Source organism: Actinoplanes sp. NPDC049118, from assembly GCF_040648555.1.
GTDB lineage: Bacteria > Actinomycetota > Actinomycetes > Mycobacteriales > Micromonosporaceae > Actinoplanes.
This window is the reverse complement of the sequence record NZ_JBEZDY010000003.1, coordinates 1-228,040: the sequence shown is the minus strand read 5'-3', so window position 1 is coordinate 228,040 and position 228,040 is coordinate 1. Positions and strand designations below refer to the sequence as shown.

Sequence of the window (228,040 nt, the reverse complement as noted above, 5' to 3'; positions counted from 1 at the left end):
GGATCGACCAGGGCCTTGTCGTTGTGCGGGTCCAGGTAGCGCAGCTCGTACCAGCAGGAGCCGGCCCACTGCGGCATCGTGTTGGTCTCGCGGACGTACTGCTTCGGTCCGTCGCCCAGGTCCAGCTCGACGTTGACCCAGTCCTTCTTGCGCGACAGCGGCGTCTCCGGCTCGCTCGCCGCGTCCTGCGGGTCGAAGGTGCGCGGCGAGAAGTCGTCGACGTCCGGCAGCTCGACGGGCAGCATCGAGTCGGGCAGCGCGATCGGCAGGCCGGTCTCGTCGTAGACGATCGGGAACGGCTCGCCCCAGTAGCGCTGCCGGCTGAACAGCCAGTCCCGCAGCCGGAAGGTCGTCGCGCCGCGGCCGTGGCCCTTCTCCTCCAGCCAGGAGATCATCGACGCCTTCGCGTCGACGACGCCCATGCCGTTCAGGAAGTCGCTGTTCACCGCCGGCCCGTCGCCGGTGTACGCGCCCTCGAAGTCGGCCGGCGCCTGCACCGTTCGGATGATCGGCAGGTCGAAGACCTCGGCGAACGCCCAGTCCCGCTCGTCCTGGCCGGGCACCGCCATGATCGCGCCGGTGCCGTAGCCGGCCAGCACGTAGTCGGCGATGAAGACCGGGATGCGCGCGCCGTTGACCGGGTTGGTCGCGTACGCGCCGGTGAAGACGCCCGTCTTGACCTTGGCGTCGGCGGTGCGCTCCTGCTCCGTCTTCGCGGCCGCCGCGGCCCGGTACGCGGCGACGGCCGCCTCGGGCGTGGCGTGCCCGCCGGTCCAGGCGTCCTTGGTGCCCTCGGGCCAGGCGGCCGGCACCAGCGAGTCGACCAGGGAGTGCTCCGGCGCCAGCACCATGTAGGTCGCGCCGAACAGGGTGTCGGGCCGGGTGGTGAAGACCGAGATCTTGAAGCCGTCGATCGGGAAGTCGACGTGCGCGCCGCGCGAGCGGCCGATCCAGTTGCGCTGCATCAGCTTGACCGGCTCCGGCCAGTCCAGGCCGTCCAGGTCCTCGACCAGGCGGTCGCCGTACGCGGTGATCCGCATCTTCCACTGCTTCAGGCTGCGCTGGAAGACCGGGAAGTTGCCCCGCTCGCTGCGGCCCTCGGGGGTGACCTCCTCGTTGGCCAGCACCGTGCCCAGCCCCGGGCACCAGTTGACCGGTGCCTCACTGACGTACGCCAGCCGGTGTTCGTTGATCACCGCGCGCTGCTCGGCGGCCGACAGCTCCGCCCACGGCCGGTCGTCGGCCTTGCGCGCGCCCGAGACGAACTGGTCGATCAGCGTGGCGATCGGGCGCGCCTTGCGCAGCGACGGGTCGAACCACGAGTTGAACACCTGCAGGAAGATCCACTGGGTCCACCGGTAGTACTCCGGGTCCGTGGTGGAGAAGGAGCGGCGGTCGTCGTAGGCCAGCCCCAGCCGGCGCAGCTGGCCGCGGTAGCGCTCGACGTTCGCCTCGGTCGTGGTGCGCGGGTGGGTGCCGGTCTGCACCGCGTACTGCTCGGCGGGCAGCCCGAACGCGTCGAAGCCCATCGGGTGCAGGACGTTGTAGCCCGCCATCCGCTTGTAGCGGGTGTAGGAGTCCGTGCCGATGTATCCCAGCGGGTGCCCGACGTGCAGGCCCGCGCCGGACGGGTACGGGAACATGTCCTGCACGTGCAGCTTCGGCGCGCCGGCGCGCGGGTGTGCGGCGTCGGCCAGCTCGCCGGTCGGGTTCGGCGCGAAGAATGTGCCGTTGTCGGCCCAGTATGCCTGCCAGCGTGGCTCGATCTCCGCGGCCATCGCCGCCGTGTAGCGGTACGGCGGGACGTCCGCGTTGGTCTCGGACTCGCTCATCGTCACCATCTCGTTCTTTCGAGGTCAGTGGACAGGGTCACCTGCTTCAGGGCACAAAAAAGCCCCTCTCGCAGGAGGGGGCGCCGCGCTGTTCTCTGCTAGGAGATCAGCACGGCCGGCTAAGAAGCAGGAATGACCGAGCCATCCATGCATGATACCGGGCGCGATACGGCGACGGCGACCGGTATCGCCCAGGACGATTCGTAATGGATCCGATATGCGTGTCTGGTTGACCACGTGTCGTGATGGGCGCTAGCGCCCCACTCGGCAGGTTGCATCGACCGGGCTAATCTGTGGTGAACGGGCGGCGAGCGCCGGAGGCCCACGGACCGCCGGCCGCCCGCGAACCTTCGGCTCCTTTCCGCGAAAGACGCGCGGAGAGGAGCTTGAACGACATGGAGGAGGCCCGTGACAACGCCAACCTGGGACCAGCCCGGCGGTCCCCTGCCGAGCGATGAGTTCCTCGCCGCCAGCGGCGCCATCGTGGCGAACATCGAGCAGGTCATCGAGGGCAAGAGCGCCACGATCCGGCTGGCCCTGGCGGTACTGCTCGCCGAGGGCCACCTGCTGATCGAGGATGTGCCCGGCGTCGGCAAGACCAAACTCGCCAAGGCCCTCGCCCGCTCGATCGACTGCTCGGTTCGGCGCATCCAGTTCACCCCCGACCTGCTGCCCAGCGATGTGACCGGGGTCAGCGTCTACAACCAGGAGACGCGCGACTTCGAGTTCAAGCCGGGCGCGGTGTTCGCCAACCTGGTGGTCGGCGACGAGATCAACCGGGCCTCGCCCAAGACCCAGTCGGCCCTCCTGGAGTGCATGGAGGAGCGGCAGGTCACGGTCGACGGCACCACCTACGAGCTGCAGGCGCCGTTCATGGTCATCGCGACCCAGAACCCGATCGAGATGGAGGGCACCTACCCCCTCCCCGAGGCGCAGCGCGACCGCTTCACCGCACGCATCGCGATGGGCTACCCGGACCCCCGGGCGGAGATGGCGATGCTCAACGGCCACGGCGCGCACGACCCGCTCAACGACCTGCGGGCCGTCGCCGACGCCGCGCTCGTGCGCCGGCTCATCGCGACCGCCCGCGACGTGCACGCGGCCGAGGCAGTCCAGCAGTACGCGATCGCGCTCGTCACGGCCACCCGGGAGGCACCGGAGATCCGCCTCGGCGCCTCGCCCCGCTCCACGCTGCAGCTCATCCGCACCGCCAAGGCCGTGGCGGCCCTCGAGGGCCGCGACTACGTCCTCCCCGACGACCTGCAGACCCTCGCGGTGCCGGTGCTGGCGCACCGCATCATCCCCACGGCCGACGCCCAGCTGAACAGGCGCACGACCGACGCCATCGTGGCCGAGATCGTGCACCGGCTCCCGCTGCCGCACGACCGCGGCCGCTCGCCGTACGACACCCGCGCCGGCGGCGGCGTGGCCGGGCAGTACGAGTCACGGGGGCGGTGACATGCGGGAGGCTATGCGGGGAATGACCACCCGCGGCCGCTCGTTCCTGGCCGCGGCCGCGGCCGCCGGCGTCTCCGCCATCGTCCTCGGCGAGCGGGACCTGCTGCGCGTCGCGTTCCTGCTGGCGGCGCTGCCGTTGCTGGCCGCGGCGTACGTCGGCCGCAGCCGATACAAGCTGGCCTGCACCCGCTCGCTGGAGCCCGGCCGCGCGCCGGTCGGCTCCAGCGCGCGGGTGATCCTGCGCCTGCAGAACATGTCCCGGCTGCCCACCGGCACGCTGCTGCTCGAGGACCGGCTCCCGTACGCGCTGGGCAGCCGGCCCCGGGTGGTGCTCGAGCGGCTCGGCGCGCACCAGGCCAGCTCGGTGGCGTACACCGTCCGCGCCGACGTGCGCGGCCGCTATCCGGTCGGCCCGCTGGTGATCCGGCTGACCGACCCGTTCGGGCTGTGCGAACTGACCCGCTCGTTCCCCAGCGTCGACCGGCTCACGGTCATCCCGCAGGTCGTCCCCCTGCCGGCCGTGCGCCTCGCCGGGGAGTACGCGGGCACCGGCGACAGCCGTGCCCGCTCGGTCGCCGTGCACGGCGAGGACGACGCGGCCACCCGCGAATACCGGCGCGGCGACGACCTGCGGCGGGTGCACTGGCGCTCCACCGCGCGTACGGGCGAGCTGATGGTCCGCCGCGAGGAGCAGCCGTGGGAGAGCCGCGCCACCGTCGTGCTCGACACCCGGCTCGCCGCGCACCGCGGCGAGGGCCCGACCGCGAGCTTCGAGTGGGCGGTGTCGGCGGCCGCGAGCATCGCGGTGCACCTGCGCCACGCCGGCTACAAGCTGCGGCTGGTCACCGGCACCGGCGTCGACGTGGACGCCACGGAGATCGGCGGTGAGGGCGCGATCCTGGACACGCTCGCCGACGTGAAGCTCAGCTCCGCCGGCGACATCTCGGTGCTCGTCGAACAGGTGCGGCGGCGCTCCGACGGCGGCCTGGTCATCGGCCTGTTCGGCACGCTCAGCGTCGCCGAGGCAGAGGTGCTGACCGGGCTGCGCGGCAACGGCGCGACCTGCATCGGGTTCGCGATCGACAGCTCCACCTGGGTGAACATGCTCCCCGGCGACCGCACCGAGGCCGACCGGGCGCACGGCGCCTCGGCCCTGGCGCTGCTGCGCAGCGGCTGGCGCTCGGTGCCGGTCGCGCACGGCGACTCCCTCGCCGCGCTCTGGCCGAACGCCGGCCGCGGCTCGCAGGGATTCGCCTACCGGGCGGCGATGGCGGAGACGGTGGGACGATGACGGGAGTTCAGCGGTGACCGGGCGACGACGACTGGGACTCGTGGCGGCGGCCGCGACCCTGCTGGCGGCCGCGCCCCTGTCGGCGATCTTCGATACCTGGACGTGGCTGCTGCAGTGCATCCTCGCGGTCGGCCTCGTCGCCGGCGCGGCGGTGCTCACCCGTACGCTGCGCTTCCCGACCTGGGCGCAGGCGATCGCCATGGTCGCGGTCCTGCTGCTGACGCTGACCTGGATGTTCCCCAGCGGCGACGAGCTGCTGTCGCTGATCCCGTCGCCGGCGACGTTCAACCACTTCGGCGAGCTCTTCACCGAGGCCGGCAACGACACCCGCTCCTACGGCGTCCCGGTGCCGGACCGCAGCGGCCTGCTCTTCATCGCGGTGCTCGGCATCGGCACGGTCGCCATCGCGGTCGACCTGCTCGCCGTGGTCGCCCGCAAGCCGGCCCTCGCCGGCCTGCCGATGCTGGCGATCTACTCGGTCCCGGTCGCCGTGTACCTCGACAGCGTTCCGATGCTCACCTTCGTCATCGGCGCGACCGGCTTCCTCTGGCTGCTGGTCGCCGACAACGTCGACCGGGTACGCCGCTTCGGCCGCCGGTTCACCGGGGACGGCCGCGACGTCGACGTGTGGGAGCCGTCGCCGCTGGCGGCGGCGGGCCGCCGGCTCGCCGTGATCGGGATGGCGGCGGCCGTGCTGCTGCCGCTGGTCGTGCCGGGCATCAACACCGGCCTGCTGAACAGCCTCACCCAGGTGGGCACCGGCGGCGGCGTCGGCGGCAGCGGCACGGGCGGCAGCGGGCGGATCAACCTCTTCGCGTCGCTGAGCGGCCAGCTCAACCAGGCACAGATCACCAACTACGTCCGGGTCACCACGAACGAACCCGACCCGTTCTACCTGCGCTTCGGCGTGGCCGACGTGATCACGGCCGAGGCCGTCACCAACCGGACGCCGACCGGTCGGCCGCTGTCGCGCGGCCTGGACGACCCGCGGCAGAGCAGCGCCACCGCGGGCGTCGAGTACACCCAGTACCGGGCGGAGGTGGAGATCACCAACGACTTCGGCCAGACCCTGGCGCCGGTCTACTCGACCGTCGTCGACACGGACGGCCTCGACGGCGCCTGGCTGTACGACCCGAACACCCAGGTGGTCTTCTCCAACCGCACGACCACCAAGGGCCGGAAGTACTCGTTCGACTACGTCCGCGCCAAGTACACCCCGGCCCAGCTGCGCACGGCCGAGGCGCTGCCCCGCGACAACCCGCTGCGCACCCAGTTCACCGCCGTACCGGCCGACCCCAAGGTCGAGGCGCTGGTGGCCGGGCTGATCAAGAACCAGCGCACCGAGTACGACAAGGTCTCGGCGATCTACCGCTACTTCTCCCGGGACAACGGCTTCACGTACAGCCTGCAGACCGCGGACCCGCAGGCCGGCAAGTCCGCGATCTCGGCGTTCCTCGAGGGCAAGGCCGGCTACTGCCAGCAGTACGCGGCGGCGATGGCCTGGATGGTCCGGGAGGCGGGCATCCCGGCCCGGGTGGCCTTCGGCTTCACCCGCGGCAGCACTCGCGACGGCGACGCGTACGTGCTGACGAACCGCAACGCGCACGCGTGGACCGAGGTCTACCTGGAAGGCTTCGGCTGGGTCCCGTTCGACGCCACACCGGCGGCGGCCGTGGTCGGCTCGGCCCGCTCGGCCTGGGCCAACGACACCGACGCGGTGGCCACCCCGTCGGCGTCCTCGACGGCCACGGCGGCACCGGGCGCGGACCCGTCGGCGGCGCCGGGCACGGCGAACCGCCCCGACCGGGACGTGAACGACGGCGCCCTGGACGCCCCGGGCGCCGGCACCCAGGCGGGCATCTCGGCGGCGACCGTGCTGACGATGGCGCTCGTCGCGCTGCTGCTGGTCCTGCTGGCGGTGCCGGCCCTGCGCCGCATCATCGTCCGCAGGCGCCGCCACTCCGCGACGGTCCCGAGGACGACGACGGTGGCGGCGGGCCCGGCCCCGCCGGGCGGCCGCGAGGTCGTGGTGACCACGGAAACGGTCCAGGCCCGCGAGGACGCCCACGCCGCCTGGGACGAACTGGTCGACACCATGATCGACTACCGCGTACCCGTCGACCCGACGGAAACCCCCCGGCACACCGCGCAGCGCCTGGTCCGCGAGGCCGACCTGAGCGACTCCCCGGCCGAATCGGCGGTGCTGCTCGGGCGGGCCGAGGAGCGAGCCCGCTATGCGCGACAGCCGCTGCAGGGCGGGGAACTGACGGCGGCGCTGGGCCAGGTCCGCAAGGGTCTCGCCAAGACGGCGACGAGGCGAACGCGAATGGTGGCGCTGCTGCTACCGCCGTCGGTGATGCTGCGCTGGCGGATGGGGCTCGGCGACATGTCGGCCCGCGGGGTGAGCCTCTTCAGCCGCGGGCGGGACCTGCTGGTCCGCTTCAGCCCCCGACGGTTGCTGGCGGGCCGCGCCCGCTGACCTCCGCGCAACTCGCCGAACGCCGCCCGGCCGACAAACCCGCCGGGCGGCGTTCGCACATCCAGGCCCCTCCCACGACAGGTTCAACCCCGCGCAGGCTCAGCCCGGCGTGCCACCCTCCGCCCAGCCGCGGCCCGGGCACGCAGCCAGACCGGGCACGCAGCCAGACCGGGCACGCAGCCAGGCCGGGCGAGATTCGTCTCGGGGCCGCGCCGGGAATTGATCCCCCGGCGCGCATAACCATGAGGCCGCCGCGCGCATAGCAATGAGCGGCATCCCTGGTCGGAACGCCGCTCGGGTATTCGTCGGCTCATCCTGGTGACGAGCCGTGCGGATACGGCGATGGCGGCCGGTTGGCCGCCATTTCGTCGCCTCTGGTTGCCAGGCTAGCGGTGGCCCTCAGGACGCTGGCGCCAGCGGTCCTCCAGGCGGTCGATGAAGCCCGCTTTCCGGGTCTGCCGGGTGCGGCGCGTCGCGGTGCCACCGACGGCGTGCAGGTCAGGCGCCTGCCCCCTCCGGCGGCTCTGCATCGCGAACGCTGCGGAGGCCAGCATGACCACGAATCCGGCCACGCCGAGCGGCGTATTGCTGCTCACCGTGCCGTAGACAACCAACGCGAGCCCAGCGACGATCACGAACGCGGCGATGACCAGTCGGCGCCGGGCGTGGAATCGCGGGTCGCTGGCCCGCACTGCGGAGGCGAATTTGGGGTCCTCGGCAAGCGACTGCTCGATCTGGTCGAACAGCCGCTGCTCGTGCTCCGAGAGCGGCACGGCATTCCTCCCCGGGCGCATGTCCGGCCCCCCGGCGGTGGTGCAGGCGGGCCGATGTTGCGAGACAGCCGTCCGGCTGCCTAATCGCAGTCTACGAGGGCGGTGGCGGGTCGGAAAGCGGGACGACCGTTGAGTGCGGGTGATTTTCGGTTCGCCGTAGATCGGTTTGTCCCAAAAGACTGGCCGGTACGACGATGGAGCGCCCGAAGCGGGCCGCCGCGGCGTCCGTCGCGGCCTCCGCCTCGCGCCAGCCACGATCCGGTTCACCCAGGCTGAGCTGGCGCGATGCGCCCGCCGCCGGGGCCAGTCCCTCGACTCGGACGCCGACGAGACGGATGGCCTCGCCCGGGCGGAGCGCCTCGAACAGGGCCCAGGAAGTCTCGAAAATCTCCCGTGCCACATCGGTGCCCGTCTGCATCGTGCGTGACCGGTTGACCGTGCGGAAGTCCGCCACGCGGATCTTGATGGTGACCGTGCGGCCCACGTGACCGCCGGCCCGCAGCCGGGCACCCACCTTGTCGGCGAGGGCCAGCAGGCTGCGGCGGATCGTGGCCGCGTCGGTGACGTCGGTGTCGTAGGTCATCTCGGCGCCGATCGACTTCTCCGCCTGCTCGGACACGACCCGGCGGGGGTCGCGGCCCCAGGCCAGCTCGTGCAGGTGCGCCGCGGACGACTCGCCGAGCGCGGCGCGCAGCATCCGGGTGGGCGCCGCGGCCAGGTCGCCGACCGTCATCAGGCCGAGCCGGTGCAACGTCTCGGCGGCCCGCTCCCCCACGCCCCACAGCGCGCCGACCGGCAGCGGGTGCAGAAAGTCGAGCACCTGGCCGGCCGGGACGATGATCACGCCGTCCGGCTTGGCGCGGGTGGAGCCGAGCTTGGCCACGAACTTGCTGCCCGCGACCCCGACCGAGCAGGTCAGCCGCTGCTCCGCGGCGACCCTCGCACGGATGTCGCGGGCGATCACCGCGGGGCGGCCCAGCAGCCGCTGTGCGCCGGAGACGTCGAGGAACGCCTCGTCGAGCGAGAGCGGCTCGACCAGCGGGGTCACGTCCCTGAAGATCCGCATGACCGCGTCGGAGGCGGCCGAATACTCGGCGAAGTCGGGCGGCAGGAACACGGCGTGCGGGCAGAGCGCGCGGGCGCGGGCGGCCGGCATCGCGCTGCGGACCCCGTATCGCCGCGCCTCGTAGCTGGCCGAGCTGACCACGCCGCGCGGGCCGACGCCGCCGACCACGACCGGCCTGCCGCGCAGCTCGGGGCGGCGGCGGACCTCGACGGCGGCGAAGAACGCGTCCATGTCGACGTGCAGGATCGTGCATCCCGCGTCGTCGGCCTCCGGCCCGAACCGCGGATCGTGCCCCCGGCCGATGGCCTGACTTCGTCCCACGACCGGCACGCTATCCGGCGGGTACGACAAGAATCCGGAGCTCAGCGGGCGATCAGCAGCGGAACCGTCATCTCGGCCGCCGTCACCGACCCGTGGTACGCGACCAGCCGCCCCACCGCGGGCGGCTCACGCCCGCTCGCCAGCACCACGGTCCGCCCCTGGCAGATCACCACGACATCGCCGATCCGGCTCAGGTGCGCGGACGACACCGGCCCGTACCAGCCCTGTGCGACCGCCTCCTCGCGCGTGAGCACCCAGGCCGACGGTCCCAGCACCCCGCGCCACGCCGCGACGACGTCCTCGAGCGCGCCGTCCGCCACGTACAGGTAGCGGACCCGGGGCTCGCCGGAGACCGCGACGATCCCGGCCGCGAGCGCCGGATCCCGGTCCAGGTCGACCCGCCCCTGCGCGGGCACGTTGAGCTGGCCGTGATCGGCCGTGACCAGCAGCGCGGCCCCGGCCGGCAACCCGTCGACCAGGCGGGAGACCAGCTGCCCGACCTCCTCCGCCGCCGTGCGCCACGGCGGCGAGTCCACCCCCGACTCGTGTCCGTGGTGGTCCAGGTCCGGGTGGTACCCGTAGACGAGCCCGGGCCGGGACAGCGCCGCGAGCATGCCCGCCGACAGCGCCCGCGGATCCGCCGCGCCGACGAATGCGGCACCCCGGTTCGCCGCCACCGACAGGCCCGTGCCCTCGAACTGCGGGCGGGTCACCTGCGTGACGTTCACCCCGGCCGCGGCCGCCAGCTCGAAGCGGGTCGGCACCGGCTGCCACTGCGCCGGGTCCGGGTCCGTGTCCCACCTGATGTGGTTGAGGATGCGGCCGTCCGGCATGCGCAGGGTGAAGCCCAGGATCCCGTGTGCGCCCGGCAGCGCGCCGGTGCCGAGCGTGACCAGGCTGGCCGGGGTCGTGGACGGGAAGCCCACGGTCAGGTCCCGGCCCGGTAGCTCCCTCAGGATCGGGGCGTACGCGGCGGCGACCGGCAGCTGATAGCTGCCCAGCCCGTCGACCAGCAGCACCGCGATCCGGTCGATGCCCTCGAGCTCTGCGCCCAGCCCCAGCGTGTCCGTCGTGCCCGGCACGCCGAGCAGCGCGGACACGCTGGGCATCAGGTCGGCGAGGCTGCTGATCCCGTACGTCGGGCGGACCGGCTCGAACGCCTCCGGTGGCAGCAGGTCGGTCACGGGCGTCGCGCGAAAAGATGCAGCTGGGAGGCGATGTCGCGGAACGGCGGCCGGGCCGCGAGCGCCAGTTCGAGGTTGAGCATCGCCTGCGGGTCGGCCTCCACCACCGCCGCCGGCACGAGGTCCGCCAGGACGCGTACCCCGTGGATCTCCTCGATCGTGAGACCGGCCCCGCCGAGCAGCGCCGACGCGGTCTCCGCGTCGTAGCGCCGGCGCAGGGTGTCCCGGGTGCCGGCGCGGCCCTCCGCGTCGTTGAGCAGCGCCGATGCCGCCCCGAGGTGGCCGTTGACCGCACGGCCCAGCACCGCCGCGGCCCGCCCGGCGACGAGCAGGCTGAGCGCGCCGCCCGGGCGCAGGGCGGCGGCGATGGCGGCGACCACCTTGGCCGGATCGTCGACGACCTCGAGCACCGCGTGGCAGAGGATCAGGTCGGCGCTGGCCGGCGCGACCAGGCCCGCGAGCGCGTCGCCGTCGCCCTGCACCGCGCGGACCCGGTCGGCGACGCCGGCGTCGGCGGCGCGGCGGGTCAGGGCGGCGAGCGCGTCGGGGCTGGCGTCCACGACGGTGACGGAGTGTCCGGCCTCGGCGAGCGGTACGGCGAATCCGCCCGTCCCGCCGCCGACGTCGAGCACGGTCAGCGCCCGTCCGGCGCTGCGCTCGAGTTCGCGCCGCAGCACCGCCCAGACGGCGGCGGTACGCACGGTGACGGGCGATCGGGGGGTACGCGTCGATGCGGTGTCCACCTGCGCAGCGTATCGGCCGCGTGCCGCGAAGGGGCGCCGAGCCGCGGCCCGCCACCCTCCGAGGTGCCGCTCAGAAGGCCATGAGCACGCCGGTCGTCCGGTTCATCTCGCAGCGGTTGCCGAACCGCCGCGACCAGTCGACCCTTCGGCCCTGCCAGGTGCCCTTGATCTGGGCGGTGACCGGCGCGTATTCCAACGTGCACATCGTCGGTGCGGGCTCGAGCTTGCTCGGGTCGCCGTCGACCTTCGCCAGCAGCCGGCAGGCCTTGACCTTCTTCGGGTGGCCGCCGCCGGCCGGGTGGCAGCGCAGCACGACCGCGGTCGCGTACCCGTTGTCGGACATGCGGCTCAGGGTCAGCTCGGTCTTCTCCTTCGCCGCCGGCGTCCCTGCCGCGGCCCCGCCCGCGGCCCGGCCCCCGGCCACGACGTTCCTCCTGGCCGTGGCCTTGTTACCGGCCGCGGCGCTGATCGCGGCCGCGTCCGGACTGCCGGTCCCGGCGGCGACCGGGCCGCCGACCGCGGCGACGGCGGCACGGGAGGCCACGATGCCGGCCGAACCACCGATCGCGGCGGCGGGATCGGCCGTGAGCAGGAGTGCGGCGACGGCCAAGGCGGCGACGGCGCGGATCATGGTGAGCTCCCCGGGTAGCACGTTTCGGTGCGCATCCGGTTTACGCCATAAAAGGTGCAAGACACGCAGAACGGGGAATATAGTGCCCGCTCAGCGGAAATCCCGGGACGCCGGGCTGATCGGCGGGGTGACGGCCTCCAGCCGGTCCGCCACCAGATTGAGCACCCCCTCGGACTTCTCCAGCCGGCCCCGCACGATCAGCGCCGTGCTGGTCCGGGCCACCCGCCGGTAGCGCTGCCACAGACCGGGCGAACAGGTGACGTTGAGCATCCCCGTCTCGTCCTCGAGGTTGATGAAGGTGACCCCGCCCGCCGTCGCCGGCCGCTGCCGGTGGGTGACGATGCCGCCGACCCGGATCCGGGTGCCGGCCTCGACCCGGCCCAGCCGCGCGATCGGCAGCGCGCCGGCGCGCCCGAACTCGGCCCGGATGAACTGCGCCGGGTGCGCGTCCGGGGACAGTCCGGTCGCCCAGACGTCCGCGACGAGCTTGTCCACGTCGGCCATGCCCGGCAGGGTCGGCGCCTCGATGCCGGTGACCGTACCCGGAAGGCGGTCCGGCCTGTCCTGGGCGGCCGCCCCCGCCGCCCACAGCGCCTCGCGCCGCGAGAGACCGAAACCCGCGAAGGCGTCGGCGGTCGCGAGGGCCTCCAGGTGGGCGGTCGCGCATCCGGTCCGGCGCGCGAGATCCGCCATGTCCCGGTACGGCCCGTGCGCGCGCCGCTCGTCCTCGATGGTTTGTGCGAGATCGTCGCCGAGGGTACGGACGCTTGTCAGCCCCATCCGCACGGCCGGACCCCCGAGCCCCCAGGCGTGCGGCGGATCGTCGCGTTCGCTGCACCAACGCGTCCGCGCGGTCGACTCCAGGACCGCCGCGGCGTCGCTGGCGTTGATGTCCGGCCGGCGCACCTCGACCCCGTGCCGGCGGGCGTCGTCCACCAGCGACTGCGGCGAGTAGAAGCCCATCGGCTGCGCGTTGAGCAGGGCGGCGCAGAAGGCCGCCGGGTGGTAGCGCTTGAGCCAGGCGCTGGCGTAGACGAGGTACGCGAAGCTCATCGCATGGCTCTCCGGAAAGCCGTAACTGGCGAACGCGGACAGCTTCACGAACAGGTCGTCGGCGAGCTCCCCGGTGATGCCGCGCTCGGCCATGCCCTCGTAGAGCCGGGCCTTGATCCGCTCCATCTTCTCCACGGACCGCTTCGAGCCCATCGCCCGGCGCAGCTGGTCGGCCTCGGACGGATCGAAGCCGGCGACGTCGATCGCCAGCTGCATGAGCTGCTCCTGGAACAGCGGCACGCCGAGGGTCTTCTCCAGCGCGTTGCGCATCAGCGGGTGCGGGTAGGTCACCTCCTCGAGGCCGTTCTTGCGCCTGATGAAGGGGTGCACCGAGCCGCCCTGGATCGGGCCCGGCCGGATCAGGGCGACCTCGACGACCAGGTCGTAGAACACTCTCGGCTTGAGCCTGGGCAGGGTCGCCATCTGCGCCCGGCTCTCCACCTGGAAGACCCCGACGGAATCGGCCCGGCACAACATCGCGTAGACCTCGGGATCGTCCAACCGCATCGTGCCGATGTCCAGGTCGGACTCGATCATGTCGTACGCATAGTGCAACGCCGACAGCATCCCCAGCCCCAGCAGGTCGAACTTGACCAACTCGATCGCCGCGCAGTCGTCCTTGTCCCACTGCAGCACCGTGCGCCCCGGCATCCGCCCCCACTCGACCGGGCACACCTCGATGATCGGCCGATCGCAGATGACCATGCCGCCGGAGTGGATGCCGAGATGCCGCGGAAAGCTCTGCACCTCGTTGGCGAACGCGAGGACCTGCTCCGGAATCTCGTCCGCGTCGACCGACGCGACGCTGCCCCACCGGTCGATCTGCTTGCTCCACGCATCCTGCTGCCCGGGCGAGAACCCGAAGGCCTTGGCCATATCCCGTACGGCGGAACGCGGCCGATAGGAGATGACGTTGGCGACCTGCGCGGTGTGCTCCCGCCCGTACTGTCGGTAGACGTACTGGATGACCTCCTCGCGACGGTCCGACTCGATGTCCACGTCGATGTCGGGCGGCCCGTCCCGCTCGGGGGCGAGGAACCGCTCGAAGAGCAGGTCGTACTCGACGGCATCCACATTGGTGATCCGTAACGCGTAGCAGACCGCCGAGTTGGCGGCGGAGCCCCGGCCCTGGCAGTAGATGTTCTGCTCGCGGCAGAACCGCACGATGTCGAAGACGACCAGGAAGTACCCGGGAAAATCGAGCTCCTCGATCATCCGCAACTCGTGCTCGATCTGCGCGTACGCCCGGGGGTGCGCCTGCGGCGGCCCGTACCGCTCCCGCGCGCCGCGCATGGTCAGCTCCCGCAGCCAGCTCATCTCGCTGTGCCCGGCCTCGGGGATGGGAAAATCGGGCAGCTTCGGCGCGACCAGATTGAGGTCGAAGGCGAGATCCTCGCCGAACATCGCGGCATTCTCGACCGCACCGGGATAGGCGGCGAACCGCCGCTTCATCTCGGCGCCGCTGCGCAGATGGGCGGTACCCGCGGCCGGCAGCCACCCGTCCATGTCGTCCAGGCTGCGCCGCGCCCGGACCGCGGCGAGCGCGGTGGCGAGCCTGCGCCGGGCCGGGGTCGCGTAGTGCACGTTGTTGGTGGCGACGATCTCCAGCCGCCGGCTGAGCGCAAGCTCATGGAGAGCGTCGTTCCGGTCGTCGTCGTAGGGGTCGCCGTGATCGGTGAGCTCCACCGCGACGTTGCTGCGCCCGAAGAGATCGACGAGCCGATCCAACTCGTACGCCGCGGCCGGGGCGCCGCCCCGCGCGAGCGCCCGGGGCACGCTGCCCTTGCGGCAGCCGGTGAGCACCAGCACGTGATCGCGCAGGACCGCGGCGACGTCCTCCAGATCGCCGTACGCCGGCTTGCCCTTCTCCGCGCCGTCGAGCTGACCGCGGGAGATGGTGCGCGCGAGGCGGGCGTACCCCTCGGGACCGTGCGCGAGGGCCAGCAGATGACGGCCCTCGGGATCGGCCTCGCCGTTCTGCGGCTTGGCGAGATCGAGGGAGAGCTCGGACCCGAAGATGGTGGGCAGACCGAGTTCCCGCGCGGCCTGCGAAAACCGCACCACCCCGTAGAAGCCGTCATGATCGGTGACGGCGAGCCCGGTGAGCCCGAGCCGGGCGGCCTCCTCGGCAAGCTCCTCGGGATGGCTGGCCCCGTCCAGGAAGCTGAAATTGGTGTGGCAGTGCAGCTCGGCGTACCTGTCCGGGCTGGGGGTCCGGAGCAGGGCCGGCGCCTGGTAAGGCTGCCGCTTCCGGCTCCAGGCGGGCGAATCCCCACCGTCGGCGTCGATGGCGAGCGGATCCACGACGTGCAGATGCCTCTTGCCGGAGAGCGTGCCCTCGAGCGTGGACCACGGCATCCGCGGGTTATGAAAACTCATCGCCGCGCCCTGCCCTTCCGCCCCGGCCCGGGGCGCATCCTGTCGGTCTTTTCCTCGCCCGGGCCGGCAAGATCGGCAGGACGGCGCCTGTTCGAATAGAGGGTCGAGGTGAGGCGAGGCCCGGCGTGTCGTCTGGGCGTGCGTCGGGATTGTCCAGATGCTGATGTATCCGGATCATTCCGGCGTGTGGCCAGGCGGCGGCCTGGGCCGCCGCAGCCCCGCCATCCTTTTCGAAGCAGGCGCTAGTCATAGATGGCCTCCACGGCCCAGTGCCCGGAGACCAGGGAGAGCAGGAACGCCCGGCCGTCGGCGACGGCGATCTGGAAACGGGCCCGGCGCCGGGCCTCGACGGGCGCCCACCAACGCTCGTCGACCGGCCAGGGTCCGGCCCACCCGGCGATCTCCACCCGCCCGCCGTTTCCGATCGGGCCGCCGTTCTCGATCAGGAGGAAGGCGGGGTCACCGGAGAGCTCGAGCCGGGCGCTTACCCCGACCGGCTGCCCATCGACGTCCAGCACAACGGCGGGCAGGGACTGCGGGAGGACCAGGGCGGGCGCGGGACGAGGCAGCCGACCGGGCCAGGGCGGCAGCGGCACGGGCCGCTTGACGCCCCTGCCCCTTCCCGGCTCTCTTCCTCCTCCCGCCCCTGCTCGACCAGCGCCTCTCCGGGCAGTTCCCGCCTGAAGCTCTTGCGCCTGAAGCGCTTGCGCCTGAAGCGCTTGCGCCCGGACCTCTCGCGCCCGGACCTCTCCCGCCTGGACCTCTTGCGCTTGGACCTCTTGCGCTTGGACCTCTTGCGCTTGGACCTCTTGCGCCCGGACCTCTCCCGCCTGAAGCTCTTGCGCTTGGACCTCTTGCGCCCGGGCCTCTCGTGCCTGGACCGCTCCCGCTGCCGTATAGGCCGCGGCCTTTTCCGCCGCGGCACGTTCGGGATCATGAAGCGGCCGGCGGACCGGGGCCTTGCGCGTCACATCCTGTGGCGCGTTGGGCGGCCCGGCCTCCTTCAGCGATGTCGCGCCTTCTTCCCGTGCTTCCCGTGCTTCCCGTGCTTCCCGTGCTTCCCGTGCTTCCCGTTCCGCTTCTGCCGGGTCCGCGACCACCTCTGCGGCATCACACGAAATCTCCAGCGGGACGACATCCGGCACCACCTTCAACCCTCGCCGCGCTTTCCCCGCCGCCCCCCGCTCCCCCTCTCCCCCCGGCGGTGGGGCGAAGTCTTCAAACGACGGCTGAGCAGAGCCACCAACCGACGGCACAGCAGAACCACCAACCGGGGACACAGCGGAGCCTTCGGCCGGCGGTGGGGCGGATGTCAGCGCGACGAGAGCGGGAGGCGCGGCCGGCGATACGACGACCGCATCGGGCGCCGGTAGCGGCGTGACCAGGTCACCGCTGGGCCGGGCGGGCGTGCGCTCGTCACCCCAGGGCACCAGACGAACCTGGTCGTCCGCGGACCGCCCGCCGCCGAGCACGGCGGTGACCACAGCCTCCGGGCCGAGCAGACCCTGGATCCGGCTCAGGGCGCGATGGGCCCGTTCCCGTTCGGAGCCCGCGTCGCCCCAGAGGCCGGGCTGCAGCCCGAGGTGGACGAGCACCCCTTCGGGTACGAGCCGCAGCCGGACCAGTCCAGCGGTGGGCCGGTTGGGTGCGCCGCGCCGGGCGCCGGTGAGCCAGCCGTCGAGCTGCCACCGTACGCGTTCGGCGATGGCCGCGGCCGTGAGCATGCCGTCGTGCCGCCAGACCCGGTGCAGTTCCTGCCCGTCGGCGGTGACCGCCTCGATGCCGAGCCGCGTGCAGGCCAGCCCGTGCGCGGCGAGCCGGTCGTGCAGCCGCTCGGCCAGCACCCGGCCGGCGAAGGCGGCGACGTCGACCCGTTCGAGCGGCTCGTCGTAGGTGTCGCAGACATCCAGATCCGGCGGCGGCCGCCGCACCGCCAGCGGCCGATAGTCGAGCCCGCCGGCCAGCCGGTGCGCGAGCGCCCCGTCGAACCCGAAGCGGGTCAGCACATCGGAGGCCGGCAACGCCGCGAAGTCCCCCAGGCTCTTGATACCCAACCGCCGCAGCAGGTCGGCCAGATCGGGCCGCTCCAGCGCCTCGACGGGCACCCCCGCCAAGAACTCCCGCGTACGCCCAGCAGCAACGACCTGCCCGGCCCGCGCCGCGAGCCCGGCGGCGAAGACCCCGTCCGCGATCCCGACCTGACTCTCCACGGAACAGGCCTGAGCCACCTGCTCGACGATCCGCTCGGCGGCCTGCACCTCGCCCCCGAAGTACCGGGCCGGCCCACGCGCGGCGAGCGCACAGGCCCCGGGCCGAATGACCTCGACCCCGACGGCAACCTCCTCGACGGCGGCGACAACCGGCTCGAAGGCCCGGGCGTCCCGCCCAGGATCGTGCTCGACCACGACAAGGTGAGGACACCGGCTCTGCGCCTCCCGCCGCCGAAGCCCGCGCCGCACCCCCTCGGCGCGCGCGGCCTCGGAACAAGCAAGAACCCGGTTCCCCCGCAGCACGACGACAGCCCCGGAAGCGGCAACCCCCTCCACGATCTCGGCGGCCATGACCGGCCAGTCAGGACACCAGACGAGCAGGGTCCGCACTCCGGCGGTGCCCCCGCTCACCCGAACCCCACCGAGAACAACCCCGCCTGCCCGCCGCTGCCCCTGTCCGCAACCCGCGGCGAGTCCAGGTCGGCAGCACCCGGCGGAGACGCCGCCACGGAGGCAATGGGCGTGACGGAGGCAAGCGGGCCGGGGCGCGCAGAGACCCGGCCCGCCCCGGTACCCACTTCGGAAACAAAACCCTCCTTGGCTTCCCCGGCGGAGACCCAGCCCACCCCCGCCTCCGCCGCAGAGACCCGACCTGCCTCCGGCGCAGAGACCCGACCCTCCCCAGCCACCACCGCAGGAACCCGACCCACCCCCGCCACCACCGCAGAAGCCCGACCCGCCTCCGCCGCAGAGACCCGACCCACCCCCGCCACCACCGCAGAAGCTCGGCCCACCCCCGCAACCACCGCAGGAACCCGACCCACCCCCGCCACCACCGCAGAAGCTCGGCCCACCCCCGCCACCACCGCGGAGATCCGGCCCGCCCTCACTGCTCCCGCAGAGATGCGGCCTTCGCCGGCCGCGCTTGCGGGAGCCGGGCCTTCCTCGGTTGCTGGAGGCGATGTCGGGGGAACGGTGGTGGGGCGACGATGAGGCGGGGCGCCGGGGGCCGGGTCGTTCGGGGGTGGGACGGCGGCTCCCGGCATCCACATGGTGATCTCCTTGGGCCGGGCCGCCGCGCCTCGGCCCCGGGCGACGACGGTGACCTTCCGGCGGCGCAGCCTGCCGTGGCCCGCGCCGAGTCCTTCCCACTGTCCCGACGTGACCTGCAACGTCACGTCGGCGCCGTCCCACCGCCCGTAGGGCACCAGAACACAGCCACGCTGCCGCGCCCGGGCCACGAGTCGGCTGGTGATCGACGGGGAAAGCTGGCCGGGCACGGCGATGACGACCACGTCCACCCCGTCGATGAGGGCGGCGACCACGGTGGGCCACTCAGGACCGGGATCGGGCACCAGCGCAAGCCGGTCCAGGGCGATCCCGCTCTCGGCGGCGGCAAGCGCACCGAGCGCAGGAACGCCGACGACCGCGCACCACGACCCGGCACGAGAAGCCGCCGAGATCAACGCCAGCAACAACGAGGTACTCCCCACCGAGGATCTTGATGAGTTGCGGTGCGCTCCATGCGCGAATTCATCGAGATCGGGGGAACGACCGGCGGCGATGGCGATGGTGGTGCCTCGGCGGAGGCTTCGGCTCGGGAGCAGGCCGCTCAGTTCCGGCAACACCGGCAGCACCCGGTGGGCTCCGAAACCGTCCGCCTCGCCGGCCGGGCGGATCAGGTCAGCAAGGGCCGCAGCACCGTTGATCATGCGCCCGGCCATTTCCCCGCCTCGCCTTACACCTATCGAAGTTGATCTTTAAAGCCACGGGCCCGCAAGGGCCACGACGTGAATCCGAATACCGCACGGCCCGGTCGGACCACCACCACCGGCGTCGCACAGAGCTCGAACCCGGACACCACCCAAGCCCTTCACGACCCGTGAACCGCACGACCCCGAGCCCTTTCACGACCCGAGCCAGCACGCCCCTCGGGCCCTTCACCCACCGGGCCCCACAACCCGAGCCACCACGGCCCCCGAGCCACCACGACCCCGAGCCCCTCACCCACCGGGCCCCACAACCCGAGCCACCACGACCCCCGAGCCCCACACGGACCCAGGCAAACCTCAAAGGCATGCAGTCGAGCACTAGGGCCACGGGAGCCGCGACCAGCGAACCGTGACCGCGCTATGAACACCCGCACCCGCTTCCGCACCCGCTTCCGCACCCGGCTTCCGCACCCGGCTTCCGCACCCGGCTTCCGCACCCGGCTTCCGCTTCCGCTTCCGCTTCCGGGGAGCGTCGCGCGGCTCCGAGCGAACCGGCCACCCGGCCGGGTCGAAGCGGCCGAAGCACCCGCGCAGGGCCGATCTCGGCAGCCCGCCAAGGCGCGCATCCCGGGGGGCCGCGCCGCCAGCGGAGGCACTCGCCCGGCTCCCAACCGGCGCCGTGGGCGGGCTGCGTGGGCCAGACACGCCGGCGATCCTGCACGGAGCTCGACGTGGCGGGTTCGGCCGCGTTCGCTCGGACGGTTCGACACCGGCATGACCGACCAGCCCGCATGGGGTGGGTCGGTCCGATCCGGCGATCCGGGCCGGCGACCGTGGGCCCGGGCGGTCAGGCGGCCTCGAGGGTCGGCTGGTAGGCCAGGCCCAGGACCGATTCCACCAGCGAGACGAAATGCTCCGCCGCGCGCAGCAGGTCGTCCGCCTCGCGTTCGCTGACCACTCGGGGAATGCCCGCCTCCGCGGCCGAGCGCTTGGCCGCGCCCAGGGCGAAATAGCTTGCCCAATCGCTGAACTCCGGCGCCACCAGGACCAGGAGCGACCAGGCGCTTGTCACTCGGCCGCGCTTGGTCGGCGCCGCCGGCCTGGCCCGGGCCGCGAGCACCGCCGCCGCCGCGCGCAACGCCGCCAGGTGGGCCGTTGCGTAGCGCAGGCCGTCCGGGCGGGTGCGGGCCGCCTCCGCCAGGCCCTGGCGGGCGATGGCGAGCAGTTGGGCGGGCGTGCGGCTCGGCAGCAGGTTGGCCGGAACCGTAGGCGCCGCCTGGGCCGCGGCCGTGGGCGCATGCGCGTGCGCCAGTAGGCCGGGGCTCGGTTGCCTGGGCACCGGGTAAGCCGGGTTGCTCACCATGGTCTCTCCTCGCGTGTGTCGCATCCGACGTGCTGGTCGAACCGATCCGCTGCGGAGGAAGGCACAGCGGTTGTGGCAGCCGGCCGGGTGTGAAGCTTCCCCACACCACACCCGGCCGGGCTTGCCGGCGGGTCCGTCGCCCGCCGCCCGGGGGTCGAGGGCGGCGAACGACGGTCCTGCCTCGTGCCGGCCCGGGCCCGCGAATGCCCGGACCTCGCGTGCGGCGCTTCGCGGGCGTCGCACGTGGGAGCCCGCCGCGAAACAGGCTCCCGGTCAGTCAGCCGAGCGATCGCCTGGCACAGGAGTTCGAACCAATCGAACACTCGTTCTAACTACGGATGAGAGTACACCGCGGGTACGACAAAAAAGCAACACATGCGGCGGCGGCCGGAGCGGCCGGAGATCACCTGCGACGGGCCCGGCCCACGGCGGGATAGCCGCAGGTCAAAGGCGGGAAAGTCGCAGTTCACCGGCGGCGGAACGCAGGCCGCCCCGGGTCGCGCGGTGCCGCAGCGCTCGGCACCGGGACCACCGGTGCTCCCGCTCGAGCCGGCCCGGGCCGGTCTGGATCTCGCCGGCGACAGCAGCGCACCAGAACCGGTCGGACCCGCACACTCAGGCGTGGGCCGCCAGCCGCCGCACCGGATCCCGTCGTCCACAGGCGCCGTGCTCATCGATCACATTCGTGGGACCGGTGCCAGAATGCACGAGGGGTGCGGCAACCGCACCGACGACCGAGGGGGTACGGAATGCCGCGCACCGTCATGATCACCGGAGCCAGCTCCGGTGTTGGCCTGGCCGCCGCCGAGCAACTGGCCGCCAAGGGCGATCAGGTGATCGTGGTCGGCCGCAACCCGCGCCGGCTGGGCGCCGCGATGGCGCAGGTCCGGGCCGCCGCGACGGGGCCGGAGCCGGACGAGTTCCGCGCCGACTTCGAGTCGCTCGACGAGGTGCGGGACCTGGCGGCGAAGGTGCTGGCGGCGTACCCGTCGATCGATGTCCTGGCGAACAACGCCGGCGGCATGGTGGGGTCCTACGTCCGCACCGCGGACGGCTTCGAGGCCACGGTCCAGGGCAACCATCTGGCGCCGTTTCTCCTGACCCACCTGCTGCGGGACGCGCTGCGCGGCGGCCGGGTGGTGAACACGGCGTCGCAGGCGCACCGCGGGGCGCGGGTGAACCCGGACGACTTCACCGGTTCGGCGCAGGGCTACAGCTCCTGGCGGGCCTACGGGGCCGGCAAGGCCGCGAACATCCTCTTCGCCGCGGAGGCGGCCCGCCGCTGGCCGGACATCACCTCGGTGTCGTTCCACCCGGGCGTCGTGCGCAGCAATTTCGGCACCGGCGCGGCGACCAGGTTCTTCTACCGGTTCGCGCCGTTCCTCACCACCTGCGAGAAGGCCGGCGCCCTGCTCTCCTGGCTGACGACCGAGGAGGTCACCGACGGCGCCTACTACGTCGGGCACCGCGTGACCGCGCCGGACCGCCGGGCCTCCGACCCTGAGCTCGCCGCCAAGCTCTGGGACGCCAGCGCCGCCGCCGTCGGCGCGTAAGGACAGCGACACCGCGACGGCCGGCGCGGATCCCGATCGGCGTTGCCCAGCCGGCGAGCTGCAGCGGGTCCGGCCCGGCGCTGAGCCTGGCGGGCTGCCGGCGGCGAGCGTCCGCGGCACGGCCGACGATCACGCCGGACACCCGGAAACGCCCAGCCTGACCGGGCTGCCAGCAGCAAGCATCCACGGCACGGCCGACGATCACGCCAAACACCCGGAAGCACCCAGCCTGACCGGGCTGCCAGCATCCACGGCACGGCCGAGCCGATGATCGCGCCGGAGGGGCTGAACTCCGCGCGGCCGGCCGGCGGCGGCCGAGACGGCGATCGCGGAGTGACCGCGCCGGGACATCGGTGATCGACAACCCCCATCCCGTACGCAGGGTGGGGCTGACAACCGCAACACCCCGCCGCACCGGGCACAATGAGCCGATGGAGAACCACCCCAACGTGCAGGCCGTGCAGGCCGCGCTCGAGAACGCGGACGCCCGCACGGCCGACGGCGGCTCGCCGCGGATGACCGTTTTCGACGAGGGCGTGCACACCGCCGCGGCGGCGGCCGCGGCCCTCGGTGTCGAGGTAGGACAGATCGCGAACTCGCTGATCTTCGACGCGGACGGCGAGCCGCTGCTCGTGCTCACCTCCGGCGCGCACCGGGTCGACACCGGCATGGTCGCCGCCGGGCTGGGTCTCGCGAAGCTGGGCCGGGCGACACCGGAGTTCGTCCGGCTGCACACCGGGCAGCCGATCGGCGGCGTCGCCCCGCTCGGGCACCCGAAGCCGGTGCGCACCCTGGTCGACGTCGCCCTCGCGCAGTACCCGGAGATCTGGGCCGCGGGTGGGGTGCCCCAGGTGGTCTTCCCGATCACGTACGCCGAACTGCTCCGCGTCACCGGCGGCGCCGCTACGAAGGTGGCGTAGCGCCATCGGGACGGACGCGGGACCGGCGCGGGCCGGAGCACGGGAGACGCTGACGCTCGCCGCCGTCCCGTTCGCGGTCACGCTGATCGTGACGCTGATCGGGATCGGCGAGCGGCAACTCTGGCGCGACGAGCACGCCACCTGGTGGGCGTCCTCGCTGTCGCTGCCCGACCTGCGGCGGCTGGCCGAGACCGTCGACTTCGTGCTGCTGCCGTACTACGTCCTCATGCACGGCTGGACCGCCGTGTTCGGCGACTCGGCGACCGCGCTGCGGCTGCCGTCCGCGCTGTGCATGGCCGGCGCCGCCGGCCTGACCGCGCTGGTCGGGCGGCGGCTCTTCGACGCGACCGCGGGGCTGTTCGCGGGCCTGCTGCTGGCAGCCGTCCCTGCGGTCACCCGCTACGGCCAGGAGGCCCGCCCGTACGCGATGGCCGTGCTCGCCTCGGTCGCCGCGATCCTGCTGCTGCTCCGCGCGCTGGAGCGCCCGTCGGCGTGGCGCTGGCTCGGCTACGGGATCGCCGTCGCCTGGATCGCCGGGAGCCACATCGTCGCGCTGATGGCGCTGGCCGCGCACCTGGTCGCCGTGCTGGCGGCGGCCCGGGCGGACCGCGAACGGCGGCGGCGGATCCTGATCGGCTGGGCGGCCGCGGCCGGGTCCGCCCTGCTCGTCTCCGCGCCGCTGGCGCTCGTCGGGCGGCGTCAGAGCGGCCAGATCAGCAGCTGGATACCCGACCCGACCTGGGAACGCGTGCAGCAGATGCCCACCGAGGTGTTCATGAGCGCGGCGGTGGCCGGGTTCTTCCTGGTGCTCGGCCTCGCGGCGCTGGCCGGGCTGGCCTTCGGGGCACGCGACACCGCCGCGCTGCTGGCCACCTGGGCGCTGCTGCCACCGGTGCTCGCGTACTACACGTTCCACGAGTTCTCCTTCTTCTACCCCCGCTACCTGCTCTTCACGGTGCCGGCCTGGGTGCTGGTCACCGCGTACGCGCTGCGACGCCTCACCGGCGAGCGCCGGGCCGGCGCGGCCGTGCTGGCGGCGACGCTGGCCGGGCTGACGTTCGTGAGCTGGAGCGAGCAGGTGCGGATCCGCGGCGACCGGATACAGGACGAGTTCGCGTTCCGCGCGGCGGCGGCGTTCATCCGGGCCGGCGAGCGGCCGGGCGACGCCGTCGTCTTCACCGGCTACCGCTACACGTACCGCGGCCTCCGCTACGAGTGGCGCGACCTGCCGCCCGACCGGCGGCCACGGGAGGCGCTGATCGATCGGTCACGGGGCCGGAGCTGGTCGTGGCGGCAGCGGGCCTGCCCGGACCCGGCCGCCTGTCTGGCGGGCACCACGCGGATCTGGCTCGTCTCGACAGATCCGCGGGGCCCCTCGCTGAGCATGCTGCCGCCGGATCAACGCACGGTGATCGAGGCCCGCTACGACGTCGTCGGGCAGACCGGCTTCCGCCGGATCAGGGTCACCGAACTCAGGGAAAAGAGTGCTACGTAGCGTGACGGGAGAAGCGAGTATCAGCGGAGGGGTGACATGAGCGGCGTGCCGCCGCTGGTCACGTTGCATGTCTGGCGGGTGCCGCGGCGCGCGGTCGGCGGCGCCCTGCTGCGGATGGCACGCGATCGCGGGCGGCTGCGGGCGCTGCCCGGCGTGCGCTTCGGCAAGCTGCTCGGCACGGGCACCGGGATCGGCTTCGGCCCGGGCGACGCCGACCTGACCCGGTACGCGGCCGTGCTGGCCTGGGACGATCCGGCCGGCGGCGACCTGGGGCCGGCCGGGGCCGCGTGGGACCGGCTCGCGGAGCAGGCCGCCCGGGTCGACCTGACCCCGCTGGTCAGCCGCGGCCGCTGGTCCGGCCGGGCCCCGTTCGGGGATCCGCGCGGCGCACGCGCCGAGGGCCGGGTGCTCGCGCTGACCCGGGCCCGGCTGCGCCCGGCCAGGGCGGTGACGTTCTGGCGGGCGATCGCGCCGGTGGCCCGGGAGCTGGCCGCGGCGCCGGGGCTGCTGGCCCGTTTCGGCATCGGCGAGGCGCCGATCGGCTGGCAGGGCACCGTGAGCGTCTGGCGCAGCGAGGCAGATCTGACCGGCTTCGCGTACCGTCAGCCGGAGCACCGCGCGGTGATCGCACGCACGCCGGCCGCCCGGTGGTACGCCGAGGACCTGTTCGCCCGGTTCGCGGTGCGCGACATCAGCGGCGACAGGGCCGTGCTGGGCTGGCGGGAAGGAGAGCGATGAGGCTCGTTCCCTGGCAGCCGGACGACATGCTCCGGCGGCTGGACGACGTCGTGGGCGTCTACGGCGAGGCGATGGGCTACCGCGCCGAGCTGCTGCAGACGCGCCGCGGCTACATCGGTGCGCACGTGCGGCGCGCCGGCTTCCGGGCCGTCGCCACCCTCACCACCGACGGGCACCTCGCGGGTTTCGGCTACGGCTACGTCTCCGGGCCGGGCCAGTGGTGGCACGACCAGGTCCGGTCCGCCCTCGACGAGCCGGCCCGGCGGTACTGGCTCGGCAGCTGCTTCGAGGTCGTCGAGCTGCACGTACGGCCGAGCGCGCAGGGCCACGGCATCGGCGCCCGGCAGCTGCGCGCGCTGCTGTCGATGGCCGACGGCTCGACCGTGCTGCTGTCCACGCCCGAGGCGGACGAGCAGCGGTCCCGGGCCTGGCGGCTGTACCGCCGGTTCGGCTTCGTCGACGTGCTGCGCGACTTCATCTTCCCCGGCGACGAGCGCGCGTTCGCGATCCTCGGCCGGGAGCTGCCGCTCGCGAGCCGTCCGGCGACCGAGGACGCACCCGGAACCGTCGGCATCTGACGGTGACCCGGGCGATACCCTGGGCGCTGCTCGGCGCCCTGATCCTGACCCAGATCTGCTACCCGCTGACGGTCGGCGGCGCCCGGGCCGCGCTGACCGTGCTGACCGTCGTGCTCGGCTACCTGCTCTCGGTCTCGCACGCGCTGCTCACCCGGGGCGTGCGGACGGCGGCCGCGCTGATCGCCACGACGACCCTGTGCGGCTTCGCGGTGGAGGCGCTCGGCGTCGCGACGGGCTTCCCGTTCGGCACCTACGACTACTCGGGTCGGCTCGGGCCCAAGCTGCTCGGCGTGCCGCTGGTCATCCCGCTGGCCTGGACCTGGATGGCCTGGCCGGCCTGGCTGGCGGCGCTGCGGCTGGCCCGGTCCCGGATCGCCCGGATCGCGGTCGCCGGCGCCGGGCTGGCGGCCTGGGACCTGTTCCTCGACCCGCAGATGGTCGCCGAGGGGTACTGGACCTGGCGCTCGCCGACGCCCGCGCTGCCCGGCGTGCCGGGCATCCCGATCGGCAACTATCTGGGCTGGCTCGGCTTCGCGCTGCTGCTCATGGCCGTTTTCGCGGCCGCGGCGGGGCCGCGGGCCGCCGTCGCCGCGGACGGCGACGCGCCGATACTCGCCCTCTGGATCTGGACGTACGCTTCCTGCGTGCTCGCCCACGCGGTCTTCCTCGGCCTGCCGGCCTCGGCGCTGTGGGGCGGCGTCCTGATGGGCGCGGTCGTGCTGCCCCTTCTCGTACGGCTGTCCCGCCGGTGATCTGGCTCGCCCTGCTGGCGCCGGCGGCGCTGACCGTGCACACGATCGTGAACGCGGCCCTGTTGCGGCGCCCCGCCGCCGGGCAGACCACCACGGAACGCGTCGCCGTGCTGCTGCCGCTCCGCGACGAGGCCGAGCGGGTGGCGCCGTGCCTCGCTGCGCTGCTGCGCCAGTCCGGCGTGCCGCACCTGGACATCGTGGTGCTGGACGACTGCTCGTCCGACGGCACCGCGGACGTGGTCCGTGCCGTGGCCGGCGACCGGGTCCGGCTGCTGACGGGCGCGCCGCCGCCGGACGGCTGGCTCGGCAAGCCGCACGCCTGCGCGCGGCTGGCCGCGGCCGCCGGCGGCGCCGACGTGCTGGTCTTCGTCGACGCGGACGTCGTGCTCGCCCCGGACGCGATCGCCGGCGGGGTCGCGCTGCTGCGCTCCGCCGGGGTCGATCTGCTGTCGCCGTACCCGCGGATCATCGGGGCGGGCCGGCTCGTGCAGCCCCTGTTGCAGTGGTCGTGGCTGACGTTCCTGCCGTTGCGGGCCATGGAGCGCTCGCCGCGCCCGTCGCTGGCGGCGGCCGGCGGGCAGTGGCTGGTCGCGGACCGGGCCGGCTACGAGCGGGCCGGCGGGCACACGGCCGTCCGCGGCGACGTGCTCGAGGACATCGGGCTGGCCCGCGCGGTCAAGCGGTCCGGCGGCCGCATCGCGCTAGCGGACGCCTCGGCGTTCGCCGACTGCCTGATGTACCCGACGTGGCGGGACCTGCGGGACGGCTACAGCAAGTCGCTGTGTGCGTCCTTCGGCTCGGCGGCCGGCGCGGCCACCGTCGTGGTTCTGCTGGTCCTGCTGTACGTGGCGCCGCCGGTGGCGGCCCTGGTCCTGGCGGTGGCCGGTGCCACCTGGCCGGCATTGTGGAGCCTGTCCGCGTACGGGATCGGGGTTTTGGGGCGGGTGGTGTCGGCGCGGGCGACCGGCGCGCGGGCCTGGCCCGACGCGCTGGCGCATCCGGTCTCGGTGCTGATCTTCGGGTGGCTGGTCGTGCGCTCGTTCGCGCTGCGCCGGCGCGGGCTGCTGACGTGGCGCGGACGGCCGGTATGAGCAGGATCGCGGTGATCGGCGCGGGCGTCGGCGGGCTGGCCGTCGCCGCGCGGCTGGCCGCCGCCGGGCACCGGGTGGCCGTGCACGAACGCGCGGCGACCGCGGGCGGCAAGCTCGGCGGCTACGAGCGCGACGGCTTCGTCTTCGACACCGGCCCGAGCCTGCTGACGCTGCCGCAGGTCTTCGCGGACCTGGGGCTCGGCCTGTCGCCGGTGGCGCTGGATCCGGTGGTGCGGCACGTCTTCCCGGACGGCTCGGTGCTGGACTCGAGCTCCGATCCGGAGATCTTCCGGTCCCGGATCTCCGCGGCGTTCGGCGCGGACGCGGGCGCCGACTGGGCGCGTTTCTGGGCGCGGGCCGAGCGGATCTGGCACGCGTCCTGGCGCTCGGTGCTGCGGCGCGAGGTCACCCCCGCGACGATCGCCGCGCTGTCCTGGCGGGCCGGCGACCTGGCGGCGATCGCGCCGTGGCGATCGCTGCGCGGGCTGGGCCACCGCTATCTGCGCGACCCTCGCCTGCGGATGCTGCTCGACCGGTACGCGACCTACACGGGCGCCGATCCGCGCCGCGCCCCGGCGGCGCTGGCCGCGATCCCGTACGCGGAGCTGGCCTTCGGCGGCTGGTACCTGCCGGGTGGCCTCGGCGGCCTGTCGGCCGCGCTGCTCGCCCGCTGCCGTGATCTCGGCGTGGAGATCACGACCTCGTCTCCGGTCGCGGGCATCCGCACATCCGCCGGGCGCGCGACCGGGATCGACCTGGTGTCCGGTGAGGTCGTGCCGGCCGACGTCGTCGTGTCCAACGCGGACGCCCTCACGCTGTACCGGGATCTGCTGCCGACCCCGGCACGCCTCGGCGCCCTCGCGGACCGCAGCCTGGCGGGCTTCGTGCTGCTGCTCGGCGTACGCGGGGAGACGCCGGAGCTGGCGCACCACACGGTGTTCTTCCCGCGGGGCTACGACGCCGAGTTCGACGCGGTCTTCGGCTCCCCGGCCACCGGCGCCCGCGCCCGGCCCGCCTCGGACCCGACGATCTTCGTGACCCGCGCCGAGGACCCGGCGGTACGCCCGCCGGGTACGGAGGCGTGGTTCGTGCTGGTGAACGCGCCGCGGCACGGCACGTCGTACGGCGCGGTCGACTGGCGGCGGCCGGGGCTGGCCGAGGCGTACGCGGCGCACCTCCTGGACGTGCTGGCGGAGCGCGGCCCGGACGTCCGCGGCCGGCTGCTGTTCGCCGAGACGCGGACGCCGGCCGATCTGGCGCAGACGGCGGGCGCGCCGGGCGGGACGATCTACGGGACCGCCGGCGGGCTGCTGCGCCCGGGGAACCGCGGCCCGGTTGACGGCCTGTACCTGGTGGGCGGCTCGACACATCCGGGCGGCGGCCTCCCGATGGTGACCTTGTCCGCGAAAATCGTCGCAGACTCAATCGGCCGGGCATAGCCCGACGGCCCAGGACACGGTCACGCCTGACGAGTAGACCCGGGCTCGGGGCAGTAGGAACCTCACACGCGATCTTCACGGCCGTTCCGGACTGCTCGAACATGACCGCGGCCCGTTCCCGGACCGCCTCCCGTCAAGGCCCGAGCCGCTAGCCTGTCGGCTAACCAGAAAGGTGGAGCGATGTCGGCAGAGGCCGTCCACTACGACGTGCAGGATGCCAAGACTCACCTGTCGCACATCATCGAGCGGGTGGAACGGGGCGAGGAGATCGTCATTGACCGGGGCGGAATTCCCGTGGCACGGATCGTGCCGCTGGTTCGCCGGGTCAACCGGACCGCCATCGGCTCCCTCGCCGGACGGCTGGACCTGGTGGGCTACTGGGACTCGCCGCGCACCAACGCGGAGATCACCGCCGACTTCGATCTCGACGAATGAACGCCGGGTCTGACGCTCGTCCCCGACCTGAGGGCCGAGGCTAGAGCGGCTGGACGCCGATCGGGAGTTCACCGGTGGCGATGTGGTCCAGCAGCGTCGCGCGCAGCGCCTCGGCCGCGTGCGGCAGCACCGCCCGCCGCCGATGCGCCAGCGCGATCGTCCGGCGCATCCCCGGCGGCGCGAGTGGCGTCGCCCGCAGCAGGGGCCGGTTCACCAGCACCATGCTCGGCACCAGCGCCATGCCCAGCCCGGCCTCGACGAACGCCAGCACCGCGTCCATCTCGCCGCCCTCGACCGCGAACCGGGGCGTGAAGCCGGCCCGCCGGCACGCTTCGAGGGTCACGTCCCGCAGGTCGTAGCCGGGCCGGAACATCACCAGCGGCTGGTCCCGCAGCTCGTTGAGCTCGAGCTGCACGCGCGGCGTCGGCGGCGGTCCGGACCGGACGGACGCGACGACCAGGCTCTCGCGCAGCAGCGGCGCGGTGTGCAGGGCCTCGTCGACGCCCTGCTCCGGCTGGACGATCAGGGCCAGGTCCAGCTCGCGGGCGAGCAGGTCGGCGATCAAATCCTGTGAGCTGCCCTCGTTCACGTGCAGTTCGATGTCGGGGTGTTCGCCGCGGAACCGGTACAGCACCGTCGGGACCAGCGACGAGCAGAGGCTGGGCGTGGCGCCGACCCGGACCCGTCCGCGGCGCAGGCCGACGATCTCCTGTACGGCGTCGCGGGCGGCGTCCGCGTCGGCGACCATCCGGCGGGCGAGGGGCAGCAGGGTGTCGCCGGCGGCGGTGAGGCCGACGGCGCCGCGGGCACGCTCGAAGAGGGGCGCGCCGAGCGTCTGTTCAAGAGTGTGAATCTGCTTACTTAAAGTCGGCTGTGAGACCCCCACGGAGTCCGCGGCATGGGTGAAATGCCGGGTTTCCACCACTGCTAGGAAGTATCGGAGCTGCTGGAGCTGCACTTATATAGCCTATCGCTATGATGACCCGGCCAATCATGCATTAGACGAATCGCCCGATGCTTCTTACCGTCCAGGTGTGGCGGTAGACATCAGCACTCCAGCTCCAAAGGTGACGGCGCAACCGGCGAGAAAGAAGCCGGCCGCCAAGCCCCGTCGTGGCGCGCGGTCCTCGCTCGCGCTGAAGATCCTCATGGCCGTCACCGGCCTGCTGCTCGTGGGCTTCCTGTACGCCCACATGATCGGCAACTTGAAGATCTTCTTCGGCGCCGAGACGTTCGACCACTACGCGCACTGGCTGCGCACCATCGGCACCCCGCTGCTGCCGCAGGACTGGTACCTCTGGCTCCAGCGTGGCGGGCTCACCCTCGCCGTGGCCGGGCACATCGTCGCCGCGACGATCCTGGCCCGCCGGGCCCGCAAGGCGCGCCCGGTCCGCTACGTGCACCGCCCCAAGATCCAGGGCAGCTACGCCGCCCGGACGATGCGCTGGGGCGGCGTGATCATCCTGCTCTTCGTCATCTTCCACATCCTCGACCTGACGACCGGGACGCTGAACCCGGTCGGCGACCGGCAGCACCCGCACGCCAACGTGGTCGCCGACTTCGCGCCCGACCGCTGGTACGTGACGCTCTTCTACACGCTCGCGATCGTGGCCGTCGGCTTCCACCTGCGGCACGGCCTGTTCAGCGCGGTACGCACACTTGGCCAGCGCACGGCCCGCGGCGAGCGCATCGCCCGCGGCGCCGCCCTGCTGCTCTCCGTCGTCCTGGTGGTCGGCTACCTGTCGGTGCCGTTCGCCGTGCTCACCGGATTGGTGGACTGATCATGTCGTTCTGGAACGACGGCGAGGACATCGCCGACAAGGCCGCACCGGACGGGCCCATCGAGACCCGCTGGGAGCGCCACAAGTTCTCCGCCAAGCTGGTCAACCCGGCCAACCGCCGCAAGCTCACGGTCATCGTGATCGGCACCGGCCTGGCCGGCGGCTCGGCCGCGGCGACGCTCGCCGAGGCCGGCTACCGGGTGCGCAGCTACTGCTATCAGGACAGCCCGCGCCGGGCGCACTCCATCGCGGCGCAGGGCGGCATCAACGCGGCGAAGAACTACCGCAACGACGGCGACTCGATCTACCGGCTCTTCTACGACACGGTCAAGGGCGGCGACTTCCGCGCCCGCGAGTCCAACGTCTACCGGCTCGCCCAGGTCAGCGTGAACATCATCGACCAGTGCGTGGCACAGGGCGTGCCGTTCGCCCGCGAGTACGGCGGCCTGCTCGACAACCGCTCCTTCGGCGGCACCCAGGTGTCCCGCACGTTCTACGCCCGGGGTCAGACCGGCCAGCAGCTGCTGCTCGGCGCGTACCAGGCGATGGAGCGCCAGATCGGGCTCGGCAACATCGAGATGTTCGCCCGGCACGAGATGCTGGAGCTGGTCATCGTCGACGGCAAGGCCCGCGGCGTCGTCGTACGCGACCTGGTCACCGGCGAGGTCACCACGGACCTCGCGGACGCCGTCGTGCTCGCCTCCGGCGGGTACGGCAACGTCTTCTTCCTGTCCACAAACGCCAAGGGCTGCAACGTCACGGCGAGCTGGCGGGCGCACCGCAAGGGCGCGCTGTTCGCGAACCCCTGCTACACGCAGATCCACCCGACGTGCATCCCCGAGTCCGGCAGCCACCAGAGCAAGCTCACGCTGATGAGCGAGTCGCTGCGCAACGACGGCCGGGTCTGGGTGCCGAAGCGCCGGGAGGACTGCGGCAAGCCGGCCGCCGACATCGCCGAGGAGGACCGCGACTACTACCTGGAGCGGATCTACCCGTCGTTCGGCAACCTGGTCCCGCGCGACATCGCGTCGCGCGCGGCGAAGAACGTCTGCGACGAGGGCCGCGGCGTCGGCCCCGGCGGCCTCGGCGTCTACCTGGACTTCGCGGACGCGATCAAGCGCCTCGGCAAGCCCGCGGTCGAGGAGAAGTACGGCAACCTCTTCGAGATGTACCAGCGCATCACCGGCGAGGACCCGTACGAGGTGCCGATGCGCATCTACCCGGCCGTGCACTACACGATGGGCGGCCTCTGGGTCGACTACGACCTGCAGTCGACGATCCCGGGCCTGTTCGTGGTCGGCGAGGCCAACTTCTCCGACCACGGCGCCAACCGGCTCGGCGCTTCCGCGCTGATGCAGGGCCTGGCCGACGGCTACTTCGTGCTGCCGAACACGATCAACAACTACCTGGCCGCGGGCCCGTTCGACAAGGTCACCGCGGACCACCCGGACGTCGTGGCGGCGCGCACCCAGGTCGAGGACCGGCTGGCCAAGCTGCTCGCCGTCGACGGCGACCGCACCGTCGACTCCTTCCACCGCGAACTCGGCCACATCATGTGGGAGTACTGCGGCATGGAGCGCACCGAGGAGGGCCTGACCAAGGCCATCGGCCTCATCCGCGGCCTGCGCGAGGAGTTCTGGACCCGGGTGAAGGTGCCCGGCACCGGCGAGCAGCTCAACCAGAACCTGGAGAAGGCCGGCCGCGTCGCCGACTTCTTCGAGCTCGGCGAGCTGATGTGCATCGACGCGCTGCACCGCGCGGAGTCGGCCGGCGGCCACTTCCGCGCCGAGAGCCAGACGCCGGACGGCGAGGCGCTGCGCCACGACGACGAGTTCAGCTACGTCGCGGCCTGGGAGTACGGCGGCGAGACGCCCACCCTGCACAAGGAACAGCTCAACTTCGAATACGTCCACCCGAGCACGCGGAGCTACAAGTAATGGACATCCAGGTACGGGTGTGGCGCCAGCAGGGCCCCGACGACAAGGGCCGCATGGTCACCTACGACGTCAAGGACATCTCACCGGACGCCAGCTTCCTGGAGATGCTCGACGTCCTCAACGAGAAGCTGATCCTCGACGGCGACGACCCGGTGGCGTTCGACCACGACTGCCGCGAGGGCATCTGCGGCGCATGCAGCATGGTGATCGACGGCGTGGCGCACGGCCCGGAGAAGGCCACCACCACCTGCCAGCTGCACATGCGCCACTTCGACGACGGCGACACGATCGACGTCGAGCCGTGGCGGGCGGCGGCGTTCCCGGTCATCAAGGACCTGGTCGTCGACCGGACCGCCTTCGACAAGATCATCCAGGCCGGCGGTTACATCAGCGCGCCGACGGGAACGGCACCGGACGCACACGCCACCCCCGTACCCAAGCCGGACGCGGACGCGGCGTTCGAGGCGGCCACCTGCATCGGCTGCGGCGCCTGCGTGGCGGCCTGCCCGAACGGTTCCGCGATGCTGTTCACCGCGGCGAAGGTCGCGCACCTCGGCCTGCTCCCCCAGGGGCAGCCGGAACGGGCGAGCCGCGTGGTGGACATGCTCGAGGCGCACGACGAGGCGGGCTTCGGCGGCTGCACCAACGCCGGCGAGTGCACGACGGTCTGCCCGAAGGGCATTCCGCTGACGCTGATCGGCCGCCTCAACAACGACTACCGCAAGAGCATCGGCAAGAAGTAGAACAACCCCTGATTCCCGATCGCGGTCGGCGTGGTCATCCTGCTCGGATGACCACGCCGGACCGGGACGTCAGCGCAGTGCCGGCGCGGTGCGGGGCTCCGCGGGCGCGGCGGACAGCGGCTCCGCCTGGTTGTGCTTCAGCGCCAGGTAGAAGCAGAGCACCGCGGGCAACGCGATCAGCAGCACCGGCAGCGCGCTGCCGGTGAGAGAGATCGACACCGCGGTCAGCAGGACCCCGAAGATGATCTCCGCCCGGTTCGCCACGAGCGCCTCGCGCAGGGTGATCCGCCGGTCCTCCTTCGGCGTCACGACGAAGACCGACTTGCCGAAGGCCGAGCTCACCGACGCCCGGAAGCTGATCAGCAGCATCGAGCCGTACAGCAGGATCGTGTGCAGCAGGTACCAGGCCAGGCGCCGCCTCGACATGCTCCGGTAGTGGAAGATCACGTCGTTGAGCATGGGCGCGAGCAGGAACACCGCGGTCGGGGCCAGCATCCACAGCGGATATTCGATGCGGTAGCCGAGCATCGGCAGCACGACGACGTGTATCGCCACGTAGACCGAGAACACCGCGGTCAGCGGCAGGTTGTAGGTGAACAGCACGATGTCGAGCTTCTCGAACCAGGTCATCCGCGACCGCATGATCACCCGGGTATACCGCTTGATGAACTCCATGTTGCCCTGCGTCCACTTGGAGTGGCGCTTCTTGAAGGCCAGGTAGTCGACCGGATACTCCTCCTCGCAGACCACGTCGGGCGCGAAGACCGTGTAGTAGCCGGCGTCGCGGGCGGCGATCGAGAAGCACAGGTCCTCGGCGACCACGTGCGGGAAGCCGCCGGCCGCGTCGTAGCACCCGCGGCTCACCATGGCGCCGTGCCCGAGCAGGGACAGGAAGCCGTGCCGGTCCTTCACCGTCTGGTACGCGATCCAGTGCGAGTCGACGCCGATGGAGAACATCCGCATGAACGCGTTGCGGTTGCGGGTGGCGACGTGGTTCGCCTGCACGATGCCGGCGTCCGGGTACCTGGCGAAGTAGTCCAGGCAGCGGCTGATGTAGGTGGGCGGGATGATCTCGTCGCTGTCCAGGATGACGAAGTAGTCGAACTCCGCCGTACCCAGGTAGTTGTTGAGGTTGCCGGCCTTGAAGCCGGCGCGGTCCGGGCGCCGCACGACCCGCACGCCGTGTTCGACGCCGAAGGCGTCGACCTGCGCCAGGTAGCGGGGGTCGGACGAGTCGTCGAGGATGACCACGTCGTAGTCGCCGTACTCCTGGCGCATGCTGCGCAGCAGGCTGTCGGCGGAGAAGTCGTTGCAGGTGCAGTAGACCAGCACGACCCGCGGCTCCGCGGTCGCCGCCCGGCGCGGCACTTCGGGCGCCCGCCGGGACGAGATCAGGTGGTAGTAGAGCGTGTAGACGACGTCCTTCATGCCGTTGAGCCAGAAGTAGGCGATGAAGACGGTGCTCGCCACGACCAGCGTGACGATCGGCCAGCCCGCCCGCGCGGCGGCGCCGATCTGCGTGAACGCGGCCTCCAGCAGCAGCGCGAGCAGGACCGACCAGAGCGCCAGGATGACCAGGTAGAGCCGGGGGGACTTGGTCATCAGGAGCCGTCCCGCCGGCGCTTGAGCCGGCCGCTTACCGCCAGGACGGTGCCGACGCCGACGAAGAGCGCGCCGCCGATCGTGACCGCCGTCAGGCTCGCGGCCTGGCCGAGGATGGTGATTCCGCTACCGGTGAGCGCCAATGACGCCGAGTTGTCATACATGGGTTTTCCTCCCCCTGAAGTGGGTTTCGGTATCCACCTTGGACGGCCCGTATGAATGGCCGGTAAAGCGGTTCGTTCGGCGACGTTTCACGCCTGCATGAGTCGATCGGGTTTCGCCTTCATGAACCCGTACGGCATTTCTACCGACCGTTAAGCCGGGCAGGTCAGCGGGTATTGTCAGAACGGCATATGCACCGCGGAAACACAGAGTCCATACCGGAGAAATGGCGGCATGACATTCAAACTGGCCCATGTGCTGACCCTCACACTGTCGCTGCTCCCGCTGGCGGCCTGCCGGCCCGAGCCGATCCGGGCGGCGCGATCGTGCCCGGTCGCGACACCGGCCGCGATGACGCCGTACGCGGGCCCGTCGGACCGGATACAGGGCGCGACCTGGGAGGCGGGCCCGGACATGCGCGGCGACCTGCGGCGCATGCGGAACGACTACTTCATCAACACCGTCAACGTGTACGGGCTGGAGCGGTGGAGCGCCGCCCGCCTCGACGCCTTCTTCGCCGCCCTGGCCGAGCTGAACATGCGCGCGGTCGTACGGCTCGAGGCGTACGACCCGGGCGTCTTCGCGTTCCGCCACGAGGACGCGGTCGACGTGCTGGCCAGGCACGACAAGCTGCTCGAACGCGCGCGCGGCGCTCCGGTGGCCTATCTCGCGCTGAACATGCCGGTCGACGACCCGCGCGTGCAGGCGCGGCTCGGCGGGATCAACTCGGCGCGCTCGGGCGAGCGCCAGGTCGCGTACGCGGCTGAGCTGGTACGCCTGGTCCGGCAGCGGGCCGGCGCGACGCCGGTCTTCCTCGGCCTGTTCTACGGCTGGGACGGCTCGTACCGGATCCCGTCCTATCGCGACAGCGGCGCCGACGGCTACGTGCTGACCAGCTACAGCTATCCGGGCGCGCGGATCGCGGACGCGGGCAGCGGCGCGGACGAGCTGATCGACGCCACCCGGCTCGCGTCGGTGGCCGACCGGGCGATCGCCGCGGTGCCCGGCGCGCCACTTGTCGTCGAGTACGGATTCCAGACGCTCGCGGCTCAGCAGGAACGCCCGGACCAGACCGCTGGATTAGTGGCCGATATCACGGCTAAACGCGCCGCCCTGCGCGCCACCACGCATTTCTATTGCGCCGGATACCCCGCCGTCATCGGCACGACCTATTTCGGCTACAACGTTTTCAAGGCGGAGGGGAATCCGCCGCGAACCCTCGACTACGGGCTGACGCCGATCCCGGATTAGGGGTGTCTCGGCGGGCGGCGACGGTCGCCGCGGCCAGGCACGCGGCGGCGGCCATGAGCAGGGCCGGGCGGCCGCCCAGGTGCACGGCGGCCGCGCCGAGCGGGGTCGCCAGGGCGATCGGACCGAACATCACGGTGTTCGCCGTCGCTGACACCCGGCCGAGCATCGCCTGCGGCGTGTGTGTCTGCACCGCCGTCACCGCCGCGATCAGCGTCCACGGCAGGCCGATGCCGCCGATCACCGCGCCGGCCACCAGCGCCGGCCACCAGGGCAGGCACCGGGCCAGCTGCCCGGCCGCGAACAGCGCCGTGCCGGCCACCGCGACGAACACGACCCCGCGCCGGGCGATGAACCGGCCCGCCGCCAGGCCCGCCACGATGGACCCGGCGCCCTGCGCGCTGAGCAGCACGCCGAGGAACGTGCCGGCCAGGCCGAGATCCACCGTCACCACCTGGAACTGCGCGGCGGTCGCGAAGCCCGACACCGCGATCGCGACCGCGGCCAGTGCGACGGTCGACCGCAGCGGTGGCGTGCCCGCCAGCACCGCCAGCCCGGCTCGGACGCCGCGCCCGTGCGGCGGCCCGGCCGGCACCGGCGCCGACCGCAGCCGCACGGCCGCGTACAGGACGGCGACCAGGAGCGGCATCGCCGCGCTGAGCGCCGCGACCGCCGGGCCGCCGCGCCAGGCGTAGAGGCCCGCGCCCGCGAGCGGGGCGATCAGCTTCATGCCCTCCTGTGCGCTGGATCGCCAGCCGTTGACGTCGCCCAGTTCCCGCGGCGGGAGCGCGGACGGCAGCAGCGCCGACTCGCCGGCGTCCAGCAGGACGTAGCTGATCCCGTACGCGGCGGAGACGCAGAAGATCAGCCACGTCTGCGCGGGCGAGCGGACCGCGAACAGGCTCAGCAGCGCCGCGGCGAGCAGCAGGTTCGTGGCGATCATCAGGGGGCGGCACGGCACCCGGTCGAGCAGCCCGCCGAGCCACGGGCCAGCCAGCGTCGGCGCGTAGACGCAGAGCCCGGCCAGCGCCGCGAGGCTCGCCGACCCGGTGAGGTCGAGGATCCAGATGCCCGCGACGAGGGACATCGCGCTGCCGCCGAAGCCGGACAGCAGAGAGATCGCCACGAACAGGGCAGCGTTGCGCCGCATTCCGCCTCCGGGGTTGAGTCGAGGTGACTCACATCCTCAGAGTTGAGCGTGCTCCGCTGCAATAGACGGACATTTCGTCAACGATCTGTTGACAGGGCCTGCCGGAGACCGTCGAGGGCCACCCGGAGGTGTCCGGGCAGCCGGTCCGCCTCGACGCGGTCCAGGTCGGCGGCGGCCTGCTCGGCGAGCGCGAAGAGCCCGCCGGGCGGCGCGTCAAGGGCCGTCGCGACCGTCGCGCGCACCAGGGCGGCGCGGGCGAACCGGCCCTCCCAGCGACGGTCGGCGGCGATGCCCCGGTGCAGCTCACCGACCGCGACGCGGAGGATCACGATGCTGTGTGCGTACCGGAGATCCTGGTCGTGGCGCCGCGACCGGGCGGCCGCGATCAGCCGCCGCCGACGCTGCTCGGCGGCCTGGCGGCTCGCCAGGCCGAGCGCCGCCGCGACCTGTGCCCAGGTCGCGCCCGCCTGGCGGGCCCGGTCGATCAGGTCGAGCTCGCGCTCGTCGAGGCGGGCCCGCGCGGCGCCGATCTCCGCGAGCCGCTCGAGCTCCGGAGCCGGCGCCGCATCCTCGGTCACGGTGTCAACAATACGTTGACAGCGCCGAGGATGCGGCCGCGCGCTACCTGGCGCCGATGTCGCACACCTCCTTCGCGCCCGGGCCTCCGGCGGCCGCGTCCACTGTCGACACCGGCCGCCGCGGCACCAGGGCGGTGACGAGGGCCGCCGCGGCGACGAATCCCGCGGCCGTGAGGTAGGCCCGGCTGTAGCCGTCGCGCAGGGCGGCGACCTCGCCCAGCCCGGACGCCAGGCTCGCGTCCGTTACCCGGGCCGCGACCACCGCGAGCACCGCAAGGCCCAGTGCACCACCGGCCTGCTGCGCGGTGTTCGTGAGCCCGGACACCAGCCCGGTCTCGTGCGGCTCCGCCCCGGCCATCGCCAGCATGATGATCGCCGGGATGACCACGCCGATGCCCAGGCCCATGATGATCAGCGACGGCAGCACGTCGGCCGCGTACCGGGGATCGGCCGGCGCCCGGACCAGCAGCGCCAGCCCCGCGGCCAGCGCGCCGAGCCCGGCCAGCAGGACCGGGCGGACGCCGAACCGGGCGATCACCCGGGGCGCCACGAGCAGCGACAGCACGCCGATCACGATCGGGGTCGGCAGGAACGCGAGCCCGGTGCCGATCGAGTCCAGGCCGAGCACCCGCTGCAGGAACAGCGCGTTCACGAACTGGAAGCCCATGCCGGTCGCGAAGATCAGCACCACCGCCGCGGAGGTGGCCAGCAGGCGGCCGCGGCGCAGGATCCGCAGCGGCACGAGTGGGCTGCGGGCGTACCGCTGGCGGACGAGGAAGCCCACGACCAGGAGCAGTGCCGCCACGCCGTACCGGAAGCCACCGTCCACGATGGCGTAGACGCCGAGCGAAAGGCCCAGGGTGATCAGGGCCGCGCCGCTCACGTCCAGGCCCTCGCCCAGGCCCGACCCCGCCTCGCCCGGCAGCACCCGCGGCGCCGCGACCAGCACGGCGACGCCGATCGGCACGTTGACCAGGAAGATCCACGGCCAGCCGGCGGCGTCGGTCAGCAGCCCGCCCGCGACGAAGCCGAAGGCGGCGCCGCCGGCCTGGGTGAAGCCGTACACGCCGATCGCCCGCGCCTGCCCGGCGGGCTCCGGGTAGAGCCGCACGATCAGCGAGAAGATCACCGCGGACGCGAGCGCCCCGCCGACGCCCTGCACGAAGCGGCCCGCGACCAGCAGCGGCGCCGTGGTGGCGAGGCCGCAGAGCAGGCTCGCCGCGGTGAAGACGACAAGTCCGGCGAGGAACACCCGGCGGGCGCCGACGAGGTCGCCGAGGCGGCCGGCGAGCAGCAGCAGCCCGGCGAAGCCGATCAGGTAGCCGTTGACGACCCAGGCGACGCCCGCGGGCGAGAAGCCCAGGTCGGCCTGGATGGCAGGCACGGCGACGGCCACGATCGTGCTGTCCAGCACGATCATCAGCGCCATCGCGCAGAGCACGGCGAGCGCGGCGGCACGCCGGCGGTCACGAGGTGGTACGGAAGCAGCCATGATCCGACCGTAGCAGATCGTCTGCTTGTAGACTATCTAGTTGTCACCTACTGGCGGGCTGCCGGGCCCGGCGCACCGGCCGAGGCCCCGGCTCGGCACCCCCGTCGACCAACCGCACCAGCGCCGCCACGAAATCCTCCCGCGCCTGCTCGGGCAGGGCGGCCAGCGCCTCGGCGTGCACCCGGTCGACGATCCGCTGCCCCTCGAGCGCCGCGGCCCGCCCCGCGTCGGTCACCGCGATGATCCGGGCCCGCCGATCGGTCGCGGACGGGCGGCGCTCGGCCAGCCCGCGCCGCTCCAGCTCGTCGACGGTGCCGACCATCGTCGTCTTGTCGAGATCGGAGAGGGCGGCGAGCTGGATCTGGGTCCGCTCCTCCTCCAGCGCGTGCAGCAGGACGCACTGCATGCGCGGGGTCAGATCGACGTCGGCGAGCGCGGCGGCCAGGCGGTTGGACAGGGCGTGGCCGGCCATGTTGAGCAGGCCGGTGATGTCGCGGACGGTGCGCTCGGGCGCGGCGGAGGACATGACAGAACGATAGCGCGAGATCATCCCGTACCGGATGATTCAGCTGATGGACGACCGACGGACCCCCGTTTTGAACCCGCCGGCCGTCGTCCTCAGTGCGCGGCCAGGGCCGCCCAGCCGGGCGCCGTCGGCGCCCGGCGCAGCGGCATCCGCGCCTCCGCCGGCGTGCGGTCACCCTTGCGCTGGTTGCAGCGCCCGCAGGCCGCGACGGTGTTGAGCCACGTGTTGCCGCCGCCGCGCGAGCGCGGCAGGACGTGGTCGATGGTGGACGCCGCCCCGCCGCAGTAGGCGCAGGTGCGGCCGTCGCGGGTCAGCACGCCGCCGCGGGACCAGGCCGGGCCGCGGCTGTGCCGCCAGCGGGTCACCACGTAGCTGACCAGCCGGACGACGGTCGGGATCGGGAAGACGCCGATGCGGGCGTCCGGCCGCGCCTCCTCGACGACCGCCACCTCGCGGAACAGCATGCGGATGGCGTGCCGGACGCTGACCCGGTGCAGAGGCCCGAAGTCGGCGTTGAGAACGAGGACCACACTCATCGCGGGTCACCTCCCCTGTTTCCCCGTACACGCAAAAGCCGCCCGCCCCCGGACACGGGGACGAGCGGCGACCGGCCGGCGCGCAATGCGTCAGCCGGGGCCGTCTGCCCCGCACTCGTACCGGTCGGCCGTCACGTGATCTCCCTAGGTCCCGGTGATCCGGAACACGTCGCTCGTGAAGAAGGTAGGTGCGGCGGCCACGGTGGACAACCGAATAAAGATCGGTCAGCCGGACAGCTCGGCGCGCACCGCGGCCATCAGCTGCACGAGTCCGGCCAGCCCCAGCACGGCCCAGATCCCGGCCGCGGCCACGGTCACCGGCGCCTGCCACCCCGGGTGCACGAGGCCGGCGAGCCCGCCGATCAGCAGGCCGCTGACCGCCACCGACACCCGGGTGGGCCGCTCGCCCACCGTCACCAGGCCCAGGCCCCGCATGCCACCGGCGGCGGCCCTGGCCCGCACGTACTCGTGCAGCCAGCTCACCGCGCCGCCGGCGACGACCAGCCAGCCCGGCGCGCCCGCGATCCAGAACGCGGCCAGCCAGGCCAGCTCGCCGAGCCGGTCGGCCACCGAGTCGTAGACGAAGCCGAGGCGGGAGGTCCGGCCGGTGACCACGGCGACGGCGCCGTCGAGCCCGTCGGCGCAGCCGGCGAGCAGCACCAGCAGGGCGCCGAGGAGCAGCCCGGCGGGGCCGAGCAGGGCGGCGGCCGGCACGCCGAGGCAGAGCAGCAGCCCGGACGCGGTGACGGCCGTCGGACCGACGCCGAGCCGGCCCAGCAGGCCGCCTCCCCGGTAGGCCAGCCGGATCCAGCCGCGCACCAGCGGCGAGGCGGTCTCCGGGTCGAAGCCGCCGTGCAGCCTGGACCAGGCCGCGGCGTACTCCTCCCAGGTCAAGCCGGGACGTTGGCGGCGAGCCGCTGCCACACCTCGCGGGTCGCCGTCGAACGGTTCATGGTGATGAAGTGGATGCCGGGCACGCCCTCGTCGAGCAGCCGCTGGCACATCTCGCCGCACAGGTCGATGCCGAGGGCGCGCACGCCCTCCGCGTCGTCGGCGATGCGCTCGAACCGGGCCAGCAGCGCCGGCGGGAACGGGGCGCCGGAGAGCTGCGCGGCTCGAGCGATGGTCGCCATTCTCAGGACGGGCATCACACCGGGCACGATGGGCGTGTCGCAGCCCGCGGCGGCCACCCGGTCGCGGAGCCGCAGGTACTCGTCGGCCTCGAAGAACATCTGGGTGATGGCGAAGTCGGCGCCGGCCCGGCACTTGCGGATGAAGTTGCGGGTGTCCGTCTCGACGTCGGCGGAGCGCGGGTGCTTGTAGGGGAAGGCCGCCACCCCGACGCTGAAGTCGCCGGACTCGCGCAGCAGCCGCACCAGGTCCTCGGCGTAGAGCACGCCGTCGGGGTGCCGCACCCACTCGCCCATCGGGTCGCCGGGCGGGTCGCCGCGGACCGCGAGCACGTTGCGGATGCCGGCGCCGGCCAGCCGCCCGATGACGTTGCGCAGCTCGGCGACGGAGTGGTCGACCGCGGTCAGATGCGCCATGGGCAGCAGCGTCGTCTCGGTCGCGACCCGCTCGGTCACGGCGACGGTGGTGTCCCGGGTGCTGCCGCCGGCGCCGTAGGTGATCGAGACGAAGTCCGGGCGCAGCGGTTCCAGCTCACGGATCGTCTGCCAGAGCAGCTGCTCGCCCTCGCGCGACTTGGGCGGCATGAACTCGAACGAGAACGTCGGATCCGGACGACGGATGAGCTCGCCGATCGCCGGAGACGTCGGGAGCCGCGAGGGAAGTCCGAGAGACACACCCAGACTCTACCGGCTCGCACCGGCGTCCCGACCCGCTAGGTTTGCCCCGTGACCTCCCCGCTGGAACGCGCCGGCCTGCGGCCGCGTGTCGACAAAGCCCTCGCCGCCTTCCTCGCCGACCGGCGTGTCCAGCTCCTGACAATCGACGAGGTGCTGGCCGACGTCGCCGACGCCCTGGAGGCGTTCGTGCTGGGCGGCGGCAAGCGCCTGCGCCCGGCGTTCGCGTACTGGGGTTTCCGCGCCGCCGGCGGCATCGACTCCGACCAGGTGGTGGCGGCGGTCTCGGCGCTGGAGCTGGTGCAGGCGAGCGCCCTGATCCACGACGACCTGATGGACCGCTCCGACACCCGCCGCGGCGAGCCCTCGGTGCACCGCCGCTTCGCGGCCCGGCACGCGGAGGCGGGCTGGGGCGGCGACGGCACGGGCTTCGGCGACAACGCGGCCGTCCTGCTGGGCGACCTGGCGCTGGTCTGGTCGGACGAGCTGCTGCACTCCTCGGGCGTCGACCCGGCCGACCTGGCCCGGGCGCGGCCGGTCTTCGACGCGATGCGCACGGAGGTGACGGTCGGGCAGTACCTGGACGTGCTGACCCAGGCCACCGGGGACACGTCGCTGGAACGGGCGGGCAAGGTGGCCCGGTACAAGTCGGCGAAGTACACCGTCGAGCGGCCGCTGCTGCTCGGGGCGGCCCTGGCCGGGGCGCCGGAGCCGGTGTCGGCGGCCTACTCCGGGTACGGCCTGCCGCTGGGCGAGGCGTTCCAGCTGCGCGACGACGTGCTCGGCGTCTTCGGCGACCCGGCGCAGACGGGCAAGCCGGCCGGCGACGACCTGCGCGAGGGAAAGCGGACATATCTGGTCGCCGCGGCGCGCGCGGCGCTCGGGCCGGCCGAGCGCGACGAGCTGGAGTCCCGGCTCGGCGACCCGGGACTGGACGACTCGGGCGTCGAGCGCCTCCGCGCGCTCATCCGCGACAGCGGGGCGCTGGCGCGGACCGAGGAGCGGATCTCGTCGCTGACCGGGCAGGCCCTCGCCGCCCTCGCCGCGGCGGAGCTGGACGCCGACGCCCGGAGCGTGCTGCTCGAGCTGGCGGACGCGGCCACCCGCCGCGCGGTGTGATCACCGGGTCCGGCGCGCCGGACCCGGTGATCAGGTATCGGCGGTCCCGCGGTCGCGCAGGCGGCGCAGGAGCCCGCCGCCCTCGCCCGCTTCCGGGGTGCGCTGCACGCCGCGCCGGCCCAGCCACACCCAGACCGCGAGCGTGAACAGCACCATCGCGAATCCGAACAGCAGATCCTCGACCGGCGCGTGCACCAGCCGCAGGCCGACGATCGCCTCCGGGTCGTAGATCACGATGCGGCGGCCGGTGAGGATGCCGTTCGACAGCAGCTGGAACGCGATGATGACCGGGTATGTGGCCCAGAACACGGCCCGGGTCACCAGCCGGGTACGCAGCACCCACAGGTCGACGCCCAGCGCGCCCAGCACGCCGAGCACGGCCGCGACGGTGTAGGTCATTCGTCACCCGCCGGTCGGCGCAGGACGGCCCGGGTCGCCTCGAAGCCCAGGATCGCGCAGGTCGGCACCACCAGGAAGAACAGCACCTCGTCGATCGGCAGCCCGCCGGGCAGCAGGATCCCGGTGGTCTGCCCGGGGTCGAACGTCCAGTGCCCGGCCGCGATCGCCGCCAGGTCCCAGAGCACGAAGACCACCACCACCGGCAGCAGCGTGAGCAGCAGCCGCCGCCACCGGCGCAGCACGTTGACCTTCAGCACCGGCTCCAGCCACAGGGCCGCCACGAGGCATCCCGCGAGTACCGACAGGTACGCCAGGTGCCGCATGCGGCCGTCAGAAACCGAGCGCCTGTGCGCGCCGTTTGACCTCGCGGGCGCGGTCGCCGCCGAGACCCTTCGCGGCGCAGCCGTCCACGGTCACGTCCGGCTCATAGAGCCACCGGAGCGCTTCTTCGTCGTTGTATCCGTTGTCACGAAGCAACGTGAGGACACCGGGGAGGTGCTTGAGCACGGTGCTGTTGACCACCAGCTCCGCCGGCACCACCCGTATGCCGTCGCGCCGGACCGCGATCAGCACGCCGTCGCGGATCATCTGGTGCACCTTGCTGATCGACACGCCGAGCTTGTCCGCCACATCGGGCAGGTTGATCCACTCGGTCGGGCCGGTGGGCTGCGGGGCCGCCGCCTCACCCACGCTTACGGAATCGGTCACCCGACCAGCGTGCCATGCCCGCTCCGCGGCTGACCAAGCGGAGCATGCGGAACCGGGAACGCCCCGGCTCCTCGAGATCGGAGAAGTGTCCCGATGACCCTGTGGCGGAGAGCCCGCAACGAGGTGGCCGGCGCCTGGCGCTCGGTGCGCTACGACCTGGGCCGGCCCGACCCGGACGCCGTGAAGGCGAGTCCGGTCCCGGACGCCGAGGCCCGCTACCAGGACGTGACGTCGACCGGAATGAGCACCTTCGGGGGCCTGGGCACCGGTGGACTGCGGACCTCGTACGGCGACGAGGTCGTGCCCCGGACGCGCCGGCTGGCCGCGGTGGCGGCGTTCGGCGCCCTCGCGGTCGCGGGAGCCGCGGGCAGCTACTTCGCCGTCGTGACCGGCATCGACGCGCTGGTCGCCGACAAGCCCGCGGGCACCGAGCCGTATCCGCTGGCCGCGGAGGCGCCCCGCGGCTCCGGGGACGACCAGTCCAACTCCGGCATCGGCCGCGGTGTCGACGCGGCACCCGGCGGGCCGGCACCGGCGACGGCCGCGGCCATGCCGGGCACGATCCGGGCCCTGCCGACGACGGCCGGTGCCACGGCGGCGAGGCAGCGGGTGACGCCGCCGCGGCCGCGGACCACAGTGGAGGGCGGCACGCCCGTGACCCGGGTCACCGTCTGCTGCCGGATCCCGCCGGTGCCCACGCCGACCGCGCCGGTGCCGACGCCGCACAGCCCGTCGGCCACCGCCTCGCCGAGCGCCTCGGAGTCCGACAGCCCGCCGCCGTCGCCGGAGCCGACCGAAACGGCCTCGCCGAGCCCCTCCGGGGACGACGACGGCACGGACGGACGCGGGAGCCGATCGCGGCGCGCACACAGGCACTGATCCGATTTGTCGTGATAAACCGACTCGCGGGGCTCGGGCCCCGCGAGTCGTTTTCTCCCGAATGCCCTGGTCAGGGCCTCGCGGTATACCCGTTAGGTCTCAGCTGTGAGGATCCTCGTCTGCCACGCCCGGAAGGACACATACACTTCACGCCGATGGACACGACTGTCGCCGACACATTGATCGGCACAACGATTGACGGGCGCTACCGGATCACCGGTCGGGTCGCCCGTGGTGGCATGGCGACCGTGTACACGGCGGTGGACGACCGGCTCGAGCGGACCGTCGCACTGAAGATCATTCACCCGTCGCAGGCGACGAACGTGCACTTCGTGGACCGCTTCACCGAGGAAGCGAAGACTATCGCCCGGCTCACCCACCCCAACGTCGTCGCCGTCTACGACCAGGGCCGGCACCAGGGCCTGCCCTACCTGGTGATGGAGTACGTGCAGGGCCGCACCCTGCGCGACCTGCTCAACCAGCGCCGCCGGCTCAACCCGGTCGAGGCGCTGGCGATCCTGGAGCAGATGCTCGCCGCCATCGCCGCCGCGCACCGCGCCGGCCTGGTGCACCGCGACGTGAAGCCGGAGAACGTGCTGGTCGCCGAGGCGCCCAGCGGCGGCATCGCCAACCTCGTCGACAGCGTGGTGAAGGTGGCCGACTTCGGCCTGGCCCGCGCCGTCGAGGCGAGCTCCAGCGACGACGCCGGCCAGCTGATGGCGACCGTGGCGTATGTCGCACCCGAACTGGTCACCGACGGGCACGCGGACGCCCGCACCGACGTCTACTCGGCCGGCATCGTGCTCTTCGAGATGCTCACCGGCCGGGTTCCGTACGAGGACGGCGAGCCGGTCGAGGTCGCCTGGCAGCACGTCGACAACGACGTCCCGGCGCCGTCGGGCATCGTCAAGGGCCTGCCGACCGTGCTCGACGACCTGGTCACCCGGGCCACCCGCCGCGACGCGGGCGCCCGGCCGACCGACGCGGGCGCGATGCTCGCCGAGGTGCAGGTGGTCCGGGACGACCTCGGCGCGGCGAACGTGGAGACCGCGCTGCTGCGCCAGGTCCCCGCCCGCCCGACGGCCGGTGACGCCACCACGCTCGTGCCCGCCGTCGCCGCCTCCCTGCCGGGCGACCGGCCGACCTGGGCCCGCCTGCCCGAGCAGGGCGCGCGCACCCGCGGCCAGCGCCGCGCCGGCGGACCCCCGCCGCCCTCCACCGGCACCGTTGTCGGCACGGTCGGCGTCGACCGGCGCCGGGTCCTGATCCTCGCCGCGATCGCGCTGATGGTGCTCACCGTCATCGGCAGCACCTGGTGGGTGACGCTCGGCCGCTACACCGACGCGCCGCAGCTGGTGAACATGAGCCGGCCGCAGGCCGAGCAGGCCGCCGCGCAGGAGGGCTTCGAGCTGCGCATCGGCGAGGGCGCGTTCGACGAGAACGTGCCCAAGGACGTCGTGCTGCGCCAGGACCCGCCGCCCGCCGAGCGGATCATCAAGGGCGGCGTCATCACCCTCGCGCTGTCGCTCGGCCCCGAGCGTTACCCGGTGCCCGACGTCGTCGGCCTGGAGGTCTCCGCGGCCCGCGGCGACATCGAGGCCACCAAGCTGAAGTTCAAGCAGGGCACGGGCAAGTACAGCGACTCCGTGCCGCAGGGCGTCGTCATCTCCACCGACCCGAAGGCCACGACGGCGCTCAAGCCCGGCGCGACCGTCACCGTCGTGGTCAGCAAGGGCCGTGCGCCGATCACCGTGCCGGACTTCTCGGGCAAGAACATCAACGACGCCCGCAGCCAGGCGCAGCAGCTCGGCCTCATCGTGGTCGAGCAGTACAAGGACGATGACCGGCCCGCCGACCAGGTCATCGGCCAGTCGCCGAAGCCGGGCACCGGCGCCGAGAAGGACGACGAGATCAAGCTCGAGGTCAGCAAGGGGCCGGCGCTGATCAACGTCCCGGACGTCAACAACCAGCCGTGTCCGCAGGCGCAGCAGACGCTGCAGGGCCAGAACCTGCGGGCCCGCCTGAACCCGGGCAACCCGAACGGCCTGGTCCGCTTCCAGAACCCGGTTCCGGGCACGCCGGTGCCGCCGCAGACCGAGGTCGTGCTGACGTGCCTGTGAGCCGCCCGGTCGGTTCGCACACCAAGACGTCGGGCGGGCTGGCCAAGGCCGCGCTGCCGTACGTGGACGCGGCCGGCTCCGAGGCGCTGCAGGTCTACGTCTCGAACTCCCGCGGCTGGGCGCTGCCGCCGGGCGACCCGAAGCAGGACGTCCTGTTCCGGGACGGCTGCGGCGAGCGGGGCCTGCCGGCGTACATCCACGCCTCGCTGCTGGTCAATCTCGGCTCCCCGACCGAGCTGACCGTGGAGCGGTCGGTGCAGACGCTGGAGCACGCGCTGCGCCGGGGCGCCGCGATCGGCGCGACGGCGGTCGTCTACCACGCGGGCAGCTCCGTCGAGGAGGACCTCGGCGGCAAGGCCCTGCACCGGCTCCGGGAGGCGCTGCTGCCGCTGCTGGACACGGCGGCGGCGCGGGGCCTGCCGCGGATCCTGGTGGAGCCCAGCGCGGGCGGCGGGCGCAGCCTGGCCTCGAAGGTCCAGGACCTGGGCCCCTACCTGGCCGCGCTCGAGCACCACCCGTGGCTGGGCGTCTGCTTCGACACCTGTCACGCCTGGGCGGCCGGGCACGACCTGGCCCGGCCCGGCGGCATGACGGAGACGCTGGACGCCCTGGTGGCCACGGTCGGACCGGACCGGCTCCAGCTGATTCACGCCAACGACTCGAAGGACGAGTGCGGTTCGACCCGCGACCGCCACGAGACCATAGGCGCAGGCCGGATCGGCACGGCCCCGTTCGCCGAGCTGCTGGCCCACCCCGCGACCGCGGGCGTGCCGGTGATCGTCGAGACGCCGAGCAAGGAGCACGAGGGTCACGCGGCCGACATCGCCGTGCTCAAGGGGCTGCGGCCGTAGCGGCCGCGACGGCCGCACGCACCTCCGGTACGACCTCACGGGCCCAGCGGCCGAGCGCGGTCTCGACCGGCGTCCCGTCGTCGGCCGGGAAGTACGTGAAGCCGCCCGCGCCGTGTGCGAGGACGGCGCCGGTGAGCTCCTCCACCCACTGGCCGGCCGAGCCGCCGATCCACACCCCGGACGCGTCGCGGGTGACGCGCAGCGGGCCGGGCGTGATGCGTCCGGGCAGGTTGTAGACGGTCGCGATGTCGGCGGGATCGCGACCCGCGGCGGCGGCCGCCTCGTCGATGACCGGGCGCGACCGGAGATACCGCGGGCTGAGCCAGTCGGCGGCGTGGCCGGGGATCCAGCCGTCGGCGTGGCGCCCGGTGACGGCCAGCGACCTCGGGCCGACCGAGCCGGTCCAGATGCGCGGCGTCGGCACCGCCGCCGGCGCCAGGTCGGTGACCCGGTAGAACTCGCCCTCGAAGGTGACCTTCTCCCCTCCGCCGGAGAGTGCCCGCACGACCTGGATGGCCTCCTGCAGCGCGCGGACCGCCTCGGCCGGCGACAACAGGGGCACGCCGAGCTTGGCGGCCTCCGCGAGCAGCCCGCCCGCGCCGAGCCCCAGCACGACCCGGCCGCCGGTCAGCGCGGACAGACCGGTGATCATGCGGGCCAGCATCGGCGCGGGCCGGGTCGGCAGGTTGCTGACGTTCACCAGCCCCGAGACCGCGCCGGTCCGCCCGAGGACGACCCCGATGGTCGCGTACGCGTCGGGCCGGTCGGCGAAGTACGGATGGTCGGCGACACCGACCAGGTCGAGCCCGTACCGGTCCGCCAGCACCGCCTGAGCGAGCAGATCCCCCGTGTGGTCCAGTCCGAACCCGAACACCGTCATCGCGAGCCCTTCCTCCTCCGTGGAGATCCCACTGTGGCCGGTGACCCGACGGGTAGGAAGGCCGGGCGGATAGTGGTACTCCCAGGGACACCATCCGGGGCTAGGCTCCTAAGGTGAGCGGCAACGAGCTCGGCCTGTTCCTCCGGACACGGCGGGAGGGGATAACCCCCGCCGAGGCCGGGCTGCCCGGCGGGCCGCGCCGCCGGCTGCCCGGCCTGCGGCGCTCCGAAGTGGCCACGCTCGCCGGGATCAGCGTGGAGTACGTCACCCGCCTCGAGCAGGGCCGCGACCGCCACCCGTCGCCGCCGGTGCTGGCGGCGCTCGGCGACGCGCTGCGGCTCACCTCGGCCGAACGGGTGCACCTCTACCGGCTCAGCAAGGCCGCCGACACCGGCTTCACCTGCCGTGGCGAGGCCGGCACCGCCCGGGAACCGCGGCCGACCGTGCTGGCCCTGCTGCGGACCCTCGAGCCGACCCTGGCGGTGCTGCTGAACCACCTGGGCGAGGTGCTGGCGCACACGGCGGCCTACGAGGCGGTGGCCGCCCCCGCCGGCCTGCTGGACGGCACGCCGCCGAGCCAGGCCCGCTTCGTCTTCACCGACAGCCGGGCACGGACCGTGTACCCCGACTGGGAGCACGTCGCGGACGAGCAGGTCGCCGCGCTGAAACAGGGCCCGTTCCGGGCTGACCCGGACGTCGCGGCGCTGGTGGACGAGTTGACCGTCACGGCCGGGGACGCCTTCACCCGGCGGCTCGACACCGTGCCCGGGCTGGCCCGCGCCAACGGCGTCATGCGCCTGTACCACCCCGAGGCCCGCGAGATCCGCCTGGCCTACGAGACGCTCGAGCTACCCGCGGACGACGGTCAGCGGCTGATCGTCTACCTGCCCGCGGACCTGGCCGCCGCGGCCGCGCTGGCCCGGCTGACCACCCCGGGTCCTACGGGCGTCCACCGGTACGCGGTGTTCGGCCAGGTCCTGACCGCCGACCCGGGCGGGACGGACCCGGAGCGGACGGGCCGGCAGGCACCGGAGCCCCAACGGCCCGGTCTGCGCCTGGTCTCGGGCGACTGAGCCACCCTCAGGAGAGCAACTCCCCCAGCACCGACGCCGCCTTCTCCACGTCGGAGTCGGTGAGGTCCAGGTGTGTCACCAGGCGCGCGGTGCGCGGCAGCATCGCCGCGATCAGCACACCCCGCTCCGCCGCCGCGGCGGCGAGCGCCGGTGCGTCAAGCGCCGCCGCGCTCAGGTCCAGCGGCACCAGGTTGGTGCGGACCCGGTCCGCCTCGACCACGCCGAACGGTTCGAGCGCCTTGGCCAGCCGCCACGCCCGCGCGTGGTCATCGGCGAGCAGCGCCAGGTGGTGGTCGAGCGCATGGCGCCCGGCCGCCGCCAGGATGCCGACCTGCCGCATCCCGCCGCCGAGCCGCTTGCGGATCAGCCGGGCCTCCGCGATCTTCTCCGCGCTGCCGATCACGAGCGAGCCGACCGGCGCGCCGAGGCCCTTGGAGAGGCACACCGACAGCGTGTCGAAGAGCCGGCCGTAGACGTCCAGCGGCACGCCGTCGGCGACGTGCGCGTGCCAGATCCGGGCGCCGTCGCAGTGCAGCGCGACGCCGGCCCGGTCCGCCACCGCCCGCAGCGCGCGCAGGGTCTCCAGGCCGATCACCGTGCCGCCGCCCAGGTTGTGGGTCTGCTCGACGGCGATCGCCCGGGTCGGCACCGACGGATAGCCCGCCGGCCGGATCATCGCGGCGATCTGATCGACATCCAGGGCCGCGCCGACCGCGGGCCAGGTGCGGGTGGAGATGCCGCCGAGCGCGGCGGCCGCGCCCAGCTCGTACGAGACGACGTGCGCGTCGGCGCCGGCGAGCAGCTCACCGCCCCGCGGCACGACGAGTTGCAGCGCGATCTGGTTGGCCATCGTGCCGGTCGGCGTGAACAGTGCCGCCTCGTGCCCGAACAGCCCGGCCACGTGCCGCTCGAGGGCGACGACCGTCGGGTCGTCGCCGAAGACGTCGTCGCCGACCTCGGCGCCCGCCATGGCCGCACGCATCGCGACGGTCGGCCGGGTGACGGTGTCCGAGCGCAGGTCAGCCACGCAGCATCTCCGCGACCAGGAACGCCAGCTCCAGGCTCTGCTGGGTGTTGAGCCGCGGGTCGCAGGCGGTCTCGTAACGGTCCGGCAGGTCGAGGTCCTCGATGCCCTGCGCGCCGCCGAGGCACTCGGTGACGTCCTCGCCGGTCAGCTCGACGTGGATGCCGCCCGGGTGGGTGCCGAGGCCGCGGTGCACCTCGAAGTAGCCGAGCACCTCGTCGACGACCCGGTCGAAGTGCCGGGTCTTGTAGCCGTTCGACGACTCGTGCGTGTTGCCGTGCATCGGGTCGCACTGCCAGACGACCTTGGCGCCGCTGGCGGTGACCTTCTCCACGATCGGCGGCAGGGCGTCGCGGACCTTGCCGTTGCCCATCCGGCTGATCAGCGTGAGCCGGCCCGGCACGTTCTCCGGGTTGAGCTTCTCGCACAGCTCGATGGCGGTCTCCGGGCTGGTGCCGGGGCCGAGCTTGACGCCGATGGGGTTGGCGATGCGGCTGATGAAGTCGATGTGCGCGTGGTCGAGCTGCCGGGTGCGCTCGCCAATCCACAGGAAGTGGCCCGACAGGCCGTACGCCTTGCCGTCGGAGACCCGGGTGAGCGCGCGGTCGTACTCCAGCGCCAGGGCCTCGTGCGAGCAGTACAGGCTGACCGTGCGCAGCGCCTCGTCCTCGGTCATGCCGCAGGCGCGGATGAAGTCGAGGGCGCGGTCGATCTCGCGGGCGATCGCCTCGTAGCGCTCACCCGCGGGCGAGGCCCGGACGAAGTCCTTGTTCCAGTCGTGCAGGCCGGCCAGGTCGGCCAGACCGCCCGACAGGTACGCCCGCAGCATGTTCATCGCGGCGGCCGAGTTCGCGTACGCCCGGATCATGCGCTGCGGGTCGGCGACCCGGGCGGCCTCGTTCGCCTCCAGCGAGTTGATCAGATCGCCGCGGTACGCCGGCAGCCCGAGCGAGTCGGTCGCCGACGAACGGGGCTTGGTGTACTGCCCCGCGACCCGGGCCACCTTCACCACCGGCATCGACGCACCGTAGGTCAGCACGACCGCCATCTGCAGCAGCGTCCGCGCGTTGGCGAGCAGGTGACTCTCGGTGTTGTCCGCGAAGGTCTCGGCGCAGTCGCCGCCCTGCAGCAGGAACGCGCGCCCCTCGCACACCTCGGCCAGGCGGTGCCGCAGCTGGTCGACCTCGTAGGGCGCCACGATCGACGGAACGGTGTCGAGCACCCGGCAGACCGAGGCGACCTCGTCCAGATCCTGCCAGGGCGGCATCTGCACCCGCGGAAGGGAACGCCACCGGTCCAGGCCGAGGGCCTCGTCCTCGGCGGAGTCGGTGGAGGGACGGGAGGTCTGCAGGGCCGTGGCGCCGACCCCGGGATGACTGAGCTGATGCCACTCTCGGCGCATGAAGGAAGCCTAATCGGCGACGGAAAGGGGGCGCCGGGAGGACCCCGGCGCCCCACTCTCTAGGAACTGGCGATCAAGGCTCAGCCGAGGCCGTTCTTGATCGCGGTGATCAGCTCGCCGTTGCTGGTGTCGCCGGAGAACTCCCAGAAGAACGCGCCGCCGAGACCCTGGTTCTTCACGTAGGTCATCTTGCCGGCGATCGTGCCCGGGGTGTCGAAGCTCCACCAGTTGCTGCCGCACTTCGAGTACGAGGTGCCGCCGACGGTGCCGGTCGACGGGCAGCTGTTCTTGAGGACCTTGTAGTCCTCGATGCCCGCCTCGTAGGTGCCCGGCGCCGCGCCGGTCGCCGAGCCGCCCGGTGCCGACTGGCTGACGCCGGTCCAGCCGCGGCCGTAGAAGCCGATGCCGAGGAGCATCTTGTTGGCGGGTACGCCCTTGCTCTTCAGCTTCTGGATCGCCGCGTCGGACCAGAAGCCCTGCTGCGGGATCCCGGGGTACGAGGTGAGCGGCGAGTGCGGCGCGGTCGGGCCCTGCGGCGCGAAGGCGCCGAAGTAGTCGTAGGTCATCGGGTAGACGTAGTTCAGCTTGTCGATGCCGGACTTGTAGTCGGCCACGTCCAGCTTGCCGCCCTCGGAGCCGTCGGCCGAGATCGCCGAGGTGATCAGGAAGCTCTGGCCGAACCGGTTGCGCAGCGCGCTGATCACGTTGTTGTACGAGGCCGGGCCACTGGAGTCGCAGGACAGGCCACAGGCGTTCGGGTACTCCCAGTCGATGTCGATGCCGTCGAAGACGTCGGCCCAGCGGGAGTCCTTGACCAGGTTGTAGCAGGAGTTCGCGAACCCGGTCGGGTTGGCCGCCGCCTGGGTGAAGCCGCCGGACCAGGTCCAGCCGCCGAACGACCAGATCACCTTGATGTTCGGGTAGGCACGCTTGAGCTTGCGCAGCTGGTTGAACGAGCCGCGCAGCGCGCCGGCATCCCACGTGTCGGCGACGCCGTCCACGCTGTCGGCGGCCGTGTAGGCCTTGTCGTAGTCGGCGTACGCGTCGCCGATCGTGCACTGGCCGCCGGTGGTGTTACCGAAGGCGTACAGGATGTGGGTCAGCTTCGAGGCCGAGCCGCTCGTCACGATGTTCTTGACGTGGTAGTTGCGCCCGTAGACGCCCCACTGCGCGAAGTAGCCGACGACGGCCTTGCCACCCGGCGGCTGGGTCGGCGGCGTGGTGGGCGGGGTCGTGGGGGGTGTGGTCGGGGGCGTGGTGGGGGGTGTGGTCGGGGGCGTGGTCGGGGGCGTGGTGCCGCCGCAGGCGCCGTTGTCGATCCAGACGTCCCACTGACCGCTGTGGGTGGCCGGGCTCTCGTTCTGGGTCCACCATTTGGCGGTGTAGTTCTTGCCGGACTGTGACGCGGTCATGTCCTTGGTGTAGACCGACGTCGGGCTCCAGGCGGTGGCACAGGCAGCGGCGGCCGAGGCCTGGACCATGGGCAGCGCAGCGGTCGCGACCGCCACGATCGCCCCGGCCCACAAGGCGCGGCGGAGGGATTTCTTCACTGCGTCTCCTCAAGAACAGTTAGGAAACCTTCCAAAGGGAAGTTGAAGAGACGGTAGTCATATCTATGAACTTCAGTCAAGAAGGTCAACGCGGAATAAGCGCGACGTTAACTTTTCCGAGTTGGAAGCGACGGCGTGCACTCGCTCGGCCACTGCGCGTAGTCTGCGGTCATGACCATCTTTGACGTCGACATCGACGCACTCTCGGGCGGATCGGCCGATATGGACCGCTACCGCGGCCAGGTCGTCCTGGTGGTCAATGTGGCCTCCAAATGCGGCCTCACCCCCCAGTACGCCGGCCTGGAGACCCTCTACGCCAAGTACGCGGACCGGGGCCTGGTCGTGCTCGGCGTCCCGTGCAACCAGTTCGGCGGCCAGGAGCCGGGCACCGCCGCCGACATCGAGGACTTCTGCCAGGTCAACTACGGCGTCACCTTCCCGATCACCGAGAAGGTCGAGGTCAACGGGCCCGGACGGCACCCCCTCTACCAGGAGCTGATCGGCGACGGACCGGACATCCAGTGGAACTTCGAGAAGTTCCTGATCGCCCCCGACGGCGAGGTCGCCGCCCGCTTCGGGCCACAGACGGAGCCGCGGGACGGCGAGATGGTCGCCGTCGTCGAGAAGCTGCTCCCTCGCTGAGCCGCCGATGAGCATCCACGTGATCGGCGTCGACGCGTACGCCCTCGGCTGGGTGGGTGTCGAACTGCGCGACGGCGCCTTCGGCCGGGCGATGCTGGCGTCCACGCTCTATGAGATCGTCGCGGGCAGCTCCGGCGCGGCGGTGATCGGCGTCGACATCCCCCTCGGCATGCTCCCCGACCGCTGGCGCGCGGCCGACACCCTCGCCGCCGACCAGCTCGGCCCGCGGCGCAGCAGCGTCTTCCGGGTGCCACCGAAGGCCGTGTGGCAGGAGGGCGACTTCGCCGCCGCCAACCGGCTCTGCCGCGAGCTCACCGGCGCCGGGCTCAGCCGCCAGTCGTGGGCGATGCGGCCGAAGCTGCTCGAGGCCAACGCCATCTGGGAACGGCACCCGGGGCTGCTCTTCGAGGCGCACCCCGAGGTGTCGTTCCGGCAGATGGCGGGCGAGCCCCTCGCGTACGCGAAGAAGACCTGGACCGGGCAGGCCCGGCGCCGGGAGCTGCTGGCCCGGCACGGCATCGTGCTGCCCGACCACCTCGGCCCGGCGGGTCAGGCACCGCCGGACGACGTGCTGGACGCGGCCGCGGTGGCGTGGAGCGCGCACCGGATGGCGACGGGTGCGGCGCTGAGCCACCCGAGCCCCCCGGAGGAGAACAACGGCACCCGCATCGCGATCTGGTACTAGTGGGGTGGGTGCCTAGGCCTGCGCGGCGATCTCCCGCGCGCGGTCCCGGGCCGCCTCCAGCGCGGCCAGCAGGGCCGCGCGCACGCCGTGGTTCTCCAGCTCGCGGATCGCCGAGATCGTCGTGCCCGCGGGCGACGTCACGGCCTCGCGCAGCTTCACCGGGTGCTCCCCCGAGTCGCGCAACATGACCGCGGAGCCGATCGCCGTCTGCACGATCAGCTCGTGCGCGACCTGGCGCGGCAGCCCGAGCAGGATTCCGGCGTCGATCATGGCCTCGACGAGCAGGTAGAAGTACGCCGGGCCCGAGCCGGACAGCGCCGTGACGGCGTCCTGCTGCGACTCCGGTACCCGGATGGTCGCGCCGAGCGGCTTGAACATCTCCTCCGCGACGGCCAGGTGCTCACCCGTCGCGTGCGGGCCGGCCGAGATCGCCGTCATAGCCTCGTCGACCAGCGCGGGGGTGTTCGTCATGACCCGCACGACCGGGGTGCCCTCGGGCAGCCGGGCCGCGAAGAAGCCGGTCGGCAGGCCCGCGCAGAGCGAGATGATCAACTTGTCCGCGGGGATCTTCGGGCCGATCTCGGCGAGCAGCGCGTCCGCGTCCTGCGGCTTCACCACGATGGCCAGCACGTCGGCCTCGGCCACGGCGGTCGCGTTGTCCACCGCCCGGATGCCGTAACGCTCCTGCAGCTCCTTGGCCCGGGCCGGGCGGCGGGCGGTGACGAGCAGCTTCGCCGCCGGCCAGCCCGCGCGGAGCAGGCCGGACAGCACCAGCTCACCGATCTTGCCGGCGCCGAGCACCGCGACGACAGTCATGCGTCCTCCCGATCGAGATAGAAGGGGCGGGCGTTCGCCACGCCCGCCCCTTCCGACAATTGCGGTCGCTCAGCTGCCGAAGAAGACTTCGGCCTCGTCGTACCGGCCGATCGGCACGGTCTTGAGCTCGCCGGTGCCGTCGGCGAGCGGGACCCGGACGATGTCCGTGCCACGCAGCGCCATCATCTTGCCGAAGTCACCCTCGTGCACGGCGTCGATCGCCTGCAGGCCGAACCGGGTCGCGAGCACCCGGTCGAACGCGCTGGGCGTGCCGCCGCGCTGGATGTGACCGAGAACGACCGTGCGGGCCTCCTTGCCGGTCTTCTCCTCCAGCTGCTGGGCCAGCCACTGGCCGATGCCGCCGAGGCGGACGTGGCCGAACGCGTCGAGCTCCTGGTTGTGCAGCACCATCTGGCCCTCGAGCGGCTGCGCGCCCTCGGCGACCACGACGATCGGGGCGTACTCGACCTGGAAACGCTTGGTCACGTACGTCGCGACCTGGTCGACGTCGAAGTTGCGCTCCGGCAGCAGGATGACGTTGGCGCCGCCGGCGAGGCCGGCGTGCAGCGCGATCCAGCCGGCGTGCCGGCCCATGACCTCGACCACCAGGGTGCGGTGGTGCGACTCGGCCGTGGTGTGCAGCCGGTCGATGGCCTCCATCGCGATGTTGACCGCGGTGTCGAAGCCGAAGGTGTAGTCGGTGGCGTTGAGGTCGTTGTCGATCGTCTTCGGCACGCCGACGACGTTCACGCCCAGGTCGTTGAGCTTGGTCGCGACGCCGAGGGTGTCCTCGCCGCCGATCGCGACCAGCGCGTCGACGCCCTGCTCGGCCAGGTTGGCCTTGATCCGCTCGACGCCGTTCTCAATCTTGAACGGGTTGGTGCGGGAAGAGCCCAGGATGGTGCCGCCGCGCGGCAGGATCCCCCGGACCTCGGCGATGCCGAGGGGCTTCGTGAGGCCCTCGAGGGGGCCCTTCCACCCGTCGCGGAATCCGACGAACTCGTGTCCGTAAGTGGCAACGCCCTTACGGACGACGGCCCGGATCACCGCGTTCAGACCGGGGCAGTCGCCGCCGCCGGTGAGCACGCCGATGCGCATGATTACTCGTCCTCCCTGATCGGGTCGCGAGATGCCCGTCTCCCTGGGGAATCGGTCATCCGGCTGCACTGCCGGGTCCCGGGGCGGGTCGCAAACGCACTGTAGTCGTCGCGCCCGGGCCTGACCAAAGCGCCCCGCGGTTACTCTCCGGTAATGTTCTCGCCGGCCGCAGGGTTTCCAGTGCCGGTGGTCCCCGCGCGTGCGGCCGGTGCGAGGCGATGCCCGGCCCGCCGCCGATCACTTGCCGTCACCTCGGTGAGGTGGCCGCCCCCGTCATGGCGTTCCAGCGGGCGAGGTTGTGCTTCGCGTCCACCAGGGCGTCGTGGCGGCCCTGCGCCGTCGGCAGCGACGGCCGGCCCAGCTCGTCCCAGAGCTGGCGCAGGTCCTTGGTGAAGCGGGGGATCTCGCGCGGCAGCGCCGGCATCGCGCCCCACAGCTGGGCGAGCGCCACGTGGTCGTACGCCGCGTACCAGGCCCAGAGCTCGATCTGCTCGTCGCGGCCCTTCACCGGCTCGCGGAGGAACTCGTAGAGGTCGTCACGGATGCGTTCGCGCGAGCGCCAGGCCGGGTCCGCCGGGGACGGGAGCTTGTCGAGCACGTTGCGGCGCACCCAGGGCACCGCCCGGGAGTCGTCGAACTGGGTCGAGACCGCGTAGAACTCGCGGCCGAACTCGTCGACCACGCCGATCGACACGAGGTCGACCACTCGGCCGTCCTCGATGAATTCGCAGTCGTAGAAATACCGGTAGGCCATCGCGGACCATCCTTGCCTATGGCCGCCCGGTCGTCTCCGCCAGGGCCTCCTCCGCGCGCACCAGCGCCTCGCGGGTGCCCTCGCGCTCACCGCGGGCCAGCCGCCGCGCCGACCAGTCCGCCTGCACCGCCCAGCGGAAACGGAGCAGCACCGGCAGCGCCGCGTGCAGTTCCCCCTCGTCGACCGGGCCGGCCGCGAGGTAGCCGTCCAGCAGCTCCGCCGACGTCTCGGTGCCGCCCGCGTAGACGACCGCGGCCGCCACGTCGTAGAGCAGCGGGCCGGTGCCGCTCGCTCCGCAGTCCAGCAGGCCCGCCCGGCCGGTCGCCGGGTCGACCAGGAAGGTCTCGGGGGCCGGGTCGCCGTGCAGCACGCCGTAGGTGAGTCGGTCCGTCACCGTCAGCCTGGTCATCGCGGTCACCGCGTCGGTTACCGCCGGGCGCAGCCACGGCTCGATCGCCAGGTGCGGGGCGTCCGGGTCGAGCAGGTTCCAGCGGCGCAGGCCCGGGTGGTGGAAGCCCTGGAGCGTGCGGTGCACCGCGCCCAGGCGATCGCCCCAGAACTGCTGGTCGACCGGGTCGCGGCCGTCCAGGGTCCGGCCCGGCGCCCGGCGGAGCACGGCGAACGCCCCGGCGGACGTCTCCGCCGTGAGGCCGCCCCCGAGGGTGCGCACGGGCTCGCCCGCCTCGATCCCGGTACCCCGCAGGTGCTCGGCGGCGGCCAGCCCCGCCTCGACGGGCTGGCGAGCGGCCGGGTCGGCCATGCGGACCACGAAGCGCTCGCCGCCGGCGGTCACGTCCCAGCCGTGCGACAGCAGGCCCCCGGGCAGCGCCGTGATCTCGGCGGGCACGAGGTGCCACCGGTCGCGCAACGTCGATCGGAGAAGGTCTTCATGCGGCACGGCCGCGATTATCCCGGTACGGACCGTAATGCCAACGGACACCTTGGGCGATAGTCACGCGGGGCGATTGGAGGGTGTACAGAAAGCAATGAGCGCGAGATGATCGTATGCGTCTGCTGGATGTATCAAATGGCGTCGACAGCGCTCTTCATGCTAAGAGTGATCGTTCGCGTCGTGGGGCCGGCGCCGGACAACTGTGTCCACGGGGGTCCCGATCGGGGAGGGACTTTACCGTGGATCATCGCCTAGCAGAGCAGGGTGACGCGCTCACAGGCGTAGAGATGTTCGCCGGACTGGAGCCTGACGTGCGGCAACGCGTCATCGCCGCCGCCGTGCCGCGGACCTACCGCAAAGGTCAGATCCTTTTCGTCGAGCACGACCCCGGCGACTCCCTGATCATCCTGCGGCGCGGCGCGATCGCGGTCTTCCGCACCGCCCCGACGGGTGAGCGCGCGGTCCTGACGGTGGTGCGCCCGCCCGACGTCCTCGGCGAGGTGTCCCTACTGGACGCACTGACCCGCTCGGCCTCGGCGGAGGCGATCGAGGACAGCCAGGCGCTCGCACTCTCCCGGGTCGCCTTCATCGACCTCGTGCACTCCAACCCGCGCATCCTGGACGCGGTGATGCGGTCGGTGGGCGCGCTCATCCGCCGGCTCACCGAGCAGAACGCCGACCACGTCTTTCTCGACCTGCCGGGCCGGGTCGCCAAGACGCTGGTGCGGCTGGCCGGCGAGAGCCAGGCGCCGATGATCACGATCGAGCTCAACCAGAGCCAGCTCGCCGAGATGGCGGGCGGCTCCCGGCAGAGCGTCAACCAGGCCATCGGCTCCTTCGCGAGCCGGGGCTGGCTGCGCACCGAGGGCCGCCGCATCGTGGTCACCGACGTGTCCGCGTTGCGGCGCCGCGCGGGAATGGCCGAGAAATAGCGGGCCTAGCCTTTTCCGGCGCCCTCGACACCCACGGGCGCGGTCCGGCTCTGGTCGCCGTCCCTGGGGTTGGTGGGTGCGACTATGGCCGTCTTGAGACTGGCGGCGTAGACGTCCACGTACTCGCGGCCGGTCAGGGTCATGAGCTCGTACATGATCTCGTCGGTCACCGCCCGCTCGACGAAGCGGTCGCCGAGCGAGGACGCGTAGCGGGAGAAGTCCAGCGGCTCGCCGAAGCGGACCTTGACCCGCTTGATCTTGGGTACGAGCTTCCCCGTCGGCTGGATCTCGTCGGTGTTCAGCAGGGCCACCGGCACGACCGGGGCGCCGCTCTCCAGCGCCAGCCGGGCCACGCCGGTCTTGCCGCGGTAGAGCCGCCCGTCGGGCGAGCGGGTGCCCTCCGGGTAGATGCCCGCGATGTTGCCCGAGCGCAGCACCCGCAACTGGGTGTCCAGCGCCGCCCGGGCCGCCTTGCCGCCCGAACGGTCCACCGGGATGGTCCCCGTGCTGACGAAGAACTGCCGCATGAGCCAGCCCTTGATGCCCTTACCGGTGAAGTACTCCGCCTTGGCGACGAACGTCACCCGCCGTTTCACCAGCAGCGGTGTGAAGATCGAGTCGGAGAATGAGAGGTGATTGCAGGCGAGGATCACCGGGCCAGAGGGCGGAACGTGGCCTAGCCCCTTCACATCGGGGCGGAACAGACATTTTAGGACGGGGCCGAGCACCACGTACTTGAGCAGCCAGTAGAACACCGAAGTCCTTTCCCGCGCGCCACGGTCGTGGGCAGAGGAAAGCGTACGAAGCGGGAGCGGCACGCCACAACGCACTCCCGTAACCGGCATCTGTCGTGTCACCATTCAAGACACGGTCGGGCCGATGCAGCACGGCCGGACAGCTCCGCCGGACGGCGGACACGACGCGCGAGCGCGCGGAGCGAGGAGTGAAGCAGGGTGTCAGCGGGTGGCGCCCGTCGCGGGCGGCGGGACAACGGACTCGACGCGGCCGATTACGCGGCCGCGGGCGATGTCGATCCGCGCGTGGGTGAACACCTGCTCGACGTGCTGGCGGCCGGCGGCATCGCCGCCTACCTGCAACCGTCGGCCGACCTCAACCCCATCCTGCGCGCGACCACGTTCCCCGCGCGGCCCACGGACCGGCTCTACGTCGACCGCACCCACCTCGACACCGCCCGCGAGCACCTCGACAAGCTGACCGGCGGCGTCGGCCCCACCCCGCCCGCGCCCCGGCACGACACCCGCACCGCCGCCGGCGGCGACCAGAGCGACGTCGACGCCGAGTGGGCCAAGATCGTGGCGGGCTTCCACACCGCCGTCGACCCGACCGCGCCGCCGTGGCCGGCCGCCGAGGGCGTCGACCCGACCCGGGCACCCGACCCGCCGAAGAACGACGGCACGGAGCAGCCCCGCCAGCCCGGCGGCACGCTCCCGTCGGCCACCGACATCTCCGGCGTCACGCTGAACCGCCGCCGCACCGACCAGCAGCCGCCCTCGCTGCTCGACGGCCTCGACACGTTCGGCACCGGGATCGACGACGACTCCGACGACGAGCGCTACACGCCCCCGCCCCCGCCGCCGCTGCCGCACATCTCCAAGTACGCGGTCGCCGGCGTCCTGGGCGTGGTCCTCGGCTTCGTGCTCTTCCTCTTCCCCTGGCTGCTGCCGATCGACCGCAACTACGTGACCTTGATCGGCTTCACCGCGATCGTCGGCGGCGCGGTGACGCTTGTCTGGCGACTGCGCTCCGGCGACGACGACGATGACTTCGATGACGGCGCGGTCGTATGAAAAGCGACATAATCCACCAACATTGTTTCGCTCGGTAGTCATCGCGTAGCCTCTCGTGGATGCGCCAGAGCTCGCTCGTGGTCGTCGCCAACCGCCTTCCGCTGGATGACAACGCCGCACCCGACGGCGCCTGCGAGTGGCGGCGCAGCCCCGGCGGCCTCGCCAGCGCCCTGCACGCGATCCTCCAGCAGACCCCGGCGACGTGGATCGGCTGGGACGGCGGCATCGACAGCGCGCCCGCCCTGCCCGACATCGGCACCCTGCGGATCCGGCCCGTCGCGCTGTCCGAAGAGGAGCTGCGCGGCTACTACGAGGGCTTCGCCAACTCGACGCTCTGGCCGCTCTACCACGACGCCGTCGAGCAGCCCGTCTTCGACCGCGGCTGGTGGGAGACCTATCAGGACGTAAACCGGCGCTTCGCCGAGGCGGCCGCCGAGGTCGCCGAGCCCGGCGCCGCGATCTGGGTGCAGGACTACCACCTGCAGCTCGTGCCGCAGCTGCTCCGCGAGCTGCGCCCGGACGTGCTGATCGGCTTCTTCCTGCACGTGCCCTTCCCGCCACCCGAGCTGTTCATGCAGCTCCCCCGCCGCGCCGAACTGCTGCGCGGCATGCTCGGCGCGGACCTCGTCGGCTTCCAGCGGCCGCAGGCGGCGCACAACGTGGCCCAGCTCGCCGTGAAGCTGTTCGGCGCCCGCACCACCGACGACCAGATCACCGTCGACGGCCGGGTCGTGCGCACCGGCGCGTTCCCGATCTCCATCGACGTGACGGAGATGCAGGCGCTCGCCGCCCGGCCCGACGTCGTGGGGCACGCCGACCAGTTGCGGGCCGACCTGGGACAGCCGCGGCGAGTGCTGCTCAGCGTCGACCGGCTCGACTACACGAAGGGGATCGAGCACCGGCTCACGGCGTACAGCGAGCTGCTGCGCGACGGCCGGGTCAAGGTCCGCGACACGGTGATGGTCCAGGTGGCCGTGCCGAGCCGGGAACGGGTCGACAGCTACCGGGTCCTGCGGGACCGGATCGAGGGCGAGGTCGGCCGGATCAACGGCGAGTACGGCCGCGTCGGCGAGCCCGCGATCCACTACCTGAACCAGTCGTTCGACCGCGCCGAACTCGCCGCGCTCTACCAGACGGCGGACGTGATGGTGGTGACGCCGCTGCGCGACGGCATGAACCTGGTCGCCAAGGAGTACGTCGCCGCCCGCGCGGCGAACACGGGCGCGCTGGTGCTCAGCGAGTTCGCCGGGGCGGCGGCCGAGCTCGAGGACGCGTTCCTGGTCAACCCGCACGACGTCGACGGGCTGAAGACGACCCTGCTGCAGGCGATGGACGCCGACCCGGCGGACCTGGAACGCCGGATGACGGCGATGCGCGGGCACCTCGCCCGCCACGACATCCTGGCGTGGGCCCGCGCATACCTGACAACCCTCGACAACACCGGCCGGCTGGCGGCCGGCCTACGCCGATAGCACCTTGCCGAGCCAGTCCAGGATCGCGTCGATCGGCTCCTGCCAGTTGGTGTCCAGCATCAGGTCGTGGCCCATGCCCGGGAACAGCAGCGGGGCGCCGCCGAAACGGACCGCTTCGCGGTCCAGGGCCGCCCGTGGGACAACTCGGTCGTCCGGGCTGCCGACCACCAGCGTCGGCGGCGCACCCACCGGCTCCGCGGCCGGCTTCGCGAACAGCACCTGCCGGTAGACCCGGGCCGGCGCCCGCACGATCCGCTCGCGGTAGGCCTCCGCCTCCGCCTCCACCAGGTCGGCGCCGAAGAGCTGCCGGCGGCTCAGCCGGGGCGCGGCACCGAACAACGCCGGCAGCGTGCCGAACGGGTTGGCCCGCAGCGCCGCGCCCAGCGAAGCCCAGCCCGGCGGCACGGGCGCGGCCAGGACCGCGGCACGGGCCGGGTAGCGCGTCAGCGCGTGCGACACCAGCAGCGCGCCGGCGCCGTGACCGACCAGCACCGCCTGGCGCGGCAGGCTCGCCGCCACCTGGACCACGTCGTGCACGTACGCCCGCAGCGAACCCTCGGGCCGCGGGCTCACCGAGTACGCCGCGAAGCCCCGCGAGGCGGTGTGCGCGAGCCAGTGCTCGGCGAACGCCCAGGCACCGTGCCCGAGCCCGGGCACGAAGAGCACCGGCGGCAGGTCCTCCGGCCTCTGCGGAAGCGCCTGAAGCACCTCCCGCTCGACCGCCGGCACCGGCGCCGTCCAGTCCACATAACGCAACAGCCGCGAGCTCATGCCGGCTCCATCTGCTTCAACAGGTCTTCCAAGGCGCGCAGATAGCTGGTGTGGCTGACCTCGAACCAGTGCCGCGACGACGGCACGACCCGGAGCCGGGTCCACGACCGCAGCGGGCGCGTCGACTCCTTCTGCTGCACCGCGGCCGCACGTACCGGATCGGACACCCGCAGCCGCAGCCAGCGGGCCACCGCGACGCTCTGCCAGTGCGCGAGCGGGAACAGCCCGGCGTCGGCCTGCAGCAGGCCGATCACGGCGAGCGTGGGGTGCTTGCGGGCGAACGCGTGCAGGTGCAGGTCCGGCTTGCCGTCCTCGTCGACGTCGAGCAGCTCGGGAGCCAGGAACTCGAACCGCGGCAGGTAGCCCGTCGCCGTGATGACCAGGTCGGGCTCGACGCGCCGGCCGTCGGCGAGCTCCACAGTCGACCCCTCGAACCGGGTGACGTCCGGCAGCGGGGTGATCCGGCCGTGGCCCAGGTAGTAGACGAGCTGGCTGTTGACCACCGGGTGACTCTCGTACGGGCGGTGGTCGGGCCGGGGCAACCCGAACCGGGTGACGTCGCCGACCGTCAGCTTGAGCGTGCGGTGGTAGAGCCACTGGCGCAGCCGCAGCGGCAGGCGCAGCTGCAACATCTTGTCGTTGACCTGGTCGGCGGGGCGGCCGAAGACGTACTTGGGCGCGTACCAGTAGCCGCGGCGGGTCGAGTGCCAGACGGTGGTGGCCTGCTGCGCCGCCTCGACGGCGATGTCGCAACCGGTGTTGCCGCCGCCGACGACGAGCACCTTGCGGCCGCGCAACTGCGCCGGGTCCTTGTACGCCGACGCGTGGATCACCTGCCCCCGGTACGCCGACGTGTCGACCGGCAGCGGCTTCGGCGACCAGTTGTGCCCGTTGGCGACGACGACGGCCGCGTACCGCTGGATCCGCTCGACGCCGCCGCCGGTGCTGCGGGTCGTCACGTCCCAGCGCCCGTCACCGACGGGCGTGACGGCCACGACCTCGGTGCCGAACCAGATGCTGTCGCCGAGCCCGAAGTGCTGCGCGTAGCGCTCCAGATAGCCCAGCATCTGGCTGTGGTGCGGATAGTCCGGCCAGTCGTCCGGCATCGGGAAGTCGGGGAACTCGGTGAGCGGACGCGAGGAGATCAGGTGCGTGCTCGCGTACACCGGGCTGCGGTCGTGCCGCCAGTTCCAGGCGCCGCCAACGGACGTCTCGCGCTCGTAGCAGTCGACGGAGAAGCCCTGCTCACGCAGGTTCTTGATCGCCGCCAGGCCGCTACCGCCGGCGCCGATCACACAGACCGCGTCGTGCCGGTCCGCGATGTCAGAGGTGTCTTGCACCCGGAGATACTCGCAGAAGCGAACCCAACTCGGAAGCGCGCAACAGGGCTACAAAGCGGGCAGTACGAGTTCGGCCAGAACCGGTAGATGATCACTGGCCCGGCGGGCCTGCTCGGTCTCGATGACCTCGTACCGCGAGACGTCGATGTCGGGCGACACGAACAGCCCGTCGAGGCGCAACCGCGGCAGCGTCGAGGGGAACGTCAGCGCCGAACAGGCCGCTCCGGCGGTGTCGACGAGGCCGTCCGCGACCGTACGCCAGGCCCCGCCGCCCGGGCCCTCGTTGAGGTCGCCGCCGGCGATCAGCGGGCCCTCGACGGCGGACAGGGCCTCCTTCCACCGGGCGGCCTGGTCGGGCCGCTCCCGCGCGTCGGTGGCGAGATGCGAGCCCGCGACGGTGAACCGGGCGTCCCGCACCGAGCAGCGGGCGAACGCGGCACCGCGCAGGTGCCGCCCGGGGGTCAGCGGATAGCGCAGGCACCAGGTCTCGTGCACCCGCACCCGCAGGCTGACCAGCAGCAGATTGCCCAGCGACGGCAGCCCGCCGGCGGCCACCACCATGCCGAAGTCGTCGGCGAGGGCCGCGCACCTGTGCCGCCAGCGGAACCGGCGCGGCGCCTCCTGCACGATCACGACGTCCGGGTCGAGGTCCCGGACGAGCCCGGTCAGGGCCGCCCGGTCGTCACGCAGCCCGTGCACGTTGTAGCTCAACACCCGCAGCGGGACCCCGGACACGTCGTGCTCCTCGTCGCTAGTTCGGATCAGCCGGGCGCCCGTCAGATCCGTCGTGCCAGGTCGGCGGCGCCGAGCACGCCCGCCGTGTTGCCGGTCTCAGCCGCCTTGATCTCGGCGACCGGGAAGCGGCCCCGCTGGGACAGCTGCTCGCGGTAGGTCCGCTCGGTCGGCCCCATCAGCAGTTCGCCCGCGTCGATCACGCCGCCGCCGACCACCAGCACCTGCGGGTCGAAGATCTGGGCCAGGTCGGCCATCGCCACCCCGAGCCAGTAGCCGATCTGCGCGAACGCGTCCCGGGCCACCCCGTCGCCGCGCTGCGCGGCCTCGGTGACCATCCGCCCGCTGATCGCGAGGGCGTCACCGCCGGCGAGCTCGAGCAGCAGCGCGGCCCGGTCGGGCTCCTGCCGTGCGCCGGCCCGGGCGAAGCGGACCAGGGCGTTGCCGCTGGCGTACTGCTCGAGACAGCCGAGCCGGCCGCAGCCGCACGGGTGGCCGTCCGGCACGGACTGCACGTGCCCCAGCTCCCCGGCGACGCCGTTCGCACCCCGCCACAACGCGCCGTTGAGCACGACCCCGCCGCCGATCCCGGTCCCGACCGTGATCATCACCATCGAGTCGTCGGCCTGCCGCGCGGCGCCGTAGCGGAACTCGGCCCAGGCGGCAACGTTGGCGTCGTTCTCCAGCACGGTGGGCAGCCCAACGGCCTTCGAGACGTAGTCCCGCACCGGCTCGTCCCGCCACGCGAGGTTCGGCGCGAAGAGCACCGTCGCCCCCGCGGCGTCGATCCACGCGGCGGCGCCGATACCGACGGCCTTCGCGTCGGGATATGCGGCGGCCAGCTCCGCGGCCACCGCCACGATCGTGTCCCGGGTGCCCTCCGGGTCGAGGGCCGGGGTCTCACGGCGGGTCTGCGCCAGCACGACGCCCTGCTCGTCCACCACCCCGCCGGCCACCTTCGTGCCGCCGACGTCGACTCCGATGGTCAGCGTCACGCTGCTAGTTCCCCTCTGTTGTGTCACACCGGGTCGCCGGGGCGGGCGTCGTCGCCCGCGCCACCGTCCCGGTCCTCGGCCGCCGAAGCGACCGGCGCAGTGCCCGGAACATCATGATCCACGCTGGGCATATCCGCCACGCCGGTACTAACCCTCGTGTCGCTATTTGCCGGGTTGCGACAGCAGTGACCGTGGTGGCGCCCATCACGTTGTCACCCGACCCGCCTCGCCGCGGCGCCATCACACAGTCGCTCCCGGACCCGACCGCCGCGGCGCCCATCACGAGGTCACTTTCCGACCCGACCATCCCGGCGCCATAGCGTCGTCAATTTCCGGAACCTTCTCCCGTACCCGAGGCGGGGTCCTCAACCGCAGCAGCGGGGTCCCCGACCTGCTCACGCTCCGGAATCCCCCCACGCTCCGCGGCGGGCCGGGGCCCCTCACCGGTGGCGGCCCCGCCGGTGGGCGCTCCCCCTGCCGCACTCACGCCGAGAGCGCCCCCGACGGACCCGGACACCGCGGACCGCCCGGCCGCCGCGGACCGCTGACGTCCCACGGGCCGCTTGATCGCCGCAGGCCGCTCAGGTGCCACAGGCTCCGCAGGCTGCTCGGATGCCACAACCTGCGCAGGCGCCGCAGGCTGCTCGGGTGCTACCGGTGCAGCAGGCTCCTTGGATGCCGCAGGCTGCTCGGGTTCTACCGGTGCAGCAGGCCGCTTGGATGCCGCAGGCGCCGCAGGCTCAGATGCCACAGCCGGCGCAGGCGCCGCAGGCTGGTCGGGTGCCATCGGTGCCACAAGCTGCTCGGGTGCCGCAGGTTGCTCGGATGTCGAAGACCGCCCATGCGCGGCAGATGGCTCAGGGGTGACAAACCGCTTTGATGCCCCTGACAACTCAGGTGCCACAGAGGACTCAGGCGCACCGCGGCGCCGCGGTGCCGCGGATCGCTTGGCCGGCGCGGGACGCCCCGGCGTCCGGGTCGCGGCCGCCCACGGGTCGCCGGCGGGCCGGGTCCCCGCCACCGGATCGGAGGCGCCCGGGATCGCCCCGAGGTCAACCACGCCGTCCCGGGCGGTCACCTTGCCGACTACCTGGTCGGTCGCGTTGCCGGCTGCCTCAGCGGTCGCCTGAGCGCCGTCCCCGGCGGTTGCATCGTTGGCTGCCTGGGCGGTGACCTTGTCGGCTGCCGGAGCGATCGCCTTGTCGGCTGCCTGAGCGGTCGCCTTGTCAGCCGCCGAAGCGGTGACCTTGTCAGCCGCCGAAGCGATCGCCTTGTCAGCCGCCGAAGCGGTGACCTTGTCAGCCGCCGAAGCGGTGACCTTGTCAGCCGCCGAAGCGGTGACCTTGTCAGCCGCCGAAGCGGTCGCCTTGTCAGCCGCCGGACGCGCTGCCGGCCTCGGCCTGGTTGCGGGGCGGGGCGTCCGCGTTGCGGCCGCCCAGGGATCTCCGATCGGCCGGGTTCCCGCGCCGGGTTCGGGGTCGTCCGGTACCGCGCCGAGGTCGGCCGTGCCCTCCCGGGAGGCGGCCTCGGCGGCCGCGGCAGGCGCCGCCGGCTTCGGCTCGGGTGCGGGGCGGGGGGCCCGGGTCGCCGCCGACCACGGGTCGGCTCCCTCGCGGACGTCCTGCTCCGTCGGGATGCGTTGCTCCGGCCGTGCGCCGCGGCCACGGGTCGCCGCCGACCACGCCTCGTCCGGGGTGGCGGTAGGCCGCGGGGGCGGCTGCGGCTTCGAGCGGGCTCCGGCGGCGCCGGACATCGCCGACAGGCCGCGAAGCATCCTCGCCAGGCCGCTCGCGACGTCGCCCGCGCCGGTCGCCAGGCGCTCGGCGGACTCTGCACTCGGGTTGCGCAGCGTGGCGATCGCCCGGCACACCGGGCACACGCAGCACTCCGCGCTGCCCGTCGACCAGCCACGGTGCTGCCCCGGGCCCTGCTGCCCCGCGCCCTGCTGCCCCGCGCCCTGCTGCCCGGCGCCCTGCTGCCCCTCGCCGTGCTGCCCCGAGGTGCCGGCTTCGCCCCGGTCACCGCCCAGGAACTGGCCGACCACGCCGGACAGCAGGTCGCCCAGTCCGGGCGTACCGGATGAATCGTCCTGGTCGTCGCGGCCCGGGCGCGCGGCACCCAGGCCGCTCTCGGCGACCATCGCGAGCACCGTGGCGACCAGCCGCTCGGCCTCCTGGCGTGCCGTTCCCGTGGTCCCTGGCATGTCCTGCTCCCCTTGCTCGCGCGGCCGCCGGCGGGCCGGGCCCGTCCGGACCGGCTACGCCTCGGCGAGGCTCTCGACCCGGCGCTTGAGCTCCTTCAGCGCCGTGTCCATGATCATCTTCTCGGCCTTGCGACGGAACATGCCGAGCATGCCGATGGAGAGCTCCACCTCGAGCATGTACCGCACCATGGTCGTGCCGTCACCATTGTCGGTCAGGTCGTAGGAGCCGTTCAGGGTGCGCTGCATCTTCGACGGCGCGACCAGGTGCCACTCGATCCGGGACAGATCCTCCGCGTACGCGTAATCCAGGGTGTAGTCGTCGGAGAGCGGCCCCGCGTCCATGACGAAGCGGACCTGGGCGGCGTAGCCGTCCTCGTACTCCTCGATGACCTCGACCTGTTTCATCGCGTCCGCCCATTCGGGGTAGCGCGGGAAGTCGCAGATCACCGCCGCCACCCGATCGAGGGGCGCATGGACCTGGATCGACTGGGTCGAGCTGTCCGCCATGGCTGGCAGGCTACCCGGTGCGGGCCCGGATCCGGACCACCGGGGACCGGGGTTCGGCGGGTCGGATTCGCAGCCCCCGCTACCGGCCCGGGGGCGATCCGCCGGGCCGGGCCGGGCGGCATCCCGATCGGCGCGACCCCGCCCGGCACGGCACGACGCCCCTCCGTTTCGGATCGCCGATGGGCCGTTGTCACAGGGTGCGGCTACGATCCGTCACGTGCCAGCCTCAGCCCGCGCACCCGAGCGCGTTCATCCGCTCGCGGTGGCGGCCCGCCTCGTCATGCTCGCCCTCGTCGCCGTCCTCACCCTGATCGCCACCCACGACGTCGGCCAACTTCGCTGGATCGCCCTGCTGCTGGTCGCGGCGCTTCCGGCCATCTTCTGCCCGGATCACCGCATCGCCGCGCCGCTGGGCCGGTTCGCCGAGGTCACGATCACCGGTCTCGCCGCCGGCTCGGTCGCCGCCGCGGCGAACGCGACCGGCACCGTCGACGCCGGTTTCGGCGCCGAGGCGGTGCTCCCCTACCTGGCGGTCCCGTTGCTGGCCGCGGCGCTGCGGCGCCGGCCGACCGAGGGCGCCGCGCTGCTCGGCGTCGCCGCCGTGTCGATGGTCGTCGGCGGCATCCTGGTCGGCGACGGCGGCGGCGAAAAGGTCATCACCCAGCCCGGCTACCTCGCCGCGGGCGGCCAGTGGCTGGTGCTCGGCGCGATCATCACCTTCGCGGCCGACACCATGCGCCAGCTCATGGCCCCGGTCGAGAACAAGCCCCAGCCGTACGCCGAGGCCACCCGGCTGCTGACCCAGCTGCGCAGCGTCGCCCGTTCGCTGCCCGGCGCCACCCTCGACCCGGGCGGCATCTCCGAGCACCTGCTCGAGGAGCTGCGCGCCGTCGCGCCCGGCCACCGCGCCGCCGTGCTGTCGGCGAGCGGCGGCGGGCGCCTGGTCGTGCTGGCGCAGACCGGGGCCGAGCGGGTCGACTGGGAGGTCACCCTCGACGCCGACTCGGCGATCGCCGACGCCTGGGCCTCTCAGCAGCCGCAGACCGCCTCGCGCTCGCAGGCCCGGTCGCACCGCGGCGGCGACGCCTCGTCGCTGGTGGTGCCGCTGGTCGCGGGAGTGCGCACGATCGGCCTGGTGATCCTGGAAGCCGACGTCACGAACGCGTACCCGTCGGCGGTGGTCGCCCGGGTCACCGAGGTGACCGGCCCGGCCGCGCTGCGGCTGGAGGCGGCGCTGCTCTTCGACGACGTCCGCTCGCTGGCGACCAATGAGGAACGTCAGCGGCTGGCCCGCGAAATCCACGACGGCGTCGCCCAGGAGCTCGTGATGGTCGGCTACGGCATCGACAACGCGCAGGCGACCCTGCCCGAGGGCGCGGACGAGACGGCCGAGGAGCTGCGCACGCTGCGCGGCGAGGTGACCCGGGTGATCACCGAGCTGCGGCTGAGCCTGTTCGAGCTGCGCTCCGAGGTGGACCGCAACGGCGGCCTCGCCGCGGCCATCGCCGAGTACGCCCGCACGCTGGGCACCTCGGCCGGCCTTCGGGTGCACTTCACCTTCGACGAGTCCACCGCCCGGCTGCCCGCCGCGACGGAGGCCGAGCTCCTGCGCATCGCCCAGGAGGCGATCACCAACGCCCGCAAGCACGCGGGCGCGTCCAACCTCTGGGTGACGTGCACGGTCGACCCGCCGTACGCGGAGATCGAGGTCACCGACGACGGCAAGGGCTTCGCCGATGATCGACCGGACGGACGCTACGGCCTTGCGATCATGGCCGAGAGGGCGGAACGTATCCGGGGCCGGCTGGAGATCAGACCGCGACACCCCAGCGGGACAACCGTTGCGGTAGTGCTCGGAACCTCGGCTCGGCGCGATAGCGTGCGGGATAGCGTTTCCGCACCAGAAGGGGAGTAACCCGAGCATGTCGACCAGTCCGATGCCGACGACCCGCACCAAGGTGCTGCTCGTCGACGATCACGACCTGATCCGTAAGGGGCTGCGGCACGCGTTCGAGCGGGACCGGCAGTTCGAGGTCGTCGGGGAGGCCGCCACGGCCGCCGAGGCCGTCCGGCAGGCCGGCGCACTACAGCCCGACGTGGTGATCATGGACCTGCGCCTGCCCGACGGCAGCGGCCTCGAGGCCACCCGCGCCCTGCGCAAGAACAACGCCAACATGGGCATCGTGGTGCTCACCATGTACGCGGGCGACGACCAGTTGTTCGGCGCGCTCGAGGCCGGGGCCAGCGCGTTCGTGCCCAAGACCGCGCCCGCCGACGAGGTCGTCGCCGCCGCCCGGCACGCCGCCTCCGCACCGAGCGCCTTCACCGCCGCCGACCTCGCCGAGGCGATGAAACGGCGCCTGGCCCCGTCCGGCCCGCAGTTGTCGCCGCGCGAGGGCCAGGTCCTGCGCCTGCTGGCGGACGGCATGAGCGTCGCCGGCATCGCCAAACAGCTGTTCGTCAGCGAGTCCACGGCCAAGACCCACATCTCTAAGCTGTACGAGAAGCTGGGCGCGGCCAACCGCGCGCAGGCGCTGATGACCGCACTGCGGCTCGGCCTGCTCGAGGCGCCGGACGCCCCGAAGTTCTGATCTCCGCACTGCACCCGCCCGCCACCCTCACCCAGGGCGGCGGGCGGATCTGCTTTTCCAGGCACGCTCTCGACATCCTGGGCGATTCTGGACCTACTCAATTTCAGCCCCGTCGAAACACCACCGGCCCCACCCGGCGCACGCTCCTCTACTCACCCTGATCGACGCCCCAAGGCACCCGAAGCGCCCCACCCGCCCGGCCCGCCACCTTCCGACCCCGACAGCCTCAACCGGGCGACCATGATCAACCGCCGGCGGCCTGCCGCCAGACCGGCCAGCCTCCGCCAGACGACCCGCCAACAAGCGCGGTCTCTCCCAAGCTGCCCCCTGCCACCAAGCCAGACCCGCCCCAAACAGCCCTGCCACCAAGTGCGGCCCGCCGCCAATCGCGCCCTGCCGCCAAGCGCGCCCTGCCGCCAAGCGCGCCCTGCCGCCAAGCGCGGCCCTGCCACTAACGCGGCCTGCCACTAAACGCGGCCCTGCCACTAACGCGGCCCTGCCGCCAAGCGCCGCCCTGCCACCAAGCGCGGCCCTGCCACTAACGCAGCCCTGCCACTAAACGCGGCCCTGCCACTCACGCAGCCCTGCCGCCAAGCGCCGCCCTGCCACTAAGCGCGCCCTGCCGCCAAAAGCGCCCTTTAACCAAGCGCGCCTGCCGCCAAGCTGCCCCGGCCAGCAAGCGGACCCTGTCACTAAGCGCGGCCCGCTGCTTTCCGATCGTCCGGTTTCGAGTCCGCGGCCAGGTCAGGCGCGGCCCGCCGTCAGGCGGCGAGCGGCAAGGTAGGCCTCGCAGCCGAGGCAGAGGCCGAATGCCGCGTTCAGGAATGCCGCCAAGAGACCGAAAGCGGCGAACACCATCCCGACCGTCGTCACACCGCTGAGATAGCCGATCGACGCGACCGCGAGAAACGCGAAACCGACGAGCTGCGCGAAGCGCACCGGCGCGGCCTCTTCCCGTTCTGTGGGAGGACCGAGCCGCGGCGCGATGAGAGCGCGGTAGATGAGGGCGTAGGGCCCCCGGCGCGGGTCGGCGGCGGTGATCGCGAAGACGATCGTCTGCGCGAGCGCGAGCCAGCCCCACCCGGTCACCAAAACGACGGCGAGGACGACGGTGGTCAGCACCGCGGCGAACCGCGGCCCACGCGGATCAAGCTGCATTCTGTGAGCCTGGCATGCTCGGCCGCCGCCGGCGTGGTGAGTCCCATCACCGACGAACGGGTGCAGATTCGCAGGCCAGGGCCGGACCCGAGGCAATTTCGCCGTCTGGAAGAAGCGCCGCATCGAAGATCGCGAGCACGTCCTCGAGGCCGCCGCACGACCCCAACATCCACGACGACCGCGACGACCGCGAACGTTGCGGAAACGGCGAGTTCTACGCCCCAACCCCCAACATCCACCACGACCACGAACGCTGCGGGGGACCGGGCAAGCTCCGTGCCCCCTACCAACATCCACCACGATCGCGAACGCTGCGGGAAACGGCGAGCCCCGCACCCCCAAACCCCAACACGACCGCGAGCGCGCGGAAGGAACAACGGTCCCGCCGATCCCATTTGGCACATCCGACCGAGATTCAACGAACCGCTCCTGAGTAGCCCGGTGCGACCACCCCTCGCCCGGCGCGCGGTTCTTCACAAGGGCAACAGCTACCCGGTTGCCGGCAGTGCCGAGCGTCTTGCTCCGCAGATCTGCAGGGTGGGTGGGCTGAGGCTGGTGGTGTGAGGCCCTACCCGACCTCCAGATCTGGATGGATTGCTAGCGCGCCGGCAGCAGGTCGGCCAGGGCCGCGATGAGCTGGGGTTTTCCGGGCACGCCGGTAGCGCGCTTGGCGACCCGGCCCTCCGCGTCCAGCACGAGCAGGGTGGGGGTGCGCCAGATGCCCAGCGCACGCACCGCCGCCAGGTGGCTCTCCGCGTCGACCTCGACGTGCTGCACGCCCGGCAGCATTTCGGCGACCTCGGAGCTGATCCGCCGGAGCGACCGGCACGGCGCGCAGAACGCCGAGGAGAACTGCAGGAGCGTGGCGGGTGCGGCCCGCACACCGAGGGCTTCCAGCAGGGCGGGGTCGATCCGCTCCCCCGCCGCGCTCGGGTCGGCACCGCCCGCGACCTCCGGCCGGGCAACCTTCGCATCCGGCGGCGACTCCACCACGCTCGGCGATGAACCGCCCTCCACCACACCGAGAAGCGACACCACGTCGATAGGCGACACCCCACCCCCAGGCGACACCATGCCAGCAGGCGACACCCCACCGGAAGGCGAGACAGCACCGACAGGCGAGTCCGCGCCAGGAAGCGACACCCCACCGCCTGGCGACACCGCACCGGCATCCGACACCCTGCCGGGACGCGACACCCCACCAGTAGACGAGACGGCACCAGCAGGCGAGACCGCGCCAGGAAGCGACACCCCACCGCCTGGCGACACCCCAGCAGCAGGCGAGACCGCGCCAGGAAGCGACACCCCACCGGCAGGCGACACCGCACCGGTATCCGACACCCCGCCGGGAAGCGGCGGCGCGGTGGCTGCCGCCGGCGCCGTCGCGGAGCGCAGGCGCCCGTCGGAGCGGCGCCGCCACAGCCCCGCGGCCGTACCCAGCACCAGGACCGCCGCGACGACGATCAGGCCGGTGGTGTCCATCCGCTCACTCTGGCACGCGCCGCACCGCGCCGCGATGTGACCTACGACGCCGCGTTATAGGCGCTGGCCTGCAGCCCGAACAGCTGCGCGTAGATGCCGCCCTCGGCCATCAGCGACCCGTGGTCGCCCTCCTCCACCACCGCGCCGTGGTCGAGGACGTAGATCCGGTCGGCCTCGCGCACGCTCGCCATCCGGTGGGTGATCAGCACGACCGTGCGGCCGGCGGCGAGGTGGCGCAGCCGGCGGTAGACCTCGTGTTCGGCGCGGGCGTCGAGGTTCGCGGTCGGTTCGTCGCAGATCAGCAGGGGTGCGTCGCGGTAGAACGCCCGGCTGACCGCGAGCCGCTGCCACTGCCCGCCGGAGAGGTCGGCGCCGTCGGTGAAGTGCCTCGAGAGCAGCGTGTCGTACTGCCGGGCGAGTTCCATGACGAAGTCGTGCGCGTCGCCGGCCCGGGCCGCCTCGAGCAGGACCGCGGTGTCGACGCCGCGCTCGTACCGTCCGATCGTGATGTTGGCGCGCGCGGAGAGCGGCCATCGGGTGGGTTCCTGCATTACGACCGCGACCTGCCCGCGGACCGTTTCCGGGTCGCAGGCCGTGAGGTCGACGCCGTCCCACCGGATCGTGCCGCCCTGCGGCCAGTAGAGGCCGGCGAGCAGGCTGGCAAGGGTGGACTTGCCGGAGCCGTTCTCGCCGACCAGCGCGATGATCTCCCCGCGCCGCAGCGTCATGCTGACGTCCCGGACGGCGGGTCGCTCGGCGTCGGGATAGCTGAACGTGACGCCCTCGAGCCGGATCTCCCGGAACAGCGCCGGCGCGGCGCGGCCGGGCGTCGGTTCGGTGCGGGCCCGCGACAGGTCGCAGAACCCCTGGAAGTCGGCGAAGTACAGGCCCTGTTCGAAGACCCGGTTGGCGGTGAAGGCGAGCTCGGTGAGCTTTCCGATGCCCATGCTTATCGCGTACGCGGCAGCGCCGCCGACCGCGAGCTCCATGCGCCCGGTCCAGAGCAGCCAGAGCAGCGTGGCGTAGGTGAGCCCGGTGGCGACGCCGCTGAGCGCGGTGCCGACGAGGGTGGTGCGCACCTGGCGGCCGGAGATGCGGATCTCCTCGCCGGTCGAGACGGCGAGCAGTCGCCGCACCTCGGCGAGCAGGTATTCGCGCAGGGTGAAGGCGCGCAGCTCGGGCGCGGGCTCCCGCGCGGCGAGCAGCTCGGCGAGCATCCGCTGCCGCCGCCAGACGGCGATGAGCCGCAGCACCCGCCGGTAGCCGAGCCGCGCCGAGCGCACCGCGGCCCAGCCGATTGGGAGCACGGCGAGCACGAGCAGCGGCAGCAGCACGGGGTGCAGCACGGCCAGCACGCCCGCGGCGGCGGCCAGGCCGATCAGGTTGGTGCCGAGTTCGATGGCCCGGTCGACGAGCTGCTGCGCCGCGGAGATCCCGCGGTCGCGGGCGCGTTCCATGGCGTCGCGCCAGCCGGGATCGTCGAACGTGGACAGGTCGACGCGGGTGGTCAGCTCGAGCAGGCGCATCTCCGCGGCCTCGTAGACCTTGGGCGACAGGCGCCCGTTGGCCGCCGCGGCGGCCGAGTTGAGCAGGCCGCGCACGGCCACGGCCCCGATGAGCAGGAGCAGCGACGGTACGGCCGCACGCACGCGTTCGGGCGTGGGGCCGGCGCGGAGCAGCCCGTCGAACACGCCGACGACGCTGATGATTCCGACCGCGCTGGCGACCCCGGCGGCGAGTTGCAGCCCGGCGACGGCGACGGTGGTCCGCCGGCTGGCCTGCCAGGCGAGGGACCACGCGGATCGGAGCAGCCGCGGCAGCCGCCGGAACATCCGCAGGAAGGTGGTGTTGGCGGCCTCCTCGGTGCTGGTCAGCCAGTACGGGAGGGCGAGCTCCTCGCCGTCGGACCACTCGCCCTCGCCGCCGGCGCCCATCGTCTGCACCCCGGCCGCCGGTTCCCTACCCTCGTCCGGCTCGTCGGCCTCCTGTTTCGAGTCCTGCTCCTGGATGGCGTCCTGCCGGATGGCGTCCTGCATCGGCGGCTCCCGTCCCGTGGGCTCTCAGCCGTTCCTACGCCAGACTCACACCGCGTGTCCATCCATATACGAAGAGCGATCGAGGTCAGGTCGTGCGCAGCAGCTCCGCCAGCCGGGCCGCCTTGGTCTCCCAGCGCCACTCGCGCTCCACCCAGGACCGGCCCGCCGCGCCCATCTCCTTGGCCCGGAGCGGATCGGCCAGCAGGTCGGCGAGGCGTCCCGCGATCGCCGGCACGTCGCCGCCGCCGACCACGAAACCCGTCTCCCCCTCGCGCACCGCGTCCGGTGCGCCGCCCGAGTCGCCCGCCACCACCGGCAGCCCGGTGGCCGACGCCTCCAGGTAGACGATCCCGAGGCCCTCCACGTCGAGGCCGGCGCCGCGCGTGCGGCACGGCATCGCGTAGACATCGCCGGCGGCGTAGTGCGCCGGCAGCTCCTCCCAGGGGACCGAGCCGGTGAAGACCACGTCGGACCCGACGCCCTCGGCGTGCGCCAGCGCCCGCAGCTTCTTCCGGTACGGGCCGCCGCCGACGATGAGCAGCGCCGCACCCGGCACCCGGCGGCGGATCGTCGGCAGGGCGCGGATCAGCATGTCCTGCCCCTTGCGCGGCACCAGCCGGGAGACGCAGACGATCACCGGCCGGTCACTCAGGCCGTGCTTCGCCCGCACCGCCGAGCCGTCAACTCCCGGGTGGTACGCGTCGACGTCCACCCCCGGCGTCAGCCGCTCCAGGTCGGTCAGCCCGTGCAGCGCCCGGTCGAGGCGTACCCGCTGGAACTCCGTCAGGTAGGTCACCACGTCGTTGCCGCGCGCGGTCCGGCGCAGCAGCTGCCGGGCGCCCGGCAGGGCCGCCCAGCCGATCTCGTGGCCGTGCGTCAGCGACACCGCGCGCTCGATGCCCGCCCGCCGCCGCAGCCCGTCGGCCAGCAGCCCGAGCGGCGCCGCCGCCCCGAACCAGACGCTGTCGCAGCCGTGCGACCGCGCGATCTCGGCGGCCCGCCGGGCGACGGCGGGCGTCGGCAGCAGCACGCCGGTGTCCTCGCGGACGACCTCGAACGGCTGCTCCGCGTCGAACTCCCGCGCGCCCTTCCAGGTGGACGCGTACGCGACGACCGAGCCCGGCGGCTGGCGCACCGCGAGGTTGTGCACGAACTGCTGGATGCCGCCCGGCCTCGGCGGGAAGTCGTTGGTGACCAGCAGGGTGCGGCCCATCAGCGCTCCCCGCGGGCGTACGCGCGCGCGGCGGCCATCCGCTCCACCGTGGACGGGTGCGAGGCATACATCAGGTACTCCCAGGTCGGCGGGTCGGGATCGGAGAGGTTCACGGTGCCGAGGCGGCGCTGCATCGCCTCGAACGTCGCCGCGTCGCCGGTCAGGTCGAGGGCGTGCGCGTCGGCGCGGGCCTCGACGCGCCGGGAGACCAGCGCCTGCACCGGGCCGCCGATCAGGCCGGCGACGGTGACCACCGCCAGCAGCAGCGCGATCGTGCGCGGCTCGCCCATCGAGGCCGTGCCGGCCAGCCGCAGCAGCCAGCCCAGCGAGCCGAGCAGGTACAGCACGATCACCGCCGCGGCCGCGCCCAGCGCGCCGATGATCGTGCCGGTCACCACGTCGCCGCGCTTGGCGTGGCCCAGCTCGTGCGCGGTCACCGAGACGACCTCGGCGGGCGTGGCCTCGGTCAGCATCGTGTCGTAGACCACGATGCGCCGGGTCGGCCCGAACCCGGACACGTACGCGTTCACGGCCTTGGTGCGGCGCGAGGCGTCGGCGACCAGCACGTCGCGCACCGGCACGCCGTCGCGCGCGGCCAGGCTCAGCAGCTCGGTGCGCAGCGGGCCCTCGGCCATCGGCGTGAACCTGTTGAAGATCGGCTCGACGACCACGGGTAGCACGAACGAGAGCAGCACGACCAGCGCGGCCGCGCCCGCCGCCCCGAAGGCCCACCACCAGCGCGGTGCGAGCCGGGTCACCGTGTAGAAGCCGAGCAGGGCGAGCCCGCCGATGACCGCACCGACCGCATAGGACTTGGCCAGGTCGACCGCCCACGCGCCCCAGCCCTGGGTGGAGATGCCGTAGCGGACCACGATCGTGTGCCGCCACGCCGCGAACGGCAGGGTGATCACCTCGATGACCAGCACCACGAGGAGCCCGCCGAGCACGGCCTGCGCGATCCAGTGCTGGCCGAAGGGGCGCCCGGCGAGCGACACCAGGCGCGCGCCCAGCGGCGTGAGCCCCAGCACCAGCGCGCCGATGAGCCCCGCCGCGAGTGCGCCGTAGAACGCCGGGCGCAGGTCGGCGCGGAATGCCCGGGCCCGCCGCACCTGGTCGCCGGGCAGCTGACCCAGGGCGTCCAGCTGGTCGGCGCGCGGTGCGGGAGGGCGGTGCCACGGAACCACCACCGCGGCGTAGACGATCAGTGCCACGACGAGCACGCCCAGCGTGCACGCCGCCCACTGGCGTGGCGTCATCGGAACGGTCCACTCGTCATGACCGCCCATCCTAGAGAGCCGATCACGCCACGTGGCGGCGGCGCGGGTAGAGCGGGACGTCGACCGGCGGCGCCGGCGTCTCCAGCAGCTCGACCTCGAAGCCGGCCAGCTCGAACGTCTCGAGCACGCGCAGCTCGCCGGGCGTCAGGTCGGCGATGCCGTCCGGGGTGTCGTAGAGCGTGCTGACCAGGCATCCGTTGCACTCATCGCGCCGCTCGGCGCAACGCCCGCAGTCGATGATCATCGTTTCCTCCTCAGCCTGGCGGTGCGGCCCGCGCGGGGGAAGAGGAAAGCTGTCGCGGACCGACCACCATCGGTGACAGTCACGCTATGGAGGGGGTACGACAAAAATCAGGAGCGGGACAGCCGGCGCAGCAGCGAGTCGGCACCCATCGGATACGCGCCGTGCCGGCGCACCCCGTCCGCGACCTCACGGTCCGACGAGATCACCACGAGCGGGCGGCCCGCCGGCTCGGCCCGGACGAGCTGCCGGATCAGCTCGTCGGCGGTGTCGCCCTTGCGCGAGAAGAGCACCCGTACGCCGCGCGGCGCGGGCGGCAGCCCGTGCACCCGCTCGGCGCCGTCGAACACCACCGTGACCTCGTCGCCGGTCTGCGCGGCGATGCCGCCGAGGCCGGTGACCAGCCGCTTGCGCTGCTGCTCGAGCGACATCTCGGCGAAGCCGCGCTTGGTGACGTTGTAGCCGTCGACGATCAGGTGCGCCCGGGGCAGGGCGAGCAGCTGGTCGAGGCGGCCCGGATCGTCGGTGTCCTGCGCACGCGGGCGGGATCGCTCGAGGGCGCCGGGGCGGTCCGCCGCCGCGTCCGCCACGAAGTCGGCCGGCCGCTTGTCGGTGGGTTCGAGCGCCAGCTCCCGGCGCAGACCGGAGGCGGCCTGCCCGATCGTCTCGAGCAGCAGCCAGAGGCGTGCGTCGTCAGCGGACCGGGCGTCCTTGGCGTTCTGCTTGCCGGAGGCGGCCGCCGCCTCCGCCTCCGCCAGGCGGGTGCGCAGCCGGCGCAGCTCCGCGTCGTGGTCCGCGGTGACCTTGGCCGCGCGGCCCTTCTCGGTGGCCAGCAGGTCGGCGGCCCGCTTGTGTGCCGCCTGCGTCTCGCGCAGCGCGCGGGAGGCGGTCCTGGCCTCCTCACGGAGCTGGCCCAGTTCCTCGCGGACCCGGGCCAGCTCGTCGCGGAGCTTGTCGGCCTCCACCTTGGCGACCGCACGATCGTGCTCGGCGCGGGCCGCCCGCTGTTCGGCGTCGCGGACCTGGCCCGCGATCGCGGCGCTGTCGGCCTCGGCCCGGACCGACTCGCCGACCGCCTCGATCAGGTCCCGCCAGCCGTCCGGCCTGACCAGATAGGCCAGGGCCGCGACCTCGACCGGGTCGGCCGCCGCCGGCGCCAGGCCGCCGGCGACCGCCGCGCCCAGGTCGCCGGCCTCGCTCACGATGCGGGAGCTGATGCGCTGGCGGAACAGCGGGTCCGCGGCGAGCTGGGCGGCGATCGCCTGACCGCCGAGCCGGGCACGCCGGTTCGGCGCGAACCGGGCGACCCGCCGCAGCGGCACCGGGATCTCGTCGGCGGGCAGGCCCGGCAGCGCGGCGGCGCTCAGCGCGGTGATCCGCTGCCGCACGGCCTCGGGCAGCGTGGGCTCCGGCGCGGTCTCGGCCTCCCCGGCGAGGGCGGGATCGAGATCGGGATCAGGCACGGGTCCCGCGACGAGGGCGGGATCGAGATCGGGTCCGGCGGCGCGGGCGGGATCGGGATCGGGTCCGGCGGCGGGGGCGAGATCGGGTTCCGCAGCGAGGGCGGGATCGGGTTCCGCGACGAGGGCGGGATCGGGTTCCGCGGCGCGGGCAGGGTCGCCCGCGGATGCCGCCTCCTCGAGGGGGCGGTCGTCGAAGGGCGACGGCGCGGGCATTTCTCTATTCTCCCACCGTGGGCTGCGGAAAAGCTTGCGGTAGCAAATGATCTTTTCCCCCGCCGCCCCGAAGTTTGTCATACCCCCTCTCTAAATTGCCCGTCGTGGCACAACCCGCATACGTGCAGGGCACTCTGGACACCCTCCTGAGCGCCGACGGCTCCGTCGACCCCGCGGCGCTGTCCCTGCGAGACACGACGTTCGTGGTCCTCGACCTGGAGACGACGGGCGGCGCACCCGACGGCGGCGGCATCACCGAGATCGGCGCGGTCAAGGTGCGCGCCGGCGAGGAGCTGGCGGTGCTCGGCACCCTGGTCAACCCGGGTGAGCGCCTGCCGCCGTTCATCACGGTGCTGACGGGCATCACCGAGGCGATGCTCGCGCCGGCGCCGCCGATCGAGGCGGTGCTGCCGAGCCTGTTGGAGTTCCTGCGCGGCGCGGTGCTGGTCGCGCACAATGCGCCCTACGACGTCGGCTTCCTCAAGGCGGCCTGCGCCCGGCACGGCCAGCCCTGGCCGCAGCTGCGGGTGCTGGACACCGCCGCCCTGGCCCGCCGGGCACTGACCCGCGACGAGGTGCCCAACCGCAAGCTCGGCACGCTCGCCCAGTTCTTCCGCGCGGCCGTCCAGCCCACCCACCGCGCCCTCGACGACGCCCGGGCCACCGTCGACGTGCTGCACGGCCTGATCGAGCGGCTGGGCAGCTTCAAGGTCCACACCCTGGGCGACGCGATCGAGTTCGCCAAGGCGGTCACACCCACCCAGCGCCGCCAGCGCCACCTCGCCGACAACCTGCCGCACGTGCCGGGCGTCTACGTGTTCCGCGCCGCCGACGAGCGCCCGCTCTACGTGGGCACCTCGGTCGACATCGCCACCCGGGTGCGCAGCTATTTCACCGCGAGCGAGAAGCGGGCGCGGATGTCGGAGATGATCGGCGCGGCCGCCCGGGTGGAGGCGGTCGAGTGCGCGCACTCGCTCGAGGCCGAGGTGCGCGAGCTGCGGCTGATCGCGGCGCACGCCCCGCCCTACAACCGCAGGTCGAAATACCCGGAGCGGGTGGTCTGGCTGAAGCTGACGGCGGAGGTGTTCCCACGGCTCTCGGTGGTCCGTCAGCTCGCCGACGACGACGCGGCCTATCTCGGCCCGTTCTCCTCGCGGCGCACCGCCGAGCTGGCCGCGGCTGGGGTCTACGACGCCGTGCCCATGCGCCAGTGCACCCACAAGCTCTCGGCCACCACGATCACGCCCGCGTGCGCGCTGGCCGAGCTGGGTAGATGCCCGGCGCCCTGCGAGCACGAGATCACCCCGGAGGAATACGGGGCGAGGGCGGCGCTGCCCTTTCGCACGGCGACCTACGGCGACCCGGAGCCGCTGGTGGAGGCCCTGCTGGCCCGGATCGAGGCGCTGTCGCAGCGGCAGCGCTACGAGGAGGCGGCGGTGATCAGGTCCCGGCTCGTCGCGCTGCTTCGCGCCACCGTCCGCATGCAACGGCTGGGCGCGCTGAGCAGCCTGGGAGAGTTGGTCGCCGCCCGGCGCAACGACGCATACGGATGGGAGATCATCGTGGTGCGGCACGGCCGGCTCGCCGCCGCGGCGACGTCGCCGCCCCGGCTGCACCCGCGCCCGACGCTGGACCTGGCGCGCGCGACGGCCGAGACGGTCCTACCCGGACCGGGCCCCGTTCCGGCGGCGTCGGCCGAGGAGACGGAGCGGATTCTCGCCTGGCTGGAGCGGCCCGACACCCGGCTGGTGGAAACTTCTGGCGACTGGGTGTCACCGGCGCGTGGCGCTGCGCGGTTCACTACCCTGCTCACCAGGGCGGAGGCCGCGGCGTCGATAAGAGACTCGTCCGTTCGCTCATCGGTAACTGGCCGTTCGGATGACGCTCGCTCGCTTAGGCTGTAGGGCACGCGGCGCACGAAGCCGTGAAAATCGGTGGGATCCGTGCGTAGTGCACGGTCGATCGGTGAGGGGGTGTCCGAGTGGACGTCGACGCCGGCCACGGCGCCGCCCTTGGACGCGCCCTGCCCTCCACGCCCAGCGAGATCCCGCTCTCCCGCCGGTTGCGCTCATTCCTCAGTTTTCAGGGCAACGAGGACGATCCCGTCACCACCCTCACCCGCACCCATCGTCACATCCACCCCTCCGCCGACGCGGGCGTGCTGCGCCGCAGCTACGCCGTCGCGGAGAACATGCACCGGGGACAGTTCCGCAAGAGCGGCGATCCTTACATCACCCACCCGCTCGCGGTCGCGCAGATCTGCGCCGAGCTGGGCATGGACACGACGACGCTGGTCGCGGCGCTGCTGCACGACACGGTCGAGGACACCAGCTACACGCTGGAGACGCTGCACGGCGACTTCGGCCCCGAGGTGACGCACCTGGTCGACGGCGTGACCAAGTTCGACAAGGCGTTCTACGGCAAGGTCGCCGAGGCCGAGACGATCCGCAAGATGATCGTGGCCGCCGGCAAGGACGTCCGCGTACTGGTGATCAAGCTCGCCGACCGCCTGCACAACATGCGCACGCTCGACGCCCGCTCCCCCGCCTCCCGGGCCCGGATCGCCACCGCGACCCTCGACGTGCTGGTGCCGCTCTGCGACCGCCTCGGCATCCAGGCCCTCAAGCGCGACCTCGACGACGTGGTGCTCTACCACCTGGAGCCGGAGTCCTACGCCCGCATCGACGAGCACGTGAAGAACCGCCCGGGCTGGTCCGAGTACCTCGAGGACGTCCGGACGAAGGCGTCGAGCGCGCTGCGCCGTTCCCGGGTGGACGCGAAGGTGGCTCCCCGCCCCCGGCACTACTACTCGATCTGGAAGGACACGGTCGCGGGCGGCCATTCGGTGCCGCTCGACCTGCCCCGCATCGCGGTGATCGTCGACGGCCCCGAGACCGACTGTTACGCCGCGCTCGGCGCGATCCACGGGCAGTGGCGCCCGGTGGCCGGCCGGTTCAAGGACTTCATCGCCTCGCCGAAGAACAACCTCTACCGCTCGCTGCACACCACCGTCACCGGGCCCGACGGCCGCCTGGTGGAGGTGCTGATCCGCACGGTCTCGATGCACCGCTGCGCGGAATACGGCGTGGCCACCGGCTACCGCTACCCCAAGTCGGCGGAGGCGGCCGAGACCCCCGGCGCCGACCAGCTCACCTGGCTCAAGCGGGTGCTCGACTGGGAGCAGGACACCACCGACGCCGGCCAGTTCCTCGCGTCGCTGCGCTGCGACCTCGCCGAGGGCCAGATCCAGGTGTTCGCACACGGCAACACCTACGATCTGCCGGCCGGTTCGACCCCGGTCGATCTGGCCTACGAGTTGAGCGCCGACAAGGGCGACGGGACGCTCGCCGCGACGATCAACGGCCGCCTGGCACCGCTGAGCTCCCCGCTCCGCGACGGCGACGTGGTGGAGATCTTCACCGAGACCGACGGCCACGTCGAGGTCGAGCCGGGTGCCGCGCCGCGGGGCCCCCGCAAGGAGTGGCTCGGCTTCGTCAAGTCGACCCAGGCACAGATGCAGATCAACCGCTTCTTCGCGGAGGAGAACGCCCCGGGCATCAGCATCGTCGACAAGGTCCGCCTGGGCCGCGCGACGATCGGCCTTACGCTGCGCAAGCACGACCGCGGCCTGGCGAGCGAGGTGCCGTTGCGCCGCCTCGCCGAGGAGCTGGGCTACCCCGACCTGGAGACCATGCTCGTCGCGGTGACCGAGCGCAACCTGGAGCCGGACCAGGTGGTCGAGCAGCTCATCGCCCTGGTGGACCACCCAGACTGAGACCTTCGCGCCGGGCCGATAACCTTGCGGTGTGAAACTCCCTCGGCGGTTGCGTGGCGTCGCGTACCAGACGTTCTACCGGCTGCCGCACCCCTTGCGCCGCCGCCTCGTGCGCCTGATCGTCCCCAAGTACCTCGTCGGCGCGGTGACCATCGTCCGCGATTCGGAGGCTCCGGAGCCGGGCCGCCTGCTGCTGCTGCGCCAGCCGCCGGGACGCCGCTGGGGCCTGCCGGCCGGCCTGCTCAAGAAGGCCGAGGCCCCCGCCGTCGGCGCCGCCCGTGAGCTCGCCGAGGAGTCCGGCGTGGTGCTCGACCCGGACGCACTGACCCCTGCGGTCCCGAACGCGATCGTCCACGCCAAGGGCTGGGTGGACACGATCTTCCTGGGCGAGGTGCCGGCCTCGACGACCCCGCTGGTGGTGGACGGCGGCGAGGTTCTGGAAGCGGGCTGGTTCCCCCTTGACGACCTGCCGCCGCTGACCCCGAACACGGCGCTGCTGCTCGGCGTCTACGGCATGGGTCCCCTGGCGATCCAGCAGACCCCGTGAGGATCTGCGCGGTGGTGCTCGCGGCCGGTGAGGGCCGTCGGCTGCGCCCGCTCACGGAGCTGCTCCCCAAGGCGCTCTGCCCGGTTGGCAACGTGGCCCTGCTGGACCGGGCGCTCGCCCGGATCGCCGGCCTGGGCCTCACGGGCCCGTCCGACGTGGCGGTCAACGCGGCCTACCTGGCCGACCAGGTGGTGACGCACGTCGGCGACCGGGCACACCTCTCGGTGGAGCCGGACGGCCCGCTGGGCACCTCCGGCGGCCTCGGCCGCCTGCTCCCCTGGATCGACGGCCGCGGCGCCCTGGTCGGCAACGCCGACGCCTACCTGTCCGACGCCCGCCGCGAGCCCGGCAAGGACATCGCCGCCCTGCTCGAGGGCTGGAGCGGCGGGACGGTGCGCATGCTCACCCGGCCCGTGCCACCGGGCGCCACGGGCGGTTTCAGCGGGCAGCGCTTCGCCGGCTTCTCCCTGATCCCGTGGAGCTACCTGCACGGCCTGACGGACCAGCCCGCCGACCTGGTACGCACCGTCTGGCGCCCCGCGGAGGCGGCCGGCGACCTGGAGCTGGTCACCTACGACGGCGCCTACATCGACACGGGCACGCCGGCGGACTACCTCCGGGCGAACCTGCACGCGGCGGCGGGCCTGAGCGACCCGTCGGCCACCGTCGACGGGCGGGCGGAGCGGTCGGTGGTCGGCGCGGGCGCACGGGTGCACGGCTCGGTGACCGGCTGCGTGATCTGGCCGGGCGCGACGGTGGCGGCGCACGAGTCCCTCCGCAACGCGATCCGGGCCGGGACCGGCCTGACGGTCCCCGGCTGATCCACACCGCCCCGCCTGCGCGTGGATAGCATGAAGCGAACTCATCCGCCTCATAGCCGAGGAGACCGCGTGAACACCGCGATCGTGCACATCGACTGCGCCACCGACTCGATCCCGGAGGTCGCGGAGGCGCTTGCCGCGCTGCCCGGGGTGAGTGAGGTCTATTCGGTCGCCGGCAACGTCGACCTGATCGCCATCGTGCGGGTCCCGCGCTTCGATGACATCGCCGAGGTCATCGCGGGCCGGATCTCCAAGACTCCGGGTGTGCTCAACACCGAGTCGCACATCGCCTTCCGGGCCTACTCGAAGCACGACCTCGAGGACGCCTTCGCGATCGGCCTGCCCGACGCCGACTGAGCGTTCCCGCCGGCGGGGGACGGCCCGGCCGGAACGCTCCGGGACGTGAAGAAGGGGGCCCCGAGGGGCCCCCTTCTTCGTGCGTTCGCTACTGCTGCTGACCCGAGGTGATCTCCTCGCGCTCCTCGCGCGCGGTCACCGGCGGCAGAGCCGGCGAGACCGGGGCCTCGGCCGGCTTCTCCACCGGGTAGAAGAAGCCCTTCACCGCCGGCGCCAGGGCGCCCAGCCGGTTCATCTTCTTCGGTACGACCCAGCCCGCGTAGTCCAGCGGCAGCGGGTGGCCGTGGTCGTCCACCGGGCCGAGCGGCTGGTGCACCTCCACGAACCGGCCGTCCGGCAGGCGCTTGATGATGCCCGTCTCTGCGCCGTGTGCGAGGACCTCACGGTCGTGCTGCTGCAGGCCCAGGCAGATCCGCACCGAGATGAAGTACGCAATCGGCGGCAGGAGCACCAGGCCGATGCGGCCGGCCCAGGTCATCGCGTTCAGGCTGATGTCGAACTTGTCGGCGATCACGTCGTTGCCGCCGGACAGGGTCGCCACGATGAAGAACGTGAACGCCATCGCGCCCAGGCCGGTACGCTCCGGGTTGTCGCGGGGACGCTGGAGCAGGTGGTGGATGCTCGTGTCCTTCAGGCGGCGTGCCTCGATGAAGGGGTAGAACATCGGAATCGTGGTCAGCGCGCCCAGGCCGACGACCGCCGGCCAGAACAGCGGCGGGATCACGTAGCCGTCGCCGATCGGGATGTCGATCTGCCAGGCCGGCATCAGGCGAACCAGGCCGTCCATGAACATGACGTACCAGTCGGGCTGGCTCGCCGAGGAGACCTCGGACGCCCGGTACGGGCCGAACAGCCAGATCGGGTTGATCTGGAACAGGCCGGCCATCAGCGCGATCACGCCGAAGACGGCCATGAAGAAGCCGCCCTGCTTGAGCGCGTACCGCGGGAACATGCGCTCGCCGACGACGTTGTCGTTGGTCCGGCCGGGGCCGGGCCACTGGGTGTGCTTCTGCGCGAAGACCAGGCCCAGGTGCACGCTGATCAGCGCGAGCAGGCCGCCCGGGATGAGCAGCACGTGCGCGATGTAGAAGCGGCCGATGATGAACGTGCCGGGGAACTCGCCGCCGAAGATGGACGCCGAGAGCCAGGTGCCGATGACCGGGATGGACAGCATGATCGCCGAGGCGATGCGGAGCCCGGTGCCGGAGAGGCCGTCGTCCGGCAGCGAGTAGCCGGTGAAGCCGGCGAGGAAGCCGAGCAGGAACAGCGCGACGCCGATCGCCCAGTTCGCCTCGCGGGGCTTGCGGAACGCGCCGGTGAAGAAGATGCGCGCCATGTGCACGACGATCGACGCCATGAACAGCAGCGCCGCCCAGTGGTGCATCTGCCGCATGAACAGGCCGCCGCGCACCTCGAACGACAGGTGCAGCGACGACGCGTACGCCCCGGACATCTCCACGCCGCGCAGCGCCGGGTAGGCGCCGTCGTAGACCACTTCCGTCATCGACGGGTCGAAGAAGAGGGTCAGGAAGACGCCGGTGAGCAGCAGGACGATGAACGAGAACAGCGCGATCTCGCCCAGCAGGAACGACCAGTGGTCGGGGAATACCTTGTTCAGCAGGCCACGCAGCGGAGTTGCCGCCTTATAGCGGTCGTCGAGCCCTTTGCCAACGGCCGCGGGGACCTGAGCCAGGTCAAGCTTTCGACGCTTCACGGCCGCTCCCAGAAGTCGGGCCCAACGGTTTCCTTGTAATCCGACGCTGCCACGAAGAACCCCTCATCGTCCAGCTCGATGGGCAGCTGGGGCAGGCGACGGCTGGCCGGACCGAAGATCGGGCGCGCATTGTCGGTGATCAGGAACTGCGACTGGTGGCACGGGCAGAGCAGCCGGTTGGTCTGCTGCTCGTACAGGCTGGCCGGGCAGCCGGCGTGGGTGCAGATCTTCGAGTACGCGATGAAGTTGCCCCACATCGAGCCCCGGTTGATCGTCTCGGACTGCGCGTAGTTCGCCGCCCGGGCCTGCGCGGCGTCCTCCGCGCGCAGGTGGATGAGCAGGGTCGGCGAGTCCGCGTACACGTTGGTGGAGCCGTGCGGGATGCCGGGGAACACCGTGAGCTGGCCGCCGACGCTGACGTCCTCGGGCCGGATCGGCGTGTGGTCCGCGCGGGTGAGCCGCACCAGCTTGCCGCCGTTGGGCACCGGGTCGAAGCCGGTGTGGAACAGGTTCGGCTGCTCGTCCTTGTGCGGGTTCTCGATCAGGCCGCCGACCAGCGGCGCGACCGCGACCAGCCCGAGCGGCGCGAGGCCGAGGCCGATCGCGCCCTTGAGCAGCGGGCGCCGCTGCACGCCCATCTCCTCGCCGAGGTAGGCGATGGTCTGGCCGGTGATCAGGCGGTCCTCGTCGCTGGACGGCTGGTTGTGCCGGTCCTGGATCGAGACCTCGTGCGGCAGCAGCTTCTTGGCCCAGGCCAGGATCGCGAAGCCCAGCGCCAGCAGCGAGACGCCGAGCGAGATGCCGAGGATCGGGGTGTAGTAGTCGCTCGGCGCGTGGCCGAGCTCGAACTCCCACGGCCAGAAGATGTAGAAGCCCAGGAAGGCCAGCGCACCCGCGCCGCAGAGCAGGAACAGCAGGGCGATGTTGCGAACGACGCGCTTCTCCGCCTTGGAGTTCGGGCCCTGGAACTGCGACTCGTACGTGACGATCTCGATGTCGTCGCGCCGGGCGCCCTCGCGGACGATGTCGAAACGGGACAGTCGCGGGTCGTTGACGTCCACCGGCTCGGTGCCGGTGCCGTGCGCCCCGTCCTTCACAACGCTCATGACTTCCCCGCAATCCACAGCGCCGCGAAGACCAGGATCGTGATGCCCACGATGAAGATCGCCAGGCCCTCGGTGACCGGGCCGTACCGGCCGAGGTTGAACAGCCCGCCCGGGTCCTTCTCCTGCTGCAGCTGCAGCTTGATGTACGTGATGATCTCGCGCTTCTCATCCGGGGTCAGCTCGTTGTCCCCGAACACCGGCATGTTCTGCGGGCCGGTCAGCATCGCCGCGTAGATCTCCTGCTCGGTCGCGTCGTGCAGGCCCGGCGCGAACTTGCCGGACGAGAGCGCGCCGCCGCCGCCACCGAAGCCGTGGCAGGACGTGCAGTTGAGCCGGAACAGCGCGCCGCCGCGGGCCAGCGCCTCGGGGTGCTCCTCAAGGTTCTCGGTCAGCGGGCCGGCCGGGATCTGCGGGCCGCCGCCCAGCTCCTGGATGTACTGACCGAGCTGCTTGGTCTGTGCCTTGTCGAACGCCGGCTGCTTCTCCTCGGCCTGCGCCTCCTGGCGGGCCATCGGCATGCGACCGGTGCTGACCTGGAACTCGACGGAGGCCGAGCCGACGCCGATCAGGCTGGGTCCGCGGCCCACGACACCCTCGGCATTGCGGCCGTGGCAGCTGATGCAGCTGGTGTCGAACAGCGCCTTGCCCTCCTGCGCTGACGCGGAGAGCTGCCGGGTGTCCTCGGCGTACGCGCCCGGGGCGAATGCGGTGTATACGCCGCCGGCCAGCGCGAGCGCGGCTAGCATGCGGGCCGCCGCGCCGAGGCGCCGCCGCGCCCGGCTCGGCGCGGACCGCCGCCGGTTGAACACCCGGAAACGCCGTCCGGCGGGGGTGTCAGAAGTCATGGGCTGTTTCCCTCTGGGTTTTGACCTTGAAACTCTCACGGACGGGCGCGGCTACTGCAGCCAATAGATCATGGCAAACAGCGCGATCCACACGATGTCGACGAAGTGCCAGTAATAAGACACGACGATCGCCGAGGTCGCCTGCGCCGGCGTGAACCGGCCCATCGTGGTGCGGATCATGTAGACGATGAAGGCGATCAGACCGCCCGTGACGTGCAGACCGTGGAAGCCGGTCGTCAGGTAGAACATCGAGCCGTAGCCGTCGCCGTTGAGCAGGATGCCCTCGTGCACGAGGTTGCGGTACTCGTTCGCCTGGCCGAGCACGAAGATCAGGCCCATGACGAAGGTGAGGGTGAACCAGCGCCGCAGCGCGAACACGTCACCCTTCTCCGCCGCGAAGACGCCGAGCTGGCAGGTGACCGAGGAGAGCACCAGGATGACCGTGAAGGTCGTCGCGTACGGGATGTTGAGCACCTCGGTGTGCTTCTCCCACATGCCCGGGTCCGCCGCCCGGATGGAGAAGTACATGGCGAACAATGCCGCGAAGAACATGAGTTCGCTGGAGAGCCACACGATGGTGCCCACGCTGACCATGTTGGGTCGGGTGAGCGAGTGGATCCTGCTCTTGTCGATGGCTGCCGCTGTCACGGGCTCATTATTGCCCCGCGATCACTGCAACGTGTCGCGGGGGGCCCAATCCGGCACGTGTCACCGCCCCGTCATCCGGCGATCACCCCGATGGGCCTAGCCTCAGGTGGTGCAGCACGTCGAAATGCCCACGCCGGTGATCGCCGGCGGGGATACTCTCCCCCCGCCGTTCAGCGTCGGCGAGATCTTCACCCAGATCCGGCTGACCAGCCTTCTCGCGCTCTTCCTGCTGGTCGCGGCCGCCGTATACCTGTACGGCGTGCACCGCATGCGGCGACGCGGCGACCACTGGCCCCCGGGGCGCACCGTGGCGTTCATCGGCGGCGGCCTGGGCTCCATCGCGGCGGTGTCGGTGACCGGCATCGAGGCGTACGACACCACCCTGCTCAGCGTGCACATGATCCAGCACATGATGCTGTCCATGGTGGGCCCGATCTTCCTGGCCCTTGGCGCGCCGGTGACCCTCGCCCTGCGCACGCTGCCCACCGGCAACCGCAAGGCGCTGCTGAGGGTGCTGCACAGCCGGTTCGTCGGGGTGCTGACGTTTCCGCTGGTCGCGTTCGCGTTGTTCATCGCGAACCCGTTCGTCCTCTACTTCACCGGGCTCTACCGGGCCACCCTCGAGCACGCCTGGCTGCACGAGTTCATCCACGTGCACTTCATCGCCACGGGCTGCCTGTTCTTCTGGCCGCTGCTGGGCCTGGACCCGCTGCCGAACCGCTGGCCGTACCCCGCCCGCGCCCTGCTCATGGTGCTGTCCGTGCCGTTCCACACGGTGCTGGGCCTGACCATCATGCAGAGCCGGACCCTGCTCGGCGGCGACTGGTACCCGAACCTGCATCTGGCCTGGTCGGACCCGTGGAACGATCAGGTCACGGCGGGCGGCGTGCTGTGGGCCGGCGGCGAGATCGTCAGCGTCACGATGCTGGGCATCCTGGTCCTGCAGTGGATCAGGCAGTCCGAGCGCGAGGCGAAGCGGATCGACCGCGCCCTGGACCGCGCCGAGGCGGCCGAGCGGGCGGAGGCGGCCGGCGCGACCAAGATCACAAACCAGACCGCGCCGGTACGACCACAGCCGGACACCGAATAGCCGGTTCGGTACGATCAGCGCGCACCTACGAGCGTGGGAACCGGGGCGAACATGAACGACGACAGCAAGCCTCAGCCGGACAGGTACACGGTCCTGCTGTACAGCGACGATCTCGCGGTCCGTGACCGGATCAGGCTGGCGATCGGCGTCCGCCCCGCCGCCGACCTCGCCGTGGAGTTCGTGGACGCCTCCACCTGGGAGGAGTGCCGGATCCTGCTGGACACGTTCGAGGTCGACCTGATGGTCCTCGACGGCGAGGCCGCGCCGGCCGGCGGCCTGGGCATCGCCCGGCAGACCAAGGACGAATACGCGGACCCGCCGCCGACCTGCGTCGTGATCGCCCGCGCGGCCGACCGCTGGCTGGCCGCCTTCGCCCAGGTCGACGCGACGCTGGTGCACCCGCTCGACCCGGTGACAACCGGGCAGACCATCGCCGGCATGCTCCGCGGCCGCCGCAACGGCGTGATCCCGCTGGGCACCATGGGCAAGCTGGGCTGACACCCCCCTCACCCCGCGAAGGAGTGCCCACCATGGGCGCACGTACCTGGCCGAACCTGCTGAGCGCCCTGCTGCGGGCCGAGGAGCTGTCGGCGCAGGACACCGCCTGGGCCATGGGCGAGATCATGGCCGGCAACGCCACACCGGTTCAGGTCGCCGGCTTCGCGGTGGCGCTGCGGGCCAAGGGCGAGACGCCGGCCGAGCTGGCCGGCCTGGTCGAGGCGATGCTGGCCAACGCCACGGTCGTCGACCTGCCCGACGCCGTGCGCGAGGACGCGATCGACGTGGTGGGCACCGGCGGTGACCGGGCACACACGGTCAACATCTCCACGATGGCCGCCATCGTGGTCGCGGCCGCCGGGGTGACGGTGGTCAAGCACGGCAACCGGGCGGCCTCCTCGGCCTGCGGCACCGCCGACCTGCTCGAGTTCTTCGGCATCCCGCTCGACCTGGGCCCGCGGGGCGTGGCCAGCACGGTCGCCGAGGCCGGGATCGGCTTCTGCTTCGCGGCCCGCTACCACCCGGGCATGCGGCACGCCGCGGTGACGCGGCGCGAGCTGGGCCACCCGACGTTCTTCAACGTGCTCGGCCCGCTCACGAACCCGGCCCGGCCCCGCTCCGCGGCGGTGGGCTGTTTCGACAAGCGGATGGCGCCGGTGATGGCCGAGGTGTTCGCCGCCCGGGGCGACTCGGCGCTGGTGATGCGCGGCGAGGACGGCCTGGACGAGTTCACGACGGCGGCGCCGACCCGGGTGTGGCTGGTCCGCGAGGGCACGGTGACGGAATCCGTGGTGGACTCCGTCGACCTCGGCCTCCCCCGCAGCAAGGCCGGCGACCTGCGCGGCGGCGACGCGGCGTTCAACGCCGGCGCGGCGCTGCGGATGTTCGCCGGCGAGCAGGGCCCGGTCCGCGACGCCGTCCTGCTCAACGCGGCGGCGGCGTTCGCGGCGCACGCCGGCTTCCCGGGCGGGTTCGCCGACACGATGCGCGCGGGCATCGCCCGGGCCGCGGAGACGGTGGATTCGGGGGCGGCGACGACCCTGCTGGACCGCTGGGTCGAGGCGGCGCGGGCGGCCAAGGCCGCCGAATCGGTCTGACCTCAATATTTTTCAGACACGCCGAGCGGGGTTCCCGCGCCGACTCCTCCAACATGACAACGTTTTAGTGACATTCGGGTATATCCACCTTCCGGCGAAGAGGAGCCACCCGTGCGAGAACGCGAACTGCGCTGCGTCATGTGCGACACCGAAATGCCTTTCGAGACCCCGCCCTGCGCCGACGGCCACGAAGAGGACTGCCCCGAGCTCCTCTGCACCCGGTGCGGCGCCGCGGAGATCCTGGCGCCGGTCACCATCCGCGTGCTGTTGTCCGCCGGCGGGTCCCGGGTGGCGCCGCAGCAACGCCGCGCGGCCTGACCCGGCACCCGGCGGTCCCCGCCCGTGACCGGCCCCGTGCCGCGGCACGGGGCCGCCGCCGGGCCCGTACACAAGAAGAACGGCCCGCATCCCCTCAGGATGCGGGCCGTTCGAACGTCTCAGCCGGTCAGTGCTCGGCCGGGTGCCGGGTGCCCGAGTAGTACTCGAACAGCATGCCGCAGGCGGTGAAGATCACCATGACCAGACCCAGCGCGAGCAGCCACCACATCCAGTACACCAGGCCCATGCCGGCGACCGACGCCGCCAGCGCGATGCCGAACGGCCAGTAGCTGCCCGGGCTGAAGAAGCCGATCTCGCCGGCGCCCTCCGCGATCTCGCCGTCGTCGCGGTCCTCGGGGCGCGGGTCGATGCGGCGGGCGACGAACCAGAAGAAGCCGCCGCACATCGCGCAGAGCAGGCCGGAGAGGATGAGGGCGACGAAGCCGATCCACTCGATTTGGCCGGTCGCGCCGTGGGTCCACACGCCGTAGACGGCGGCCGCGCCGAAGAGGAAGACGGCGACGCCGGCGAAGATCTTGTATTCGGTCTTCAACTCGGGTTCCTACTTCCCTGCCGCTACGGGGTCGTCTTGCTGGTTCCAGGATTGGCCATGCCGGCGGGTGTCGATCGGCGAGGTCTTGATGGCGTAGCGCTCGTCGCCGACGTAGCCGATCACGCCCATGGCCTCCGGTGTGGAGGCACCCGCCACCTTCGCGGCGAGGAACCGGTCGTACTTCTCCGGCGAGACCACCACGAGCTCGAACTGCATGAAGGCGTGGTAGGTGCCGCAGAGCTCGGCGCAGCGGCCGATGTAGCGGCCCTCCTTGTCGAGGGTCACCTCGAAGACGTTGCGCACGTTGCCCGGGAAGACGTCGCGCTTGAAGAGCATCTCCGGCACCCAGAACGAGTGGATGACGTCCTTGCTGGTCTCCTCGAAGCGGATCTTCTTACCCGTCGGCAGCACCAGCAGCGGGATGATGTCGGTCGAGCCGAGGGTCGACGCCACCGTCCGCGCGTCGGCACCGGGCTCGTCCCGGTAGTTGAACTGCCAGTTCCACTTGAACGCGACGACCTCGACGGTCACGTCCGGCTTCGCCGACAGCCTGTCCACGTCGGTCTGCACGATCGCCGTGTAGTAGAAGAGCACCGCGACGATCAGCACCGGCGTGACCGTGTAGAGGATCTCCAACGGCATGTTGAACCGGGTCTGCACGGGCAGCTTGTCGCCGCGCTTGCGGTACCGCACGATGCACCAGAAGATCAGGCCCCAGACGAAGAACCCGACGACCAGGGCCGCGATCACCGAGGCGATCCACAGGTCGTACATCCTGTGAGCCTGCGGGGTGATGCCGCCCTGCGGCCATCCGAAGCCGTCGAAAGCGCTTCCGATCCCGGTCAACGAACAGCCCGACAGCAGGGCCAGCAGCATGGCACCACCGACACCGAGCCCGGCTAGCCGTACGACGCGCGGCCGTGCGACCGAACTCCTTGAGACCACCTGCTCCTGCCTCCCTAGAGCACCGCCCGGTGCGAAAATCCGGACACCGGCGGCAAGGTGTCACCGACGGTCGCACACTACTCGACCTGGCCCGGCCACCCGTTTACCGGGGGTCCGATCATCGAGGTACCCGCGCAACCACTGATCATGTGGACGATACCGTCCTGAAGATGGAATTCAGGGCTGTTCATGCCGGTGCGCCCACCTACCTCGACGCGGCCACTGCGGCGCCCCTGCATCCCGTGGCCCGCCAGGCGCTGCTCGCCGCCCTCGAGGACGGCTGGGCCGACCCCGACCGGCTCTACGCCGCGGGCCGGCGGGCCCAGCAGCTGCGGGAGGCGGCACAGGCCACCGTCGCCGAGTGCCTGGGCGTACGCCCGGACGAGCTCTCCTTCCACCCCTCCGGCACGGCCGCGGCGCACGCCGCCGTGCTGGGCGGGCTGGCGGGACGCGCGAGGGCGGGGCGCACGCTCGTGCACTCGGCCGTCGAGCACTCCGCGGTGCTGCACGCCGCGGCGCGGGGCGAGGCCGTGCCGGTCGGCGTCGACATCCTCGGGCGGCTCGACCTGGACGCCTGGCGCGCCGCGGTCGCGGGTACCGGGGTGGCGCTCGCCGCCCTGATCAGCGCCAGTCACGAGGTCGGCACCGCGCAGCCCGTGGCGGCCGCCGCGGAGGCCTGCGCCGAGGCCGGGGTGCCGCTCTACGTCGATGCCGCCCAGTCGGTCGGACGCTGCACGGTGCCGCCGGGCTGGTCCCTGCTGACGGCCAGCGCGCACAAGTGGGGCGGCCCGCCGGGCGTCGGCGTGCTCGTGGTGCGCAAGGGCGTGCGGTGGCTGGCGCCGTACCCGGGTGATGATCATCACCGGCCGCGGCCGGTGGGTGCGCTCGATCTGCCGGCGGTCGTCGCGGCCGCGGCGTCGCTGCGGGCCGTGCTGGCCGAGGCGGACGCGGAGGCCGTGCGGCTGTCGGGGCTGGTGGAGAAGATCAGGGTGACCGTCGCGGCGACCGTGCCCGATGTGGAGGTCGTCGGCGACCCCGTCGAGCGGCTGCCGCACCTGGTGACCTTCTCCTGCCTGTACGTCGACGGCGAGGCCCTGCTGCACGCGCTGGACCGGCACGGCTTCGCGGTCTCCTCAGGCTCCTCGTGCACCGCCTCGACGCTGCGGCCCAGCCACGTGCTGGAGGCGATGGGCGTGCTCAGCCACGGCAACGTACGGGTGTCGCTGCACCGCGGCACCAGCGAGGACGACGTCGACCGCTTCCTGGCGGTGCTGCCCGGCGTGGTCGCGGAGATCCGGAAGGAGGCGGGGATGTGATCGAGGTGGACTCCCGCGGCCGGCGCTGCCCGCTGCCGATCATCGACCTCGCGAAGCGGATGCCGTCCGTCGAGGTCGGCGCGGTGATCCGGGTGCTGGCGGACGACCCGGCGGCGGCCAACGACATCCCGGCGTGGTGCCGGATGAAGGGCCACGACTACCTGGGCAGCCCGGAGCCGGACGCCTACGAGGTGCGCAGGGTCAGGTAGTCGACGACGGGTTCGACCGGCTTCTCGGCCAGGAACGTGTCCACGACCAGCCGCGGGCCGGGATAGGGCTCGTACTCGGCCTGGCGCTCGAGCACCCGCACCCAGTCGGGGATGCCGTCGTGCGCCCGGGCCGCATAGCGGGCCTCGACCCGGCGGCGGTGCTCGGCGTCGTCGCCGCAGACCACCTCGACGACCCGGAGCGGGACGTCGAGGTGTTCCGCGAGCTCGGTCCAGAGCTGCCGGGCCGCCTTCACCGGGTTCACCGCGTCGATGATCACGTGGTGACCCATTCTGAGCTGGGTCTCGGCCAGCGCCGCCACCACCCCGTACGCGGCGAAGCCGGGCCGGGGTTCGGTGACGTCGTAGGCCTGCATCGTGAAGTCGACGGTGTCGACGGCGAGCACCGCGGCCGGCAGAACCGCCCCCACCTGCCGGGCGAGGGTGCTCTTCCCCACTCCCGGCAGACCGGCGAAGACGGCGAGGACCATCGGTGCTACACCGTGGCCGGCAGGTGCGGCTGGATCTCCGCGGCCGCCGCGTCACCGTACGAGTCGGCGAGGCGCTTGAGGAAGAAGTCCGCCTTCACGTCGTATTCCTGCGGGCCGACGGTCTCGAGGACCAGGGCGGCCACCAGCGAACCGACCTGCGCGGCCCGCTCGAGGCCGACGCCCCAGCCCAGCGCCGCGAAGAAGCCGGCCCGGAAGCCGTCGCCGACGCCGGTCGGGTCCTCGGGGATGACGTCGCAGGCGACCGGCACGTGGATGCGCTCGATGTCGCGGCCGGTGATCTCGACGCCGTCCTTGCCCAGCGTGGTGACGCGGACCTTGACCTGCTCGAGAACCTGCTCGCTGGTGAGACCCGCCTTGGTCTCCAGCAGCGAACGCTCGTAGTCGTTGGTCATCAGGTAGTCCGCGCCGCTGATCAGCGTCATCACGTCGCTGCCGTCCATGCGGGCGAGCTGCTGCGACGGGTCGGCGGCGAACGAGTAGCCGCGGGCCCGGCACTCCTGCGAGTGGCGGATCATGGCGGCCGGGTCGTTGGCGCTGACCAGCACCAGGTCGAGTCCGCCGGCGCGCGCCGCGACCGGTGCGAGCTCGATGTTGCGGGCCTCGCTCATCGCGCCGGCGTAGAACGACGCGATCTGGTTGAGGTCGTCGTCGGTGGTGCAGACGAAGCGGGCCGTGTGCGCGATCTCGCTGACGTGCACCGAGTCGCAGTCGACGCCGTGGCGCTCGAGCCAGGACCGGTAGTCGGCGAAGTCGGCACCGACCGCCCCGACCAGGATCGGGCTGAGGCCGAGCTTGCCCATGCCGTAGGCGATGTTCGACGCCACGCCGCCGCGCCGCACGACCAGGTCGTCGACCAGGAACGAGAGCGAGACCTTGTGCAGCTGGTCGGCGATGAGCTGTTCGGCGAACCTGCCGGGGAAGTGCATCAGATGGTCTGTGGCGATCGAGCCGGTAACGGCGATCTTCATGTCGGCCCTCGAGGTCGGGTGCGATTACCGGGTGAGCCTACCGGCCCTGGGGACGGACGCCATCCCGGCGTCACCTGGCGGACACGCGAAAGGGCCGCCCCCGCAAACCGGGGACGACCCTCATCGCTGGACGATCAGTGGAACGAGTCACCGCAGGCGCACGAGTTCTGCGCGTTCGGGTTGTCGATCGTGAAGCCCTGCGCGTCGATGCGGTCGGCGAAGTCGATCGTGGCACCCGCCAGGTAGGGCGCGCTCATCCGGTCGACGACCACCTCTACCCCGTCGAAGTCCGAGACGACGTCGCCGTCCAGCGACCGCTCGTCGAAGAAGAGCTGGTACCGCAGGCCCGAGCAGCCACCGGGCTGCACGGCGATGCGCAGGCGCAGGTCGTCGCGACCTTCCTGCTCGATGAGGCCCTTGACCTTGACAGCCGCGACGTCGGTCAAAATGACGCCGGTCGGCGCGGCCGTGGTGGCCTCGGTCGACTCGGTGTGCGCTTCAGTGGTCACGTTGCGGTTCTCCCTGCCGGTCCGGTGATGTGCCGTACCGACCAACGCTAGCGCTGTTCCGGTGTATTCCCAATCGCCTTGGCCGAGATGTCGAACACCTGCTCAGCGGCTCCATTGCCGGGCGAGCCTCGCGGCGATCTCGCGCACGCCCCGGGCGGGCTCGGCCAGCGCCCGCTCCTCGGAGCCGAAATGATCCACGAGCGCGTATGTCTCGGTGACGCCGGCGCCGGCCGCCTCGCGGTGGCCGGTCTCGTTGCGCCCGGCCACGACCACGCAGGGCAGGCCCCGGTCGCGGGCGCCGTTCGCGATGCCGGCCGCCACCTTGCCGCGCAGCGACTGGTGGTCGAAGGAACCCTCGCCGGTGATCACCAGGTCGGCGGCGTCGAGCTGCTCCTCGAGGCCGATCAGGGTGGTGACCAGCCCGATGCCGGAGACCACCCGGGCGCCGAGGGCCAGCAGGGCGGCGCCGATCCCGCCGGCCGCGCCGCCGCCGGGCAGCGTGCGGAGCTCCCCGATGTCGAAGGCCTTCTCCAGCACGCCCGCGAAGTGATCCAGGGCGGCGTCGAGCCGCAGCACGTCCTCCCTGGTGGCGCCCTTCTGCGGGCCGTAGACGCTGCTGGCGCCGTGCAGGCCGGTCAGCGGGTTGTCGACGTCGGTGGCGGCCACCAGGCGCACCTGACGCAGCCGGGGCAGGCCACCGAGCCCGGCCGCGGTGATCAGCGGCGCCCCGCCGTACGGCAGGGCGTAGCCGCTCTCGTCGACCGGCGCGGCGCCGAGCGCGGCGAGCATCCCGGCGCCGGCGTCGTTGACCGCCGAGCCGCCCAGCCCCACCACGATCTCCGCGGCGCCGGCCTCCACCGCCGCGGCGAGCAGCAGGCCCAGGCCGTACGAGGTGGCGGCGTTGACGTCGCGCTCCTGGCGGGCCAGCAGGTGCAGGCCGCAGGCCTGTGCGCTCTCCACGTAGGCCGTGGTGCCGACCAGCAGGACCTCGCCGGCCACCGGGCGGCCGAGGGGGTCGACGGTGGCGACGCGCACCCGGCGGCCGTCGAGCGCGGCGGCGAGCACCTCGACGAATCCCGGCCCGCCGTCGGAGAGCGGGCGCAGCACGGTCTCGTCGCCCGGTGCCGCCTCGTGCCAGCCCTCGGCGACGGCGGCGGCGGCCTCGGCGGCCGACAGCGTGCCCGCGAACTTGTCCGGGCAGATGAGTACGCGCACGCTGCGAAGGTACAGGTATCGCACAGGTAGGCATGAAACGGTTGAGACATGGCTACCCTCATGCAGCGACTGCAGATGTTCCTGCGCAGCCCCAAGGGGCAGCGCCTCGTCCAGCAGGGTCAGCGCCAGCTGGCCAAGCCGGAGAACCAGGCACGGCTTCGCAAGATCGCGACGCGGCTGCAGAACCGCCACCGCTGAGTGCCATAGGACACCCTTTCGGCAACCGACGGCACGGCAACGTTGTGGAAACATGGTCACCGTGACGTCGACCTGGACCGAACCCGGAAACACCGCAACGGCGCTGCTGCTGCTCGGCCGCGGCACCGACCCCGCCAGCGAGCGCGGGGTCGACTGCCCCGGCGACCTGCCGGCGCCGAGCGACCCCGACCTCGTCGCCCGCGCCACCGCCGCCAAGGCCGCGCTCGGCGACCGGGTCTTCGTGCTCGGCCACCACTACCAGCGCGACGAGGTGATCCGGTTCGCCGACGTCACGGGCGACTCGTTCAAGCTGGCCCGCGAGGCCGCGGCCCGGCCGGAGGCGGAGTTCATCGTCTTCTGCGGCGTGCACTTCATGGCCGAGAGCGCGGACATCCTCACGGGTCCCGACCAGCGCGTCGTGCTGCCCGACCTGGCGGCGGGCTGCTCGATGGCGGACATGGCCGTGCTCGGCCAGGTCGAGACCGCCTGGGACGAGTTCACCGACCTGGGCATCGTCGACGATGTCGTCCCGGTGACCTACATGAACTCCTCGGCCGACATCAAGGGCTTCGTCGGGCGCAACAACGGGGTCGTCTGCACCTCCTCCAACGCCGAGCGCGCCCTGACCTGGGCCTTCGAGCGGGGCGAGAAGGTCTTCTTCCTGCCCGACCAGCACCTCGGCCGCAACACGGCGGTCCGGGAGATGGGCTTCGACCTCGACGACTGCGTGCTCTACGACCCGCACAAGCCGCACGGCGGGCTCACCCCCGAACAGCTCCGCGACGCCAAGATGATCCTCTGGCGCGGCCACTGCTCGGTGCACGGCCGCTTCACCATGGACAGCGTCCGCGAGGTCCGCGAGCGGGTGCCCGGCGTCCGCGTGCTGGTACACCCCGAGTGCCGGCACGACGTCGTCAGCGCGGCCGACGAGGTCGGCTCGACCGAGTACATCATCAAGGCCCTGGAAGCGGCGCCTGCCGGTTCGGCCTGGGCAATCGGCACCGAACTCAACCTCGTACGCCGAATGGCGCTCGCCCACCCGGACAAACAGGTCATGTTCCTGGACCGGACCGTGTGCTACTGCTCGACCATGAACCGCATCGATCTCCCGCACCTCGTGTGGGCGCTCGAAGAGCTCGTGGCGGGCCGGGTTCCCAACCAGATCACCGTCGACGCCGACACCGCGAAGTACGCCCGGGCGGCCCTCGACCAGATGTTGGCGCTTCCGTAAATATTTAACTCTCCGTAATCGGTGGCGAGCCGTCTGCACGCCTGTACCTTTCTGTTGCCTTAATCATCAGCAATTCGTGCCGCGCTAGGCGTTGTGGCGATTTCTGCACTGGTCACTCAGGGCTATGCTGCCCGGGCGGCAGCCGCTGGTCCCCCACCGTCGGCTGCATCCCTATCCGCATCCGGGCGTGCTCGCGCGCCCGCCTTTGGAGGTTGCGTTGACCGACGACGTCCTGGCCGTACACGGCGGTGCGCCGCTGCACGGACAGATCCGGGTCCGTGGCGCCAAGAACCTGGTTTCCAAGGCCATGGTGGCCGCCCTGCTGGGCGAGACACCCAGCCGGCTCTTCGACGTGCCGCGCATCCGGGACGTGGAAGTCGTCCGTGGCCTGCTCGGCCTGCACGGCGTCAAGGTCAGTGACGGCGCCGACGACGGCGAACTCGTCATGGACCCCACGAACGTGGAGAGCGCCAGCAGCGACGAGATCAACGTGCACGCCGGCTCGAGCCGGATCCCGATCCTGTTCTGCGGCCCGCTGCTGCACCGGCTCGGCCACGCGTTCATCCCGGATCTGGGCGGCTGCCACATCGGGCCGCGCCCGATCGACTTCCACATCCAGGCGCTGCGCCAGTTCGGTGCGGTCGTCGACAAGACACCCGAGGGCATGCACCTCACCGCGCCGAACGGGCTGCACGGCACCAAGCTCGAGCTGCCGTACCCGAGCGTCGGCGCCACCGAGCAGGTGCTGCTCACGGCGGTACGCGCCGAGGGCGTCACCGAGCTGCGCAACGCGGCCATCGAGCCGGAGATCATGGACCTGATCTGCGTGCTGCAGAAGATGGGCGCCATCATCACGGTGCACACCGACCGGGTCATCGAGATCCTCGGCGTGCCGAAGCTGCACGGCTACAACCACAAGCCGATCCCGGACCGGATCGAGGCCGCGAGCTGGGCGGCCGCCGCGCTCGCCACCCGTGGCGAGATCGAGGTGCTGGGCGCGCAGCAGGCCGACATGATGACGTTCCTGAACGTCTTCCGCTCGATCGGCGGCGAGTTCGAGATCACCGACGCCCGGGTGGCCCGCACCGGCGTGACCGGCGTCGAGGGTGGCATCAAGTTCTGGCACCCGGGCGGCGAGCTCAACGCCGTCGCGCTGGAGACGGACGTGCACCCCGGCTTCATGACCGACTGGCAGCAGCCCCTGGTGGTCGCGCTGACCCAGGCCCGCGGCCTGTCGATCATGCACGAGACCGTGTACGAGCAGCGCCTGGGCTACACCGAGGCGCTGAACACCATGGGCGCGACGATCCAGGTCTACCGCGACTGCCTCGGCGGCACCCCGTGCCGCTTCGGCCGGCGCAACTTCAAGCACTCAGCGGTCATCGCGGGCCCGAGCAAGCTGCACGCCGCCGACCTGGTGATCCCGGACCTGCGGGCCGGCTTCAGCCACCTGATCGCGGCGCTGGCGGCCGAGGGCACGTCCCGCGTCTACGGCGTCGACCTGATCAACCGCGGCTACGAGGACTTCGAGGGCAAGCTGGCCGCCCTGGGCGCGCTCGTCGAACGGGTCTAGTCCTTTCGTCTGCATTCAATGGGAACCGCGCCGACAAACGTCGGCGCGGTTTCGGCTTTGCGGGGCCTCTTGGCTACGCTGCTGGGGTGCCCTCGCTGTTTCGCCGAAAGTCCGCCGACCTCGTCGCCGACGCCACCTCCACGGTGACCTCCGAGCCCGAGCAGTCGACCGCGTCCAAGCCCAAGGCCTACACGCCCTCGAAGAAGGAGCTGGGCGTCGCCACGCCGAAGCGCACCAGCGCCCAGCGCCGGCACGACACGGCGGCGGCCCCGGCCAACCGGCGCGAGGCATACAAGCAGATGCGCGAGCGCCAGCGGGTGGAGCGCGCGGAGGCCTCGGCCGGCATGCGGGCCGGCGACGAGCGCTACCTGCTGGCCCGCGACCGCGGCCCCGAGCGTGCGCTGGTGCGCAACATCGTCGACTCCAAGCGCACGGCGGGCACCTGGTTCTTCGCCGGCGCCATCATCGTCTTCATCGGCTCGACCGGCGCCATGCCACAGGCGGTCCAGCTCGGCGCCAACCTGCTCTGGGCGATCCTGGCCATCGCGGTGGTCGTCGACAGCGTGCTGATCTCCCGCCGGGTCAAGAACCTGGTCTCGACCCGCTTCCCGGACACGACGCAGCGGATGGGCTCGCTCTACCTCTACGGCATCATGCGCGGGCTGACGTTCCGCCGCATGCGCGTCCCGAAGCCCCAGGTGGATCTGGGCGCCAAGATCTGATCGGGGCGGCCGGTCACTCGACACCGGCCAGGCGGAGAAGCGCGGCCGTGGCCGCGGCCGCGAGCACCACCACGACGAACGGGGCGCGGCGCCAGGCGAGCAGCGCCCCGACGACGACTCCCGCCGGGCGGGCGACGCCCGCGAACGACGCACCCTCCATCAGCGCCGCCGTCGTGGCCAGCGCCGCCAGCAGCGACGCCGCCGCCATCGGGAGCAGGCGCTGGAGGCGATCGGAGAGTTCGAGCCGGTCGCGCAGCAGGACGCCGCTGAGCCGCATCGTGTAGGTGCCGACGGCCAGGGTCAGGATCGCGGCGATCAGCACGGCGCCTCCTCGGTCTCGACGCGACGCCCGGCGCCCGTGACCGGCCCAGCCTCCGCGACCTGCCCGGCCTCCGCGACCTGCCCGGCGCGGCGGCGCGGCAGGAAGACCGCGCACAGGCCCAGCAGCGCGAACAACACGGGCAGCCCGGCCGGCAGCACCGGCGTCAGTGCCACCGCCACCGCCGCGCCCACCAGCGCCACCACGCGGGTGTCGCGGTCACGCAGCGACGGCAGGATCAGGGCGATCAGGCCCGCCGGGAAGGCCGCGTCCAGGCCCAGCGCGGCCGGGTCACCCGCCGCGCCGCCGAGCCAGACGCCCAGCGCCGAGCCCAGGTTCCACGACGTGAACAGCGTGATGCCGATCAGCCAGTACGTGCGGCGGCGCCGGGACGGGTCCTCCTCGGCGAGCGTGAAGGCCACCACCTCGTCGGTCATCAGGTGGCTGCCGATCAGCCGGTCCCGCCAGCGGGGGCCGACGGTGGCCGAGACCGCGAGGCCGAACGGCAGGTGGCGTGCGTTCAGCAGCAGGCCCGCGAGGACGGCGGCGAGGGGGTTGCCGGCCGCGATCAGGCCCACCGCGAGGAACTGGGCGCCGCCCGCGAACACCGCCGCCGACATCAGGAACGGGACCCAGGTCGGCAGCCCGTACGCGATCGTGATGGCCCCGAACGACGCACCCACCGCGACCATCGCCGCCGCGATCGCGGCCGCGTCGCGGAGCAGGGCCCGATCCGGTGTTCGGCTTGGCGTACGCATGGTTCAAAATAATGAACGACTGCCGTATCGTTCGTCAAACCGAACGACCCGATCGACGGAGTGAACATGTCGCAGCCCGCTCCCCCGCTGGCCACCATCGCCGCGGCACTGCGCCGCGAGCGCGACCGCGTCGGCATCTCCCTGGCCGAGCTGGCCCGGCGGGCGGGCCTGGCCAAGTCGACGCTCTCCCAGCTGGAGTCCGGCACCGGCAACCCCAGCGTGGAGACGCTGTGGTCGCTCGGGGTCGCGCTGGGCGTGCCGTTCAGCCGGCTGGTCGAGCCGCCCGCTCCGCTGATCCGGGTGGTCCGGGCCGGCGAGGGGCCGCGGCTGCAGTCGGACCACGCCGACTTCTTCGCCACGCTGCTCGCCGCCGGCAGCACACACGCGCGCCGCGACCTGTACGTCATGGAGCTCGAGCCGGGCGGTTCGCGGCAGGCCGAGGCGCACCTCGCCGGCAGCATCGAGCACCTGGTCGTCGCGGCGGGGCGGCTGCGGACCGGACCGGAGAACGAGGAGATCGACCTCGGACCGGGCGACTACGTGACCTTCCCCGGCGACGTCCCGCACCGCTACGAGGCCCTCGAACCGGGCACCTGGGCCGTGCTGGTGATGGAACACCGCTAGGACGCGTACAACCGGGCCACCACGTCCTCGATGTCCGGTTCGACCAGGGAGAGGTCCCGCAGGGATGCCAGCGCCGCCAGCCGGCCGACCACCGGACCCGCGGTGTCGGCCAGCAGGTCGAACGACGCGCGGTGGCCGTCCGCCTCCAGCGAGACCAGCGTCGCACCCTCGACCGTGAACCCCGGCGGCAGCGGCGCGTCCAGGTCCACGACGAGGCGGCGGCGGGAGCCGTACCGGGCGTGCAGGGCCTCGATCGTGCCGTCGTGGACGACCCGGCCGTGGTCGATGACCACCAGCCGCCCGCAGAGCCGCTCGATGTCGGCGAGGTCGTGCGTGGTCAGCACCAGCGTGACGTCGCCGGTGGCGCCCAACTCGGCCAGGAACGACCGGACCGCCTGCTTGCTCACCACGTCCAGGCCGATGGTCGGCTCGTCCAGGAACAGCACCTCCGGCCCGTGCAGCAGCGCCGCGGTGAGCTCGCCGCGCATCCGCTGGCCCAGCGAGAGCTGCCGGACCGGAGTGTCGAGGAACCCGTCCAGGTCCAGCAGGGCGACACAGCGGCGCAGCCGGGCCGCGTGCTCCGCGGCCGGCACCCGGTAGATGTGCTGGAGCAGGCCGAACGACTCGCGCAGCGGCAGATCCCACCAGAGCTGGGAACGCTGGCCGAAGACCACCCCGATGCGCAGCGCCAGCCGGGTGCGCTGCGGCACCGGCCGCAGCCCGCACACCGACACCTCGCCGGAGGACGGGGTGAGCACGCCGGTCAGCATCTTCAGCGTGGTCGACTTGCCCGCACCGTTGGGGCCGATATAGCCGACCATCTCGCCGCGCTCGATGCGCAGGTCGATGCCGTCGACGGCGGCAACGGTGCGTTTCTCGCGGCGCAGGCGGCCCGCCTTCACCCGTACGACGAAGTCCTTGCGCAGACCGCGCATCTCGATGACCGCCATGTCGCTCCCGTTCCCGCCGTTCACGACCCGGTGCTCCGGTAGTGCCGGATGCCGGTACGCCAGACGACGGCCGCGAGGGCGGCCGCGAGCAGCGCGACCAGCGGGGATGCGAAGCCCGCCCAGGCCGGCATGCCGAGCGGATCGGCCCGGCCCAGCAGCGCCAGCGCCGGCTGATAGGCCACGAACCCGAAACCCAACCCGTACGCGAAGACGAGCCGGAACCACCCCGAGTACACCGGGATCGGGTACGCGGTGAAGTCCCGCCCGCCGTAGGTGAACGCGCTGCCGACCTCGCCGGAGTCGACCCACCAGAACGCCAGGCTGGCGCTGAGCACGAAGATCGAGGCGAAGAAGACCGCCCCGGCGAGCGGCGCCACCACCAGCAGCGCCACCCGCGCCGGGGTCCAGTCCACGTGATTGATCCGCAGCGCAACGGCGAGCACCGCGAAGCCGAACGGGAGCCGCAGGGCCTTGCGCAGGGGCAGATCCATCAGGACCAGCTGGACGAGCGCGCTCAGCGGCCGGACCAGGACCGCGTCCATCGTGCCGGTGCGCACGTACGTCTTGAGCCGGTCGATGTTGCCGACGGCGAAGTCGGCGAGGGCGAACGCGCAGGACGACAGGCTGACGATCAGCACACCCTCGGGCAGGGTGAAGCCGGCGACGGTGGTCGTGACCTGGAAGATCACCACGACCGCGAACACGTCGAGCGCCGTACCCCCGATGTTGGTGATCATCTCCACCGCGAACGACGCCCGGTACGAGGTGACCGAGCGCCACTGCCCGCCCAGCAGGGCGGCGTACGCCCGCAACTCAGCCACCCTGCGCCACCAGCCGGCGCTCGGCGCGACGCTGCACCAGCACGCAGAGCGCGAGCAGCGCGCCGGCCCAGGCCGCCTGGAGCCCGACGAGCCCGAACTGCAGCGGCACCGGATCCCGCTCGATCAGCACGTCGAGCGGCGTCTGCATCAAACCTGGAAACGGCGTGGCGACCCACAAAGTCACGGCCAGCCAGTCGGGCAGAAAGCGCAGCGGGAAGTAGAGGCCGGCCAGCACGCCCGCGGCGAGCGTCCACAGCATGATCGGCCCGCGGGCGTCGTGCAGCCAGTAGGCGGTGGCGTTGACCAGGAACCGCGCGCCCAGGCTGCCCACGACGGCGAGCAGGACCGAGAGCCCGAACAGCGGCACGGTGAACCAGCGCCCCGGCAGGTAGAGGTCGAAGAAGACCAGGCCGACCACGAGCGGCGGCACGAACCGGAAGACCATGCCGTGCAGGGCACGGCCGAGGTCGGGTGCGAGGTATCCGGTCACCGGATGGATCGGGCGCAACAGGTCGGCGGTCACCTCACCCGTTCGGATCCGATCGGACAACTCTGTCCAACCCCAGAGTGAAACTACGGTGAGCAACCCCTGTCCGACCCAGACGAAAGTGGCCAGTTGGTCCGGGCGGTAACCTGCGGGCGTCCCGTCCACCGCGCCCGCCGCGACGGCGAGTAGGACGTAGCAACGGAGGAACCCGAAGACGATGTTGGTGAACGATCCGGCTATGGTCGCCTGCCGGTAGGTGGCGTACCTCCGGAAACCCGACCATGCGAGAGCACCGAACGTAGTGAAGGAGTCCCGGAACGGGCGGCGTGTAGAGATCTCAGGCACCCTGGCGTCGAGCCCGTCCACGCCGTTAATCTCCTCTCACAACCCCCCGCAGCGGAGCCGGGCGACTGTACCCGGTGCACCGCCCTGCCACCGAGCAATTTCCGACAAGGTGGATTTTCGTCGTGACGGAGCGTAGCCAGACATCCGGCGCCCAGAGGGCTGCCCGATGAACGGTTGGAGCTCGCATTCCGGTGCGAACCGGTGGGACGACGAGCCGGCCTGGGTGTACGAGATCACCTGGGAGTGGGAGCCGCTGCCCGGGCAGCGCTACCCCGGCGACCCGGGCCGCCGCCGCGCCGTGCACCACCCCGTCTACGACGCGTCCCGCGCGGCAGAGGCCGCCTCGCAGTGGGACGCCGACTTCCGCCAGATCGCACAGGCCTCCGGACCGCCGTCGCCGTCGCCGTCCTCCGGCGGGCCGTCGACGGCCCGGCCGGTCTCGCCCGCCGCGGGCCGCGCCTCCGTCGGCCGTCCGCCCCTGCCGCCGCCGTCCTGGTCCGGCCCGGATCAGCCCGTCTCCGGACCGCGTACGCCGTACGTGGCCGGCTCCTCGCCGCAGCAGCCCCAGCAGCCGTCGCGGCCGGGGCCGTCGTGGAACCGGCCGGTCCCGCTGCCCGAGCGGCTGCCCGGTGCCGAGCACCGCCAGCAGCGGCCGCCGGCGGAGCGGCCGCAGTCGGCCCCGCCGATGTACGGCGCCGCCCGCCCGGGTCCCGCCCCGCGGCCGGCCCCGCAGGATCCACGGTTCCAGGACGCCCGGCACCCGCAGGGCGCCGACCCGCGTCTCCCGCATCCGCATCCGCAGCCGCACGACGCCCGGCCCGGCGGTGCGCGGCCCGAGCCGGATCCGCGGTTCGCGGACCTCCGCCACCCCGGACCGCACCAGCCCGCACCGCAGCAGGACCCGCGATTGGACCAGCGGCACCCGGGCGCCCGGCCCGGCGCGGAGCCGCAGGCCGCTCCGTGGCCCGGCACCCAGGCGCGACCCGCTCCCCGGCCGGCGGCACAGGACGACCCGCGCTACGGAGCGCGACCGACGTCCTCGCCGGCGGCCCACCAGCCGGCCCGGCCGGTCAGCCACGAGACGCCGGCCTATCAGGGCCCGGGCCAGGCGACGCCGGTCGCGCCTTACCAGGCCCCGCGGCCGACGGCGCCGGACCCGTCCTGGGCGCCGCCCGTCGATCCCCGGCCCGCCACGCCGCTCGGGCCGCGGTCCGCACCGCCGCAGGCCGAGCCGCGCCCGGCGCGCGTCTCCCGGCACAGCGCGGAGCCGCCGACGGACCCGCGCTTCGCCGCCCCGCTGCGCGCGATGCCGCCGGCCGAACCGCAGCAGCCGCGGTCGGCTCCGCCCGCGGCGCGCCCGGCGGCCTACGCTCCCCCGCCGCCCGCGCACTCGGCACCGCCCGCGCACTCCGCACCGCCCGTGCACTCCGCACCGCCCGCGCCGTTGGCTCCGGCGGCCTACTCCGCGCCGCCGGTCCGGCCGGTGGAGCCGGCACAGCTGCCGTCCGTCCCGGGTACCGGGCAGCCGGGGCCGATGGCTCCCGCGGCCTACTCCGCGCCGCCCGCGACGCCGGTCCGGCCCGTTTCGGCTCCGGTGCCGGTGCCGCCGGTGGCTTCGCAGCAGCAGGCGCCGCCCGTGGTCCGGCCCACGCCGGCTCAGCCCGCGCACTATCGCCCGGCCCCGCCGGCGCACCCCTACGAGCCGCAGCCGCGTCATGCGCCCCCGCCCGACGAGCGGCACGCGTTGCAACCGCCCTACGCGGCCCCGGTACCGCCGGCGCCGCAGGACGTCGAGCCGGCCGGCGCCGCCCCGGCGCGGTCGTCGGTTCCGCCCGCCACCGCGCCGCCCGCTCAGCCGGCTGCCCCGGCGCCGGTCTCTCCCGCCCCGTCGGCGCCGGCCGCGCCGTCGGGCTGGTTCAGCGGCGACGACCCGGCGTCCGGCACGGCGGCGGCCGGCACGGCCGCACCCGACGCGGCGGACCCGATCACGGCTGGCCCCGCACCCGACGGCGGGCACGCGGCGCAGGCTCCGGCCGAACCCGCCGCCGCCGAGGCCACCGACGACGAGCCGCGCGGCCTCGGCTGGCTCCTCTCGCTGAGCGGCCTCGGCGCGGTCACGCCCGAGCCCGAACCCGCGCCGGTTCCGCCGGCGCCAGCCGAGCCGCTCGCCGAGACGACGGCCGCCGCCCCGATCAGCGGCGCGGCCGCGGACGGCGGCACCACCGCGGAGGACGGCACCACCGCCGACGGCGGCGTGCCGGACAGCGCGACGCCCGCCGGCGAGGAGCCCACGAAGCAGGACTGGTTCTCACCCACCACCGAGACCCGCCTGGTCATCCCGGACGACGCCACCGGACATCCGGCGGAGGCCGAGGAGCCGGAGGTCGTCCCGTCCGACGCGGCGACCACGGAGAGCGCGCCGCCCGCCGCCGAGCCGGCGCCGGCCGAGGCCGGCCCGGCGCACACCGACGCGCCGGAAGCCGACGAGCCCGGATCCGGCGACACCCGGCCGGAAGCCGTGACGCCGCAGGCCGAAGAGGCGCCGCAGGCCGAAGAGGCAGAGCCCGGCGAAGCCCGGGCCGACGGTACTGAGAACGAGCCGGTCGCCGTCGTCGAGACTCCCGCCGAGCGGACGGCCCCGGAGGAGCCGGTCGGCGCCGACAGCGCGCCCGGATCCCCGGACGAGACCACGCCCGCGCCCGAGGCGGGCTTCCCCGGCGGCCCGATCGCCCCGGAGGACGCCGGCACACCGGTGAAGGCCACCGTGCCCGACGCCGCCCCGGCCGACGCCACCGTGCCCCAGGCCGCCCCGGCCGACGCCACCGTGCCCCAGGCCACCCTGACCGACGCCACTCCGGCCGAGGCCACCGTGGTCGAGGACACCCCGGTCGAGGACGCCGTGGTCGAGGACGCCGTGGTCGAAGTCCCGCCGGCCGCCGACGCGGTGATCGAGGCCCTCGTCGTTGATGAGGTCGTTGACGAGGCCGCCGACGACGGACCCGCCGATCTTCAGGCCACCACCGACGAACCCGCGGCGGCCGCCGCGGAACCGACCGAAGCCGAGCCGTCGAAGACCGGAGCAGCCACCGGCGACCTCGAGCCCACCGCCGAGAAGCCGGTCGATGCGACACCCGAGACGGCTCCCGGCGCGGCCGAGACCCTCCCGGACGAGTCGAGTGCTGACGAGCCGCAATCCGACGACCCGGAACGGGCCGAACCCGCCCTGTCCGCGCCCACCACCGACCCGGCCACGGATGGGCCCGCTCCGGATCCGGTCGAGTCGAGCGACGACGCGGTCGCGGAGAGCACGGACGACGAGGCGGTCGCGGAGAGCACGGACGACGAGACCGCCCCGGCACGTACCGGCGACGACGACGTGGTGCCGACGCCGAGCATGCAGTTGCCGGCGCTGTCGGTTCCACCGCCGCCCGAGCCCGAACTCGAGCCCCTGCGCCGCCGCGCCGATCCCGAGCAGGTGCTGACCACGTACCCGTGGAAGTTTGATCCGCTCACCCTGCGTGAGGTGATCGACGACCCGGACCGGCTCCTCGACGTGCGGGACCGGCTCAGCGACAAGCTCGAGTACGCGGAGCGCGACACCGTGCGCGCCCGCCTGCTCAGCCTGCGCGCCGTCGTCTCCCGCGTGCTCGGCGACCTCGGCCGGGCCCTCGCCGACGGCCGGGAGGCGCTGCGGCACGCCGAGGCGACCGGCGAGCTGCGGCGTACCGCGATCGTGCAGGCCCGGCTCGCGCACGTTCAGCAGTGGCGGGGCGACTTCGCCGAGGCCGACCGGATGTTCGAGGAGGCCAACTCCGTCGAGCTGCCCGACCGGCTGCGGGCCGAGATGCACGTGCAGGCCGGCAAGTCCTGCTACGAGCAGGGCCGCTATCTCGAGGCCTGCAACCACTTCGAGGCCGCGCTCGAGCTGCGCCGGGTCGAGGACCCGGACCTGGTCGCCCGCACCGAGGCCGCGCTCGACGCCGTCATGGCTCGGGTGGAGGAGGCCGGCTGGGGTCCCTATCCGCGCTCGCGCGAGGAGATCCTCCAGCAGAGCCGCCCGCCGCACCCGGCGGTCGACTACGAGTCCGGCTGGCAGGGGTACGCCGACGCCAACGGCGACGTCGTCATCGCCGAGCGGTACGCCGACGCGCAGCCGTTCCACGAGGGAGCCGCCTGGGTGCGCCGGCCCGGCACCAACGCCTGGGAGCTGATCGACGAGACCGGCTCGCTGCTGATCGACTCCTCCAGCGGGTACGTGCAGGCGGGTCCGTTCGGGGACGGCCTGGCCTGGGTGTCGCGGGATCCGTCCGGCGGCTGGTTCGCCGTCGACTGGCACAACCGGGTCATCGTGCCCGGCGGCTTCGACGACGTGCGGCCGTTCCGGCAGGGTCTCGCGGCGGTGCGGCGCGGCGGCTGGGGCGCGATCGACCGGCACGGCCGGATCGTGGTGCAGCCGAAGTTCCGGCGCTTCGCGACCGAGTTGATCGCCGGTGGCCCGGTCGAGGGCTTCACCGCGGACGGTCTGGCGGTCGTCGACGCCGGGGACCGGCTCGGCGTGGTGGACCGGACCGGGCAGTTCCTGGTCGCCCCGATGCACGCGCGACTGGTGATCCATCCGGTGGGCTTCATCATCGGCGACCGCGAGGGCCGGTGGGGCGCGCTCGACCGGCGCGGCGAGCCGATCGTCGACGTCGTGCACGCCCGGGTCGTCGATGTGGCAAACGAGATAGAGCGACTGCTCGCCGACACCCGGCCGGTTCTGTAAGGGGCGGGTAGGGTCGGCCGATATGGAGTTCCGTCACCTCGGCCGTTCCGGCCTCATGGTCAGCGAGATCGCTTACGGCAACTGGATCACCCACGGCTCCCAGGTCGAGGAGGAGGCCGCCGCCAAGTGCGTCAAGGCCGCCCTCGACGTGGGAATCACCACATTCGACACCGCGGACGTCTACGCGGGCACCCGCGCGGAGGAGGTCCTCGGCCGCGCGCTGAAGGGCGAGCGCCGCGAGGGGCTGGAGATCTTCACCAAGGTCTACTGGCCGACCGGCCCCGGCCCGAACGACCGCGGGCTGTCCCGCAAGCACATCATGGAATCGATCGAGGGCTCGCTGCGCCGGCTGCAGCTGGACTACGTCGACCTGTACCAGGCGCACCGCTACGACCATTCGACGCCGCTCGAAGAGACCATGCAGGCGTTCGCCGACATCGTGCACTCCGGCAAGGCCCTCTACATCGGGGTCTCGGAGTGGTCCGCGACCGAGATCCGGGCCGGCTGGGAGCTGGCGCGGGACCTGAAGATCCAGCTGGTCTCGAACCAGCCGCAGTACTCGGCGTTGTGGCGGGTCATCGAGGCCGAGGTGGTGCCGACCTCGATCGAGCTCGGCGTCGGCCAGGTGGTCTGGTCGCCGATCGCGCAGGGCGTGCTGACGGGCAAGTACGAGCCGGGCAAGCAGCCGCCGGCCGGTTCGCGGGCCACCGACGACAAGTCGGGTGCAGACTTCATCGCGCGCTGGCTCAGCGACGAGGTGCTCGGCGCCGTGCAGCGGCTCAAGCCGCTCGCCGAGCAGGCGGGCCTGTCGATGGCCCAGCTCGCGGTGGCCTGGGTGCTGCAGAACTCCAACGTCTCCGCGGCGATCATCGGCGCGTCGCGCCCGGAGCAGGTCTACGACAACGCCAAGGCGTCCGGCGTGAAGCTCGACGACGACCTGATGAAGGCGATCGACGAGGCGCTCGCCGGAGTCACGGAGAGCGACCCGGCGCAGACGGTCAGCCCGGCGAAGCGCCCCTGACACGACAGTGCACCCGGCGCACCCTCACGGGTGCGCCGGGGTCACAGGGACGACCAGAACCGCATGTAGAAGAGCCCGACCTCGCCCAGCCCGTCCGGCACGCCGATCAGGCTCGTGAACCAGCCGACCAGCGCGAAGAACCACTGGTTGATCCGCGACTGCCAGAGCAAGACGAAGAGCAGGATGAATCCGTACGGGGCGAAGAGGTTGTAGGCCCGCTGATACGGCGCGCTCAGCCACGGCTGGAGGATGTTGCCTCCGTCCAGCCCCGGCATCGGCACCAGGTTGAGCAGGCTCGCCGTGACCTGCAGGAACGCCAGCGCCCCCAGGGCCACCCAGAAGTCGCCGTGGCTGCCGCCGACCACCACCCCGCCTGAGCCGTCCCGCATCAGCACCACGTCGTCGCCCGCGCCGAGCGCGAACGGCACCGCCAGCAGCAGCGCGAACACCACGTTCGTCGCCGGGCCGGCCGCGCTGATCAGCGACTGCTTGACCTTGCTCGGGATGTGCGCGTGGTCGACCCAGACCGCGCCGCCGGGCAGACCGATGCCGCCCAGCACCACCGCGACCAGCGGCAGCACGATCGACAGCACGGGGTGCGTGTACTTGAGCGGGTCGAGCCGCAGGTAGCCGCGGTCCGCGACACCCCGGTCGCCCGCGAAGTACGCGACGATGGCGTGCGCGTACTCGTGCAGGCAGAGCGAGAGCACCCAGCCGGAGATGACCAGCAGGAAGACGTCGACCCGCACGTTGCCGTAGGCGGTCCAGGTCATCCACCCGGCGACGGCCGTGATGGCGAGAATCCCGACGAAGACGGGACTCGGCACGAAGGCGCTCTTCGGGGAGCCCCGGGAGACCTGGTAGTTCACTCGGTCGGCAGCAGACTCATCTTGTAGTCGACCCGGTCGTCCTCGACGAGGGTGACCTGGGTGACTCCGGCGGCCGCAAGCTCACGCCACGCCTGACCGATCCATGACTCGGCGTCCGCCTGGCTGCTGAACGTCTCGGTAGGGCCGGCCACCGGCTGCCCGTCGACGCCCTCGTACCGCCAACTCCACGGCATTCCGCCGCCTCCTCAGGTGTCGAACTAAGGTCCTGTTGCCACCCTACGGTGTGCCCGCCGGTGCGACCGGAACGCCTGGGGCCCGCAGGGGCCGGGTCGGCCCCCATGATCGCGGCGCCCGGCCCTAAAGTACGGGGCATGTCTGCTGACGGGTGGCGTTCGATCCTGGTGCTCGGCGGGATCCGGTCCGGCAAGTCCGCGTTCGCCGAGGCGCTGGTCGCGGGCGCCGCGTCGGTCCGCTATGTCGCGACCGCCGCCGGCGCCGAGGACGATCCGGAGTGGCGGGCCCGGATCGAGGCGCATCAGCGCCGCCGGCCGCAGTCCTGGACCACCGAGGAGACCGGTGCGGACCCCGCGGGCCTGACCGCCCTGTTCACCGAGGCCAAGCCCGACGACACCCTGCTCGTGGACGATCTGGGCGGCTGGGTCGCGGCGCTGCTCGACCCCGCCCGGCAGCCGAACGACGACCTGGCGACGGTGAGCGCGCTCGCCGACGCGGTCCGGGCGTGCGCCGCCCGCGTGGTGGTGGTCAGCCCGGAGGTCGGCCTGTCGCTGGTGCCGGTCACGCCGGTCGGCCGGGCGTTCGCGGACGCGCTCGGCACGGCCAACCAGGCGCTCGCCGGCGCGTGCGACCGGGTGGCGTTCGTGGTGGCGGGCCGGCCGACGTGGCTGAAGACCGGACCGGACGCGCCGGGGATCACCACGGACCTGGACGCCGAGAACGGGGCGGCGGAGCAGGTGGACACGCGGGTCACCGCCCCGCCGGCGCCGCAGCCGGCGGTCGCCGCGGCACAGCCGACCCTCGATGCGGCGGCGATGCATGCGGCGATGACCGCGGCCGTGCCGACGCCCGCGACGCCGGCCGCGGCACACCCCCGGACCGGCGACGGCACGGTCATCGAGGCCGGCATGGACATGCCGCTGCCGGACGGCGACGCCGGCCCCGACGCGCGCGACCGCCTCGCCGCCGCGGACCTGCCCGGCGGGGGCCTCGGCGCGCTGGTCGAGGCGGTCGAGTTCGCCGCCGCCACCCAGGCGACGGCCACCCCGCGCCCGTGGGGACCCGCCCGCGTCCTGCTCATCGACGGCCGGCGCGGCGGCGGCGCGGCCGCCGGCGCCGACGTGTCGGACTCCGAGCGCCGGGCCGCGCAGGCCGAGGCCGGCGAGGGCGCCCTTGCCGCCCTGGCCGCGACCGCCGGCGCCGACATCGTGGTCGTCCGGACCCCGGAGACGGGCGCCATGGAGGACGGCCCGGTGCTCGACGCCGAGGCCGTCGACGCGGCGCTGCGGCAGGGCTGGGAGCTCGCCGACGCCGCCGCCGACGAGGGCCGCGACGTGCTGATCCTCGGCTCCTGCGGCGCCGGGACGGAGGCCGCGGCGACGGCCGTGCTCGCCGCCACCACCGGCGCCGAGCCGGTCGCGATCCTGCCCCGGGTGCTGGTGCCCGGCGGCCGCTACGACGACGACGCCTGGATGGTGCGGTGCGCCGCGGTGCGCGACGCCATGCACCGCATCCGCCAGGAACCGCGCGGGGCGAAGGACATCCTGGCCCAGGTCGGCGGCGCCGACCTCGCCGTGGCCACGGGCGCGCTGCTCGGCGCGGCGTCCCGGCGGATGCCGGTGCTGGTGGACGGGCCGTTGGGCATCGCCGCCGGGCTCATCGCCCGGGACATCGCCAGCCAGGCCCGGCACTGGTGCCTGCTCGCCGACGCGGGCACACACCAGCTCGTCCGGCAGGGCGCCGACGTGCTGGGCCTCACCCCGGTCATGGAGCTGGGCCTCGACCTCGGCGAGGGCGCGAACGCCCTGGCCGCGCTGCCGCTGCTGCGCGCCGCGATCGCCCTCGCGGGCGCGCTGCCCGTGCATCCGGCGCTGCTGGCCGGGCACGGCGACGCGGGCCTCGAGCCGGACGAGGACGAGTCCGAGTTCGCCGAGCCGGAGCCGGACGGGCCCGGCCCGGCAAGTGTTTGACGGCCTGCGCCTGGCGCTCACCACGCTGACGGTCCTGCCGGTCCGGGCCGGCCGGATCGACCGCCGCATGGCCGCCGTCGCGATGAGCCTGGCGCCGCTCGTCGGCGCGCTGCTCGGCGCGATGCTGGCCGGCGTCTTCGTGCTGCTGGGCCAGGGTCCGGTCGCCGCCGCGGTCACCGTCGCCGCGAGCGCGCTGCTCACCCGGGGCCTGCACCTCGACGGGCTCGCCGACACGGTCGACGCCCTCGGCTCCTACCGCGACCGCGAGCAGGCGCTCGAGATCATGAAGAAGCCGGACATCGGCCCGTTCGGCGTCGCGGCGATCGCCCTGGCGCTGCTGATCCAGGCCGCCGCGCTGACCGAGCTCGGCGCCGCGGCGATCGTGGTGGCCTGGGCGGCCGGGCGGCTCGGCGTCACGGTCGCCTGCCGCCGGGGCGTTGGCGCCGCGCGTCCGGACGGCCTCGGCGCGCTGGTCGCCTCGACGGTGCCCGTGCCGGTCGTCGCCGGTGCCGCCGCCCTGGTCGCGGCCGCGGCGGTGTTCGCCGTGCCGGGCCGTCCGTGGCAGGGTCCGGCCGCCGTCGCCGCCGCCCTGCTCGTCGTGGTCCTGCTGCTGCGCCATGCGGTACGCCGGTTCGGCGGCATCACCGGCGATGTGGTGGGTGCGTCAGTCGAGACGACCACGACGCTAACCCTTGTCGCCCTCGCCCTCGGCTGAGTCGTAGTCCCGGACGACCTTCTTCGGCGCCGTCCGGCGCCAGGCCTCGGTGACGACCTGCCGCAGCTCGTCGGCGTCGGCGTGGGCGAGCACCACGCGCACCCAGCCGTACCGGCCGACGTACGGCGCCGGCGAGTACGTCTCCGGCGCGCTGGAGACCAGTTCGGCCTGCTCCTCCTTGGACGCCTTCACCGAGACGGTGTCGTGGTCCGGGCCGCCGACGACGAAGACCTTCTCGCCGTACCGGAGGGTCCAGTCGCCCCACTGCTCGACGAAGGCCTCGCGGCCCCCGGGCAGCGCGAGGACCCACTCGCGCACCTGCGGCCAGGTGGCGGGCATCAGCGCACCGAGGTCTCGACGAACGGCGGCTTGACGATCCGCGCCCCGGTGCGGCGGCCCCGGATGTCGATCTCGACGACGTCGCCGTCCGAGAGCGCGGCGGCGGTGTCGAGCAGGGCCAGCGCGATGCCGACCTTCTTCGTCGGCGAGAAGGTGCCGCTGGTGATCTCGCCGATCTGCTCCTCGCCCGCGTACACGGGCATGTGGCAGCGGGGGATGCCGCGGCCGGTGAGCTCGAGGCCGCGCAGCACCCGGCGCGGGCCGGCCGCCTTCTCGGCGAGCAGCGCGTCGCGTCCCCAGAACGCGGGCTTGGACCAGCCGACCGCCCAGCCGGAGCGGGCCTGCACCGGGGTGATCTCCAGGGACAGCTCCTGGCCGTGCAGCGGGTAGCCCATCTCGGTGCGCAGCGTGTCGCGGGCGCCGAGCCCGCAGGGGCGGACCCCGGCCTCGACCAGCGTGTCCCAGACGGTGACCGCGTCGTCCCACGGCACGACCAGTTCGTAGCCGTGCTCACCGGTGTAGCCGGTGCGGCAGACGATCAGGTCGACGCCGCCGATCCGCGCCGGGTTGAACGACATGTAGTCGTGCTCGGTCGGCAGCCCGAGCCCGGTGACGGTCTCGGCCGACCGCGGGCCCTGCACCGCCAGGACGGCGAACCTGCGGTGCTCGTCGGTGACGGTGATGCCCTCGGGCGCGGCGGCGGCCAGCCGGCGCACGACCTCGGCGGTGTTCGCGGCGTTCGGGATCAGGAAGACCTCGTCCGGCCCGATCAGGTACGCGATCAGGTCGTCGACCACGCCACCCGAGGCGTCGTCGCAGCAGAGGGTGTACTGCGCCTTGCCGGGGGCGATGCGGCCCAGGTCGTTGGTGAGGCAGGAGTTGACGAAGTCGGCGGCGCCCGGCCCGGTCACCCGCGCCTTGCCGAGGTGGGACACGTCGAAGACGCCGACGGCCTCGCGTACGGCGGCGTGCTCGCGCAGGACACCCCCGCCCGCGTACTCCAGGGGCATCTCCCAGCCGCCGAAGGCGGCGAGCTTGGCCCCGAGCGCGACGTGGCGCTCGTGCAGGGGCGAACGGAGCAGGGCGGCGGCCTCGGCAGACATGAGTGGCAACTTACCCGTGACCTCGACCGCCGCCGACAGCTACCGGCAGATCATCGCCGGTGGCCGTCGGCGGCGTCGCGGAAACGCCCCGATGAACAGGCGCACGCCACGGCCGATGGGCGCGCGCCGCGCGGCACTGGGCAAATTCGGCCGCCGACCGGGCGCCGGAAGGATCACGAGGCCTTGACTGTGGTTAGCATCGGCGGGACAACACACACCGTCCGGCGCGACCCGTGCCGGGGTGACCACACCCGTCGGGGCGTCCCACGAGGGAGCTCCCGGCCCCAGTCGTCGCGGAGAGCCCGAGTGACCCACCCCGCCCCCTCCCTCAGCCTGGTCGACAGCGACCCGGCCGAACTGGCCGTCGACGCGATCGTCATCGGGCTGCACAGCCAGCCCGACGAGGGCGGCGCCGTCCTGCCGGCCGCCGGTGCGGAGAGCATCGCCGCCGCGTTCGACGGGAAGCTGATCTCGACGCTGGCCCTGCTCGGCGCGACCGGGACGCCCGGCGAGGTGATCAAGCTCGCCACCCTCGGCACCGTCGCGGCACCGCTGGTCGTCGCCGTCGGCCTCGGCGACGAGCCCACCGGCTCCGCGCCCGCCACGGAGACCCTGCGCCGCGGGACCGGCGCCGCGGTGCGCGCGCTGGCCGGCAGCGCCACCGTCGCGCTGGCGCTGCCGGTGCCCGACGACAGCGACGCGCCCGGCGTGCTGCGCGCGATCCTCGAGGGTGCGCTCCTCGGGTCGTACCGGTTCGCCGGCTACAAGACCAAGCCGCAGCCGACCCGGCGCGACCCGGTCAAGGAGCTGCAGGTGACCGTGCCCGACGCGGACGACCTGGCCGCCCGGGCGGAGGTCGAGCGCGCCGAGGTGGTCTCGAGGGTCGTGCGGCTGACCCGCGACTGGGTGAACGCCGCGCCCAACAAGCTGCGCCCGCCGCAGTTCGCCGACGCCGTGGCCGCCGCCGCGGACGGCACCGGCCTCGAGGTCGAGGTGCTGGACTTCGATGCGCTCAAGGCGGGCGGCTATGGCGGCATCGTCGCGGTCGGCCAGGGCTCCGAGGCACCGCCGCGGCTGGTCAAGCTCACCTACACCCCGCAGGGCGTCGCAAACCCGAAGCGGGTCGCCCTGGTCGGCAAGGGCATCACCTTCGACACCGGCGGCATCAGCATCAAGCCGACCGCGGGCATGTGGGAGATGAAGTCGGACATGGCCGGCGCCGCCGCCGTCGGCGCCACGATGCTGGCGGTCGCCGCGCTCCGGCCGCCGGTCGCGGTCACCGGCTACCTGGCCATGGCGGAGAACATGCCCTCCGGTACGGCGTACCGGCCGGGTGACGTCATCACGATGTTCAACGGCAAGCGGGTCGAGGTGCTCAACACCGACGCCGAGGGCCGCATGGTGCTCGCCGACGCGATCGCCCGCGCCTGCGCCGACGGCACCGACTACATCTTCGAGACGTCCACCCTGACCGGCGGGCAGGTGGTCGCGCTGGGCAAGCGCATCGCCGGCGTCATGGGCACGCCGGAGACCTGCGAGCGGGTCAAGGAGGCCGGCGACGCGGTCGGCGAGCCGGCCTGGCCGATGCCGCTGCCGGACGACGTGCGCAAGGGCATGGAGTCGGAGATCGCCGACATCAGCCAGGTCAACGCGAGCATGGACCGGGCCGGGCACATGCTGCAGGGCGGCGTGTTCCTGCGCGAGTTCGTGGCGGACGGCGTCGAGTGGGCGCACATCGACATCGCCGGGCCCTCGTACCACACGGGCGAGCCCAGTGGTTACTGGACGAAGGGCGGCACCGGCGTGCCGGTGCGCACCCTGCTCACCCTGATCGACGACGTGGCCGCCAACGGCTGAGCGAGCGACCCGCCCGGCCTCTCAGGAGGCCGGGCGGCGCTTCTGGCGGGCGTTGTAGTCGCGCATCCGCTGCGGGTAGCCCATCAGGCGGATGTCGTAGATCGGCATGGCGAGCTGGTGTGCGAAGCGGCGGGCGGCCTCGGGGGACTCGATGCGCCGCCGGGTCCACTCGCCGTCGTGTGCCACGAGCAACACCGTGGTCTCGGTCACCGTCGTGCGGGGCTCGATGTAGCCCTCGACGCCTCGACGGGATCGGACGAACTCCGCAAGATGCTCAAGATCGGCACGATCTGCCGGCCGGCCGCCCCCGCGAATCGGCTCCTTGCGTCGCCGGAACCACGCCACGCCCCACTCCTCACGGTCAATTGCCGCAAGGGTACGTCCTGCGCCGGTCTCGTTGGGCACCTGGATACATAGACAGGCGCGGTAAGTGACAAGATGGCCAGGACAGCTGTGACCGTTTCCACCATGTGACCCATGTGGCAACGACGCGATCCGGGAGTAGACGTGAGCCAGCCGGGCGGAACCTTCGACATCGTGATCCTCGGCGCCGGCAGCGGCGGCTATGCCGCCGCGCTGCGCGCGGCCGAGCTGAACCTGTCGGTGGCCCTGATCGACAAGGCGGAGCTGGGCGGAACCTGCCTGCACCGCGGCTGCATTCCGACCAAGGCCCTGCTGCACGCGGCCGAGCTCGCCGACCAGACCCGCGAGAGCGAGCAGTTCGGCATCAAGGCCGACCTGGTCGGCATCGACATGGCGGGCGTCAACGCCTATAAGGACGGTGTTGTCGGCCGCCTCTACAAGGGCCTGCAGGGCCTGCTGAAGCAGCCGAACATCACCCTGGTCCAGGGCTCCGGCAAGCTCGTCTCCCGCGACACGGTCGAGGTCGACGGCAAGCGCTACACCGGACGCAACGTCATCCTCGCCACCGGCTCCTACTCCCGGTCCCTGCCCGGCCTCGAGGTCGACGGCAAGCGCGTGCTGACCAGCGAGCACGCCCTGCGGCTCGACCGGGTGCCGGCCTCCGCGATCGTGCTCGGCGGCGGCGTCATCGGCGTCGAGTTCGCCAGCGTCTGGAAGTCCTTCGGCGCCGACGTGACCATCCTGGAGGCGCTGCCCCGGCTGGTCGCCGCCGAGGACGAGGAGATCTCGAAGGCGGTCGAGCGCGCCTTCCGCAAGCGGAAGATCAACTTCAAGGTCGGCAAGCCGTTCGAGAAGGTCGAGCACACCGAGAACGGCGTGAAGGCCTATCTGGCCGGCGGCGAGAGCGTCGAGGCCGAGATCCTGCTGGTCGCGGTGGGCCGCGGCCCGACAACCAGCGACCTGGGCTACGAGCAGCAGGGCATCACCCTCGACCGGGGCTTCGTCATCACCAACGAGCGCATGCACACCGGCGTCGGCAACATCTACGCGGTCGGCGACATCGTGCCCGGCCTGCAGCTGGCACACCGCGGCTTCCAGCAGGGCATCTTCGTGGCCGAGGAGATCGCGGGCAAGAACCCGGCCGTCATCGACGAGAACGGCATCCCCCGCGTCACGTACTCGGACCCCGAGGTCGCCTCGGTCGGCCTGACCGAGGCCAAGGCCAAGGAGCAGTACGGCGCCGACAAGGTCTCGACCTACAGCTACAACCTCGGCGGCAACGGCAAGAGCCAGATCCTCAAGACCCAGGGCTTCGTGAAGCTGGTCCGGGTCAACGACGGCCCGGTCGTCGGCGTGCACATGGTCGGCGCCCGGATGGGCGAGCTCGTCGGCGAGGCCCAGCTGATCTACAACTGGGAGGCGTTCCCGGAAGAGGTCGCCCAGCTGGTGCACGCCCACCCGACGCAGAACGAGGCGCTCGGTGAGGCGTTCCTCGCGCTGGCCGGCAAGCCGCTGCACGCACACGCCTGATTTCGATCCCCATCACCACCCTGACCGGACTAAAGGCCCGTTCCAAAGCCGTTAAGGAGTTCTGAGAGATGCCGGTATCGGTCACCATGCCGCGGCTGGGTGAGAGCGTCACCGAGGGCACCGTCACGCGCTGGCTCAAGCAGGAGGGCGAGCGGGTCGAGGCCGACGAGCCGCTGCTCGAGGTCTCCACCGACAAGGTCGACACCGAGATCCCGTCCCCGGCCGCCGGTGTGCTCTCGCGCATCGTCGTCGGCGAGGATGAGACGGCGGACGTCGGCAGCGAGCTCGCGATCATCGCGGGCGACGGCGAGGACGCGGGATCCGCCGCGCCCGCGCCGGCCGCGCCCGCCAAGGAGGAGGCCGCCGCGGAGGAGGCCGCGCCCGAGCCGGCCGCGCCCGAGACCCCCTCGACCGAGAAGCCGGTCGAGCAGGAGGCGCCGGCGCCCGCCGCGCAGACCGGTGGCGGCGAGGGCATCGCCGTGAAGATGCCCGCGCTGGGCGAGAGCGTCACCGAGGGCACGGTCACCCGCTGGCTCAAGCAGGTCGGCGACACCGTCGAGGCCGACGAGCCGCTGCTCGAGGTCTCCACGGACAAGGTCGACACCGAGATCCCGTCGCCGGTCGCCGGCACCGTCCTGGAGATCAAGGTCCCCGAGGACGAGACGGTCGAGGTCGGCGCCGACCTGGCCATCATCGGCGCCCCGGGCGGCGCGGCCACCGAGGCACCGAAGCCCGACCCGGCGCCGCAGCAGGCCGCCGAGCCCGCGCCGAAGCAGGCGGCGCCCGCGCCGCAGCAGCAGTCCGCGCCGCTCGTCGAGTCGAAGCCCGCTCCGGCTCCCGCTCCCGCCGCCGAGGCCCCGGCGCCGGCGCAGGCCGCCGCCCCGGCCGCCGAGAAGGTCAGCGCCAACGGCGCCGGCGACGCCGGTTACGTGACGCCGCTGGTCCGCAAGCTCGCCGCCGAGAAGGGCGTCGACCTCTCGTCGGTCACCGGCACCGGCGTCGGCGGCCGGATCCGCAAGCAGGACGTCATCGAGGCCGCGGACCGTGCCGCCGCCGCGAAGGCCGCCCCGGCCCCGGCCAAGCAGGAGGCCGCGGCTCCCGCCGCCAAGCCGGCCGCCAGCCCGCTGCGGGGACGCACCGAGAAGCTGACCCGGATCCGGGCGACGATCGCCCGCCGCATGGTGGAGTCGCTGCACGTCTCGGCGCAGCTCACCACGGTGGTCGAGGTCGACATCACCAAGGTCGCCAACCTGCGGAGCAAGGCCAAGGTCGCCTTCCAGGCCAAGCACGGCGCGAAGCTGACGTTCATGCCGTTCCTGGCGCTGGCCGCGGTCGAGGCGCTGCGGGAGCACCCGGTGGTGAACTCGTCGATCGACCAGGAGGCCGGCACGGTCACCTACCACGACGGCGAGCACCTGGCCATCGCGGTGGACACGCCGAAGGGCCTGGTCGTCCCGGTCATCCGGGACGCCGGAGACCTCAACCTGGCGGGCCTCGCCAAGCGGATCGCCGACGTTGCGGAGCGCACCCGGAACAACAAGATCAGCCCGGACGAGCTGTCCGGCGGCACCTTCACGCTGACCAACACGGGCAGCCGGGGCGCGCTCTTCGACACCCCGATCATCAACCAGCCGCAGGTCGGCATCCTCGGCACCGGCGCGGTGGTCAAGCGCGCGGTGGTCGTCGACGACCCGAACCTGGGCGAGCTGATCGTGCCGCGCTCGATGATCTACCTGGCGCTCAGCTACGACCACCGGATCGTGGACGGCGCGGACGCCGCCCGCTTCCTGGTGACGATGAAGGACCGGCTCGAGGCCGGCCAGTTCGAGGGAGACCTCGGCCTGTCCTCCTGATCCGGGGCAGAACGTGAGACAGGGGGCGCCCGGCGCCCCCTGTTTTCGTTTTGAGCCGGATCAACTTCGGGCAATGATGGAATCATGCGGATCCTCCTGGCCGGCGCGTCCGGTTTCCTCGGCACCCGGCTCGTCGGCCGACTGCGCGCCGCCGGCCACGACCTCACCCTGCTCGTCCGCCGGCCCGCCCGGGAGGCCGGCGAGGCCACCTGGGAGCCGTCCGCGGGGCAACTCGACCCGGCGCTGGTGGCCGGCGCGGACGCGGTGATCAACCTGGCCGGCGCGGGCGTCGGCGACAAGCGCTGGAACGCCCGCTACAAGGGCCTGATCCGCAGCAGCCGGGTGGACACGGCCGGGACGATCGCCCAGACGGTCCGGGGCCTCGCCGCCGCCGACCGCCCGCGGGTCCTGCTGCAGTCCTCGGCCGTCGGCTGGTACGGCGACACCGGCGACCGCCCGGTCACCGAGGAGTCCCCGGCCGGCACCGGCTTCCTCGCCGACGTGTGTCGGGTCTGGGAGGCGGCCGTGCGTCCCGCCGAGGACGCGGGCATCCGGGTCGCGCTGCTGCGCACCGGGCTGCCGCTCGACTCCCGGGGCGGCCTGCTCAAGCCGCAGATGCTGCCCTTCCGGCTGGGCGTCGGCGCCAGGCTGGGCGGCGGCGGGCAGTGGGTGCCCTGGATCGGCCTGTCCGACTGGCTCGGCGCCACCGAGTTCCTGCTCGAGCGCGACGACCTGGCCGGCCCGGTCAACATGGTCGGCCCGGAGCCGGTGACCAACGCCACGTTCACCCGGGTCCTCGGCCGGGTGCTGAATCGCCCGGCCGTGCTCCAGGTGCCGGGCATCGCGCTGCAGGTGGCGCTCGGCGAGTTCGCCCACGAGGCGCTGCGCAGTCAACGGGTACTTCCCGGCGTGCTTCAGCGGGCCGGTTTCACGTTCGCCCAGCCGACCCTCGAGGCGGCGCTGCGCGCCGCGGTCGACCAGGAATCGAACGCCGTGGCCTGAGCCCGGACCCGGGCTTTGCTAACCTGCGGCTGGTGTCCGTCGTCGCCGCAGCCCCCTCCGAGTCCGCCGATCCGCCGGTCGTTTCCACGGCCCGCGCCGGCGGCCGCCGTTCGTGGCGCCAGCACCTGGTGGTCGCCGCCCTCGCGCTGGGCCTCGCGGCCTGGGTGACCAACGGCCTGTGGCGCGACCCGGCCGGGCACGTCCTCGCCAAGAACGTCGGCGACCAGGCCTTCTTCGAGTGGCTGCTGGGCTACGGCGTCTACCTGCTCGGGCACGGCGCCGACCCGTTCTTCACCGACCTGCTGAACGCGCCGCTCGGCGTCAACCTGGCCGCCAACACGTCCATCACCGTCTTCATCGTGCTGTTCTCGCCGCTGACCGTGCTGGCCGGCCCGCCGGTCAGCTTCGCGACGATCCTCACGGCCAATCTGGCCGCCTCGGCGTTCGCCTGGTACCTCTTCCTGCGCCGCCACCTGGTCCGGCACCCGGCCGCGGCGGCGGTCGGCGGGTTCTTCTGCGGGTTTGCGCCCGGCTTCGTCTCGCACGCCAACGGCCACCTGAACTGGACCGCCGGCTGGGTCGCGCCGCTGGTGCTCTGGTGGGTCCTCAAACTGCCCGAGCCCGGGCGCTGGCTGCGGCACGGCGTGATCCTCGGCCTGCTGGTGGCCGTCGGCTTCTCCATCGCCGCCGAGGGCCTCTTCTTCACGGCCCTGGCCAGCGGCCTCTTCCTGATCACCCGTTCGCTGCAGCCGGGGTGCCGTGCCGAGGCACGCCGGGCGCTGCCGACGGTGCTCGCCGGGCTCGGTGTGACCGCGGTGGTCGCCGGTGGGCTGCTGGCGTACCCGCTCTTCATGCACTTCGCCGGTCCGCAGTCGTTCGGCGGTACCGGCTTCAACCAGGCGCACTACGCCGAGGACATCGGCGCCTACCTCGAATATCCGACCCGCTCGGTCGCCGGCTGGCTGGGCCTGGGCAGCAACCTGGCGCCGAACCCGACCGAGGAGACGTCCTACTTCGGCCTGCCGCTGCTGATCCTGGTCGTCGTGTCGCTGGTGACGCTGCGGCGGCACGCGGCGCCGGGGCGGTTGGAGACCCTGGCGGCGCTCTCCACCGTCGGCGCGGTCTTCCTGGTGCTGTCCCTCGGGCCGCAGCTCAAGTTCTTCAAGGACACGACGAGCATCAAGCTCCCGTACGCGGCCCTGCAGCACCTGCCGCTCTTCGACTCGGCACTGCCCGGCCGCTTCGCCCTCGTGGTGGTCGGGGTGATCGGCATCGTCCTCGCGCTCAGCGCGGACCGGCTGCTCAGCGAGCCGACGCCGTCGGTGCGCTCGCACACGCTCTGGGCGGCGGGCTTCGCGGTGGCGCTGGTGCCCCTCCTCCCGTTGCCGCTGCTCACCACCGAGCGGGCGCCGGAGCCCCCGTTCATCGCCGACGGGATCTGGAAGGACTACGTCACCGACGGCGGCGCGCTGACCACGCTGCCCTTCGCGACCACCGACACCGCTGACGGGCAGCGCTGGCAGGCGTACACGATGGCCCGGCGCGGTGAGCAGTTCCGCATCCCCGACGGCTACTTCCTCGGGCCCGGCGGGCCGGACGGCACGGGCCAGATCGGCGCCACCCAGCGGCACACCGACTGGCTGTTCTTCCGCGCGGCCCTGTACGGCTACGTCGCCCCGCTCGACGACTACGACCGTGCACAGGCCCGCGTCGACCTCGCGGACTGGAACATCCAGGCGGTGATCCTGCCGGAGCAGATCACCGGCTCGCACGGCCCGCTGTTCCGGGCGGCGGTGGAGATGACCGCGACCGACCTGCTCGGCGAGCCGGAGCACGTCGGCGGCGTGCTGCTGTGGCGCATCCGCCCTGGAGTCGACCCGGTCGCCAAGGGCTAGGCTGAGGCGGTGACGACTTCCACGTTGCAGGTCCTGCGCCCGGGCCTGGTCGACTACCGCGAGGCCTGGGACGAGCAGCGCCGGCTGCACGACGCCGTGGTCGCGGGCTCCCGGCCCGACACGATCCTGCTGCTCGAGCACCCCAGCGTCTTCACCGCCGGCAAGCGCACCGAGCCGCTGGACCGGCCGCTCGACGGCACCCCGGTCGTCGACGTCGACCGCGGCGGCAAGATCACCTGGCACGGCCCGGGCCAGCTCGTGGGCTACCCGATCGTCAGGCTGAGCGACCCGATCGACGTGGTGGCCTATGTGCGCCGCGTCGAGCAGCTGCTGATCGACGTCTGCGCCGAGTTCGGCGTCGTCGCCGGGCGGTCGCAGATCGAGGGCCGCAGCGGTGCCTGGGTCCTCGCCGACGACCGCGGCCCGGACCGCAAGATCGCGGCGGTCGGCATCCGGGTGGCCCGCGGCGTCACCCAGCACGGCTTCGCCATCAACGCCGACTGCGACCTCACGAACTTCGACCGCTTCGTGCCCTGCGGCATCCGCGACGCGGGGGTGACGTCGCTGACGACGGAGCTCGGCCGGCAGGTGACGGTCGCCGACCTGATGCCGGTCGTCGAACGCCACCTGCCGACGCTGCTGTGAGCCTCTACCGCGACCCGCGCGACAAACGGGTCTTCGTGCCGAAGAAGGGCGGCGGGCTGGTGCTGAACTTCGGCCACCCCGTCGCGTGGTGGATCCTGATCAGCACGACGATCATCCCGCTGATCATCGTGGTCGGCGTGACGATCGCGGTCATCGCCTGACCCGGCGCCGGGCCGTCACGGTGTCACCCGGTGCAGGTCGCGCGGGAACGCAGTGACCTCGCGGACGTTGCCCGCGCCGGTCAGCCGGGCCACGAAACGCTCCAGGCCGATGGCGAAGCCGCCGTGCGGCGGCATGCCGTACCGGAAGGCGTCGAGATAGCCCTCGTAGGCCGCGGTCGGCTCGCCCCGCGCGGCGAGCGCGGCCCGGTAGTCGCCGAGGCGGTGCAGCCGCTGCCCGCCGGTGACCAGTTCGAGCCCGCGGAAGAGCAGGTCGAAGCTGTTCGACCAGGCCGGGTCGGACGGCTGCGGGTGGGTGTAGAACGGCCGCTTGCGCATCGGGTACCCGGTCACGAAGACGAACTCCGAGCCGTGCTCGCGCAGCGCCCACTCCCCCAGCGCCCGCTCGTGCGCCGGCGCCAGGTCCGGCTCGTCGGCCGGCGCTCCCGCGATCCGCAGCGCCTCCGCGAAGTGCAGGGCCGGGATCTCCTCCGGCACCTCGGGCACCGCGACGCCGGTCCGCTCGGCGACCGTGGCCGTCATGCCCGCGACGACGTCGGTGAGCACGGCCATCACGTCCCGGTGGTCGGCGATGAACCCCAGTTCGGCGTCGAGCGACGTGTACTGCGCCAGGTGCCGGGCCGTGTCGTGCGGCTCGGCCCGGAACACCGGGCCGACCTCGTAGACCCGCTCGAAGACCCCGACCATGAGCTGCTTGTAGAACTGCGGCGACTGGGCCAGGTAGGCGGGCCGGCCGAAGTAGTCGAGCGCGAACACGTTCGCGCCGGACTCGGTGGCCGACGCGACGATCTTCGGCGTGTGGATCTCGACGAACCGGCGCTCCTCGAGCGTGGCCCGGAACCCCGCGGCCGCGGCCGCGGCGACCCGCAGCGCCCGGGCGCGCGCCGGGTGCCGCAGTGCTAGGGCGGCGTGGTCCAGCTGGGTGGGCATGCTCGCGGTCAGCGCCGGCCGGTGCAGCTCGAAGGGCAGCGGTGCGCCGACGGCGCTGAGCACCCGGACGGCCGGGCCGGTCAGCTCGACGCCGGCGGGCGCCGCCGGGTTCGCGGTGACCGTGCCGGTCAGCTCGACGACGGACTCCTCCGGCAGCTCCTCGATCCGGGCGCGCACCTCGGGTTCGGTCACGACGACCTGGGTGAGACCGGCGGCGTCCCGGACGATCAGGAAGGCCACCGACTTGAGCAGCCGGCGGCGGTGTACCCAGCCGGCGACCGTGACGGTCTCGCCGGTGTGCCGGGCCAGTTCGGCGGAGAGGATGCGTTGCATGGCTTTTACCTCCTCGGTGACTGCAACGCGGCCCCAGGGAGGCGTGGGCGAGCGGGATCCTCGCGGTACCACCACACCTTCGCGCGCGGGGTGTCCCCTGCGCGCCTCTTGTCGTGCTCGGCTCGGGAGTGTCTTCGCGCCCCGGCTCCGGGCCATCTTCACAGCTGCCGATGGCTCTCTCGGCCGGTGGATCGGGGCGTTACTCGGTTCCGTCGTCGCCGTGGCCGCGACCATAACAGCGCCGGATCGGCCCGCAAACGGAATTCGCGCGGGGGCGTGAGGGCGCTCACAGGATCCGCCGCGTGAGCCTCGTCGCCCCTGCAACGGTTGATCTTGCGATCGGCGTAACCTCAGCCTTGTGACTATTGCTCCCGAGGGCCGCCGCCTGCTGCGCATCGAGGCGCGCAACGCCGAGACTCCTATCGAGCGCAAGCCGCCGTGGATCAAAGTCAAAGCCAAAATGGGCCCGGAATACACGCATATGCGTGGTTTGGTCCAGAAGGAAGGCCTCCACACGGTCTGCCAGGAGGCCGGCTGTCCCAACATCTACGAATGCTGGGAAGACCGCGAGGCGACGTTCCTGATCGGCGGCGATCAGTGCACCCGCCGCTGCGACTTCTGCCAGATCGACACGGGCAAGCCGGCGGAGTTCGACGCCGACGAGCCCCGCCGCGTCGGCGAGTCGGTCGCGACCATGGGCCTGAAATACGCGACGGTCACCGGCGTGGCCCGCGACGACCTCCCCGACGGCGGCGCCTGGCTCTACGCGGAGACGGTCCGCCAGATCCACAAGCTGCAGGCCGGCTGCGGCGTCGAGCTGCTCATCCCGGACTTCAACGCCGAGCCGGAGCAGCTCGCCGAGGTCTTCGGCTCGGCGCCCGAGGTGCTGGCGCACAACGTGGAGACCGTGCCCCGCATCTTCAAGCGCATCCGCCCGGCCTTCCGCTACGAGCGCTCCCTCAACGTGATCACGCAGGCCCGGGCGGCCGGCCTGGTGACCAAGAGCAACCTGATCCTCGGCATGGGCGAGGAGCGCACGGAGGTCTCCCAGGCCCTACGCGACCTGCACGAGGCCGGCTGCGAGCTCATCACCATCACGCAGTACCTGCGGCCGACCCCGCGCCACCACCCGGTGGAGCGCTGGGTCAAGCCGGAGGAGTTCGTCGAGCTCCGCGAGGAGGCCGAGGAGATCGGCTTCGCGGGCGTGATGAGCGGGCCGCTGGTTCGCTCGTCCTACCGCGCCGGCCGCCTCTACCAGCAGGCCCTCGCCGCCCGCGGCTGACAACTTTCCGCAGCCGAACGGCGTCGTCGCTTCCCGGACCGCTTTCCTCACGCAATGCGGGGTCAAATTCACGGACCCTGTTTCCCTTACGCAGGGCGGGGTCATCGACCGCAGCAGCGGTGTCCTCGACCTGCTCACGGTCCGAACTCTCCCCGCGCTGCGCGGGGCCCGGGGCGGGGCAGGGGTGGCGGCCCCGGCGGTCCACACGCTTCGTGCCGCAGTCACGGCAGTGCAGGGCAGGAACTCCGGCGGTCCACACGCTCCGTGCCGCAGTCACGGCAGTGCAGGGCAGGAACTCCGGCGGCGATCAGCCCACCCCGCACCTGCGGCAGCGCAGGCCGGGACGGGCAGCGCGGGGCGAGGCGTGGGCGGGGCGGTTTGGCAGGGGCGGGTTCAGCGGGGCTTCAGGCGGCGCAGCGTGTAGCCGCCGCCCGCGGGGTCCAGGTCGCTGGTGGCCTGCTTGAAGAGGTACTCGGCGCGCTCGTACGAGAGGCGGCCGCGGCCGGTGTGCGGGCAGCGGTCGGCCTCGGCGGGCATCCGGCCCGGCCCCGGGCGACGATCGGCGAGGAAGACCGGGCCGCGAGACCGGCCGGCTACCAGGGCCTCCAGCAGCCGGGCCGTTGCGGCCCGCCAGGTCACCCAGGCGGACCCCGACCGGGCCCGGCGGTCGTCGAGGTCCAGGTCCTCCACGTTCAGCGACAGCACGACCCGGACCCCGGCCGCCGACTCGTGCAGCAGGCGCCACAGGGTTCGTTCGCGCAGCGGCAGATCCGCGCGCGACCAGAGCCGGTCCAGGTCCGGCGCGCCGATCGGCTCGGCGCGGGTACGGGCTTCGGCACGCCGGGCCAGGCCGGCCGTGAGGTCGTCCGCCGCCGCCCAGGCGCCGAACGAACGGATAGCGGACAGATGACGGTTCCAGGTCCCGGCGGCCGTGCCGCCCCACCGCGTCGTGCAGGCCCGGGCCACCTGCTCCGCGGTCACCGCCGCCAGCGGCACCCGCTCGCCCAGGGCGATGCACAGCCGCCCGAGCGTCTGCCCGTATGAGCGCAACGTCTCGGCGCCCAGGTCGTCGCGGGCCAGGAAGGCGCGGACCGACTCACCCAGCGTGACGGCGTCCGCCTCGGGTGCGGAGATCTGTTCCGCACGGCGGCGCAGGAAGGCGGCCTCCGCGGCGTTGCGGGCCAGCGCCGCGGCCCGCTCGAACTCCTCCCGCGCCTGCTGCGGGCGGCCCAGCCGGAGCAGCAGGTCTCCCCGCACGCCCGGCAGCAGGTGGTAGTCCCGCAGTGCCGGGTCGCCGAGCAGGGAGTCGACCAGGTCGAGGCCGGCCTGCGGGCCGTGGGCCATGCCCACCGCCACCGCCCGGTTGAGCCGCACCACGGGCGTCGGCATCAGCCGGGCCAGCGCGTCGTAGAGGGCCGCGATCTGGATCCAGTCCGTCTCCCCGGCCGTCCGGGCCTGTGCATGACACACCGCGATCGCCGCCTGCAACACGTACGGTCCGGGCGTACCGCCGATCTCGCGGGCCCGGAGCAGCGCCGTGAAGCCGCGCCGGATGAGCAACTGGTCCCAGCGGCCGCGGTTCTGGTCGTGCAGCTGGATCGGTTCGCCCGCCGGTCCGGTCCGCGCGGCCGAGCGCGACGACTGGATCTCCATGAGCGCGACGAGGCCGTGCACCTCGGCCTGGCGCGGCGCAAGCTCGCCGAGCATCCGGCCGAGGCGGAGCGCCTCGAGGCAGAGCGCCGGGCGGATCAGGTCGTCGCCGGAGGTCGCCGAGTAGCCCTCATTGAAGATCAGGTAGATGACCTCGAGCACCGAGGACAGCCGGCCGGTCAGCTCCCGCGCGTCCGGCAGGGCGAACGGCACCCCCGCCTCGGCCAGTGCGCGTTTCGCCTCCGCGACGCGCCGGGCCACGACCGGCTCCGTCACCAGGAAGGCGCGCGCGATCTCCCGGGTGGTGAGCCCGCCGACCACCCGCAGGGTCAGCGCGACCCGGGACTCCGTCGGCAGCACCGGGTGACAGGAGATGAACATCAGGCGCAGGACGTCGTCCCGCTCGGGCTCCGGCGGCCGGTCCAGCTCCCGCGCGTACGCCTCGGCCTTGCGCTCGTGCAGGCGGGCGCGGCGGATGTGGTCGACGGCCCGGCGCTTGGCGATCGCCGTCAGCCAGGCGCCGGGGTTGTCGGGCACGCCCTCGGCCGGCCACTGCTCCAGGGCCGTGATCAGCGCGTCCTGTGCGAGCTCCTCGGCCAGGCCGACGTCGTGCACGATCCGCATCAGCCCGGCGATGATCCGGGCCGATTCGAGCTTCCAGACCGCGTCGATCGTGCGGTGCGCGTCCGTCATCCCCGGCCCGCCTCCGGGCCGGGGATGCGGATCGTCCGGGTCACGGGCCGAAGACCTGCTGGATCACGCTCTCGCCGTCACCGACGATCTTGCGGAAGCGGCGGGTCAACTCGATCGCCTCCTCCCGGGAGCGGACCTCGACAAGCGCGAAGCCCGCCACGGCCTCCTTCGCCTCGGTGAACGGTCCGTCGATGACCGTGATCTCGTCGCCGGTCGAGGTGATCCGGACACCGCCGGGCTCGAGGCCGCCGGTGGCGAGCAGGATGCCGGCCGCGGTCAGCTCCTCGACGAACCTGCCCATCTCGGCGTACAGGTTCTCGTCGGCGGGCTCGTCGGTGGGCTTGGTCGTCATCAGGAAGCGCATGGGGACTGCTCCGTTCTCGGTGGTTGCCATGCCCCAGCGTCGAACGACTCATGTGACAGGTAATCAAATCATTCCCTGTCACATCCCGGAACCGACGCAGCGGCAGAACCGCAGGATACGAACTCGAGAGGGCCCGCCATGACCGCGCTCGCCGCCCGTACCCCGTCCGCCACTACCAGCACCCGCACGCTGCTCACCTGCGTCGCCGTCGCCGGCCCGCTGTGGGCGTCCTTCTCCCTCGCCCAGGCGGCCACCCGCGCGGGCTTCGACCTCACCCGGCACCCGCTCAGCGCGCTGAGCAACGGCTCGCTCGGCTGGCTCCAGATCGCCAACTTCACGATCGCCGGGATACTGACCCTGGCCGGCGCCGTCGGCCTGCGCCGCGCACTGGGCGGCGGCTGGGTGCCGAGGCTGGTCGCCGCGTACGGGCTGGGGCTGCTCGCCGCCGGAGTCCTCGTGATGGACCCCGCCGACGGCTTCCCGGCGGGCACGCCGTACGGGATGCCCGCGCTGAGCTGGCACGGCTACGGCCACATGGCCGCGGGCATGCTCGCCTTCACCGCCTCGATCGCGGCCTGTTACGCCCTGGCCCGGCGGTTCGCCCGCTCGGGGAACCACCGGGCAGCGATGGTCTCGATCGTCGCCGGGACGGCGCTGCTGACCGGGGACCTGTGGGCGATGGGCGGCGGGGCCGCGGGCTCGCTGACGCTGGCCGTCGGCGCGATCACGGCATCGCTCTGGATCTCCGCGGTCGCCGGCCGCCTCGCGATGAACAACTGACAGCCCCGCCGGTCGGCGATGAACAACTGACAGCCCCGCCGGGTCGGCGCGGACCTGCGGGCGGCCGCCGCCGTCGGCCGGCGTGACTGCGGCAGGGAGCGCGCCGACCGCCGAGGCCGCCACCCGTTACCCGGCCCGGACCCTCGCTGAGCGCAGGCGGAGTTCGGACCGGGAGCAGGTCGAAGACGTCGCCGCTGCGGTTGATCACCCCGCCCTGCGTAAGGGATAAGGCTCTCCACCGAGGCCTTCGGCGCCTCCAAGACGTATCCGGGGTCTTGAGCTATTCGCCGAGTAGGCCCAGGCGATGGGCGACAGCCGCCGCCTCGCCGCGGCTGGAGACCTCCAGCTTCGCGATGATGCGGGAGACGTGCACGCTCGCCGTCTTCGGCGAGATGTAGAGCTGCTGCGCGATCCGGCTGTTGCTCTGCCCCTCGGCCACCAGCCGCAGCACCTCACGCTCGCGGTCGGTGAGCGTCTGCGTCCCGGCCGGCGCCGGCTGCGCCGCCGAACGCAGCCCGATCCGCCGCGCCAGGGTGTCGGCGGCCGCGGCGAGCGGAACCGCACCGAGCTCGCCCGCGATGGCCGCCACCTCCTCGACCGCCTCCCCCGCGGCGACGCGGTCCCCGGCACCGGCCGCGGCGTTGGCCAGCTCGAGCAGCGCCACCGCCAGCGGATAACGCTGGCCGTCCGCCCGCCACGCCGCCACGGCTTTGCGCCACAGCTCCGGCCGCCGCTCCAGCGTCGCGTCCACCTGCGCCGAGTACGCCCGGTCGGCCGGATAACGCCGCGGCAGCGCGGCCGCGACCTGCGGGATCCGGGCGCACAGCGCATCGTCCGACGACTCCGCGGCGACCGTCGCCGCCGCGGCGAGCACCGGCCACCCGTACCGGGGCCGGTCCGTGATGGCCGGCTCGGCCACCGCCTGCCGGGCGGCCGAGAGCGCCGCGGCGGCGTCGTCGGCGTGCCGCGCGACCAGCATGCGCAGCTCCAGCAGCGACAGCCGGTTCTCCCGGTGCAGGAACTTGCGGCCGAGGAACTCGATCGCCCGGTGCGCGAGCGGCTCCGCGCCCTCGTGCCCACGGGCCAGGCGGATGCGGGCCCGCATGCGCATCCAGGGCAGCGCCAGCGTGCCGGGCGGGTCCAGCCGGGCCGCCTCCGCGCACCGCGCGTCGGCCTCGTCCCAGCGGCCGAGCGCGACCAGCGCCTCGGCGTGGTTGGCCAGCAGGAACACCCCGGTGGTCCGGTTCACCCCTACCCGGTCCGCGTACGGAACGCCCTCGGCCGCCGCGGCCGCCGACTCCTCGTAGCGACCGAGCTCGAAGTGCACGTCGGACACGTTGACCAGCGCACGGGCCAGGTTCGGCAGGTCGCCGTTCTCGCGTGCCAGCGCCGCCGCGGCCGTCATCGCGGGCAGCCCCTCGTCGGGCGGCAGCCGGCCGGCGCACACCTGGCCGAACGTGATGTTGGCCGAGACCGTGATGCTCACGTCGCCGATCTCGGCGGCGGCCGCCATGGCCTCGGCCGCGACCCGGCCGGCCTCATCGTCGTCGTCGACGCTGAGCGCGAACGCCACGTCCGAGAGCAGCTTGACCCGCTCCGCCGAGGGCGGCGCCGACCGCAGCAGCTCGTGCGCCGCGCGCACCTCGGCCGCGCCGTCGCTCTTGCCGGCGTTGAAGAGCAGCTTGCTGCGCCGCACCAGCAGCCGCGCGGCCCGGACCGGTTCGGCACCGGCGTCCAGATCGGCCAGCGCCGCCTTGGTCAGCTTCAGCGCCCGCTGGTGGTCGCCGGCGTCGATCGCCACCAGCCCGGTCTCCTCCAGCAGGTCCAGGTGGCTGGTGCCGAGCAGCCGCGCCGCGTCCGGCACCAGCTCCCACAGCTCGAGGACCCGCTCCAGGAGGCGGGCCTGCTCCGCGTACGCGTACCGCCGGCCGGCCGCGTCGGCCGCGAGGCGGGCCGAGGTCAGCGCGCGGGGGTGGTCGTGCGCCGCGTACCAGTGATGGGCGACCTCCGCGGGGGCGCGGCCCATCGCGACGAGCTGCGGCTCGGCCTCGACGGCCTCGGCGTACCGGGCATGCAGGCGGGCGTGCTCCCCCGGCAGCAGATCATCGTGTACGGCCTCACGGACCAGCGCGTGCCGGAACTCGAACCCGTCGTCGGCGTCCACGACGATCAGCTGCGCCGCCACGACCGCGCGCAGCGCCGACTCCAGCTCGGCCTCGTCGACGCCCGCCACCCGGCTCAGCAGCTCGTGGCCGAACCTGGTGCCGCCGACCGCGGCCACCCGCAGCAGCTTCTGAGAGGCCTCCGGCAGCTGGTCGACCCGGGCCAGCAGCAGGTCACGCAGGCTGTGCGGGATGTCGCCGCAGCCCTGCTCCCCGGAGGCGGCGAACTGCTCGATGAAGAACGGATTGCCCTGCGCGCGCTCGTGGATCGTGTCGACGGTCCGCGGCTCCGGCTCGCCGCCGAGCAGGTGGGCCAGCATCTCGGCGGTGCCGTCCCGGTCGAGGCGCTCGAGCTCGACCCGCTGCACCCCGCGTACGCGATCGAGCTCGGCCAGAAACGGCCGCAGCGGATGGCCGCGATGCAGTTCGTCGGTCCGGTAGGTGGCCAGCAGGAGCACGTGCGGCAGGCGCGCCGCGCGGACCAGGAAGCCGATCAGGTCGCGCGTCGACCGGTCGGCCCAGTGCAGATCCTCGATCACCAGCACCAGCGGCTGCTGCCGGGAGAGCCGGTCGAACAGGGCGGCGACCAGCTCGAACAGGACGCCGCGGCGGGCATCCCCGACGACGTCGAGCGGCGGCGGGCCGAGCTCGGGCAGCAGGCGGGCGAACTCGTCCTCGCGCCCGTCCAGGACCGCCGGCCCGTCGGCGTGCACGAGCCGGCGCAGCGCGGCCCCGAACGGCGCGAACGGCAGGCCCTCCTCGCCGAGCTCGAGGCACTGCCCGGTGAGGACCCGGGCACCGTCCTCGAGCGCCGCACGGCAGAACTCCTCCACCAGGCGGGTCTTGCCCACGCCGGCCTCGCCGCCGACCAGAACGGTCGACGGCTCGGCGCCGCGGGTGCGTTTCAGCGCGTCGCGCAGCGCGGACAGGTCGGCCTCCCGGCCGACGAGAACCTCGCTGCCTGCCCGCGCCGTCACGCCGTCGAGCATGTCACGCCAGAGCCACGGCGCGCCTGCCCCGATCAGCACGGTCACGACGCCGCGGGCGCCCGCACCGGGCGGGGGCGGCGAGCGGGCCGGTGCCACCACGCGTGGCGGTGCCGGCCGCCGCCGGACGCCACCCGCGCGAGGTGGTCGGCGTGCGCCTCACGCTGCCGCTCGCCGGCGCGCTGGTGGTACAGGTCGAGCAGGTACTGGGGGTCGTTGGGCTCGAACATGGCAACTCCTCGCGATCGGTCGTCCTTGCTGTCCTCGACTCTTCGCGCGAAGGTGGCGGCCACGCATGGGGAAGGTGCCTGATATCCGGGCCGGGGGTGCCTTACGTGCGGGTCCTGGGCGAGTAAGGCCCCTCGGTGACCATTACACTTTCGGGTATGGCAAAACCCCAGGAGAAGGTCTCGTTCGTCGAGCGCCTGAAGCAGATCGGCCAGGTGTTCACGTTCACCGCGCGGCAGGACAAGTGGTTCGTCCCGCTGATCATCGCGGCGGTCCTGATCCCGGTGGCGCTGACCGTGGTGGCCGCCCTCCTCCTCGGCTGGATCTGGATCCCGATCGGCGTCATGGTCGCGCTGCTGGCGGCCCTGATCGTGCTCAACCTGCGCTCGAACACCGCGATGATGAACGCCGCGGAGGGCCAGCCCGGCGCGGCGGCCTCGATCGTCGAGAACATGCGCGGTGACTGGCGGGTCCGCCCCGCGGCGAGCTCGACGACCCAGTTCGACATGGTCCACGTGGTCATCGGCCGCCCGGGCGTGATCCTGCTGGGCGAGGGACAGCCCCAGCGCGTCCGCAACCTGATGGGCCAGGAGAAGCGCCGCCTGTCGAAGGTGATCGGCAACGCCCCGATGTACGACTACGTGATCGGCAGGGGCGAGGGCGAGCTGTCGATCCGCAAGCTACGCACGACCGTGATGAAGCTGCCCCGGAACCTGACGGGCAAGGACGTCAACGCGCTGGACAAGCGCCTCGGCGCGCTGATGGCCCGCCCGCAGATGCCCAAGGGCGCGATCCCCAAGAACATGCGGCCGGGCGGCAAGGGCATGCGCCAGCAGCGGCCCCGCTGACCGCTCGCCTGCAGGACCCGGACAAGGGCGGGACATCGACGATGTCCCGCCCTTCGCGACTTACTCCGGGTGGCGGACTCACGCTGTGTTGGATGAGTCGATGTCGAGGGGTTCGCCGCCATAGGCGTGGCTACTCGCATCCGCGGTCCTCGTGGCCGGAATCGCCGGACCGCTGTGAGCTTGTGAGGTCAGCCGGTCACGGAGTAGGGCGTGCCGGAGCTGGTAGACGCCTCCGGCCTGCCGGAGCAGCCCCCGCCGGTGGGCGTCGGCAAGGAATGTCATGAGTGGCCAGGGCAGGGCGTGCCGGCCGCACCACCACAGCCGCGCGCATTGGAACACCCCCCACGAGTTCGTCGCCAACGCGAACGCCAGCCCGACCGCGGGCCCGCTCACGAGCAGGCCCACGAGCTCGAACATGAGCCCGACCGCGAGCACGACCGTCACCCCGACCGCGAGCACGAACGCGATCCCGACCGCGAGCGCGGTCACCAGCGTCCTGCGCCGGTCGTTGCGCAGAAGCCCGAGCGGGTCGGTCGACAGAAGGTCGGCGTCGCTCCTGTCGAGGACGGTGGTGAATTCGTTGCCGAGCCCGAAGGCGAGCCCGCTCGTGAGCCCGACCGCAAGACCGACCGTGAGCCCGAACGTGAGCCCGACCTCGAGCACGCCCGTGAGCCCGACCGCGAGCACGCCACCGAGCACGACCGCGACCATGCCCGCGAGCCCGCAGACGAGGCCCCACACGAACACGAATCCGAGGCGGTAAACCACCGACTGATCCGACCTGCGCCACCGGACCTGACTTCGAGACGGCGCCAGGCGCCAGGTGGAGCGCCAGAACTGGAACCCGAACGCGAGCCCGAACGCGAGCCCGACCACAAGCCCGAACAAGGGCCCGATCGTCAGCCCGAACGCGAGCCCGGCCGCAAGCCCGAACGCGAGCGCGGCGGCGACCGTCTGGGCGAGCCTGGCGCGGAGGGGCACGGTGCGAGCCAGCTCCCACCAGGCGAAGTCCTGGGTGTTCTGGCGTTGCATGTGGTCGGCGAGGTGCCGGAGGTACCGGGCGGCGTCGGCTCGGCGCCAGACTTGTCCCGCCGGGCTCGGTTCGGGCGGGTCCGGGTAGGCGGTGACGATGAGCCGGTCGAGCAGGTAGGTGTGGACGGTGTCGGTATCGGGCAGCCCGAGAAGCTCCGCAGGCTGATTATCGGGTTGGTCCGGGTCGGCGTAGGTGGTGCGGGCGAGGTCGATCCACAAAGGCTCGGTGAGCGCGGCGGCGAGCCGGCCCCCATGGGCGGCGGCATCGCGGTCGAAGACCTGCGCCCAGTCGGCGCGGCCGGTGGCCCGCTGAAGGTACTCACGGGCGACGTCGGCGGGCACGTCGGTGAGTTCCAGGACCACGGCCGCGGCCATGGCGATGCCCGGCAGCGCGGCCAGGGAGTCGAGGTATTCGTTGCTGCGGCTGGTCAGCACGAGCGGGTGATCGGAATCGAACGTGTTGCTGATCGCCTGTAGCGCGCGTGCCCGGCGCGGAGCGGGAATCTCGTCGAGGCCGTCGAGCAGCGGCAGCAGCCGGTCGGTCGAGACGGGGGCATGGCAGGCGTACTCGCCGACGAGCTGACTGGCGATCCACTGTTCGAGGTTCTGTTCGTCAGGGTTCCACGTGGACAGCCGCAGCAGCACCGGAACCCGGCCACCCGGCTCGCGTGCCTGCAGCAGCCGCAGGGCCTCGCGCAGCAGCAACGCGGTCTTGCCGGCGCCGGGCTCGCCGAGGACGACCACCCGGCCACGCAGCCGCTCGTCGGTCAGGACCCGGTGCAGCGCGTCGGGGTGATGCAGGTCCAAGCAGCCGTCGAGATCCAGCGGCGTCGGGTCGCCGTCGCTGCGGATGTTGCTCCAGTGGTCGGCGATCGGCGGGCCGATGGTGGTCCAGGCGGTCGGCAAGGGGTGCGGGTTGAGCAGTCGGCGGTGACGCTGCTCGGGTCGCCACACCGCCGCCACGGTCGACGCGAGGGCATCCAACGTGGCCGGATCGCCGCCGGCGGCCGGAGCGGCGGCCGGTCGATGCGGTCGTACCGTCAGGTAGAGGGCGGCTGCTCCCGCACTTCCGCCGATGACGCTGAACAGTTGGTCGAGCCCGCCCAGCATCCCACTGTCCTGTAGGAGCCAGGCCAGGCCGAACAGGACAACGGATGCCGCCAGTAGCAGCAGACCCCAGGCGAGGCGCCGACTTGCACCACCGCGCCGACCGCCAGCCATCGTCACACCGTACCGACAGCGATCGGGTCCCGCACCGCACCGATCGTCCGACTCGTCCGACGAGGAATCCGACCGTCGCCGCCCGCCGGCCGGGCGTCGGATCTTGGACTCCAAGATGCCGCGGTCACTGGCTGGATGCAAGGCTGTCCAACATCAAGGACATGGCGAATCCAGTCGATATCGGCCGCTCGTTTTCGACCATTGCTCGAATGGCGGTCGCCGTCCTGCTGCTTACCTGCGTGGTTTCCGCTTGCGGCGGAGGAGATTCCACGCAGGCCACGATTACCCGGTACTGTCGCCTCCTCGACGGTGAACGTCAGGCTCAAGACGACGGCACAAAGGTCAACCCGCTGATATGTGCGCAGTTGAAGGAACAGGTGCCCCGCTCCCGTCTGGCAGACTTCTTCCCCGGGCGGGAAGCCGGCTTCATTGACTCGGTGCAGCAGTTCGCCGTGGTCGGCTGCGGGCGTCGCGGCTTCACCAGCGCCAAACAGGAAGTCGAGCCCGAGACGCCTCCCGAAGCGATAGCCGATACGCGAGGCAAGAATGCGGAAGACGTTCTGGAAGCATGCTCAGAAACGCCCAAACTCAACACGGTGGACCGGGCCGGGGCTCAATACACGGGCCTGGGGACGTTCGCCGGCAGCCTGCCGTCAGCAAGCTCGGTCAGGTGCGGCAGCAGACCGGCCGATCCGGCAGCGGCGGGTCCTCCGGCCTTCACCACCTGGTCTGAATACAAGTACGCAAAGGCATACTGGGAATTCGTCCGCCGGTCGGCTATCGCGCTCAAGGAGGACGACTGGAACCTCGCGAGCATTCCGGAGAAGGTCTACCCGCAACTAGAAGAAGACCTGGCGGCGGCGGAAGCGATTTCGTTCGATGAAGACGCCGAGATCTCCATGCTCGAGGCAGCGGACGCCGCAACTCGTGCCGAGATCGCGGCCGATCACGCGGCAGGGCAATCACGCGCGTCAGGCAGAGACCCGGTCGTCGCGGAACATGCCAAGGAGAGCACCTATTGGGCGAAAGAGGCGGCTGCCCACGCGTCGGAGTCGTCCCGATACTCGGATCTCGCGAAGAAGGCCACCAACATCAACGACAAGGCCGTCTACGCCGCAAAGGCGGACGAGGAGGCCAAGAAGGCGGAGGAAGCCGCCGAAAAGGCGGTGGAGGCTGCGGAGAAGGCCACCGAGGCGGCCGAGAAGAAGGAGCAACCGGCACCGGAGCCCGACGCTCCCGAAAAGCAGCCCGCGCCTGGAGCCGAGATCGAGAACACCTGCGAGCAGGTCCGCCGGTTCATGTGGGAATGCGAGCAGTCAGGCTGGCGGACCGGGCCGTGCCAGGAATGGCTGAACAAGTCCCGCGGATGCGTCGACATGAGCCTGATCAACCCGGGTCCGGATCAGGGCGTCGTCTGCTCCAAGCCGCTGATCGACGCAGCCGCGGCCAAGGCGGCGATCATCAAGGCATGCCGCTCGGATATCGCCCGCCCCACCGAAGGCGGCAACTTCTGCAGGGTGATGCAGCCGGATGGGACGCTCATCGTGAAGTACCCGGCGGGCTGCGACCCTACTGTCGCCAACGAGGGATGCCCCGGGCCGCTGGCCCCCGAAGGATCCAAGTTCGTAACTCCGACCATCTGGTGCCCGGAGGTTCCTCCGAACCTTCCTCCCCTGCCATGTGTAGAAGTCGGGCCACCAAGACCGGTCAAATAGCGAACGACGGCCACCCGGGCGTTCCTACGTTGTGTCCCGCATCCGGGATCTCAGCACATCGAACTCGCAGCCTGGTGAGGACGGGTCGAAGCCGTGTTCGACCAGCCAGCGGGACGCCACCAGGCTTCGCCATGACCACCACGCGCGGATCACGTCCACGTCGGCCTCGGTGCCGTAGCCGGCGACCACGTCGCCCAGGTGTTCCTCGTGTCCGAGGGTCAAGGTGGCGAGGTCGAACAAGGCATCGCCCCGGGCGGCCTCGGACCAGTCGATGATGCCGCTGATCTCGTCTCCGTCGACGAACACGTGGGTGATCTGAAGGTCGCCGTGTATGAACACCGGCTTCCACGGCCGCAGCGCGGCCTCGGCGATGCCGCGGTTGCGCGTGACGACGTCCGCGGGAAGGACAGCGTTCGCGAGGAGCCACTCGCATTCGCGGTCGAGATCCGATGCCAGCTCATCGAGGCTCCGACCGGGCCACGGCGGCAACGGCGCGTCGTGCAACCTCCGTATGACGGCACCCGCCGCGGCCCACGCCGCCGGCGACGCGGTCGACGGCTCGCCGAGACGACCGAGCGCCTTGCCGGGCACGGCGGCGATCGCGAGCACGGGCGGCTTGCGCCACAGGACTTCCGGAGTCGGGATCGGCGCCATGGCCATCGCCTCAACCTCGACCGCGGTTCGCGTCGAATCGGCGTCGATCTTCAGGAACACGTCACCGACGCGCAGGGTGGTGCGCTCGCTATGAGCGACGACGACTTCAACCTCTTCCACGTCGGCCATTCTTGCGGGGACAACCACCGGCGTCACCGGGATTAACCGCCGCTGACCACGTGCCTGACGAACACCCAGGGCGGGACTCACCTAAAGGGAGATCAGAGCGACCAGGAACAGGGCGAAGGCCGCCCAGGTCGTCGCCAGCTGGATCCAGTTGATGGTGAAGTAGCGCTGCCGCCCCGCCTCCCAGTCCGCCGGCATCGCCTCGGCGTCCCAGGCCAGAATCATGTTGTAGGTCGGCGTCTTCCACGCATTGGAGACGACGAGGATCCCGACGATGACGACAGCCAGGGCGATCGCGGTGAAGACGAACGAGGCGGAGCCGGGATCGTCCCGGAGCAGCACCAGCGCGACGACCGCGGCGATGGTCGTCCCGCCCGACCAGGCATAGTTGAACGCCTTGCCCAAGCCGTGGCCCGCGTATCGAAGAAACGTCTCCATGAAGTTCCGGAAGCCCGGACCGTCCATGGCCGCCTGCATGGGACGCAGGATCATGCAAAGCCCACCCAGGAAGCCCGCCGCGAGCCCCGCGAGAAAGCTGGACGCCGCAAGTGCCCACTCCACGCCCGTCACGGCCCGCCCCTCCATCCTCGAGGTTCCCAGCGCTCACCGGGATGCTACCTATGTGATCGCAGGCACACGAGATGTGATCGCGGGCAGTAGCGTGAGCCGAACCGAGCGGTCGCCGACAGGATCGCGGCAGATTCGAACCTCGTTCGAGGTCAAATCGGTCACCTCCAGCCGTGGCCCGTCGTGTTCGTCGCCCGCCATGCCGGCCAATGTTGCGGCCAGGTGTCTGGCCAGACGTCAGTCGGGGCAGCCGGTGAGACCCTGCCAGGGTCGAGCACGTCGCGGGTGAGCCGTTCAGCAACGTCGTTCACCTGGGCTACGGTCAGCCGGTCGTCGTCGCAGAAACGTCTGGGAAAAGCGCTGTTGGCCAGTGCCTCCGCGTGCTTCACGGGCATGCCGTAGGCGGTGAGAAACCATTGAATGGTCTCGGTGCACCAGCCTTGCCAGCCGTCGTAGTCGTCAAGAGGGGCGGCGGCGGCGCGTATCAGTTCTGCGAATGCGGCCTCCCAGGCGGCGACGATATCGCCCGGCTCTGCGGCTTGTGCCGGATCGAGAAGGGGTAGGAACCGGTCGAATCGCTCGGCCACGGTTTCCAGCCACCGCCGCCGGGTCAGCAGCGATTCGGCGACCAAGGCAGGCGCCTCGGAGGGTGCAGGAATACGCTCGATGATCCAGCACGTACCAGGCGCCGAGTACCAGTCGTATGCCCACGGTCCGTAGCGGTCGGCCAGCACCGTGCTGACGGCCTCGACCCAAGCCCATGCCGCCGAGCCTTCGATCCCTGAGATATCGTCGCGGCCCGGCGGGGGCGGCGGCACGGGCGTTAACCTCCGCGCCAACGCGGGTACCTCGGCCGGGTCGAACGGGTATCGCGCGGGGTCGACCTCTGCCCACGTCGCGAGGGTCGGCGGTGTTCTCGACTCAGCGTTCGTCACAGGTTGTGATTGTGGCAGTCGATCAGCCCAGCGGCGAGCAGGTATTCACATCGGCCGGATCCGTGCGTTGGCCGCCTCATGGGTCGGCAGGCTTCTAGGCCTGTCTCGCATCAGCTGGCGGAGAGGTGTCGCACCTCCGTTGACGGATCACACCGAAGCGACCCGTTGCACTGGTTGACGGCGCTCTTGGAAAGCCGGAAGCGGCGGCCACGTCGGCTGCGAGCCGGGCATGACCGCCGCTTCGCGAGTTGTCGCCGCGCCCCCGGCTAGGGCCGGAACCGCAGGTCAGCGAGCTGAAACGGGTCAGACGTTGTAGTACATCTCGAACTCGTGCGGGGTCGGGCGGAGCCGGACCGGGTCGATTTCGTGGGTGCGCTTGTAGTCGATCCACGTCGAGATCAGGTCGTCGGTGAAGACGCCGCCGGCGGTCAGGAACTCGTGGTCGTTCTCGAGCGACTCGAGGACCGCGTCCAGGGAGCCCGGGACCTGCTTGACGTTGCCCCACTCCTCCGGGGGCAGGTCGTAGAGGTCCTTGTCGATCGGGGCCGGGGGCTCGATCTTGTTCTTGATTCCGTCCAGGCCGGCCATCATCTGGGCCGAGAAGGACAGGTACGGGTTGCTCGACGGGTCCGGCACGCGGAACTCGACGCGCTTCGCCTTCGGGTTGCTGCCCGTCACCGGGATGCGGGTGCAGGCGGAGCGGTTGCGCTGCGAGTAGACCAGGTTGACCGGCGCCTCGTAGCCGGGCACCAGGCGCCGGTACGAGTTGACGGTCGGGTTGGTGAACGCGAGCAGCGACGGCGCGTGGTGCAGCAGGCCGCCGATGTACCAGCGGGCCGTGTCCGACAGGCCGGCGTAGCCGGTCTCGTCGTAGAACAGCGGCTCGCCGCCGAGCCAGAGGCTCTGGTGGGTGTGCATGCCGGAGCCGTTGTCACCGAAGAGCGGCTTCGGCATGAACGTCGCGGTCTTGCCGTGCTCCCAGGCGGTGTTCTTGATGATGTACTTGAACATCTGCATCTGGTCGCCGGCGTGCAGCAGCGTCGAGAACTTGTAGTTGATCTCGGCCTGGCCCGCGGTGCCGACCTCGTGGTGCGAACGCTCCACGGTGAAGCCGACGTCGATCAGGCGGCGCACCATCGAGTCGCGCAGGTCGGAGTAGTGGTCGACCGGGGAGACGGGGAAGTAGCCGCCCTTGTACGCGGTCTTGTAGCCGCGGTTGCCGCCCTCCTCCTCCTTGCCGGTGTTCCAGGCGCCCTCGATCGAGTCGATGTAGTAGAACGCCTGGTGTGCGGAGGTCTCGTGGCGGATCGAGTCGAAGATGTAGAACTCGGCCTCGGCGCCGAAGTACGCAGTGTCGGCGATGCCGCTGGACGCGAGGTAGGTCTCGGCCTTCTTGGCCACGTTGCGCGGGTCACGGGAGTAGGCCTCGCGCGTGAACGGGTCGTGGATGAAGAAGTTCAGGGCGAGCGTCTTCTGGATCCGGAAGGGATCGACGAAGGCGGTCGTGACGTCCGGCAGCAGCATCATGTCGGACTCGTGGATGGCCTGGAACCCGCGGATCGAGGATCCGTCGAAGGCGAGACCGTCGGTTACCACGCTGTCGTCGAACGACTCCACCGGCATGTTGAAGTGCTGCATCACACCGGGCAGGTCGCAGAACCGTACGTCGACGAACTTGACGTCCTCGTCCTTGAGGTATCGCAGGAGTTCCTCGGGATTGGCGAACACACGTCCTCCTGGCACAGATTTTTCGAACCGGGGCGGCGTGAGCCGCCTCGTGGCTAGGCTGGTCGCGACGCTATGGGTCCGCGGTTGCCCTGGCGTATCCCTATTGTTACCGGCGTGTTACGGAGCCCCGCGACATCCGGACCCTACCGCCACATGTCGAACTTTTCGCGCCGAAACGCCCCCACAGCGTCGTCTCAGCGGGACGCCGTTACTCTCGCTTCCCGTGGCGACACCCGCGAACGGCACACCGACCCCGCCCGAGCGGGCGGCGGCCCTCGACCTGACCAAGCTGGGACCGGCCCACTTAGGCCGCCGGTTCGCCGCGCTGCTGATCGACTGGGCCCTGTGCCTGGTGATCGCCAGTTTCTACGCCGACCCGCGGGTCATCGCCTGGCCGCCCGTGGTCCTGCTGATCCTCTTCAACGCCCTGTTCATCGGCCCGTTCGGACAGACGCCGGGCATGGCGCTGGCCCGGCTCCGCTGCGTGTCGGCGGCCGACGGCGGCGCCATCGGCGTGCTCATGGGGCTGGTGCGCGGCGTGCTGCTGGCCCTGCTGGTGCCGGCAGTCATCATGGACGACAACCGCCGTGGCCTGCACGACCGCGCCGCCGGATCGATAGTCGTCAGCCTGCCGCCCCGCGGCAGGTAGTGCGGCCTGCCGCGGCGCGGAGGGAGCAGAATCGACCTGTGGACATCGCGGTACTCGGCCCAGTCGAGCTGCGGGCCGACACCGGTGAGGCGGTGCCGGTCGCGGGCGCGCGTCTGCGTACCCTCCTGGTCCTGCTCGCCCTCGACGCGGGCAGCGCCGTCTCCACCGGCCGGCTGGCCGACGGGGTCTGGGGTGATGATCAGCCGGCCGCCGCGGGAAACGCGCTGCAGGCGCTGGTGTCCCGGCTGCGCCGCGCCGCGCCGGGCCTCGCGGTAGCGGCGACGCCCTCCGGATACCGGCTCGACCTGGACCGCGACCGGGTGGACGCGCACCGCTTCGCCCGGCTGGTCGCGGAGGGCCGGTGCGAGGAGGCGCTGGCGCTGTGGCGCGGGCCGACGGAGTTCCCCGACGTGGCACGGGCCGACGCGGTACGCCTCGACGAGCTGCGGCTGGCCGCCCGGCAGGACCGGATCGAGGCGCGGCTGCGGGCCGGCGGCGGCGCCGACCTGGTACCGGAGCTGGAGGCCCTCGTCGCGGCGCATCCGCTGCACGAGCCGCTGGCCGGCCTGCTCATGCGGGCCCTGGTCGCGGCCGGGCATCCCGGGCGCGCGCTGACCGTCTTCGAGGGGATTCGCGCCGAGCTGGCCGACACCCTGGGCGCCGACCCGTCGCCCGAGCTGTCGGCGCTGCACGTGGAGACGCTGCGCGGGCGCCACCGCCGGTACCGGGGCAACCTGCCCGCGGAGGTGAGCAGCTTCATCGGCCGCGAGGACGACCTGCGGGCGGTCCGTGGGCTGATCGCCGCGCACCGGCTCGTGACCCTGACCGGGCCGGGCGGCAGCGGCAAGACCCGGCTGTCGGTGGAGGCGGGGCAGGCGCTGGCCGACAGCCACCCGGACGGCGTCTGGCAGGTCGAGCTCGCGCCGCTCACCGACCCCGCCGAGGTGCCGCAGACGGTACTGACCGCGCTGAACCTCCGCAGCCAGGTGCTTGTCGCCCGGCCGGGGCTCGGCACGGTGGTCAGCGAGTCGGTGGAGCCGCTGACCCGGCTGACCGAGGCGCTCGCCGGCAAGGACCTCCTGCTCATCCTCGACAACTGCGAGCATCTCATCGACGCCGCGGCGTCTGTAGCCGACGCGCTGCTGAGGGCCGCGCCCGGCCTGCGGCTGCTGGCGACCAGCCGGGAGCCGCTCGGCATTCCCGGCGAGCAGCTCTGGCCCGTCGAACCGCTCGCCGTCGCGCCGTCGGAGTCGCACGCCGCCGGCTACCCCGCCGTACGGCTGCTGCTGGACCGGGCGGTGGCCGCGCGGCCGGGGTTCCGGCTGGATCCGCACACCACCGGCCCGGTGGTCCGGATCTGCCGCGCCCTGGACGGGATGCCGCTCGCCATCGAGCTCGCCGCGGCCCGACTGCGGACGCTGCCCGTCGAGGTGCTGGCCGACCGGCTCGCCGACCGGTTCCAGCTGCTCACCAACGGCAGCCGCACCGCGCTCCCCCGGCATCAGACGCTGCGGGCGGTCGTCGACTGGAGCTGGGATCTGCTCGGCGACGACGAGCGGGCGCTGTGGCGGCGGTTCTCCGTGTTCCACGGCGGCGCCGACGTGACCGCGGTCGAGCAGGTCTGCGGCGCAGACCTCGACCTGCTCGGCGCGCTGGTCGACAAGTCCCTGCTGGTCCTCGCGGGCGACCGCTACCGGATGCTGGAGACCATCCGGGAGTACGGCCTGGAGCGGCTCGCCGAGGCGGACGAGACCGAGCGGATGCGCGTCGCGCACGCCCGCTACCTGCTGGAGCTGGCCGGCACCGCCGAGCCCGAGCTGCGCCGGGCCGACCAGCTCACCTGGCTGCGCCGCGTCGGCGCCGAGCACGACAACCTGCACGCGGCCGTACGCGCGGCGATCGACGCCGGCGACGCGCGCACCGCGACGGCGCTGACCGCCCGGCTGGGCTGGTACTGGTGGCTGCGCGGGCATCGCGCCGAGGGCTGCGCGCTGGCCCGCGACGTGGTGGCCATGACCGGCGACGCGGACGCCGAGGATCGCGCGCTGACGTACGCCTCCGCGGCGCTGAACGGGCTCGAGGGCGCGGCGCAGATCGACGAGGTCCAGGAGTGGTTCCAGGCGGCCGAACGCGAGGGCGCGGGCCCGGACTCCGCGCATCCGGTGCTGCGGCTGCTGCGCCCGCTGGCGACCCTGTTCCAGTCGGCCGGGCATCCGCCGGGCCTCGCCGAGATCGAGCCGCTCTTCGACGACCCGGACCCGTGGCTGCGGGCGATCGCCAAACTGATCGTGGCGCACGTGCGGCTCAACTTCGGGCAGAGCCCGGACCTCGCCCGGGCCGAGTTGCGCGAGGCGCTCGACGGGTTCCGGGCCACCGGGGAGCGCTGGGGCATCGGCTTCTCGCTCAGCGCGCTCGGCGACATGGCGGCGTCCCGCGGCGACTTCCGGGACGCGGTGAACTGGCAACGGGAGGCGATCACGCTGGTCCGCGAGGTCGGCATCCGCGAGGACCTGCCGCAGCTCGAGATGAAGCTGGCACACCAGCTGTGGCTGGCCGGCGACCGCTCCGAGGCGCACCGGATGCTCAAGCAGGCCCGCGAAACGGCGACGGACATCGGCCTGGCGGAGGTCCTGGCCTGGGTCGAGTACGGCTACGCGACGATCGCCCGCGAGGAGGGTTCGCTCGACGAGGCGCGGGCGCGGCTCGCCCGGGCCGCCGAGTTGATCGACACGTCCGGGCACGCGCCGCAGTTCCGGGCGCTGACCCGTTCGGCGCAGGCACTGGTCGAGGGGGCGGCCGGCGATCTGGCCGCGGCGCACGCCCTGCACCTGAGCGCGGTCGAGCTCGCCGTCGAGTCGATGGACTCGCCGGTGATCGGGCATGTCCTGGTCGGGATCGCCGACTACGCGCTGCGCGACGGTGAACCGGTGCGGGCGGCGATGCTGCTGGGTGCCGCCGACGCGGTGCGCGGCTCGGTGGACCGGTCGGTGCCGGACACCGACCGGATACAGAGCGCGGCCCGTGCCGCACTCGGCGAGGCCGGCTACGAGGAGGCGTACCGCTCGGGTGGCGCGGTCACCCCGGCCACGGCGCTCGCGGCGACCGGGCTACGACCGCGCGCCTGATCCTGGGTGTACCCGTCGGCACGCCGAGCGGCATCCAGATCAGCAGCGCGATGCCGAACAGGACGTACAGATTGCTCCCGACGACGCCGAGCGGCGGCCGGGGCCCGTTCTCCCACAGCCAGGTGAGCCGCGAGGACAGCACCACATACGCCGCACCGCCCAGCCACAGCGGCCTGCGGTCGGTATCGGACGACAGGCCGGCGTCGACGCAGCGGACGATCGCCGGAAGCAGCCAGACCCAGTGGTGTACCCAGGAGACCGGGCTGATCAGGCAGCCCATGACGCCGGTGAGGGCGAGCCCGCCCAGGTGGTCGCCGAGCCGGGCGGCGGCACGCGCCCGGGCGACCCAGAAGCCGAGCGCGACCAGCACGCAGACGATCCAGAGCCGCGACTCGACGGTGTCCACCGGTAGCCGCGCGAGCATCCCGCGCAGCGACTGGTTGGAGAGGTACTCGAGGTTGCCGACCCGGTTGGTGTCCCACAGCGCGGCGGTCCAGAACTCGCGGGACGCCTCCGGGAACAGGCCGGCCGCCACCAGCGTCGCGGTCGCGGCCGTACCGATGGCCGTGGCCGCCGCCCGCCACTGCCGGGTGACGAGCAGGTAGAGGATGAACACGGCCGGGGTCAGCTTGATCGCGGTGGCCAGGCCGATGCCGATGCCGGCCCACCTGCGCCCGCGCGCCACTCCGAAGAGCACGTCGCCGACGACCAGGGCGAGCAGCAGGGTGTTGACCTGCCCGAAGCTGAACGTCTCGCGGATCGGCTCGAAGCAGAGCGCGAGGGCCACGGCGACGCCACCGGCGAACCACGGCGTCCAGCCCGCCCGGCGCACCATTCCCTCGACGAGCCACCAGGTCACCAGCGCGGTGGTGGCGACCGTGGCGAGGCTGGCGATCACGAGGATGAGCGGGTACGGCAGGTACGCCATCGGGGACATGACGATCCCGGCGAAGGGCGGATAGGTGAATCCGTACGGGGTGCCGGGCTGTAGCCAGTCGTAGACCATGCCGTGCTCGCGGAACCAGTACCGGACGGCCCCGGAGTACACCTTCGAGTCGAAGAAGCCGTGGTGGAGGCAGGCCCACGTGAGGACCGCGGCGGTGAGCGCCGCGAGGGCGGCGAGGATCGAGGCCCGGCGGGTCACGCGAACACCTTACGATCCCGGCGCCGGCGCACCCGCACGACGGCGAGCGCGATCAGCGCGGCGGTGACGACGAGCGCGCCGGGGATGCGGGTGTACAGCGCCCAGTTGTAGCCCGCCGGCAGGGTGAGGGTGGCGGCGAACGCGCAGAGGCCGAGCAGCCATCGGTCGTCGCTTGGCGCACCGTCCAGCCGGGTGCCGGTGGCGGCCAGGACCGCGAGCGGCCAGGTGGCGTACCAGGGGTGGAAGACGGGGGCGCAGAGCACCGTCGCTGCCAGCGCGAGGCCGGCCCCGGGCAGCGCGCCGCCCGATCGGGCCCGCCACCAGAGCATCACCAGGAACACCGCGAGCAGCACGATCCCGAGGGCGCGGGTCACCGGCACGGCGTCGGCCTCGCCGCCGAGGAGCCGCGCGACGAAGTCGACGGACAGCCCGACCGCGGTGGACGGCGAGCCCCAGGTCACGCTGTCGCCGCTGCGCGCGAGGCCGGCCACCCAACCGAAGCCGCGACCCGAGACGAGCGACAGCGCCGCCGTGGCGAGGAGCGCGCCGCCGGCGATGGCGACCGCCGGGCGCCACAGGGCCCGCAGCGGCACCGGCGAGGGGCGACCGGGTGCCGCGGCGGCGAGGACCGCGAAGGGCAGCACCACGACGGCCGTCGCCTTGACGGCGACCGCGAGGCCGAGCACCAGACCGCCGGCGACCAGCAGCACGGCCGCCGGGGACGACCGCGCGGAGGCGGGCCGCCCCGCGCTCGCCGCCAGGGCGAGGCCGGAGACGATGAGCCCGATCATCAGCGCGTCGTTGTGCGCGCCGGACACCAGGTGTACCAGCACCAGCGGGCAGGCCAGCACCAGCCAGAGCGCCCTCGCCGGGTCCCTGCCCGCCCGCCTCGCCAGCACCGGCAGCGCCACCGCGGTCAGCACCAGCCCGGCCAGCGCGATGACGCGCAGCCCGGCGATGACACCGGCGAGGGATTCGCCGGCGAGCCCGACGGCCCAGCCCGCCAGGATCAGGAACAGCGGGCCGTACGGCGCCGGCGAGTCCCGCCACGAGGTCGCCACGGAATCCAGCCAGGGGCAGCCGAACTCCTGCACCCCCATCGCGTACGGGTCTCCGCCGGCGTGCTGCACGTAACCCTGGCAGGCGTACGAGTAGGCGTCCGCGCTGCCCAGCGGCAGGAACGGCAGCACCGGCAGCAGCCACAGCGCGGCGGTGACCAGCGCCCACCGGGTCGAGGGCACCACGTGCCGGCCCCACCACCAGGCACCGGTCAGCAACACCGTGCCGAGCACCCAGCAGATCGGCAGCAGGACGCCACGCTGCCCGCTGAGCAGCGTGAGCGGGTTGACGCTGGGCACCCGCACGAACCCGGAGCCGCCGAGGTACGCGCCGGCCGCGGTCGCGACGCTGCCCGCGAAGCCGCCCCACCGGATGACGGCGGGCGTCAAGTGACGGTCGCCTCGACCGGAGCGGGCTCGCGCAGCCACTTGACCGCACGCCGGCCGACCCACACGACGAGCCCGGTCATCAGGAACGCGAACGGCACCTGCAGCGGCTTCCAGGCGCCGTCGCCGTTGGGCAGGATCAGGAACATCCCGGCGACGACGGCGATCTCCAGCCACCGGAAGCGGACCGTGGTGACGGCGAACAGCGCCAGCGCCCAGAACAGGTACCAGGGCTGGGTGATCGGCGCGCAGAAGATGACGACGAGGCAGGCCAGGGCGGCGCCGTGCAGCGGATCGCCGCGCCGGAAGCGCCACCAGACGACGACGAGCGCGATCAGCATCAGGATCAGCGCGATCGACCGGGTCGCGGGCACCGCGTCGAGCTGCAGGCCGAACCACTTCGCGACCGCGTTGATCGCGATGCCGACGGCCGTCGACGGCGAGGTCCAGCTGCGGGACTCACCGGCACCGGAGAGCGCGGTGGCCCAGCCCAGGCCGAGCCCGGAGACGGCCGAGAGCACCAGCAGCGCGGCGAGCGCCCCGCCGACCACCGCGCCGCCGCGCCGCAGCAAGCGCAGCCACCCCTCGCGACCGGGATGCAGCCCACCGGCGGCGAGCAGCGCCGCGAACGGCAGCACCACCCCGACGGTCGTCTTGACCGCGATCGCGGCACCGACGACGGCACCGCCCGCGACCAGCAGGGCGATCGGGCGGGCCCGGCCGGCGATCAGCGCGAGCCCGGCGAGCAGCAGCGCCATTGTCAGCGCGTCGTTGTGCCCGCCGCCGACGACGTGCACGGCGACGATCGGGCAGCACAGCACGAGCCACAGCGCCCGGTCCGCGGGCGCACCCCGCCGGCCGGCCAGCACCGGCACGACGGCGGCCAGCGCGAGCACCGCGAGCACCGCGTAGACCCGGAAGACCGCGAGCGCGACGGCCTGCGACCCGAGGGCGGCGGCCAGGCCGGTGAGCATGATCCAGAGCGGCCCGTACGGCGTCGGCGTGTCCCGCCACACCAGGGAGACCGAGTCGAGCCAGGGGCAGGGCTGCGCGGAGATCCCGACGACGGACGGGTTGAAGCCGGCGTCGAAGAGGGCGCCCTGGCAGGCGTACGCGTACATGTCGCGGCTGGCCAGCGGCGGGATCAGGAGCATCGGCAGCACCCAGAGCAGGCCGGTGACGACGATCCACCGGCGGCTCAGCAGGCCATCGGCGACGAGCTTGCGGCCCCACCACCACGCGGTGCACAGCGCCGTCAGCCCCACGATCCAGAGCAGCATGATCAGCGGGCCGTTCGGGCCGCGCAGGATGCTCATCACGGACACGCCGCGGCGGATCCAGGTGGGTGCGCCGAACAGCACGCCGTCCAGGGCGCAGCAGGCCGCGCCGAACAGGCCCAGCCAGCGCAGCACCGCCGGCCGGGACAGCCACCCCTCGACCGTCTGGCGCCCGGCGTGCACCAGCGCGGCCATCAGTTGGCCCTCAGGATCGTCACGCCCTCGACGACCGTGTCGAGGTGGTAGTGCGCGGCCAGGTCGGTCGCGATCCCGCCGCTGGGGTCGACCGCGGCGGGCGGCGTGTCGAGGACGACGAGGGCCGGGCGCTGCGGCGAGTTGAGCATCGCGCGCAGGCGCGGCAGCGCGTCCGGGATCTTGTCGATCGGTTTGCCCCAAAGATATGGATACGGTGACTGGCGTTGTGCCGCGAAGTACAGGTACGCCTCGGACTCCAGCACGTAGATCCGGTCGTCCGGCGTCGTGGAGGCCCTGATCACGGCCGCTATCCGGTCGTCGCGGGCGGCCAGCGCATCGTACGGGACGGTGTCAGCCCGCCGGGCCGGCGACATGAGCGCCAGTGCGGCCAGCCACAGCAGCGTCGGCAGCACGACCACCGCGGCCAGCACCCGCCGCCACCGGACCGAGGGGACCGCGACGACCGCGGCCGCCGCCAGCAGCACCAGGGCGGGCAGCGGCTGGACGAAGTAGTGCGGCCAGTAGGAGCCGCCGAGATTGATGCCGGCGAAGCCGGCGAGCAGCCAGGCGCCGAGCAGCCACCGGCCGCCCCGGTCGAACGTCCGCCAGCCGAAGAACGAGACGATGACGATCACCGTCAGGTCGAGCGCGATGTCGCCGGCGTGCCGGCCGAGGTCGGCCAGGCGGGTCCCGGTGTTCGACCCCGAGCCGCCCAGCGCGGACAGCTGATAGCCGACAAGCGCGGTCCAGTAGTACGACCAGCCGACGGAGATCCCGTGCAGCGCGGAGGCCGCCAACGGCACCGCGACACCGGCGGCGAACACCCCGCCCGCGGCGCGCAGGCCTGCACCGCGCCGGGCGAGCAGCACGACGACCACGCCGACGACGATGCCGTCGATGCCCGACTGCTTCATCGTCAGCGCGACCCCGGCCAGCAGCCCCGCCCCGGCCAGCCACCACAGCGAGGCGTCCCGGCGCCACCAGCGGACGGCGAGCGCGATCGCCACCGTCGACGGCACCGCCGCCAGCAGCTCGCCGTTGAACGTGATGCCCTCGAGGTGCGGGGCGATGCCCACCACCGCATAGATCCACGCCGCCGCGTTGCCCACCGCCCGGCCCGCCAGCAGCCAGCCGATCGCGCCGAGCGCCACCGTGATGATCGCCCCGGCCAGGACCATGCCGAGCCGGACCGTCCAGCCCGAGTCGTCGATCGCCAGCAGCGCCCGGTACGTCAGCAGCAGGCCCTGCGGCCGGTCCAGCCAGGCGGTGTCGTAGAGCCGGGCGCCCCGCGACCACTGCTGCGCCACGTACGCATAGCCGCCCTCGTCGGTCGACAGCCCGGTGAACATGAACGGCACGCGCAGCAGCACGGCGAACACCGCCGCAGCCAGGATCGGCCGGCGAGCGGCATCAAGCATCCAGCACCCGCTCCATCGCGGCGCGCGACCGCCGGGTGATCCGCAGGTACCGGTCGACGAACTCGCCCGGGTCGCCGCCGCCGAGCAGTTGCACGACACCGGCCAGCTCGACGCCGTGCCGCGGCAGCTGGTCGGTCGGGCGGCCGCGCACCAGGGTCAGCGCGTTGCGCACCTGGGCCGCCAGGGTCCAGCCCGCCGTCATCGCCGCCGCGTCGACCTTGTCGACCAGCTTGGCCTGCAGCTCCGCGGTCAGCGCCTCGAGGGTGCAGGTCATCCGCAGGGCGGGCAGGGCGTATCCGTGGCGCAGCTGCAGCAGCTGCACCGCCCACTCGACGTCGGCCAGGCCGCCGCGGCCCAGCTTGGTGTGCGTGTTCGGGTCGGCGCCGCGCGGCAGCCGCTCGGTCTCCACCCGGGCCTTGATCCGACGGATCTCGACGACCTGCTCGCGGGTGAGGCCACCGCTCGGGTAGCGCATCCCGTCGGCGAGGGCCTCGAACTCGCGGCCCAGCTCCTCGTCGCCGCAGACGAAGCGGGCCCGCAGCAACGCCTGCGACTCCCAGACCTTCGACCAGCGCGCGTAATACTGCGCGTACGCGTTGAGGCTGCGGACCAGCGGGCCCTGCCGGCCCTCGGGGCGCAGATCGGCGTCGACGCCGAGCGGCGGGTCGGGGGCCGGCGCGCTGAGCGTGCGGCGCAGCTCCTCGGCGATCGCGTGCGCCGAGGAGCTGGCCTCGCCGTCGGACATGCCCTCCGGGGGTGAGTAGACGAACAGCACGTCGGCGTCGGACGGGTAGCTCATCTCGTATCCGCCGAGGCGGCCCATGCCGATCACCGCGAAGCGCAGACCCTCGGGGCCGGGGCGCACCCGCCGGGCGGTGTGCAGCGCCGCGCCCAGCGTCGCGTCGGTGACGTCGGAGAGCGCGACGCCGGCGGCGTGCACGTCGAGCGGCTGCGCCGGGGCGAGGTCACCGGCCCGGCTGAGGATGTCGGCGCAGGCGAGCCGGAACAGCTCGCGGCGGCGCACCGCGCGGACCGCGGCGATGGCCTGGGCCGGATCGGTAACGCCGTCGCGCAGATAGCGGTCGGCGGCCGCGATGAAGCCGTCGCGCAGCACCTCGCGCGGCCGCGGCTGCAGCTCGGCGTCGTCGGCGAGCAGCCGCAGCGCCTCCGGGTCGCGGGTGAGCAGGTCCGTCGCGTACCGGGAGAGGCTGAGCACGCGGGCGAGCCGGCGGGCGACCGGGCCGCCGTCGCGCAGCAGCCGCAGATACCAGGGGGTGCTGCCCAGCTTGTCCGAGACGTGCCGGTAGTTGAGCAGGCCGCGGTCCGGCTCGGGCGCGTCCGCGAACTCCTGCAGCAGCATCGGCAACAGCGTGCGCTGGATGGCCGCCGTGCGGCTGACCCCGCCGGTGAGTGCCTGCAGATGACGCAGGGCCCCGGCCGGGTCGGCGAAGCCGAGGATCTCGAGCCGGCGGCCGGCCGACTCGGTCGTCATCCGCAGGGCCTCCGCCGGCACCCGCGCCACCGCCTCGAGCAGCGGCCGGTACAGCAGCTTGGCGTGCAGGCGCCGCACGTGCGCGGCGTGGCCGACCCAGTCGGAGCGGAACGCCTCGACCGCGTCGCGGCCGGGCAGCGCCCGGTAGCCGAGCGCCGCGGCGAGCCAGCGCAGCGCCTTCGGGTCGTCCGGCACGGTGTGGGTGCGCCGGAGATTCTGCATCTGCAGGCGGTGCTCGACACCGCGCAGGAATCGGTACCCCCGCAGCAGCGTCTCGCCGTCGTCACGCCCCACGTAGCCGCCCGCGACCAGGGCGCGCAGCGCGGGGAGCGTGCCGGGCTCGCGCAGCGTCTCGTCGATCCGGCCGTGCACGAGCTGCAGCAGCTGCACCGCGAACTCGATGTCGCGCAGCCCGCCGGGGCCGCGCTTGATCTCGCGTTCCACCTCGCGGGCCGGGACGTTGTCGATGATCTTCCGGCGCATGTCGCGGACGTCCGCGACCGCCTCGGGCCGCTCGGCCGCGTGCCACACCAGGGGGGCCAGATCGTCGATCCACTCGGCCGCGAGGGCCAGGTCGCCGGCGGCCGGCCGGGCCTTGAGCAGCGCCTGGAACTCCCAGGTGCGCGCCCAGCGGCGGTAGTAGGCCTGGTGGCTGGCGAGCGTGCGGACCAGCGGGCCGCGGTTGCCCTCCGGGCGCAGTGCCGCGTCGACCGGCCAGGCGACGTGGCCGCACACCTCGATCAGCCGGGCGGCGACGGTGGTGCCGGCGCTGAGGTCCTCGTCGCCGGCGGCCACGAAGATGACGTCCACGTCGGACACGTAGTTCAGCTCGTAGCCGCCGCATTTGCCCATCGCGACGACCGCGAGCCGCGGCTCGGGCGTGCCGGGCGGCAGGCCGGCGACGGCGATCGCGTAGGCCGCCGCCAGGGTCTCGTCGGCCAGCCGGGAGAGCGCGGCCATGGTCGGCTCCAGGCCGCGGCCGCCCGTCAGGTCGGCGGCCACGATCCGCAGCAGGGAGATCCGGTACGCCGTCCGCAGCGCCGGGACGTCCGGCGGCCCCGAGCCCATGGACTCGCCGAACTCGAGGTGGCCCTCGGCGTTCGGCGGCAGGCCGGTCTTTCCGGTGGCGAGCACCCGCCACTCGTCGGGGTTCGCCACGAGGTGGTCGCCGAGCGCCGACGACGCGCCGAGCACCGCGATCAGCCGGCGGCGCAGGCCGGGGTCGCTGTAGAGCGAGTGCAGGACCGCGTCGGCCGCCGGGCTCTCGGCGATCTCCTCGCCGGGGCCGGTCACCGGGCCGCCGCCGGCGCGGCTCTCGGCGCGGGCGACCGCGTCGATCAACCGGTGCAGCTGGCGCAGGGCCAGGTTGGGGTCGGCGGCGAGGGACAGCGCGTGGATGAGCTCGCCGGCGTCGGTGCCGACCGGCCCCTGCGCCTCGGCGTCCCACAGCCGCAGCCCGCCCGGGCCGAGCAGGTCGGCCGCGCGGGTGCCGTTGTCGGCGAAGCCGTACCGGGCCAGCCGGCTGGGCCTGGTCACCTACTGCCCCAGCAGCGGAAGGGTGCGGATGGTGCCGGGATCCGGGATGTCGGCGTCGGGCAGCGTGCCGAGGGCGAGCGCCGCGAACCGGGCCGCGAACGGCTGCCACACCTCCTCGACGTCGGCGAGCACGTCGGCGGTGGCCGCCACGACCATCTCGCCGTCGTAGCCCAGCTCGTCGAGGAGCGCGCCGTCCGAGCGGGCCCAACCGGCGATCATGGCGGCGTCGCACTCGATGTGGAACTGCAGGCCCCAGGCCCGGTCACCGAGCCGGAACGCCTGGTGCGGATAGCGCGACGAGGCGGCGAGCAGCACCGCACCGATCGGCAGCTCGGTGATCTCGTCGCTGTGCCACTGCACCACGTCGGGCAGCAGCGGCACCCACTTGAACAGGGGGTCGGAGTCGGCCGCGTCCCGGCGCGCGACCAGGCCCGGGCCGATCTCCGGCCCCGAGGTGCTGCGCTCCACGAGACCGCCGTGCGCCGACGCCAGCAACTGCGCGCCGAGGCAGACGCCGAGCGTCGGCACGTGGTGACGCACCGCCTTGCGCAGGAGCCCCTCGAGCGCGGCGAACCAGGGCGCACCCGGCTCGCCGGCGGCGCTCGGGTAAGCGCTCTGGTCGCCGCCGAGCACGATCAGGGCCAGGTGATCGTCGAGCGTCTCCGGCAGCGGATCGCCCGCATGCGGGCGCAGCACGGTCAGCTCCAGACCCGCCTCGGCGAACCAGTCGCCCAGCCTGCGGAGATCATCGGACGGGTCGTTCTCGATTACCAGCGCTGTACCCACGCTTCGAGGCTATCGGGTGGGACCGACACCGAACCCCTGCCCACCCGTTCAGGCGTTCCGGCCCGCGGGTTCGGTATACACGCCGAAGTGGTTGCCGGACGGATCGAGCAGGTGCGCGAAGATCAGCCCGTCGGGCGTGGTCTGCGGCTCGATGAGCACCTTGCCGCCGGCGGCCGCTGCCTGGCGGCAGGCCGTCTCGGTGTCCGCGACCAGCACGTTGAAGATCGCGTAGTTCGGGATCTTCCCGCCGGTCGCGAACAGCCCGCCGCGGACGCTGCCCGGGTCCGGGGTCGTGATGATCCGGTACGAGGACCCGTCGGACGAGGACGGGTCGTCCCCGACCGTCCAGCCGAACACCTCGCCGTAGAACCGCTCCACCTCGTCGGGCCGGTCGGTGCCGATCTCGAACCATCCGATGCCGTTACTCATGGTCTTCTCCTTCGCTCGTTGGCGTCGGGGACCACGATCCGGGGTGCGGGCGACAACCCTCCGTCGGTGTTTACGAAGCGGTCCAGCGGGCGACGATCTCGTCGCCCTCGGTCTCGCCGGTCTCGACGAAGCCGAGCGACGCATAGAGCGCCCGGGCGGCGGTGTTGTCCGGCGAGTAGCTCAGTGCGACGTTCGGGCAGTCCGGCTCGGCGGCGAGCCGCTCGCGCAGCGCGACGACCGTCGCGCGGCCGATGCCGGCACGCTGGCGGGAGGCGTCCACGACGAGCCCGCCGATCCACCGGCTCCGGTCGTCGTCGACGGCCCACATGCAGAAGCCGACGACCTCGCCGCCGAGCACGACGGCGAGCGGCCGCCAGAGGCCGCCGTAGTGGCACAGGCACAGGTAGTGGGCGACGTCGTTGACGAAGTCCCGCTGATCGGGCCGGACGGACAGCGCGGTGCAGGCCCGCCAGTTGTCCTTGGTCACGGGCTCCAGGCTGATGGTCACCCGGGCATCATCCCAGGGTGAGCCGGGTGACCATCCGGCCGGGAATGTCTAGGTCGCCGGGGTCGAGGCGGCGGGGCCCGACGGCCTCGGCCGTGGCGGTGACCGTGCCGATCCGATCGGTCCGGAAAGCGCGGATGGCATCGCGCAGCCGGCACCAGGCGACGAGATACCAGTGTGTCGGGCCGCACACGTAGCCGAGCGGCTCGATCTCGCGGACGGTGGCGGCGCCCTCGCGGTCCCCGTAGCCGATGCGGAGCACGCGCCGTGCGGAGAGCGCGTCGGCGACGAGCCGCGGCACCGGCGCCGCCTGAACGCCCCGGCCGACCAGATGAACCCGCCCGGCAAGCTCGCGCGCGGCGCTGGCGTCCTGGTCCTGCATGGCGGCGACCAGTTTGTGCAGCGCCGTCCGCGCGGCGGAGCGGAACGGGGTGCCGTCGAGGCCCTGCAACGCGAACGCCATGGCCACGGCCTCGGCCGGGGTCAGGTTGGCCGGCGGCAGCGTGCGGGTGCGGTCGAGGCAGTAGCCGCCCGTCCGGCCGGCCTCGGCATAGATCGGCACCCCGGTCTGCTGCAAGGCGGAGATGTCGCGCTCGATGGTGCGGACCGAGACCTCGAATCTCAGTGCGAGCCAGCGCGCACTCCGCGGCCGGGGCGCCACGGCCCGCAGCTCCTCGACGAGACCGTAGAGCCGGTCGGTTCGATTCACGGCGGGGACATTAGCCCGGGGGTACGACAACTACAGCGGCCGAAAACGCGCCGCCGCGGGCGGTCTGCCCGCGGCGGCGCCGCGTTCTTCCGGGAGCCGGGTCAGGAGATGCAGGCGCAGACGATCAGGGCGGCGCCGAGGTGCGACGCCGCGCTGACCAGCGCGCCCGGGTGCCGCTCCGGCGTGCAGATGACCTCGCCCAGCTTGCCCGGCGTCATCCAGTCGAGGACCAGGAACGCGGTGCCCATGACCGCGATGCCGATGACACCGAAGATGATCGTCGACGCCAGCCCCTCGAGGAAGTTCGAGTAGCTGGTGAAGATCGCGGTGAAGACGATCAGCGCGATGCCGATCTGGTTCGCGGCGAGCAGCAGGGAGGCGTTGTGGTTCTTCTCCACCCAGATCAGGTCACGCAGCTTGCCCGGGGTCAGCAGGTCGACCAGCAGATAGCCGACCGCCATCAGCCCGATCCCGACCCCACCGAACACAACGCTGCGCCCGGCACCCTCAAGCAGATCTTGTAGCACGGCCACTCCCTCGTCACGACGTCAGAGGGGCACGGTAGCGGACCTGCGCACCTACGTGATCCACCGGCTGGATGAAAAGGTCAGAGCGCGCCGAGATAACGCTGCCGCTCGTACGGGGTGACCTCGCGCCGGTACTGCTCCCACTCCTGGCGCTTGTTGCGCAGGAAGAAGTCGAAGACGTGCTCGCCGAGCACCTCGGGGATCAGCTCGGACTTGGCCATCACCTCGATCGCCTCGGCGAGGTTCTCCGGCAGCGCGTCGTAGCCCATGGCCTTGCGCTCGTTCGGCGAGAGCGACCAGACGTCGTCCTCGGCGCCCGGCGGCAGCTCGTAGCCCTCCTCGATGCCCTTGAGCCCGGCGCCGAGCATGACCGCGAAGGCCAGGTACGGGTTGGTGGCCGAGTCGAGCGAGCGGACCTCGACCCGCGCCGAGTTCGGCTTGCCGAACGCGGGCACCCGGACCAGCGCGGAGCGGTTGAGATGCCCCCAGCTGACGAACGCGGGCGACTCGGTGATCCGGTCCGGAAGCTGCATCGGGAACAACCGCTTGTAGGAGTTGACCCACTGGTTGGTGACCGCGGTGTACTCCCGGGCGTGCACCAGCAGCCCGGCGATGAACGCGCGCGCCGTCTTGGACAGCTTCTGCGGGTCGTCGCCGTCGTAGAACGCGTTGCGCTCGCCCTCGAACAGCGACAGGTGGGTGTGCATGCCGCTGCCGGGCTGGTCGGTGTACGGCTTGGGCATGAACGTGGCGCGCACGCCCTGGGTCAGCGCCACCTCCTTGACCACGTGCCGGAAGGTCATGATGTTGTCCGCCGTGGTCAGCGCGTCCGCGTACCGCAGGTCTATCTCCTGCTGGCCCGGGGCGACCTCGTGGTGGCTGAACTCCACCGAGATGCCGATCCGCTCCAGCGCGAGCACGGCCTGGCGGCGGAAGTCGCGCGCGACCGAGTGCGTGGTGTGGTCGAAGTAGCCGCCGCCGTCGACCGGCACCGGCACGGAGCCGTCCAGCGGCCCGTCCTGCACCAGGAAGAACTCGACCTCGGGGTGGGTGTAGAAGGTGAAGCCCTTCTCCGCGGCCTTGGCGAGCATGCGGCGCAGCACGTGCCGCGGGTCGGCCCAGGCGGCGCTGCCGTCGGGCAGCAGGATGTCGCAGAACATCCGGGCGCTCTCGCCGCTGACGCCGCCCTCGAACGGGAAGACCTGGAACGTGGTCGGGTCCGGCATCGCGACCATGTCCGACTCGGAGACCCGGGCGAAGCCCTCGATCGCCGAGCCGTCGATGCCCATGCCCTCCTCGAAGGCGGACTCGAGCTCGGCGGGTGCGACGGACACGCTCTTGAGAGTGCCCAGCACGTCCGTGAACCAAAGCCGGACAAAACGGATGTCGCGCTCTTCGAGCGTACGAAGCACGAACTCCTGCTGTCGGTCCACGTCAACCCCTCGTGCTTGCCCGGCGATCAGTCTCTCCCGGTCCCATTACGCCGAGATTACGCTGACCACGCCCCGGCGGGTCGCCCGGGTGAGTCCCGATGTGGATCACAGGCGGTCCGGCAGGGGACGACGACACGCGGTGGCCGCGCTGGGGAAGAATAAAGCCATGCCTTCGCTGCGTGTCGCTCTCGCCCAGGTGAACTCCACGGTCGGGGACATCCCCGGCAACGCCGCCGCCGTGCGGCACTGGTCCCGGACGGCCGCCGCGGCGGGCGCGCAACTGGTCGCGTTCCCCGAGATGATGATCACCGGCTACCCCATCGAGGACCTGGTCTTCCGGGACTCGTTGGTCGCGTCGTCGCAGGCCGCCCTGCGTACCCTCGCCACCGACCTGGCCGCGGACGGCCTGGGCGACGTCGCCGTGATCGTCGGCTACGTCGACGCCGACGGCCCCGCGCCGGCCGGCGCCGCGGCCGTGCCGGGCACCGGGCGGCGCGACGCCTCCGCGCTGCTGCTCGGCGGCGACATCGTCGCCACCTATTTCAAGCACCACCTGCCCAACTACGGCGTCTTCGACGAGAACCGCTACTTCGAGCCCGGCGACTCCCTCACGGTCGTCCGCCTCGGCGGCGTCGACGTCGCGCTCACCGTCTGCGAGGACCTGTGGCAGGCCGGCGGGCCGTTCGCCGCCGCCGGCCGGGCGGGGGTCGGGCTGGTGGTCAACATCAACGCCTCGCCGTACGAGCTGAACAAGGACGACATCCGGCTGCCGCTGGTCAAGCGCCGCGCCGCCGAGGCCGGGGCGACGATCGCGTACGTGAACATGGTCGGCGGCCAGGACGAGTTGGTCTTCGACGGCGACTCGATGATCGTGTCCGGCGAGGGTGAGCTGCTCACCCGGGCCGGGCAGTTCTCCTCCGGGCTGCTGATCCACGACCTAGAGCTGCCGGCCGCACACGACACCCCCAACCCGTGCGGAACGGCCTGTGCCGCGCCGGGCGCCTCGGCCGAGGCGCCGCTGGGCGAGCAGCAGGCCGAGGACGGCATGGGCATCGAGCGGGTCACCGCCGGCACCGCGCTGCGGCCGCTCGCCGACGGGCCGGCGGTCGGCGGCGTCGCAGACCGGGTCAACGACGAGGCCGAGATCTGGTCGGCGCTCACCCTCGGCCTGCACGACTACGTCGAGAAGAACGGCTTCCGCTCGGTCGTGCTCGGCCTCTCCGGCGGCATCGACTCGGCCGTGGTCGCCGCGATCGCCGTGGACGCCCTCGGCCCGCAGCGCGTCGTCGGTGTCTCGATGCCCAGCGGCTACTCGTCCGGCCACTCCCGGGACGACGCCGCCGACCTGGCCAAGCGGACCGGCCTGGACTACCGCAGCGAGCCGATCCAGCCGATGGTCGACGCGTTCCTGGCGAACATGTCGCTGTCCGGCCTGGCGGTGGAGAACCTGCAGGCCCGCGTCCGCGGCGTCATCCTGATGGCGCTGTCGAACCAGGAGGGCCACCTGGTCCTGACCACCGGCAACAAGAGCGAGCTCGCGGTCGGCTACTCGACGCTCTACGGCGACTCGGTCGGCGGCTTCAACCCGCTCAAGGACGTGCCGAAGACGCTGGTGTGGCGCCTGGCGAAGTGGCGCAACGCGGACGCGGCGCGCCGCGGCGGGGAGCCGCCGATCCCGGAGAACTCGATCACCAAGCCGCCGAGCGCGGAGCTGCGCCCGGGCCAGGTCGACAGCGACTCGCTGCCGGACTACGACCTGCTGGACGCGATCCTGGCCGGCTACATCGACGGCGACCAGGGTCGCGACGACCTCATCGCGGCGGGCCACGACGTCGCGCTCGTCGACCGGGTGCTGCGCCTGGTGGACCTCGCGGAGTACAAGCGGCGGCAGTCCGCGCCGGGCACCAAGATCTCGATCAAGGCGTTCGGCCGCGACCGCCGCCTGCCGATCACCAACCGCTTCCGCGAAGGCTCGGACCAGCCGGGCCGGCCGGGGGTGTGACGGGCTCCACTCAACCCTCACCTGCGCGGCACCCCGGGTGCGACGATTTACCACAGACACCCGGGGACCGCACGCCGCGGCCTCGAGGGAAGGAGACAGAGATGTCCGAGATCCCCACGCTCTACGGGGGCCCCGCCACCCGCCGCGTCCGCACCCGCGACCTGATCGCGGCCAAGGAGCGCGGCGACCGCTGGCCGATGCTGACGTCCTACGACCAGTACACGGCGACGATCTTCGACCAGGCCGGCATCCCGGTCCTGCTGGTCGGCGACTCCGCGGCCAACAACGTCTTCGGCTACGAGACGACCCTCCCGGTCACCGTCAAGGAAATGCTCTCCCTGGTACGCGCGGTCGTGCGCGCGACAAGGACCGCGCTGGTCGTGGCCGACCTGCCGTTCGGCTCTTACGAAGAGGGCCCGACACAGGCGCTGCGCACGGCCGTCCGGTTCATGAAGGAGGGCGGCGCGCACGCGATCAAGCTCGAGGGCGGCCGCCGCGTCGCCGAGCAGATCAAGGCGATCACCGGGGCCGGCATCCCGGTGATGGCGCACATCGGCTTCACGCCGCAGAGCGAGCACACCATCGGCGGCTACCGGGTGCAGGGCCGGGGAAGCGGCGCGGAGGAGGTCATCGCCGACGCCCGGGCGGTGGAGGACGCGGGCGCGTTCTCGGTGGTGCTGGAGATGGTGCCGGGCGAGGTGGCCAAGCAGATCACCAAGGAGCTCACCATCCCGACGGTGGGCATCGGCGCGGGCCCGGACACGGACGCCCAGGTGCTCGTCTGGCAGGACATGGCCGGCCTGCGCACCGGCAAGGCGCCGCGTTTCGTGAAGCGCTACGCCGACCTGTCCGGGATCCTGACCGAGGCGACGAAGGCCTTCGCGGACGAGGTCCGCGGCGGCGAGTTCCCCGCCGAGGAGCACACGTTCTGAGGTAGGCCCGGCTCGGGCAAGATCGGATCGGTGGCACACTTCGTCTATGTCCGTTCCTGCCCGAGTCAGCCTGGCCACCCTCGGCGTGACCGACGTGGCCCGCGCGACCGAGTTCTACGAGTCCCTCGGCTGGCGCCTCTCCCCCGCCTCCGTCCCCGGACTGGTCAGCTTCTTCCACACGGCCGGCGGCCTGCTGTCGCTGGTGGCCACGGATGACATCGCGGCCGACGCGGGCCTGGCCGCGCGCGCCGCGCCGCCGAACCCCGCGGCGGACTTCCGCGGGACGATGCTGGCGATCAACGTGGAGAGCCCGGCGGCGGTGGACGAGGCGCTGCGCGCCGTGGTGCAGGCGGGCGCGACCCTGGTGAAGGCGGGCGGCTCCGCGGAGTGGGGCGGCTATCTCGGCTACTTCACCGACCCGGACGGGCACCTCTGGGAGATCACCCACAACCCCGCCTGGCCGCTGGACGAGGCGGGCGTACCGCACCTGCCCTGACCCTCACGGGGCGGAGGACCGGGTCGGTCAGGCCCGCTCGAAGAGGACGCTGCGGGTATTCGGGTCGGCCTCGGCCAGGCGGACCCGGATGCGCTCGCCGAGCGGCAACTCGCCGAGGCAGCGGGCCTGCACGGCCGGGTCGTCGATCGCCACCGTGCCGCCGCGGGGGCGCCGGTTCTGCCGCTGGCCCGCCCCCGGCTGGGCGGTCTCGGGCTGGGCGGTCTCGGGCTGGGCGGTCTCGGGCTGGGCGGTCTCGGGCTGGGCGGTCTCGGGCTGGGCGGCCGGTTTCGGCGGGGCGTCGATGTCGAGCACGCCGGCGTCGAAGGTCTCACCCACCCGGTGTGCGAGCAGCACCGCCTCGGCCAGCGCCACCGCTCCCCGGTCCGCCGCCGAGGCGACCCGGTCGGTGGCGGCCATGCTCCTCGGCAGGCGGGGCAGCGCCTCGCGGGCCCACTGCGGCACCGGCCTGTCCTCGTGCAGGGCCAGGCAGACCTCCGTCGCGTACCGGTCCGCTAGGCGGCGCAGCGGCGCGGTGACGTGTGCGTAGGGCGCACCGACGCCCCCGTGGCCCGTCTCCGCCGGCGGATCGCCGTCGAAGGCGGTGTACGTCGCGCCGCGGAGCAGGTCCGCGGCCTGGTTGAGGAACGCGGCACCGCGCGGGCTCGCCGGGTCGACCGACGCCACGACGGCACCGACGGAATCGCCGTCGGGCCAGGCGACGCCGAGCGACCCGGCCGCGGCGCGCAGCTTGAAGACCCCCTCGGGCCGGGGCGCGGGCATGGTCCGCAGCAGGCCGATCCCGCCCTGGAGCATGAGCGCGGCCGCGGCCATGCCGGTGAGCAGCGAGATCTGGGCGTTGTGCTCCTCGACGTCGAGCGGCGCGCGCAACACGAGCCGCCAGCCGTCGCCATGCGGCTCGACCTCCTGCTCGGGCAGCGGCAGATTGACGGCGCCCCGGTCCGCCGCCCGGCGGGCCAGCAACGACCCGAGTTCGGGCAGCAGCGCGATCGGCTCGGGCGCGGTGCCGGCGTCGACGGCGGCCTGCAGCCCGGCGTAGTCGAGTTTGGCCCGGCTGCGCACCCGTGCCCGTTCCAGCGCGATCCCGGCGATCGCACCGCCCGAGTCCACGTCGATGGTCCAGAGCACGGCGGCACGGTCGACGTCGGGCAGCAGGCTGACGGCGCCCTCGCTGAGCACCTGCGGATGCAGCGGAACCTTTCCGTCGGGCAGGTAGATCGTCTGCCCGCGCGCCCAGGTCTCCGCCTCGAGCGGACCGCCCGGCCGCACATAGGACGCCACGTCGGCGATGGCGTAACGCACCCGGAAGCCGCCGGACGCGGTCCGGCTCAGCGCCATCGCCTGGTCGAGGTCGCGGGAGGTCGCCGGGTCGACGGTGACGAGCGGGATGTCGGTGCGATCCGTCGGCGGCAGGGCGGTGGCGGTGGCGGCCTCCCGCGCCTCCAGCATCGCGTCGGATCCGAACTCGGCGGGCAGCTCGAGTTCGCGCCGCAGCACGGAGAAGTCGATGCTTGGCGCCCACACCCTGTTGATCGGCACGGCTCATTCCTACCAGGCGTTCACGAGCAAGGGCCGCGCCGAGGTCGGCGCGGCCCTTGCTCGTGGGGTTGTGCGGATCAGCGTTTCGCGGCCGCCTTGCGCGCCGAGCCGGCCGTGGTGGCGGCGCGGCTGTTGCCGGCGGCGGCCTTGCGGGCCGCGGCGGGCATGGTGGCGGCGCGGCTGTTGCCGGCGGCGGCCTTGCGGGCCGCGGCGGGCGTGGACGCCTTCTTGACCCGGCCCGCGTTGGTGGCGGAGGTCTTGGTCATCGAGGCCGGCCTGGCGTTGGCGGACTTGCCGGCGCCGGCCGCGCGGGCCTTGGCCGCGTTGGCGGCGCTGCGGGCGGTGGCCTTCTTCGCCGCCGCGACCTTGGCCGCCGTGACGGCCGCGGATCGCGCCGCGACCGCGGCCGACTTCGCAGCCGTCGACTTCGCAGCTGTGGACTTCACGGCCTTGGCCCGCGCCGCCGTTGACTTCGCGGCCGCGGAACGTGCGGCCGTCGACTTCGCGGCCGTGGATTTCACGGCCTTGGCCCGCGCCGCCGTTGACTTCACGGCCGCCGACTTCGCCGCCTTGGCCCGCGCGGCCGCCGACTTCGCCGCGGTCGACTTCGCGGCGGCCGACTTCGCCGCCGTCGACTTCGCGGCGGTGCTCTTGGCTGCCGTCTTGCTCGCGGTGGCCTTCTTGGCGGCGGTCGCCCTGGCCGCGGCGGACTTCGCCGCCGTCGACCTGGCCGCGACCTTGACCGCCGGCGCCTTCCTCGCCACCGACGTCCGCGCGGCCGACTTCGCGGCGGTCGACTTCACGGCCGCCGACTTCGCCGCCTTGGCCCGCGCGGCCGCCGACTTCGCCGCGGTCGACTTCGCCGCGGTCGACTTCGCAGCGGTCGACTTCGCAGCGGTCGACTTCGCAGCGGTCGACTTCTTCACGGCGGTCGACTTCGCCGCCATCGACCTCGCGGCGGCGGAACGCGCGGTGGTCGCCTTGGCAGCACCGGGACGGGCCGCGGAAGGCCGTGTGGCCGAGGGCCGGGCGGCGGTCGCCGACCTCGGCGTGGTCTTCTTCACCGCCGTGGTCTTCTTTACCGCCGTGGTCTTCTTGGCGGCCGTGGTCTTCGCGGCCGCGCTCTTCACCGCGGCGGCCGACTTCGCCACCGTGCGCTTCGCGGCACCCGCCTTGGCGACCGCGGACTTCGCGGCCGCGCTCTTCACCGCGGCGGCCGACTTCGCGACGGTGCGCTTCGCGGCCCCGGACTTTGCGAGCGTGGCCTTCGCCGCCTTAGCCGCCTTCGCGGCCGTCGCCTTCGCCGCGGCGGACCGCTCGACGGCGGACTTCGCGGCCGTGGTGGCCTTTGCGGCGGCGGCCCGTGCGGACGTCGACCGGGTCGCCGTCTTGGTGGCGGGCGCCTTACCGGCCGCGCCGGACCTGGCGGTCGTCTTCTTGACGGCGGGGGTCCTGCCGGCGGTGGACCGTGCCGTCACCGGCTTGATCGTGGTCGAGGACGCGGCCGCGGTGCGCTTGGCCGCGGGAGCGGCGGGAATACCGGCGGGCGCAATGGAGGCATCGGCGACGGCGGGCTCGGTGGCGGCGGGCTCACCGTCGGGGGTCTGTGCGATCGCCTGCGGGGCGGCGAACGGGTGCGGCGAAGCCGCCGCTACGGTCCGGGCGGCCGGCATCCGGGCGGCCGCCGGTTCGACGACGGCCGGGGACGCGGCCTCCGGGGACGCGACGGCCGGCTCGGCGACGGCCGGGGACGCGACGGCCGGGTACGCGACGGCCGGCGCGGATGTGGCGCGGGTCGTGGCTGCCCGGGTCGGGGCCTTCTTGGTCACGGCCATGGGGAAGTTCCTCCTTGCGAATGACTGCGGGTCGTCTCCGCCTGGAGACTGCAGGATTCCGGCTTGGACACAGGGGTCGAGCCGGCCTAGCTAGCTGACCTCCCCGGTCCAGCGGGCATCCTCGGCGTCCCACACCGCATTGCGCTTCTCGACGGTCTCGAGTGCCCGCGTGGCGTCGTCAGCGGAGGCGTACGGACCGAGCCGGAACTGGGCAGGACACACGTCATCCCCGGTCTCGACCCGGTTGTGGCGGAGGCACCAGAAGTAGCCGCCGCCGGGCCCACTGTCGTTCATGCAATCACTGTGCACCTGAAATCGACCATGCGCTACCGATTCAGGCAAAAAGCCCCTTTTTTCCATAGTGGAGTGTCGAAAAGACCCCCCGAAGGAACGACAAACCCGCTCCACCCATCGGGTGGAGCGGGTCGTCGAACCCTTGACTCAGAGCGCCGCGGCGACCAGTTCGGCCACCTGGACCGCGTTGAGGGCCGCGCCCTTGCGCAGGTTGTCGTTGGAGAGGAAGAGCGCGAGCCCGTTGTCGACGGTCTCGTCGGCGCGGATCCGGCCGACGAAAGTCGGGTCGCGGCCGGCCGCCTGCAGCGGCGTCGGAACGTCGGAGAGTTCGACCCCGGGGGCGGAGGCGAGCAGCTCCCGCGCGCGGTCCGGCGTGATCGCGCGGGCGAAGCGCGCGTTCACCTGCAGCGAGTGGCCGGTGAAGACCGGCACGCGCACGCAGGTGCCGGAGACCTTGAGCCCCGGGATGCCGAGGATCTTCCGGCTCTCGTTGCGCAGCTTCTGCTCCTCGTCGGTCTCGCCGAGGCCGTCGTCGACGATCGAGCCGGCCAGCGGCAGGACGTTGAACGCGATGGGCCGGGCGAACGAGCGGGGCGCCGGGAACTCCACGGCACCGCCGTCGTGTGCGAGCTCGGTCGCGCGGTCGGCGACCTTCTGCACCTGCTCGGCGAGTTCGGCGACGCCGGCCAGACCGGCGCCGGAGACCGCCTGGTAGGTCGTGGCGACGAGCGCGACCAGCCCGGCCTCGTCGTGCAGCGGGCGCAGGACCGGCATCGCGGCCATCGTCGTGCAGTTCGGGTTGGCGATGATGCCCTTGGGGCGGCGCGCTATGGCGTCCGGGTTCACCTCCGCCACGACCAGCGGGACGTCCGGGTCCATCCGGTACGCCGACGAGTTGTCGATGACGACGGCGCCGGCCTCGGCGACCCTCGGCGCGTACTCCTTGGAGCTCTCCTTGCCCGCCGAGAACAGGACGATGTCCAGTCCGCGGTAGTCGGCCGTTGCGGCGTCCTCGACGGCCACCTCGCCGTCTCCCCAGCGGAGAGTGCGACCCGCGGAACGGGCGGAGGCGAAGAGCCGAAGCTGGTCTACGGGGAACTGGCGCTCGGCCAGGATCCGGCGCATGACGCCGCCGACCTGTCCCGTCGCACCTACGATGCCGATCCTCATGCGGATAAAACTACGGCCTGTTTACCAGCGGACAAACTCGGTATCCCAAGGCTCGGACCAGCACCGATAGGCCAGTGTCTTACACAGCGAGATTTCTCTCCCGATATTCGGGACACGGACGTAGCGTCGTGGCATGGCTGCTGTGTACACCCACGGGCATCACGAATCGGTCCTGCGCTCACATCGCTGGCGCACCGCAGAAAATTCGGCGGCGCATCTGTTGCCGCGGCTGAAATCCGGCGACACCCTCCTGGACGTCGGCTGCGGTCCCGGCACCATCACGGCGGATCTGGCGACCCTCGTCACACCCGGGCGGGTCACCGCCCTGGAGGTAACCGAATCGGCGCTGGACCTGGCGCGCGGGGAGATCGAGCGCCGGGGCCTGCACAACGTCGACCTCGTCGTCGGCGACGTGCACGCGCTCGACTTCCCGGACGACACCTTCGACGTGGTGCACGCCCATCAGGTACTGCAGCACGTCAACGATCCGGTCGCCGCGCTGCGCGAGATGCGCCGTGTGACGAAGCCCGGCGGCGTGATCGCGGTACGCGACAGCGACTACGCGGCCTTCACCTGGTTTCCGCCGCGGCCGGAGCTGGACGAGTGGCTGGACCTGTACCAGCGGGTCGCCCGCGGCAACGGCGGCGAACCGGACGCCGGCCGGCGCCTGCTCGCCTGGGCGCACGCGGCCGGCCTGACCGACGTGACCGCCACGTCGAGCACCTGGTGCTTCGCCACGCCGGAGGACCGGCGATGGTGGGGCGGCATGTGGGCGGAGCGCATTCTCGAATCCGACCTGGCCCGCACGGCGCTGGCGACGAACGCCGCGACGAGCCGGGACCTGGAACGGATCTCGGGTGCGTGGCGGGACTGGGCCGAGGAGAGCGACGGCTGGATGTCACTGCTGCACGGCGAGCTGATCTGCCAGGTCTAGGACCTACAGCGCCTTCGGCTTGAAGGCCCAGTGCCAGGGCTCGCGCGGGGTGTTCTCCACGAAGCCGTACTTCTCGCCGTTGGCCCGCATCCACGCCTGCGCCTTGTTGTTGAGGTCGAGGTCGGTGGCCATGCCCCAGCCGTGCTCGCTGGTGCCGGGCTTGGCCGCCAGCCCGCCCTGCGAGTAGAGGCCCTTGCGCCGGGCCACGTCGACCTGCTCGCCGTACGAGCGGTACGAGTCGGTGATCCCGATCTTCACGCCCTGCGCCTTGGCGTCGGCGATCATACGGTTCAGCGACTCGGCCGCCGGCGCCCAGAGCTTGTGGCCGGTGTCGCCCACCTTCGCCAGGGCGTTCGCCGGGATCTTGCCGTTGCCGTACCCGGCGAGTTCGGTCGGGATTCCCTTGCTGTTCAGCGAGTAGGACTTCGCGACGCCCGCGGACGACTGGGTTCCCATGGCGTCCGCGAGCGCCGTCGCGAAGGTGCTGCCCGAACCGGACGTGGCGGATGTGCCCGGCGACGCCTGTTTGGGCGCCGTGGCCTGCTGAGTCTGCATCGCGATGATCCGGCTCTGGATCTGAGCGATCCGGCTGTTGACGGCCTCGATCCCCACAGCGAAAGAACCTCCGTGCTCGTCGGCTTGTCCCAGTTCCGATCGGCGCAGTGCGGAGATGACTGAGCGGAAACCGGAAGTCAGACCGCCAGCGGCAGGTCGATGGTGTGCGCGGTGTGCGCCACCTTGGCCTGCAGATAGCGCACGTTGGCGTCCGAGGCGTGCACCTTGGTCGGCACCACGGTCCGCACGTCGACGCCGGAGGAGCGCAGCTGCGCCGGCTTGTCCGGGTTGTTGGTGAGCAGGTCGACGGTGCCGACGCCGAGGGCGGTCAGCATCTGCGCGGCCGCGGTGTAGTCCCGCTCGTCGTCGGCGTGCCCGAGTGCCCGGTTCGCCTCGTACGTGTCCATGCCGAGGTCCTGCAACGCGTACGCGTCGAGCTTGGCGTAGAGCCCGATTCCCCGGCCCTCCTGGCGCAGGTAGAGCAGGAAGCCGCCGGCGCCGGCGATCCGCTCGACCGCCTCGCGTAACTGCGGACCGCAGTCGCAGCGCTCGGAGCCGAGCACGTCCCCGGTGAGGCACTCGGAGTGCGGGCGCACCAGCGGCACCTCGGCACCGAACGCGTCACCCAGTGCGAGCGCGAGGTGCTCCTTGCCGTCCGCGAGGCCCACAAACGTGATGACCTCGGCGGTCGTGCGGTATCCGTCCGCGAACTTCAGCGGCACGGTGACCCGGCTGCGAATACCCAAAGACATGAGAGCTCCCTAAGCACTTGACGCTTCAAGCGCGTGATAAACCATACGCCGCACTTGTTAAAGGAACCACGAGCCAAACATCACAACGGATCAAGGAACAGCCGACAAAGATCGTGACGCGTTCGCGCCGTCCGGTTCCGCGCCGCGGTCCGCGAGGCATACGGGCACGGTCGGCAGGCTCGTGACCAGCACGAACAGTCGTCGACCACGGGCCGGCGCGCCCGCTCAGGCAAGGTCGGCCGGATCCGTGTTCGCACCGCAGAGCAGCACGACGACCCGCTCCCCCGCCGCCGGGACGTAGGCACCCGAGCTCAGCGCGGCCTGCGCGGCGGCGGTGCCGTGCTCCACGGCGACCCGGTAGTCCTCCCACAGCTGCCGGCGAGCCTCCACGATCGCCCGGTCGTCCACGAGCACGGACTGCAGCCGCTCGGCGGCCGCCGTCTCGTACGCGATCGTCCCCGCCCGCCGCGCCCCGAGCGAATCGACCGCGACACCCGAGACCTTGACGTCCACCGGGCCGCCCGCCGCCAGCGCCGAGTGCAGGGTCGCGGAGGTGTGGGGCTCGACCGCGACGACGCGGGCCCGCCCGCGCAGGGCGGCCGCGAGGCCGGCGACCAGGCCGCCCCCGCCCACCGCGACGAGCACGGTGTCGAAGCCGTCCGGCGCCTGCTCCAGCAGCTCAAGGCCAAGGGTGCCGTTGCCCGCGACCATGTCCGGATCGTCGTACGCGTGGCAGAACAGCGCGCCGGTGACGTCCGCCTGCACGATCGCGGCCGCGTACGCCTCCGCGTACTCGTCGCCGACCTGGACGACCCGCGCGCCGAGCTTGCCCAGCTTCGCGACCTTGACCGGCGGGGCCGTGACCGGCACGAAGATCTCGGCCGGCACGCCCAGTTCGCGAGCGGCGTATGCCGCGGCGAGGCCGGCGTTGCCGCCGGACGCGGCGATGACGCCCGCCGCCGGCAGGCCCCGCTCGGCCGCCACGAGGATCTTGTTGAACATGCCGCGGGTCTTGAAGGACCCCGCGTGCTGCAGGAACTCGAGCTTCAGGAGGACCGGGGAGCCACGCAGCAACGGGGTGCGCCGGACCCGGCCGGCGATGCGTCGCGCCGCCGCCTCGACTTCGCTGGTGGGTGTCACCCGATCCGTTCTACACGACGCCGAACCGGTAGGGGGCGCCCACCGGCACGGCCTCACGTTCCCCCACCAGGCGCGCCAGATCCAGCAGGCGGTGCGAAAACCCCCACTCGTTGTCGAACCAGCCGCGCACCTGCACGCCGCCGTCGGCGCTCGTCTGGGTGCCGGACGGGTCGAAGAGGCAGGACGCCGGGTTGTCGCGGACGTCGATGGAGACCGTGGGATCCGGGTCGTAGTCGAGGACGCCGGCCAGGTAGCCGGCCGCGGCCTCGGCCATGGCCCGGTTGACCTCCTCGCGGCTGACCGCACGGTCGGTGAAACCCGTCAGCTCGGCGAGCGAGCCGATCGGCGTCGGCACGCAGTAGTAGCTGTAGCGCACCTTGCCCAGCTCCGGTAACGCGACGCTGAGCAGGTCACCGGCGACGTGGTTGTGCGGGATGATGCTCTCGGCGGTGGCCCGGCCCAGCCGGGGGTCCTCGCGCGATGAGCCGGTCACGGCGTCCTGCGCCTTCTGCCAGCCCTGCATCGCCAGCACCACCGAGGTGTGCACCGAGCGCAGGCCGAACCGCCCGAGCAGCACCTTCGCCAGCACCGACAGCGCGTTCACCCCGCAGGAGGCCGGCGAGATGACGTGGTGCAGGAGCGGGTCGTACCGCTCGTGGTTGGCGCCGTAGACCAGCACGGCGTCCGGGTCGTCCGCCGAGGCGCTGATGACGACCTTGCGGGCACCGCCCCCGGTGATGTGGCCGCGCGCGCTGCCGCCGTCGCGGAACCGGCCGGTGGCCTCGATGACCACGTCGACGCCCGCCTCGGCCCACGGAATGCGGCCCGGCTGCGACTCGCTGAACGCCCATATCGGACGGCTGTTAACAATCAACTGACCGGCACCGGCGGCGACCGTTCCGGTGAATCGGCCGCGCAGACTGTCGCGTTTCAGCGCGTATGCCAATCTGTCTACCGGAGCAATGTCGTTAATGGCGGCCACCGTGATTCCGGCGTCGGAATCGGCACCGATGATGCGCATAACGCTCCGCCCGATCCGACCGAAACCGTTGATGCCGATCACGACACTCACCAAGATCTCCCTACGGCCGGATGGTCGACAGACATACCGTGGCGCGACCGTGCTGGCACATCGCCCAGCACACACTAGCCGTCACCCTCCAGACACTATGAGTGTGCAACTTGCACGTCAACCAAAGTGCTCCGAGCGGATACTCACAGTGTGGCCCCTGTTGACGGCAGGTCAGCAGAGCAGTGTACTCAATCCGATACTCCCCTCTGGACAACGCCGTCCACCTGCGAATATCACCACGGCGAGAGATTCCCAGGCAGGGCTGGCGCGGCACCGTTGAGTAGTCGTGACGCCATCCCGTCGGGACACCGCGGGCGTCGCCGGCCTCGCGACCCGGCCATACGTCCAAATCGGACGGTGCCCGCGCCGCCGGTCCCGCGAAGATGGCACACCGCCCCCGCGGCGGCGGCAAGGCTCCCACAGGAAGTCAAGTACCCGTGGCCCGATTCCGATCATCGGCGCTTTCGATGGTCCAATGCCTCGTAAACCATTCATTCAGCCCTTCGAAACGTATGCCGACAAACGATCCGGGCCCCGCGGTCAATACCGACGGCGATTGTTCACTTCGGGGACCGACATGCGAGCCGATCACCGGGTCGAACGTCCTCCGGAACCGGCGACCGGACGCATTGCCGCGCCACTACGCGACCGGGCGTGCGGTTCGCCGGGCGGCCGGAATAGGCGCCATCGAGCCGATGGCCGCTGCGGACCGGCAGGCCTGCTCGGCGGCCGTTGCGGGCCCTGAACCGCGAGGGCGGTACGGCGGGAAACCATGCGGCGAGCGTCTGGTCGAGGTGTCATCCGGGGCGCCCCTGTCCGGCGATCGGCCCGACGGCCGTCAGCGCAGCCGGGCTGTCCGGTTTCTACCCCGCCAGTTTCCCGCTGATTCTCGGTGGCCTCCGGTCGGCCGTACCCGGTATTTCGTGCAAATGGTGTCAGCTTTGCCGGTCGTCGAGGAGGTAATGCCGCAGCCGCACGGGCCTTCCGTCGGGGCTGTCCGGCTTCCCGGCTCAGGCGAAGTCGCGGTGCTTCACCTTGGCCCGCCGGCCGTCCGGGTGGTGCCACACGATGCCCTCGTACCGGGGGTGGGCCAGTAGCCAGTCGCGCAGGCCCTCGAGGTCGCGGGGCACGTCAAGCCGCTCGGCGTCGTCGTGCCGTACGAGATCATGGCCGGGTACGCCCTCGGGGTTTCCGTTGATCTTCGGACCGATCAGCTCGTAGGTGCCGGGGCTCAGCCGCCCGACGGCGGTCCCGAGCGCCTCGACGTGGCACGCCGCGTACGCCGACTGCCCGATCGGCTCCCAGCCCTGTGTCTTGCCCGTGACCTCGTCCGTCGTCACCGGCCGATAGCCGGGCGGCCGCGTCCGGCCCGGCCGGACCTCGCGCCGCGCCCACCAGGTGCCGTCCTCGTCGAGCATCACGCAGGTGCCGTCGTACTTCCGCGTCGGCGTGCCCTCGCCGTCGAGCACCCACTGGCAGGCGGGATCGGCCTCGGCCAGGACGCGCCGGCGGTTGTCCGGGTCACGGCGGAACACCGTGGGGATCTTGTTCATGGCGGCATGATCCCACCGGATCAAAACGAATATCCGTGCGGCGGACCGGCGCACGGCCGGCTACCGCCTAAGCGGGACGGCGCCCGGGCCGATGGGAGACGGGTGGGGGTGTACCGATGGACGGTAGCGCGCTGAGCGCCGAGGCATTGTCGGCTGACCTGCTGGCGATGGAGGAGCGGTTCGTCTCGGACGCCGCGGCCGGCCTCGCCGCCGCGGTCGAGCTGGAACGGCAGACCACTGCGCTCGGCGACGAGGGCCTGGTCATGCGCGCCCGGCTCTGCCGGGCCGGCATGGGCATGCGTACCGGGGAGATCGCGGGGGTCGCCCGGGAGATCTACGACGTACAGCAGTGGGCCGCCGAGCACGGCGACCGCCTGCTGGAGGCCCGCGCCCACGGGCAGTGCGCGTTGATCCAGCGGCTCTCCGGCGACTCGGGCAGGCGCCTGGAACACTCGCTGAGCGCGGTGGAGCTGCTGGACGACACCGCCACCGTGTTCACCCAGATCTGGCATCGCACCAGGCTGGCCGACGCGCTGGCCGACACCGGCGCGATGGACACGGCGCGGCTGCGCTACCGGCAGGCCGAGGAACTGGCCCGCGGCGCGCACCAGTGGGAACTGCTGACGATCCTGCTCAACAACTGGGCGCACTACGAGTACGAGTGCGGCGACGTAGTCCTGGCCCGCGAGGTGATCGGCCGGATGATCGAGCACGCCGACGCGCACGGCCTCGAGCTCGACCCGCCGACCCTGCACACGGTCGGCGAGGTACAGGCCGCCAACGGCGAATACGCCGAGGCCGAGCAGACGATGCTGAGCTGCATCGCCCAATACGAGGCCGGACACGTCGAGGCCGTCGCCGACCTGGTCTACTACCGGCTCACCCTGGCCCGCGCCCTGCGCGGCCTCGGCGAGAACGGCCGCGCCCAGGAGAGCCTGGACGCCTGCCGTGAGCTGTGCGCCGAGCTCGGACTGCAGGCAATCCTGGTACAGGTGCATGAAGAGCAGGCCGACCTCCATTCCGCCCGCGGCGACCACGCCGCGGCGTTCGCCGAGCTGAAGACGTTCATCGCCGCCCGGGAGAGCCTGCGCTCGCAGGAGCGGGAGAGCCAGGCACAGGCCCGGCAGGCGATGTTCGAGACCGCCGAGGCCCGCGAGCAGGCCGAGCGGTACCGCGAGCAGGCCCGCCGCGACCCGCTGACCGGGCTGCGTAACCGCCGCTACGTCGACGAGGAACTGCCCGCCCTGATCGCCAAGGACCCCCGCCTGAGCCTGGCCGTCGCCGACATCGACCACTTCAAACGGATCAACGACCAGCTCTCCCACGACACCGGCGACCAGGTCCTCGTCCAGGTCGCCAAACTGCTGGACGCCGGCCTGGCCGCGGTCGCACCGCGCGGGTTCGTCGCCCGCCTCGGCGGCGAGGAGTTCCTGCTCGTGCTGCCCGCCACCCCGGTCTCCGCCGCGACCACCACCCTCGACGGCATCCGGCAGGCCGTCGGCGCGCACCGCTGGCACGACCTCACCGGCGACCTGCCCGTCACCGTCAGCATCGGCGTGGCCGCAGTCGGCGAGACCTCGCCGCCCAGCCAGTCCGCCGCGCTGTCCACCGCCGACCGCAACCTTTACGCCGCCAAACGCCAGGGACGCGACCGCGTGGTCGCGGGCACGCCGCGGGAGCGTCTCCCCCGCGCCTACCGCGACCGCAACCGCGACGTCGCCTGAGGCTAGGTTTCCATCCCTTCGGCCCGCTCGCCGTCGAGGTAGTACTCGGCCCACCAGCGTGCCTGCCGGTCGACGGAGAAATCGTCGAAGTCGCCGGCGGCCTCGCAATCGGCCAGGTAGCGCAGCGCTTCAGCGGCCGCCGGTGAGCCGTCGGCGACCAGGTGTGCCTTGGCGGCGTCGAGGCCCGCGCCGCAGAGCAGCTGGACATCGAGGGCGCAGTGCGCGTCCCAGCTCGACTCCTTGGCCTGCCAGATGGGCAGCACGTCGTCGAGGTGGCCGGCGTTGAACAACTGGACGCAGCACAGCTTCATCAGCTCGGTGTCCTGCACGTCCTGGACGAGCTGCGTCTGAGCGCGCAGCAGGCCCCGGATCTCGCCCAGGTCGGCTGCGGACGGATGCAGACCGAAGCGGCGGAGGCTTTCATCCTCGTCCACGGGTACTCCCTCGTCGGTACGCCAGTTGTGCGCGGGCCATCGTCGCAGGCGACGACCAGGTCGGGTAATTCGCTGTCCAGCGCGGGCCCGACCATGGCTTCGATCCCTCGTCCGCCAACTCAACAACGAATCCTGAATTCGGGTCGGGCGTGGGCCTCCCGCCACTCTTGCGGCGCCTACTTCGGGTCGGCGGTGCGGGAGACCGGCACCGGTCTGCCCCGAATCGCGAGAACCGCCCGCTTGCCCAGAGGTGCCGCAAGGTTCAGCGTTGCCTTGCGGGTCATGGCGATCATGGTGCATGGACCGGCGTAGCCGTTCGGCTGCTGCAGCACGATGACCACCACCGCCTTGGCCGACTCGACAGGCTCGGCGGCGTAGTCGGCGCCGCATGGCTCCGTCGCCGGTCCCGGTGATCCGGAGAACGTGACCGTCATGCGGGTGCCTCGGGCATCGACGGCGGCGGAGTCGATGGACATGCCGTACTCCGTGACGGTGGAGTCCGGGTCGGACGGGCCGACGGAGCCCGCCGCCGCCTCATCGTGGCGAGCCAGCGTCGCTCTCGCCTGCTGGCGCAGCTCCTCGAAGCTTTCACCCTTGTTCAGGCTGGAAGTATCGCCGAATTCGATTTCGTCCCCGGAGTCACAGCCCGCGAGCAACAGCACGAATGCCGACGCGGCTGCCCATGACCGTGCAGTCGTCACGGCACCTCCTCAGCGCGTTCGACGGCCGGCTCGCGGTGACACCCGGCCTGGCGACCACAGACGGTAGCGCACCTCGACCACCCGGATCGCGTCGATCAGGTGGGCTAGACGGAGAAGTACCTGTTCCTGTCCCGGTTGATGGTTGACGGGTGGCCCAGGTTGTTGGTTCAAGATTCCTACACTGGGTGATCGTCAAGACGTGATCGAGGGTCTCCTGCGCTCGGAGGAGCGTCCGGTGGCTGGACATGTCCGGGCAACCAGGGAGGTGAGCACCGTGGCTCAGCGGCGATGGCGACCCCTGGGCCACCAGGCAGTCCTGGAAGTGCGAGAGGGTCAACCGATCCCCATGGAACGAGCCCTGATCATCAGGGAGCCATTCTCATCGTGACGGCGCAGGTCACCAGCGCGAACAACGGCCTATTTCGGCAGTCAGGCCACCCGAGGTGCGGCTCGGCCGATGTGATCATTCTTCGGGACGAAAGGCCCGAACCCGGTCGAACGAGGCCCCGTCGGTACCCTTTCTCCCGGTGAGTCGCAGGCAGCGAGGAGAAGTCGATGACCGAACAAGGTGAGTTCCAGGCGGCGCCGATCAAGCCCACGATGTCCTATGACACGCTCGAGAAAATCGATATCCGGGTCGGCACCATCGAGAAAGTGGAGGACGTCGAGAAGTCCGACAAGTTGGTCCGTCTCATCGTGAACTTCGGTGACCATAGGCGAAACATTCTCGTCGGAATGAAGAAGGAACGCGATCATCCGGCGGAGATCGAGGGGTTGCAGGCGCTTTTCGTCGTCAACCTCGAGCCTCGGAAGATGATGGGTGAGATCTCCGAGGGAGAGATGTTCGACATCGGCTACGCCGACAAGGTCGTTCCCGTACTGGCGGTGCCCGAACGCCCCGTGCCGAACGGCACCCGCGCGGGCTGAGGCGGGAACGGGTGGACGTCCGTGCCCTCACGGCCGATCCGGCTTGTCCCGAATCCGGCCGGGGTGCTCGATCCGGGACGGGCACGAGCTGCGGCCTTCTGCCGGCATGGCAGAAGGCCGCTTGAAATGGCCCGACGTCAGCGCCGGTCGAGTCTCAGCGCCGTGGCGTGCCGGGCGTTCAGCGCCATTCCGGGCCCGTCGGGACGTTGTCGAGCGCCGTTGCCGGAACCTCGCGAATCTTGTTCCACGCGAACCAGTACTTGTCAAACGCGGCCGGGGACACAATCCATCGCTTCTGGCCGTTACTGACCAGATAGACCTGGTTACCGCTGGGCGACTTGGCGAGGAAGGCGTCGGAGTCCAGCTTGGATCGTTCCGGGATCTGACTGGTGTTCAGGTCGCTGTGGATGTCGCTCCAATTCCGGAAGAGGGACTCGTAGGTGGACGGGCTGGGAATCCAGCGCCGGTATCCCTCCGGATCGATGACGTAGACCTCTGACTTGTTCGGTGCCTTCACCCGCACGCCGGCGAGGTCCGGCCGCGGCTCCAGGTCGTCGAGGACGGAGCCGGCGGCCGGCCTTGCGTCGGTCGCGGTTGTGCGGCCCGCCGCCGCGGCGGTGGAGATCGGTGTGGTGAATACAGCGGCCACAGCGGTTGCGATGACGGCACCGGCGATCGCGCGAACCGTTCGTTTAGTAACCATGGGTGTTTCCTCTCCTCAAACAGCTTTTGGACTCGGCCAGCCTAAGGCCCCCGATCCCGCTCGAATGCCATTTCTAGCGAATGGCGGCTATTGGATCGGCGGAGCAAAACGACCGACTATTCGGGAGGGAACATAGCTGGTAATCGTGCCCGTGTACCCGGAGCGGGGAAATGGTTGTCGACTTTATGCGCCGGCCGTTTCTAGTACGTTCGCGAGCCCCTCACCCACCAATTGCGTGGATCGTGAAGAAAATATCAATCCTGCCGAAGGCACGCGCTCCAGTCTGCAGGTCACCCGCGCGGGTCGCCGCCAAATCCAACAATCACTATTGGTCAGAGTTTTCCCATGCCGGACACCGCCGGCGAAGCACACGCCCCCAGATACCGCAGGGCGTGAGCAGCGCGGAGATCGCAGCCATGTCAGCGTTCTTCGCGTCGATGGCCCGGATAGCGTCGATCAGCTCGTCGGCCGGCTCTAGCGACGTTGCTCGACGCCGAGCGGGTAGCCCCAGAGCAGGTGCGGCACCACGCTTTGAGCAGACGGCTCGTCCAGAGCTGGGTACGCCGCAGCCGCACACGTCCGAGCTTCGAGCTGGCGGCTCTCGCGCAGCGGGTGCACGTAGCTTCCTGATTGCCTACAGTCGATCGTGACCTCGACCCATGAGACTGAAACGCCAGCTTTCACGAAGGCCCGCGTAGCTGCGGGCGCCCTTGTACGTCGGCCTGACGGCGGTAGCCATCAGTGCCAGTGCTGCACGACGGTGATGCAGCGGTGACCGCCGACCGCGAGCGCGACCCGGGGGAAACGTCGAGCCGGGCGAGTCACCCCCGCAACGCCTGCGTGCGCGAGGTCTACGAAGAACTGGGAATCCGGCCACCGATTGGCAAGCTGCTCGCGGTGGACTGGGCACCTCATCCGGACGAGGGCGACAAGGTCCTGTTCATCTTCGATGGCGGCACCCTAGACGACGCCACGCTCGCGCAGATCCGTTTCCGCGACGGCGAGCTCGATGAGTACGCGTTTGCCGCCGCAGGACAGCTGGCGGAACTGACCGTGGAGCGCCTCGCACGCCGCCTGGAGGAGAGCCTTGCGGCACGTCGGGTTGGCGCTTCTGCATACCTGGAGAACGGCCGCGTTTCGGACGGCCGCGTTCCGGACGTGACGCTCCTATTTCCGTCAAGTGGTCGGGATGGTGGACTGCTGGGACTTCACGTCTGGCGTAGTCGCTGTCGGCGTTCCCTAAAGCGTCGAAGAAGATCTTCGTATGCGGCCTGCGGTGTCTGTCCGCCGCCGATCTCGTCGGCTCGCTCGCCGAAGAAGCGAGCGCAGCTGACGTCGTCCGCGCGCCAGTCGGGCGGTAGCTCGTCTGGGTGAGCCGCAAAGGCCACCCAAGCGCCGGGCTCGTAGATACCGCCGTAACGAGACCGAGCGATGGTTACGGGATAGAGATCGTCTTCCTGCACGCCTTAAGGGTCTCAGGCGGTGATAGGTGGGTGCGCTGTATATCTGCGGTCAGCAGGGGAAACGCCTCGCGGGCGACGTAGCGTTTGAGGCAGCGCATGATCTCGGTCTTGGTCTTGCCTTCGGTGGTGCGGCGGGCGACGTAATCCTTGGTGGGCTGGTGGCAGCGCATGCGGACCAGGACTACGCGCCAGAGGGCGCTGTTGGCGTCGCGGTCGCCGCCACGGTGCAGGCGGTGCCGGTCGGTGCGTCCGGAGCTGACCGGGATCGGGGCGGCGCCGCACAGGCGGGCGAACGCTGATTCGGAGCGCAGTCGGACGGGGTTGTCGCCGGCGGTGACGAGCAGTTGTCCAGCGGTGTCGACACCGACGCCGGGCAGCGCGACGAGCTCCGGTGCGACGGCGGCGACCAACACTGTCAGATGGACATCCAAGTCGTCGATCTCGGCTTGCAGGGCCAACCAGCGGCGGGCGAGGCTGCGCAACGCGACTTTGGTGGCTGCGGCCGGATCGTTCACTGGGCCGGGTCGAAGAGCGGCGCAGCCACGGATGCGATGCTTGCCGGTCAGCACCCGTAGCGACTGTCGGAGTGTCTGCGGCGCCGACACGATGAGGGCGTCGATTTGGCCGCCTGCCTGGATGCGGGCCTTCATCGCGACGCGTCGGGCGACCCGCAGGGCGCGGATCATCTCGACCTGGGCGTCACGTGATTTCGGCGTGCCTGAGGCGCGTCCGCTCAATCGGGCGACGTCCGACGTTCGTGCTGCTCACGGCCCCGCCGACCGGACGATCGATCGACGCACGGCGCTGGTACGGCTCGCGTACCCTGCTCGGATGAGCCAGCAGATCATGGGACGGCACCCCGTCCTTAGAATCATTGCCAATGCCGTAGTCGGCATCGGAATCGCTGTCGTAATCATTGTCGTCACAGACCGGACGGTCCCAGAGCACCTGAAGATCTGGATCATCCCCGCCGTCCTGGTCATTACCTCGCTGGGGACCGCCGCGACGAAGTTCGTGAGGCGTCGCCGGAGTGTCGCCGCGTCGGTCCCCTCATCCCAGCCAGAGGCCAATGGCCAAGCGACTTGAGCGAAGCGCTGACTGGCGAGTCTGTGGCTTACTACGCCTCCGGCGGGTAGGGCCTCCGGCCCTACGACCCGGAGAACGCCTCCGGCGGCCGGGGCTACGCGCCCCTGGACCCCGGCGACTCTGGGATGCCCAGCCAGCCGACAGCGGCCCGTCGCACACCGAAGGCCACCAGACCGCGTCTGCCTGGTCCAGGTCGTTCGTCCAGCGGGGCGCTCCACCTGGACCAGGCAGACGCGGCCCGGCCGAGCGAAGCTTGCGCGACGGGATGCCGCAACCGCCATCTGCACAGCCCAGCGCGTGAAAACCACGATCAACCCCGGGCCGATCCTGGGCCGCCTGCGGGCCGTGAGAGTGCGCTCTGGGGCCGTTTCTGGGCCGTCAAACGCCCACCAACGTCGACTAATGACGACCACCAGCGACCAGGGAAACGCCTGGTCAGAGCCCATCATCAGGGCTCCGACCAGGAGGGCGACGGACGAGCCAACCTGTACGCCGGATTCTGTACGCGGCGGCCCTGCGGCCGCCGGTGACGGTCATCCATCTCGGCCTACCGTTGCCGGCACGCTCTTGCGGCCTACCCGCAGACTCGGGCGAGCAGCCCTCGAATGCCTGCGCCGGCCACCGCCTCGCGGCGGGGGCCTTGCTTGGCCTTGCTCCGGGTGGGGTTTACCGAGCCACCCCGGTCACCCGGGGTGCTGGTGGGCTCTTACCCCACCGTTTCACCCTTACCGGCACGAAGCCGGCGGTCTCTTCTCTGTGGCACTTTCCCGCGGGTCACCCCGGGTTGCCGTTAGCAACCACCCTGCTCTGTGGAGTCCGGACGTTCCTCGGTGACGCTCGTGAGAGCGCCGACGCGACCGCCCGGTCGACTCGTCCGTCGCGCCGCCATCTTACTTGCGTGGGTGGGCGGGCCGGCGGCGGTGGGCGGATCTGCGTGGCCGTAGATTCTTCGGCATCATGGATTTCGCGCACATCCTGCTGCTCGTCGTCGCCGGCCTGGCCGCCGGTGTGGTCAACGCGATCGCCGGCGGCGGTTCCCTGATCACGTTTCCCAGCCTGATCGCGGTGGGGCTGCCGGCGGTCGACGCCAACGTCACGAACTCCGTCGCGGTCTTTCCGGGCTACGTCTCCAGCGTCGCCGGGAGCCGGGCTGATCTTGCCGGGCAGGGGCGGCGGCTCCGGGCGATCATCCCCGCGAGCCTGGCCGGATCCGTGATCGGCTGTGCGTTGCTGCTCGGCACCCCCGCGCGGGCCTTCGAGGTCGTCGTTCCGTTCCTCGTGCTCGGCGCCGCCGCCACGCTCTTCTTCCAGGACCGGCTCAAGGCCCTGGTCGGGCGGTCGACCTCCGAGAAACGGGTCACGCTGCAGGTGGTCGTGTTCGTCGGTGCGATCTACGGCGGGTATTTCGGCGCCGCGCTCGGCGTCATGTACGTCGCCGCGCTCGCCCTGGTGCTCGACGAGACCCTCAACCGGATCAACGCGCTCAAGAACGTGCTCTCCGCCTGCGTGGGGCTTGTCACCGTCGTGGTTTTCGCGATCTTCGCGCCGGTGCACTGGGGCGCGGTGCTCACGCTCGCGCCGGCCACGATCGTCGGCGGGTACGCGGGTGCGCGGCTGGCCCGGCGGCTGCCGGCCCGGGTGCTCAAGGTCCTGATCGTCACGTTCGGCACGGCGATCGGGCTCATCCTGATGTGGCGGGCGTTCAGGTAGGCAGGGCTTTCAGGAAGCCTTCAGCATCGGCGGGAAAAATGCAGCAAAACATAGCGACCCGGGAAGGGAAGATGGCCGACGACGACGCGGCGCTGGGGTCGATCGAGACCCAGGTGGCCATGCTGATGCGGCTGGGTGAGGCCACCCGCCGTTCCTCGCCCCGTCCGCACCGGGCCCTGGACCGGGCCGCCTACGTCATCCTGCGGTTCCTTCAGGAGGCCGGCCCGCAGAACGTCTCCGCCGTCGCCGACCGGCTCAACCTCGACGGCTCGACGGTGACCCGGCAGGTCGGGGCCCTGCACCGGGACGGGCTGGTCGCGCGCAGCGCCGATCCCGACGACGGCCGCGGCACCGTCATCGCCGCCACCGCCAAGGGCCTCAGCCAGGTCGACGCGGTCAGCCTGGCCCGCCGCGAGCTCTACGACATCGTGTTGAAGGACTGGACCCCGGACCAGCGCCGCGACCTGGCCATCACCCTCGAGCGGCTCACACGCGACATGGACGCGTATCTGAAGGGCCGCGGCCCCGGATAGACCCCCGGGTGAGCCTGGCCCCGGAAGGACGCCCGGGGCCGAACCAACACAAATCAAAGGCCGTGGCCCCGGAAGGACGTCCGGGGCCGAACCAACACAAATCAAAGGCCGTGGCCCCGGAAGGACGTCCGGGACCGAACCAACACAAATCAAAGGCCGTGGCCCCGGAAGGACGTCCGGGACCGAACCAACACAAATCAAAGGCCGTGGCCCCGGAAGGACGCCCGGGACCACGGTGCGAAACGGAGCGGGTCGTGCCGGTCAGGTGGAGGACGCGATCGCGTCCGGGCTGGTGCGGGCCTTCTCCAGCCGCGGGTCGCCCTCGTCGGCGAGGTAGTCGTCCGGCTCCGTGCCGTCGACGCCCTCGGGAGTCTTCGCCGCCCGCAGAATCAGCGTGACGATCACGACGATCAGCAGGTTGACCGCGACCGCCACGAAACCGACGTAGATCGTCTTCGGGGTGTCGAAGCCGAACTTGCTGAGCGGGAACGCGGACCCACCGAAGTGCGCCCGGCCCGTCGCCGCGTTCGGGACCTGGTAGAGCATCCACATGCCCATGCTCATGCCGGCGATCCAGCCGGCGACCAGGCCGCCGCGGTGCAGCCACCGGGTGTAGAGGCCCAGCGCCACGGCCGGGGCCGTCTGCAGGATGATGACGCCGCCGATCAGTTGCAGGTCGATGGAGAACTGCGGGTCCAGGAAGATGATGAACGCGACCGCGCCGAGCTTCACCACCAGCGACGCGATCTTGGCGACGCCGGCCTCCTGCGCCGCGGTGGCGTCCTTGCGGATGTACTCCTTGTAGATGTTGCGGGTGAACAGGTTCGCCGCCGCGATCGACATGATCGCCGCCGGCACCAGCGCGCCGATGCCGATGGCCGCGAACGCGATGCCCGCGAACCAGGCCGGGAACTGCTGGTCGAAGAGCAGCGGCACGACCGTGTTGCTGTCGACCGTGCCCTCCTTGGCGCCGGGCAGCGGCTTGACCCCCGCCGAGATCGCCATGAAGCCGAGCAGTGCGATCAGGCCGAGCAGCAGGCTGTACGCGGGCAGCGCCGACATGTTCCGCTTGATCACGTTGCGGTTCTTGCTGGCCAGCACGCCGGTGATGCTGTGCGGGTACAGGAAGAGCGCGAACGCCGAGCCCAGCGCCAGGGTGATGTATTGGAGCTGGTTGTTGGCGTTGAGGATGATGCCGTCGCCGGGCGCGGGTGACGCCTGGAACTTCGCGTCGGCGGCGTCGAAGATCGAGCCCCAGCCGCCCAGCTTGTAGGGCAGGTAGAGGACCGCCACGATGATGACGATGTAGATCAGCGTGTCCTTGACGAAGGCGATCAGCGCCGGCGCCCGCAGCCCGGACTGGTAGGTGTAGGCCGCCAGGATCGCGAACGCCAGGATGATCGGCGCGTGCCGGGCGAGCGGGCTGTCGCCGGTGACGCCCATCGTCTTGAGCACGGCCTCGATGCCGACCAGCTGGAGCGCGATGTACGGCATGGTCGCGACGATGCCGGTGATGGCGATCAGCAGCGCCAGCGTCGGCGAGTCGAAGCGGGTGCGGACGAAGTCGGCCGGGGTGACGAAGCCGTGCCGGTGCGAGACCGACCAGAGCCGGATCAGGACCAGGAAGAACAGCGGGTAGATCACCACCGTGTAGGGCACCGCGAAGAAGCCGGCCGCCCCGGCGCCGAACATCAGCGCCGGCACCGCGACGAACGTGTACGCCGTGTAGAGGTCGCCGCCGATCAGGAACCAGGTGATCCAGCCGCCGAAGCTGCGGCCGCCGAGGCCCCACTCGTCCAGGTGCGCCATGTCCTTGGGGGCGCGCCACTTGGCCGCGACGAATCCCATGCCGCTGACCAGCAGGAACAGCAGCGTGAAGATGACGATCTCGGTGATGTGCTCACTCATCCGACGACTCCGAAGTGGAAGGGGCCGGTGGCGGCGGAACCGGGGCGGGGTCCGGCGGGCGTCTGGTCATCTGGTAGACGATCGAGGTCGTGGCGACGCCGACGAGGATGAACGACAACTGGATCCAGTAGAACGCCGGGAAGCCGAACAGCCGCGGCGAGTCGAAGTTGTACAGCGGCGTGAGCAGCGGAACCACGATCGGGATGAGCAGCAGCCAGTTCCAGGGGCTGCGGTCGGTGCGCGGTGTGGACATGCCGTACCTCCTCATCGGAGCGCAGACGAGGTGGTGACCGTGGTCACGGCCATCGGCCGCAGGTTACCGAGAGGTTTCGCGCCGGGTGCGCCCGGTTGAGATCACCCTGCGCCGAACGGCCAGGGTGGTGCGCCGAACGGCGCACCACCCATGATCGGACGGCTAGTGTCCGGGGGTCCAGAGACCCGCCGAGATCGTACGGGTGAGAGAGGCGTGCTCGTCGTCACCGTCAAGCGACCACATCATCGCCCCGCCGAGTCGCTCGCCACGGATGTACGCCGTCTTCTGCAGGACCTGCGCCGGGTCGTCGTACGTCCAGAAGGTGGTGCCGTCGAAGAGCCACGAGTGGCCGGAGCGCCAGTCGCGGTGCAGCTTGAAACCCTGTGCGGGCAGCGTCTTCAGGGTCTTGTAGTCCTCGGTGCCGACCGCGAACCGGCCGGGCGCGCCGCCGGTGACCGCCGCGAACAGGCCGTTGCCGCCGCCGGTCGCGCCGGTCCAGCCCTGCCCGTAGTACGGGATGCCGAGGACTAGCTTGCCGCCCGGAGCACCCCGGTCGCGCCAGGTGTCGATCGCGACCTCGGCCGAGAAGTCGGGGTTGTCCGGCGCGCCGGCCGGGACCCGCAGCGCGGACTGCTGGTTGGTCCGCGCCTCCCACGAGCCGTGGAAGTCGTAACCCTGCACGGTGCCGAAGTCGAGGTACTTGAAGATCTTCCTCGCCTCGAAGCCAGCGTCGATCTTGGCTGGGGCGGCCGGCAGGAACGCGGTCAGGTCGTAGCGCCGCTTGGTCGTGCGGCCGAGCGCGTCCAGCTGCCGGCGGAACTCGGCGGTGAGCAGGGTGAAGTTCGCCCTGTCCTCCGGCCGGATCACGTTGCCGGCGTTGCCGTCCGAGCCGGGCCACTCCCAGTCGAGGTCGACGCCGTCGAAGATCCCGGCGCCGGCGCCCGCGGCGAGCCCGGGCAGGTTGCCCTTGATCCACAGGTCGACGCAGGAGCTGACCAGCTTCTTCCGCGCGGCATCGGTCAGGGCCGCGTCGGAGAAGTACGCCGAGCCGGTCCAGCCGCCCAGCGAGATCAGCACCCGCAGCTTCGGGTTCGCCTTCTTGAGCTCGGCGAGCTGGTTGAGGTTGCCGGCGATCGGCTGGCCGGCCACGTCGGCGACCCCGTCGACGCTGAGCGCGTCCGTGAACGGCACGCCCCAGTCGGCCCAGGAGTCGGCGGAGTCGCAGACGCCGGCCGCGGTCACCGGGCCGAACGCGTAGTTGAGGTGGGTCAGCCGGGCGGCCGCGCCGGACTGCTGAACCTTGGCGAGCTGGAAGTCGCGGCCGTAGATGCCCCACTGGGTGAAGTACCCGACCTTGACGTACTGCTTGCTCTGATGTGCCTGTGCGGTGGTGGGTGCGGCCGTGACTGCGACCAGTACGGCAGCGCCGACGGCCAGCAGGCGGCGGGAGAATCCGCGCATGAGCCCTCCAGGGGCGGACGGAAGTGTCGATCAGGAATCGTGAAGAAAGTTTCCTAATCGAGGAAGCTAAACGTCCGCACCCGGCGGGTCAATAGTTCAGCGCAGGTGAGCCGTCTCGTTCACCGATCGCACGGCGACGCCGCCGTCCGGCCACAGGTCCACCGTGGAGACGCCAGCCGCGTCCAGGAAGAGCCGGTGCAGGAAGGCGTCGCCCGCGGCGAGCGCATCGCGCAGGATCAGCTTGATCGGCGAGACGTGCGAGACCACCACGACCGTGCCCGACGGGTACGCCGACTGCAGCTTCGCCAGCGCCCCGCGCACCCGCTTCGACACCGCCTGGAAGGACTCACCGTTCGGCGGCGCCACGGCTGTCGAGTCGAGCCAGCGGTCGAGCTCGGCGGGCCAGCGCTCGCGCGCCTCGGCGAAGGTCAGGCCCTCCCAGTCGCCGAAGTCGCACTCGATCAGCTCCGGCACCACCGTGACCTTCACGTTGCCCAGCTCGGCCGCGATGAACTCCGCGGTGCGCATGCACCTCCGCAGGGGTGACGAGACGACGGCCGCGACGTCGCGGGAGATGCCCGCCACCCGCCCTGCCGCGGCCATGGCCTGCGCCTCGCCCTGCTCGGAGAGCGGGACGTCGCCCCGGCCGGAGTAGCGGCCCTGCGCGGTCAGCGCGGTCTCGCCGTGCCGCACGAGAATGAGCCGGGTGGCCGAGTCGAGCGACGGCGGCGCCCAGTTCTTCGGCGCCTTCGCCTCGAAGGCCGGCGACTCCTCGCGTACCGGCTTGCCGGCCGCCTCGTCCATCGCGCGGTTGGCCAGGGCGTCGGCCAGCTTGTTGCGCTCGCGCGGTATCCACTCGAAGGTCACGGCGGCGAAGCCGTCGACCAGCTTCGCCGCCTCGGCGGCGAGCGGCCGCAGACCGGGATTCTTGATCTGCCAGCGGCCGGACATCTGCTCGATCACGAGCTTGGAGTCCATCCGCACGTCGACCCGGGTGGCACCCAGCTCGGCGGCGGCCCGCAGCCCGGCGATCAGGCCCGAGTACTCGGCGACGTTGTTCGTCGTGGTGCCCAGCGAGCCGTGGCGCTCGAGCAGCACCTCGCCGGTGCCCTCCTCGAGCACGACGGCGCCGAAGCCGGCCGGGCCGGGGTTGCCCCGCGAGCCACCGTCGGCCTCCACCACGACCCGCAGACCGGTCACTGTATTGATGGTCCAACTCCCTCGTAGGTCACTTACAGCCCGGACTCCGCGGTGCGGACCATGATCCGGCGGCACTCCTCGCAGCGGACGACCTCGTCGGCGGGGGCGGACTTCACCCGGGCCAGGTCGGCACCGTACAGCTCGATGCGGCAGCCGCCGCAGCGCCCGGAGCGGACCAGCGCCGCGCCGAGGCCCGAGTCCGTACGGATCTTGTCGTAGAGGGCGAGCAGGTCGGGCGGCAGGTCGCCGGCGAGCGGGGCCCGCGCCTGGGTCCTGAACTCCTGCTCCTTGGTGATGTCGGCGTACGCCTCGTCGCGGCGGGCCTCGGCCGCGTGCCGGCGCTCGCCGGCCTCGGCCAGGCGCGTCTTCACCTCGTTGAGGGTCTGCTCGGCGCCCTCCCGCTGCTCCATGAGCTCGAGCTCGGCATCCTCGAGCTCGGACTGCCGCCGGTTGAGCGTGGCCAGCTCGTGCTGCAGGCCCTCGATCTCGCGCAGGGCGCCGCCGGCCTCGAGCCGGACCTTGTCCCGGTCCTTGCGGGTGCGGACCTGCTCGATGTCCTTCTCGAAGCGGGCGATGTCGCGGTCGAGGTCGTCGACGGCCACCTGGGCGCGGACCCGCTCGTCCTCCATGGCGGAGAGCTCGCGCGAGATCTTGTCGATCTCCGCCAGCTCGGGCAGCGACTTGCGGCGGTGGGCGAGCTGTGCGAGTGCGGTGTCGATGGCCTGCAGGTCGAGCAGACGGCGCTGGGCTTCCGGGGCGGCCTTCACGTCAGGTACTCCTTATTTTCCACTGACCGCATGCACGGTCCAGGGGTCGGTGTCGAGATCGGACACGAGAGCCGTGACCGGGAACTGGGCGCGCAGCCAGCCCGCCACCTCGTCGAGCCACGGCCGCTCGCTCGCCCAGTGGGCGACGTCGAGCAGCGCCGGGCCGTCGGCGGCGAGGTGCTCGCTCGCGGGATGATGCCGCAGATCGGCGCAGAGGTACGCATCGGCACCCGCCCGGCCCGCGTCGCGCAGAAACGAGTCGCCCGCTCCCCCGCAGACGGCGAGCGTACGGATCGGCCGTGCGGGGTCGCCGGCGGCGCGCACCCCGGCCGCGGTGGGCGGCAGCCGGGCGGCGACGAACCGGGTCAGCTCCGCGAGCGGCATCGGCGCGGCCAGGTCGCCGACCCGGCCGACGCCGCGGCCCTCCCCGGCGGCCGGGCTGCCCGGGGTCGCGGGGACCAGCGGCTGGGTGTCGATCAGGTCGAGCCGGGCGGCGAGCGCGTCGGAGACGCCGGGGTTCGCGACGTCGGCGTTGGTGTGCGCGACGTAGAGCGCGATGTCGGCCTTGATCAGCCGGTGCACGATGCGGCCCTTGTAGGTGTCCGGCGCGACCGAGGAGACGCCCTTGAGCAGCAGAGGGTGGTGGGCCACGATCAGGCTCGCGCCCTCGGCGACCGCCTCCTCGACGGTCTCGGGTACGCAGTCGACCACGCAGAGGACCCGGGTGACGGGGGTCTCGAACTCCCCCAGCACGAGGCCCACCCTGTCCCATTGCTCGGCCCAGGCCCTCGGATAGCGCGCGTCGAGGGCGGCCACCACGTCACGGACGGTGGGTGGGGCAACGGCGGTGTCGGTCACGGCCGCCAACTCTACCCAGGCTCAGGATCGGGCCCCGGGCTCGACTCGGTTGTCGGTCACGAATCTGGTGTGCAGCGCCTGGAGTGCGCTCCGCCACGGGAACTGGCTCCGAAACCGGTCGTTCTGTCCCGGTCCGCCGAGACGTACGACGTCATCGCCGTAAAGCACCTGAACGCCCCAGTTACGGAGCTTTGCCATGCTTTCATGCAGCGCCGGGTGCAGGGCCATCACCTTGTTCGTGTACGGCACCACCACGGTCGGCACCCCGAAGCCGTACCCCTCGACCAGCAGGCCGAGCACCAGGGTGTCGGTGATACCGGCCGACCACTTGTTGATCGTGTTCACCGTCGCGGGAGCCACGATCATCGCGTCGGCCGGCGGCAGCAGGTCCTCGTCGCCCGGATTCTTGTAGTAGCTGCGCACCGCGTGCCCGGTCTGCGCCTGCAGCGCGGCCGCGTCGACGAACTTGCGGCCGTCCGGCGTGGTGATCACGCAAACCTCCCAGCCGTCGCGCTGGGCCAGGTCGACGAGCACGCCGACGTCGCGGGCGATGGGTGAGCCACACACGAGCACGTACAGCACGCCGGGCGAGACGTTGACACTCATCACCCGAGAACCCACCTCATACGCCGACTCCCATCTGCTCTGCCAGCTCCGCGATGGGTGCCGGCGGTGTGCCCCGCGTGCGTCGCAGCACGTCGGAGATGACCTCGTGGGCGAGCGGCCGGCAACGGATCTCCGAGGGGGCCAGCCGGTCGCCCTCCAGCAGCATCTCGCTGGCCTTCTCCACGTCGCCGATCTGTGTGTAGCCCCGGGCGATGTCCAGGTAGTGATGGGCACGCCGCTCCGGCAGCATCGCCGCGAAGCTCTCCGGGTCGATCCGGTTGTGCGTCTCGATCGCCTTGCCGCCGTCGCCGAGCTCGATCGCGGCCGCGGCCCGGTGCAGCTCCACGTTGGTCGGCCCGAACGAGGTCCAGTAGTAGTTGTAGTCGCCGCCGAGCGCGCCGGCCGCCTGCTCGGCGCCGCAGACCAGGTCGCGCACGGTGGCGCTGTCGCCGATCCGGGCCGCCGCCATCGCACCGGTGAGCAGCAGCAGGCCGTAGACGGAGAGCCGCTCCGGCGTGGCCGCCTCCGGCGTCATCGGCGCGAGCCGGTTGGCGATGTTCACGTTGACCTCGAGAGCCGAGCGGATCCGGCCCAGCGAGAGCAGCGCCATCCCGACCCGGTGGCTGGCCATCCCCGCCAGCAACTGGTCACCGGCGCGCTGCGAGACCGCGATCGAGCGGTCGGCCGCCAGCCAGGAGAGCTCGTGCTCGCCGACCTTGCGCAGGGCCGAGGAGGCGATCTGGTACACCTGCCCGAGCAGGTGCGCCGCGTCGCGGGCCTCCTCGCCGCTCGCGTGCGCGCTGTCCGCGGCCTGCGCGTCGCGCAGCAGCTGCGGCAGCTTGCGGGCCAGGACGCCGTACTTCGCGTGCTGGTAGGTCAGCCAGGCGTGGCTGACCGCCTTACGCATCTCCATCAGCGGCGGCGCCTGCGGCACCGGATGGAAGAACGCGCTCATCTGGTCGTACCGTTCGAGCGCCGCGCGGATCTCCTCGACCTCGACCTGGTCGATGCAGTTCTGCGTCTCGGGCCGCCGCTCGACGTCCTTGCCCAGCAGCAGCTGGACGTCGATCTGCAGCACGTCGGCGATCTCATAGACGACGGAGAACTTGTCGAGCCGGCGTACCCCGCGCTCCACCTTGTCGACCCAGCTCTTGGATTTCCCCAACCGATCCGCGAAGACCTGCTGGGACATCTTGCGACGGCCGCGCCAATAGGCGACTCGGCGGCCGATCGGCAGCTCGTCCACGGGTGCCTCCCCCACTCAGCCGGCGGCCAGCGCCGGTGAGCATTTCGGTGTGTCAGCTGCAGTGTGGACCTCACTCGTCCGCGCAGGTCGCACAGGCTGTGTGATCGTCTGCCCACCGATGCTCGATAGTTTCTCATGCAAGTTGCAAGACGTGATCTGCCCGAACAAACGAAGCGTGTCGAGCTTGGTGACGGCGGCCGTGCCTGGTAATGCGGCTGCCGATCCCGAATCGGGGGTTTTACGACCATGCAGTGGACCAACCGGCGGCCGATCGGCCCATGGGAGTACATAGATCGGATACGCCTGCGCCGGGCGGCGCTGCGCTACGCCGCGCGCGGCTGGGCCGTTACTCCGGGTGCGTACCTGTCCGGGCACCGCTTCCACTGCGGACGCGCCGGCTGCCCGATCATGGGGTGCCACCCCGCGATCGAGTCCTGGGAGGACAACTCCAGCACCGACGCCCGCCGGGTCGCGCGCTGGTGGCGGCGCCGGCCGTACACCGTGCTGCTGGCCACCGGCTGGCGGTTCGACGTGCTGGAGGTGCCGGCCGCGGTCGGCCTGCGCGCGCTCGGCGCGATCCGCCTGCACACGGGCGTGCTGGGCCCGGAGCGCGGCGACGCCCGGGGCCCGGTCGCGGTGACGCCGACCGGGCGCTGGATGTTCCTGGTACAGCCCGGCACCGAACTCCGGCCCGAGCTCGGTGCCTGCCTGGACGTGCTGCGGCACGGGCGCGGCTCGTGGGTGCCCGCGGCGCCCAGCCGCATGCCCGAGGGCCCGGTCCGCTGGGCCGTCACGCCGGAACAGACCGGCTGGCACCTGCCCGGATCGGCGGCCGTTCAGGCAATGCTGCTCGACGCCCTGGACGCCGTCGGCGGTCGTCCACAGCGCACCTTCACGGTGAGCGTGCCCCGCCAGATGTCGACCGCCCGCCGGGCCGCCTGAGGCCCCACACGGGGGCGCCGGGCAGCCACCGGCCGCCGGGTCGCCGACCCGGGTGACGGACGGTGTTCGGGCATGGTCGGTCGCACGCATGTCAGGTGACAACGTATTTGCCTACCTTGCGGTAGTCGAGTCACCCGAATAGGTGAACACATGATCACCCTACGCAGGCGCCGGGCCGTCCGGCTCCGCCGATCGGACGACCGCCGATCGGCCGAGGCGCGCCCGGCACCGACCGTCGGAGAATCCGGTCGCGGTGCCGGCGAGGACACTGGCACGATCCACCCATGATCACAATCCGCGCGCTGGCGCCCGACGCACCGGACGCCGTCGCCCTGGTGCGGTCCTACCTGAGCGAGATCGTGTACCGCTACCACGGCCGGCCGATGCCGGCGTCGGCAGTGGACGAGGCGCTCGCCGACGAACCCGCCGACGATGTGGCGGTGCTGCTGGTCGCGTACCGCGACGATGAGCCGGTGGGCTGCGTCGGCCTGCGCCCGGCCGAGCCGGGCACCGGCGAGATCACCAAGATGTACGTCGACCCGCGGGCCCGCCGGCTCGGGATCGGGCGCCGGCTGCTGTCCGCGGTGGAGCAGGCGGCCCGGGAGCGTGGCCTGTGCACCCTGCGCCTGGAGACCCGGACGGATCTGACCGAGGCCCGGTCGATGTACGCGGCCAACGGCTACGCCGAGATCCCGCCGCACCGCGACCACCCGTACGCGGACCACTGGTACGCGAAAGACCTGACCCCGCCGCGGTAACCATGACCGCCGCTCTCCGGGGAGGATGGCGGCATGACGCACACGCATGATCACGTCGACTGGGGCGAGTACGGTCCTGACCTGATCGCCGACGCGGAGATCAACGCGCCGATGGTCGACCAGGCCCTGTGCTGGCTCACCGAGCGCGTACCGCAGGCGGGCCTCGTCCTCGACGTCGGCAGCGGGCCGGGGGTCGCGGCCTGCAGACTCGCCCAGCTGCTTCCCGGCGCGACGGTGCTGGCCGCGGACGGCGCGGCACCGCTGCTCGCGCTCGCCCGGTCGCGGGCGGAGCGGCTGGGACTGGCGGACCGGTTCGCCACCCGCGAGATCAAACTGCCGGACGGTCTCGCGGACCTGCCGGAGGCGGACCTGATCTGGGTGAGCGGCGTCGCGCACCATCTGCCGGATCCGGCAGAAGGGATACGGGCGTTCGCCGCGCTGCTGCGGCCCGGCGGGTTGCTGGCGTTGCGCGAGGGCGGCCTGCCGCTGCAGTTCCTGCCGTCGCACGCGGACGGCGGCATGACGGCACGGATGAACGCGGTGGACAGCGACCTGTCCCGGCGCCACTCGCACCCGATGGGAGCGATCGAGGCGCCACGGTCCTGGCCGGAGCTGCTCGAGGAGGCCGGCCTGAACGCGGTGCGGAGCCGCAGCTTCCTGCTGGATCTGCCCGCGCCGCTGGGCGAGGCGGCCCGCCACCAGCTGGCGCGGACGCTCCGGCGTACCCGGGAGATGCTCGACGGGCACCTGGCGGGCGCGGACGCGGATCGGCTGGACCAGCTCACCGACCCCGAGGACCCGGAGAGCGTGCTGCGGCGCCCGGATGTCTTCATGCTCCGCGCGACGACGATCCACACCGCCGTCCGCTAGGGCCGCCGGGGGTGGGTCGAGCGGGCCCGGACGTGCACGCGTTCGCCCTGGCTGCCGAAGATGCTGAGGAACTCGACGGCCTCGCCCGTCGCGCTGCCGAACCAGTGCGGTACCCGGGTGTCGAACTCGGCCGCCTCGCCCGCCGGCAGCACGATGTCGTGCTCGCCGAGCACCACCCGCAGGCGGCCACTGAGGACGTAGAGCCACTCGTAGCCCTCGTGGGTACGCGGGTCCGGCGTCTGCGGCGGGCCGGCGGGGATCAGGTGCTTGAACGCCTGCGCCCCGGTCGGCTGCCGGCTCAGCGGCAGTATCGTCTGCCCGCTGCTGTGCTTGATCGGCCGCGCGTAGATCCGCGGATCGCCGGTGTGCGGGGCGCCGACCAGCTCGTCCAGCGGCACCCGGTGGGCCCGGGCCAGCGGCAACAGCAGCTCGAGGGTGGCCTTGCGCTGCCCGGACTCGAGCCGGGAGAGGGTGCTCACCGAGATCCCGGTGGTCTCGGCCAGCGCGGTCAGGGTGGTGCCGCGTTCCTGCCGCAGCGCCCGCAGCCGCGGCCCGACCGCGGCGAGCACGTCCGCCTCGTTTGCCATCATGGCAAAGAAGTTTGCCACCCTGCCCGGGACCCGGCGACGGTTGCGGCATGACATACGACGTGATCGTGATCGGCGGCGGGCCCGCCGGACTGAGCGGCGCGGTGGCCCTGTGCCGGTCGCTGCGCAAGGTGCTGGTGGTGGACGCGGGAACACCGCGCAACGCGCCGGCCGACGGAATACACAACTACCTGACCCGCGACGGCGTCCCGCCGGCGCAGTTCCGCGCCGCCGGGCGGGCGGAGGTCGAGCGGTACGGCGGCGAACTGATCGATGCGACGGTGGCCTCGGCCGCCCGCAACGGCGAGCTGCTGACCGTGACACTGGCGGACGGCCGAACGTTCGCGGCCCGGCGCCTGCTGGTCACCACCGGCCTCACCGACGAGCTGCCGCCGGTGCCGGGCCTGCGCGAACGGTGGGGCCGCGAGGTGCTGCACTGCCCGTACTGCCACGGCCACGAGGTGCGCGGCCGGGCGATCGGCATCCTCGGCTCCTCCCCGATGTCGCTGCACCAGGCGCTGATGTGGCGCCAGTGGAGCGACGACGTGACGCTGTTCGTGCACGACGCGCCGGACCCCGACGCCGAGCACATCGAACGGTTCGCGGCCCGGGGGATCACGGTGGTGCCCGGGAGGGTCGCGGAGGTGGTGGCCGAGGACGACAGGCTGACCGGGGTACGCCTGAGCGACGGAACGGTCGTGGCGCGGGAGGTGCTGGTGGTGGCGCCGCGTTTCCTCGCCAACGCCGAACCGTTGCCGTCGCTGGGGCTGACGGCGACGGAGAACGACTTCGGCAGCGCCGTACCCGCCGAGCCGAACGGCAGGACCGAGGTGCCGGGCGTGTGGGTGGCCGGGAACGTCACCGACCAGATGGCTCAGGTGATCAGCTCGGCCGCCGCGGGCCTGCACGTGGCGGCGCAGCTCAACATGGACCTGATCATGGAGGACACCGACCGGGCGGTGGCGGAACTCGCGGCGGCCGGCAGGTAGTGCGCGGTCAGCGCCCGGCGGCCAGCTCGCGGTAGGCCGCGATCACCGCCGCGGTGCGCTCGGCCAGCTCGGGCCCGGCGTCGGACGAGGCCGGTGCGGCCGTCAGCCGGGAGATGGCCAGGTCCGCCTCCCGGGCGGTGTCGCCGATCCGCTGCTCGCGGATGAGGTTCTCGCCCGCGAGCGCGGCGGCGTTGATGCTCGCCAGGATGCGGTTGGCCTCGCCCGCCGTGGAACGCCAGAGTCCCTCGACGCGCAACCGCTGCTCCGCCAGGGCCCGCACGGCCGGGCTGCCGGCGGGCAGGTCGTGCGGAGCGGCGCCGGCGAGCTCCTCGCGAAGCTGCCGGATCTGCTGGCGCCGGGCCATGATCGCGGCGAGCTGCTCGAGGGCGGTGGCCAGGTCCCGGTCGGCGTCGTCCGGGTCGATCATGTGGCGCAGCGCGGGCCAGGTGCCGCGCACCCGCCGGGCCACCACGATCGCCCGCTCGAATGCGGTCCGCTCCTCGGCCGCGTAAAGGACGTGGGCGCCCTCGGCGCGGGGCAGCGCGATGCTGCCGACCCGCGCGGCGCGCGCCTGCCAGAAGACGACGGCGGCGACGATCGCGGCCGACCCGGCGGCGGCCGCCCAGCCGGAGACGCCGAACACGCTCAGCACCGTGGAGAGCAGGAGCAGGGCCAGGGCGAGCTGCGAGGCGGACCGCGCGCGATCCTTGCGGCCGCGCCCGCTCGCCGGGGCGGGCACGACCTCGGTGACGGACCCCCACCGGGAACGCCGGGCGCGACCGGTGCGCATCTGCAGCGGGTACGGCGAGACGACGATCTTCTCCGCGTCGACGCCGATGTGCAGACCCTTGGGCCGGGATGTGACCACGGGGTGCGCCCTTCCGCCTGCGATGTGCCGAGCGGGCCCGGATGCCAAGGGGGGTGTACACCCGGGCCCGCTCATCGGCGGAGCCGTCCGCCGGTGACACACGAATCGGGTGTGCGCCGCCCCACCTGAGCCCGCGCCCGGTTGCAGCGCGGGTGCACGCGCCGCGACCGCGGAAAGGGCGTCCACCCAGGCCGGCTGTCGGTACCCTGGCGAATCCGGTCGGCGTCGGCCGCCACCTCGAGAACGGCAAACGCACAGATGGATGATCTGGGACCGCCCCGCGCGGTGCGTGCGGCCTTCGGCGCCGAGGGCGATCCGGTACGGCTGCCCGGCGGCAAGGGCGGCACCTGGCGGGTCGGCGACGTCGTCCTGAAGCCGTCCGAGGGCGACGACGAGGTCCGCTGGCGCGCCGAGGTGCTGACCGCCCTCCCCGCGTCCCCGCACCTGCGGATCGCCCGCCCGGTACGCGCCGCCGGCGGCGACTGGCTGGCCGGCGGCTGGGAGGCGACCGAGGCCGTCGCCGGGCACCCCGACCAGCGCCGCGTCGACGACGTCATCCGGGTCGGTGCCGCGTTCCACGAACTGGTCGCGGCGGTGCCGCGCCCCGCGTTCCTGGACACCCGGCACGACCCCTGGGCGTACGGGGAGAGGCTCGCCTTCTCCGAGGTCCCGCCGCCGGGGCCGCGCCGGCCCTCGAGGCTGCTTGACAAACTGCTCGCCCTGCGCCGCCCGGCGGCCCTGCCCGAACAGATCGTCCACGGCGACCTGCTCGGCAACGTCCTCTTCAGCGACGGCCTGCCACCCGCGGTGATCGACTGGCCGGCCTACTGGCGGCCCCCGTCCTGGGCAGCAGCGGTCGCGGCGGTCGACGCGATGGTGTGGCACGGCACCGGCCCGGGCGTGATCGGCCGCTGGGCGCACCTGCCGCGGTGGGAGCAGATGCTGGTCCGGGCGGCGATCTACCGGTTGGGCACCTGGGACGCGGCGGGCTGGCCACAGGAGCCCGAGGACGCCTACCGCCCGGTCGTGGCGACGATCACCGGCCTCGTCGTACGCACCCCTTAGCGTCCGGCGCCGTCACCCGTGCGGTGCAACATCAACGGTGGCGGGTTTCGGTGCCCCCCGCCTGGGCACCTGGAAGAGGTGCGAATCGCACGATCGCCGGCCGCGGAGGTTGCCGCATTGAACGTGTTCATCGACGGCCGGTTCGTGCTGAACGAGGCCGACCTTCAGCAGCGCCTGGGCAGCGCCCTCGGATACGGGCCGTACTACCGCCACGACCTGGGCGACCTGCATCTGCATCTGGCCGCGGGCGACCCGCGCCCGGTCAAGCTGGTGTGGATACACCCGCAGGCCGTGCGGCTGGCGCTCGGGGTGGCGCTCTTCGACACGTACGTGGAGACCCTCCAGCGGATCGCGGCCGACGACGAGGGCCGTCACTGGAACGAACGCTTCGTCTTCCGCATCCTCGACTAGAGGTGTCTCGCGGATCACGGCGTCGCCGAGCCGAGGTCCAGGTTTCGCGCCGCGAGGCGGAAGCTGGGCCCGGCGCGGGCCGCCGTGATCCGCGAGATACCCCTAGCGCCGCCGTCAGCGACGCCCGTTCTTGCGTCGGATGGTGATCACTCCCGCGACGACGAGAAGAATGGGAAGAAACAGCCCCCACATCAGCCAGCCGTTCATGGGCAACCTCCGCTAGATCGTGGTCAGCGCCGATCGACTCGCGGTCCTCGCGGCGACGCAGCCGGGTGTCCGTTCTGCGCCCAGCCTCCACCACTGGGCCGGGCCCGTGGCTCATCCCGGCCGAATGAAGAACGCCCCCGCTACGGGCCGCCGGGCCGGGGCAGGTGGTGGACATGGGGCAGGCCGCACCGCCGGCTCTCGTGGTCCCGCTCCCGGTCCTCCACCTCCTCCATGAGCTCCATGGCTTCCTCCAGCACGTCCCGGTTCCTACGTGGGACGGCGAGCCGGTCCCGGTATCGGCGGACCTGGTAGACCTCGACACCGGCCTCCAGGGTGTCGACCCGGACGGCGTTGCGCGGCGATCCCATCTGCCCGCCGACGTCGGTGGGGACGAGGGCGCCCACCGGGCCCCGGACGACCCGTTTCCCGGCCGCACGCGGGTCGGCCCGGACCGCATCGATGTGCCTGTCGACGTCCGCGGCACCCCGCCTGCGCCCCTCGGGGTCGTCGTGCGCGACCGCCCATACCCAGACCTCGCCGGGGCTGCCGTTCCAGCAGACGATGTCCGCACCGTTGCCGTCGCGATCGGAGCAGGTCGTGCGCTCCAGCAGCGGCAGGTAGTTCGCGCTGATCTCCAGCGGCTGATCGCCGTTGCGGGCCCGGAACCGGAACTCGTCGCGTCGCAGGCTGCGGACGCGCAGGGCGATGGCCGTGGCGTGGGCGGCCCGGCTGTCGATGTCCCGATAGGTGTTCCGCCAGGGGTCGGCCCGGTCTGTCCTCGTCACGCCCATACCTTGCCGGACCGAGCACCCCAGACCAAGAAAGACATTCGGCTCCGCGCAATCTCGATACTGACCGCCGAGCGATCTACCGCACCGGCGGGTACCCGTAGGCCGGACGTCGACTCTCCCGGGCACCGACCCGCAGGGGGCCACCGTTTATATCCACATTGGATCGCGCGTTCACATGTCGTTACCGGACGGTCGCACACATTGAATGACCTCAATAAAAGTGAGATTGATCACTGACCCGTTTCGGATGGATATGTCCTACGAACGCGTAAAGATCCAGATCATCTGTATGAATGGGTTTGCTACTTTGCCTGACGTGCCGCTCGGTCATTCCCCCGGACTCGATAAGCACACGGGGGATTCGAATGACTGAATCACGAAATCGAAACGGGGTGTCATGAGCAGAATCCGCAAGGGGATCTTCGGCGCGCTTACCGCGGCCGCCCTTACGACTGGGGTTCTCCTCCCTGGAGCCGCGGCCCAGGCCGCCGCCGGAGGCTGGTACGACGTGGGCTGGTACCGCTACAAGTCCACCTGCGAGGCCGAGGGCAAGAAGGCCGTCAACAGGGACCGTCACGACGCGTTCACCGACTGGCGTTGCCAGTCCGACTCCCCGGGCTACCGGCTCCTGGTCTTCCAGGTCTACGGGTCCTGAGGCTCGGTTCTGGGATACCAGAACCGCCAAATGCACTGGCCAGAGTGAGCTAGGGATTCGTCCTCGAAGAATGAGGCATGAATGCCTGGCCGATTCGCGAAAAATGACGTTCAGGAGTTCGGTTTGAAAAGGTATCTGTTGCCGGCGGTTCTTGCGCCGGTACTGACGGTCGGCGTTCTTGCGGTACCGTCCGCGGCTTTCGCGCAGAACGGTCCGACCGGTCACTCCGGTTGCTACCGCGCCAAGCCTTCGGACACGTATGACTCGTTCCTGCAGGCCGACAACTCGACCACGAAGATCCGCAGCAGTAGCAACAGGGTAACCGTCACCGCGATCGCAACCGGAACCGCCTACGACTGCGGCCCGGCGGGCCGAGGCAAGACGGTCCCGAAGATCTACGTGGAGCTCAAGTTCCGGGCCGAGGGCAAGCGGCTCGCCTGCGGCGGCACCGTCGGCGGCGGGGCCACCGGCGGCACCGGCGGCGGCCCGAGCGTGAACGGCAGCATCACGTGCAACGGCGAGCGCACCGAGATGGAGGTTACGCTCAAGCACACCTGCAAGACTGCGGAGCGGTGCAGGATCTCGGTCACGGACGAGACGTTCTCGGCGGCCAGCGACGGGCGCATCTCCATGCTGGAGACCCGGGCCATCGTGACGAACGGCAGCAACGTCCGGACGTCGTCCTTCGTCAGCCTGTTCGACGAGTGACCCCGATGAATCTGCGACGGGTGGCGATCGCCACGGCCACGGTGGCGACAGCCGTGGCGGTGCTCGTGCCGACCGCGGCGAGCGCCGCGTCCGACGAGCCCGGGAGCCCGACCTGCAAGCTGAGCGCGAGCCGGGCGCGCGAGACCGTCGACCTCGTCAGCGGCACGGGCCGGGTGGAGAACCGCCGCGGCTGCGGCGGCGCGAAGATCTACGTCTCCATCGAGCGCAGTCGCTTCTTCGGCTGGGAGCAGGTTTCCCGGGCCGAGGTGCCGACGGACCACCGCGACTACACCGTGACCTACGACTGCAGGGGAACCGGTACTCACGACTACCGGATCACCATCATGCCGCAGGCGAACTTCCAGGAAGCGGTAAGTTCACTGAGCCTGCGCGGCGTCCAGTGCTCGTCTCGTTGACGTGACGCCAGGCGTGGGCGTCATCGACACCGACGACGCCCACGCCCACGGCGGTACCGGAAATCCGCCTCGGCTCGGCCCCGGCAGCCAACCACACCGAGGAGCCTCCGAAGGCCCGGCCCCCGAACCGCGACCAAGCTCAAAGCCGGCGGCAAACCACACCGTGGCGTTCCGAGGGCTCGACCCCCAGACCACGACCACGCTCAAAGCCGGCGGCAAACCACACCGTGGCGTTCCGAGGGCTCGACCCCCAGACCACGACCACGCTCAAAGCCGGCGGCAAACCACACCGTGGGGTTTCCGGGGGCTCGACCCCCAGACCACGACCACGCTCAAAGCCGGCGGCAAACCACACCGTGGGGTTTCCGGGGGCTCGGCCCCCGGAGCAGGAATGACGATCACCCCCGGTCCGCGCACCCCGCGGACAGGGAGCACCCAGGTGATCGTGGGCGCGGCAGGTTTCGAACCTGCGACCCCTCGCTTGTAAGGTCTGCGAGGCGCCGTTCGCCAGAGTCCGGCAGCATGCGTGACCTGCGGCAGCACTTCCCACCGAACGCGGACGGCTAACCCCGGACAGCGACGAACGAGACCAGAACTGAGACCACTGAGCCGAACCGTTGCGCGACATCTATGATCGAACACGTGTACGAAGACAGCATTACTGAGCGGCTCATTGCTGCACTGACCAACACCTTCGGTGATGAGCCGCGGTGGGAACTCGCACCGAACCGGTCCCATGGCTACTACCTCTGGTACGACCAGGGACATGTGGGCATCGGTGAGATTCGAAACGTCATCGACTCAACGCTTCGCCACGAAGTTGGTGTCATCCTGGCGCCCCGAGGTCCGCGTCCCGGCGAGTTTCCGCCGATCATGGGAATGTAGCTACAGAGGATGAAGAGCTGACGCGTGCCTGGTCATGGCGATTCCCCTCCCGTGCCGCCCGTGACTGGCTCACCGTCGCCTGGCTGCGCGATCCGGCGCGCCTACTTCGCCACGGACTTCGCGTCCTGCGATCTCACCGGCTGGTGCAGAAGGCTCGGCGGAGGAGTCCCGGTCGTCAGGCGTTCCGGGTAACCGTGTAGCCATTGACGCCAGACTAGGCCGGACGCGTCCGTGAAAACTACCGAGACTTCGTACCGTATTTCCAGCTCGATCGCCGCGTGCTCCTCCCTGTGGCGGTAGCCGTGCATCTGGCTCTGCTCCAGGGTATTGACGGGCTGGCGCCTTGACTGGGCTCGCATCTTGGCGGCGCTGTGCGCGGTTATTTGGTCAACCGTGTACCGCCACTCCTCGGGATCGTCAACCGGTCTGGTGAGGTCGACGCCATCTGCGCCCGTTTCCTTGTCAAGGATCGTCAGGGCGACGTGCCGGATCAAGCGGTCGGAGTCATTCAGCACGTTCACGGTCACGAAGCAGCCGACCGTCTCCTCGTAGCGCCACGAGTACGTGACCACAACTTGACGAGCTTGGGCAGCCTCGGTGTCCCGGCGGGCACGCTCAGCTTCTTCCCTGGCTTCGCGAGTCTTCTTCCGGTCGAATTGATGTTGGACCGCTAGGTAGATCAAAGCTCCGGACGCGCCGATTGCTTGGATCCAGTCCGGAACGTTGCCGAGGTCTAGTGCCACCGCTTCATCGTGACGCCGCTGGTCAAATCCCTCAAATCCGTCTGCGAGACCGTTACCTCGAAGCCGAGCCGCTCAGGCCGCTGAATAGTGCCCAGGCCGACCGGAGAAACGTAGGCCGGACACCGGCGCCTAAGCTACTTGAGCTGAGGCGCCAACGGCCTCGCCTCCGGAGGGCGGCCTCTAGTCAAGCCCGTCCATGCCCGTGACCAGCGGAAACCTCCTACCGGGGAGGTCAATCCGCCTAACATGGCCGCGTATTTGCCGCCGAGAGCTTGGGCCAGCTGTTGCACCGCCATGACGCATCCGCTGGATTTGCGGAGCAAGCGTCGGTCGCCTGCGTTCAGTAGAGACCGAGTGACAGCATGTCGTCGACCTTCACCCGCATGATCCAGTGCCCACGATCGGCGTGGTCCCCGATCGCGGGCACTCCGCATGGACATCCCCACCGCTCGCCTGGCGCGTCTTCAGTTGGTGGGAAGAAGCGGATCTCGACCTCGGCTGGCAGCGACTCGGGTGAGTTGGCGATGAAGGCGCGGCCCTCGGTGCCGCCCTCGACCTGATTGTTCGGCGAAAAGCTGATCGGCAAGCGACTGCCCGTGGCGTGCAAGATGTCGGCGTGGGTCAGATAGGTGCGCGGCGGTGTGAGAAAGATGAACTGATTTGTCCTGCCGGTTCGCTCATTCTGAACTGTGTCGAAGCGAACCCACTCCGGGTTGGGCGCTAGATCGCGGTGGTCGCGCCCGAGCTCCGCCTTGGCGACCTGCTGAGCCGACTTGGCAGAGTCCTTGGCAGCATCCGCCGCCTGCTTGCTGTAGATCGCCGCGCAGATGGCGACGATCAATGCCACGCCGGCGACCACTGCCGCCACCCAATCCGCCATGACCGTTGATGCTAGGGGTTAGGTCAACCTGCGCCCGTCCCGGCGATCGGCTGCCTCGGCTACACCTAGTAGACGAGGTCAGCCATCAGGCGTCATCCGGTCGAACTCACCAGCGAGATCCGTCCTTGGCCGCACGCTCGGCCCTCGTTTAGCGCTCATTGCGGCGACGGCTCCAAATGCCGGCTCTTCAACAGGCGGCACGCGGTGGCCAGCAGCGCGTACGTCACCTTGGCTGCGTTGACGAACTCCTCGTCGTTGATCGACAAGAAGATGCCCTTGCCGCCCGGAAGCTCGGTTTCCGCGCCCCGGTCGGCGCCGCGGAGCATGGCCCAGCCGAGGCCGTGCTCAAATCCCGACAGCAACCGCCACGTGCTTTCCAGGAACGCGGCGAAATCCCGCTGACCGCGTACGAAGTTCAGCTTCGGCAGCTCTTCAGTGATGTTGATCTTCTGGTGCACTCGGTCGAAAGGCGCCCCGAGCGTTGCGGCCTCGTCGCGGTATACGGCTAGAGACCCCTGCGCCTGCTGACGCTCGGCGTCCTCTACCATCTCCCGGACCTCCGGAATCTTCTTGAACGCCGCTAGATGTGCGCGCTGCTGGTAGCAGTCCAAAACTTCACTGCGCAGCCCGCGCAGTCGACGGTCGCGGCCCGAATCGGGGTCGAGGATCCACGTTGCGAAGAACGACGCTTCAAAGATCGGCCGGAGCAGGCTCCACGGTGCCCACAGGGTCGCGCCGTGGTGCTCCAGAACAGCGAGTAGCGCCTCATGGTTGTCCCGGGCCACACCGAGGTACCGCTGCACCGCCATGTAGGTGCGGGGTCCGGCGACCTGGGACTCGTCGAAGGCCCGCGCGGACAGTAGGCGTGCCTTGCCCAGTGACGGAAGGTTCTCCAGGGTCTGGAACTCGCGGGCGAGCATTCCCCAGTAGTCGGGCAGGTTACCAAGGTCCATCTTTACGCCAGTCGGCTGCAATGCGCGCACGGCAGGCAGCGTACGACCCGCCGGCCGTGTCCCTCTAGCAGGTTTCGGTGAGTGGAGAAGCGCCCGGCGCGGTCGCAGTAGTGCGGGCGCACCTCATCCGGAGAAGCTATCTGCAAGTTGACAGAAAGTACACGATACGTTGACGCAGAGCGATAGTTGCCGCATGACTGCGACGGTGTCCGACCCCCCTGACGAGCCCCGCGGTACCGGTGTTCGTGCTGAGATCTCCGAGACGGTTAAGCGCGCTCTGTACGCCATGAGCAACGGCACCTGCTATGCCCCTGACTGCGTGCAGCCGGTGATGGTCGACACGGGTCCCGGCGGTGTGCGGTTGAACGTAGAGGTCTCGCACATCTACGGCGTTAAGCCGAAGGCTCCACGCTTCCGCTCCGATCTGACCGATCGGGAACGCGACGACTGGCGTCACCTACTTCTGATGTGCGAGGCGCATCACGGAGCGATCGACGATCCGAAGACAGGCGAGGAGAACTACCCGGCCGAGACATTGCTGGAGTGGAAGGCAGCCAAGGAACGACAGTTTGGCAAACTCACCGGTGCGGTGACCCAGGAAAGCATGGAACGGCTGCTCCGCGAGTACTTCGAAGCCCCTAGCGAACGCCTTGCCAGCCTGGTAGACCGGCTGGACGAGATAACGGCGCAGGCAGAACGCACAGGTCAGCTCAGTGCTGGCTCTATCAAGGAGCTCCGGCTTCTAGTCTCGATGCTGGCGGACACGGGCGCTTACCAACTCGCAGAGTCTGCGCGATCACTGAACCAAGCCGCCGAGATCTACTCCGGGATGAACATCGGCGGGGCGGCTCGAAGCCTCGCGGCCTCCGCCGAACTGCTCGCAAACTTGGACCTGGGTCAAAAAGCGAGACAGCTGCTTACGGCAGCCGAGCAACTGAACGCCTACCGCTAGGAACCCATGGGATAGTTCGGCCCGCCGTAGATGTCATCGAGCAGTCCAACTGGGCAGTGGAAGCTGTAGGACCCCCAGCCGGGTTCCTCCCCCCAGCACGGGTCTAACGCGGGGTCGAAGCCGAATCTCGCTTTGATCTCCTTGCGGAATTCGTCGGGGTCGTCGCCCTCGTAGTAGATCTGCCGGCCGTCGGGGAAGAGGTCGGCCCACGGGGTGTCCTTGCGGCGTGCCGGGCGTCCGGCCAGGGCAGTCTCAGCGCGAACGTATCGGGCAATTTGGGGCGCACCACGGACTAGCAGGGAGCCCGTATAGGCAAGCCCACGGATTAACCGCGTGACAGGCAGCCCTTCGGTCTCCTGCAGGATGAAGGCGAGCTCAGCCTCCCACTCATCCGCGAACTCAGGTCGGTCGCCCTCTGGGATCCAATAGGTCGCGAGCTTGAGTAAGAAGTTCGGGAGTCGACCGATGCGCGTCTTGGTCTCGTCTTTACACATGTCGATCACGCCTGCGCCCAGGACGCCGGTCGAGATCGCAGTCAGGACGGCAACTATCACCGTTCTCATGCGAGCCCACCGTTAGGCCGGAGCGATCCGAGCAGTGGCGGTGAGATCTGCTCGCTTAGTTCGGCCAGCGCATATCGGGCGGCCTCGGTGCCGTCGGGGGTGAGACGGTAGTAGGAGCGGATCGGGCGTCCAACCTCCGGCGCGGCGGTCGGCTCGCGCTCTTTGATGAGCCAGCCCACGACCATGAGCCGCTTGAGAATCGGGTAAAGCTTTCCGCTCGGGAATGATGTCGCGTGCATCAGCTCATAGCCGTACCGCGGCTCCGAAGGCTCCGCTAGGAACTCCCGAAGGACGCGGGCGACAGCGACAGTGATCTGCACCTTGCCCATATGGAAGAGTCTTACATAGGGTCTGACGTGGTGCAATGTGGATCTACGTGCATGGAGCCCTGAATCCCGCTGCGCCGCATACACGCCGCGTGTCCTGTGGCGGTATGCTGACGCGCTCACTCGACCCCTCAGTTACCTCGTCCACGACGGACAGCGCGGAGTAGCAGTCAATGGATCAAGAGATCCAACCACAAGGCGCCGTCGACGACGGGGGCTCGATCCGCTTCGAGATTTGGGATCGCGCCTTCTACGCGACGGCCACGGCATCCACGTTCGAATATCGAGCAGAACTCCTTAAGAGGCGACTACGCCTCCTCAATTTCGTTGCGTTAGTTGTTCCGGTTATTGTCGGCAGCCTAGCGCTGGGATATGGGGCCGGGTTCCGTTACCTATCAGTTGCCGTCGCTATAGGGGCAGCGATAGGAATTGGCCAGCTCGTCATTTCACTGTGGGCAGTTGTGGCCGCATGGGTGGAGAATTATGGCTACGCCATAACGTCACTCATTGACAACCAGAAGATCGCACGGGACCTAGAAGCACTGGTTCAGAAACCGACCTCAGATTCCAAGGAACTTCAGCGTCGGTTTGACCTGATTAAGGTTGCGGACGACGCACGCCAAGCCCAAGATTACGCCCAAGGTTTAACCGATGAAGAGAAGCGGCGCGGACATAGGGCAGCGCTCCGGAAACGGGGCATGAAGTGCTCAGGATGTGGCGAAATTCCTATGTCTATGGCGCCGTCGGAGTGCGGCGTTTGCGGGCAGTACAAGACTAAGAAGTTTTAGAAGGAGCAGCAGTGGACGCAAATACCGCAAGGGTTTTAATCGGCTTTCTTAACTTAAACCAAGCCGAGCAAGCCGACTTGATCAGGGAAATCAACGAGGTCTTGAGTGGCCGGAAGAGTCGTAGCTTTTCCCACTCTGAGGCTGACGGGATAATCAACGTAGCGACCGGCCCTCTTGGACGCACGTGCTCATGCTGCGGGCGATAGCGGGATAAGATCCGCCACATTACTGTTTCGGTGGCGGCTTCTTGATCCGATCTTCTTTGACGATCGCGGAACGATGTGGCTCCAAGCTGCTCAAATCGAAGTCCCCGCGAGCACGGGCTTGGTCTCTACTGTGGCTCAGCGAGGGACATACATTTCTGCTCGCCCTGACCAGTCGCGCGTTGGAACAATGCCCAGGACCCTCGATGACCTAGGTTGAGGACGCGGGCAGGGGCCTCAAATTAGCCGCTGGCTTCGTCAAGAAACGCGTCAGCCGCTGCGTTGCCCCGGTGACGCGCCAGCAGCCGCCGGAGCTCCGTGACTCGATCCTCCGCTCGGGCGGAGCCTGCCGCGCGCGAGAGCTGCAATGCGCGAGCGGCGGCTCCGGCCGCCCGTTCGACCTCGTTTGCTTGTAACAGCGATTCGGCCAACCAGGTCAGGTAGAGGGCGGTTTCCCTGCCGGTGTCCTCGCCATAGCCAGCGGTCGCGTGCTCCAGAATCGGCACGGCGCGCAACGGGCGGCGCAACTGCGTCCACACCCGGCCCGCCATGACCTGAATCTCATCGTCGTTCAGCCAATACGTCCAGATTGGGTCATCATCTGGCTTCCGGTCTGCGAATGCCGTCTCAACGGTTCCTAGCGCTCGTTCGGCGGCCGAGGCATCTCCCCTCCGGGCTGCGGCCCACGCCACCCGCTCGGCCAGCAAGGCCCTGGTCGTGGCCGTGGCGGCGTCCTTCGCACCGGCATACGCAGAACGGGCCAACGTCTCCGCCTCGCGCCGGTCACCAACGTTCGCGACCTGGTAGGCCAGCGATGACAGGTTGTTCGCCGCCCCGGCGACATCACCACCGGCATGGGCGGCCCGGACACCCAGCAGATAGACCTGCTCGGCCCGCTTGTGCTGGCCAGCGTCGGACAGCGTCCAGCCCGCCAACTGGCACAGCTCGCCAATGGCGACCAGCAGCCGCCGGCCGACCGCTTCGGTATAGGAGCCAGCCTTGAGCAGGTCGGCGGTCGCATCCCGCTCGGCAGTGACCAACGCGTGTGTGTCCGTACCGCCCACGTGGTCATCGAGTAGGCGGAGCTGCTGAACCCGTTGCTCGACTGTCGCCACGGTGCCGCGCCCGACTCGGCGCCCAGCCCGCATCTGGTACACCTGCGGCGGCTCGGCGATCAGCCATTGGTGAGCGAGCGTGACGGCATTCTCGGCCGTGGGCTTCTCCGCCACGAGAGCCTCGGCGAGCCTTTCGGAGTCTGCGGGCCGCCACAGACCCGCGTCGAGTCGCCACAGCCGGGCGCCCTGCTCGCGGAAAGCGACCAACGCGCCCTCGGCGCCCAGGGCGCGATCGAGCGCGTCCACAATCTCTGGGCTCGGCAACTGGCCGCCTCGCACGCTGCGCTCAATCCGAGAGAGATGACCGGCGTCCATATGTGCCTCGCTGGCAACATCGCGCAGCGACCGGGGACCGCGTAGGCGGCGCACCATCTGCCCGAACGCTTCCACTACTCATCCCCGACCGTCAGTCCACGTGTTGCCAGCGTTGCCAGATCCAGGCGCACGGCTCAGGCAACGTCCCAGTCCTACCGCTTGCCCTGGGTGATCGCGAGGCTACACCTGAAGGCGGCGGGCCTGGGTTACCTCAATATCGGCTCCGTCGCCCTCCCCCAATGGCGGCTCGGTGTGGAGGCGATCGGATGGCCCGGCACGAGGCACTTACTCATGGACCACGGCGGCGTTGGCTCCGGCCGTGGCGTCGCATTTGCCGATGCGGCTTCGGTCGATACCCATGCGCCGCGATGATCCAATTGGAGCAACAGAAGCGACTCCAGCCCGCCACGAGAAACGAGCGGCCCGGATGGGCGGCGGCAACCGCACCGCTGTCCACGTTGGTGTACCCGCGGCAAGCAGCGCCCCGGCCTCTGATGACGCCAGGTGCGCGACAGCGCAGCAGGCAGGGCGGACGTTGGCCGGGCGACCCGCGATGACCGAACGCTCTTTCAAACCCGGTGACCCTGTAACGGTGCTGCCGCCCTACGACCGGGACCCCTACATCTTGACGTTCCAGCGCCACGCAAAGATTGCCGCGCACATCGACGGACCGACCGGCGCGCTCTACATGATCAACCTGGACGCGGCGCATCCACCCAACCAGGAGTTCGGACCGTTTAGCGAAGGTCGGCTAGCCCCTGGCTGGCGTAACTAGCCGGGCGAGTGGCGACACTCGGATAGCCCGAGTGTGCCCCGCCATCGATCTACTGGCAGCGCGGTCCGGGCAAGATCCCCTATCGTGCTGAGATGATCACAGATGTCGATCAACCCCCAAGCCGCTGGGCGAGAATTGAAGCAGGCTACCGGCGGTGGGAAACAAGGACCTCGGCTCGGTTCAGCCATTGGTCGGTGCGGCGGCGGTGGACAATCTTCGTGCTACTGCCGACGCTGCTCATCTGTTGCGGCGGGACGGTGGCCGGCGTTCCTGTCGCATGGGTGCTCGGGGAAACGATCAAGGCAGGCCGGGGGGCAACGTCACCCGACGCAGCAGCGAACGACTACCTCATGGCGTTGTCGTACGACAACGAAGACGGCCTGCTTGCAATCCTGGACGACGATCACCAGGACGAACTACTTGCGCAGTGGCACGCGTACCGCGACACGATGGCGGCCACAGATCCCCCGCCGTCTCACCTCGACTTCGGATCGCTGATCGTCGGACCCAGGATCGATGCCCGCGCTGAGGTTACGACCGAGGTATCCGCCACCTGGTGGAGCACCCACGGCGGCAGCGCAGGCGGTTATAGGAGCGATGCCTATACCTGGCGGTTTCAGACCCGAGAGGACAACGGCTGGCAAGTGTCCGCGGTTGAGGCGCCAACCTGGTGCGGCGGCTATGTGCGCGTCGACGCGTGTTCGGTTACCAACAATTAGGTGGGGATAGACGCAATTCGTTCTGCCGCGTCACGGACTAGGTGCGCCGACTCGGTTGGACTTAGTGCAGCGGTATCTAGCATTAGGTCTGCCGTGATTGGTTCCGTCGCGTCCCATGCTTCAAGCCGAGCGCGGGCATCTCCTGTCCCACGCTTAAGAATCCGAGACTCCGCTACCTCTCTGGGACACCACAGGTAGAAAACCAGCCATCGAGTCTCAGGAAAGGCAGTCTGGATAGCGGTTATAGCCTCTGGCTGACCGAGATGCAGAACGGGCCGCCCCCGCCTCAGTTCGGTCGCCATGAAACTGCGGTCTACGAAATATGACGCGCCGTATCGGTGGTTTTCCCATAGGAGATCCCCCGCATCGCGCAAGCGGTCGATCTCTTCCTGCGACGCCATCCGGTAGCCGGCCGTTCTGCCGGGGCCGGACTTCAGTCGCCGAAAGGGTATGTATGTCTTGTCAAGCGCCGCGAGCGCCGCCGTGACGGTGTCCTTTCCTGCGGCCGGAGGACCGTAGAAGATGATGCCCAAGGTCATGAGGCCTCCTCGCTCGTTATAGCCCGGAGCAAGTCGCTGGCCTGCTTTTGCAGCGGAGGGCTAGAGATGCAGTTGTTCAGGACGTAATGGGGAACGGGCGGCCGGAAGTCCAAATCGATTCCCGCGAGATAGCCCTCCCAATCGTTCAACTTCGCGCCGTCGCGCGCCGCGCCACGATGTCTGATATACGTGTTCATCGACTTTGCGTCGCAGTAGACCCACACGAAGGTGACATCTGCGTTAAGTCCGGTAAACATCGCCGTTGTCCGCTCCAGCCATGCGCTGTCGCGGAATTCTTTCAGGTAGGGCGCTGTCACGATGGCGCTGTTACCACAGGACACGTTTTCATTCGCTGCCGACATCAGTGACTCGTATTCACGCGGCCGCAGCGTTGTGAGATAGGTTTCGGATTCCCGGTCATGGGGCGACATGCCGAGCATTTCCATTGCGGCCTCTAGGACAGGGCGCGTTAGCGTGTCCTTGTCGAGCATGGCCCATCCCGTTTCTCGCGCGAGAATACGCCCAAGCTCAGTCTTCCCACTCCCGGCATAGCCGCCGACAAATAGCACGCGAGGTTTACGCAATCGAATCTCAGCCTGCTGATGTTGGTCGGGTGCATGAACAACCCTTTTAGACCGGGACTTGCTTTCAATAAGCCCTTCTTTGGCAAGAATCTTCATTGCCTCGGAGATGGTGAAGACGCTCACGTCCCATTGCTCGGCCAATTCCCGCGTGGATGCGAGCGCTTCTCCATCTCGGATAACGCCAGCCTCAATGTTGTTGCGGATATGCCGGGCGATCTGAAGGTGTAGCGACTCGGAGCGCGACAGTCGGGGTTCGTCGGGGGTCATCGCGGCGGTCCTCGTCTCATGCGTCATGGCTGATGCCGGTCAGGTTACCAGGGCAGCTAACAGATGATAGGTGATCGATCCGGCGTCTGTGCAGCTCAGCGCTAGTTCGTGCCATACCAGTTGACCTAGCTGCATATCAGTTGTTAGGTTACTTCCATCACAGCCGACCGGCTGACGGGGAAGGCGAAGCGCCTAGCGCCGAGCACGCCTACGAGCCGGACGTGTTTGGTCGCTTTTTGACAACTAAATGGGGTTGCGCCTCCCCCTGGCGAAAAAGGTTGCCGCGCACGGCTCAGGCCCGTGCATCTGTCCATGAATCCGCAGGTCGGCGCGGCAGCGCCCGTGCTCGCGTTCGCTGCCGCGCCGGTCCGTCCATCGGAGGAATCCCCGTGAGTAAGCGTCACATCAACATCGATGAACCGTCTCCAGATGACTTGTCCGCGATCGAGGCCGAGTGGCCGTTGATCGACGCCGAACTGTCCCTGCTCGATGCCGAGATTGCCCTGATCAACGCCGCCGACCACGGCGGCCCGTCGCAGCTGGACTGGCGCAGGCTCCGCCGGGCTGAGGCCCGAATCACCCGTGTCGCCGCTGAGCTATTCACCGGCCTGCCCGTCCGCCCGTCCGCCCGAAAGTTGGCGGCATGACCGCCGTTGATTACCGGCCGACCGTGCGCCGGACGCAGGTCACCCCGTACACCACTGAACGCCGGATCGTCGGCACCCCGGCGGAGGTTTCCAGCACGGTTGATCGGGTTCGCCGGTCCGGTCGTCTGGTCGCGATGACCCGTCCCCGGCGGTTGCCCGAGGGTGACGGCCGCGTCTTCGTCAACGTGCGGTTCCTGGCCACGCCGGTCCGTTCGATGCGGCAGGTTGCCGCTGACCGCCGCCGCGCGGTGCTGCGGACCAGCGGACGCGTTGCCGCCCTGGTGGTCCCGGTGACCGGGCTCACCGCCGCCGTGGTCTACGCGGTGTCGCGGCTGGTCGCCGAGCTGCTCCACCTGCTTGCCGTACGTCGGTGTCGCCCTGGTCGTCGTGCTGCTCGTGTGGCGCGCCCTCGGCCGTGCGGGTGTCTGTCCCGGTCTGCATTGCCCCGGCTGCTCGCACCGGGGTGCCCGATGAACCTGCGCAAGGTCGCCGGGTTCGCCCTGGTCGCGTTCGCCGTGTTCTACGCGATCACCAACCCTGGTGACGCCGCCGACTTCGTCCACACCATCGCGTCGGGCATCGGCTCGTTCGCAACCGCTCTCGCAGGAGGCAACCGATGACCGCCGCAACGCTGGCACCCAGCGCCTACCCGGCCGCTGTGGAAGCCCTCATCCCGCAGGCCCGCGAGCTTGCTGACCAGCTTGGTGAGGTCCCCTCACGGAACCGGCTGATGAAGGAGTTCAAGGTGGGTGCGCCCAAGGCCATCGCCCTGCGCGAAGCCCTCACCCAGCCCGATCCCGCAACGCCCGCCCTGGACCCGATCCTCACGGTGACCGATGAAGCCGCCGCTCTATTCGGCCCCACCGGAACCCCGGTCACGACCCTGGACACAAGCGACGACACCGACCGGATCGAGCCCGTACCGGCCGCCACGGTCACGGCGGAAGTCCCGCAGGGTGACCCTGTCGGACACCCGGATACGGAGATCACCACCCCGGCACCCGTTGAGATGCCCCGCCCCGTCAAGTCGCCGCGTCGGCCGGTGGCGTGGCCGGTGCTGCTGCTGGCCCTGCCCGCGTTCGTCGCGATCTGGTCCGGGTGGGTGTCACTCGGCGAGCTATCAGGGTTCGGCCTGGTCCACCCGCTGCCCGGCATCGCCGACAGTCTGACGATCAACACCGCGATCACCCTGCCGATCGGGGTGGAGACCTACGCCGCGTACGCGCTGTGGGTGTGGCTGTCCGGCCGCGCCCCGCTGGTCGCTCGCCAGTTCGCCAAGTGGTCCGCGATCGGCTCGCTGGTGTTCGGCGCGGCTGGACAGGTCGCCTACCACCTGATGGCCGCCGCTGGAATGACCTCGGCCCCGTGGCTGATCACCGCCGCCGTCGCCTGCCTCCCGGTCGCAGTGCTCGGCATGGGCGCGGCCCTGGCACACCTGCTGCACAGCACCGATCAGTAGCTCCGCCCGGCGGCACGGCCCTCAGGCCTGGAAACCAGTGCCGTGCCGCCGGCCTCACCCCGCACAGCCGCTCACGACCCCGCAGGAGAGAACCCTCATGGTCCCGCAAAACCCCACCCCTGACGACTTCGACTGGCAGGCCCGCGAAGCGGAAGTCCTCGACCTCAACGACGCCCGTACCCGCCGCACCAACACCGCCCCGACCGCCGGGGGCGGGGGCACCTCGGCGCCGACCTCAGACACCCACTTCGAGGTCACCCTTGACGACGTCCCCCAGGTCGGCGGCGCACCGGTGGACGTGCCGCCGTCGCGGCCCGATGGCCGCCGTGACATCGTGCCGTCCAACTGGTCCAACTGGCCGAACATCAAGACCAGCCTGCGTAACGCCGCGACGCTGACCGGGTACCGGGCAGGGTTCCACGGCCTGCGCGCTCCCTGGTACACCGCACAGGCGCTGTTCTGGGCCATCATCGGCGTGTTCCGGCTGGTTGGGCGGCACATCACCTGGTGGTGGGTGTCAGAGCAGTACGGGCTGCGGCAGGCCGCCGCCGACACCAACGACCCCGCGATGTGGCTGAAGCTGCACCGCGAGGTCAAGGCCACCCGCATGTGGCGCGGCCTGGTCCTGGCCGGCGAGCTGCTCGCCGTCGCCATCGGCGCACCGATCCTCTACGCGATGGCACCGACGTGGGTGCTCGCCGTCGCCCTGGTCGCCGTCGTTGCCCTGCTCGCCCGGATCGGTCGTCCCGTCGACCGACGGATCATCACCCCGGCCACGGTCGCCGGGAGGTTCCGCCGGGTCAACCCGGACATCATCCTTCGGGCGTACTACGCCGCCGGTCTCGGCCGCCCGGATAAGGACACCCAGCAGGTGACGTTCGGCTCGACGATGGCCCGCGACGCGTCCGGTACCGGTTCGCAGGTGTCGATCGACCTGCCGTACGGCAAGACGTTCGACGACGCGGTGAAAGCCCGCGGTGCCATCGCTTCGGGTTTGGACGTGGCCGTGTCGCAGGTGTTCATCACCCGCGACCCCAGCTCGCACCGCCGCCACACGCTGTGGGTCGCCGACCGCGACCCGCTCGCGCAGGGCGCCGGACGGACCCCGCTGCTGCGGTGCAAGCCGACCGACATTTGGCAGCCTGCCCCGTTCGGCCTGGACGAGCGCGGGAACAAGGTCACCGTCGATCTGATGTGGACCTCCATGCTGATCGGTGCGCAACCGAGGCAGGGCAAGACGTTCGCCGCCCGCACCCTGGCCCTGTACGGGGCACTCGACCCGTACGTGAAGCTGACCGTTCTCGACGGCGGCGGTAAGCCCGACTGGCGCAAGTTCGCCCTCGTGGCGGATCGGTGCTCGTTCGGTCTGGCGATGACCCGCGACGGTGACCCCGCCGAGATCGTCTTGGAGACGTTGCGGGAGATCAAAGCCGACGTGCAGGACCGTTACGAGCGGCTGTCCGCCCTGCCGGTCGATGTGTGCCCGGAAGGCAAGCTGACCAGGGAGATCGCCCGGAACCCGAAGTACAACATGCCGGTGCGGCTGGTCATCCTGGACGAGTTTCAGGAGTACTTCGACCTCGGCGATATCTCGAAGGAAATCGCGTCGCTGCTGGTCTACCTGGTCAAGGTCGCCCCGGCCGCCGGTGTCATCTTCGTCGACGCCACCCAGCGCCCGTCCGGTGTCGGTACCGGGCAGGTCGCGCAGCAGTTCATCTCCTACCGCGACAACCACCAAGTCCGCTTCGCGCTGCGTACCGGCTCGTGGCAGGTATCCGACCTGGTCATGGGCTCCGGCGCCTACAGCGAAGGGCACGACTCCTCGACGCTGCTGCCCACCTACAAGGGCGTGGGCATCCTGCGCGGCGCGTCCGACCACACACCGACCGCGCGGACGTACCTCGCCGACCACGAAGACGCCGAGAAGATCCTCATCGCCGCGCGGAAACTGCGCGAGCAGGCAGGAACCCTGACCGGCATGGCCGCCGGAGAGCAGGCCGTCCGGGAGGTCCGGGACGTGCTCGCCGACGCCCGCACGGTGATCCACGCCGGGGAGAACGGCCTGACCTGGGCGCGGCTGGCCGCCCGGCTGGCCGAGCAGATGCCGGAGCACTACGCCGACATGACCGCCGAGACGATCTCCGCCCAGCTCCGCGCGCTGAATGTACGCAGCGTGAACGTCAAGGACTCCGGGCAGGTCCTCAAGGGCGCCAAGACCGCCGACATCGACGCCGCGATCACCCGCCGCAAAGCGGCCTGACCGGTAGCCGACCAGCCGCTACAGGTAGCACCGCCGCCACGCCACCCGCCACCACCCCTACCAGGACACATAAACCCTGGTGGCGGGTGGCGTGGCCAGCCCTTCACACCCCAAAAACCGCCTCAGGAGGCACTTCGTGGCCACCCTCGCCGCTACCGCCACCCACACCATCAACGCCGCCGGGTTCCTATTCGCCGCCCTCACCCTGGCCACCCTCGGTTACGGACTGTCGTGCTGGTTGTGGCCGTTCGGGGCCTGCCGACGCTGCCACGGCAGCGGCAAACGCCGCAGCCCGTTCGGCCGCTCGTTCGGGCTGTGCCGCCGCTGTGACGGTGACGGCCGCCGCCTGCGGATCGGCCGCCGGATCATCAACGCCCTCCGCGAGATCCACGACAAGAGCAACTGATGGACACCCGTCACCACGCTGCCCTGGCGCTGGCCGAGCAGGGACGTCACGTGTTCCTGCTCGGCCGCACCAAACGCCCCATGGCCAACTGCCCGACCTGCCGAACCGCCGGACCCCGGCACGACCGGGAATCCTGCCCATGCCTCACCTGCCACGGGTTTTACGCCGCGACCACCGACCCCCGGCGGATCGCCGCGATGCTGTCCGCCCACCCGGCAGGGCTGCTCGCGATCCGCACCGGCACGATCTCCGATCTGCTGGTTGTCGACATCGACCCGCGTAACGGCGGACGCCTCGACCTCGCCCTGATGGGCCCCACGGCGGCCGTGGCGACCGGCGGCGACGGATGGCACTTGCACTACGCCCACCCCGGCGGACCAACCGCAGCGAAGCTCGCCGGTCATCCGGGCGTGGACCTCAAGGGCGACGGCGGGTACGTCGTCGCACCGCCGTCGATCCACCCCGGCACCGGACGCCCCTACCGCTGGGCGGGGGACTGGCCAGTCAATGAGATGCCCCCGCCGCTGGTCGCCGCATGCCGACCCGCACCCGCCACGACCGTGACGCCGTCGACCAGGGCGACACCAACCCTCACCGGGGGCGGGGGCATCTCATCACCGGCCGCCCTGCTCGCCGCTCACCTCGGCGCGGTCGCCCGCGCTCCCGAGGGACGCCGCCGCACCACCCTCTACGGCGCAGCCCGAGGAATCGCCCGGATGGTCGCCGCCGGAGCCCTCACTACCACCGACGCACACACCGCGCTGTACGCCGTCGGACGGCAGGCGGGGCAGAGCGACCGGGACACCCGCGCCGCCATCGTTGGCGGATTCCGTGCGGAATCCGTTGCTACCGAAGGGATCGCCGCATGACACGACCACACCGGATCATCGAAGGAACCGCCATCCTCGACCGGCTACACAACGTCCTGACCCGCTACGTCGTGCTCCCGTCCGTCGAGTCGAAAGACGCCGTGGTGCTGTGGATCGCCGCCAGTCACGCTCAACCTGCATGGGCGCACGCGCCCCGGTTGGTGATCCGGGCGCCCGAGAAGCGCTGCGGCAAGTCCCGGCTGCTCGACGTCGTGGAAGGCACCTGCTGCAACCCGCTGATCACCGTCAACGCCAGCACGGCGGCGGTGTACCGGTCGATCGGCAGCGACGAACCGCCGACCCTGCTCGTCGACGAGGCCGACACGATCTTCGGCGGCAAGCAGGCCGAAACCAACGAGGAGCTACGCGGCCTGCTCAACGCCGGTCACCAGCGCAACCGGCCCACGATCCGGTGGGACAACGCCCGCAACCGCGTCGAGAAGATCTCCACGTTCGCCATGGCGGCATTGGCCGGCATCGGGCAGATGCCTGACACCATCGAAGACCGCGCCGTGGTCATCCGGATGCGCCGCCGCGCACCCGGCGAGACCGTCAGCCCGTACCGGCACCGCCGCGACGGCCCAGCCCTGCGGCAACTCGCAAACGACCTCAACGAATGGCTACGCGGCAACCTGCCCACGCTGGAACGCGCCGAGCCGACCATGCCGCTGGAAGACCGAGCTGCCGACACCTGGGAACCGCTCATCGCCGTCGCCGATCTGGCCGGGGGCGACTGGCCGGAACGCGGCCGGCACGCCGCCGAGTCGCTGACAGCCGAACGTGACAGCAACACCGTGGCGTCCGACCGTATCCGGTTGCTCACCGACTGCCGTACGGCGTTCGGAACGGCCGAGGCCATCCCCACCGCCGTGCTGCTCGACCGGCTCAAAGCCGACCCTGAAGCGCCGTGGGCCGAGTATGGCGGTGCCGGACTCACGGCGATGCGGCTCGGCGCGCTGCTGCGCGAGTACGAGATCCGACCCGAGACGATCCGGTTCGCGCAACCCGTCGGGCAGGCCAAGGGTTATCGCACGACCGCGTTCACCGACGCGTGGCAGCGGTATGCCACCGACCCCGAAAGCGACCCTGAGGCCGAGCCGTACCAGCCGTACCAGCCGTACCAACCCAGCTCAGAGGCGGTACGGCTTGCACCGGTGGTACGGCTCAAGCCGTACCAAGGCACCTTCGACGAGATGCCCCCGCCGCCCAGCGACCTTGACGCTGCTGCCCGGCCGGAGGCCACTGGTACGGCTTGAGCCGTACCAGCCCAACAAGCCGTACCGCCCCTGACCTGCATTGGTACGGCTGGTACGGCTGGTACGGCTTGGGCACTCCAACCGGACACCCGCGCCCGGTCATCCATCAGAACGGCCCGCTGAGAGCCACGTAGACACATCGACGCATGGCTCTCCTGCGCCTGCCGGAAATCTTGGCAGTGCGGCGCTCTCAGCGGGCCGTTCCACGCCCCTCTGTGCCATCTCTCACCGTGCACGTGGTCTGACGTGCACCCGCCCGAACAGCCGCACAGATACGGCCTCAGCACTCCTGCCGCACCCCTCAGCGCCGACCCACGGGGAGACATCGAATGCCCACGGACGTCATTCCGCTCGTCCTGACCATCGAAGAGGCCGCCCACCGTCTCGGAATCGGCCGAACCCTCATGTACGCACTCGTCTCCAGCGGCGAAATCGAATCCGTCACCATCGGCCGGCTCCGCCGCATTCCTGCCGACTGCATAACCGAATACGTCAACCGGCTCCGGCAGCAGAACACCCACCTCCCGACGGCCGCCTGAAAGGACTCCCCCATGGCAACTCGCAAGCCCAACGGCGCGTCGACCACCTATCTAGGGACGGACGGGGACTGGCACGGTCGCGTGACCGTGGGCACGAAGCAAGACGGCAAGCCCGATCGGCGGCACGTTCGCGGCAAGACCGAGGCTGCAGTCATCCGCAAGGTCCGCCAGCTTGAGAAGGAGCGTGACAGCGGGACCGTCCGCAAGGCTGGTCAACGGTGGACCGTCAACACGTGGCTCACTCACTGGACGGAGACGATCGCCGAGCCGTCGGTGCGACAGACGACAATGGTCGGCTACCGAGCGGCTGTTTACAAACACCTGATTCCCGGAGTTGGCGCGCACCGGCTGGAGAAGCTGGAACCGGAACACCTCGAAGAGCTCTACGCCAGGATGATCCGATCGGGCAGCGCTCCGGGCACCGCACACCAGACTCACCGGACGATCAAGACCGCGCTCAACGTCGCGCTGCGGCGGGGGCACCTCAATCGAAATGTCGCCCGGTTGGCCAAGCCACCCCGACTCGATGAGCAGGAGATCGAACCCTTCACCGTCGAGGAGGCTCAACGGCTGCTCGCCGTGGCCGCGCAGCAGCGGAACGGCGCGCGCTTCGCGCTCGCGTTGGCGCTCGGGTTGCGGAAGGGCGAAGCGCTCGGCCTCAAATGGCGCCGCATCGATCTGGACAAAGGTTTGCTGCGCACTCCCAAGCAGCTTCAGCGGCACCGGTGGCAGCACGGGTGCGACAACCCGCACAAATGTGGAGAGCGTCTACACAAACGCGAACCGTGTTCGCGGAATTGCCGACGGCACTCTCGCGCCTGTCCGCCGCCGTGCCCTGCTGACTGCGTGCGGCACGCGAGTAACTGCCCGCAGCGGCAGGGCGGCGGACTCAAGGAGGTCGACGTGAAGTCGCGTGCCGGACGCCGCGCCGTCGGCATCCCGGCGCCACTGGTCACCGCTCTGAGACAGCACCGAGAGGCACAGGCGGCAGAACGTCGCAACGCCGCTCAACTGTGGGAGGAGGGCGATTGGGTCTTCGCGCAGCCGACCGGGCGGCCGATCGACCCGCGCGCCGATCACGACGCGTGGAAGGCGCTCCTCAGGGAGGCCGGCGTGCGGGACGCGCGGCTGCATGATGCTCGCCACACCGCGGCGACCATGCTGCTGGTCCTCGGGGTGCCGACGCGCGCCGTCATGGAGGTGATGGGTTGGTCTCAGATGGCCATGACCACTCGATACCAGCACCTCGCGCCCGAGCTGGTCGGCGGCATCGCCGATCAGGTGGCCGGGCTGCTCTGGAAGGCCAACTGAGACCGGAATTGAGACCGGAGCGGGTTGCCGGAAATCCGGTGACCCGCTCCGTCCCTGGTCGAAAGGGTGGGCGCGGCAGGTTTCGAACCTGCGACCCCTCGCTTGTAAGTTCTGGGCAGCTCGTCCGGCTCCGTCCGTCCGTGACTGTGACCTCGGGCGGTCGTCCATCGTCGCCTCGGCCAGGTCGTCATCGTCCGGGGCGGTTGCTGTCAGCGTTGCTGTCAGACCCGACTCCCACACGGCCAGGACGGCGCTCGGCCAAGATCGCTGAGCTGCAAACCCGACCAGCCGCGACGTAGATCGACTCCCCGTCATTTCCCGCCATGTCCCGTGATCGACTGGCCTGTCTGGCACGGATCTGGCACACACCCGGGCTGCGGTCAACGCCAGGTCAGGGATAGAAGAGTTCTTATGAGCAGCGACTGGCGCGCGAGGTCCAGGATCAGCATCGATGATCCGTTACTTGCTGAGGTGAACAACTTCGCTTCGATCCTGGTTCAGGAGGCCTACCTGACGGACCTCGTTGAAGATCCACCTACTGACGAGCCGTCGATGCGGCAGCTGCTCGCCGCCGTATACGAGAGTTCCGAGCTGAACATCTTTCACGAGATTGTGGAGGTTATGGCGTACTCACGACGCCCTGGTCCGGTCAAGAACGAGCCGGACTCAGTCATCTACAACATCCGATACCGGCGGGCTCGCAAAGGCGGCCAATCAACTCCTTGACCCCCAGGCACCCAACACACCTCGCTGCTGTCCGGACATGGGAGTTGGCGACTCCGGAACACCCCGAGGCATGTTCAGCCGGTAGCATCCTTCTATGAGTATCCGCCTCCCCTCCCGGTATGAGGATCTTGATGCAGCATTCAGAGGTAAGCTCCGACCGAACAGGCAACTAATTCAGCTAGTTCAGGAGTCTTATTCCTCGATGCAAATATCTGGCGGAATTCGGTTCCTTCCTATTTTTGGACGAAGTGGCTCTGGAAAGAGCTGTGCTGCGCGTGAATTGGCGACACACCTCCCCGGATGTCGGGTGATTGAGCTGACTCGCCAAGCCATCGAATCGGAATCGGTGCTGCTATCAGAGCTTAAGCCAGCAAAAATTGGTCGGCGAAACGCAAAAGACGAACTGGTAGTAGCCGTTGTAGATCAATACGAGGAGAAAGTGGCTCAACAATCGGCCCTTCCGAGTCAATTTGTTGAGCGGCTTAGCCTTCTCGATCGGGGAGCACTTAGGACGATACCCGTTCTCTTTCTTTGGCTGACGACTTCACGAGAGTTTCAAGAGGATCTAGCGACCGCCACCTCTCGGAATGAGAGAATACTCGTTCGGAAAGATTTCGAACTGGTCGGACCGCAACCTGATGAGTGGGCGGAGATTGTTGAAGACACCTTTGCCTTCCACAATCAGAATCAGCCGCTGGCAGATTTCGAAGTACTCCGGGGCGATATTGAGCAAGTGGTGGATGCCTCGGCGACGATCGGTCAAACAATCGAGAACGTGGGTATTCGCCTATCCAGGTTCACCAGCTCATTGCACGACCTCTCCCAGTATCAGGTCATCATGTTGTGGCCCGTGACGGACGGGCTACGCATCACGAGAGTAACCGGTTTCACTAACGCACGAGACGGCTACCGTATTGACTGGAATGCTTTCTATCGCGAATTGAGTGAGGACGATAAGGCCAATCGAGATACGTTGGCCGCATACAATAGGGCTCGTTTATATTTTGATATGCGACTCGTTCCCATAGCCGCTGCGGATCTTTCTCCCCTATGTCAGAACCTGGACAACGACGATCCGACGCTTTCCAAGTCTTACCTCGATAGGTTTCAGCGAACGCACCTCGTATCCCTGATTAGTGAAAGCTGGGATCCTCGAAACTATTCACCTTTGAAGGAGCGGGAATCCAAGCGAGCTGCGCTAGCGCGAGAATGGTATGCCGGCGTAACCACGAATCCGGTCGGACTAGGCAAGCGACTCTCACTCATTCTTAGTGCGCTCGGTTGGTCATCTACTCACGAGGGTCGAATAAACTCGAAATATCGAAATGTTCGAACCGATGTCCTCGTCGAGCGCCCCGAGTCGCAGCAGAGCAAAGTGCTCGTTGAGCTGAAAGCCTTCTCGACTGATGGAACCAGGCCCTCATCAATCCGGGATGCGGTTCGTGGAACACTTCGTAAGTACGCCCAGTTCGCTGGGTTTATTGAAGGTGACTAAAGCCCCGCCGTAAGAGTCATCGACCTGCTGTTGGGGCCGCTACTGCACACTTTTGAAAGAGTCGGATGGCGGTATTAGGAGCACGGGGATCCTGGGACTTAGCGTCAATATTGGCTTGACAGAGTGCCGCAACGAGGAGAGTCGGTGCCGGGGTTGGCGGCGCGCACCCTGTGAGGGGCAGGCCAGCGGCCTGCCCACGACTCCTGCCCGAGGGGCGCAGAGGCTCCGAGGTCAAGGGCGGCCCGTAGGGCCGTCGCTTGCGACGCGAAGCGCCCTTGAGCTTGGAGGAGCGGCCCGGCACACTGCGCGCCGCCAACCCCGACGCTCGACGGCGGCAACTCGCCCTGCGGCCACCCCGGTCGGCAGCCGGCCAACTACCCCACACCTCCACCATCCATGGACCTGTCGTCGCCGCGGCCCGATCCGCTCCCTGCACGCCAGCCGACGGGCTGCCTGCGTGGCCGTCGTGTGCGACAGCTAAGCGGCGGACGCGCGCCCAGGCGGCGGCGTGAGCGGCCCGCTTCGGGCCGCTTTAAAGACGTACAGAAAGTTTGAACAGCCGACTGCAGCCGACCGTGTCGAGTCTCATGACCTGCGTGACAGATCGGTATCAGGACATGCGTGACACTCCGCCGAGTGTTGGTGGAGATCAGCGTGACGGAACAGCGGTA

Annotated in this window: 213 protein-coding genes, 1 other RNA gene and 2 pseudogenes (1 of these 216 cut by a window edge); 99 read left to right on the top strand and 117 right to left on the bottom strand. The window is 71.5% G+C overall.

The features are described 5' to 3' along the window. A protein-coding gene (gene leuS, locus AB0B58_RS05805; RefSeq protein ID WP_360218133.1) for a leucine--tRNA ligase crosses the window boundary here: on the bottom strand, positions 1-1,832 show its 5' portion. Its footprint begins 982 nt before the window's first position; 1,832 of the gene's 2,814 nt are visible here — the first part of the coding sequence; the start codon lies at positions 1,830-1,832; its stop codon lies off the left edge, out of view. 408 nt (positions 1,833-2,240) lie between these two features. Between leuS and AB0B58_RS05800 the strand changes: the two genes are divergently transcribed. From AB0B58_RS05800 to AB0B58_RS05790, 3 genes are read left to right on the top strand one after another with little or no spacing between them, the layout of a single operon-like run. Next, positions 2,241-3,290, top strand: coding sequence for a MoxR family ATPase (locus AB0B58_RS05800; RefSeq protein WP_360218130.1), 1,050 nt, complete (start codon positions 2,241-2,243; stop codon positions 3,288-3,290). Position 3,291: 1 nt separating this feature from the next. Continuing rightward, a complete protein-coding gene (locus tag AB0B58_RS05795; protein ID WP_360218127.1) occupies positions 3,292-4,581 on the top strand; it encodes a DUF58 domain-containing protein in 1,290 nt (429 codons plus the stop codon). 13 nt (positions 4,582-4,594) lie between these two features. Then, the gene (locus tag AB0B58_RS05790; RefSeq protein WP_360218124.1) at positions 4,595-7,060 is read left to right on the top strand and encodes a DUF3488 and transglutaminase-like domain-containing protein; all 2,466 of its coding nucleotides are present in this window, start codon (positions 4,595-4,597) and stop codon (positions 7,058-7,060) included. Between the two features lie 386 nt (positions 7,061-7,446). Here AB0B58_RS05790 and AB0B58_RS05785 read toward each other — a convergent pair whose 3' ends face one another. The 9 genes and pseudogenes from AB0B58_RS05785 to AB0B58_RS05745 form a co-directional block, all read right to left on the bottom strand. Further along, positions 7,447-7,833 carry a DUF3040 domain-containing protein gene (locus AB0B58_RS05785; RefSeq protein ID WP_360218121.1) on the bottom strand — a complete coding sequence of 129 codons (387 nt, stop codon included), beginning with the start codon at positions 7,831-7,833 and terminating at the stop codon, positions 7,447-7,449. 91 nt (positions 7,834-7,924) lie between these two features. Further along, positions 7,925-9,220: a DNA polymerase IV gene (locus AB0B58_RS05780; RefSeq protein ID WP_360218118.1), complete on the bottom strand. Its 1,296-nt coding sequence runs from the start codon at positions 9,218-9,220 to the stop codon at positions 7,925-7,927. A gap of 41 nt (positions 9,221-9,261) precedes the next feature. Next, the gene (locus AB0B58_RS05775) at positions 9,262-10,329 is read right to left on the bottom strand and encodes a nucleotide pyrophosphatase/phosphodiesterase family protein (protein ID WP_360218714.1); all 1,068 of its coding nucleotides are present in this window, start codon (positions 10,327-10,329) and stop codon (positions 9,262-9,264) included. A gap of 71 nt (positions 10,330-10,400) precedes the next feature. Beyond that, positions 10,401-11,147 carry a methyltransferase domain-containing protein gene (locus AB0B58_RS05770; RefSeq protein WP_360218115.1) on the bottom strand — a complete coding sequence of 249 codons (747 nt, stop codon included), beginning with the start codon at positions 11,145-11,147 and terminating at the stop codon, positions 10,401-10,403. A 70-nt stretch (positions 11,148-11,217) separates the two neighbouring features. Continuing rightward, positions 11,218-11,778: an SSI family serine proteinase inhibitor gene (locus tag AB0B58_RS05765; protein WP_360218112.1), complete on the bottom strand. Its 561-nt coding sequence runs from the start codon at positions 11,776-11,778 to the stop codon at positions 11,218-11,220. A gap of 90 nt (positions 11,779-11,868) precedes the next feature. After that, entirely contained in the window at positions 11,869-15,210 is a 3,342-nt protein-coding gene (locus AB0B58_RS05760) for an error-prone DNA polymerase (RefSeq protein ID WP_360218109.1), read from the bottom strand. Between the two features lie 1,394 nt (positions 15,211-16,604). Next, positions 16,605-17,771, bottom strand: a pseudogene (locus AB0B58_RS05755) (DNA polymerase Y family protein); the annotation flags it as partial. Positions 17,772-18,457: 686 nt separating this feature from the next. Continuing rightward, positions 18,458-19,144, bottom strand: a pseudogene (locus AB0B58_RS05750) (hypothetical protein); the annotation flags it as partial. A gap of 835 nt (positions 19,145-19,979) precedes the next feature. Next, the gene (locus AB0B58_RS05745) at positions 19,980-20,495 is read right to left on the bottom strand and encodes an SAV_6107 family HEPN domain-containing protein (RefSeq protein ID WP_360218106.1); all 516 of its coding nucleotides are present in this window, start codon (positions 20,493-20,495) and stop codon (positions 19,980-19,982) included. A 749-nt stretch (positions 20,496-21,244) separates the two neighbouring features. Between AB0B58_RS05745 and AB0B58_RS05740 the strand changes: the two genes are divergently transcribed. The 9 genes from AB0B58_RS05740 (at position 21,245) to AB0B58_RS05700 (ending at position 29,496) form a co-directional block, all read left to right on the top strand. Then, positions 21,245-22,048, top strand: coding sequence for an SDR family NAD(P)-dependent oxidoreductase (locus AB0B58_RS05740; protein WP_360218103.1), 804 nt, complete (start codon positions 21,245-21,247; stop codon positions 22,046-22,048). 431 nt (positions 22,049-22,479) lie between these two features. Continuing rightward, a complete protein-coding gene (locus AB0B58_RS05735) occupies positions 22,480-22,968 on the top strand; it encodes a YbaK/EbsC family protein (RefSeq protein WP_360218100.1) in 489 nt (162 codons plus the stop codon). 88 nt (positions 22,969-23,056) lie between these two features. After that, on the top strand, positions 23,057-24,463 hold the full coding sequence (locus AB0B58_RS05730; RefSeq protein ID WP_360218097.1) for a glycosyltransferase family 39 protein: 1,407 nt from the start codon (positions 23,057-23,059) through the stop codon (positions 24,461-24,463). A gap of 36 nt (positions 24,464-24,499) precedes the next feature. Further along, on the top strand, positions 24,500-25,201 hold the full coding sequence (locus AB0B58_RS05725) for a monooxygenase (protein WP_360218094.1): 702 nt from the start codon (positions 24,500-24,502) through the stop codon (positions 25,199-25,201). Further along, on the top strand, positions 25,198-25,779 hold the full coding sequence (locus tag AB0B58_RS05720) for a GNAT family N-acetyltransferase (RefSeq protein WP_360218091.1): 582 nt from the start codon (positions 25,198-25,200) through the stop codon (positions 25,777-25,779). Before AB0B58_RS05725 ends, AB0B58_RS05720 begins: the two co-directional genes overlap by 4 nt. Next, on the top strand, positions 25,776-26,531 hold the full coding sequence (locus tag AB0B58_RS05715; protein ID WP_360218711.1) for a carotenoid biosynthesis protein: 756 nt from the start codon (positions 25,776-25,778) through the stop codon (positions 26,529-26,531). Before AB0B58_RS05720 ends, AB0B58_RS05715 begins: the two co-directional genes overlap by 4 nt. After that, on the top strand, positions 26,528-27,622 hold the full coding sequence (locus AB0B58_RS05710) for a glycosyltransferase (protein WP_360218088.1): 1,095 nt from the start codon (positions 26,528-26,530) through the stop codon (positions 27,620-27,622). Before AB0B58_RS05715 ends, AB0B58_RS05710 begins: the two co-directional genes overlap by 4 nt. Next, on the top strand, positions 27,619-29,061 hold the full coding sequence (gene crtI / locus AB0B58_RS05705; RefSeq protein WP_360218085.1) for a phytoene desaturase family protein: 1,443 nt from the start codon (positions 27,619-27,621) through the stop codon (positions 29,059-29,061). Before AB0B58_RS05710 ends, crtI begins: the two co-directional genes overlap by 4 nt. Before the next feature lie 180 nt (positions 29,062-29,241). Next, positions 29,242-29,496, top strand: a complete 255-nt coding sequence (locus AB0B58_RS05700; protein ID WP_360218082.1) for a type II toxin-antitoxin system prevent-host-death family antitoxin — start codon at positions 29,242-29,244, stop codon at positions 29,494-29,496. Between the two features lie 40 nt (positions 29,497-29,536). On the opposite strand, the gene AB0B58_RS05695 is transcribed toward AB0B58_RS05700, so the two are convergent. Continuing rightward, positions 29,537-30,454: a LysR substrate-binding domain-containing protein gene (locus AB0B58_RS05695; protein WP_360218079.1), complete on the bottom strand. Its 918-nt coding sequence runs from the start codon at positions 30,452-30,454 to the stop codon at positions 29,537-29,539. A 178-nt stretch (positions 30,455-30,632) separates the two neighbouring features. Here AB0B58_RS05695 and AB0B58_RS05690 point away from each other — a divergent pair, with 178 nt between their 5' ends. Genes AB0B58_RS05690 through AB0B58_RS05680 form a run of 3 tightly spaced genes read left to right on the top strand, consistent with a single transcriptional unit; the run spans position 30,633 to position 33,957 of the window. Then, complete coding sequence (locus AB0B58_RS05690) at positions 30,633-31,277, top strand: succinate dehydrogenase cytochrome b subunit (RefSeq protein ID WP_360218708.1); 645 nt, start codon at positions 30,633-30,635, stop codon at positions 31,275-31,277. A 2-nt stretch (positions 31,278-31,279) separates the two neighbouring features. Then, positions 31,280-33,214, top strand: coding sequence for a fumarate reductase/succinate dehydrogenase flavoprotein subunit (locus AB0B58_RS05685; RefSeq protein WP_360218076.1), 1,935 nt, complete (start codon positions 31,280-31,282; stop codon positions 33,212-33,214). Continuing rightward, positions 33,214-33,957 carry a succinate dehydrogenase/fumarate reductase iron-sulfur subunit gene (locus AB0B58_RS05680; RefSeq protein WP_360218073.1) on the top strand — a complete coding sequence of 248 codons (744 nt, stop codon included), beginning with the start codon at positions 33,214-33,216 and terminating at the stop codon, positions 33,955-33,957. Before AB0B58_RS05685 ends, AB0B58_RS05680 begins: the two co-directional genes overlap by 1 nt. A gap of 69 nt (positions 33,958-34,026) precedes the next feature. On the opposite strand, the gene AB0B58_RS05675 is transcribed toward AB0B58_RS05680, so the two are convergent. Next, the gene (locus tag AB0B58_RS05675) at positions 34,027-35,559 is read right to left on the bottom strand and encodes a glycosyltransferase family 2 protein (RefSeq protein ID WP_360218070.1); all 1,533 of its coding nucleotides are present in this window, start codon (positions 35,557-35,559) and stop codon (positions 34,027-34,029) included. Beyond that, positions 35,559-35,723 (bottom strand): hypothetical protein, encoded by a 165-nt coding sequence (locus AB0B58_RS05670; RefSeq protein ID WP_360218067.1) that lies wholly within the window; start codon positions 35,721-35,723, stop codon positions 35,559-35,561. Before AB0B58_RS05670 ends, AB0B58_RS05675 begins: the two co-directional genes overlap by 1 nt. Positions 35,724-35,955: 232 nt before the next feature. On the opposite strand from AB0B58_RS05670, the gene AB0B58_RS05665 reads away from it, so the two are divergent. Beyond that, positions 35,956-36,972 (top strand): hypothetical protein, encoded by a 1,017-nt coding sequence (locus AB0B58_RS05665; protein ID WP_360218065.1) that lies wholly within the window; start codon positions 35,956-35,958, stop codon positions 36,970-36,972. Here AB0B58_RS05665 and AB0B58_RS05660 read toward each other — a convergent pair. The 7 genes from AB0B58_RS05660 to metF all read right to left on the bottom strand — a co-directional run bounded on the left by AB0B58_RS05660 (position 36,911) and on the right by metF (position 43,056). Next, the gene (locus tag AB0B58_RS05660; protein ID WP_360218062.1) at positions 36,911-38,119 is read right to left on the bottom strand and encodes an MFS transporter; all 1,209 of its coding nucleotides are present in this window, start codon (positions 38,117-38,119) and stop codon (positions 36,911-36,913) included. The genes AB0B58_RS05665 and AB0B58_RS05660 overlap by 62 nt on opposite strands. 77 nt (positions 38,120-38,196) lie before the next feature. Beyond that, positions 38,197-38,697 carry a hypothetical protein gene (locus AB0B58_RS05655; RefSeq protein ID WP_360218059.1) on the bottom strand — a complete coding sequence of 167 codons (501 nt, stop codon included), beginning with the start codon at positions 38,695-38,697 and terminating at the stop codon, positions 38,197-38,199. 43 nt (positions 38,698-38,740) lie between these two features. Continuing rightward, positions 38,741-40,189, bottom strand: a complete 1,449-nt coding sequence (locus AB0B58_RS05650) for an MFS transporter (RefSeq protein ID WP_360218056.1) — start codon at positions 40,187-40,189, stop codon at positions 38,741-38,743. A 43-nt stretch (positions 40,190-40,232) separates the two neighbouring features. Then, positions 40,233-40,715 (bottom strand): MarR family winged helix-turn-helix transcriptional regulator, encoded by a 483-nt coding sequence (locus tag AB0B58_RS05645; RefSeq protein WP_360218053.1) that lies wholly within the window; start codon positions 40,713-40,715, stop codon positions 40,233-40,235. A gap of 92 nt (positions 40,716-40,807) precedes the next feature. Continuing rightward, positions 40,808-41,251, bottom strand: coding sequence for an HNH endonuclease (locus AB0B58_RS05640; protein WP_184996555.1), 444 nt, complete (start codon positions 41,249-41,251; stop codon positions 40,808-40,810). A 225-nt stretch (positions 41,252-41,476) separates the two neighbouring features. Next, complete coding sequence (locus AB0B58_RS05635; protein WP_360218049.1) at positions 41,477-42,145, bottom strand: CDP-alcohol phosphatidyltransferase family protein; 669 nt, start codon at positions 42,143-42,145, stop codon at positions 41,477-41,479. After that, on the bottom strand, positions 42,142-43,056 hold the full coding sequence (gene metF, locus AB0B58_RS05630; protein WP_360218046.1) for a methylenetetrahydrofolate reductase [NAD(P)H]: 915 nt from the start codon (positions 43,054-43,056) through the stop codon (positions 42,142-42,144). The genes AB0B58_RS05635 and metF overlap by 4 nt, the downstream gene beginning before the upstream one ends. A 63-nt stretch (positions 43,057-43,119) precedes the next feature. Between metF and AB0B58_RS05625 the strand changes: the two genes are divergently transcribed. Next, the gene (locus tag AB0B58_RS05625) at positions 43,120-44,175 is read left to right on the top strand and encodes a polyprenyl synthetase family protein (protein ID WP_360218705.1); all 1,056 of its coding nucleotides are present in this window, start codon (positions 43,120-43,122) and stop codon (positions 44,173-44,175) included. A 30-nt stretch (positions 44,176-44,205) separates the two neighbouring features. On the opposite strand, the gene AB0B58_RS05620 is transcribed toward AB0B58_RS05625, so the two are convergent. The 3 genes from AB0B58_RS05620 to AB0B58_RS05610 are packed head-to-tail and all read right to left on the bottom strand — an operon-like array spanning position 44,206 to position 45,282. Further along, on the bottom strand, positions 44,206-44,574 hold the full coding sequence (locus AB0B58_RS05620; RefSeq protein WP_360218043.1) for a lycopene cyclase domain-containing protein: 369 nt from the start codon (positions 44,572-44,574) through the stop codon (positions 44,206-44,208). Further along, positions 44,571-44,897 carry a lycopene cyclase domain-containing protein gene (locus AB0B58_RS05615; RefSeq protein WP_360218040.1) on the bottom strand — a complete coding sequence of 109 codons (327 nt, stop codon included), beginning with the start codon at positions 44,895-44,897 and terminating at the stop codon, positions 44,571-44,573. The genes AB0B58_RS05620 and AB0B58_RS05615 overlap by 4 nt, the downstream gene beginning before the upstream one ends. Positions 44,898-44,904: 7 nt before the next feature. Further along, the gene (locus AB0B58_RS05610; protein WP_360218037.1) at positions 44,905-45,282 is read right to left on the bottom strand and encodes an Rv2175c family DNA-binding protein; all 378 of its coding nucleotides are present in this window, start codon (positions 45,280-45,282) and stop codon (positions 44,905-44,907) included. A gap of 93 nt (positions 45,283-45,375) precedes the next feature. Here AB0B58_RS05610 and AB0B58_RS05605 point away from each other — a divergent pair, with 93 nt between their 5' ends. From AB0B58_RS05605 to AB0B58_RS05595, 3 genes are all read left to right on the top strand, one after another. Then, positions 45,376-46,161, top strand: a complete 786-nt coding sequence (locus AB0B58_RS05605) for a hypothetical protein (RefSeq protein WP_360218034.1) — start codon at positions 45,376-45,378, stop codon at positions 46,159-46,161. A gap of 155 nt (positions 46,162-46,316) precedes the next feature. Beyond that, on the top strand, positions 46,317-48,281 hold the full coding sequence (gene pknB / locus AB0B58_RS05600) for a Stk1 family PASTA domain-containing Ser/Thr kinase (RefSeq protein WP_360218031.1): 1,965 nt from the start codon (positions 46,317-46,319) through the stop codon (positions 48,279-48,281). Next, positions 48,272-49,132, top strand: a complete 861-nt coding sequence (locus AB0B58_RS05595) for a deoxyribonuclease IV (protein WP_360218028.1) — start codon at positions 48,272-48,274, stop codon at positions 49,130-49,132. Before pknB ends, AB0B58_RS05595 begins: the two co-directional genes overlap by 10 nt. Here the strand turns inward: AB0B58_RS05595 and AB0B58_RS05590 are convergent. Beyond that, on the bottom strand, positions 49,113-50,012 hold the full coding sequence (locus AB0B58_RS05590; RefSeq protein WP_360218025.1) for an LLM class flavin-dependent oxidoreductase: 900 nt from the start codon (positions 50,010-50,012) through the stop codon (positions 49,113-49,115). The genes AB0B58_RS05595 and AB0B58_RS05590 overlap by 20 nt on opposite strands. Before the next feature lie 113 nt (positions 50,013-50,125). Here AB0B58_RS05590 and AB0B58_RS05585 point away from each other — a divergent pair, with 113 nt between their 5' ends. Continuing rightward, entirely contained in the window at positions 50,126-51,085 is a 960-nt protein-coding gene (locus tag AB0B58_RS05585) for a helix-turn-helix transcriptional regulator (protein WP_360218022.1), read from the top strand. Between the two features lie 7 nt (positions 51,086-51,092). Here AB0B58_RS05585 and AB0B58_RS05580 read toward each other — a convergent pair whose 3' ends face one another. The 3 genes from AB0B58_RS05580 to AB0B58_RS05570 form a co-directional block, all read right to left on the bottom strand. Continuing rightward, positions 51,093-52,112: a GntG family PLP-dependent aldolase gene (locus AB0B58_RS05580; protein ID WP_360218019.1), complete on the bottom strand. Its 1,020-nt coding sequence runs from the start codon at positions 52,110-52,112 to the stop codon at positions 51,093-51,095. Then, positions 52,105-53,511, bottom strand: a complete 1,407-nt coding sequence (locus AB0B58_RS05575; protein ID WP_360218017.1) for a class II 3-deoxy-7-phosphoheptulonate synthase — start codon at positions 53,509-53,511, stop codon at positions 52,105-52,107. Before AB0B58_RS05575 ends, AB0B58_RS05580 begins: the two co-directional genes overlap by 8 nt. An 80-nt stretch (positions 53,512-53,591) precedes the next feature. Further along, a complete protein-coding gene (locus tag AB0B58_RS05570; RefSeq protein WP_360218014.1) occupies positions 53,592-55,061 on the bottom strand; it encodes a glycosyl hydrolase family 18 protein in 1,470 nt (489 codons plus the stop codon). Positions 55,062-55,232: 171 nt separating this feature from the next. On the opposite strand from AB0B58_RS05570, the gene AB0B58_RS05565 reads away from it, so the two are divergent. Then, positions 55,233-55,703, top strand: a complete 471-nt coding sequence (locus AB0B58_RS05565) for a glutathione peroxidase (protein WP_360218011.1) — start codon at positions 55,233-55,235, stop codon at positions 55,701-55,703. A gap of 7 nt (positions 55,704-55,710) precedes the next feature. Continuing rightward, positions 55,711-56,388, top strand: coding sequence for a DUF429 domain-containing protein (locus AB0B58_RS05560; RefSeq protein WP_360218008.1), 678 nt, complete (start codon positions 55,711-55,713; stop codon positions 56,386-56,388). Positions 56,389-56,400: 12 nt separating this feature from the next. Here the strand turns inward: AB0B58_RS05560 and proC are convergent, their stop codons facing one another. The 4 genes from proC to AB0B58_RS05540 all read right to left on the bottom strand — a co-directional run bounded on the left by proC (position 56,401) and on the right by AB0B58_RS05540 (position 59,954). Next, positions 56,401-57,204: a pyrroline-5-carboxylate reductase gene (gene proC, locus AB0B58_RS05555; RefSeq protein ID WP_360218005.1), complete on the bottom strand. Its 804-nt coding sequence runs from the start codon at positions 57,202-57,204 to the stop codon at positions 56,401-56,403. Between the two features lie 69 nt (positions 57,205-57,273). Further along, positions 57,274-58,302 carry a 6-phosphofructokinase gene (locus tag AB0B58_RS05550; protein WP_360218002.1) on the bottom strand — a complete coding sequence of 343 codons (1,029 nt, stop codon included), beginning with the start codon at positions 58,300-58,302 and terminating at the stop codon, positions 57,274-57,276. Between the two features lie 247 nt (positions 58,303-58,549). After that, positions 58,550-59,056 carry a polyadenylate-specific 3'-exoribonuclease AS gene (locus AB0B58_RS05545; RefSeq protein WP_360217999.1) on the bottom strand — a complete coding sequence of 169 codons (507 nt, stop codon included), beginning with the start codon at positions 59,054-59,056 and terminating at the stop codon, positions 58,550-58,552. 16 nt (positions 59,057-59,072) lie between these two features. Beyond that, positions 59,073-59,954 carry a phosphotransferase gene (locus tag AB0B58_RS05540; protein WP_360217996.1) on the bottom strand — a complete coding sequence of 294 codons (882 nt, stop codon included), beginning with the start codon at positions 59,952-59,954 and terminating at the stop codon, positions 59,073-59,075. Positions 59,955-60,187: 233 nt separating this feature from the next. Here AB0B58_RS05540 and AB0B58_RS05535 point away from each other — a divergent pair, with 233 nt between their 5' ends. Further along, positions 60,188-60,880 carry a Crp/Fnr family transcriptional regulator gene (locus AB0B58_RS05535; RefSeq protein WP_360217988.1) on the top strand — a complete coding sequence of 231 codons (693 nt, stop codon included), beginning with the start codon at positions 60,188-60,190 and terminating at the stop codon, positions 60,878-60,880. Between the two features lie 5 nt (positions 60,881-60,885). On the opposite strand, the gene AB0B58_RS05530 is transcribed toward AB0B58_RS05535, so the two are convergent. Further along, entirely contained in the window at positions 60,886-61,635 is a 750-nt protein-coding gene (locus AB0B58_RS05530; protein ID WP_360217985.1) for a lysophospholipid acyltransferase family protein, read from the bottom strand. 198 nt (positions 61,636-61,833) lie between these two features. Here AB0B58_RS05530 and AB0B58_RS05525 point away from each other — a divergent pair, with 198 nt between their 5' ends. Both AB0B58_RS05525 and AB0B58_RS05520 read left to right on the top strand, forming a co-directional pair. Further along, a complete protein-coding gene (locus tag AB0B58_RS05525; RefSeq protein ID WP_360217982.1) occupies positions 61,834-62,688 on the top strand; it encodes a DUF308 domain-containing protein in 855 nt (284 codons plus the stop codon). A gap of 59 nt (positions 62,689-62,747) precedes the next feature. Beyond that, positions 62,748-64,160: a trehalose-6-phosphate synthase gene (locus AB0B58_RS05520; protein ID WP_360217979.1), complete on the top strand. Its 1,413-nt coding sequence runs from the start codon at positions 62,748-62,750 to the stop codon at positions 64,158-64,160. Here the strand turns inward: AB0B58_RS05520 and AB0B58_RS05515 are convergent. Genes AB0B58_RS05515 through AB0B58_RS05500 form a run of 4 tightly spaced genes read right to left on the bottom strand, consistent with a single transcriptional unit; the run spans position 64,149 to position 67,998 of the window. After that, a complete protein-coding gene (locus tag AB0B58_RS05515; protein WP_360217976.1) occupies positions 64,149-64,931 on the bottom strand; it encodes an alpha/beta fold hydrolase in 783 nt (260 codons plus the stop codon). The genes AB0B58_RS05520 and AB0B58_RS05515 overlap by 12 nt on opposite strands. Beyond that, positions 64,928-66,271, bottom strand: coding sequence for an NAD(P)-binding domain-containing protein (locus AB0B58_RS05510; protein ID WP_360217973.1), 1,344 nt, complete (start codon positions 66,269-66,271; stop codon positions 64,928-64,930). The genes AB0B58_RS05515 and AB0B58_RS05510 overlap by 4 nt, the downstream gene beginning before the upstream one ends. 48 nt (positions 66,272-66,319) lie before the next feature. Next, a complete protein-coding gene (locus tag AB0B58_RS05505; protein ID WP_360217970.1) occupies positions 66,320-67,006 on the bottom strand; it encodes an endonuclease/exonuclease/phosphatase family protein in 687 nt (228 codons plus the stop codon). A gap of 41 nt (positions 67,007-67,047) precedes the next feature. Further along, a complete protein-coding gene (locus tag AB0B58_RS05500; RefSeq protein ID WP_360217967.1) occupies positions 67,048-67,998 on the bottom strand; it encodes an ROK family glucokinase in 951 nt (316 codons plus the stop codon). Between the two features lie 1,912 nt (positions 67,999-69,910). On the opposite strand from AB0B58_RS05500, the gene AB0B58_RS05495 reads away from it, so the two are divergent. Next, positions 69,911-70,081 (top strand): hypothetical protein, encoded by a 171-nt coding sequence (locus AB0B58_RS05495; protein WP_360218752.1) that lies wholly within the window; start codon positions 69,911-69,913, stop codon positions 70,079-70,081. Positions 70,082-70,255: 174 nt separating this feature from the next. Here the strand turns inward: AB0B58_RS05495 and AB0B58_RS05490 are convergent, their stop codons facing one another. Then, the gene (locus AB0B58_RS05490) at positions 70,256-70,708 is read right to left on the bottom strand and encodes an SRPBCC family protein (RefSeq protein WP_360217964.1); all 453 of its coding nucleotides are present in this window, start codon (positions 70,706-70,708) and stop codon (positions 70,256-70,258) included. Positions 70,709-70,925: 217 nt separating this feature from the next. Between AB0B58_RS05490 and AB0B58_RS05485 the strand changes: the two genes are divergently transcribed. Further along, entirely contained in the window at positions 70,926-72,623 is a 1,698-nt protein-coding gene (locus AB0B58_RS05485) for a GAF domain-containing sensor histidine kinase (RefSeq protein ID WP_360217961.1), read from the top strand. Between the two features lie 7 nt (positions 72,624-72,630). Then, positions 72,631-73,299: a response regulator gene (locus tag AB0B58_RS05480; protein WP_023359837.1), complete on the top strand. Its 669-nt coding sequence runs from the start codon at positions 72,631-72,633 to the stop codon at positions 73,297-73,299. Between the two features lie 744 nt (positions 73,300-74,043). Here AB0B58_RS05480 and AB0B58_RS05475 read toward each other — a convergent pair. Next, on the bottom strand, positions 74,044-74,457 hold the full coding sequence (locus tag AB0B58_RS05475) for a DUF4395 domain-containing protein (RefSeq protein WP_360217956.1): 414 nt from the start codon (positions 74,455-74,457) through the stop codon (positions 74,044-74,046). Between the two features lie 597 nt (positions 74,458-75,054). Further along, positions 75,055-75,495: a thioredoxin family protein gene (locus tag AB0B58_RS05470; protein ID WP_360217953.1), complete on the bottom strand. Its 441-nt coding sequence runs from the start codon at positions 75,493-75,495 to the stop codon at positions 75,055-75,057. A gap of 325 nt (positions 75,496-75,820) precedes the next feature. Here AB0B58_RS05470 and AB0B58_RS05465 point away from each other — a divergent pair, with 325 nt between their 5' ends. Continuing rightward, a complete protein-coding gene (locus AB0B58_RS05465) occupies positions 75,821-75,979 on the top strand; it encodes a hypothetical protein (protein WP_360217950.1) in 159 nt (52 codons plus the stop codon). 1 nt (position 75,980) lies between these two features. On the opposite strand, the gene AB0B58_RS05460 is transcribed toward AB0B58_RS05465, so the two are convergent. The 5 genes from AB0B58_RS05460 to AB0B58_RS05440 form a co-directional block, all read right to left on the bottom strand. Further along, positions 75,981-77,975, bottom strand: a complete 1,995-nt coding sequence (locus AB0B58_RS05460; protein WP_360217947.1) for an ATP-binding cassette domain-containing protein — start codon at positions 77,973-77,975, stop codon at positions 75,981-75,983. An 85-nt stretch (positions 77,976-78,060) separates the two neighbouring features. Further along, positions 78,061-79,188: a glycosyltransferase family 4 protein gene (locus tag AB0B58_RS05455; protein WP_360217944.1), complete on the bottom strand. Its 1,128-nt coding sequence runs from the start codon at positions 79,186-79,188 to the stop codon at positions 78,061-78,063. Next, positions 79,188-80,444: a M48 family metallopeptidase gene (locus tag AB0B58_RS05450; RefSeq protein ID WP_360217941.1), complete on the bottom strand. Its 1,257-nt coding sequence runs from the start codon at positions 80,442-80,444 to the stop codon at positions 79,188-79,190. The genes AB0B58_RS05455 and AB0B58_RS05450 overlap by 1 nt, the downstream gene beginning before the upstream one ends. A 43-nt stretch (positions 80,445-80,487) precedes the next feature. Beyond that, positions 80,488-80,709 carry a hypothetical protein gene (locus AB0B58_RS05445; RefSeq protein WP_360217938.1) on the bottom strand — a complete coding sequence of 74 codons (222 nt, stop codon included), beginning with the start codon at positions 80,707-80,709 and terminating at the stop codon, positions 80,488-80,490. Between the two features lie 107 nt (positions 80,710-80,816). Continuing rightward, positions 80,817-82,382: an NYN domain-containing protein gene (locus AB0B58_RS05440; RefSeq protein WP_360217935.1), complete on the bottom strand. Its 1,566-nt coding sequence runs from the start codon at positions 82,380-82,382 to the stop codon at positions 80,817-80,819. 104 nt (positions 82,383-82,486) lie between these two features. Here AB0B58_RS05440 and AB0B58_RS05435 point away from each other — a divergent pair, with 104 nt between their 5' ends. The 5 genes from AB0B58_RS05435 (at position 82,487) to AB0B58_RS05415 (ending at position 87,882) form a co-directional block, all read left to right on the top strand. After that, positions 82,487-84,286 carry a DEDD exonuclease domain-containing protein gene (locus AB0B58_RS05435; RefSeq protein ID WP_360217932.1) on the top strand — a complete coding sequence of 600 codons (1,800 nt, stop codon included), beginning with the start codon at positions 82,487-82,489 and terminating at the stop codon, positions 84,284-84,286. Positions 84,287-84,363: 77 nt separating this feature from the next. Then, complete coding sequence (locus AB0B58_RS05430) at positions 84,364-86,157, top strand: HD domain-containing protein (RefSeq protein WP_360217929.1); 1,794 nt, start codon at positions 84,364-84,366, stop codon at positions 86,155-86,157. A 31-nt stretch (positions 86,158-86,188) separates the two neighbouring features. After that, positions 86,189-86,704, top strand: coding sequence for an NUDIX domain-containing protein (locus tag AB0B58_RS05425; RefSeq protein WP_360217926.1), 516 nt, complete (start codon positions 86,189-86,191; stop codon positions 86,702-86,704). Beyond that, the gene (locus AB0B58_RS05420) at positions 86,701-87,525 is read left to right on the top strand and encodes an NTP transferase domain-containing protein (protein ID WP_360217923.1); all 825 of its coding nucleotides are present in this window, start codon (positions 86,701-86,703) and stop codon (positions 87,523-87,525) included. The genes AB0B58_RS05425 and AB0B58_RS05420 overlap by 4 nt, the downstream gene beginning before the upstream one ends. 69 nt (positions 87,526-87,594) lie before the next feature. Continuing rightward, on the top strand, positions 87,595-87,882 hold the full coding sequence (locus AB0B58_RS05415) for an Lrp/AsnC family transcriptional regulator (protein WP_106126821.1): 288 nt from the start codon (positions 87,595-87,597) through the stop codon (positions 87,880-87,882). 88 nt (positions 87,883-87,970) lie between these two features. On the opposite strand, the gene AB0B58_RS05410 is transcribed toward AB0B58_RS05415, so the two are convergent. Genes AB0B58_RS05410 through AB0B58_RS05395 form a run of 4 tightly spaced genes read right to left on the bottom strand, consistent with a single transcriptional unit; the run spans position 87,971 to position 92,195 of the window. After that, positions 87,971-89,596, bottom strand: a complete 1,626-nt coding sequence (locus AB0B58_RS05410; protein WP_360217919.1) for a ubiquinol-cytochrome c reductase cytochrome b subunit — start codon at positions 89,594-89,596, stop codon at positions 87,971-87,973. Further along, complete coding sequence (locus AB0B58_RS05405; protein ID WP_360217916.1) at positions 89,593-90,702, bottom strand: Rieske 2Fe-2S domain-containing protein; 1,110 nt, start codon at positions 90,700-90,702, stop codon at positions 89,593-89,595. The genes AB0B58_RS05410 and AB0B58_RS05405 overlap by 4 nt, the downstream gene beginning before the upstream one ends. Beyond that, positions 90,699-91,547, bottom strand: a complete 849-nt coding sequence (locus AB0B58_RS05400) for a c-type cytochrome (protein WP_360217913.1) — start codon at positions 91,545-91,547, stop codon at positions 90,699-90,701. The genes AB0B58_RS05405 and AB0B58_RS05400 overlap by 4 nt, the downstream gene beginning before the upstream one ends. Positions 91,548-91,598: 51 nt before the next feature. After that, a complete protein-coding gene (locus AB0B58_RS05395; protein ID WP_360217910.1) occupies positions 91,599-92,195 on the bottom strand; it encodes a heme-copper oxidase subunit III in 597 nt (198 codons plus the stop codon). Between the two features lie 124 nt (positions 92,196-92,319). On the opposite strand from AB0B58_RS05395, the gene AB0B58_RS05390 reads away from it, so the two are divergent. The 4 genes from AB0B58_RS05390 (at position 92,320) to AB0B58_RS05375 (ending at position 95,198) form a co-directional block, all read left to right on the top strand. Continuing rightward, positions 92,320-93,285, top strand: coding sequence for a cytochrome c oxidase assembly protein (locus tag AB0B58_RS05390; RefSeq protein ID WP_360218702.1), 966 nt, complete (start codon positions 92,320-92,322; stop codon positions 93,283-93,285). A 51-nt stretch (positions 93,286-93,336) separates the two neighbouring features. Then, a complete protein-coding gene (locus AB0B58_RS05385; RefSeq protein WP_360217907.1) occupies positions 93,337-93,783 on the top strand; it encodes a hypothetical protein in 447 nt (148 codons plus the stop codon). Between the two features lie 32 nt (positions 93,784-93,815). After that, positions 93,816-94,880, top strand: coding sequence for an anthranilate phosphoribosyltransferase (trpD, locus tag AB0B58_RS05380; protein ID WP_360217904.1), 1,065 nt, complete (start codon positions 93,816-93,818; stop codon positions 94,878-94,880). Between the two features lie 111 nt (positions 94,881-94,991). After that, positions 94,992-95,198, top strand: a complete 207-nt coding sequence (locus AB0B58_RS05375; RefSeq protein ID WP_360217901.1) for a hypothetical protein — start codon at positions 94,992-94,994, stop codon at positions 95,196-95,198. 127 nt (positions 95,199-95,325) lie between these two features. Here AB0B58_RS05375 and AB0B58_RS05370 read toward each other — a convergent pair whose 3' ends face one another. Continuing rightward, positions 95,326-95,751, bottom strand: coding sequence for a cytochrome c oxidase subunit 4 (locus AB0B58_RS05370; RefSeq protein ID WP_360217898.1), 426 nt, complete (start codon positions 95,749-95,751; stop codon positions 95,326-95,328). A 9-nt stretch (positions 95,752-95,760) separates the two neighbouring features. Then, positions 95,761-96,627, bottom strand: a complete 867-nt coding sequence (coxB, locus tag AB0B58_RS05365) for a cytochrome c oxidase subunit II (protein ID WP_360217895.1) — start codon at positions 96,625-96,627, stop codon at positions 95,761-95,763. Between the two features lie 239 nt (positions 96,628-96,866). On the opposite strand from coxB, the gene AB0B58_RS05360 reads away from it, so the two are divergent. Both AB0B58_RS05360 and AB0B58_RS05355 read left to right on the top strand, forming a co-directional pair. Beyond that, on the top strand, positions 96,867-98,012 hold the full coding sequence (locus AB0B58_RS05360) for an aminotransferase class V-fold PLP-dependent enzyme (RefSeq protein WP_360217892.1): 1,146 nt from the start codon (positions 96,867-96,869) through the stop codon (positions 98,010-98,012). Next, positions 98,009-98,221, top strand: a complete 213-nt coding sequence (locus AB0B58_RS05355) for a sulfurtransferase TusA family protein (RefSeq protein ID WP_184996604.1) — start codon at positions 98,009-98,011, stop codon at positions 98,219-98,221. The genes AB0B58_RS05360 and AB0B58_RS05355 overlap by 4 nt, the downstream gene beginning before the upstream one ends. Here the strand turns inward: AB0B58_RS05355 and AB0B58_RS05350 are convergent. The 4 genes from AB0B58_RS05350 to AB0B58_RS05335 all read right to left on the bottom strand — a co-directional run bounded on the left by AB0B58_RS05350 (position 98,197) and on the right by AB0B58_RS05335 (position 101,422). Beyond that, positions 98,197-98,709 carry an ATP-binding protein gene (locus AB0B58_RS05350; RefSeq protein ID WP_360217887.1) on the bottom strand — a complete coding sequence of 171 codons (513 nt, stop codon included), beginning with the start codon at positions 98,707-98,709 and terminating at the stop codon, positions 98,197-98,199. The two genes, AB0B58_RS05355 and AB0B58_RS05350, sit on opposite strands and share 25 nt — an antisense overlap. 5 nt (positions 98,710-98,714) lie before the next feature. Then, on the bottom strand, positions 98,715-99,698 hold the full coding sequence (locus tag AB0B58_RS05345; protein ID WP_360217884.1) for a carbohydrate kinase family protein: 984 nt from the start codon (positions 99,696-99,698) through the stop codon (positions 98,715-98,717). A gap of 134 nt (positions 99,699-99,832) precedes the next feature. Then, positions 99,833-100,207 carry an iron-sulfur cluster insertion protein ErpA gene (erpA, locus tag AB0B58_RS05340; protein ID WP_360217881.1) on the bottom strand — a complete coding sequence of 125 codons (375 nt, stop codon included), beginning with the start codon at positions 100,205-100,207 and terminating at the stop codon, positions 99,833-99,835. A gap of 102 nt (positions 100,208-100,309) precedes the next feature. Further along, the gene (locus AB0B58_RS05335) at positions 100,310-101,422 is read right to left on the bottom strand and encodes a glycerate kinase (protein ID WP_360217878.1); all 1,113 of its coding nucleotides are present in this window, start codon (positions 101,420-101,422) and stop codon (positions 100,310-100,312) included. 48 nt (positions 101,423-101,470) lie between these two features. On the opposite strand from AB0B58_RS05335, the gene AB0B58_RS05330 reads away from it, so the two are divergent. The 4 genes from AB0B58_RS05330 to AB0B58_RS05315 all read left to right on the top strand — a co-directional run bounded on the left by AB0B58_RS05330 (position 101,471) and on the right by AB0B58_RS05315 (position 105,146). Then, the gene (locus tag AB0B58_RS05330) at positions 101,471-101,620 is read left to right on the top strand and encodes a hypothetical protein (protein ID WP_354717138.1); all 150 of its coding nucleotides are present in this window, start codon (positions 101,471-101,473) and stop codon (positions 101,618-101,620) included. Between the two features lie 61 nt (positions 101,621-101,681). Continuing rightward, positions 101,682-102,851: a quinolinate synthase NadA gene (gene nadA / locus AB0B58_RS05325; RefSeq protein WP_360217874.1), complete on the top strand. Its 1,170-nt coding sequence runs from the start codon at positions 101,682-101,684 to the stop codon at positions 102,849-102,851. A gap of 217 nt (positions 102,852-103,068) precedes the next feature. Continuing rightward, positions 103,069-104,424 (top strand): UDP-N-acetylglucosamine 1-carboxyvinyltransferase, encoded by a 1,356-nt coding sequence (gene murA, locus AB0B58_RS05320; RefSeq protein ID WP_360217871.1) that lies wholly within the window; start codon positions 103,069-103,071, stop codon positions 104,422-104,424. 86 nt (positions 104,425-104,510) lie between these two features. Then, positions 104,511-105,146 (top strand): DUF3043 domain-containing protein, encoded by a 636-nt coding sequence (locus tag AB0B58_RS05315; RefSeq protein WP_360217868.1) that lies wholly within the window; start codon positions 104,511-104,513, stop codon positions 105,144-105,146. Between the two features lie 13 nt (positions 105,147-105,159). Here AB0B58_RS05315 and AB0B58_RS05310 read toward each other — a convergent pair whose 3' ends face one another. Both AB0B58_RS05310 and AB0B58_RS05305 read right to left on the bottom strand, forming a co-directional pair. After that, positions 105,160-105,468: an AzlD domain-containing protein gene (locus AB0B58_RS05310; RefSeq protein ID WP_360217865.1), complete on the bottom strand. Its 309-nt coding sequence runs from the start codon at positions 105,466-105,468 to the stop codon at positions 105,160-105,162. Continuing rightward, positions 105,462-106,223 carry an AzlC family ABC transporter permease gene (locus AB0B58_RS05305; protein WP_360217862.1) on the bottom strand — a complete coding sequence of 254 codons (762 nt, stop codon included), beginning with the start codon at positions 106,221-106,223 and terminating at the stop codon, positions 105,462-105,464. The genes AB0B58_RS05310 and AB0B58_RS05305 overlap by 7 nt, the downstream gene beginning before the upstream one ends. A 66-nt stretch (positions 106,224-106,289) precedes the next feature. Here AB0B58_RS05305 and AB0B58_RS05300 point away from each other — a divergent pair, with 66 nt between their 5' ends. Beyond that, positions 106,290-106,847 carry an XRE family transcriptional regulator gene (locus tag AB0B58_RS05300; protein ID WP_360217859.1) on the top strand — a complete coding sequence of 186 codons (558 nt, stop codon included), beginning with the start codon at positions 106,290-106,292 and terminating at the stop codon, positions 106,845-106,847. On the opposite strand, the gene AB0B58_RS05295 is transcribed toward AB0B58_RS05300, so the two are convergent. The 3 genes from AB0B58_RS05295 to AB0B58_RS05285 are packed head-to-tail and all read right to left on the bottom strand — an operon-like array spanning position 106,844 to position 109,168. Further along, positions 106,844-107,797 carry an ATP-binding cassette domain-containing protein gene (locus AB0B58_RS05295; RefSeq protein WP_360217856.1) on the bottom strand — a complete coding sequence of 318 codons (954 nt, stop codon included), beginning with the start codon at positions 107,795-107,797 and terminating at the stop codon, positions 106,844-106,846. The genes AB0B58_RS05300 and AB0B58_RS05295 overlap by 4 nt on opposite strands. Before the next feature lie 20 nt (positions 107,798-107,817). Then, positions 107,818-108,618, bottom strand: a complete 801-nt coding sequence (locus AB0B58_RS05290) for an ABC-2 family transporter protein (protein WP_360217853.1) — start codon at positions 108,616-108,618, stop codon at positions 107,818-107,820. Next, entirely contained in the window at positions 108,611-109,168 is a 558-nt protein-coding gene (locus AB0B58_RS05285; protein ID WP_360217850.1) for an ABC-2 family transporter protein, read from the bottom strand. Before AB0B58_RS05285 ends, AB0B58_RS05290 begins: the two co-directional genes overlap by 8 nt. A gap of 448 nt (positions 109,169-109,616) precedes the next feature. Here AB0B58_RS05285 and AB0B58_RS05280 point away from each other — a divergent pair, with 448 nt between their 5' ends. After that, entirely contained in the window at positions 109,617-114,215 is a 4,599-nt protein-coding gene (locus tag AB0B58_RS05280; RefSeq protein ID WP_360217847.1) for a WG repeat-containing protein, read from the top strand. 22 nt (positions 114,216-114,237) lie between these two features. Beyond that, positions 114,238-115,236, top strand: coding sequence for an aldo/keto reductase family protein (locus tag AB0B58_RS05275; RefSeq protein WP_360217844.1), 999 nt, complete (start codon positions 114,238-114,240; stop codon positions 115,234-115,236). 41 nt (positions 115,237-115,277) lie between these two features. Here AB0B58_RS05275 and AB0B58_RS05270 read toward each other — a convergent pair whose 3' ends face one another. Beyond that, the gene (locus AB0B58_RS05270) at positions 115,278-116,105 is read right to left on the bottom strand and encodes a site-2 protease family protein (protein WP_360217841.1); all 828 of its coding nucleotides are present in this window, start codon (positions 116,103-116,105) and stop codon (positions 115,278-115,280) included. Continuing rightward, on the bottom strand, positions 116,102-116,299 hold the full coding sequence (locus AB0B58_RS05265) for a hypothetical protein (protein ID WP_360217838.1): 198 nt from the start codon (positions 116,297-116,299) through the stop codon (positions 116,102-116,104). The genes AB0B58_RS05270 and AB0B58_RS05265 overlap by 4 nt, the downstream gene beginning before the upstream one ends. Positions 116,300-116,437: 138 nt before the next feature. Between AB0B58_RS05265 and AB0B58_RS05260 the strand changes: the two genes are divergently transcribed. Then, a complete protein-coding gene (locus AB0B58_RS05260) occupies positions 116,438-118,270 on the top strand; it encodes a bifunctional adenosylcobinamide kinase/adenosylcobinamide-phosphate guanylyltransferase (protein WP_360217835.1) in 1,833 nt (610 codons plus the stop codon). Continuing rightward, positions 118,263-118,985: an adenosylcobinamide-GDP ribazoletransferase gene (cobS, locus tag AB0B58_RS05255; RefSeq protein ID WP_360217832.1), complete on the top strand. Its 723-nt coding sequence runs from the start codon at positions 118,263-118,265 to the stop codon at positions 118,983-118,985. Before AB0B58_RS05260 ends, cobS begins: the two co-directional genes overlap by 8 nt. Here the strand turns inward: cobS and AB0B58_RS05250 are convergent. Continuing rightward, entirely contained in the window at positions 118,956-119,324 is a 369-nt protein-coding gene (locus tag AB0B58_RS05250; RefSeq protein WP_360217829.1) for an MmcQ/YjbR family DNA-binding protein, read from the bottom strand. The genes cobS and AB0B58_RS05250 overlap by 30 nt on opposite strands. Continuing rightward, positions 119,324-120,427, bottom strand: a complete 1,104-nt coding sequence (gene gcvT, locus AB0B58_RS05245; RefSeq protein WP_360217826.1) for a glycine cleavage system aminomethyltransferase GcvT — start codon at positions 120,425-120,427, stop codon at positions 119,324-119,326. The genes AB0B58_RS05250 and gcvT overlap by 1 nt, the downstream gene beginning before the upstream one ends. A gap of 306 nt (positions 120,428-120,733) precedes the next feature. Between gcvT and AB0B58_RS05240 the strand changes: the two genes are divergently transcribed. Then, on the top strand, positions 120,734-122,284 hold the full coding sequence (locus AB0B58_RS05240) for a leucyl aminopeptidase (RefSeq protein ID WP_360217823.1): 1,551 nt from the start codon (positions 120,734-120,736) through the stop codon (positions 122,282-122,284). A gap of 21 nt (positions 122,285-122,305) precedes the next feature. Here AB0B58_RS05240 and AB0B58_RS05235 read toward each other — a convergent pair whose 3' ends face one another. Continuing rightward, a complete protein-coding gene (locus tag AB0B58_RS05235; RefSeq protein WP_360217820.1) occupies positions 122,306-122,629 on the bottom strand; it encodes a hypothetical protein in 324 nt (107 codons plus the stop codon). A gap of 132 nt (positions 122,630-122,761) precedes the next feature. On the opposite strand from AB0B58_RS05235, the gene lpdA reads away from it, so the two are divergent. The 6 genes from lpdA to AB0B58_RS05205 all read left to right on the top strand — a co-directional run bounded on the left by lpdA (position 122,762) and on the right by AB0B58_RS05205 (position 129,733). Beyond that, complete coding sequence (gene lpdA, locus AB0B58_RS05230) at positions 122,762-124,177, top strand: dihydrolipoyl dehydrogenase (protein WP_360217817.1); 1,416 nt, start codon at positions 122,762-122,764, stop codon at positions 124,175-124,177. Positions 124,178-124,245: 68 nt separating this feature from the next. Next, positions 124,246-126,030: a 2-oxoglutarate dehydrogenase, E2 component, dihydrolipoamide succinyltransferase gene (sucB, locus tag AB0B58_RS05225; protein ID WP_360217814.1), complete on the top strand. Its 1,785-nt coding sequence runs from the start codon at positions 124,246-124,248 to the stop codon at positions 126,028-126,030. Between the two features lie 84 nt (positions 126,031-126,114). Next, positions 126,115-127,032 carry a TIGR01777 family oxidoreductase gene (locus AB0B58_RS05220; protein ID WP_360217811.1) on the top strand — a complete coding sequence of 306 codons (918 nt, stop codon included), beginning with the start codon at positions 126,115-126,117 and terminating at the stop codon, positions 127,030-127,032. 125 nt (positions 127,033-127,157) lie between these two features. Continuing rightward, a complete protein-coding gene (locus AB0B58_RS05215; RefSeq protein ID WP_360218699.1) occupies positions 127,158-128,927 on the top strand; it encodes a DUF2079 domain-containing protein in 1,770 nt (589 codons plus the stop codon). A 9-nt stretch (positions 128,928-128,936) separates the two neighbouring features. Then, complete coding sequence (lipB, locus tag AB0B58_RS05210) at positions 128,937-129,572, top strand: lipoyl(octanoyl) transferase LipB (protein ID WP_360217808.1); 636 nt, start codon at positions 128,937-128,939, stop codon at positions 129,570-129,572. Then, the gene (locus AB0B58_RS05205; protein ID WP_184996632.1) at positions 129,569-129,733 is read left to right on the top strand and encodes a peptide ABC transporter substrate-binding protein; all 165 of its coding nucleotides are present in this window, start codon (positions 129,569-129,571) and stop codon (positions 129,731-129,733) included. The genes lipB and AB0B58_RS05205 overlap by 4 nt, the downstream gene beginning before the upstream one ends. A gap of 15 nt (positions 129,734-129,748) precedes the next feature. Here AB0B58_RS05205 and aspS read toward each other — a convergent pair whose 3' ends face one another. Continuing rightward, positions 129,749-131,014: an aspartate--tRNA(Asn) ligase gene (aspS, locus tag AB0B58_RS05200; RefSeq protein WP_360217803.1), complete on the bottom strand. Its 1,266-nt coding sequence runs from the start codon at positions 131,012-131,014 to the stop codon at positions 129,749-129,751. A 358-nt stretch (positions 131,015-131,372) separates the two neighbouring features. Between aspS and lipA the strand changes: the two genes are divergently transcribed. Next, a complete protein-coding gene (gene lipA, locus AB0B58_RS05195) occupies positions 131,373-132,296 on the top strand; it encodes a lipoyl synthase (RefSeq protein WP_360217800.1) in 924 nt (307 codons plus the stop codon). Between the two features lie 393 nt (positions 132,297-132,689). Here the strand turns inward: lipA and AB0B58_RS05190 are convergent, their stop codons facing one another. Both AB0B58_RS05190 and AB0B58_RS05185 read right to left on the bottom strand, forming a co-directional pair. Continuing rightward, complete coding sequence (locus tag AB0B58_RS05190) at positions 132,690-134,639, bottom strand: sigma-70 family RNA polymerase sigma factor (RefSeq protein ID WP_360217797.1); 1,950 nt, start codon at positions 134,637-134,639, stop codon at positions 132,690-132,692. Positions 134,640-134,679: 40 nt separating this feature from the next. Continuing rightward, entirely contained in the window at positions 134,680-135,003 is a 324-nt protein-coding gene (locus AB0B58_RS05185) for a YciI family protein (RefSeq protein WP_360217794.1), read from the bottom strand. Positions 135,004-135,141: 138 nt separating this feature from the next. On the opposite strand from AB0B58_RS05185, the gene AB0B58_RS05180 reads away from it, so the two are divergent. Continuing rightward, positions 135,142-135,783 carry a DUF998 domain-containing protein gene (locus AB0B58_RS05180; RefSeq protein ID WP_360217791.1) on the top strand — a complete coding sequence of 214 codons (642 nt, stop codon included), beginning with the start codon at positions 135,142-135,144 and terminating at the stop codon, positions 135,781-135,783. Positions 135,784-136,063: 280 nt separating this feature from the next. On the opposite strand, the gene AB0B58_RS05175 is transcribed toward AB0B58_RS05180, so the two are convergent. Continuing rightward, positions 136,064-138,973, bottom strand: coding sequence for an AAA family ATPase (locus AB0B58_RS05175; protein WP_360217788.1), 2,910 nt, complete (start codon positions 138,971-138,973; stop codon positions 136,064-136,066). 2 nt (positions 138,974-138,975) lie between these two features. Continuing rightward, positions 138,976-139,161, bottom strand: a complete 186-nt coding sequence (locus AB0B58_RS05170) for a hypothetical protein (RefSeq protein WP_360217785.1) — start codon at positions 139,159-139,161, stop codon at positions 138,976-138,978. A gap of 156 nt (positions 139,162-139,317) precedes the next feature. Here AB0B58_RS05170 and AB0B58_RS05165 point away from each other — a divergent pair, with 156 nt between their 5' ends. Further along, positions 139,318-140,007 (top strand): DUF4191 domain-containing protein, encoded by a 690-nt coding sequence (locus AB0B58_RS05165; protein ID WP_360217782.1) that lies wholly within the window; start codon positions 139,318-139,320, stop codon positions 140,005-140,007. A 78-nt stretch (positions 140,008-140,085) separates the two neighbouring features. Here AB0B58_RS05165 and AB0B58_RS05160 read toward each other — a convergent pair whose 3' ends face one another. After that, positions 140,086-142,260 carry an NACHT domain-containing protein gene (locus tag AB0B58_RS05160; RefSeq protein WP_360217779.1) on the bottom strand — a complete coding sequence of 725 codons (2,175 nt, stop codon included), beginning with the start codon at positions 142,258-142,260 and terminating at the stop codon, positions 140,086-140,088. Between the two features lie 161 nt (positions 142,261-142,421). Between AB0B58_RS05160 and AB0B58_RS05155 the strand changes: the two genes are divergently transcribed. Then, complete coding sequence (locus AB0B58_RS05155) at positions 142,422-143,975, top strand: hypothetical protein (RefSeq protein WP_360217776.1); 1,554 nt, start codon at positions 142,422-142,424, stop codon at positions 143,973-143,975. Between the two features lie 24 nt (positions 143,976-143,999). Here the strand turns inward: AB0B58_RS05155 and AB0B58_RS05150 are convergent, their stop codons facing one another. From AB0B58_RS05150 to glnA, 4 genes are all read right to left on the bottom strand, one after another. After that, positions 144,000-144,785, bottom strand: a complete 786-nt coding sequence (locus AB0B58_RS05150) for an aminoglycoside phosphotransferase family protein (RefSeq protein WP_360217773.1) — start codon at positions 144,783-144,785, stop codon at positions 144,000-144,002. A 54-nt stretch (positions 144,786-144,839) separates the two neighbouring features. After that, entirely contained in the window at positions 144,840-145,247 is a 408-nt protein-coding gene (locus tag AB0B58_RS05145; protein WP_360217770.1) for a hypothetical protein, read from the bottom strand. A 236-nt stretch (positions 145,248-145,483) separates the two neighbouring features. Beyond that, a complete protein-coding gene (locus tag AB0B58_RS05140) occupies positions 145,484-146,257 on the bottom strand; it encodes a hypothetical protein (protein WP_360217767.1) in 774 nt (257 codons plus the stop codon). Between the two features lie 303 nt (positions 146,258-146,560). Next, positions 146,561-147,985 carry a type I glutamate--ammonia ligase gene (gene glnA / locus AB0B58_RS05135; protein WP_360217764.1) on the bottom strand — a complete coding sequence of 475 codons (1,425 nt, stop codon included), beginning with the start codon at positions 147,983-147,985 and terminating at the stop codon, positions 146,561-146,563. Positions 147,986-148,265: 280 nt separating this feature from the next. Here glnA and AB0B58_RS05130 point away from each other — a divergent pair, with 280 nt between their 5' ends. Beyond that, positions 148,266-148,634: an RDD family protein gene (locus AB0B58_RS05130; protein ID WP_360218696.1), complete on the top strand. Its 369-nt coding sequence runs from the start codon at positions 148,266-148,268 to the stop codon at positions 148,632-148,634. A 38-nt stretch (positions 148,635-148,672) separates the two neighbouring features. After that, positions 148,673-151,759, top strand: coding sequence for a BTAD domain-containing putative transcriptional regulator (locus AB0B58_RS05125; protein WP_360217761.1), 3,087 nt, complete (start codon positions 148,673-148,675; stop codon positions 151,757-151,759). Here AB0B58_RS05125 and AB0B58_RS05120 read toward each other — a convergent pair. The 11 genes from AB0B58_RS05120 to AB0B58_RS05070 form a co-directional block, all read right to left on the bottom strand. Next, on the bottom strand, positions 151,710-152,903 hold the full coding sequence (locus AB0B58_RS05120; protein WP_360217758.1) for a glycosyltransferase 87 family protein: 1,194 nt from the start codon (positions 152,901-152,903) through the stop codon (positions 151,710-151,712). The two genes, AB0B58_RS05125 and AB0B58_RS05120, sit on opposite strands and share 50 nt — an antisense overlap. Further along, positions 152,900-154,351, bottom strand: a complete 1,452-nt coding sequence (mptB, locus tag AB0B58_RS05115) for a polyprenol phosphomannose-dependent alpha 1,6 mannosyltransferase MptB (protein WP_360217755.1) — start codon at positions 154,349-154,351, stop codon at positions 152,900-152,902. The genes AB0B58_RS05120 and mptB (AB0B58_RS05115) overlap by 4 nt, the downstream gene beginning before the upstream one ends. Beyond that, the gene (gene mptB, locus AB0B58_RS05110) at positions 154,348-155,820 is read right to left on the bottom strand and encodes a polyprenol phosphomannose-dependent alpha 1,6 mannosyltransferase MptB (protein ID WP_360217752.1); all 1,473 of its coding nucleotides are present in this window, start codon (positions 155,818-155,820) and stop codon (positions 154,348-154,350) included. The genes mptB (AB0B58_RS05115) and mptB (AB0B58_RS05110) overlap by 4 nt, the downstream gene beginning before the upstream one ends. After that, complete coding sequence (locus tag AB0B58_RS05105) at positions 155,820-157,238, bottom strand: hypothetical protein (protein WP_360217749.1); 1,419 nt, start codon at positions 157,236-157,238, stop codon at positions 155,820-155,822. The genes mptB (AB0B58_RS05110) and AB0B58_RS05105 overlap by 1 nt, the downstream gene beginning before the upstream one ends. Beyond that, complete coding sequence (locus tag AB0B58_RS05100) at positions 157,231-160,266, bottom strand: bifunctional [glutamine synthetase] adenylyltransferase/[glutamine synthetase]-adenylyl-L-tyrosine phosphorylase (protein WP_360217746.1); 3,036 nt, start codon at positions 160,264-160,266, stop codon at positions 157,231-157,233. Before AB0B58_RS05100 ends, AB0B58_RS05105 begins: the two co-directional genes overlap by 8 nt. Beyond that, a complete protein-coding gene (locus AB0B58_RS05095; protein ID WP_360217743.1) occupies positions 160,267-161,052 on the bottom strand; it encodes a type 1 glutamine amidotransferase in 786 nt (261 codons plus the stop codon). A 48-nt stretch (positions 161,053-161,100) separates the two neighbouring features. Next, positions 161,101-161,481 carry a VOC family protein gene (locus AB0B58_RS05090; protein ID WP_360217740.1) on the bottom strand — a complete coding sequence of 127 codons (381 nt, stop codon included), beginning with the start codon at positions 161,479-161,481 and terminating at the stop codon, positions 161,101-161,103. Positions 161,482-161,551: 70 nt separating this feature from the next. After that, positions 161,552-161,989, bottom strand: a complete 438-nt coding sequence (locus AB0B58_RS05085) for a GNAT family N-acetyltransferase (RefSeq protein ID WP_360217737.1) — start codon at positions 161,987-161,989, stop codon at positions 161,552-161,554. Between the two features lie 7 nt (positions 161,990-161,996). Continuing rightward, complete coding sequence (locus AB0B58_RS05080) at positions 161,997-162,695, bottom strand: YafY family protein (RefSeq protein ID WP_360217734.1); 699 nt, start codon at positions 162,693-162,695, stop codon at positions 161,997-161,999. Positions 162,696-162,796: 101 nt separating this feature from the next. Next, positions 162,797-163,222: a DUF350 domain-containing protein gene (locus tag AB0B58_RS05075; RefSeq protein WP_360217731.1), complete on the bottom strand. Its 426-nt coding sequence runs from the start codon at positions 163,220-163,222 to the stop codon at positions 162,797-162,799. Between the two features lie 80 nt (positions 163,223-163,302). Beyond that, positions 163,303-164,655: a glutamine synthetase family protein gene (locus tag AB0B58_RS05070; protein ID WP_360217728.1), complete on the bottom strand. Its 1,353-nt coding sequence runs from the start codon at positions 164,653-164,655 to the stop codon at positions 163,303-163,305. Between the two features lie 166 nt (positions 164,656-164,821). Between AB0B58_RS05070 and AB0B58_RS05065 the strand changes: the two genes are divergently transcribed. The 3 genes from AB0B58_RS05065 to AB0B58_RS05055 all read left to right on the top strand — a co-directional run bounded on the left by AB0B58_RS05065 (position 164,822) and on the right by AB0B58_RS05055 (position 168,085). Continuing rightward, positions 164,822-166,657, top strand: coding sequence for an NAD+ synthase (locus AB0B58_RS05065; RefSeq protein ID WP_360217725.1), 1,836 nt, complete (start codon positions 164,822-164,824; stop codon positions 166,655-166,657). 101 nt (positions 166,658-166,758) lie between these two features. Continuing rightward, complete coding sequence (gene panB / locus AB0B58_RS05060) at positions 166,759-167,589, top strand: 3-methyl-2-oxobutanoate hydroxymethyltransferase (protein WP_360217722.1); 831 nt, start codon at positions 166,759-166,761, stop codon at positions 167,587-167,589. A gap of 46 nt (positions 167,590-167,635) precedes the next feature. After that, positions 167,636-168,085, top strand: a complete 450-nt coding sequence (locus tag AB0B58_RS05055) for a VOC family protein (protein ID WP_360217719.1) — start codon at positions 167,636-167,638, stop codon at positions 168,083-168,085. A 27-nt stretch (positions 168,086-168,112) separates the two neighbouring features. Here AB0B58_RS05055 and AB0B58_RS05050 read toward each other — a convergent pair whose 3' ends face one another. Together AB0B58_RS05050 and AB0B58_RS05045 are read right to left on the bottom strand one after the other, a co-directional pair. Further along, positions 168,113-169,642, bottom strand: a complete 1,530-nt coding sequence (locus AB0B58_RS05050; protein ID WP_360217716.1) for an RNB domain-containing ribonuclease — start codon at positions 169,640-169,642, stop codon at positions 168,113-168,115. 77 nt (positions 169,643-169,719) lie between these two features. Then, entirely contained in the window at positions 169,720-170,088 is a 369-nt protein-coding gene (locus AB0B58_RS05045; protein ID WP_360217713.1) for a hypothetical protein, read from the bottom strand. Between AB0B58_RS05045 and AB0B58_RS05040 the strand changes: the two genes are divergently transcribed. After that, on the top strand, positions 170,078-171,571 hold the full coding sequence (locus tag AB0B58_RS05040) for a hypothetical protein (protein WP_360217710.1): 1,494 nt from the start codon (positions 170,078-170,080) through the stop codon (positions 171,569-171,571). The genes AB0B58_RS05045 and AB0B58_RS05040 overlap by 11 nt on opposite strands. Here the strand turns inward: AB0B58_RS05040 and AB0B58_RS05035 are convergent. Both AB0B58_RS05035 and AB0B58_RS05030 read right to left on the bottom strand, forming a co-directional pair. After that, on the bottom strand, positions 171,568-171,771 hold the full coding sequence (locus tag AB0B58_RS05035) for a hypothetical protein (protein ID WP_360217707.1): 204 nt from the start codon (positions 171,769-171,771) through the stop codon (positions 171,568-171,570). The two genes, AB0B58_RS05040 and AB0B58_RS05035, sit on opposite strands and share 4 nt — an antisense overlap. A gap of 147 nt (positions 171,772-171,918) precedes the next feature. After that, a complete protein-coding gene (locus AB0B58_RS05030; protein ID WP_360217704.1) occupies positions 171,919-172,941 on the bottom strand; it encodes an aspartate-semialdehyde dehydrogenase in 1,023 nt (340 codons plus the stop codon). Between the two features lie 142 nt (positions 172,942-173,083). Here AB0B58_RS05030 and AB0B58_RS05025 point away from each other — a divergent pair, with 142 nt between their 5' ends. After that, on the top strand, positions 173,084-173,875 hold the full coding sequence (locus tag AB0B58_RS05025; protein WP_360218693.1) for a methyltransferase domain-containing protein: 792 nt from the start codon (positions 173,084-173,086) through the stop codon (positions 173,873-173,875). Between the two features lie 3 nt (positions 173,876-173,878). On the opposite strand, the gene AB0B58_RS05020 is transcribed toward AB0B58_RS05025, so the two are convergent. From AB0B58_RS05020 to AB0B58_RS05000, 5 genes are all read right to left on the bottom strand, one after another. Then, complete coding sequence (locus AB0B58_RS05020; protein WP_360217701.1) at positions 173,879-174,487, bottom strand: M15 family metallopeptidase; 609 nt, start codon at positions 174,485-174,487, stop codon at positions 173,879-173,881. Between the two features lie 80 nt (positions 174,488-174,567). After that, a complete protein-coding gene (gene ribA / locus AB0B58_RS05015; protein ID WP_360217698.1) occupies positions 174,568-175,182 on the bottom strand; it encodes a GTP cyclohydrolase II in 615 nt (204 codons plus the stop codon). 225 nt (positions 175,183-175,407) lie between these two features. Continuing rightward, on the bottom strand, positions 175,408-176,322 hold the full coding sequence (locus AB0B58_RS05010) for a serine/threonine dehydratase (protein WP_360217695.1): 915 nt from the start codon (positions 176,320-176,322) through the stop codon (positions 175,408-175,410). A 10-nt stretch (positions 176,323-176,332) separates the two neighbouring features. Then, positions 176,333-177,385 carry a glyceraldehyde 3-phosphate dehydrogenase NAD-binding domain-containing protein gene (locus AB0B58_RS05005; RefSeq protein ID WP_360218690.1) on the bottom strand — a complete coding sequence of 351 codons (1,053 nt, stop codon included), beginning with the start codon at positions 177,383-177,385 and terminating at the stop codon, positions 176,333-176,335. A gap of 1,019 nt (positions 177,386-178,404) precedes the next feature. Continuing rightward, positions 178,405-178,947 (bottom strand): DUF5565 family protein, encoded by a 543-nt coding sequence (locus AB0B58_RS05000; RefSeq protein ID WP_360217692.1) that lies wholly within the window; start codon positions 178,945-178,947, stop codon positions 178,405-178,407. 116 nt (positions 178,948-179,063) lie between these two features. Between AB0B58_RS05000 and AB0B58_RS04995 the strand changes: the two genes are divergently transcribed. Next, entirely contained in the window at positions 179,064-180,671 is a 1,608-nt protein-coding gene (locus AB0B58_RS04995; protein WP_360217689.1) for a GGDEF domain-containing protein, read from the top strand. Positions 180,672-180,673: 2 nt separating this feature from the next. Here AB0B58_RS04995 and AB0B58_RS04990 read toward each other — a convergent pair whose 3' ends face one another. Beyond that, positions 180,674-181,105: a hypothetical protein gene (locus tag AB0B58_RS04990; RefSeq protein WP_360217686.1), complete on the bottom strand. Its 432-nt coding sequence runs from the start codon at positions 181,103-181,105 to the stop codon at positions 180,674-180,676. Positions 181,106-181,281: 176 nt separating this feature from the next. After that, positions 181,282-181,806 (bottom strand): hypothetical protein, encoded by a 525-nt coding sequence (locus AB0B58_RS04985; protein ID WP_360217683.1) that lies wholly within the window; start codon positions 181,804-181,806, stop codon positions 181,282-181,284. Between the two features lie 555 nt (positions 181,807-182,361). Between AB0B58_RS04985 and AB0B58_RS04980 the strand changes: the two genes are divergently transcribed. Then, complete coding sequence (locus AB0B58_RS04980) at positions 182,362-182,733, top strand: hypothetical protein (protein WP_360217680.1); 372 nt, start codon at positions 182,362-182,364, stop codon at positions 182,731-182,733. A gap of 178 nt (positions 182,734-182,911) precedes the next feature. Here the strand turns inward: AB0B58_RS04980 and AB0B58_RS04975 are convergent, their stop codons facing one another. After that, the gene (locus AB0B58_RS04975) at positions 182,912-183,382 is read right to left on the bottom strand and encodes a hypothetical protein (protein WP_360217677.1); all 471 of its coding nucleotides are present in this window, start codon (positions 183,380-183,382) and stop codon (positions 182,912-182,914) included. Positions 183,383-184,207: 825 nt separating this feature from the next. Here AB0B58_RS04975 and AB0B58_RS04970 point away from each other — a divergent pair. Continuing rightward, positions 184,208-184,810 (top strand): NUDIX hydrolase, encoded by a 603-nt coding sequence (locus tag AB0B58_RS04970; RefSeq protein WP_360217674.1) that lies wholly within the window; start codon positions 184,208-184,210, stop codon positions 184,808-184,810. Positions 184,811-184,871: 61 nt separating this feature from the next. Here the strand turns inward: AB0B58_RS04970 and AB0B58_RS04965 are convergent, their stop codons facing one another. Beyond that, positions 184,872-185,636: an IS110 family transposase gene (locus tag AB0B58_RS04965; RefSeq protein WP_360217671.1), complete on the bottom strand. Its 765-nt coding sequence runs from the start codon at positions 185,634-185,636 to the stop codon at positions 184,872-184,874. 94 nt (positions 185,637-185,730) lie between these two features. On the opposite strand from AB0B58_RS04965, the gene AB0B58_RS04960 reads away from it, so the two are divergent. Beyond that, on the top strand, positions 185,731-185,985 hold the full coding sequence (locus AB0B58_RS04960; protein ID WP_360217668.1) for a hypothetical protein: 255 nt from the start codon (positions 185,731-185,733) through the stop codon (positions 185,983-185,985). 472 nt (positions 185,986-186,457) lie between these two features. On the opposite strand, the gene rnpB is transcribed toward AB0B58_RS04960, so the two are convergent. Further along, positions 186,458-186,858: RNase P RNA component class A (rnpB, locus tag AB0B58_RS04955), an RNA gene on the bottom strand. Between the two features lie 84 nt (positions 186,859-186,942). Here rnpB and AB0B58_RS04950 point away from each other — a divergent pair. Both AB0B58_RS04950 and AB0B58_RS04945 read left to right on the top strand, forming a co-directional pair. Next, a complete protein-coding gene (locus AB0B58_RS04950) occupies positions 186,943-187,695 on the top strand; it encodes a sulfite exporter TauE/SafE family protein (protein ID WP_360217665.1) in 753 nt (250 codons plus the stop codon). Between the two features lie 71 nt (positions 187,696-187,766). Beyond that, positions 187,767-188,228 carry a MarR family transcriptional regulator gene (locus AB0B58_RS04945; RefSeq protein ID WP_360217662.1) on the top strand — a complete coding sequence of 154 codons (462 nt, stop codon included), beginning with the start codon at positions 187,767-187,769 and terminating at the stop codon, positions 188,226-188,228. Between the two features lie 261 nt (positions 188,229-188,489). Here AB0B58_RS04945 and mctP read toward each other — a convergent pair whose 3' ends face one another. The 8 genes from mctP to AB0B58_RS04905 form a co-directional block, all read right to left on the bottom strand. Beyond that, the gene (gene mctP, locus AB0B58_RS04940; RefSeq protein ID WP_360217659.1) at positions 188,490-190,136 is read right to left on the bottom strand and encodes a monocarboxylate uptake permease MctP; all 1,647 of its coding nucleotides are present in this window, start codon (positions 190,134-190,136) and stop codon (positions 188,490-188,492) included. Continuing rightward, complete coding sequence (locus AB0B58_RS04935) at positions 190,129-190,389, bottom strand: DUF3311 domain-containing protein (protein ID WP_360217656.1); 261 nt, start codon at positions 190,387-190,389, stop codon at positions 190,129-190,131. Before AB0B58_RS04935 ends, mctP begins: the two co-directional genes overlap by 8 nt. A gap of 162 nt (positions 190,390-190,551) precedes the next feature. Next, the gene (locus tag AB0B58_RS04930) at positions 190,552-191,850 is read right to left on the bottom strand and encodes a glycoside hydrolase family 18 protein (RefSeq protein ID WP_360217653.1); all 1,299 of its coding nucleotides are present in this window, start codon (positions 191,848-191,850) and stop codon (positions 190,552-190,554) included. Between the two features lie 96 nt (positions 191,851-191,946). Next, positions 191,947-193,041, bottom strand: coding sequence for a bifunctional RNase H/acid phosphatase (locus AB0B58_RS04925; protein ID WP_360218687.1), 1,095 nt, complete (start codon positions 193,039-193,041; stop codon positions 191,947-191,949). A gap of 41 nt (positions 193,042-193,082) precedes the next feature. Next, positions 193,083-193,817, bottom strand: coding sequence for a C4-type zinc ribbon domain-containing protein (locus tag AB0B58_RS04920; protein WP_360217650.1), 735 nt, complete (start codon positions 193,815-193,817; stop codon positions 193,083-193,085). A 12-nt stretch (positions 193,818-193,829) separates the two neighbouring features. After that, the gene (locus tag AB0B58_RS04915; protein WP_360217647.1) at positions 193,830-194,675 is read right to left on the bottom strand and encodes a Nif3-like dinuclear metal center hexameric protein; all 846 of its coding nucleotides are present in this window, start codon (positions 194,673-194,675) and stop codon (positions 193,830-193,832) included. A gap of 21 nt (positions 194,676-194,696) precedes the next feature. Continuing rightward, positions 194,697-195,281, bottom strand: a complete 585-nt coding sequence (locus tag AB0B58_RS04910; RefSeq protein WP_360217644.1) for a flavoprotein — start codon at positions 195,279-195,281, stop codon at positions 194,697-194,699. Positions 195,282-195,297: 16 nt separating this feature from the next. Then, positions 195,298-196,527 carry a helix-turn-helix domain-containing protein gene (locus AB0B58_RS04905; protein WP_360217641.1) on the bottom strand — a complete coding sequence of 410 codons (1,230 nt, stop codon included), beginning with the start codon at positions 196,525-196,527 and terminating at the stop codon, positions 195,298-195,300. Between the two features lie 246 nt (positions 196,528-196,773). On the opposite strand from AB0B58_RS04905, the gene AB0B58_RS04900 reads away from it, so the two are divergent. The 3 genes from AB0B58_RS04900 (at position 196,774) to AB0B58_RS04890 (ending at position 199,097) form a co-directional block, all read left to right on the top strand. Continuing rightward, entirely contained in the window at positions 196,774-197,469 is a 696-nt protein-coding gene (locus AB0B58_RS04900; protein WP_360217638.1) for a bifunctional DNA primase/polymerase, read from the top strand. 191 nt (positions 197,470-197,660) lie between these two features. After that, the gene (locus tag AB0B58_RS04895) at positions 197,661-198,227 is read left to right on the top strand and encodes a GNAT family N-acetyltransferase (RefSeq protein ID WP_360218684.1); all 567 of its coding nucleotides are present in this window, start codon (positions 197,661-197,663) and stop codon (positions 198,225-198,227) included. 33 nt (positions 198,228-198,260) lie between these two features. Then, the gene (locus AB0B58_RS04890) at positions 198,261-199,097 is read left to right on the top strand and encodes a methyltransferase (protein WP_360217635.1); all 837 of its coding nucleotides are present in this window, start codon (positions 198,261-198,263) and stop codon (positions 199,095-199,097) included. Here AB0B58_RS04890 and AB0B58_RS04885 read toward each other — a convergent pair. After that, positions 199,094-199,684, bottom strand: coding sequence for an XRE family transcriptional regulator (locus tag AB0B58_RS04885; protein ID WP_360218681.1), 591 nt, complete (start codon positions 199,682-199,684; stop codon positions 199,094-199,096). The genes AB0B58_RS04890 and AB0B58_RS04885 overlap by 4 nt on opposite strands. A 50-nt stretch (positions 199,685-199,734) precedes the next feature. Between AB0B58_RS04885 and AB0B58_RS04880 the strand changes: the two genes are divergently transcribed. Beyond that, entirely contained in the window at positions 199,735-200,673 is a 939-nt protein-coding gene (locus AB0B58_RS04880; RefSeq protein WP_360217632.1) for an NAD(P)/FAD-dependent oxidoreductase, read from the top strand. A 7-nt stretch (positions 200,674-200,680) separates the two neighbouring features. On the opposite strand, the gene AB0B58_RS04875 is transcribed toward AB0B58_RS04880, so the two are convergent. Further along, positions 200,681-201,541 carry a hypothetical protein gene (locus tag AB0B58_RS04875; protein WP_360217629.1) on the bottom strand — a complete coding sequence of 287 codons (861 nt, stop codon included), beginning with the start codon at positions 201,539-201,541 and terminating at the stop codon, positions 200,681-200,683. 258 nt (positions 201,542-201,799) lie between these two features. Here AB0B58_RS04875 and AB0B58_RS04870 point away from each other — a divergent pair, with 258 nt between their 5' ends. Next, on the top strand, positions 201,800-202,606 hold the full coding sequence (locus tag AB0B58_RS04870; protein ID WP_360217626.1) for a TIGR02569 family protein: 807 nt from the start codon (positions 201,800-201,802) through the stop codon (positions 202,604-202,606). 123 nt (positions 202,607-202,729) lie between these two features. After that, positions 202,730-203,017: a barstar family protein gene (locus AB0B58_RS04865; protein ID WP_360218678.1), complete on the top strand. Its 288-nt coding sequence runs from the start codon at positions 202,730-202,732 to the stop codon at positions 203,015-203,017. Positions 203,018-203,364: 347 nt separating this feature from the next. Here the strand turns inward: AB0B58_RS04865 and AB0B58_RS04860 are convergent, their stop codons facing one another. Then, the gene (locus AB0B58_RS04860; RefSeq protein WP_360217623.1) at positions 203,365-204,009 is read right to left on the bottom strand and encodes a hypothetical protein; all 645 of its coding nucleotides are present in this window, start codon (positions 204,007-204,009) and stop codon (positions 203,365-203,367) included. Between the two features lie 403 nt (positions 204,010-204,412). On the opposite strand from AB0B58_RS04860, the gene AB0B58_RS04855 reads away from it, so the two are divergent. From AB0B58_RS04855 to AB0B58_RS04840, 4 genes are all read left to right on the top strand, one after another. Then, complete coding sequence (locus tag AB0B58_RS04855) at positions 204,413-204,670, top strand: hypothetical protein (RefSeq protein ID WP_360217620.1); 258 nt, start codon at positions 204,413-204,415, stop codon at positions 204,668-204,670. A 138-nt stretch (positions 204,671-204,808) separates the two neighbouring features. Then, positions 204,809-205,378 carry a hypothetical protein gene (locus tag AB0B58_RS04850; RefSeq protein ID WP_360217617.1) on the top strand — a complete coding sequence of 190 codons (570 nt, stop codon included), beginning with the start codon at positions 204,809-204,811 and terminating at the stop codon, positions 205,376-205,378. A gap of 5 nt (positions 205,379-205,383) precedes the next feature. Beyond that, the gene (locus AB0B58_RS04845; RefSeq protein ID WP_360217614.1) at positions 205,384-205,794 is read left to right on the top strand and encodes a hypothetical protein; all 411 of its coding nucleotides are present in this window, start codon (positions 205,384-205,386) and stop codon (positions 205,792-205,794) included. A gap of 642 nt (positions 205,795-206,436) precedes the next feature. Continuing rightward, positions 206,437-206,679: a hypothetical protein gene (locus AB0B58_RS04840; protein ID WP_360217611.1), complete on the top strand. Its 243-nt coding sequence runs from the start codon at positions 206,437-206,439 to the stop codon at positions 206,677-206,679. 101 nt (positions 206,680-206,780) lie between these two features. Here the strand turns inward: AB0B58_RS04840 and AB0B58_RS04835 are convergent, their stop codons facing one another. The 3 genes from AB0B58_RS04835 to AB0B58_RS04825 all read right to left on the bottom strand — a co-directional run bounded on the left by AB0B58_RS04835 (position 206,781) and on the right by AB0B58_RS04825 (position 209,285). After that, on the bottom strand, positions 206,781-207,422 hold the full coding sequence (locus AB0B58_RS04835; RefSeq protein WP_360217608.1) for a hypothetical protein: 642 nt from the start codon (positions 207,420-207,422) through the stop codon (positions 206,781-206,783). A 340-nt stretch (positions 207,423-207,762) separates the two neighbouring features. Further along, positions 207,763-208,302: a hypothetical protein gene (locus tag AB0B58_RS04830; RefSeq protein WP_360217605.1), complete on the bottom strand. Its 540-nt coding sequence runs from the start codon at positions 208,300-208,302 to the stop codon at positions 207,763-207,765. A 155-nt stretch (positions 208,303-208,457) separates the two neighbouring features. After that, positions 208,458-209,285 (bottom strand): hypothetical protein, encoded by an 828-nt coding sequence (locus AB0B58_RS04825; RefSeq protein ID WP_360217602.1) that lies wholly within the window; start codon positions 209,283-209,285, stop codon positions 208,458-208,460. A 163-nt stretch (positions 209,286-209,448) separates the two neighbouring features. On the opposite strand from AB0B58_RS04825, the gene AB0B58_RS04820 reads away from it, so the two are divergent. Continuing rightward, on the top strand, positions 209,449-210,207 hold the full coding sequence (locus tag AB0B58_RS04820; protein ID WP_360217599.1) for a hypothetical protein: 759 nt from the start codon (positions 209,449-209,451) through the stop codon (positions 210,205-210,207). Here the strand turns inward: AB0B58_RS04820 and AB0B58_RS04815 are convergent. Beyond that, a complete protein-coding gene (locus AB0B58_RS04815; protein WP_360217596.1) occupies positions 210,204-210,770 on the bottom strand; it encodes a hypothetical protein in 567 nt (188 codons plus the stop codon). The two genes, AB0B58_RS04820 and AB0B58_RS04815, sit on opposite strands and share 4 nt — an antisense overlap. Further along, positions 210,767-211,099 (bottom strand): helix-turn-helix transcriptional regulator, encoded by a 333-nt coding sequence (locus tag AB0B58_RS04810; RefSeq protein WP_360217593.1) that lies wholly within the window; start codon positions 211,097-211,099, stop codon positions 210,767-210,769. Before AB0B58_RS04810 ends, AB0B58_RS04815 begins: the two co-directional genes overlap by 4 nt. 170 nt (positions 211,100-211,269) lie before the next feature. Here AB0B58_RS04810 and AB0B58_RS04805 point away from each other — a divergent pair, with 170 nt between their 5' ends. After that, a complete protein-coding gene (locus AB0B58_RS04805; protein ID WP_360217590.1) occupies positions 211,270-211,884 on the top strand; it encodes a mobilome CxxCx(11)CxxC protein in 615 nt (204 codons plus the stop codon). 445 nt (positions 211,885-212,329) lie between these two features. Here AB0B58_RS04805 and AB0B58_RS04800 read toward each other — a convergent pair whose 3' ends face one another. Then, entirely contained in the window at positions 212,330-213,592 is a 1,263-nt protein-coding gene (locus AB0B58_RS04800) for a helix-turn-helix transcriptional regulator (protein WP_360217587.1), read from the bottom strand. Between the two features lie 478 nt (positions 213,593-214,070). Between AB0B58_RS04800 and AB0B58_RS04795 the strand changes: the two genes are divergently transcribed. Both AB0B58_RS04795 and AB0B58_RS04790 read left to right on the top strand, forming a co-directional pair. Next, positions 214,071-214,292 carry a hypothetical protein gene (locus tag AB0B58_RS04795; protein WP_360217584.1) on the top strand — a complete coding sequence of 74 codons (222 nt, stop codon included), beginning with the start codon at positions 214,071-214,073 and terminating at the stop codon, positions 214,290-214,292. A 92-nt stretch (positions 214,293-214,384) separates the two neighbouring features. Then, positions 214,385-215,011 (top strand): hypothetical protein, encoded by a 627-nt coding sequence (locus tag AB0B58_RS04790; protein ID WP_360217581.1) that lies wholly within the window; start codon positions 214,385-214,387, stop codon positions 215,009-215,011. A gap of 535 nt (positions 215,012-215,546) precedes the next feature. Here the strand turns inward: AB0B58_RS04790 and AB0B58_RS04785 are convergent. Further along, positions 215,547-216,401 (bottom strand): GntR family transcriptional regulator, encoded by an 855-nt coding sequence (locus AB0B58_RS04785; protein WP_360217578.1) that lies wholly within the window; start codon positions 216,399-216,401, stop codon positions 215,547-215,549. Between the two features lie 389 nt (positions 216,402-216,790). Between AB0B58_RS04785 and AB0B58_RS04780 the strand changes: the two genes are divergently transcribed. The 11 genes from AB0B58_RS04780 (at position 216,791) to AB0B58_RS04730 (ending at position 227,369) form a co-directional block, all read left to right on the top strand. Beyond that, a complete protein-coding gene (locus AB0B58_RS04780) occupies positions 216,791-217,048 on the top strand; it encodes a DUF6284 family protein (protein WP_360217575.1) in 258 nt (85 codons plus the stop codon). After that, positions 217,045-217,668: a hypothetical protein gene (locus AB0B58_RS04775; RefSeq protein ID WP_360217572.1), complete on the top strand. Its 624-nt coding sequence runs from the start codon at positions 217,045-217,047 to the stop codon at positions 217,666-217,668. The genes AB0B58_RS04780 and AB0B58_RS04775 overlap by 4 nt, the downstream gene beginning before the upstream one ends. Further along, the gene (locus AB0B58_RS04770) at positions 217,665-218,507 is read left to right on the top strand and encodes an ABC transporter permease (protein ID WP_360217569.1); all 843 of its coding nucleotides are present in this window, start codon (positions 217,665-217,667) and stop codon (positions 218,505-218,507) included. Before AB0B58_RS04775 ends, AB0B58_RS04770 begins: the two co-directional genes overlap by 4 nt. A 97-nt stretch (positions 218,508-218,604) precedes the next feature. Continuing rightward, positions 218,605-220,767, top strand: coding sequence for a cell division protein FtsK (locus AB0B58_RS04765; protein ID WP_360217566.1), 2,163 nt, complete (start codon positions 218,605-218,607; stop codon positions 220,765-220,767). A 136-nt stretch (positions 220,768-220,903) separates the two neighbouring features. Next, entirely contained in the window at positions 220,904-221,173 is a 270-nt protein-coding gene (locus tag AB0B58_RS04760; protein WP_360217563.1) for a hypothetical protein, read from the top strand. Then, positions 221,173-222,042, top strand: a complete 870-nt coding sequence (locus AB0B58_RS04755) for a bifunctional DNA primase/polymerase (RefSeq protein WP_360217560.1) — start codon at positions 221,173-221,175, stop codon at positions 222,040-222,042. Before AB0B58_RS04760 ends, AB0B58_RS04755 begins: the two co-directional genes overlap by 1 nt. After that, entirely contained in the window at positions 222,039-223,298 is a 1,260-nt protein-coding gene (locus AB0B58_RS04750; protein ID WP_360217557.1) for a DUF3631 domain-containing protein, read from the top strand. Before AB0B58_RS04755 ends, AB0B58_RS04750 begins: the two co-directional genes overlap by 4 nt. Positions 223,299-223,627: 329 nt before the next feature. Next, positions 223,628-223,837 carry a helix-turn-helix domain-containing protein gene (locus AB0B58_RS04745; RefSeq protein WP_360217554.1) on the top strand — a complete coding sequence of 70 codons (210 nt, stop codon included), beginning with the start codon at positions 223,628-223,630 and terminating at the stop codon, positions 223,835-223,837. 12 nt (positions 223,838-223,849) lie between these two features. Next, positions 223,850-225,148 (top strand): site-specific integrase, encoded by a 1,299-nt coding sequence (locus AB0B58_RS04740; RefSeq protein ID WP_360217551.1) that lies wholly within the window; start codon positions 223,850-223,852, stop codon positions 225,146-225,148. A gap of 411 nt (positions 225,149-225,559) precedes the next feature. Beyond that, entirely contained in the window at positions 225,560-225,874 is a 315-nt protein-coding gene (locus AB0B58_RS04735; RefSeq protein WP_360217548.1) for a hypothetical protein, read from the top strand. Between the two features lie 307 nt (positions 225,875-226,181). Next, positions 226,182-227,369, top strand: coding sequence for a hypothetical protein (locus AB0B58_RS04730; RefSeq protein WP_360217545.1), 1,188 nt, complete (start codon positions 226,182-226,184; stop codon positions 227,367-227,369). The last annotated feature ends 671 nt before the right edge of the window (positions 227,370-228,040 follow it).

What these genes read in the sequence shown, in the direction of transcription:
- AB0B58_RS05795 (WP_360218127.1), top strand. Translation starts at nt 3,292, where the DNA reads ATGCGGGAGGCTATGCGGGGAATGACCACCCGCGGCCGCTCGTTCCTG.
- AB0B58_RS05775 (WP_360218714.1), bottom strand. Translation starts at nt 10,329, where the DNA reads ATGCCCAGCGTGTCCGCGCTGCTCGGCGTGCCGGGCACGACGGACACG.
- AB0B58_RS05765 (WP_360218112.1), bottom strand. Translation starts at nt 11,778, where the DNA reads ATGATCCGCGCCGTCGCCGCCTTGGCCGTCGCCGCACTCCTGCTCACG.
- AB0B58_RS05760 (WP_360218109.1), bottom strand. Translation starts at nt 15,210, where the DNA reads ATGAGTTTTCATAACCCGCGGATGCCGTGGTCCACGCTCGAGGGCACG.
- AB0B58_RS05745 (WP_360218106.1), bottom strand. Translation starts at nt 20,495, where the DNA reads ATGGTGAGCAACCCGGCTTACCCGGTGCCCAGGCAACCGAGCCCCGGC.
- AB0B58_RS05740 (WP_360218103.1), top strand. Translation starts at nt 21,245, where the DNA reads ATGCCGCGCACCGTCATGATCACCGGAGCCAGCTCCGGTGTTGGCCTG.
- AB0B58_RS05735 (WP_360218100.1), top strand. Translation starts at nt 22,480, where the DNA reads ATGGAGAACCACCCCAACGTGCAGGCCGTGCAGGCCGCGCTCGAGAAC.
- AB0B58_RS05725 (WP_360218094.1), top strand. Translation starts at nt 24,500, where the DNA reads ATGAGCGGCGTGCCGCCGCTGGTCACGTTGCATGTCTGGCGGGTGCCG.
- AB0B58_RS05720 (WP_360218091.1), top strand. Translation starts at nt 25,198, where the DNA reads ATGAGGCTCGTTCCCTGGCAGCCGGACGACATGCTCCGGCGGCTGGAC.
- crtI (WP_360218085.1), top strand. Translation starts at nt 27,619, where the DNA reads ATGAGCAGGATCGCGGTGATCGGCGCGGGCGTCGGCGGGCTGGCCGTC.
- AB0B58_RS05700 (WP_360218082.1), top strand. Translation starts at nt 29,242, where the DNA reads ATGTCGGCAGAGGCCGTCCACTACGACGTGCAGGATGCCAAGACTCAC.
- AB0B58_RS05685 (WP_360218076.1), top strand. Translation starts at nt 31,280, where the DNA reads ATGTCGTTCTGGAACGACGGCGAGGACATCGCCGACAAGGCCGCACCG.
- AB0B58_RS05680 (WP_360218073.1), top strand. Translation starts at nt 33,214, where the DNA reads ATGGACATCCAGGTACGGGTGTGGCGCCAGCAGGGCCCCGACGACAAG.
- AB0B58_RS05675 (WP_360218070.1), bottom strand. Translation starts at nt 35,559, where the DNA reads ATGACCAAGTCCCCCCGGCTCTACCTGGTCATCCTGGCGCTCTGGTCG.
- AB0B58_RS05670 (WP_360218067.1), bottom strand. Translation starts at nt 35,723, where the DNA reads ATGTATGACAACTCGGCGTCATTGGCGCTCACCGGTAGCGGAATCACC.
- AB0B58_RS05665 (WP_360218065.1), top strand. Translation starts at nt 35,956, where the DNA reads ATGACATTCAAACTGGCCCATGTGCTGACCCTCACACTGTCGCTGCTC.
- AB0B58_RS05660 (WP_360218062.1), bottom strand. Translation starts at nt 38,119, where the DNA reads ATGCGGCGCAACGCTGCCCTGTTCGTGGCGATCTCTCTGCTGTCCGGC.
- AB0B58_RS05650 (WP_360218056.1), bottom strand. Translation starts at nt 40,189, where the DNA reads ATGGCTGCTTCCGTACCACCTCGTGACCGCCGGCGTGCCGCCGCGCTC.
- AB0B58_RS05645 (WP_360218053.1), bottom strand. Translation starts at nt 40,715, where the DNA reads ATGTCCTCCGCCGCGCCCGAGCGCACCGTCCGCGACATCACCGGCCTG.
- AB0B58_RS05640 (WP_184996555.1), bottom strand. Translation starts at nt 41,251, where the DNA reads ATGAGTGTGGTCCTCGTTCTCAACGCCGACTTCGGGCCTCTGCACCGG.
- AB0B58_RS05620 (WP_360218043.1), bottom strand. Translation starts at nt 44,574, where the DNA reads ATGACCTACACCGTCGCGGCCGTGCTCGGCGTGCTGGGCGCGCTGGGC.
- AB0B58_RS05615 (WP_360218040.1), bottom strand. Translation starts at nt 44,897, where the DNA reads ATGCGGCACCTGGCGTACCTGTCGGTACTCGCGGGATGCCTCGTGGCG.
- AB0B58_RS05605 (WP_360218034.1), top strand. Translation starts at nt 45,376, where the DNA reads ATGACCCTGTGGCGGAGAGCCCGCAACGAGGTGGCCGGCGCCTGGCGC.
- pknB (WP_360218031.1), top strand. Translation starts at nt 46,317, where the DNA reads ATGGACACGACTGTCGCCGACACATTGATCGGCACAACGATTGACGGG.
- AB0B58_RS05590 (WP_360218025.1), bottom strand. Translation starts at nt 50,012, where the DNA reads ATGACGGTGTTCGGGTTCGGACTGGACCACACGGGGGATCTGCTCGCT.
- AB0B58_RS05575 (WP_360218017.1), bottom strand. Translation starts at nt 53,511, where the DNA reads ATGCGCCGAGAGTGGCATCAGCTCAGTCATCCCGGGGTCGGCGCCACG.
- AB0B58_RS05565 (WP_360218011.1), top strand. Translation starts at nt 55,233, where the DNA reads ATGACCATCTTTGACGTCGACATCGACGCACTCTCGGGCGGATCGGCC.
- AB0B58_RS05560 (WP_360218008.1), top strand. Translation starts at nt 55,711, where the DNA reads ATGAGCATCCACGTGATCGGCGTCGACGCGTACGCCCTCGGCTGGGTG.
- proC (WP_360218005.1), bottom strand. Translation starts at nt 57,204, where the DNA reads ATGACTGTCGTCGCGGTGCTCGGCGCCGGCAAGATCGGTGAGCTGGTG.
- AB0B58_RS05550 (WP_360218002.1), bottom strand. Translation starts at nt 58,302, where the DNA reads ATGCGCATCGGCGTGCTCACCGGCGGCGGCGACTGCCCCGGTCTGAAC.
- AB0B58_RS05545 (WP_360217999.1), bottom strand. Translation starts at nt 59,056, where the DNA reads ATGGCCTACCGGTATTTCTACGACTGCGAATTCATCGAGGACGGCCGA.
- AB0B58_RS05520 (WP_360217979.1), top strand. Translation starts at nt 62,748, where the DNA reads ATGCGCCAGAGCTCGCTCGTGGTCGTCGCCAACCGCCTTCCGCTGGAT.
- AB0B58_RS05515 (WP_360217976.1), bottom strand. Translation starts at nt 64,931, where the DNA reads ATGAGCTCGCGGCTGTTGCGTTATGTGGACTGGACGGCGCCGGTGCCG.
- AB0B58_RS05490 (WP_360217964.1), bottom strand. Translation starts at nt 70,708, where the DNA reads ATGGCGGACAGCTCGACCCAGTCGATCCAGGTCCATGCGCCCCTCGAT.
- AB0B58_RS05480 (WP_023359837.1), top strand. Translation starts at nt 72,631, where the DNA reads ATGTCGACCAGTCCGATGCCGACGACCCGCACCAAGGTGCTGCTCGTC.
- AB0B58_RS05475 (WP_360217956.1), bottom strand. Translation starts at nt 74,457, where the DNA reads ATGCAGCTTGATCCGCGTGGGCCGCGGTTCGCCGCGGTGCTGACCACC.
- AB0B58_RS05460 (WP_360217947.1), bottom strand. Translation starts at nt 77,975, where the DNA reads ATGCAGGACGCCATCCGGCAGGACGCCATCCAGGAGCAGGACTCGAAA.
- AB0B58_RS05455 (WP_360217944.1), bottom strand. Translation starts at nt 79,188, where the DNA reads ATGGGCCGCACCCTGCTGGTCACCAACGACTTCCCGCCGAGGCCGGGC.
- AB0B58_RS05450 (WP_360217941.1), bottom strand. Translation starts at nt 80,444, where the DNA reads ATGACGCCACGCCAGTGGGCGGCGTGCACGCTGGGCGTGCTCGTCGTG.
- AB0B58_RS05445 (WP_360217938.1), bottom strand. Translation starts at nt 80,709, where the DNA reads ATGATCATCGACTGCGGGCGTTGCGCCGAGCGGCGCGATGAGTGCAAC.
- AB0B58_RS05440 (WP_360217935.1), bottom strand. Translation starts at nt 82,382, where the DNA reads ATGCCCGCGCCGTCGCCCTTCGACGACCGCCCCCTCGAGGAGGCGGCA.
- AB0B58_RS05405 (WP_360217916.1), bottom strand. Translation starts at nt 90,702, where the DNA reads ATGAGCGTTGTGAAGGACGGGGCGCACGGCACCGGCACCGAGCCGGTG.
- AB0B58_RS05400 (WP_360217913.1), bottom strand. Translation starts at nt 91,547, where the DNA reads ATGACTTCTGACACCCCCGCCGGACGGCGTTTCCGGGTGTTCAACCGG.
- AB0B58_RS05390 (WP_360218702.1), top strand. Translation starts at nt 92,320, where the DNA reads ATGCCCACGCCGGTGATCGCCGGCGGGGATACTCTCCCCCCGCCGTTC.
- AB0B58_RS05385 (WP_360217907.1), top strand. Translation starts at nt 93,337, where the DNA reads ATGAACGACGACAGCAAGCCTCAGCCGGACAGGTACACGGTCCTGCTG.
- trpD (WP_360217904.1), top strand. Translation starts at nt 93,816, where the DNA reads ATGGGCGCACGTACCTGGCCGAACCTGCTGAGCGCCCTGCTGCGGGCC.
- coxB (WP_360217895.1), bottom strand. Translation starts at nt 96,627, where the DNA reads ATGCTGCTGGCCCTGCTGTCGGGCTGTTCGTTGACCGGGATCGGAAGC.
- AB0B58_RS05360 (WP_360217892.1), top strand. Translation starts at nt 96,867, where the DNA reads ATGGAATTCAGGGCTGTTCATGCCGGTGCGCCCACCTACCTCGACGCG.
- AB0B58_RS05350 (WP_360217887.1), bottom strand. Translation starts at nt 98,709, where the DNA reads ATGGTCCTCGCCGTCTTCGCCGGTCTGCCGGGAGTGGGGAAGAGCACC.
- AB0B58_RS05345 (WP_360217884.1), bottom strand. Translation starts at nt 99,698, where the DNA reads ATGAAGATCGCCGTTACCGGCTCGATCGCCACAGACCATCTGATGCAC.
- AB0B58_RS05330 (WP_354717138.1), top strand. Translation starts at nt 101,471, where the DNA reads ATGGCTACCCTCATGCAGCGACTGCAGATGTTCCTGCGCAGCCCCAAG.
- AB0B58_RS05305 (WP_360217862.1), bottom strand. Translation starts at nt 106,223, where the DNA reads ATGCGTACGCCAAGCCGAACACCGGATCGGGCCCTGCTCCGCGACGCG.
- AB0B58_RS05300 (WP_360217859.1), top strand. Translation starts at nt 106,290, where the DNA reads ATGTCGCAGCCCGCTCCCCCGCTGGCCACCATCGCCGCGGCACTGCGC.
- AB0B58_RS05295 (WP_360217856.1), bottom strand. Translation starts at nt 107,797, where the DNA reads ATGGCGGTCATCGAGATGCGCGGTCTGCGCAAGGACTTCGTCGTACGG.
- AB0B58_RS05280 (WP_360217847.1), top strand. Translation starts at nt 109,617, where the DNA reads ATGAACGGTTGGAGCTCGCATTCCGGTGCGAACCGGTGGGACGACGAG.
- AB0B58_RS05275 (WP_360217844.1), top strand. Translation starts at nt 114,238, where the DNA reads ATGGAGTTCCGTCACCTCGGCCGTTCCGGCCTCATGGTCAGCGAGATC.
- AB0B58_RS05265 (WP_360217838.1), bottom strand. Translation starts at nt 116,299, where the DNA reads ATGCCGTGGAGTTGGCGGTACGAGGGCGTCGACGGGCAGCCGGTGGCC.
- AB0B58_RS05260 (WP_360217835.1), top strand. Translation starts at nt 116,438, where the DNA reads ATGTCTGCTGACGGGTGGCGTTCGATCCTGGTGCTCGGCGGGATCCGG.
- AB0B58_RS05250 (WP_360217829.1), bottom strand. Translation starts at nt 119,324, where the DNA reads ATGCCCGCCACCTGGCCGCAGGTGCGCGAGTGGGTCCTCGCGCTGCCC.
- gcvT (WP_360217826.1), bottom strand. Translation starts at nt 120,427, where the DNA reads ATGTCTGCCGAGGCCGCCGCCCTGCTCCGTTCGCCCCTGCACGAGCGC.
- lpdA (WP_360217817.1), top strand. Translation starts at nt 122,762, where the DNA reads ATGTGGCAACGACGCGATCCGGGAGTAGACGTGAGCCAGCCGGGCGGA.
- sucB (WP_360217814.1), top strand. Translation starts at nt 124,246, where the DNA reads ATGCCGGTATCGGTCACCATGCCGCGGCTGGGTGAGAGCGTCACCGAG.
- AB0B58_RS05220 (WP_360217811.1), top strand. Translation starts at nt 126,115, where the DNA reads ATGCGGATCCTCCTGGCCGGCGCGTCCGGTTTCCTCGGCACCCGGCTC.
- aspS (WP_360217803.1), bottom strand. Translation starts at nt 131,014, where the DNA reads ATGCAACGCATCCTCTCCGCCGAACTGGCCCGGCACACCGGCGAGACC.
- AB0B58_RS05190 (WP_360217797.1), bottom strand. Translation starts at nt 134,639, where the DNA reads ATGACGGACGCGCACCGCACGATCGACGCGGTCTGGAAGCTCGAATCG.
- AB0B58_RS05185 (WP_360217794.1), bottom strand. Translation starts at nt 135,003, where the DNA reads ATGCGCTTCCTGATGACGACCAAGCCCACCGACGAGCCCGCCGACGAG.
- AB0B58_RS05180 (WP_360217791.1), top strand. Translation starts at nt 135,142, where the DNA reads ATGACCGCGCTCGCCGCCCGTACCCCGTCCGCCACTACCAGCACCCGC.
- AB0B58_RS05170 (WP_360217785.1), bottom strand. Translation starts at nt 139,161, where the DNA reads ATGTTCGAGCCCAACGACCCCCAGTACCTGCTCGACCTGTACCACCAG.
- AB0B58_RS05165 (WP_360217782.1), top strand. Translation starts at nt 139,318, where the DNA reads ATGGCAAAACCCCAGGAGAAGGTCTCGTTCGTCGAGCGCCTGAAGCAG.
- AB0B58_RS05160 (WP_360217779.1), bottom strand. Translation starts at nt 142,260, where the DNA reads ATGGCTGGCGGTCGGCGCGGTGGTGCAAGTCGGCGCCTCGCCTGGGGT.
- AB0B58_RS05155 (WP_360217776.1), top strand. Translation starts at nt 142,422, where the DNA reads ATGGCGAATCCAGTCGATATCGGCCGCTCGTTTTCGACCATTGCTCGA.
- AB0B58_RS05145 (WP_360217770.1), bottom strand. Translation starts at nt 145,247, where the DNA reads ATGATCCTGCGTCCCATGCAGGCGGCCATGGACGGTCCGGGCTTCCGG.
- mptB (WP_360217752.1), bottom strand. Translation starts at nt 155,820, where the DNA reads ATGGCCGCGCTGGTGCACGCCGGGCGCCAGACGGTCGAGGGGTGGCTG.
- AB0B58_RS05105 (WP_360217749.1), bottom strand. Translation starts at nt 157,238, where the DNA reads ATGCTTGATGCCGCTCGCCGGCCGATCCTGGCTGCGGCGGTGTTCGCC.
- AB0B58_RS05090 (WP_360217740.1), bottom strand. Translation starts at nt 161,481, where the DNA reads ATGAGTAACGGCATCGGATGGTTCGAGATCGGCACCGACCGGCCCGAC.
- AB0B58_RS05065 (WP_360217725.1), top strand. Translation starts at nt 164,822, where the DNA reads ATGCCTTCGCTGCGTGTCGCTCTCGCCCAGGTGAACTCCACGGTCGGG.
- panB (WP_360217722.1), top strand. Translation starts at nt 166,759, where the DNA reads ATGTCCGAGATCCCCACGCTCTACGGGGGCCCCGCCACCCGCCGCGTC.
- AB0B58_RS05055 (WP_360217719.1), top strand. Translation starts at nt 167,636, where the DNA reads ATGTCCGTTCCTGCCCGAGTCAGCCTGGCCACCCTCGGCGTGACCGAC.
- AB0B58_RS05035 (WP_360217707.1), bottom strand. Translation starts at nt 171,771, where the DNA reads ATGAACGACAGTGGGCCCGGCGGCGGCTACTTCTGGTGCCTCCGCCAC.
- AB0B58_RS05030 (WP_360217704.1), bottom strand. Translation starts at nt 172,941, where the DNA reads ATGAGGATCGGCATCGTAGGTGCGACGGGACAGGTCGGCGGCGTCATG.
- ribA (WP_360217698.1), bottom strand. Translation starts at nt 175,182, where the DNA reads ATGTCTTTGGGTATTCGCAGCCGGGTCACCGTGCCGCTGAAGTTCGCG.
- AB0B58_RS05000 (WP_360217692.1), bottom strand. Translation starts at nt 178,947, where the DNA reads ATGAACAAGATCCCCACGGTGTTCCGCCGTGACCCGGACAACCGCCGG.
- AB0B58_RS04995 (WP_360217689.1), top strand. Translation starts at nt 179,064, where the DNA reads ATGGACGGTAGCGCGCTGAGCGCCGAGGCATTGTCGGCTGACCTGCTG.
- AB0B58_RS04980 (WP_360217680.1), top strand. Translation starts at nt 182,362, where the DNA reads ATGACCGAACAAGGTGAGTTCCAGGCGGCGCCGATCAAGCCCACGATG.
- AB0B58_RS04960 (WP_360217668.1), top strand. Translation starts at nt 185,731, where the DNA reads ATGAGCCAGCAGATCATGGGACGGCACCCCGTCCTTAGAATCATTGCC.
- AB0B58_RS04950 (WP_360217665.1), top strand. Translation starts at nt 186,943, where the DNA reads ATGGATTTCGCGCACATCCTGCTGCTCGTCGTCGCCGGCCTGGCCGCC.
- AB0B58_RS04945 (WP_360217662.1), top strand. Translation starts at nt 187,767, where the DNA reads ATGGCCGACGACGACGCGGCGCTGGGGTCGATCGAGACCCAGGTGGCC.
- mctP (WP_360217659.1), bottom strand. Translation starts at nt 190,136, where the DNA reads ATGAGTGAGCACATCACCGAGATCGTCATCTTCACGCTGCTGTTCCTG.
- AB0B58_RS04935 (WP_360217656.1), bottom strand. Translation starts at nt 190,389, where the DNA reads ATGTCCACACCGCGCACCGACCGCAGCCCCTGGAACTGGCTGCTGCTC.
- AB0B58_RS04930 (WP_360217653.1), bottom strand. Translation starts at nt 191,850, where the DNA reads ATGCGCGGATTCTCCCGCCGCCTGCTGGCCGTCGGCGCTGCCGTACTG.
- AB0B58_RS04910 (WP_360217644.1), bottom strand. Translation starts at nt 195,281, where the DNA reads ATGAGTGTCAACGTCTCGCCCGGCGTGCTGTACGTGCTCGTGTGTGGC.
- AB0B58_RS04900 (WP_360217638.1), top strand. Translation starts at nt 196,774, where the DNA reads ATGCAGTGGACCAACCGGCGGCCGATCGGCCCATGGGAGTACATAGAT.
- AB0B58_RS04890 (WP_360217635.1), top strand. Translation starts at nt 198,261, where the DNA reads ATGACGCACACGCATGATCACGTCGACTGGGGCGAGTACGGTCCTGAC.
- AB0B58_RS04885 (WP_360218681.1), bottom strand. Translation starts at nt 199,684, where the DNA reads ATGGCAAACGAGGCGGACGTGCTCGCCGCGGTCGGGCCGCGGCTGCGG.
- AB0B58_RS04880 (WP_360217632.1), top strand. Translation starts at nt 199,735, where the DNA reads ATGACATACGACGTGATCGTGATCGGCGGCGGGCCCGCCGGACTGAGC.
- AB0B58_RS04870 (WP_360217626.1), top strand. Translation starts at nt 201,800, where the DNA reads ATGGATGATCTGGGACCGCCCCGCGCGGTGCGTGCGGCCTTCGGCGCC.
- AB0B58_RS04855 (WP_360217620.1), top strand. Translation starts at nt 204,413, where the DNA reads ATGAGCAGAATCCGCAAGGGGATCTTCGGCGCGCTTACCGCGGCCGCC.
- AB0B58_RS04845 (WP_360217614.1), top strand. Translation starts at nt 205,384, where the DNA reads ATGAATCTGCGACGGGTGGCGATCGCCACGGCCACGGTGGCGACAGCC.
- AB0B58_RS04830 (WP_360217605.1), bottom strand. Translation starts at nt 208,302, where the DNA reads ATGGCGGATTGGGTGGCGGCAGTGGTCGCCGGCGTGGCATTGATCGTC.
- AB0B58_RS04820 (WP_360217599.1), top strand. Translation starts at nt 209,449, where the DNA reads ATGACTGCGACGGTGTCCGACCCCCCTGACGAGCCCCGCGGTACCGGT.
- AB0B58_RS04815 (WP_360217596.1), bottom strand. Translation starts at nt 210,770, where the DNA reads ATGAGAACGGTGATAGTTGCCGTCCTGACTGCGATCTCGACCGGCGTC.
- AB0B58_RS04810 (WP_360217593.1), bottom strand. Translation starts at nt 211,099, where the DNA reads ATGGGCAAGGTGCAGATCACTGTCGCTGTCGCCCGCGTCCTTCGGGAG.
- AB0B58_RS04805 (WP_360217590.1), top strand. Translation starts at nt 211,270, where the DNA reads ATGGATCAAGAGATCCAACCACAAGGCGCCGTCGACGACGGGGGCTCG.
- AB0B58_RS04795 (WP_360217584.1), top strand. Translation starts at nt 214,071, where the DNA reads ATGACCGAACGCTCTTTCAAACCCGGTGACCCTGTAACGGTGCTGCCG.
- AB0B58_RS04790 (WP_360217581.1), top strand. Translation starts at nt 214,385, where the DNA reads ATGATCACAGATGTCGATCAACCCCCAAGCCGCTGGGCGAGAATTGAA.
- AB0B58_RS04785 (WP_360217578.1), bottom strand. Translation starts at nt 216,401, where the DNA reads ATGACCCCCGACGAACCCCGACTGTCGCGCTCCGAGTCGCTACACCTT.
- AB0B58_RS04775 (WP_360217572.1), top strand. Translation starts at nt 217,045, where the DNA reads ATGACCGCCGTTGATTACCGGCCGACCGTGCGCCGGACGCAGGTCACC.
- AB0B58_RS04770 (WP_360217569.1), top strand. Translation starts at nt 217,665, where the DNA reads ATGACCGCCGCAACGCTGGCACCCAGCGCCTACCCGGCCGCTGTGGAA.
- AB0B58_RS04765 (WP_360217566.1), top strand. Translation starts at nt 218,605, where the DNA reads ATGGTCCCGCAAAACCCCACCCCTGACGACTTCGACTGGCAGGCCCGC.
- AB0B58_RS04755 (WP_360217560.1), top strand. Translation starts at nt 221,173, where the DNA reads ATGGACACCCGTCACCACGCTGCCCTGGCGCTGGCCGAGCAGGGACGT.
- AB0B58_RS04750 (WP_360217557.1), top strand. Translation starts at nt 222,039, where the DNA reads ATGACACGACCACACCGGATCATCGAAGGAACCGCCATCCTCGACCGG.
- AB0B58_RS04745 (WP_360217554.1), top strand. Translation starts at nt 223,628, where the DNA reads ATGCCCACGGACGTCATTCCGCTCGTCCTGACCATCGAAGAGGCCGCC.
- AB0B58_RS04740 (WP_360217551.1), top strand. Translation starts at nt 223,850, where the DNA reads ATGGCAACTCGCAAGCCCAACGGCGCGTCGACCACCTATCTAGGGACG.
- AB0B58_RS04735 (WP_360217548.1), top strand. Translation starts at nt 225,560, where the DNA reads ATGAGCAGCGACTGGCGCGCGAGGTCCAGGATCAGCATCGATGATCCG.